The sequence below is a fragment of the Oceanobacillus sp. FSL K6-3682 genome (assembly GCF_037976165.1).
GTDB classification, from domain to species: Bacteria; Bacillota; Bacilli; order Bacillales; family Amphibacillaceae; genus Oceanobacillus; species Oceanobacillus sojae.
Window position 1 is genome coordinate 2,246,725 of the sequence record NZ_CP150263.1, and the last position, 230,686, is coordinate 2,477,410.

Here is a 230,686-nt window from a genome sequence, read left to right on the forward strand (position 1 = left end):
AACGCTTCGGTAGAGACCGTAAAAAAGTTAGTGTTTATCCTGTAGCTAAAGAAGCATAATGCTTGGTTAACAGTATAGTTAAGGAACAAAGCAGGCTGTCGAGATAAACTCTCGGCAGCCTGCTTTCATTTCCCGGATATTGTCGGATGCTTCTGTTTTACTGCTTTTGATTTACTGTGTTTTCTGCTATACTCAATTTTAATGAGGTGAAGGAATGGACGAAAAGGAGACAGTTCGTATAATACAAAAATACAGACATGATTTAATGAACCGATTACAAATTGTTTCCGGTTATTTAACTATGGGGAAAGCGGATAAGGCAAAAATGAATTTAGATAATGTTCTGGAATACTATGAAGAAGAACGGAAACTGATGCGGTTGAATGCTGATAAGCTTATGATATGGATTTTACAATTTGAAGATACATATCCTGCCTTTGCGTTAACGTATTATGTAGATTTACTCGAACCTTCTATGAAAAAGATTGATGAGCAGGAGCTTCTTTCATCCTGTGAAAAGCTATTAGCTTTTTTGTCAGAAGCTGCACAAGATTTACTGGTATACGATCTTGTTCTTCATATTGAAGAGCAAGAAACACAATGGGTAATTAGGATGGTTATAAAAGATATCATCCTTGAGAAAATAAGTATTGAGAACATAGAACAGCAACATGGTGTTTCTGTAACACAGGAAAAAGAAAAAACGAATTTTGAATGGAATTTAGCAAAAGAAGAAAGAGGTGATTAGCAATGTTTGTCGATCAGGTGAGTGTATATGTAAAAGCCGGTGATGGCGGAAATGGACTGGTTGCGTACCGTCGTGAGAAATATGTTCCAAAAGGCGGGCCAGCAGGCGGAGACGGCGGGAACGGAGCAAATATTGTCTTTAAAGTAGATGAAGGTTTAAACACATTAATGGATTTCCGATATAACCGCCATTTTAAAGGGAAACGCGGTGAAAATGGCATGAGCAAAACACAGCATGGCAAAAATGCTGCTGCCTATGTTATCCCTGTGCCGCCGGGAACTACGGTAATAGATGAAGATACAGGCGAAGTCATTGCCGATTTAACAAATCACGAGCAAGAGGCTGTAATTGCAAGAGGCGGACGTGGAGGAAGAGGTAACACAAGATTTGCCAGTCCACGTAATCCAGCTCCAGATATGGCTGAAAATGGTGAGCCTGGTCAGGAGCGTAATATTAAAGTTGAGTTGAAACTGATTGCTGATGTGGGATTAGTAGGTTTTCCGAGTGTGGGTAAATCTACATTGCTGTCTGTAGTGAGTGCTGCCAAGCCAAAAGTTGCTGCTTATCATTTTACAACAATTGCTCCTAATTTGGGAGTTGTTGATACAGGAGATCAGCGAAGCTTTGTGATGGCAGATTTGCCCGGCTTAATTGAAGGCGCTTCTCAAGGAGTCGGACTGGGGCATCAATTCCTGCGACATGTAGAGCGTACAAGAGTGATTGTACATGTTATTGATATGGCAGGAACAGAAGGACGCGATCCTTATGAGGACTATGTGAAAATTAATGAAGAGCTTGCTGCATATGATAAGAAGCTTTTAACAAGACCGCAAATCATCGCTGCTAATAAAATGGACATGCCGGATGCTGAAGAAAATTTGAAAGAATTTAAAGAAAAACTTGGAGAAGAGCTCCCTATATATAGAATTTCAGCCGTAACAAAAGATGGCTTGAGAGATTTATTATTTGCAGTGGCAGATAAGCTGGAAGAGATTCCGAAATATGAACAGGAGATAGAACAGGCTGATGAAACAGTTGTCTATCGTTATCAGAAGGAAGAGGATCCTTTCCATATAACAAGAGATCCAGATGGTGCTTTTGTACTTTATGGCCACCGGATCGAGACATTGTTTAAAATGACCGACTTTCAGCACGATGAAGCTGTTCAGCGTTTCTCCCGCCAGCTAAGAGGAATGGGTGTTGACAAGGCACTGCGTGAACGCGGAGCACAAGACGGTGATACTGTCCGACTGTTAGATTACGAATTTGATTTTATTGAGTAGCTTTGAAATGACAAACTCCAAGTGCTAAAAACGAAAACTCTAATACTTGAGCCCCTTAACAAAGAAGACTTGCTGATGCCGGATTACAGGTGCGGACAGGACGATATAGCTGTACTAAGGAGCAGACGGCAAGTTTCGCTATGGTACAATCCGGGCTCAAGTCTTTACATTTTTAAACAGGCACTTTAAAGTTTTTATATTTAGGAGGAAATAAAGTTGACGAGTATTGGTTATTTAGGACCTAAAGGAACATTTACAAAATTAGCAGTAGACGCAACTTTTAATGGTGAGCATAAAGAATCTTTTAAAACAATTCCGGAATGTATCGATGCAGTAGATAAAGGAGAAATTGACATCGGGGTTGTTCCATTAGAAAATGCAATTGAAGGAACAGTACAGCTGACCGTTGATTATTTAATTCATCAAGTGCGAATACCTGTAGTTGGAGAAATCGTTGTACCAATTCAACAGCATTTGCTTGTACGCAGTGATATTATTCGCAAAGTATCAGAAATAGAAGAGGTGCATTCACATAGCCATGCTATAGCGCAATGTCACCAATATCTGCATCAGAATTTAAAAAATGCCAAAATAGCCTTTACGTCTTCAACCGGAAGAGCAGCAGAAATAGTCAGCGGTTCTGACAGGCCTATTGCAGCTATTGGAAATCGTTCAGCTGCTGAAGAGTATGGCCTGGAAATATTTAAAGAAAATATTCATGATTATCCAAATAATCATACCCGTTTTCTAGTTCTTTCTCATCAGCCGGAGAAGGTCAAAATAAAAAGTGAGGCAAAAGGCGAAAAAACAACGTTTCTAATCACTTTACCGAGTGATAAAGCTGGGGCGCTTCATCAAATTCTTTCTGCATTTGCTTGGCGTAAATTGAACTTATCGAAAATCGAGTCCAGACCTACAAAGACTGGTTTAGGCAATTATTTCTTTATTATTGATGTGGATCAGAAATACGATGATGTTTTGCTGCCTGGTGTTAAGGCTGAGCTTGAGGCACTTGGATGTGAGGTAACTATTTTAGGGTCGTATTCCGTTTACAATATCTTATAAATGAAAGCTTTTTATTGATGTTTAAAGCCTCTGATATATAAATTTAATAATCCAAGAAACAGGAAAAAAGTGCTGAACACATGGTATCAGCACTTTTTTCCTGTTTATATTCCTTTTGAATTATCTTTTCTTTTTTCTCTATATGTTTCCAATGTCTTTTCATATTCCTCTGGAGAAGTTTCCAGATACGTTTGCATCCTTTTCTTATTAGGTGTTATTGTCAGGCCTAAGAATTTTCTTTCTTCGTTAGCAATCTTGAAGAAGGATATAACCAGTAAGATAACAACCAGACTGAATGGCAGAGCAGCTATGATTGCGGCTGACTGCAGTGCATCGAGCCCGGTTTCTCCACCTGCTAAGAGAAGAATAAATGCAATAGCTGATAAAGAAACTCCCCAAACGATCTTTACTCTTCCAGCTGGAGTTAAAGATCCAAATGAAGTTTGCATTCCTAAAACGAAGGTTGCTGAGTCTGCTGAAGTGATAAAGAATATTGCCACGAGCAGAACTGCAACAATGGATAACACTGTACCCATAGGGATTTCATTAAAAATGCCAAACAATTGTGTTTCCGGAGGCATATCAAATATATGTGGTGCACTTTGTCCGACAGAAATACCTGTAACTCCAAATACGCTAAACCATAAAATACCAATAATGGTCGGTACAAGAAGGACAGCTAAAATAAATTCGCGAATTGTCCGTCCTTTGGAAACCCGTGCAATAAAAATTCCTACAAATGGGCTCCAGCTCATCCACCAGCCCCAATAATAAATAGTCCATTGAGACATCCATTCACTTTTTTGCTGATTCAGCGGAGCAACATCTAATGCGTTATACATAAAGTTTTGCAGATAAGCACCAGTACCGCTTGTCATCATATTTAATATTAAAATAGTTGGCCCAACAATTAATATGATAAGAAATAAAATTCCGGCTAATACCATGTTGACATTACTCAGGTATTGAATTCCTTTACTTAATCCGCTCCATGCACTGATTAAGAACAATACAGTTACCACAGCAATAATTATTGCTTGTACAAAAATATTATTAGGTATGCCGAATAAGTAGTTTAAACCGCCGTTAATCTGCATAGCGCCTACACCTAGTGATACTGCAACACCGATAACAGTTGCGAAAACTGCCAGGACATCTACTAGAGTACCTAATGGACCATCAACCCGATCGTGGAATAACGGGCGCAATGCTTTAGATAAAAGCCCGACCTCTCCTTTTCTAAACTGCGAATATGCAAGCGAAAGGGCAACAACACCGTATATAGCCCAAGCATGAAAGCCATAATGTAAAAAGGTTGAACGCATAGCTTCAAGCATAGCTTCATTTGTTTCTGGATCCTCTGTAGGTGGTGCAAGATAATGTGAAACAGGTTCAGATGCACCATAGAACACTAATCCAATACCCATTCCAGCACTAAATAACATTGCAAGCCAGGAGATTGTTTTAAATTCCGGTTTATCCTTTGGTTTTCCTAATTTTAAAGTTCCAATTGGGCTGAAAATAAGAAATACACAAAAGAATACAAGTATAGTTGTAAGAATCATGTAGTACCAGCCAAAATTTTCAGTAATCCAGGATGATATATTACCGGCAACTTGTCCAAATCCATCCGGAAATACTGCTCCAATAATTACTAAAATGCCAATTAAAATAGAGGCATATAGAAAAACATTGGACATTTTTCTTTTCTTTGAGATTTTACTCATAATTTGCTCCTTCCTGTATTTAAACAATCTATAAATACAAAATTTAATATTGTATTTTTTAGACTTTCACATCCTAACAAGTATCCAAAATAAAATCAAATGCTTTGAAGATACCGATGAAACTAAAAACGTACGTTATACCAGCCATAAAAAGGACAGTATGAAATAAATCTTTGTGTCTTTTCGGCAATGACAAGATAGTTGTTATAGAATATGCTATTACCTCTCTATACCTTTATTAAGTAAAAAATAAACTTGTGGTATCAGGCAGTACAATCTTTTTAATCAAAAACAGCATGAATGATTTGAAACAAAATTGCTGTTTTTAGTATGCGCAATTTTAACTTTTACATTTATAAAGTGGATAAGTCAGGTTTTTCTTTTTCCATTTAAAGCACTTAAAACTTAAAAACAGCTTTGTAAACATTCATAAGCCCAGTGTGCAACTTTTTTCTATTATGTGCATATGCTGATATAGAGCATTAGCCCATTTCAATTATGAAAGGGAAAGGAGTTCGTTACTTTTGAAAATACACATTGTACAGCTTGGAGATACGTTATGGAAATTGGCGGAGAAGTATAATGCTTCTTTTGAGGAATTGAAAAAGGTAAACTCACACTTAGCTAATCCGGAAAAGCTTATGCCTGGAATGAAAATAAAAATACCAGGGGCAACAAAACAAGTGCAAAAAGGAACATCAAAAAAGGAACAAATGACACCGGTGTCCAAGAAGGAAAAGACAACCAAAAAAGAGCAAAAGACATTACCTTCTAAAGAAGAGGTAAAATCTGCAAAAAAAGAACAGACAAAACCGGTCCAGAAAGAAGAAAAGAAAAAAACAGAGCATCCATATAAACAAAAGACACCGACACCAATCGCTGTATTAAAAGAAGATGATCAAAAAGAAAAGAAAAAAGAACAATTTGAAGCAGTTATGCCCAAAATGCCCAAGGTTCCTTCTATGCCCATTTTAGAAAAGGAACCAAAATCGATGCAGAAACCGATAAAGAAAGAAGAACCTCCTAAAAAGCAGCAAAAAGAAAAAACTACACCAAGCATGGAGCAGACTGCCGGTAAAGAAGTACCACAACAGCAGGAGGCCTTTGAGTTTGAAGCTTATCAGCATCCACCAGCAATCCCTTGTGAACCAGTGCCTTTTTGTCCACCGATGATGCCGGTATTTTTCATGCCTTGTCCACCGATGCCTCATTTTAATCCGTATGGTATGCACCCGGGTATGCAGCAGGGATTTCCAATGATGCCTCCTATGCATGCAGGTGGAGACTGCGGCTGTGGGGGGAATCAGAATCAATCAGGGCCGATGCAGGCTACTTTCAACCCGGTAATGGGATTCAATGAAATGCAATATGAAGGTGGACATCAGCAGTTTCAAGGGATGATGCCTTATCAGCCGGAACAGACTGTAAATCAGATGAATCGGCAAGGACCTGCACCTGATATATATACATCAGCAAATAACGCAACAGCTTCCAAGCAGACTATGGATAATAGTCCTGTCTCACCTGACAAACCAAGCCAGATGCCGACATCGGCATCATTTATGGATGATATAAGAAGGGATCCAGGGGTTGCAGAGAATCGGCAGTATGCTTATTTTAACCCGACACCATTATCCAATTCACCAGAAAATTCATTCTATCCAAAGCCGCCATTCTTTCCTGAACAGTCTAAAGATAAGCATGATTCCAGTTCATAACAGCATTAAATTAGATGTCTAAAAAGTCCTTCCTTATCCATACTAACAGTATAAGGGAGGATTTTATTATGCTGAAAATACAATATATGATTTATGCGATATCCATTTTATTATTACTGACAGGCTGTACAGGTACATCTACAGAAAGAAATGCAAGCAAAGAACAGCCTGTTCAGCCAATTCACTATGAGGAAAATAAAGGACAGGTACCCTCAGAAAACAATGTTGAAAGGCAAAATGAACCGCCATCATTAGAATCCTTTGATAAAGAAGAGTCAGCAGCATTTCAAGAATTACTTCAGGAGAATGTAGATGTGGAAGATGTACAGGTTGTTACAACAGAGGATCGTGTTGTTGTTGCAATTCAAATGAAAAAAGGGACAGATAATCGTGACTTTGAGGAAGTAAGTGACGATATAGAGCATATTTTGCATACAGATAAAAAGCTGTTTATTTATAACAATGTAGCGAAATGGGAACGGGTAAAAGATTTTAATGCACGTAATGAAGGGAATCAGATGGGGGAAGATATGGAACGTCTGTTTCAAAATCTTTTTGAATAGTTATGGCGAAAAGATGGTTTTCCTTTTCTGATGGGACTTTTTTTGATATAGTAAAAAAAGAGTTTCGAGAGAGGAGTATGTCTAATGGCTGGACATTCCAAGTGGAAAAATATACAAAAGAGAAAAAACGCACAAGATGCAAAAAAAGGTAAAATTTTTATGAGGCATGCAAAAGATATCTATCTTGCTGCGAAAAGCGGTGGAGGAGATATGGATACCAATGCTGCTTTAAGAACAGCTGTTGATAAAGCAAAGGCTGATAATATGCCAAATGATAATATAGAGAGAAATATTAAAAAAGCAACTGGTACGCTGGATGGTGCCACTTACGAGGAAATTACGTATGAAGGGTACGGACCCGGCGGAGTTGCTGTGATTGTAAATGTATTAACTGATAATAAAAATCGTACCGCTGCTGAAATTAGACATGCTTTTAAAAAGAATGGCGGAAACCTTGGTGAAAATGGAAGTGTATCCTTTATGTTTGACCGTAAAGGCTATATTGTCGTTGAAAATACAGATGGCTCTATTGATGAAGATACAATTACTTTAGATGCACTGGAAGCAGGAGCAGAAGATGTCAGCGTAGAGGATGGAGCCTATGAAATCTTCACGAGCCCTGAGGATTACCAAGATGTGGTCTCTTATTTAGAAGAACAGTCCTACAAACTGGCTGATGCAGAAGTCACTTTAATTCCACAAAATTTCAATTCTCTGTCTTCGGAAGATGAAGAGAAAATGATGAAGCTGGTGGATGCGCTGGAAGAAAGCGAAGACGTACAGGATGTTCATCATAATCTGGAATCGAATGAATAAACTTCTATTTATAAATAGAAGTTTATTCATTGATTTGTCCAGAACAAAAGGAGCTTAAAATGATTGCATATATAAATGGAAAGCTTAGTTCAATAAAAGAAAATGCTGTCATTGTGGATGTGCATGGGATTGGGTATGAGATTATTTGTCCCAATCCTTATATATTTGAACCGCAAATGAATCAGCAAGTCCAAATACATACGTATCATCACGTCAGAGAGGATGCGCAAATCTTATTCGGTTTTCGGAATACAGATGAGAAATACTTATTTACCAAGCTTATCTCTGTTTCAGGGATTGGTCCTAAAGGAGCTTTAGCAATTTTAGCCGGTGTAAATATTCATGGATTTATTGCAGCAGTGGAAAATGAAGATGAAAAGTTTTTAACAACCTTTCCAGGGGTAGGGAAGAAAACCGCGCGTCAAATTATTTTAGACTTAAAAGGAAAACTGGTGAACGACTTTGCAATAGGAAGTACAGCTGAGGAATCTGAAAAAGTAAGCAGCACACAAGAGCGGCAAATCGTGTCTGAAGCACTAGACGCTTTAAAGTCATTAGGCTTTACACCGAATGAACTGAAGAAAATTACACCGCAGCTGAAGTCGGACAGTACATTAAAAAATACAGACGAAGTCATCCGCAAAGCATTTAGTCTATTAGCAAAATAGAAGGGAGTGTTATTATTGGATGAACGTATGATAGATGGAAATCTGCATGAAGAAGATGTATCCATCGAGCAAAGCCTGAGACCATTGCAATTAGATGATTATATTGGACAGTCTAAGGTAAAGGAAAATTTAAGTATATTTATTCAGGCTGCAAAAATGCGCGAAGAGCCGCTTGATCATGTATTACTATATGGACCGCCGGGACTCGGAAAAACAACGTTAGCCTCTATTATTGCTAATGAGATGGGTGTTCAATTCAGATCTACTTCTGGTCCTGCCATTGAGAGAGCAGGAGATTTAGCAGCAATTCTTTCTTCCCTGGAGCCGGGAGATGTATTATTTATTGATGAAGTACATCGGCTTCCGAGATCAGTTGAAGAAGTGCTGTATCCAGCAATGGAAGACTTTTTTATCGATATTGTCATAGGCAGTGGTCCGAGTGCGCGTAGTGTCCGGATTGATTTGCCGCCTTTTACATTAGTAGGAGCAACAACACGGTCAGGGCTGTTAAGCGCGCCGCTGCGTGACAGATTTGGTGTTCTTAGCCGGCTGGAATATTATGAAGTAGCCGACCTGCGCCGGATTGTAATGCGCACAGCCGATATATTTCATATGACAATTTCAGAAGATGCGGCAGTAGAAATTGCCCGCAGATCCAGAGGAACACCTCGTATTGCAAACCGATTACTGAAAAGAGTACGTGATATCTCACAGGTGAAGGGCGAAACAGAGATTAGCTTTGAAACAACCAGGCAGGCCTTGAAAATGCTGCAAGTCGATGATGCAGGATTGGATCATATTGACCATAAGCTGTTAAAAGCAATTATTGAAGGGTTTAACGGCGGACCTGTTGGACTAGACACGATTGCAGCGACAATTGGCGAGGAATCGCAAACCATCGAAGAAGTATATGAGCCCTTTCTGCTTCAATTAGGTTTTATCCAGCGGACTCCAAGAGGAAGACGGGTTACGGCTAAAGCTTATGAGCATCTTGGCATTCCAATCGTAAATGGAGAAGAATAATGGGGAAAGTATTTATTATTGCAGGGATTGTTCTGATTGTAATTGGTTTACTTTGGTCATTTATCGGGAGACTGCCAGGTGATTTCACATTTCAAAAAGGAAATATGACCTTTCATTTCCCGTTAATGACTTCTATTCTTGTTAGTGTTGTACTAACTCTGATCCTATTTATTATAAGCAGATTTAGATAAGGTTCGATAGCTACGATAAGACGAAAGTAAGGGGATAGACATGAATATAGAAGATTTTGACTTTGATCTGCCTGAAGAATTAATTGCGCAGACACCTTTGAAGGATCGGACAGCATCCAGACTTTGTGTTTTGGATAAACAGACCGGTCAAATACAGCACCAGCATTTTTCAGATATAATAAATTATCTGCATGCAGGTGATTGTCTCGTTTTAAACGATACCAAGGTATTGCCGGCGCGTTTGTATGGAGTAAAAGAAGATACAGGTGCAAAAATAGAAGTTCTTTTACTGCATCAAGAAGAGAACGACAATTGGGAAGTGTTAGTAAAACCTGCTAAGAAAGTTAAAGAAGGAACAGTCATTGATTTTGGAGACGGATTGTTAAAAGCTGTTTGTACAGATATTAAAAAGTATGGCGGGCGTACAGTGAAATTTTCTTACGACGGGATTTTTTATGAAATATTAGATGAACTGGGTGAAATGCCCCTGCCGCCATATATTAAGGAACAGCTTTCGGAAAAAGACCGTTACCAGACTGTTTACGCAAAAGAAAAAGGGTCCGCTGCTGCTCCGACTGCCGGGTTACACTTTACCAACGAATTATTACAGCAAATAAAGGATAAAGGTGTCGAGGTTATTTTTATCACACTACATGTCGGTTTGGGTACATTTCGTCCGGTTAGTGTAGATTCTGTTGAAGAGCACACGATGCACAGTGAATTCTACCGCATGTCTCAGAAGGCCAGTGAATCATTAAATAATGCTAAAGCAGAGGGAAGAAGAATTATTTCAGTTGGAACCACTTCAACTCGTACACTGGAAACAATTGCTCGTGATAATAATGGAGCCTTTGTGGAAACGAGCGGCTGGACTGACATTTTTATTTATCCACCATATCAATATCAGGCAATTGATGGATTGATTACGAATTTTCATCTGCCTAAATCAACGCTTATTATGCTGGTAAGTGCGCTGGCAGGAAAAGATGAGGTGCTTCATGCATATCGAGAGGCTGTAAGGGAGCGTTACCGCTTTTTCAGCTTTGGGGACGCTATGCTAATTATCTAGCTTTATCGGGTATAAATGCGTTATGATATGTTTAGACTGAAAAAAAGGAAGAGAAATCATGATACCTATAACGTATGAATTAATAAAAACAGATAAACAGACTGGAGCAAGGCTTGGACGTGTGCATACTCCGCACGGATCTTTTGATACACCGACCTTTATGCCTGTCGGAACACTGGCAACTGTAAAAACGATGAGTCCTGAGGAATTAAGCTCTATGCAGGCAAATATAATACTTTCTAACACGTATCATTTATGGCTGCGTCCGGGAGAAGATATTATTGAAGAAGCTGGCGGCTTGCACAAGTTTATGAATTGGGATAAAGCAATTTTGACTGATTCGGGCGGATTTCAGGTCTTCAGCTTAAGTGATATGAGACAAATAGAAGAAAAAGGTGTTCATTTCCGTAATCATTTAAATGGAGAGAAGCTATTTTTATCTCCTGAAAAAGCAATGCATATTCAAAATGCATTAGGATCAGATATTATGATGGCATTTGATGAATGTCCGCCTTATCCAGCTACCTATGATTATATGAAATCTTCAGTGGAGCGGACTTCCAGATGGGCTGAACGTTGTCTGGAGGCTCATAAACGGTCAGATATTCAAGGACTCTTCGGTATTGTTCAAGGTGGAGAATATGAAGAATTAAGAAGGCAGAGTGCGAGTGATTTAGTTTCACTTGATTTTCCCGGGTATGCTATTGGCGGATTATCCGTTGGAGAGCCAAAGGATGTTATGAATCAGGTTCTTGAGTTCACAACACCATTATTACCGGCAAATAAACCGAGATATTTAATGGGGGTGGGATCGCCGGATGCTTTAATTGATGGAGCTATCCGCGGTGTGGATATGTTTGACTGCGTATTGCCGACCCGAATTGCCAGAAATGGAACTTGCATGACATCTCATGGCAGATTAGTGGTTAGAAATGCAAAATATGCACGTGATTTTTCACCGATTGATGAAAATTGTGACTGTCATGTTTGTAAAAATTATACGAGAGCTTACATTCGTCACTTGATAAAATGTAACGAAACATTTGGATTCCGACTTACGACTTATCATAACCTGCATTTTCTGTTAAAATTAATGGAGCAAGTTCGAACTGCTATAAAAGAAGATCGACTTGGTGATTTCAAAGAGTCATTCTTTGAACAATATGGATTGAATCAAGAAAATCCAAAGAACTTTTAGGAAGGAGATGGAACATATGGGAGCTGAAATGATTACACCAATTTTATGGATTGTACTTATGTTTGCTATTTTTTATTTCTTACTTATTCGCCCGCAGCAAAAGCGTCAGAAGCAAGTAAGAGAAATGCAGGATAGTCTTCAAAAAGGCAACTCAATCGTAACAATCGGCGGATTACATGCGAAAATCCATGCCATTGATGAAGGCACAATCGTGCTAATTACTGATGAAGGCACAAAATTAACGTATGACCGTTCTGCAATCAGAGAAATAAAACAAGAAGCATAATGCATGAAGAAAGCTAATGGACAATCATTAGCTTTTTTTCATGCATTCATTATATGCTGTACAAACTAGTTTTCTTCCACAGGATTTGAAAAATTAACTCCGATAATCCCTCCTAATATTGCTGCAATCAGGTAGAATCCATGGTACATTGCTTGAGTTAGCGAGAAACCCTGCTGATAACCGAGAAATTGAACTAAAAAAACAAATCCGGTAAATCCCAATCCAATCAATACACCTAAAAGCCAACCCTTTGCTTTTCCCTTTAAACCAGTAATTACTCCACAGACGAATAGAATAAGCAGTCCAATGATAAAAGTGACTAAAGATAAGGTTGCTTCTTTCATATCCAGAAATTTCAAAAGCAAGCCTAACGTAAAACTTGAAAGAAAAAGTAACCCGAATAATATAATCCAACCGTAGAATAAAGATGTCCATTGAATTTTTTCCATTCATTCATCTCCTCTAAGTTTGTCCTTTCTTCTAAATTTATGCTTGTATTTTTTATTTAGAAGAAATATTTAAAAGAGAGATACCGAGCTGTTAGAGAAAACTATTTGCTGATGTTTAGATAATCATTTATAGGCAAAATAAAACCAAGTAGTTAATTCTATCAAATAAAATCATTTCTTTTTCGAGAAAAACGGCAGTTGTCTTAATTCTTCTTTACGAATAAAACCTAATAGAAGCAGTAATATAAAATAAATTATTACGATAATTAAAAGCAGCAGGATGAATGAGATCAGGTTTGTGTCACCCGTGTAAAATTGGTTTTTAATATAATAGGTCAGAAGAAAAGTTGCTCCACATAATATAATCATGCGGATAATATCCTTCCAGGCAGGAAAATAATTAATTTCTCTTCTTAGTACCCCGATATGAAGAAACGTAACAAGAACAACATTCACGCAGATAGCAACTGCGGCTCCCTTAATCCCTAAATTTGAACTTGTTGCCAATAAGATCATGACGCCAAATTTTAAGATAACCCCTATCAACGAATTCCACATAGCCGGTCGTGCTAAATCGAGAGCTTGTAAAGCTGCCTGCAGTGGAGCCTGAATGTATAAAAACAGGAAAAAAGGTGCCATGATAATTAGTAGGGATGCTGCTGAATCAGAACGATACATAAGGTTAAGTAAATCAGAAGCAAATAAGGTCATGATAATAGTAGCTACAGCTCCTGATGCAAAAGATATCCGGATAGATTGATGTATGCGGTTATGAATCAATTCTGTTTGATTTTTTGCTCCTGCCTCAGAAATGGATGGCACAAGGGCAATAGAGAGAGAGCTTGTAATAAATGTCGGCAAAAATAATAAAGGCATCGTGTAGCCCATTAATTCACCATACTGCTTTGTTGCAGCTGCGGCAGTGACACCTGCGAGTGCAAGAGATTGGACAATAATGATCGGATCGAGGAAATTTGAAATTGAACCAATCATTCTGTTTCCCAAAGTTGGCATGGAAATAGATAATAGTTCTTTTGCTGTTGATTTTCCGGATAGAACAGTTTCTGTAAAATGTTTTCGTATTTTCAGCTTTCTTTTTTGACGAAATTTTCGGATCATGTATAAGAGCGAAGCAAATTCACCAATAATAATACTGAACATAGCACCTGCTGCGGCATATTCAATTCCATAAGGCAAAAGAATATAAATAAATACACCAACAAATGTAATCCGTACAATTTGTTCGAGTACTTGGGCAATACTTTGGGGCTTCATATTCTGTTTTCCTTGAAAATAGCCCCTTAAAACTGCTGATACAGCGGCAATTGGAATAATAGGACTAATGACAATTAAAGGGAGTAATACACGGCTGTCTGTAAATAAGGTGACAGATAAAATTGGCGCAGCCAGAATCAAAAGCACTGTAAACAGGACACTTGCACTTAAAGTAATTGCCAGCGAGACGGCAACAATTTGTTTTATTTTTTTAGAATCATTTTGTGCATCTGCTTCCGCTACACGTTTAGAAATAGCCACTGGAAGGCCGAATTGTGTCAGGGTCATAACTAAAAATAGAGTTGGCAGAGCCATCATATAAAGACCGACACCTTCTTCTCCCATAAAACGTGCTACGACCATCCGGTTAATGAAACCCATAAACCGGGTAAGCATGCCTGCAATAATTAGAATCAATGCTCCTTGGATAAAGGTTTGTTTCGTCATTCGAGTTGCCCCGCCTTCTCAAAAAAATAATTTTGATATACAATGATATATATGCTGGGTAATGGACAAACCATGACAGTTGAATTGGGTCAAGCAATGAATAATGCAGCAAAAGTGCTCAGGTTTTCCTATATAGCACTGTTTAGACTTTTTTATACTTTCTTTACCAATTAAAAAGGCGTACAATAAGATAGGACTTTATGGAGATTTATAAAGAAATGGTGGGATGAAATGGACAGTCAGCATGTAGAGTCATGGAAAGAATTGATTTATCCGGCATTAAAAAGTAAACAGGAAGAATTAAAAATGCTAGGTTATGAACAAGCGACTCCAGAAGGCGTATGGCAATGTCTTTGCGTGAAAATTTGGAAGGGTAAAACCGAAAAAAGACTTCATGAAATTGTTCAAGATATTTTTCATTTGAAATCATCTGTTTATTTAAGCTATTTAACTATTCAATCCTATGAAAATGATGATTTAGCAGCTTCAATTGAAGCACTTATTGGAAATTCACCACAAGCGGATAAATAAGGTCCGTCTAAAAGGTTGATATATGAAGGAGGAAGCGCAAACGATGAAAAAAAGAGGCAGAATCGTTGCCTTTTTTCTTGTCATCGCAATTTTGGCAGGAGTAATTGGAACAACGTTTAGCAACTTGATAAGTAAAGTGAATCTTGGCTTGGACTTGCAGGGAGGTTTTGAAGTCCTGTACGAGGTAGAGCCTGTTGAAGATGGTCAGGAAATTTCAAACAGTTTAATGGAAGGAACAGTCCAGACTTTGAATGATCGGGTTAATCGCCTGGGTATTAGTGAAGCTGTCATTAATATAGAAGGGGAGGACCGAATCAGGGTTCAGCTTGCAGGGATTGAAAATCAAGCCGAGGCCAGAGAGATACTGTCAACATCTGCGCAATTGTCTTTCAGGGATGTTGACGATGAGGAATATCTTGATGGATCAGATATTGTAGAGGGAAGTGCCAAGCAGGATTATAATCCGAACACCAATGCACCAATTGTAACTCTTAAACTAAAAGATGCAGATAAATTTGGTGAGGTAACGCAAGAAATTAGTCAAATGGCCGATAATCGTCTGGTTATCTGGATGGATTATCAGGAAGGTGAGGATTCATTCGCTGCAGAAGCTGAGAAAGAAGAGCCTAAATTTATTTCTGCACCGGCAGTAAGTCAGACGATTAATTCCAGCGATGTCATGATTGAAGGTAACTTTACAGTGGAATCAGCCCAGCAAATGGCAGATATTATTAATTCTGGTTCACTGCCTGTACATATGAATGAGATTTTCTCTACATCTGTAGGTGCACAATTTGGTGAACAGGCATTAAATCAGACAGTGTTTGCAGGGATCATTGGAATTTCATTGATAATTCTTTACCTATGTGCATTCTATCGCTTCAGCGGTATCATTGCTTCCATTAACTTAGCTGTCTATGTATTTTTAGTAGTATTAATTTTTGAATTGCTCAATGGAGTATTAACATTGCCTGGCATAGCCGCTCTTATTTTAGGGGTTGGAATGGCTGTTGATGCAAACGTAATTACCTTTGAACGAATGAAAGAAGAATTAAGGGTTGGAAAATCTGTAAAAGCAGCCTTTCAATCTGCAAATAAAAGCTCTTTTGTGACAATTCTAGATGCGAATCTGACCACCTTAATTGCGGCAGGAGTACTGTTCGTATTTGGTACAAGCTCCGTTAAAGGATTTGCGACTATGCTGATCATCAGTATTTTAATCAGCTTTTTAACATCAGTATTTGGTACAAGAGCTCTCCTGGCATTATGGATTCAAAGCGGCTTTTTGAAAAAAAGAAAAGGCTGGCTTGGTGTCAATAAGAAACAAATTAAAGATATTACAGAAGGAGAAGAATCTGATCCTGCATTTTTTGGCAAGCATGTTAATTTCGTGAAGCATCGCAAGAAGTTTTTTGCTGTTACAACAATACTGGTGATTATTGGCGCTGTCAGCATTGGGATTTTTAAAATTAATCCGGGAGTTGATTTTACAAGTGGTACCCGGATAGAAGTTGTTGCTGATCAAAGCTTAACGGAAGAAGAAGTGGAATCCGAGTTTGAAACGCTTGGTTATGAAATAAGCTCTGTAAATTTATCTGGTGAAAATAATGAAATAGGTGTTGTCCGTTTTGATACAGTACTGGATGAAGGGGAGGAGCATAGTCTAAAGCAACATTTTGAAGAGGTATACGGACATGAACCCGGTGTGAGTGTTGTATCGCCGATTGTTGGTCAGGAGCTTGTTAAAAATGCAGTTTATGCTGTAGCAATAGCATCTTTATTTATTGTTGCATATATAGCTGTCCGATTTGAAATCTTCTTCGGTGTTACTGCTGTAATTGCCCTATTGCATGATGTGTTCTTTATGCTGGTGGCATTCAGTATAACGCAAATTGAATTTGATATTACGATTGTAGCTGCAATCTTAACCATTATCGGTTATTCATTAAATAATACACTTGTTATTTTCGACCGGATCAGAGAAAATATCCGTCACGAAAAACGGGTAAAATCATTTAAGAAACTTGCAGAAATTATCAATAAGAGTATTATTCAGTCATTTACGCGGACAATGAACACGTCTATTACAACGATTATTGCTGTTGTTGCTTTCTTAGTGCTTGGAGCATCCTCAATATGGGCCTTTGCTTTTGCACTGTTAGTCGGATTACTGGCTGGAACATATACTTCTCTGTTCCTGGCTTCACAGCTTTGGCTGGTATGGAGAGGAAGAACAGTGAAGGATAAACCAGTTGACTTTAGAAAAAAAGAAAAAGTTGACGGACCGCAGGTATAGCTGTATTAAGGAGCCTATATTTAGCAACTGTCATATAGTAAGAGAGCTTTCAATGTGGTAATATTTCTGAAAGAGCTTAGCTTCAGACTTTAGTTAACATTACCGATTTAAACCATTGAAAGCTCTCTTTTTTTACTATCATGCTTAAAATAATACTCAATCGGGTAATGAATATATAGAAAAAATATTTTTTATGGAGGAACAATTATGAATGGACAGGTTTATGTCATACTCGCTATTATATTTGTAATTATTATCGCCGTTTTTGCTGTTATTAATGTGGAACCTGTAGCAGTCGATTATTTATTTTGGACGGCGGATTCCCCTTTAATCCTGGTTATCCTCTTTTCTGTATTAATGGGAGGATTAATTACTGCAGCGGTAGGGGCAATTCGACTTTATAGAGCACATCACGAGATTAAAAAACTTCGTACAGAAAATGAGCGCTTGAAAAAAAGAATGGCAGCCCATGGAATTACAGATGTGCAGGGGAAAGAAGAAAATAAAAAAGAATCCCGAAAAGAAATGCGTCAAGAAGCTAAACAAGCAAAAAAATCAAATAAAGAATAATCTTTCTTTACAGTTTAACTGATAATCAGAGGAATCTATTTGATGCCCCTGGCCTACTCTAGTATAATGATTAGGTCAGGGGTGAATTTATGCTATCAAGTAAAGCAAATTGGAAATATATAAATAATCCGCCTGTGGAGGAAAGAGATTCTATAGAAATAGCTATGTCGCCTATTGTTAAGGATCTATTTTTACAAAGAGGAATTACCACAACGGAAGAAGCAAATCAATTTATGCAGCCGGATTTAAATAACTTAATAGACCCATTTTTAATGAATGGAATGGATAAAGCGGTTAAGCGAATTAAAGAAGCAGCTGAAAATAAAGAAAAGATTGTTGTGTATGGAGATTATGATGCAGATGGTGTAAGCTCTACAGTTGTCCTGCTGCATGCTCTGAAAAAAATTGGTGCAGACTGTGAATACTATATTCCCAATCGTTTTACTGAAGGATACGGTCCAAACGAAGCAGCATTCAGGCAGCTTCATCAAGCTGGATTCGGGTTAATTATCACGGTGGATACAGGTATTGCTTCTGTTCATGAAGCAGAGGTGGCAAAGGAGCTTGGTATTGATTTAATCATTACTGATCACCATGAGCCTCAAGCAGAAATTCCGGATTGCTACACTATTATTCATCCGAAATTATCTGAGGATTACTTTTTCAAAGAGCTGGCGGGTGTCGGTGTTTCGTTAAAACTGGCACAGGCTTTAATCGGAGAGCTGCCTCGGGAAGTGCTTCCTTTTGTAGCTATAGGTACGATTGCGGATTTGGTGCCATTGGTTTCTGAAAACCGGATTTTGGCTACATTTGGTTTGAAAGAGCTTAAAAGAACCAATTATGTTGGCTTGAAAGCTTTAAAACAGGTATGTCAGTTAGAGGAAATCATTACAGAGGAGGATATCGGTTTTCGCATTGGTCCACGGCTGAATGCAGTGGGACGTTTAGGAGATGCCGATTTAGCTGTAGATCTTTTACTGGAAGAAGATAATGAAATTGCGTTAGAAATGGCAAACGAACTAAACCATATTAATGAACAGCGAAAGAAAATTGTTCAGGATATTGTACAAGAAGCGATGGAAATGGTTCAAACAGATAAACGGATTATTATTGTAGCAAAAGAAGGCTGGAATGAAGGCGTATTAGGAATTGTTGCTTCAAAGTTAGTCCAGAAATATGATCGTCCTGCAATAGTTTTAGCGATAAAACCAAAGCAGGGTATTGTAAAGGGATCAGCCAGAAGTATTCCTGCATTTGACTTATTTGAAGGCTGTATGACAGTCAGAGATTTATTTACGCATTTTGGCGGACACGCACAGGCTGCAGGTATGACCTTACCTATTGAAAACTTAGATTCTCTGGAAACTGCTTTAAATGATTTACTTTTCCAGAATCTGTCGGAAGAAGATTTTAAGCAGGAATTGCATATTAATGCTATATTAGATATTGCAGATATTAATGTAGCATTAATTGAGGAGATAGCAAAACTTTCTCCGTTTGGGATGGGAAATCCGAAGCCTTTGTTTGAGATAAGAGAAATACCGAAAGAGGTTCGTCAAATTGGAAGCAGAAAAAACCATTTGAAAATGCAATTTGCATCTGCAAATGGTCAAATGGATATGGTTGGTTTTGGATTTGGTGAGCTGAAGGATGCTATTTCTCCGCAAACAGAGATATCGATAGTTGGAGAGCTTTCTGTCAACGAGTGGAATGGGAGAAGGAATGCCCAATTAATGATAGAGGATTTAAGAATTACAGAGTGGCAGCTATTTGATTTTCGAGGGAAAAAAGCTGAGCAATTAATTCCTGATAAGGCTAACGAAGTCTTTGTCTGCGATGAGTCTATACAGCCTGATGAGCATACGGAAACATTTACTTATAAAGAGGCGCTTTCCAGAGATTTGACATCTTATCATACAATCGGTTTTACCGAATTACCTGAAAGCATGGATGTTATGAAGAAAATTATAAAGCAGATGAATCCGAAAAATATTGTTGTAGCGTTACGTCAGACTACGAATCAATACCCATTTCAATTTCCTTCCCGAAAGGAATTTGTGGATTATTACAGCTTAATTAAACAGCATCAGCAATTTCGGGTTACGGAAATGCAGAAAGCTATTGAACAGCATCGGGGCTGGAATGAAGCCAAGATAAAATTTATGTCAGATGTTTTCACAGATTTAGGATTTGCAACGTTGAAGGACGGATGGCTTTGTTACGAAGCTGCAAAGAATAAAAAGGATTTATCAGAATCAGTCATTTACCAAACCTGCTTCAAACAAAAAGAAGCAGAAAGTATACTTATTTATTCTAATTACCAGGATTTAAAAAAATGGTTTGCATCGTATCTAAATCTGGATACGTCTGCGAATCTACAGGAGGAAGCAGTGTATGGATTATAAAGAATATATTGAGATTGTAGAAGATTGGCCAAAAGAAGGGGTTCGTTTTAAGGATATTACGCCATTGATGGCTAATGGGCCGGCTTATAAATCAGCTGTTGACGAGATTGTAGAATATGCAAAAGAAAAAGAAATCGATGTTGTTGTTGGTCCTGAAGCAAGAGGATTTATTGTTGGCTGCCCGGTTTCTTATGCATTAGAGGTCGGTTTTGCTCCTGTTCGTAAAGAAGGAAAACTGCCCCGCGAAGTAATCAAAGTAGATTATGGGCTGGAGTATGGAAAAAATGTATTAACCATTCATAAGGATGCTATTACACCTGGACAGCGTGTTCTGATTACAGACGATCTTTTAGCGACAGGCGGTACGATTGAAGCAACGATTAATTTAGTTGAACAGCTTGGAGGAATTGTTGTAGGATGTGCTTTCTTAGTGGAGTTAAGTTATCTGGATGGAAAGGATAAGCTGGAAGGCTACGATGTACTTACAATTATGACCTATTAAATGGCAGAAAAGAGTCAAACAGAGATAAAAACTGTGTTGACTCTTTTTATATATTATTTTATCAGCTTATATTAGGTTTTAGTTGGACAGAAATATAAAAAAAGTCTTATAATAGTAATTATTATCGAATAATGTTTTTAAATCTGCGAAATTTAAGAGTTTTTAATGAAAGAAATGGCTTCAAGCTTTTAAACACTTGTTGCTATTTTTATTTTTACATCAGGAAGGGTAAATTTTTAACGGGGCTTTTCGATGGAACGAGCATTCCCCGTCCGGTAAAAGCTGTTTCGAACCATTTGAAAATTTAAGTTTCTGATATAAGAGAAGTAACAGATTTGTTTTAATAAATACAAATATGATTTTTTACGAAATAATTTATTCAATATTGAAGGTAAATAAAGGTGATAACATGGCAAAAGATGAAAATGTCAACATTACAGATATTATAGAAAAAGTAAAAGAATACTTATCTGATGAAGATGTTGCTCTAATTGAACACGCCTATGAATTTGCGAAAGAGGCTCATAAAGACCAATTTCGTAAGTCTGGGGAACCTTACATTATTCATCCGGTACAGGTCGCAGGGATACTTGCTGAATTATTAATGGACGCTGAAACGATTTCAGCAGGCTTTCTTCATGATGTTATCGAGGATACAGATGTAACCTTTGAACAAATTGAAGAAGAATTTAATCATGAAATAGCTGCACTCGTAGATGGTGTAACGAAACTTGGTAAAATTCGCTATGAAACAAAAGAGGCCCAGCAGGCAGAAAACCACCGGAAAATGTTTGTGGCTATGGCAAGAGATATTCGTGTCATTATGATTAAACTGGCTGACAGATTGCATAATATGAGAACGTTAAAGCATTTGCCTCCAGAAAAACAACGACGCATTTCGAATGAAACGCTGGAAATTTTTGCTCCGCTTGCTCATCGCTTGGGAATTTCAACGATAAAATGGGAACTTGAGGATACAGCTTTACGCTATCTTAATCCGCAGCAGTATTATCGTATTGTTCAATTGATGAAGCAGAAAAGGGAAGAAAGAGAGTCTTACATTCAGGAAGTTATTGATGATCTTTCTCAAGAATTTGAGGCTGTAAATATAAAAGCAGAGATGTCCGGCCGGCCAAAGCATTTGTATAGCATCTATCAAAAAATGGTCAATCAGAAAAAGCAATTTAATGAGATATATGACCTTCTTGCAGTCCGGATTTTAGTTGATAATATTAAAGACTGTTATGCTGTTTTAGGTATTATTCATACGAATTGGAAACCGATGCCAGGAAGGTTTAAGGATTATATCGCTATGCCGAAACAAAATTTATATCAATCTCTGCATACAACAGTCATCGGTCCGAAGGGTGATCCGTTAGAGGTACAGATTCGTACGAAGGAAATGCATGACATTGCAGAATACGGAATTGCTGCACACTGGGCATATAAAGAAGGAAAGCAGGCAAAAGGAAAAAGCTCCTTTGAAGAAAAATTGTCATGGTTCCGGGAAATTTTGGAATGGCAAAGTGAAACACATGATGCGGAAGAATTTATGGAGTCATTGAAGATTGATTTGTTTTCTGATATGGTCTATGTTTTCACACCAAAAGGTGAGGTCATTGAGCTGCCGGCAGGTTCTATTCCAATTGATTTTGCTTACAAGATTCATACGGAAATTGGCAATAAGACCATTGGAGCAAAAATTAATGGCAAGATGGAGCCATTAGACTATGAATTGCAGAACGGAGACATTGTCGATGTGATGACATCAAAGCATTCCTATGGGCCGTCCCAGGATTGGCTGAAAATGGTGCAGACCTCGCAGGCAAAGAGCAAAATAAAACAATTTTTCAAAAAGCAGCAGCGCGATGAAAATATTGTCAAAGGGAAGGAAGCTGTTGAAAGAGAAATTCGTACTTTCGACATCGATCCTAAAGAAGCATTAACTGCAGATAATTTGCAGCGTGTATTTGATAAGTTTAATTTTACAAGTGAAGATGATATGTATGCTGCTGTGGGTTATCAAGGGATTACGGCAGCTCTTATAGCTACCAGATTAACGGAGAAAATCCGCCAATCAAGAGAAGCCGATCAAGATTTAGAAAAGAAAATAGAAGAAGTAAAAACAGATAAAGCAAGACCGTCCTCCAAGAAAGATTCGGGTATTGAAGTGGCGGGTGTAAATAATTTGCTTGTCCGTATAGCAAAATGCTGTAACCCGGTGCCTGGGGATGAAATTTTAGGTTATATTACCAAAGGCAGAGGAGTATCTGTCCACCGTGCTGATTGTCCGAATGTACAGACAGAGGAAGCAAAGCAGCGCTATATAGATGTGAAATGGAAAAATCAGTATGCAGAGAAAAAGCAGTATCATGTTGATTTGGAAATTACAGGCTATGATCGCCGCGGCCTGCTTAATGAGGTATTGCAGGCTGTTAACGAAACAAAAACGAATATTACGCATGTTAATGGTCGATCTGACCGAAATAAAATGGCTATTATTCAATTGACGATTTTAATTCATAATACCAATCACTTGCGTAAAGTTGTAGATCGAATAAAGCAGATTCGGGAAGTATACACCGTTACCAGAACGGTGCAATAAGGAGCGTTTGTTTTATGAAGGTAGTATTACAGCGGGTGAAGGAAGCTTCTGTAACCGTCCGGGGAGAAAAAATCAGTGAAATAAAAAAAGGATTTCTTTTACTTGTTGGCGTTACACATGAGGACTCTGATGAGGATTTAAATTATCTTGTCAATAAAATTGTTCACCTGCGGATTTTTGAAGATGAAAACAAAAAAATGAATCTTTCTATTAAAGATGTAGACGGAAGCATTTTATCTGTATCTCAATTTACTTTGTACGGAGATACTAAAAAGGGTAGACGTCCAAGCTTTATTAAAGCAGCTAAGCCTGATGAAGCAGAAGCTTTGTATGATGCATTTAATAAAGCGTTACGCACAGAAGGAATAGTGACAGAGACCGGAGAGTTCGGTGCCATGATGGATGTCGGTCTGGTAAATGATGGTCCTGTCACATTAATTATCGATAGTAAAGACAGATAAGGGAAGGTATAAGAATAAGGTTAGGGTTTTATGGAGATGCTATCTTAAATAGATTTTAAAAGAACTCTTAAAGGAGCATTTAAGTTATGCATCGAGAGATAAAGCAGCACAGCGCTAATAATTACTCTGAAATAATGATGGTTGATTTTCATCATTTTCTACAAATGGAAAAGTCTTCAACCTATTTAGAAATAGCAACAGAGCTTGGAATTTCCATACAGGAAGTGAAGCAATTGAAAAAAAGCTTAAGTCGTTCTTGACAATGAACGAAACTAACCTTATTATTATAATCATTCCACTTCTATAAGAGGTGGTAGCTTCTAAGTTTGCCTACGAATGTTTTCCGCGGGACGGGTAAGGCCAGTCCTGGGACATGGGCGGTATTAGGTAGAAGTTTCTTAAAATTAAATGAATGAAACCGTTGAAAGAAAAAGTAATATAGGAACAGGTAGTAAGAGAGTAGCTGTCATTGGCTGAGAGCAGCTATCTATCCGGCTTATATGAAAGACATTCTGGAGGATTTATATCGAAAAAGATTGAGTAGATATAAACGTGTTGCAGGCGTTAACTGATAAAGGTGGGTATCTTTGGATATCAACTAGGGTGGCAACGCGGGAAAAATCCCGTCCCTTATTTTAAAAATAAGGGACGGGATTTTTGTATTGTTAAAGAACTTGCAGCGTCCGCTTTAAAAGTTATCTGTTATTATTTTCTGCTGACCAGAAAATGAATTTCATCAGTTATTTTGTATATTAGTGAAGGAGGAAATAAAATGTCTATGAAAGCTCCGAGAGGAACAATGGATATTTTGCCGGAAAATACGGCAAAATGGCAGTATGTAGAAAAGCAAATTAAAGAAATTTGTGATGCATATTACTATCATGAAATACGCACACCAATCTTCGAACACACAGAAGTATTTCAGCGTGGTGTCGGGGATTCAACAGATATTGTACAGAAGGAAATGTATACTTTTGAGGATCGGGGAGGCAGAAGCCTAACACTTCGTCCAGAAGGAACTGCTGCTGTAGCCCGTGCATTTGTTGAAAATAAATTATACGGGAGCCCAAATTTACCGGAAAAACTATATTACTTTGGCTCAATGTTCCGGTATGAGCGTCCCCAAAAAGGAAGAATGCGCCAATTAAATCAATTCGGTGTGGAAGCAATGGGAAGTGAGGACCCGGCAATTGATGCAGAAGTAATTGATCTTGCCATGCAAATTTACCGCAGGTTAGGATTGAAATCTTTGAAGCTGGTGATCAACTCATTAGGTGATAAGGAAAGCCGAAAAGCACATCGTGATGCACTAGTAGCACATTTTGATCCATACCGTGAGGAGCTTTGCTTGGATTGCCAATCACGATTGGATAAAAATCCGTTACGTGTGCTGGATTGTAAAAAGGATCGAGATCACCCTGCAATGAAAACAGCACCATCCATCTTAGATTATCTGAATGAAAAGTCACAAGCTTATTTTGAACAGGTAAAAGCATATTTAGATGCGATGGAAATTTCTTATACTGTGGATCCTAATCTAGTCCGGGGTTTAGATTACTATAACCATACAGCATTTGAAATTATGAGTGAAGCAGACGGCTTCGGTGCCATTACGACATTAGCCGGCGGCGGCAGGTATGATGGATTGATTACTGAATTCGGCGGTCCGGATACACCGGGAATTGGTTTTGGAATGGGGCTGGAACGCTTATTAATGGCTCTTCAGGTAGAAAATATTGATATACCTGTTGATACTAAACTAGACTGTTTTGTGGCAGGCTTTGGTTCTGAAAAAGTACGAACAGAGACTGTAAAACTTGTGCATCAGTTACGTTCAGCTGGTATTCAGACAGATACAGATTACCAGCACCGCAAAATGAAGGGTCAGCTTAAAGCAGCAGACCGTTTAAAGGCAAAATTTGTTATCTTTTTAGGTGATAATGAACTTGATAAACAAGTGGTGACCATTAAAAATATGGGAACTGGAGATCAAAAAGAGGTCTCAGTTGATCATATTGTTTCTGAAATTAAAGAGTTGTTATTGGAGGAGAGTTAAAAAATGACAGAGCGTGTTTTATCTGGGCACTTAACTGAAAATGAAATTGAAAAGGAAGTCAGACTAAAAGGCTGGGTTCAAAAACGCCGGGATCTTGGCGGACTTATTTTTATTGATTTACGTGATAAATCTGGAATTATGCAAATTGTATTTAACCCGGATTATTCACAGGAAGCACTCGAAACAGCGGAAAGTATCCGTTCTGAATATGTGATTGATGTAGTTGGCAAGCTTGTTTTACGTGATGAAGCAACCATTAATCCTTCCATTCCAACTGGTACATTGGAAGTACTGGCCAGCTCGATTAAAGTTTTGAATAAAGCAAAAAACCCGCCATTTATGATTCAGGATGATGTAAATATTTCAGAGGATATCCGTTTGAAATATCGTTATTTAGATTTACGTCGTCCAGGCTTGCAGGAAACATTTAAATTGCGGCATCAAACCACGCAGAGCATCCGCAATTATTTAAATCGAAATGAATTTTTAGAAATGGAAACACCTATTTTAACGAAGAGCACACCAGAAGGAGCGCGGGATTATCTTGTGCCAAGCCGTGTTCATCCGGGTGAATTTTATGCTTTACCACAATCTCCGCAGTTATTTAAACAATTAATTATGATGAGCGGATTTGAACGTTATTATCAAATTGCCCGTTGTTTCCGGGATGAAGATCTGCGTGCAGACCGTCAGCCGGAATTTACACAGGTTGATATTGAAACATCTTTTCTAACAAGTGATGAAATTATGACAATGACAGAAGAAATGATGAAAGAGGTTGTTAAAGAGGTAAAAGGTATTGATATCACCTTACCTTTACAAAGAATGCCTTATGATGAAGCAATGAACCGCTTTGGTTCTGATAAACCGGATACCCGCTTTGGATTAGAATTAATTCATGTATCAGATATCGTGGCTGCCTCTGGATTCAAGGTATTTAAGCAGGCGGTAGAGAACGGCGGAAAAGTAGCATTATTAAATGTGGAAGCTGCAGCCGGCAGCTATTCCAGAAAAGATATTGATAAGTTAACAGAGTTTGTAAATGTATATGGTGCAAAAGGCTTAGCCTGGTTAAAAGTAGAGGAAGAAGAAGTAAAAGGTCCGATCAGCAAGTTTTTATCTGATGAGGAAAAAGCAGCCATCATGGATAAGGCAAAGGCAAAAAGCGGCGACTTACTGTTATTTGTGGCTGACAAGTCAACTGTTGTCTACGATAGTTTAGGAGCCCTGCGTTTGAAGCTGGGGAAAGATTTAGGGTTGATTGATGAAGAAGTGTTTAATTTCTTATGGGTAACAGATTGGCCATTATTTGAATACGATGAGGAATTAGGCCGTTATTTCGCAGCGCATCATCCATTTACATCACCAATTGAAGCGGATAAGGAAAAACTGTTAACAGATCCGATGAATGTCCGCGCAAATGCATATGATTTAGTTTTAAACGGCTATGAGCTTGGCGGCGGATCTATCCGTATCCACCAGACTGAGCTTCAAAATCAAATGTTTCAAGCATTAGGATTTACAGAAGAAGAAGCAAGGGAGCAATTCGGATTCTTATTGGATGCGCTAGAGTATGGAGCACCGCCTCATGGTGGGGTTGCGCTTGGTTTAGACCGTATTATTATGCTTCTGGCGGGCCGTTCTAACCTTCGTGATACAATTCTTTTCCCTAAAACAGCATCCGCTTCTGACCTAATGACAGAAGCTCCTAGCGAAGTTAGCGGGGACCAGCTGCAGGAATTGTCAATTGCATTAGCAAAAAGAAACGATAATAAAAAATAAGAAAATTACTCGGTTCTTAAAAGAAGGATGTTCTTGTCAAGGAGATGTCCGCTCCAGCGGTTTTGATGGGACGAGTAATCGCAGTCCCAGAAAGCCGCTTTCCACGGGCAACGCTTCAGCCTCCTCGGAAGAAAACCACTTCCTGCGGGGGTCTTCACCTGTTGCTTGTCCCGTAGGAGTCGGCTTCCTTCCGCTCCCATCTATGAAGAAATATGTTTCTTTTGTTTTCTTGCAAAGAGATTAATCTAATTCTAGCGGAAGAAATACACGGAGACTCCTGTGGGAATGCGCAGTGGGAAGACCCCGCAGAAAAAAAGTGCTCTTCTTTTTTTCGAGGAGATGAGCTCGGGGCCCAAGGAAAGCGTAGTGTATTTCTGGAGCGGTTATCTTCAGCATTTTTTATACTTTTTTATTCTTTAATAGAGAATATGCACGATATCTCTGCATATCGTGCATATCATTTGTGAAATAAAAGCAAACAAAAGCTCAATAGTCTTGTGTTTATTTGCTTTTTCATATAAAATAAAAAAACCTTCTGGTTGAGGAATCGGTTGAAAAAATTAAAGGAGATGAATGTTAGGAGCCATGGAAAATAAATTACAGCATCATAATCGAACAGCAAAAGAGTATGTACAGGGAGTCTATGAGGAACTAAAAAAAAGAAATAGTCATGAGACAGAATTTTTGCAAGCAGTGGAAGAAATTGTCGAATCTCTAGAGGTTGTTTTCGAGAAACATCCTAAGTATGCAGAATTAGGCATATTAGAGAGAATTATAGAACCAGAGCGCTTAATTGCTTTCCGTGTTCCTTGGGTGGATGATGAAGGACAGATTCAAGTAAACCGCGGTTATCGTGTTCAATTCAGCAGTGCGATTGGGCCATATAAAGGCGGGCTTCGTTTTCATCCAACGGTAAATGCAAGTATTATTAAATTTTTAGGCTTTGAACAAATCTTTAAAAACTCTTTAACCGGTCAACCTATTGGCGGAGGAAAAGGCGGATCTGATTTTGATCCAAAAGGAAAATCAGATTTAGAAATTATGAGATTTTGTCAAAGTTTTATGTCAGAATTATCTAGACATATTGGACCGGATACAGATGTACCGGCAGGAGATATTGGTGTCGGCGGAAGAGAAATCGGCTACCTTTACGGTCAATATAAGAAAATTAAAGGTACTGTAGAACCAGGTGTTTTAACAGGAAAAGGCTTAGGTTTTGGAGGCAGCTTGGGACGTAAAGAGGCTACTGGTTACGGCACGGTTTATTTTGTGCAGGAAATGCTTAAAGATAACGGGCAGGATTTCTCCGGTAAAACAGTTGTTGTGTCCGGATCCGGGAATGTATCCATATACGCAATGGAGAAAGCAGCTGAGTTTGGTGCAAAAGTAGTTGCCTGCAGCGATTCTAATGGGTATGTTTATGATAAAAATGGTATTGATGTTGAACTTGTGAAGCAGATCAAAGAAGTAGATAGAGAGCGTATTAATGTATACTTAGAAACGCATCCAAATGCAGAATACGTTGACGGCGGGTCAGTTTGGGAAATTCCATGTGAGATTGCTCTGCCATGTGCTACACAAAATGAAATTGACGAAGCGACAGCAAAAACTTTAATTGAAAATGGTGTTATTGCTGTAGGTGAAGGAGCTAACATGCCATCATCCCTGCAAGCAATTAACCAATTTCTGGAGAATAATGTTTTGTTTGCTCCTGCAAAAGCGGCAAATGCCGGTGGTGTAGCTGTGTCCGCTTTGGAAATGGCACAAAATAGCAGCCGTATTGCCTGGAGTTTTGAAGAAGTTGATGAAAAACTGCAAGAAATTATGCGTAATATTTATCAAAATAGTATTCAAGCAGCGAACGAGTATGGTAAACCTGGAAACCTTGTTGCAGGAGCTAATATTGCCGGCTTCCTGAAGGTTGCAGATGCTATGGTCGAACAGGGCATTATTTAATCAGCAGATTGGAATATATTATTTGTACTTTGAATAAATTTATGCTACGATAATAAAAATAAATCATAACAATCCTGATGTGTACGTCAACAATTGGTATTTTGACCGAACACCTATAAGTTAGGGAGTCCGATTCGTCTTTAAAGTGCATGCATGCCTAAAAAAGGAAGCATAATATCTTTAAAGCAGGACACCCACCTGCCAAAAGCGGGATCAAAACTTTATTGTCGGACGGCACTATCGGGATTACGAAAAAATACTGCACAGTTTTGTGCAGTATTTTTTCGTGATTGATATACACTTACTGTTATAAGTATAATGTATGGTCTTTATTCTGAACTAATTTGAGCCTTGTGCCAGCTGCTCCAGGTTCCCGTTCTTATCCATACGGAATGATGGAGAGCTGATAAGATTCGTATCCTCAAAAACTGTCATCTTGCGGGCCCGATCCATAATTTGAATAAATGTTTGGTAATCTTCTTTCATTGCCTGCAGCTGCTGTTCTGTATCCGCTAAATTCTTTTGTAATTCTTCTACCTTTGTATGCAAGGATTTATTCTCGTTCTCTAACGATTGCATAGAGGACTTTGATTGATTGGAAGTATATAATTCTTGCTTTAGCGATTTTAAATACTTAATTACTGTGTCCAGATTAAATGCTGCAGCAGGTTCAGGATTTGTTTGTACTGTCGGCTGATCTATTGTTTCGTGAGAAGGAACAGTCTCCGAAGTATCGATTTGAGCCGGTTTTGGAAGAGCTTGTACGGTTTTATTTAAAGCTCTTTTTCTCTCTTTTCGTTGTCTTTTAGCCAAATCAATTGCGTTTTCATATTTATTACGCACTTCAGCATTCCATCTGAAACCGCAAGCGGCTGAAGTACGATTTAAATGATCTCCTACTTCTTCAAAAGCATTTAACTGTGTGCTTCCCTCACGAATATGTCTCAAGACAGTTTCTGCCAGTAATAGATCATCTTCATGAGACCAAGCGTCTTGCCTTACCTTTACCATGTCATTCACTCCTCATTATTAAGAAAATACTTAGAAAAATCTGCACACACTTTTATTTTAGTGAATAGGCAGTTTTCTTATATTTCACACGTTAAAAAATTATACTTTCCTAACGTGCTAGAAAGATTATAGTAATCTCTATTCTTTCCAGAGGAGTTAAAAAATATACATTTCTTTAAAGAGGATGTTCAAAATTATTAATTTTACTAATTGAGTTCTTACTTTTTTTCCTTATTAATTCGTTCATATACTTGTTTCAATGCATTTTCAAATTTTCCTGTTTCTTTCGGTGTATAGTAATTTCGGTTTTTGATAGTATCTGGCAAGTATTGTTGTTTTACCCATGCACCTGGATAATTATGAGGATATTTATAATCTATTCCTCTTCCAAGTTTATTTGCTCCTGAGTAATGAGCATCCTTTAAGTGAGCAGGAATATCGCCGCTTTTTCCTTTGCGAATATCCTCTAAAGCTGCGTCCAATGCCTTATAGGCGGTATTTGATTTTGGTGAAAGAGCCAATTCTACGACTACATCGGCTAATGGAATACGTGCTTCAGGAAAACCAATCCGTTCAGCGGCCTGTACAGCCGCGACAGCTCGCGGGCCTGCTTGCGGACTTGCCAGACCAATATCTTCATATGCAATAACAATTAATCTTCTTGCAATACTGTCTAAATCACCAGCTTCTATCAGCCGTCCCAAATAATGCAGGGCAGCATTCACATCACTGCCGCGAATAGATTTTTGAAAAGCACTCAGTACATCGTAATGAGCATCCCCGTCTTTGTCATGGGAAAAGCTTTTTTTCTGCATACATTCTTCCGCAATCTCCAGTGTTATCTGAATTTGATCATTAGCATTTGGCGGAGTGGAACTGACTGCAAGTTCTAAGCCGTTTAATGCTGAGCGCAGATCACCATTAGCTGAAATAGCTAAATGTTCCATAGCATCCGGACTGATCTGGATATTTTTATCTCCATATCCATTGGTCGTATCTTGAATAGCACGCTGTAATGCTGTTTTAACATTATCAAGAGTTAAGCCGTGCAGCTCAAAAAGATGACAGCGGCTTCTTATCGCCGGGTTAATGGAGTGATAGGGATTACTTGTTGTACATCCGATTAAAGTCAATAAATTATTTTCCAAATGAGGCAGTAAAAAATCCTGTTTTGCTTTATCCAGACGATGAACTTCATCTAAGATAAGAACAGTTTGTCCTTGCATTTTTGCTTGTTCAACTACAATTTCCATATCTTTTTTCTTATCTGTAACCGCATTTAATGTTTTGGATGGGAGTCCAATGGTTTCTGCAAGCGCAAATGCCATGGATGTTTTGCCTGTACCGGGCGGACCAAATAAGATCATGGAAGAAAGCTGATTGGCTTTAACCATGCGATTAATTATTTTTCCTTGACCTACCAAGTGTTCTTGTCCTATAATATCATCTATGTTTTTTGGACGCATTCGATATGCGAGTGGTTGTTTATACATCAAATAACTTCCTTCATCTTCTTATTATTCTATTAGCTTAAAGTGAATATAGAAGAAATGCAAGAGGTTAGCAGTCATGCTATAATAGGTGTAGCCTTATAATATAAATAATCAAATTTGTATAGATGGAATTAAAGGCTATTCTTTTTTCTGTATGTGTATGACTTAAATAATTACCAGACCGTAAGCAATACGGCGGATTACGGCAGGTGAGCAATCTCAAGCTCTGGAAAAGCAATCCGACAGTTACAAGGGGATTCCAATAATTTTGCTTATTTAGTACATTATATAGATTAAATAATATATAAATGGCAGATGATAGTTTAAAAAATTGAGGTGTATATAATGAAGATTTCAACAAAAGGAAGATATGGACTGACAATAATGATAGACTTGGCAAAAAATGAAGGAAACGGTCCAATTTCACTAAAAGTTATTGCAAAGGATAATGATTTATCAGAGCATTATTTAGAGCAGCTGGCTTCACCATTAAGAAATGCCGGCCTAATCAAAAGTATACGGGGTGCATATGGTGGATACCAGCTTGCGAAAAAACCGGATGAAATTACAGCCGGTGATGTTATCCGTGTGCTGGAGGGGCCTTTGACAATTGTGGAAGGTATGGAAATTGAAAAGCCGGCGCAGGCATCTTTATGGATGCAAATCAGAGATGCAGTGAAAGATGTATTGGAAAAAACAACTCTGGAAGATTTGGCAAATTATGACGAGGGTGATAATGGCCCGCGCGAGGCATATATGTTTTATATTTAATGGGAAGAAAGGATTTTGAATCATGGAAGCAATTTATTTAGACCATGCCGCTACATCTCCTATGGCAAATGGAGTGGTTGAAGCGATGATCCCTGTATATAAAGATATCATCGGCAATGCATCAAGTGTGCATTCCTTTGGGCGGAAGGCAAGACAGCAGCTGGATACATCAAGGCGTGTTCTCGCCGCCTCAGTTGGTGCAAATGAAAAGGAAATAATCTTTACCAGTGGCGGTACAGAAGCGGATAATATGGCTCTTTTAGGCGTTGCAGAAGCTAATCAGGATAAGGGCAATCATATTATCACCTCTATTCAGGAACATCATGCTACCTTGCACACTGCAGAAAAATTAGAAAAACAAGGCTTCCGTGTAACATATTTACCAGTAAATGAGGCAGGGCTGGTTTCTGTACAAGATGTTGAAGCAGCTTTAACAGATGATACAATCCTTGTTTCTATTATGTATGTAAATAATGAGACAGGTGTTATCCAGCCTGTCGATGAAATTGGAGATTTATTGAAGAATCACCAGGCATATTTTCATACAGATGCCGTTCAGGCTTATGGACTGGTCGATATTGATATGCATGAGCAGGGTATTGATTTATTAACGGTATCCGCGCATAAAATAGGCGGTCCAAAAGGAATTGGTTTTTTGTATGTGAAAGAAGGAGTTAAGATGACTCCTGTTCAATTTGGCGGCGAGCAGGAAAGAAAGCGCCGGCCTGGAACAGAGAATATTCCATCCGTAGCCGGTTTTGAATTAGCCTCTAATATTGCAATGGAAACAAAACAGATAAGAAACGAAAGGTATCAAAAATATAAACAAATTTTAATAGAAACATTTACAGAAGCGGGTATTGCTTTCAGTATAAATGGAGACCAGGAGAAGACAGTTTCATCTATTATGAATGTCAGCTTTGCAGGAACAAATGTAGAAGCATTACTTGCAAATTTTGATTTGAGCGGCATCGCAGCCTCGAGCGGCAGTGCGTGTACTGCAGGTAGTGTAGAGCCTTCCCATGTTTTATCTGCAATGTATGGTTCAGATAGTCCAATTACTACAAATTCTATCCGATTCAGCTTTGGATTGGCGAATACTGAAGATAATGTGAGAGAAGCAGCTGCAAGAGTTGCAAGTATTGTAAAAAGATTAACAAGTTAAAGGAGGGGCGACAATGAAAGATAATAAAAATATACGTGTTGTAGTTGGAATGAGCGGCGGAGTCGACTCTTCCGTTGCAGCATTATTATTAAAAGAACAAGGATACGATGTGGTTGGTATCTTTATGAAAAATTGGGACGATACAGATGAATTTGGGGTCTGTACGGCTACGGAAGATTTCGATGATGTTGTCCGGGTATGTAATCAATTAGATATTCCATATTACTCGGTAAACTTTGAAAAACAATACTGGGATAAGGTGTTCACTTATTTTCTGGATGAATATAAAGCCGGAAGAACGCCTAACCCGGATGTTATGTGTAATAAAGAAATTAAATTCAAGGCATTTCTTGACCATGCGCTCTCTTTAGGCGCTGATTATTTAGCTACAGGGCATTATGCTCAAGTGGCAAGAAACGAAGACGGGAAAATTCAAATGTTTCGCGGAGCTGATGATAATAAGGACCAGACTTATTTTTTAAATCAGCTTAGTTCAGATGTATTAGAAAAAGTTATGTTTCCTTTAGGTCATCTGCCTAAACCGGAAGTAAGAAAAATTGCAGCAGATTATGGTCTGGTTACAGCAGCTAAAAAAGATTCCACAGGAATTTGTTTTATTGGAGAAAGAAATTTCAAAAGCTTTCTCAGCGAATATTTACCTGCACAGCCAGGGAAAATGATGACACTTGACGGGATAGAAAAAGGAACACATGATGGATTAATGTACTATACTATCGGCCAGCGTCAAGGGCTTGGAATCGGCGGTTCCGGAGACCCATGGTTTGTCGTAGGGAAAAATTTAAAAGACAATTATTTATATGTTGCACAAGGCTATCATAATGAATATCTATACTCTGATGCACTCGTTGCAACGGATTTAAATTGGGTTCAACCGGATCAGATCGAGGACAATTTTACTTGTACAGCGAAATTTCGTTATCGTCAAAAGGATTCAGAAGTAACAGTAAGTGTAAAAAATAATAAAGCATATGTTGTATTTAAAGACAGCCAGCGGGCAATTACACCAGGACAAGCTGTTGTATTTTATCAAGGGGATATATGCCTTGGCGGCGGAACAATCGATGAAATTATAAAAGACAATAAAGCATTACAATATGTAGGCTAGCAGGGTGGTTTATGAATGGATAAGAATCAGCAGGCAATTACACTGCTAAATGAAAAAAAGTATGAAGAAGCAGCAAAGCTGTTTAATGAGGTAATTGAAGAATCTCCAAATGACCCATTGGGATATATTAATTTCGGCAATCTTTTAATGCAGCTGAATGAAATGGAACGGGCAGAACGTTTTTTGAAGCGTGCTATTGAATTGGATGAAAAAGCTGCAACAGCATACTATGGTTTAGGTAATCTTTATTTTGATCAGGAAGACTTTGGGAAAGCACAACAAAGCTTTCTAAAAGCAATTGAATTGGGACTTGAAGAAGCAGATGCTTACTTCATGCTGGGTATGTGCTTCCGAAACCAGGAACAATGGAAGCTGTCTCTGCCATATTTGCTACGGGCGACAGAACTTGATTCACAGGACGAAAGTTATCTATTTCAATACGGACTCTCTCTTGCACAGGGAGAAATTTTAGATGAAGCCCAAAAAACATTTGAAAAAGTACTTGAATTAAATAGCGAGCACAGCGATGCTTATTATAATCTGGGCGTGATTGCATTATTCCATGAAAAAACAGAACAAGCCTTAAACCATTTTGAAAAAGCACTTGAATTACAGTCTGATCATGTGCTGGCTGCAAACGGAAAGGAAATTGCGTTACAGTATATGGAGCAATTTGATGATAAATAAGGGGTAATCAGCATGGAAAACCAGGTAGAAGCAAAGGAAGCACTGCCTTTTGTAACGGGGAGCGTATTAAATACTATTTTTCGTAACGAAGCAGAGCATTTTTCTATCGTCCTAATTAAAATCACAAAGACAAACCTTGACTATGAAGATAAAGAAATCATTGTAAAAGGTTATTTTGATCAGCTTCAGGAGCAGACAGCCTATCGTTTTTATGGAGCGCTGGAAAAGCATCCCCGCTACGGATCACAATTAAAAGTTCAGTCCTATGAAACTATTTTGCCGACAACAAAGGATGGACTTGTTCAATACCTATCCAGCGATTTATTCTACGGTGTCGGGAAAAAAAGTGCACTAAAGATAGTGGAGGAGCTGGGAGAAAAGGCTGTTTCTAAAATTATGGATAACCCTTCTGTTTTAGATGGGATTTCTGGATTATCAAAGGAAACAGGAAAACGTTTGTCAGATCGTTTAAGAGAAAACCAAGGCTTTGAGCGGGTTGCTGTTCAATTATCAGGCTACGGAATTGGACTGAAGATGGCCCAGGTAATTTATCAGACCTATCGTGATAACGCCATGGAGGTTCTTGGAAAAGATCCGTATCAATTTGTGTTTGATATTGAAGGCTTTGGCTTTAAAATGGCAGACCAGATAGCTTCTCAGCAAGGTATTTCTCATACACATGAAAGCCGTATCGGTGCTGGGGTAATCTATGTCCTGCAGCAAAGTATACAAGCAGGGCATGTTTATCTTCCATTTGAAAAATGTGTGCAGGAAATTATTTACTTACTTCATCTTCCCCATTCGGATAAAAGCTCTGTCTCTGATGTTATGATGCAGCTGAATATGGAGAAAAAAATCATCATGATCGATGAAAGAGTATATCTGCCTTCATTATATTACGCAGAGGACAACTTTACAGCAAGTCTGAAAAAAATACTGACAAAACCGATAGAAGATGAGGTGCCTTTAGCAGAGCTGTTGAAAATAACCGGCGATATTGAAGAAGAAGAGTCATTAAGCTATGGAAAAGAGCAATTTGATGCTATTGTCCAGGCGATTCATTCTAAAATTATGATTTTAACAGGCGGGCCGGGGACTGGAAAAACAACAGTTATAACTGGTATCATCCAGGCTTTTGCGAAGATTCATGAGCTTTCTTTAAATCTATCGGATTATAAAAATAAAGACAGTTTTCCATTTATTTTAACAGCTCCTACAGGCCGGGCAGCCAAACGGATGTCGGAATCTACCGGTTTGCCGGCAGTCACAATTCACCGGCTGCTTGGCTGGAATGGCATGGGTAATTTTGAAAAAGATGAACATGAGCCATTATCAGGAAGGCTGCTTATAGTGGATGAATTTTCCATGGTAGATACATGGCTGGCAAATAATCTGTTTAAAGCCATTCCAGATACAATGCAAATTATCCTGGTTGGAGATGAAGACCAGCTTCCATCAGTTGGACCAGGCCAGGTTTTAACAGATTTAATGAAAAGCGAAGTTTTGCCTGTCATCTCTTTAAGGGATGTATATCGTCAAAAAGAAGGTTCTAAGATTATTCAGCTTGCCCATGAAATTAAACATGCCAGCTGTAATGAAAATTCTTTGGAAAATGCACGGGATTTCAGCTTTATTTCTTGTCGTGATTATCAGATGGTCGATGTATTGACATCCATTATTGATAAAGCAGAGAAAAAAGGTCTTGACCCTGCTTCTATCCAGGTTCTCTCACCAATGTATCGTTCGCAGGCCGGAATTCATGCGATTAATGAAGCATTACAGCAGTTAATTAATCCCCCCGGAGAGAAGAAACGGGAGATTGCTTTTCAAGACGTTGTTTATCGTGTCGGCGATCGTGTGATCCAGTTAATTAACCAGCCGGAAGACGGCATATATAATGGAGATATTGGAGAAATTGTTGCCATTTTTAAAGCAGAAGAAAATGTCGAAAATGAAGAGCAGATAGTGATTGCTTTTGAAGATAAAGAGGTTGTCTTTATCCGGAAAGATTATCATAACTTTACTCATGCATTCTGTATCTCCATTCATAAGTCGCAGGGGAGCGAATTTCCAATTGTCATTCTTCCCGTTGTTTATTCACATCATCGTATGCTGCGAAAAAATCTTTTATATACAGCAATTACCAGAGGAAAAGAGTCTTTGATTATCTGTGGCGAAAAAGAGGCTTTTATTAAAGGTGTGCAAACAGAAGATACGAATCGGAGATATACTTCATTGCAGGAAATGTTAAATATTCAGTTAGCCAATCAAAAAGCAGAGAAAAAGGAATATGAAGCTGTAGAAGATATACCGGAAGAAGAATTATCTCCATATGATTTTATGGATTAAGTGTATAAAAAATTCTGTTTAGGGCAATACTTGGACTGATTTAGCAGAAAAGGAATGAAGAAGTATGCTGGAATGTCCAAATTGCCGGGAAAAACAAATTGGAAAATTAAGTCCTACAAGCTATTACTGCTGGGTGTGCTCCATTGAATTAACTGTGTCTGGAAAGGAATTACACATCCATCAGATAGAAGCGGACGGGACGCTCAGTTCATTAGATGATTTATTTTCAAAAGAAGAGAGAAGTTTATTATAAACTCCCAGCCTCTTGGTTACACTACCATGGACTGGGAGTGATTCTTATGTGGAAAAAAATAAAAGCGAAGCAAGTTGTCTATTACTTAGTAATTGCTATCCTTTCCTTTATTCTTTTATATTTTTTAGCGATTACAAAACCCTATTATGGAGCATTTTTTTCCTTTATTGGTAAGCTGTTGCTTCCTTTTTTAATTGCGGGGATTTTGGCTTTCCTGCTGCATCCATTGATTGAATGGCTGCATAGGTACCGTATTCATCGCGGCATAGCAGTGCTAATTATTTATGTCCTTTTTTTTGGAGGTGCCGGCTATGCTATCTATCGTGCTTATCCATTAATGGTGGAGCAGATGAAGGAAATGAGCCGTAATTTCCCTGAATTTATTGAGCTGTATCAGAACGGGTTAAATAAAATGTACACTTCTACTTCTTTCCTGCCGGAGACAGTACATGACAGGATGGATATATTCATTCAATCCTTAGAGAACACGATGAACAATTTTTCAGGGAAAATCATCGGTGGATTTAATGGAATGATGGACGCTGTCATACTCTTGACCATAATTCCTGTTCTAGTATTTTATTTCTTAAAGGACTATCCTTTTATTAAATCATTTCTATTACGTTTTATTCCTTATAAATATCGGAATGAAACTGGAAATGTATGCAGGGAAATAAGTAAGGGGCTGGGCGGCTATATTCGTGGGCAGTTCATTATCAGTGCAGCAGTTGGTGTTATCTCTACCCTATGCTGGATTTGGTTAGATTTACCATACGCTTTATTGTTGGGAATTATTCTGGCAATCGTGAACATCATTCCCTATTTCGGGCCCATTATCGGGGCCATTCCAGTCGTAACAGTTGCTTATATGGTACAGCCGGAAAAAGCGTTATTCGTTATTATAATTATCTTTGTGATTCAATTGATCGAAAGCAATCTATTATCTCCGTACATTATGGGGAAAACAGTGAAAATTCATCCAATCGGTATCATTTTTGCCTTGTTATTGGGTGGACAGCTTGCCGGTGTAATAGGCATGGTAATTTCTGTTCCTGTTTTTACAATGTTAAAAGTACTGATTCAGCAATATCAAATTTCAAAAGCCGGTTAAGCTGAAACACATGCTTATCCACAGTGTAACTGGCAGTATGACTTCTACATTAAGAATTTGATTGCAAAGAAGAAAAATTGACATACAGCAGAAAAATCAATATAATAACGCTATAATCACACAAACAACAAAAAATAATCACGCAAATCACGTTGAAGATGTTAAGTACATGACATGATATTTCAAGAGAGGGAATCCCCCGGCTGAAAGGACTCCTAATTATATTGTTATGGAAAGCTGCATTGGAGTACGGCTAATCCCCGTCGGTATCATACCGTTATAATGAATAAAGTGATGAACATATAATTTGTTCATAATAAGGGTGGTACCGCGAAATCTCGTCCCTGCAATGATGCAGAGAGGAGATTTTTTGTTTTGTACTGTCTAGCTCCGAGCACCAAACTTTAGAGATTTCACGTCACGCCCTACGATAAAGAAGACTTAGCGATTGTCAAGCCGTCAGGCGTAGACAGAGGTAAAGTCGCACTTATGCCCGGGAGGGCGAAAAGAAGACTTAGCGATTGTCAAGCCGCCAGGCGTAGACATAGGTAAAGTCGCACTTATGCCCGGGAGGGCGAAAAGAAGACTTAGCGATTGTCAAGCCGTCAGGCGTAGACAGAGGTAAAGTCGGGACTGGGACTGCGATTACTCGTCCCATCAAAACCGCCGCACTTATGCCTTGCGGGTGAAAGTCAATATCGGTTTAAAGTGAAGGAAGACCGACTAAAAGCAGGCTGAAGCCTAACGTCGGCATACCCCTAAAGGGGCATGTTTCCTTTATCTCCTAAGTAAAGGAAAACCACCCCCAAAAGACCGGGGGGCGTAATCTCTACGTTTTTTAACGGGCGCGGCTTGCGCTTTTCTAAAAAGGAGGAAAAATATAATGAAATCATTGAGTTCTGCAGAAATTCGGCAAATGTTTATTGACTTTTTTAAAGAGAAGGGGCATCAGGTAGAGCCCAGTGCTTCTTTAGTACCTCATGATGACCCTACGCTGTTATGGATTAATAGCGGGGTGGCGACATTAAAAAAATATTTTGATGGCCGGATCATTCCTGATAATCCAAGAATAGTGAATGCTCAAAAAGCTATACGGACAAATGATATTGAGAATGTTGGTTTTACAGCTCGTCATCATACATTTTTTGAGATGCTGGGTAATTTCTCAATTGGTGATTATTTTAAGGAAGAAGCGATTGAGTGGGCATGGGAGTTTCTGACGGATGAAAAGTGGATTGGCTTTGATTCAGAGAAATTATCTGTTACTGTTCATCCGGAAGATGATGAAGCTTATGATCTTTGGCTTACAAAAATAGGTCTGCCAAAAGAACGCATTATTCGATTAGAAGAGAATTTCTGGGATATTGGAGAAGGACCAAGTGGACCAAACACAGAGATCTTCTATGACAGAGGAGAAAGCTATGGAAATGATCCTGCTGATCCAGAGCTTTATCCAGGCGGTGAAAACAGCAGATATTTAGAGGTCTGGAATCTGGTATTTTCTCAGTTTAACCATAACCCGGATGATACGTATACGCCACTTCCTAAGAAAAATATTGATACAGGGATGGGCCTGGAACGATTAACTTCCATTATTCAAGATGTGCCTACAAACTATGAAACGGATTTATTTATGCCGATTATCCAGGCAACGGAATTGATCGCAGACAGCAAATATGGAGAAAATGAAGCGGCTGATACCGCATTTAAAGTCATTGCTGACCATATCAGAACAGTCAGCTTTGCAATTGGAGATGGTGCGATGCCGTCTAATGAAGGCAGAGGTTATGTTTTGCGCCGACTGATTCGCCGCGCTATCCGTTTTGCGAAGGATATTAATATTCATGAAGCTTTTATGTACCGCCTGGTTCCGGTAGTAGCTGAAATCATGAAGGATTTCTATCCAGAGGTTGTAAAAGAAACAGACTACATTCAAAAAATTATTAAAGTAGAGGAAGAACGTTTCCATGAAACGTTAAATGACGGTTTAGAAATCCTGACGAAGCTCATTGAGACGGAAAAAGAAAAAGGAAGCAGTATATTTCCTGGAGAAGAAGTATTCCGTTTATATGATACCTATGGTTTTCCAAAGGAATTAACAGAAGAATATGTTGAAAAGCTTGGATTTACAGTAAATCAGGAAGGCTTTGAAAATGAAATGAAGCTTCAGCGTGAAAGAGCAAGAAATGCACGTCAAAAAATTGACTCCATGCAGGTTCAGGATACAGTCTTTTCAACTATTGATGTAGAAAGCGAGTTTATTGGATATTCTGAGCTGGAAAGAACAACAATTATTCAAGCAATTATTCAGGAGAAAGAAGTTGTGGAATCAGCAGCAGCTGGACAGGAAGCATTTATTCTGTTGAAAGAAACACCATTCTATGCTGAAAGTGGCGGTCAAGTTGCTGATATTGGTACGATTCAGACAGAGAATTCTCTTGCTGTAGTTATAGATGTACAAAAAACACCAAACGGCCAACATATTCATCGGATAGAAGTAAAGAAAGGCATATTCTCCGTTTCTGAGGAAGTAAAAGCTGTCGTTGAACGGGAGTTCCGTACAAATGTCATTAAAAATCATACAGCTACACATTTACTGCATCAGGCGTTAAAAGATGTACTCGGTTCACATGTTAATCAGGCAGGTTCTTTAAATCAGCCTAACCGTCTCCGGTTTGATTTTTCTCATTTCAGCAGTGTAACCAACGAGGAACTGGAAAAAATCGAAAAAATTGTGAATCAAAAAATATGGGATTCATTGCCGGTTTTCATTGAAACCAAAGGAATTGAAGAAGCTAAAGCAATGGGTGCGATGGCGTTGTTTGGGGAAAAATACGGAGATATTGTCCGTGTTGTTCAAATCGGCGATTACAGTATTGAATTATGCGGCGGATGTCACGTTGGTAATACAGCAGAAATCGGATTACTTAAAATTGTATCAGAAAGCGGTATAGGTGCAGGAACAAGAAGGATTGAAGCTGTAACAAGCAAAGAAGCTTATAACTATTTAAACAACAAGATTGAACTGTTGAAGCAGTCTGGCGCATTATTAAAAGCAAAAGATGAACAAATTCCTCAAAAAGTGTCTTCGTTACAATTGGAATTAAAAGAGACACAAAAGCATGTAGATTCTTTACAAGCTAAATTATCTAATTTAGAGGCATCTTCTATTTTAGATGAAATAAAAGAGGTAAATAATGTAAAAGTATTAGCTAAACAAGTTGATGTGAAAGATATGAATCAATTACGTTCGATGGTAGATGAATTAAAACAAAAAATAGAATCAGGTGTAATTCTGCTTGCAGCTGTGCATAATAATAAAGTACAGCTTGTTGCAGGGGTAACAAAAGACTTGATGAAACAAAACCTTCATGCCGGTAACCTGGTAAAACAGGCTGCAACAATTTGTGGCGGCGGCGGCGGCGGCCGTCCAGATATGGCACAAGCTGGGGGTAAAGACCCATCTAAGGTTACAGAAGCATTACAAAGTGCTTTAAGTTATGTAACAGAAGCGACAAATGCCTAATCATTGGTTGTATGTTTTCTTGTAAATAAGTATAATGATAGAGATAAACATGTTAGAATAGATGAAGAAGGTTAACGAAGGACGAGGTGTCATTATGAGTTCAATTGATAAAACAATGAAATTCAACTTTTCCGAAGAACCATTTGACCAGGACATTAAAAAAATTTTATTGACTGTTCATGAATCATTACAGGAAAAAGGATACAATCCGATAAATCAGATTGTCGGTTATTTATTATCGGGTGACCCTGCTTATATCCCTAGGTATAATGATGCTCGTAATTTGATTCGTAAAGTTGAACGGGATGAAGTTATTGAAGAACTTGTAAAGTTTTATCTAGAACAGAATAAGGAGAATTCATGAAAGTAATAGGTTTAGACGTAGGTTCAAAAACAATAGGTGTTGCAATTAGTGACGCTCTTGGCTGGACAGCACAAGGACTAACCACTATTTATTGGGATGAGAACGAGTTCAGTTCTGCGGATAAAGAACTTCAAACCATTATAGAGGATAGTGAAGTATCCCGGGTTGTTGTTGGTCTGCCTAAAAACATGAACGGTTCGATTGGCGAAAGAGGCGAAGCTTCAGAGCGTTATGCTGCTTATTTGGAAGAAAAATATAATTTACCTGTTGTATTATGGGACGAGCGTTTAACGACAATGGCGGCTGAACGTGTTCTTTTAGAAGCAGACATGAGCCGGAAAAAAAGAAAAAAAGTAATTGATAAGATGGCAGCTACAATGATTTTGCAGGGTTATCTTGATTCAAAAGGAGGCGTTATTTAATGGCGTTAGAGGAAAAAGAACGAATTATTATCCCAGATGAAAACGGTGATGAGCATCTTTTCGAAGTGCTTTTCACATTCGATGTGGATGAAACTGAACAATCTTATATAGCTGTCGTACCTGCTGAACAGGCAGAGGATGAAGAGGTAGAGGTATATGCATTCCGCTATGAGGAACAGGAAAATGAAGATTACACATTATACCCTATTGAATCTGACGATGAATGGAATATGGTAGAGGAAATGTTAAACACATTAGCAGAAGAAGAAGAGTAAAAAAGATAAGAAAGCTGATGTTCACGTTTTGTGACATCAGCTTTCTTTTACGATGTCTTTATTTTTTACAAGTCTGGCTTTAAATAATATTAACCTTTCTATGTCTGCAAAAAAATATATTTTTCTCCAAAATTCCTTATGAAAATAAAAATTTCTGTTTAAAATAAAGAAGTATGAAATAAAATAACAGGAATATTGGATAATTTTATATGGATTTAGTATAATAAAGCGGATGAAAGGGGGGTACATGGTGTCAAAAGATGACAAACATAATGGATTCCAGAAGAATCTTATAAAAAGAGGAGAAGAAGCATCTAAAGTTAGAAAAATTGTAGCAATTATTATTGTGTGTTTTACTCTTATTATAATAATCGGCGGTATCTCAGGATATATATATATTAATTCGGCATTGGAGCCCGTTGACGAAGATAACTCAACCCAGGTAGAAGTGGAAATTCCGATAGGATCTTCCAGCTCAACGATAGCTGGTATTCTTGAAGAAAATGGAATTATAAAAGATGCACGTGTGTTCCGTTTCTATACAAAATTTAATAATGTGAACGAATTCCAAGCTGGAAACTATACTTTTAATACAGCGATGAATATGGATGAAATTATTGAATCATTGCAGCATGGAAGAGTTATTGTTGATGCTGTACATACCGTAACAATTCCTGAAGGATTGACAGTTGATCAAATTGCTGAGATATACAGTAAGCAGCTTGATTTTTCCAAGGAAGATTTCTTAGAGGTTGCTAATGACCCTGATTTTATTGAAGAATTAATGGGAAAATATCCTTCCTTATTAACGGAGGATATTTTAGATGACGAAATTCGTACTCCTTTAGAAGGGTATATGTTTGCTTCGACATACGATTTTTATGAAGAAGAACCAACCATTGAATCGATAATAGACCGTATGGTCGAACAAACAAATTCTATTTTCCAGCAATATGAAGGTGAAATTGCAGAGCGGGATTTAACACCGCACGAAGCGATAACATTTGCATCGGTTGTGGAGAAGGAAACTGCCCATGAAGAGGAGCGGCCGCAAATTGCCGGTGTATTTTATAATCGTTTGGATGAAGGTATACAGCTGCAGACTGATCCAACCGTATTATATGCAAAAGGCGAACATCAAGCTGTTGTTACCTTTGAGGATTTAGAGGTAGAGTCACCATATAACACATATGTAGTTGATGGTTTACCAATAGGCCCAATATCGAATTTTGCGGAAAACTCTTTGAAAGCAGTGGTGTCTCCAGAAGATTCAGATTACCTGTTTTTCTTACATGATGAAGATGGAAATATTCACTTTGCTGAAACGTTTGACGAACATGTTAAGAACCGGGAAAAATATATAAATTAAAGAGTGTGTTCAAATGATGATTAGAAGTGTCAGCTTGAACAACCCTTAAACGGACTTATGGAGAATTTTCCCATGTTCCGTTTTCTTTTTTACAGATTAGGAAAGTATAGAATTTATGGGAATGCTGAGGGTCAGCATACTCTCTGTACGGGAAAATGAATATGCTTTTTTTGACCATGAATAAGCACATATAGAATAAATTTAATGCTTTGCAACTTAAAGGAAATGATGAAATGGATAAAAAAATAGAAAATTACCTGGAAAACTTGCTGCCTGCTTCACCGGATTCTGCAAAAGCGCTTGAAAAATATGCAGAAATAAATCATGTTCCAATCATTCATCGAAACAGCATGCATATGATTAATCTTGTTTTAACCATGCAGCAGCCTGAATCTATTTTAGAGGTAGGTACAGCAATTGGCTACTCTGCATTGCGAATGTTAGAGGGAGCACCAGATGCTAAAATTATTACCGTTGAAAAAGATAAGAAACGTTATTATGAAGCTATTACAAATATTCAAGAGCAGAAGCGTAATAGCCAGGTCGACGTAATCTTAGGTGATGCTGCTGATGTCATGCAGGATTTAGCTGAAAAGAAGAAACAGTTCGATGTTATTTTTATCGATGCTGCGAAAGGGCAATACCAATCTTATTTTGACTTGGCAGATAGAATGCTCATTTCCGGCGGTATATTAATTACAGATAATGTATTATTTCGCGGGATGGTTTATTCAGGTGAAGAAGCTCCTAAAAAATATAAAACTTTAGTACGAAAATTAAAAGCGTACAATGAAATGCTAATGAATCATCCAGATTATCATACGTCTATTATACCGATTGATGATGGTGTTTCCATTAGCTATAAGAGATGAGAAATGTAAGGAGATAATAGCATGGAAAAAGATAAACCCATTGTAATAGGCGTAGCAGGCGGGAGCGGGAGTGGAAAAACTTCAGTAACAAAATCTATCTGCAACCGTTTTAAAGAGACGTCAATACTAGTTATTGAACAGGATGCATACTACAAGGATCAGTCGCATCTCCCATTTGAGGAAAGGTTGAAAACAAATTATGACCATCCATTAGCGTTTGACAATAATTTATTAGTAGAGCATCTGCAACAATTGCTGGAATATAAACCTATAGAAAAGCCGGTTTATGATTATAAAGTCCATAACCGTTCAAAAGAAACGATTCATGTTGAACCGAAAGAAGTAATAATTGTTGAAGGAATATTGATTTTGGAAGATGTCAATCTGGTTGATTTAATGGATATAAAAGTATTTGTTGATACAGATGCTGATTTACGAATTGTCCGTCGCCTGTTAAGAGATATTAAAGAGCGCGGCAGAACGTTAGAATCAGTAATTGATCAATATATTCAAGTGGTTCGTCCGGCTCATATGCAATTTATTGAGCCGTCGAAAAGATATGCAGATTTAATCATTCCAGAAGGCGGAGAAAACCATGTTGCAGTAGATATTATGGCATCTAAGATAGAAAATATCTTAATAAAGAATTCAAATAGGTAATTATTTTTCTTGATATTTTAGGTAATATCTGCCATAGTATTGATTAGTATATTTTCAAGAATTAGCACATAAGCTATATAGCCAATTTTATTAATTAATTTATATACATGGGAATAAGCGGCAGGTTAATTTTTAAAATCAGTTTTGAGTCAAAAATATGCTGCGTTTATCCCTGAAAAGAAATGATACGAGAAGGAGTGTATAGAAAATGGCTGCAGAAAAAAGCTTTTACATGACACAAGAGGGGAAAGATAAGTTAGAGGAAGAACTACATTATTTAAAAACAGACCGTCGGCAAGAGGTCGTTGAAAGAATAAAAGTGGCTCGTGATTTTGGAGACCTGTCTGAGAACTCTGAATATGATGCTGCTAAAGATGAACAGGCATTTGTAGAACAGCGTATTACACAAGTAGAAAAAATGATCCGCAATGCAGTAATTATCGAGAATGATAATGAAAATCCAGATGTTGTTTCATTGGGTAAATCAGTTACTTTTATTGAATTACCTGATGGTGATGAAGAAACTTACACAATTGTTGGAAGTGCAGAAGCTGACCCATTTGAAGGGAAAATCTCCAATGATTCGCCAATGGCTAAAAGTTTGTTAGGGCAGGAAATTGGACAGGAAGTTACAGTAGCTACACCTGCCGGAGATATTGAAGTACGAATAACAAGTGTAGATTAAAAATTGGAAAGCGTTTGCTTAGCAGCTCTTTATTCTGAATCTTAAATGATGTATAGTAAGCGCTCTGATTAGAGAATGGATTTTCAAGAACTTATACTTAAGTAATAACAAAACTTACAGCTGCATTAAGCTGTAAGTTTTGTTATTACTGATAAGATATGTGTAACATCCTCGAATATATACACTTTTGTTCAAGGATTGTCATATTCAGCTGCCTGCTTTTTTTATTCCTAAAACGTTAAAAATCAGAGAATCTGTACGAATAGTATTACATAGGTGAATTTTTAATATATAGTAAAATCCTCATCTTCACTTTGTTCTATCAATACTTTAGTTTATAGAAGAAACAAACAGCATTTTTATGCTAAAATTGAATAGACAAGGATTGTTAAACTCGATATGATAGTATAATACAAATAGTTGTAGTTAGGGGGAGTACTTGGTGAATCAAACAAGATCAAACAAATTTGAAAAAAGAAGAAAAAATACAAATGCAATTACCATTCTATCCATTGCTGCAGGAGTCGTTTTAGTGGTCTTCCTTGCGATATGGGTATTTGGCGGAAACGATACAGCTGATGAAGGTACTGAATCTGATGCATCTGAAAATACGTCCGAGGGAGATAATGGTGAAGAAGGCGGCGGAGAAGATGATAATGGCTTTCTAATAACTGATCCTGATTCAAATGATGAAGATAAAAATGATAATGAGGATGCGAATAGAGACGAAGAAAATGAAGATGAAGATAAAGACGAGGATGCATCCAAAGAAGATAATGACAACGAGGACGAAAATGAAGAAGATAATTCATACGAAGACAGGGAATCTGCTGAACCATCAGATGATAATGTTTCAGAAGCATATACTGGCGACTGGGATCCTGTAGGTACAGAGCAAGAAGGAGAGCATAATACAGACTTTGGCAATGGATCTCAGGATCGTGTTGAAATAAAAAAAGCAACCTCCTTGGTTACTGGTTTAAGTGAAGATGGTATGATAGAACATTGGGTTGGAAATAATGGCCCTGACAAAGTAATTGCCACGGTTTCTGATTCAAGCAGCTCAGAGTTTTATCGTGTGTTCTTAGATTGGGTAGACGGGGAAGGCTGGCAGCCGACAAAGGTAGAAAAGCTGATTGAAAACGATGCAGGACAGTAATGGAGGATGAAGATGACGATAGGAATTATTGGAGCAATGGATGAAGAAATTGAATTGCTGAAACAAAAAATGACAGATATACAAGAAATCGAAATTGCAAATAGTTATTTTTATCAAGGTTATCTGGAAGGAAAAAAAGTTGTTCTTCTGCTGTCCGGTATTGGAAAAGTAAATGCGGCAATGTCCACAACTATCCTGCATGAACGATTTAATCCTGATAAAATTATTAATACAGGATCTGCTGGAGGGTTTGCTGAAAATTTGGATGTAGGTGATGTTGTTATTTCCACAGAGGTATTACATCATGATGTAGATGCAACAGCATTCAGTTATGCTTATGGACAAGTTCCTGGCATGCCGGCATCCTATACGGCCTCACCAGAATTGGTTAAATTAGTAGGCGGAGTTATTCTGGAATCAGATATCCAGGCAGAATTTGGTATTATAGCAACAGGTGATTCATTTATGCAAAGAGAAGATCAAATAGCTGTTGTCCGCGAACGGTTTCCGGAAATGCTGGCTTTAGAAATGGAAGCTGCTGCAATTGCGCAAGTATGCTACCAGTATAAGACACCGTTTGTTATTATTCGGGCACTGTCCGATATTGCTGGAAAAGAATCATCTGTTTCTTTTGATGTATTTTTAGAAAAAGCTGCAAAGAATGCAGCAGATGTTATTATAAAAATGGTTCGTAAATTATAGATTATAAAAGAGTTTTTAAACAGGCTTCTATTTGAAAAACAAATAGAAGCCTGTTTTTATATCTGCTATCTATCATTTTAAGCGATGGTTTTCATTTTTCTTTATTCCCCAACCCCAAAATAATCCTGAATAAAATTATAAAAAACCATTTCAGAAGGGGCGAGATTACGATTTTTTGGAATAATAATCCCGACTGTCCGTTTTAAAGGAGAGTTATCAATCGCTACTTTAGAACTGTAAGCAGTGTTTAAATCATTAAAAGCACTTTCTGGAAGCAAAGTAATCCCCATTCCGGCTGCTACAAGTCCTTTAATAGCATCTAAATCCTCACCCTGAGAATAAATATTTGGTGTGAAGCCTGAACGGATGCAAAAATCAATAACAAGCTGGTGAAGTACATATCCTTCAGGAAACAACACGAAATTTTCATGTTCTAAAGCTTGTGCAGAAATTTTTTCTGCTGCAGATTTAGGATGAGAACTGGGAATAAGGGCATAAAAATTTTCCATAAAAAGAACCTTGCCAATAATATCAGGTTGATTATCGGGTACAGGACCAAGAAAGGCTAAATCAATTTCTCTGTTCCTGACTGCCTCAATTAAAAAATTATAAGAGCCCTGTCTTAATTGAAATCGGATATTTGGATAGCTTTTCTTAAAAGCTGATAGTACGGTTGGCAAGAGGTTGCTTGCCAGACTTGTTGGGAATCCGATTTTTATCGAGCCGCGTTCAGGATCCAGATATTCATCCACCTGCTTTTTCGCATAATCCAACCCCTTTAAAGCAGATTTTATATGTGTTAAGAATATTTTTCCGATAGATGTTAAATGTACATTTCTCCCGACCCTTTCAAAAAGCTGCACTCCTAATTCATTTTCTAAATTTGAAATTTGCCGGCTGATTGCCGACTGGGCAACGTGCAGTTCCAATGCAGCCTCTGATACATGTTCCCGTTCTGCTACCGCAACAAAATATTTCAATTGACGCAGTTCCATATTTCCACCTCATATCAAAATTAGATTAATATTATGTTTATTATATATTGTTTGGATAGATAAAAAAACATAAAATGTATCTTACCCACTTTTAATGTATACGGAATGGAGGAACACAGAATGGTTTTTCATAATTTGCCAAAAGCGCAGGGGCTATATCAACCGGATTTTGAACACGATGCCTGTGGAATTGGCTTATATGCACATATAAAAGGAAAACAGACTCATGACATCGTTACAAAAGGATTGAGTATGCTTTGTAAGCTGGAGCATCGGGGCGGACAGGGCAGCGATCCAATGACTGGAGATGGTTCTGGATTAATGGTGCAGATTCCTGATCAATATTTCAGAAGAGTTTGTCGGGACTTTAAGCTTCCGCCAACTGGAGAATATGCGGTTGGCATGGTCTTTCTTTCTCAAAGCGAGCAGGAACAGCTTGAAGTAATGGAGAAAGTAAATGCTTTAATTGCTCAAGAAGGGCAGCAGTTAATTGGCTGGAGAAGCGTACCCGTTAACTCCTCTTGTATTGGAAAGGGGGCAGTTGAAACACTTCCGGAAATTAAACAAGTATTTATTCAAGCAAATGCAACTGCCGATGAAATGGATTTTGAGAGAAAGTTATATGTTATCCGTAAGCAAGCGGAGCATTGGGCAGAAGAAAGAAATATTCGTTTTTATGTTCCCAGCCTTTCCAGCAGAACAATTGTATATAAAGGCCTGCTGACTCCAGAGCAGGTAAATGGATTTTATTTAGAATTACAGGAAGCAGATTTTATTTCCGCTTTCTCACTCGTACATTCCCGATTCAGTACAAATACATTTCCATCATGGGAAAGGGCGCACCCGAACCGTTATTTAATCCATAATGGCGAAATTAACACATTACGTGGAAATGTGAATTGGATGAGAGCAAGAGAAAAACAATTTGTTTCTGACGCATTTGGTAATGATTTAGAAAAACTGTTGCCAATTATCCGGAGTGACGGCAGTGATTCAGCAACACTGGATAATGCGCTGGAATTTTTAACTTTGGCAGGAAGAGAGCCTGCGCATGCAGCGATGATGCTTATACCTGAGCCTTGGGATAAAAATGAACATATGAGACAGAAAAGACGTGCTTTTTACCAGTATCACAGCCTAATGATGGAGCCCTGGGACGGACCGACATCCATCACTTTTACGAATGGAAAGCAAATTGGGGCTATTTTAGACAGAAATGGTTTGCGGCCGGCAAGGTATTATGTAACAAAAGATGATTATATTATTTATTCCTCCGAAGTTGGTGTGATTGATGTAGAAGAGAGTAATGTTTTATTAAAAGAACGGTTGAGTCCGGGGAAAATGTTATTAGTAGATATCGAGCAGGGAAGAATTATTTCTGATGAAGAAATAAAATCGGCCATTACAAATGAACACCCTTATCAGAACTGGGTGGAGGAGCAAACTATAGCACTGGACCCAGAGGTTGACGAAAGCAGAGAAATGGACCCGCAATTGTTCCATAAACAGAAAGCATTCGGTTATACTCTGGAGGATATTGAAAAGTATTTAATTCCGTTGGTGCAGGATGAAAAAGATCCAATCGGAGCCATGGGAAATGATGCTCCATTAGCTGTTTTATCGGAGCGTCCGCAAAGTTTATTTAATTATTTTAAACAGCTCTTTGCCCAGGTAACGAATCCTCCAATTGATGCTTATCGCGAACAATTAGTGACCTCAATGCTGACGTGGCTCGGAAGTGAAGGAGATATTCTTCATCCGGAAACAGAAAAGAAAAAACGGATACGATTAGATTCACCTATTTTATCAAATGTACAAATGAGAAAGATAGTAAATAATGAAATCAATGGTTTACAGACAGCAATTATTGATACTTTGTTTACGGATAATATGGAAACGGCGTTAAATCAAGTATTTGAACAAGCAAGAACTGCTATTCTGAATGGGAAAAATATTCTTGTGCTGCGTGATACAGAAATGGATCAAGAGCGAAAAGCAATACCCGCATTACTGGCGGTAAGCGGGCTGCATCAATATCTAATCCGTGAAGGTATCCGTACGAAAGCAAGTATCATTATCCAGTCAGGTGAAGCGCGTGAGGTACACCATTTTGCAGCAATGCTTGGCTACGGCGTGGATGCGATTTACCCATATCTGGTTTATCAGACATACCAGCAGGCTTTCGAATCTGGCCAATTGGCTTTAAATCCAAAAGAAGCTCAGGCAAGATATATTGCAGTTGCTACGGAAGGTATTATCAAAGTAATGTCCAAAATTGGGATTTCGACTGTGCAGAGTTATCGTGGTGCACAAATTTTTGAAGCTGTCGGGATCAGTAAACAGGTTATAGAAGAACATTTTACCGGGACGGCTTCACAAATTGATGGAATTGGACTTGATGTGATACAGCTGGAAACAGAAAAACGTCACCATGAAGGATATCAGGAAGCAATTAGTCAGCTGCTTGATTCAGGAAGTGATTTTCAGTGGCGCAAAACTGGTGAACATCATGCATTTAACCCCTCTACAATTTATAAATTACAATGGTCTTGCCGACGAGGCGATTATAAGCTGTTCAAGCAATTTTCTAAAGAATCGAATGAAGAACGTATCGGCTTTTTGCGAAATCTATTTGATTTCAAGAAAACAGAACCTATATCCATTGAAGAAGTAGAATCGGTTGAATCTGTTGTCAAACGCTTTAAAACAGGTGCGATGTCATTTGGTTCTATTAGTAAAGAGGCGCACGAAACATTGGCGATTGCGATGAATCGTCTCGGCGGTAAAAGTAACAGCGGAGAAGGCGGGGAGGACAAATCTCGATTTACTCCTGATGCCAACGGTGATTTGCGTTCCAGTGCAATTAAACAGGTAGCATCCGGCCGTTTTGGAGTGACAAGCAACTATTTAGTAAATGCAAAAGAGCTGCAAATAAAAGTAGCGCAGGGAGCAAAACCTGGTGAAGGCGGTCAGTTGCCGGCCGAAAAGGTTTATCCATGGGTTGCTGATGTACGGAGATCAACACCGGGCGTTGATTTAATTTCTCCTCCGCCGCATCATGATATTTATTCTATTGAAGATTTGGCGCAGTTGATTCATGATTTGAAAAATGCTAACCGAAAAGCCAGAGTAAGTGTTAAGCTGGTAGCAAAATCAGGCGTTGGGACGATTGCTGCAGGGGTAGCTAAAGGAAATGCCGATGTTATTTCTGTTGTCGGTTATGATGGCGGAACAGGAGCATCACCCAAAACAAGTATTAAGCATACTGGTCTTCCATGGGAATTAGGATTAGCAGAAGCACATCAGACATTAATGTTAAATGGTCTTAGAGATCGGGTTATTTTAGAAACGGACGGTAAGCTGTTAACTGGAAAAGACGTTGTAACTGCAGCATTGCTTGGAGCGGAAGAATTCGGATTTGCTACAGCACCACTAGTTGTTGTCGGCTGTGTGATGATGCGTGTCTGTCATAAGGATACCTGCCCAGTTGGTGTCGCAACACAAAATCCGGAGCTTCGTAAAAAATTTACCGGAGATCCAGATCATGTTGTGAATTATATGCAATTTGTCGCTGAAGAAGTTCGTGAAATTATGGCAGAGCTTGGCTTCCGGACAATGGATGAGATGATTGGCCATACCGAATATTTGGAAAGATCCCATCGTGCGGATACACATTGGAAAGCGAAATATCTTGATTTATCAACCTTGGTCTATCAGCCGGAAGGCACGAAAAGAAATACAGCCGGGCAAGATCATCAGTTAGACCAATCCTTAGATTTAAAAGAAATTTTGCCTGTCGTTCAAGACGCATTAGAGACAGGGGAAGCAATGCAAGCAAGCTTTCCGATTAGAAATACAGACCGTGTTACCGGTACAATTGTCGGCAGTGAGCTTACTGCAAAATACGGGGAACAAGGCCTGCCGGAGGATACAATTAATTTACATTTCACAGGATCTGCCGGCCAGAGCTTCGGTGCTTTTATCCCATCAGGTATGACAATGACAGTTACTGGTGACGCCAATGATTATGTTGGTAAAGGGCTTTCCGGTGGTAAAGTGATTGTTCGTGCTCCAAAGGATTCAACGATTAATCCAAGTCATAATGTTATTGCAGGAAATGTGTCATTCTATGGTGCAACAGGTGGAGAGGCATATATCCAAGGCTATGCGGGCGAGCGTTTTGCAGTCAGAAACAGTGGCGCAAAAATAGTTGTAGAAGGTGTTGGTGATCATGGCTGTGAATATATGACAGGCGGTCGGGTTGTTATCCTTGGAAACGTCGGCAAAAACTTCGCTGCTGGAATGTCGGGTGGTATCTCTTATATAAGACCAGACGATATTTCTGCATTTAAGTCCTTGACAAATACGGCACTGATCCAGTTTGAAGAAATAACTGATCTAAAGGAACAGGAGGAAGTGAAGGATTTAATTATTAACCACTTGGATTACACGGACAGTGAAAAAGCAGCATTTATCTTAAAGAACTGGCAGGAAGAAGTAAAGAAATTTATAAAAGTTATTCCAACAGATTATAAATTAATGCTTCAGCAGATTGAATGGTTTAAAGAGCAAGGCTTAAGCTTGGAAGAAGCTCGTTATGAAGCATTTATGGCAAAGAAAAATCAAAAAATGACTGTGAACTTAGATAAAGAATCTATCATCAGGAATGAGAAAGGAGCCAGAGTAAATGGGTAAAGCAACAGGGTTTATGGAAATTAAAAGAAAAACTGCAAGTGAGCGTGAACCGCTGGAACGGATGAAAGACTGGAAAGAATACGCTGGCTCTTTTTCTGACAATTCAGCAAGAGAACAAGGGGCACGCTGCATGGATTGCAGTATTCCCTTTTGTCATATTGGTATGGAAATAGAAGGAGCAACATCTGGTTGTCCTGTCTATAACCTGATCCCGGAATGGAATGATCTTGTATACAAAGGCAGATGGAGAGAAGCATTAGACAGGTTGATGAAAACAAATAATTTCCCTGAATTCACCGGCAGAGTCTGTCCGGCACCATGTGAAGGTTCCTGTACAGTAGCGATTCATGATCCTGCCGTAACAATTAAAAATATTGAGCAGAAAATTATTGATAAAGGCTTTGAAGAAGGCTGGATTGAGCCGAGAATTCCTGATGTACGTACCGGAAAAAAAGTTGCTATTATTGGGTCGGGTCCAGCTGGATTAGCAGCAGCGGATCAACTGAATCAAGCAGGTCATGAAGTGACGATTTATGAACGCGCTGATCGTGCCGGCGGATTATTAACATATGGAATTCCTAATATGAAGCTGGAAAAAAGCGTTGTTGAACGACGTATTCAGCTACTTCGTCAGGAAGGCATTCACTTTGTTTTAAATACAGAGGTAGGCAAGGATATTTCAGCAGGAAAAATCAAAGCAAACTTTGATTCTGTTATTCTCTGTACCGGTGCCCAGAAGCATCGTGATCTGCCTTTAGAAGGCAGAGATGGAAAAGGAGTACGCTTTGCAATGGATTATCTGACCCGCTCAACGGAGAAACTCCTTGATAATAATATTGAATTGGAAGATGAATTAAACGCTGATGGAAAAGATGTTATTGTTATTGGCGGTGGAGATACTGGTGCAGATTGCATTGCAACGGCAATTCGTCAAGGTGCTAAAAGTATTGTACAATTCGGCAAGCACCCACAGCTCCCAATTAAACGGGCTGAAAAAAATCAATGGCCGGCTTATCCGCAGGTATTCAGTTTAGAATATGCGCACAAAGAAGCGAAAGAAAAGTTCGGCAGGGATATCCGTGAATACTCTATTCAGACGCAGAGGTTTGTAACAGATGAAAAAGGAAATCTGAAAGAGCTGCATACCATTCAAATGGAGAAAAGACAGGATGAAAATGGCGTCTTCTTTTTCGAGGAAATACCCGGAACAGAAAAAATCTGGCCGGCACAGCTTGTTTTAATTGCTATTGGATTTGAAGGTGCTGAAGAGCCCGTTTTAGATGCTTTTGGGGTGAAAACAATGAGAAATCGTGTGCTTGCAGCATACGGAAAGTTTTTAACAACAGAAGATAATGTGTTTGCAGCAGGAGATGCGCGCCGCGGTCAGAGCTTAATTGTCTGGGCGATTAATGAGGGGAGAGAGGTAGCTTATCAGGTTGATGAATATCTAATGGGAGCTACTTCCTTACCAACTGTTGCGAATATGTAAGAAAGCAGAATAGCTTTATAAAAACCCGAATTCGTTCTCTGGCGTCTTCGGGTTTTTATATACTCAGAGCTTTACATATAATATTAAATGATTTCTTAAAACATAAGCTATTACGAATCTATAGGCATTTGTCACCCCTTTTCAGTTATCTGCGTATATTGTTAATGAATAAGGGGTGATGAAGAATTGGCACAAGCGGAAGGTTATAAAAATGGCCGTATTAATATCATTTTACACGAGAATACACAGCAGCCCGGCAGAGAGGTCCGTGTAAAAAAGCAAAAACATTCGCCACTTGAAATAATAGATAAAGAATTTGCATCTTTTGTCGGCTTAGATGATTTAAAAACGTCTATTAAAGAAATCTACGCAAATATTCTTATAAATGAAAAGAGGAAGGAGCAAGGTTTAAAAAGTTCAAAACAGGTTCTTCATATGCTGTTTAAAGGGAATCCTGGAACAGGAAAGACAACGGTTGCCCGAAAATTAGCAAAGCTCTATCATAATATAAATATTCTCTCCAAGGGCCATTTTATCGAGGCAGAACGTGCGGATTTAGTAGGGGAATACATTGGGCAGACAGCACAAAAAACAAGAGCCGTCATACAGAAGGCGATGGGCGGTGTTTTATTTATTGATGAAGCATATTCCTTATCACGAGGCGGGGAAAAGGATTTTGGCAAAGAGGCAATTGACCTGCTGGTAAAACATATGGAAGACTCAAGAGAGGATATAGTATTGATTCTTGCAGGTTATCCCCGGGAAATGGATCGTTTCCTTACAATGAATCCTGGTCTTGAATCCAGATTTCCATTTATTTTAGATTTCGATGATTACTCTGTTGATGAATTATTAAATATTGGTAGCGGAATGCTTACGGAAAGACAATATCAACTATCTAAGCCGGCAGAATGGAAGCTTCGCAATCATTTAACAAGAAAACTCCGGGAGGATACAATTAATTTTTCTAACGCAAGATATGTAAGAAACGTAATTGAAAAAGCAATACGTATGCAGGCAGTCCGATTACTGACCTCAGAACAGATTGTATCCAGGGATTTAATTATTTTAACAGAGCAGGATTTGTTGCTAGAATAGAAATAGTGGGTATGATATATATAGGACATTTTTTTCGCATCAGGAAAGCAAAAAAATTATGTACCAAAGCTATAAGAAAGAGGTAGGCTATGACATTAGAAAATGTATTAGTAATTTCGGTTAACCAATCCCAAAAACCAGAACGTCAATTTCAATCTTCTTTAGATGAATTGATCTCTTTGTGTAAAACTGCCGGGGGTCGGGTACAGCATGTGATTACGCAAAATCGGGACCGTATCCATCCAGCCACTTATATCGGTGAGGGGAAGCTTCAAGAGGTTGCCCGGATTGTAGAGACGGAGGAAATTGATTTAGTTGTAGCTAATAATGAGTTATCGGCTGGTCAAGTCCGCAATTTAGCAGATGTACTGGATGTTCGTGTTCTTGACCGGAGTCAATTAATATTGGATATTTTTGCAATGCGTGCACAAACAAAGGAAGGGAAGCTCCAAGTAGAATTGGCTCAATTGGAGTATCTGCTTCCTCGTTTGCATGGACAAGGGGCAAATTTATCAAGACTGGGCGGCGGAATCGGGACAAGAGGTCCGGGAGAAACAAAATTAGAAACAGACCGCCGGCATATTGAAAGAAGAATCTATGATATAAAACGTCGTTTTCAATTAGTAGTGAAGCAGCGCGATCAATATAGAAAGCGGAGGAGAGCAAACGATGTCTTTCAAATTGCCATTGTGGGTTATACAAATGCCGGAAAATCGACTATTTTTAATCGTTTGACAAATAGTCAGTCGTTAGAAGAAGATCAATTATTTGCGACTTTGGATCCGCTTACCCGTCGCATTCAATTGCCCAGCGGATTGAAAAGTTTAATCACGGACACGGTAGGCTTTATTCAAGATCTCCCTACTGCACTTATTGCAGCGTTTAAATCAACTCTGGAGGAAGTGAGGGAAGCAGACTTTCTATTGCATATAGTGGATATTTCTGATCCTGATTTATCACAGCAGCAGGAAACAGTCCGTAAACTTTTAACTGAATTAGATGCCGGCCATATCCCTGTATTGACTGTTTATAATAAAAAGGACCAGCTGAAAGCAGATTTCTTTTTAGCTAATCAATTCCCTAATATTCAAATCAGTGCATTGAAAGAAGAAGATTTACAAACATTATTAGCAAAAATAGAAGAGGTATTAAAGGAAGAATGGGATTTATTTGACATTGTATTAGATTCGAGTGAAGGAGATTTAATATATCAGCTGCAATCTGCTGCGTTAGTAGTTAAAAAAGAGCTGCTGGAAGAAACAAATCAATTTCATGTTCAGGGTTATGTCAGAAAAGATCATCCATTTCACCGTTTTGTAGAGGAGAAGTAAATAAATGCATGCAGAATCACTAGTTATAAAAGCAGAAAAAGATTGTTTGGAAGGTCATCAGTATATTCAAGAAATTGTAGAGAAAAATCAAAGACGTGTCCTGGAGGCCTTCAGGAATCATCGGATCAGCGATACACACCTGCAGGGAACAACAGGCTATGGATACGATGATTTGGGCAGAGAAGGATTAGAAGCAGTATATGCCGAAGTATTTGGCGGAGAAGATGCCGTTGTACGTCCGCAAATAGTTTCCGGGACACATGCTATTACAACCGCTTTATTCGGTGTACTGCGCCCGCAGGACGAGCTGGTTTACATTACAGGACATCCATACGATACATTGGAGGAAGTAATCGGAAAGCCGGGAAAAGAAGAAGGATCCCTCGCCGATTTTCAAATTGGCTATCGCGAGGTTGCTTTAAAAAACACAGGAGAAGTTGATTTTGAAGAGATAAAAAGAAGCTGGACAAAAGAGACAAAAGTAATTGCTATTCAGCGCTCAAAAGGTTATGGTACAAGACCTTCCTTTACAATTGATGAAATAAAAGAAATGATTGCTTTCGTAAAAGAAATAGACTCCTCTGTTATTGTATTTGTGGACAACTGTTACGGGGAGTTTACAGAAACAAAGGAGCCCTTGCATGTCGGCGCCGATTTAATTGCGGGATCTCTTATTAAAAATCCTGGGGGAGGACTGGTACGGGCTGGGGGCTATATTGCGGGGCGCAAAGACCTCATCCATTTATGTGCTAACAGACTGACAGCCCCTGGTCTCGGCAAAGAAACAGGAGCTTCTCTTAGTATGCTTCAGGAAATGTATCAAGGCTTCTTCATGGCTCCGCATACAGTAGGAGAGGCTTTAAAAGGGGCTTTATTTACAGCGCGATTTTTAGAGCTTTCAGGCTTTAAAACATCCCCTTCATATCAGGAAAAAAGAACAGATCTGATACAAACAGTTACATTTAACAGAGACGAGGAAATGATTGCTTTCTGTCAGGCAATTCAAGAGAATTCACCAATAAATTCATATGTAAAACCCTATCCCAGTGAGATGCCGGGTTATGAGGATCAGGTTATTATGGCTGCAGGTACATTTATTCAAGGAGCAAGTATCGAATTATCGGCAGACGGACCAATTCGTCCTCCTTATACAGCCTATGTTCAAGGAGGATTAACCTATACACATGTGAAAATTGCTATTGTCGAAGCTGTGAAAACATTGGAAAATAAAGGTTTAATTTCTTAGCCAACGGGAAAAAGAAAGTAAAGCACGATTTGTATGTTAAAGAACCTAACACTTAATTGACATTAAATCTGACATATTATATACTGAACACATTAACAAAGAAGGGGGTCATCTTTTGAATGATATGGATCGTCGTTCAATGCCCTTATTCTCTATAGGAATAGTAATGAAATTAACCGAACTGACTGCAAGACAAATTCGTTATTATGAAGCAAATGATTTAATCGCTCCAGAGCGGACAAAAGGAAATCAGCGTCTATTTTCATTTAATGATGTAGACAGGCTGCTTCAAATCAAAGATCTCTTAGACAAAGGATTAAATATGGCTGGAATTAAGCTTCTGCTGGATGAAGAGAAAAAAGAAATTCTGGAGGCAGTCCCGGAGAAAAAGAAAAAAACTCCAGCTAATCTGACCGATGAAGAGCTTAGAGGAATTTTAAAGAACGAATTAAATGAAGCAGGCAGATACGGAAAAGCAAGTATGAGACAAGGGGAATTAGCACGTTTTTTTGTGAAACGCTAGTATCAGGTTAAAAAGATTTCTGACTGCACATCCAATGTAGTGAAGACTTTCTTTTCATATTATCAAAGATTTTTAGGAGGAGAACAAATGGCTAAGAAATTGACCAAAGAAGAAATTATAAGTCAGATTAAGAAGGAGAATGTACGTTTTATCCGTCTGCAGTTTACAGATATGCTCGGGACGATTAAAAATGTTGAAATTCCTTTAAGCCAATTAAACAAAGCCTTAGATAATAAAATGGCTTTTGATGGATCCAGTATTGAAGGGTTTGTACGTATTGAGGAGTCAGATATGCTCCTGCACCCTGATTTGGATACATTCATCGTATTTCCTTGGACTTCCGAAAAAGGAAAAGTGGCGCGCTTTATCTGTGACATCTATAATCCGGATGGTACTCCATTCGCAGGCTGCCCGCGTTATAACCTGAAGCGCAACCTGGAAAAAATGGAGGAATTAGGGTTCGATGCGTTTAATATTGGTGCAGAACCGGAGTTCTTCTTATTTAAACTGGATGAGAATAGAGAACCTACATTGGAATTAAATGACCATGGCGGCTATTTTGATTTAGCCCCAACCGACTTAGGCGAAAATTGCCGTCGTGATATTGTTTTAGAGCTTGAAGAAATGGGCTTCGAGATTGAAGCATCCCATCATGAGGTTGCACCTGGACAGCATGAAATTGATTTTAAATATTCTGATGCAATAAAGCATGCGGATGATATTCAAACCTTTAAATTAGTAGTAAAAACAATTGCCAGAAAGCATAATCTGCATGCAACATTTATGCCGAAGCCTTTATTTGGAGTGAATGGCTCTGGAATGCATGTGAACATGTCTCTTTTCAATGGCAAAGAAAATAAATTCTACGATACAAAAGGTGAATTAGAGTTAAGTAAAACGGCTTATCAGTTTATCGCCGGAATTATTGAACACGCAACAAACTTCACTGCAGTAACAAACCCGACAGTGAACTCATATAAACGATTAGTACCGGGCTATGAAGCGCCTTGTTATGTAGCATGGTCAGCTTCAAACCGCAGTCCGCTTGTGCGTATTCCAAGCTCCCGCGGATTAAGTACACGAGTAGAAGTCCGCAGTGTAGATCCGACAGCAAACCCATATATGGCATTGTCTGTTCTATTGGCTTCGGGCTTGGATGGTATTAAGAGAGAATTAGAAGTTCCAGAGTCTGTTGACCGCAATATCTATGTAATGAATAAAAAAGAACGTGAAGAAAATGGTGTAAAAGATTTACCGTCTACGTTGAAGGAAGCAATGAACCTGCTTGAACAGGATGAAGTGCTTGTAGATTCTTTAGGTGAGCATTTATTTGAACACTTTATTGAGGCGAAGGATATAGAGTGGGATATGTTTAGAACTACTGTGCATCCATGGGAGCGCGAGCAGTATTTGACGAACTATTAACTCGTGTTGCTTAGAACGTTGATTTAAGCAAAGTTAATCTGTCTCGTTCTATAAAAATGACTGTAAATTTAATATTTATTATAAGATACTGTGCAAGTACTATTCGTACTTGCACAGTATCTTTTTTTGCACAATATAGAAGTATAAGAAAAAGGATGACTCTAAAGCGTGTTCCGAGACAGAGTTTGCGCACATCGTTCACCTGTCGACAATGCTGGTGAAGGCGTACAAATAAAAGTTATTTCATCTCGCTAACGAAGAACTAACGCTTACTCCTTCGATATAGAATAAAATAGATTCCGGCTAAAATAGGTGTAGCTATAGAGATGTAGATGATAAAACGATTTTTTATTTGATCAAAAAAGTGATAGGTAATATAAATGAATTCTAAACCACCGCCTCGGTATTATATGCGGTTAAATATAGTGTTTTCATTACCGTCGTTAGTAAAGAGTTACTCCAAATTTTTGATGGTTGTTTTCGTATTTTTTAGATTCTATAGGGAGTTCTTCATTTTCTTTTGGGTAACACAGTGCACTTCACTAATATTTGCCGAGGGAGGATATACCCAAATTTCAGCAGTTTTGCTACAATGATGGGCTGGTAAGGACGATTCGTTTACTTCTATTTCATTTTTTGCTAATTATCCAGGAAAAGCTGCTTTTGATAAATGATTCATATAGTCAGCGGTCCAACAATGGTAAAAAGCATGCAAGATATTGCAAATAAAGAGGTGCCTTATAAGCATTTTTCAAGTATTCAACAACCTTCCTGTCAGTAGATAAGTATTATATGTTTGAAGCGATATTTTTTGTTTCATAAATCAGGGGGAATCAGCAAGGTTGTTCAGAGATAGAAAAAACACCGCTTTAAACAGACAATCTGCTCAAAACGGTGCTTAAAAGTTATTAATGACCTTTTGCTGACACAGAAGGAAACTTTAAATTAGATTCATCCTCAGTAAAAAATTCTTTATACAATGATTGAATTGCTCTCTCCAAATCAACAGCATGAACACCGAACATCATAGATACTTCAGAAGATCCTTGGTTAATCATATCGATATTAATACCTGCCTTGGCAAAGGAGGCAGTTGCTTTGGCTGCAACACCAACTGTATTTACTAATCCTTCTCCAACAACCATAATCACAGCTAAATCACGATGAATACTTACGGTATCTACATGTAATTCATTACGGATCCTGTCGATAACCACCTGTTCTTTATCCGGTGTAAACCGGTGGTCTCTAAAAATAACAGACATATCATCAATTCCTGAAGGAGCATGCTCAAAGGAGATTCCTTCGTCCTCAAAAATGTTCAGAAGCTTTCTGCCAAAACCGACTTCACGGTTCATTAAAAATTTACTTACATATAAACTGCAGAAGCCGACATCACTTGCAATTCCGACAACACATTGGTCTGTAGCATCTCTTTCAGCAACGACCATGGTGCCGGGCGCATCTGGATTATTTGTGTTTTTAATACAAACAGGGATTTGCTCTTTAAACGCAGGTATAAGTGCTTCATCATGAAAAACAGAAAAACCTGCATAAGAAAGCTCACGCATTTCCTTATAGGTTAATACGGTAATATCCTTTGGATTTTCCACGAAATTCGGGTTTACCGCAAAAACAGAATCTACATCTGTGAAATTTTCATATAAACTTGCTTTGGTGCCGGCAGCAAGAATAGCTCCTGTAATATCTGACCCGCCACGCGAGAAGGTAACTAAATCATTTTCTTTAGAATAACCAAAGAATCCTGGAACTACTGAAACACCATCACGTTCACGGAGCTGATAAATAATAGAAAAGCTTTCGGGTAACAGCTGAGCCTGCCCCGGCTCATTACTTACAAAAATTCCTGCTTCTTTCGGATTAACATAGCTTGCATTTAAGCCTAACCGTTGTAAATAAGCACTTACTATTTTAGCGGAGCTGTCTTCTCCAATAGATTTTAAAGCATCCAGCTGTCCTAAAGGCGATGTATCGAATTGCAGATATTTTTCAATCGTTTGCTGGATATCTTCTAAAATATCATTACCCAGCTCTAAATCATTTATAATTTCTTGAAATCTTTCCATGATTCTTTGTAAATGCTGCTCATAATCTTGATTATTTTGTTTTGCATAGCAAAGGTCTATTAGCAAATCCGTCACTTTTACATCATCGGAGAAACGTTTTCCTGGCGCAGATACAACAATAACCTTTCGGGAGGGATCTGACTTAATTATGTTCGCTACCTTTTTAATTTGTGTTGCATTTGCTACAGAACTTCCTCCAAATTTTGCTACTTTCATTTGATGATCCCCCATTTCAAAATTTCCTCCATAAACTACTAAAATAATATGAAGATTTAATACGTGGTATTTTTTATTTTTATTAATATAACATATTTTCTGTTAAATTAAAGTGGAAAACGAAAAAAAGAAAGAAAAACGACGAAAATAACGCTTTCATTCCGCTAAATTAATTTTAAACTTACAATTTCAGTTAATCTGGAATAAAAAACAAGATTTAAGAATGGATTATTAAAGACGATCTGAGATTTTTTCAGAGTATGAATTCAAAGTTGCATTACATATAAATGAAACTTGAGTCAGCAGTGCTTTTACCGATGATTTGCCGCAATAAAATAAAAAATCCTGTCTCTATATAGAACAGAATTTTTCAGCTTTGCGTTTTCTTTTCCTGGTTACGTTTCTTCCTGTCTCTATAAATGATAAAGCCGCCGAGAAAAACCAATCCGCCTGCAAATAATATCAGACCGACAATAAATTGAATACTTCCGTAAATAAAAATAGGATAGAACTCATTAAAAAGCGTATCACGCATTAATTTAATGCCAAAAGCTGCAATCAGCCCGGGAATAAACAGGATGATTAGAGCGAGGTTTCTTTGCATAAAACTCGAACTCCTTTATAAATACTTCCAATGACTTCTTCTGTTGAGCACTTTTAAACTGATATGTACTTCCATTATATTTTTAACATCGACATAAGTATATCAAAATAAGTCGAAAAATAGAAATAGAATTCGTTTGCTAAATTATGCATGGTATCGTATGATAAAAGTGTGCAAATAAATTCAAGGTGGATGAAAAGTATGAAGCAAATCCTGATAGTCGGCGCTGGAAAAGGTGGTACAGCATTATTTCGCCTATTTAAAGAAACAAAACGAATGAAAATTTGTGCAATTGTTGACAAGGATCCGAATGCTCCTGCCATGAAGTTAGCTGAAGAGATGAACGTTCATACAAGCACAGAATGGAAAGAGTGGATTCACCATAATATTGATATAGTCGTTAATGTAACAGGCGAGGAAGATTTATTTGAAAAAATGATAGAGCTCTTTCCTAGAAAAACAATCATTATTCCCGGATCTGTAGCAAATATTATTTATGAATTAATTCATGAAAAGACAACATTAACGAATGAAGTAAAGGTACAGGCAAACCGCCTGGAATTAATTTTAAATCATATGAATGACGGTATGATTGTTGTTAATAAAGACGAGCAGGTCCAGCTGCTAAATCGGCGGGCAGAACAGATTCTCGGCAAAAAGGAAAGAGACTACATAGGGAAGCATGTAAAAGAACTGTTGAAAACCAGCCGTTTGTCACATGTTTTAAGAAGTCAGAGAAAAGAATTAAACCAAAAAACAATTTTAGATAACGGCAAGAAAGTAATTGCATCACGTATACCAATTATTAATAAAACTGGTGATTTGGTTGGAGCTTTTGCTGTTTTCAAGGATATTACAGAAGTAGTCCAATTAGCAGAAGAAAATACAGATTTAAATGAAATAAAAACAATGCTGGAGGCAATTATTAAATCTTCTGATGAAGCTATCAGTGTTGTTGATGAAAATGGAAATGGCTTAATTATTAATCCTGCTTATACACGTTTAACCGGGTTAACAGAAAATGAAGTAATTGGTAAACCGGCAACAGTGGATATATCTGAAGGAGACAGTGTTCATCTGAAGGTTTTAAAAACCCGGCGAGCTGTTCGTGGAGTACATATGAAGGTTGGCCCTGCAAGGAAAGAAGTCATTGTAAATGTTGCACCGGTTATTGTTCAAGGGAAAATGAAAGGCAGTGTCGGTGTACTTCATGATGTCAGTGAATTACAATCTGTGACAAAAGAGTTAAAAAGAGCTAGGCAGATTATCCGTAATTTGGAGGCAAGGTATACGTTTGATGATATTATCGGCAATTCACCAGAAATGAAACTTGCTTTAGAACAGGCAAAAGTAGGTGCAAAGACGCCGGCAATTGTTCTTTTAAGAGGAGAAACAGGTACTGGTAAAGAGCTGTTCGCTCATGCTATACATCATGAAAGTGACCGCAAATATAATAAATTCCTCCGCGTTAATTGTTCAACATTGTCTGAATCAATGCTTGAGAAAGAATTGTTTGGTTCAGCAGATGAGAAATTAACGGGCAGGAAAGGCTTGTTTGAGCAGGCGAATAATGGGAGCATCTTTCTTGATGAGATTGGTAATCTCTCCTTAACTATTCAGGAAAAATTACTGCGTGTGCTAAAAGAGAACCAGGTGATTCCTGTTGGAGCAACAAAGCCTATTTCTGTTGATGTCCGTGTTATTGCCGGGACGAATATTAATTTAGAGAAGGCTGTTATGAATAAGAAGTTTCGGGAGGATCTTTATTATCAGATTAATAAACTGCCAATATCCATTCCATCATTAAAGGAGCGGAAAGAGGATATACCTGTACTGGTCGAACATATTATTTATCAGCTTAATGAAGAATATGGGAAAAATGTTCAGGGGATATCTGATGAAGCTCTGGATAAGCTGATGCAATATCATTGGCCGGGTAATATAAGAGAAATGGCTAATGTGATAAGTCATTCCATGATATTTATTGGTAATACAGAGGAACAGATTGAGGTATCTCATTTACCGGAACTTCAAACAAAGCAAAGTACATTTTCAGACGGCAGTGTGGAAACAGAGAAACCGCTAAAATTACAAGAAGCACTGGACCGTTATGAAAAAATGTATTTGCAGGAAGTTTATCAGAAATGTAATAAAAATAAGACTAAAACAGCAAAAGTTCTACAAATATCTGTTCGCAATCTCTATTATAAGCTTGAAAAATATCGGATTGAGTAATATATTCTGCAATATTTTGCAGATTTATATAAATAGAGGATGAAGATAATCATCCGACTTAAAGCATATTTAAAATTTTATAGATAAATATAAGTTAGATAATAATTTATCGTGATTTATTCAGGAGGGGTAAATATGGAAATCTTTAATTACTTGGAGAAATATGATTATGAACAACTGCTTTTTTGTCAGGATAAACAATCAGGACTGAAAGCTATTATTGCAATACATGATACTACGTTAGGGCCGGCACTGGGAGGAACCAGAATGTGGACTTATGCTTCAGAGGAAGAAGCAATTGAGGATGCACTGCGGCTGGCAAAAGGAATGACATATAAAAATGCTGCTGCCGGTTTAGATCTTGGCGGCGGAAAAACAGTCATTATAGGAGATCCTAAAAGGGATAAGAATCCGGAAATGTTCCGTGCATTTGGACGCTATATCCAAAGCTTAAGCGGCAGATATATTACCGCTGAAGATGTAGGCACTAATGAATCGGATATGGATCAAATTGCGCTGGAAACAGAATATGTTACAGGAGTGACTTCTTATAGCGGAGCAGCAGGAAATCCTTCACCGGTTACTGCACTTGGAATTTATCAAGGAATGAAGGCAACAGCTAAAGAAGCTTTTGGAACAGAATCCTTAGAGGGTAAAGTCATTGCTGTTCAAGGAGTCGGAAATGTTGCTTACAGCTTATGTAAATTATTGCATGAAGAAGGTGCCGAGTTAATAGTAACAGATATCAATAAGGATGCAGTTCAGCGCGCGCAGAATGATTTTAACGCAAAAGCAGTAGATCCAGATGATATTTACGATGTGGATTGTGAGATCTATGCACCTTGTGCACTTGGTGCGACCATTAATGATAATACAATTCCGAGACTAAAAGCCAAGGTAGTTGCAGGATCTGCTAATAATCAGCTGAAAAGCCATGAGCATGGTGATATCCTGCATCAAAGAGGAATCTTATATGCACCGGATTATGTAATTAATGCTGGTGGAGTAATAAATGTTGCTGATGAATTAATTGGTTACAATCGTGAGCGTGCATTACATAATGTACAGCGCATATACAAAAATCTGGAGCAGGTATTTGCGATTTCGAACCGCGATCAAATACCAACATATATCGCAGCTGACCGTCTTGCGGAAGAAAGAATTCAGGCAAAGAAGAATTCCCGCAGCCAGTTTATTATAAATGAACGAAATATTTTAGATCATAGACAATAAAATTGTGCCTCTTGTTATGAGGTACTGAAATATGAAAAGGGCAATGATGGAGGTTGTATTGTGAGTCAGAGTGGACGTGTTTTAGTTATCTACCCCGACATGTATATCACCAAAATTGGTGTATTTGAAGGAAATCATCATTTATATCAGCAGACGATTATTCACGATGAAGATGAGTTAAATCGTTTTGACCAGCTTATCGATCAGGTTGCTTACAGAAAACAGGCCATTTTTGAACAGCTGGATTTGGATGGAATGAATACATCGCGTTTAATAAGTGTATGCGGCCGGGGCGGGCTATTACGTCCAATCGGTGGGGGAACTTATCAAGTAAATGATGCGATGCTCTATGATTTAAAAACAAACGCGTATGGGGAGCATGTATCTAATTTGGGAGCAATCCTTGCTTATGATATTGCTGAGAATTTAAATATACATGCGTACATTGTTGACCCGCCAGTAGTGGATGAAATGCAGAAAATAGCTAAATATACTGGTATTCCTGAAATAGAAAGAGCCAGTATATTTCATTCTCTTAATCATCGGCATGCCGGCAGAATTGCAGCTAAACAAATTGGGGCTGCATATAATTCTTTAAAACTTATCTCCATTCATATTGCGAGAGGAATTACCATTGCTTCGCATCAATCAGGCAAAATTATAGATGTAACGAATGGTGTTGATGGAGAGGGTCCCTTTACAATTGATCGTTCCGGAAGTATTCCATTAAAGGGGTTCCTGGCCTATATATCTGAACAATATTCTAATGTGGAGGATTTTGATTGGAATCATCTACAGCAGGATGGAGGATTAAAGGCTTATTTGCACACAGAAGATCCTTCTATAATCCATTCCAGACTGATGCAGGGAGATCGTCACACAAAAAACGTCATCGAAGCGCAGGCATACCAGATTGCCAAAGAAGTTGGAGCAATGAGTACAGTGTTACACGGAGAAGTGGACGGGATTGTTTTTACTGGAAAGATCAGTGAGAATGATTTTGTTATTGATGCGATTATCCCAAGAATAAACTGGATTGCTGATGTAATGGTGTTTCCAGGTAAAAATGATTTAGAGGCAATGAATGAAGGGGTTTTAGAAGTTTTAAATAATCCCGGGGAAGTAAAGATATACGTAGCAGAGGAGGCTAATTAGATGGCTGCAGAGTATGATTTAGTCATTTTAGGCGGCGGAACAGGCGGTTATGTTGCTGCTATCCGTGCGAGTCAGTTAAAAATGAAAGTAGCAATCGTTGAAAAGGCTGAATTAGGGGGAACGTGTTTACATAGAGGCTGCATTCCTTCTAAAGCATTGCTCCGCAGTGCAGAAATTTATCAGCAAACCAGAAATGCTGATAAATTTGGCGTTGAGGTGAATAAGCCAGTCTTAAACTTTATCAAGGTACAGCAAAGAAAAAAAGCAATTGTTGATCAACTGCACAAAGGCGTCCAGGGGCTGATGAAAAAAGGAAAGGTAGATGTCTATCAGGGATTTGGCCGTATCTTAGGACCAAGTATTTTTTCACCAATGCCTGGTACTATCTCTGTTGAATATGAGAATGGCAATGAAAACGATATGTTAATTCCCAAAAACGTTTTGATTGCAACCGGTTCGGAGCCAAATACCTTGCCTGGACTGGATTTTGATGGTGAACTTGTTATCAGCTCCAATGAAGCGCTGGAAATGGAAAAACTTCCAGAATCTATGCTCATTGTAGGCGGTGGAGTTATCGGCATAGAGTGGGCATCCATGCTGAATGATTTCGGGGTAGATGTAACTGTATTGGAATACCAAAAGCAAATTCTGCCGACTGAGGATAAAGATGTGGCAAAAGAGATGGAGAAGCAATTGAAAAAAAGAGGCGTGAAAATTGTAACGGGTGCTAATGTTCAGGCAGATACATTAGAAAAAAATAATAATATATCAATAAAAGCATTGATTAATGATAAGACAGAACAATTTAACGCTGACAAAATGCTTGTATCTGTTGGAAGAAAAGCAAATATCGAAAATATCGGGATTGAAAATACGGATATCCAAATCTCGAATCATGTCATCGATACAAATGATTTTTACCAGACAAAGGAATCACATATCTATGCTATTGGTGATGTAATCGGTGGTATGCAGCTTGCCCATGTGGCTTCTCATGAAGGCATTATTGCTGTCGAGCATATTGCAGATGAAAACCCACAAAAAATAGATTATAATACAGTATCAAGTTGTATTTATGCAAACCCGGAAGCAGCAAGGGTCGGCCTGACAGAAAAACAGGCAAAAGAAGAAGGTTATGAGCTTGTTATCGGAAAATTTCCTTTTAAAGCTGTTGGTAAAGCGCTGGTTTATGGTGAAACAGACGGCTTTGTAAAAATAATTACAGATAAAAAAACACAGGATTTATTGGGAGTTCATATGATTGGTCCGCATGTAACAGATATGATATCTGAAGCGGGATTGGCAAAAGTATTAGACGCAACTGCATGGGAAATCAGCCAGACAATTCATCCGCATCCATCCTTATCAGAGGTTATCGGTGAAGCAGCTCTGGCAGTTGACGGAAAACAGATTCATGGATAAATGAATACCATTTAATGCTGTGAAATGGCTGAAGGAGGGAAATAATATGAAACAAACATCTTGGGAAAATGTAAGCAACGAGATGGCTGTCGAAATGTTTGAAATGATGCTGTTAGCAAGAAAGATAGATGAAAGAATGTGGCTTTTAAACCGTTCAGGAAAAATACCATTTGTGGTTTCCTGTCAAGGGCAGGAAGCAGCACAGGTCGGAGCAGCTTTTGCATTGGACCGTTCTGTTGATTATACAGCTCCGTATTATAGAGATTTAGGAGTCGTTTTAGCCTTTGGAATGACTGTAAAAGATTTAATGTTATTTGCATTTGCAAAAGCAGAGGATCCAAATTCAGCAGGACGTCAAATGCCGGGTCACTTTGGTCAAAAGAAAAATCGTATTCTGACCGGTTCATCTCCAGTAACAACTCAAGTTCCACATGCCGTTGGTGTAGCATTAGCCAGCAAAATGGATAAAAAAGATATTGCAACGTTTGTTACATTGGGAGAGGGTTCCTCCAACCAAGGAGATTTTCATGAAGGGTTAAACTTTGCAGGTGTGCATAAGCTTCCAGTTATTACAATGGTTGAAAATAATAAGTATGCTATTTCTGTGCCTTATGATCGTCAAGTAGCCAGTGAAACTGTTTCTCAAAGAGCATCATCTTATGGAATGCCGGGAGTTACTGTGGACGGAAATGATCCTATTGCTGTTTATCAAGCAGTCAAAGAAGCAAGAGAAAGAGCAGTTAGCGGGGAAGGTCCGACATTGATTGAAGCAGTAACCTATCGCTTCACCGCACACTCCAGTGATGATGATGATCGTGTTTATCGAGAACAGGATGAGGTGAAGAAAGCGAAAAAGAAGGATTCCATTATTACATTTGCTGAAAAATTAAAAGAAAAGAATATTATAGATGATGCAAAAGAAAAAGAAATTCATGAGCGCCTTAACGAGGTTGTGAATGAAGCAACAGATTATGCAGAAAAAGCTCCATATGCTGCTCCAGAGGATACATTGAAGTATGTTTATGAGGAATTGGACGAAGGAGGGGAATAATCAATGCCTGTTATGTCTTATATACAAGCAATTACAGCTGCTCTAAAAGAAGAGATGCAAAAAGATGAGAATGTATTTATTCTTGGTGAGGATGTAGGTAAAAAGGGCGGCGTGTTTAAAGCAACGCATGGACTTTATGATACTTTTGGGGAAGACCGCGTATTAGATACACCGCTGGCAGAGTCTGCTATTGCGGGTGTTGCCATTGGTGCAGCAATGTACGGAAAACGCCCGGTTGCAGAGATGCAATTTGCTGATTTTATCATGCCGGCAGTAAATCAAATTGTTTCCGAAGCTGCAAAAATCCGTTATCGCTCTAATAATGATTGGAATTGTCCTATCACGATTCGGGCTCCATATGGGGGCGGCGTGCATGGCGCTTTGTACCACTCTCAATCTGTAGAAGCGCTGTTTGCAAATCAACCAGGATTAAAAATTGTTATGCCCTCAAGTCCGTATGATGCTAAAGGTTTGCTGAAAGCAGCTATCCGGGATAATGATCCTGTATTATTTTTTGAGCATAAGCGTGCTTATCGTTTGTTGAAGGAAGAGGTACCTGAGGATGATTATGTCCTTCCGATTGGTAAAGCAGATGTAAAAAGAGAAGGCGAGGATATTACTGTAATTACTTATGGATTATGTGTACATTTTGCATTGCAGGCTGCTGAAAGATTAGCGGCAGATGGAATAGAAGCACATATTCTTGACTTACGTACGGTATATCCGCTGGATCAAAAAGCAATTATAGAAGCAGCGAGCAAAACAGGAAAGGTTCTCCTTGTGACGGAAGATAACAAAGAAGGCAGCGTGATGAGTGAAGTTGCAGCAATTATTTCGGAAAACTGCTTATTTGATTTAGATTCTCCGATTAAGCGTCTGGCTGGCCCCGACGTGCCGGCGATGCCTTATGCACCGACTATGGAAAAATATTTTATGCTAAACCCCGATAAAGTAGAAAAAGCAATGCGTGACCTTGCGGAATATTAATTGGAGGTAGAATTATGAGTGTTGAAAAAATTACTATGCCTCAGCTTGGTGAGAGTGTAACAGAGGGGACAGTCAGTTCTTGGCTTATTTCTGTCGGAGACCAAGTAAATAAATACGATCCTATTGCTGAAGTAATGACTGATAAAGTAAATGCAGAAGTTCCCTCCTCCTATACAGGAACAATAACAGAACTTGTAGTGGAAGAAGGAGAAACAGTAGAGGTTGGTACTCTAATCTGCTATATAGAAACAGAAGAGGCTTCTTTAGAAGGCCCGGGAGTAACAAACGAAAAAGAATCGAATACGGAAGATGACATAGCTGAGAAAGAAGCAGGCAGTAAAGACAGCTCAATGAAAAAAAGATATTCTCCTGCTGTATTACGTTTATCTCAGGAACATAATATTGACCTAGATAGTATTGAAGGAACAGGTAAGGGAGGAAGAATTACCAGAAAAGATGTCGAGAAGAGTATTGAAAATAGGGGTGTATCTCAAGAACAGGCAAAGCCTTCCCAAGAGAAAAAAATAGGAACAGCTCCTGCGAAAGAAACACCATCCGCATCAAAAGAAAGCATACGAAGCTCGGCAGGAGATATTGAAATCCCTGTGAAGGGCGTCCGGAAAGTGATTGCCGAAAATATGGTTAGGTCAAAGCATGAAATCCCTCATGCCTGGATGCAGGTAGAGGCAGATGTTACTGACTTAGTAAAATACCGTAATCGTGTAAAGGAATCATTTAAAAATCAGGAGGGCTTTTCTTTGACACCTTTTGCATTTTTTGTAAAGGCTGTTGCTCAAGGCTTAAAGGAATATCCTGAATTAAACAGCATGTGGGCGGGAGATAAGATCATTCAGAAAAAAGATATTCATTTATCCATTGCAGTAGCCAAGGATAAAGAATTGTTTGTTCCTGTTATTAAGCATGCAGATGAAAAAACAATAAAAGCAATTGCCCGTGATATTACAACATTGGCAACAAAAGCTCGTCAAGGTAAACTATCTCCCGAGGATATGCAGGGAGGTACATTTACTGTAAATAATACAGGCTCCTTTGGATCCATCTCCTCGATGGGAGTTATTAATTCTCCGCAGGCGGCAATTTTACAGGTAGAATCAATTGTAAAACGTCCTGTCATTATTGATGATATGTTTGCAGCCCGTGATATGGTGAATTTATCACTTTCCTTGGATCATCGTATTTTAGACGGATTAGTATGCGGAAGATTTTTAGCCCGTGTAAAAGAAATTCTTGAAGGTATGAATGAATCTTCCATAACCCTTTATTAATAACCGTGTATGTTCAAAAAGTTCACCGTGTCATTTTTATTGAGCTTTTTGAGCATCCTCTAACAGAACAAAAGCCAATAGATTGAATTTTTAATGACTAGCTGATAAGCTATAAATATATTTTAAGCAAAAGGGTGGAGTACAATGGATTTCGATTTATTTATGCAGGATGTAGTTAAAGTTGCCAGAACAGATATAACGGAAGCAGGATATGAAGAAGCACGCACCGCAGAAGAGGTGGATGCAGCACTTTCCCGTGAAGGTACAACACTTGTGATGGTTAATTCAACCTGTGGTTGTGCAGGCGGTGTAGCACGTCCAGCGGCAGGGAATGCGATTCATTATGATAAGCGTCCGGATCATTTAGTGACCGTATTCGCTGGTCAGGATCAGGAAGCGACAGAGCAGGCAAGAACTTATTTTGAAGGATATGCACCATCTTCACCAAGTTTCGCATTACTTAAGGATGGAAAAATTCTTGCAATGGTAGAGCGAAATCAGATTGAAGGACATAGTGCAATGGATGTTTCCGCTAAACTTCAAAATCTGTTTGATCAATATTGTGAAGAAGTGTAAGGAATTAAGAGGGGCTGTCATTTGGCAGCCTTCTTTGCTTTGCTTACAGGAAAATACCGCAGGAGGTTCTTAAAGGGTGAAAATTGGATATCGCACCTTAAAAACTGCTATTGGGACTCCGGTCGCTATATCGCTGGCGCAATGGGTCGGTCTTTCAAATTTTATTTCAGCAGGAATTCTAACAATTCTATGTATACAGCCATCAAGAAAATCTTCATTTTTAAGTGCCTGGCAAAGGTTTGTTGCATGTGCTTCAGCCGTTGTTTTTTCGTGTATTATTTTTGAAATAATTGGCTATCATGCAATCTCTATATTTATACTGCTTCTATTATTTATCCCTGCAACTGTTGCGTTGAAGGCGACTCCCGGTATTGCCTCCAGTTCTGTTGTCATGCTGAATCTGTATGGATCTGGGCATGTGACGCTTTCTTTGATAGGAGAGCAGTTTGTTCTTATTACAATTGGGCTCGGAACAGGGCTGCTGTTGAACCTTTATATGCCCAGCTTAGAAAATAAATTAAAGAAGCTGCAAATTCGATTAGAAAGTAATTTCAGTCATATTTTATATGAATATTCCCTGTATATTCGGGATGAAAATGAAATGTGGCAAGGAAATGAAATTGCAGTTACAGAGGACATACTTGTTGAAGCAAAACAATTAGTCATTCGGGATAGAGATAATCATCTGTTGCGAAATGAGCATACTTATTATAATTATTTTAAAATGAGGGAAAGACAATTTGAACTTTTGAAGAAAATGCTTCCTCTAGTAACGCATTTACCGAAAACAGATGCCATTGCGATTAAAATTGCAGGTTTTTTTGAACGTTTGTCCAAAGCTGTCCATCCTGGGAATACAGCTATTACCTTTTTAGAGGAATTGAAGGAACTAAAAAGAGAATTCCACGCAGAGGATTTACCCGAAACGCGGGAAGAGTTTGAAACAAGAGCGCATTTATTTCAATTACTGCATGAAATAGAAGAGTACTTAATTATAAAAAATAAATTTAAGAAAAGCGATGTATCACATTGGAAGAAAAGAAAAATTAAAATTAATTAAAGGTTTTCTTTTCTATCGTTACATATGGAGCTGATTATAAAAAATTCTGTACAGAAATTAATGAAATAAATTTCTGTACAGAATTTTTTAGACAAATGCTGCTAATCCAGCTGTAATGGCTGAAATAACCATAAGAGCGACCATGAAATATACGATAATTTTATTGCGGCGTGCGCGTTTAGATTGTTTTGCTGCCATGAAAAATCCTCCTTCATCATCCGATATCATCTATCGTTATTCTAACGCGAATTTGTTGATGAGACAAGTTAATAATATAACTTTTCCAGAAACATTCTTTATCATTCTACCTATTTTGCATACAAAGACTGCCAATTTAAGGCTTTCTACTGTAAAAAACTTAAAAAATATAGTAGCCTATTGGATAGGAGGTTACAAATATGAGTGTGAATGAACAAAGATTAGTTAATGAATTTTTAGAGCTTATTCAGGTGGACTCTGAAACAGGGTTTGAAAGAGAAATAGCATCGATTTTAACCAAAAAATTTGAGGCTTTAGGTGTCCAGGTGGAAGAAGATAATTCAAAAGAGCAAACCGGCCATGGCGCAGGAAATTTAATTTGTACATTGCCGGCAACCAAAGAGGCAGCTGACGCAATTTATTTTACTTCTCATATGGACACAGTTGTTCCAGGCAAGAGCATACGTCCAATTATTAAAGATGGTGTTATTTCTTCTGAAGGAGATACAATCCTTGGAGCGGATGATAAAGCAGGCTTAGCAGCCATGTTTGAGCTGATTAGAGTGCTTCAGGAAAATAATATCCCTCACGGACAGATTCAATTTATTATTACAGTAGGTGAGGAATCCGGTTTAGTGGGTGCGAAAGCATTAGATTCTTCTAAGCTGGATGCGCGTTACGGGTATGCGTTAGATAGTAATGGCAATGTGGGTGATATTGTCGTTGCCGCACCAACCCAGGCAAAGATTCACGCAACAATTACTGGAAAAACTGCTCATGCCGGATTAGAACCCGAAAAAGGGGTTTCTGCCATTACGATTGCATCCAAAGCAATTTCTAAAATGCCATTAGGCCGAATTGATAAGGATACAACAGCAAACATTGGCCGATTTGAGGGCGGAAAGCAGACGAATATTGTGGTTGACCACGTAGAAATTTTAGCAGAAGCACGTTCGTTAGTGCCCGAGAAGATGGAAAAGCAGGTTGAGAAAATGAAAACAGCTTTTGAAGAGGCTGCTGAAGAGCTTGGTGGATCTGCTGATGTGAATGTTGTTGTCGCATATCCAGGCTATCATTTTGAAGAGGACTCTCAAGTTGTAGAGGTTGCCCGAGAAGCTGCACGTACTATCGGCAGAGATAGTAAGTTAGAACAAAGCGGCGGCGGCAGTGATGCTAACGTGATTGCAGGGTACGGTATTCCAACCGTAAACTTAGCTGTCGGCTATGAAGAAATTCATACTACAAATGAGCGGATTAAAACGGAAGATCTTGTAAAAGTAACAGAATTTATTGTGGAAATTGTTAAAATCGCAGCAAAATAAGATAAAAGCTTCAATTCCTGGAGCGGCTTTCTGCGGAAACAAAGAGGAGAACGCATTCCATGATGGAGTGTGTTCTCTTTTTATTGCAATGTAAGAATAGGAGTGATAACATGGCTCATTCTGCAAATTCAAAAGGACGCGTAATCTTTCATATTGATATGAACTGTTTCTATGCATCTGTAGAAATGGCGCATAACCCGGAATTAAAAGGAAAGCCGATTGCCATAGCTGGAAATCCGGAAGAACGCAAAGGTATTATTGTAACAAGCAGCTATGAAGCGAGAGCAAAAGGAGTTAAAACAACCATGCCGGTTTGGCAGGCAAAAAAACTATGCCCTGATTTACTATTGATGCGTCCTAATTTTGACAGATACCGGGAAGCATCCCGGGCTATTTTTAAGATGCTTTCTGAGATCACACCGTTAGTCCAGCCAGTTTCGATTGATGAAGGATATTTGGATATTACAGATACCAAAGAACTGGGTACTCCTGTGGAAATTGCCGACTATCTTCAACAGAGGATTTTAAGAGAGCTGGATATTCCGTGCAGTCTTGGCATTGCACCGAATAAATTTTTGGCAAAAATGGCCTCAGATATGAGAAAGCCTTTAGGAATAACAATTTTGCGCAAGCGTGAATTGGCTTCGACGCTATGGCCGCTCCAGATTGAAGAGATGCACGGGATCGGTGCAAAAACGGCTGAAAAATTAAAAAAAGTATCTATTCATACGATTGGTGATCTGGCTGCACATGATGTTTATTCTTTAAAGCAGTTATTAGGTGTTAATGGAGAAAGATTAAAGAATCTTGCCAATGGGATAGACTATCGTCCGGTTGATCCAGAAGCAGTGCATGACTTTAAAAGTATCGGCAGCTCACAAACCTTAGCGCATGATTCAACAGATTGGGATGAGCTGCATCAGCTGCTGGAACACCTCGTTGAAAATGTAGCGAAAAGGGTAAAAAGAAAGAGTGCAGCAGGAAAAAGCGTTCAGCTGATGATTCGTTTTCACAACCATCAAACCATTACACGCAGCAAAACATTACAAAAATATATTGATGAAAAAAAGGATATACTTTTTGTGGCGAAAGAATTATTAAAAAAACATTGGAACGAAGAACCTGTCCGACTATTAGGTGTTTCTTTACAAAATTTAGAAGAAAAGCGGCAAGTAGGGGAGCAGCTTGACTTGTTTACCTACCGCGATAATGTAAAGAAAGAAAAGCTGTATGAAACAATGGAAGAACTGACAGATAAATATGGTAAGAATGTATTTCTTTCCTTGAATAGCGAGAAGGATAAAGAGCAGCAGCCCCGAACAAGCTTTCAAAAAGATTTTCTAGATGATTATAAAAAGCCTTGATTTTACTTCTGATTTAATAGATGTAAAATCAAGGCTTTTTATTCTTAGGACAGGAATTTCTTTAAAATATTTGATGAAACCGTGCCGCCTGTATAACGGAACGGAAAATCAAATTTCGTAGTTTGCTTTAAAACACTTTTCTGATGCGAAAAAGTATTAAAGCTGGCTTTTCCATGATAACTTCCCATACCGCTTTTCCCAACACCGCCAAAAGGAAGATATGGGTTTGCTAAATGGAAGAATGTATCATTGATAGCACCGCCGCCAAATGAAACGTATTCCATTACCTGGGATTGCATTCTTGGATTTTCACCAAAATAATATAAAGCTAGTGGTTTTTCCTTTGATTTAATAAGTGAAAGAGCATCTTCAATATTTTCAAATTGCAGTACAGGCAGAATTGGTCCAAATATCTCTTCCTGCATAATTGGATCATCCCAATCAATCTTATCAAGAATGGTAGGCTCAATGATAAGATCTTCCTGATTATATTCTCCGCCGTGTACAATATGATCCTCGTTCAGGAATGAAACTAAACGTTTAAAATGATCTTCATTAATGATTTTTGAATAATTCTCACCCTGAATCAAATTCTTACCGAAAATGGATTTAATCTGTTTTTTCATTGCTTTCAGCAGTTTGAATTTAACGGATTCCTGTACTAATAAATAATCAGGAGCAACACAGGTTTGTCCGGCATTTGTATATTTTCCCCAAACAATCCGTTTTGCAGCAATTTGAATATTTGCATCTTCATCAACAATGGCAGGGCTTTTCCCTCCGAGCTCCAATGTGACAGGTGTCAAATGCTCGCTTGCAGCACGCATAACGATTTTTCCAACAGCACTTCCACCAGTATAGAAAATATGATCAAACCGCTGCTTTAACAGCTCTGTTGTTTCTTCGACAGCCCCCTGAATAACGGAGAAATAGGATGGATCAAAATTCTCTTCTATCATTCTGGCAAGAAGATCAGAGGTATGTGCAGCATGCTCAGAAGGCTTCAATACTACTGAGTTGCCGGCTGCGAGTGCTCCAATAATCGGTACCAGGGATAATTGTAAAGGATAGTTCCATGGCGATATAACCAGTACAACACCAAGCGGCTCCTTCATAATGTAGCTCTTAGAGCCTTTATGAGTTAATGGAGAAGCAACTTTTTCAGGCTGCATCCAGTAACGGAGATTTTTAATTGTAAAATCTAATTCTGTATGAATAATCCCCATCTCGGTAGTGATAATTTCATGATCTGGTTTATTCAAATCTTTTTTTAGTACATCATATATTTCAGTTTCATAGTCTTTAAGTATTTTTTTTATTTTCTCTAATTGATGTTTACGAAATGTATAATCAACCGTATTTCCTTGCTCAACATACTTCCGGTGATCATCAACGATTTGTTGATAATTTTCTTGTAAGGTCATCAAATCTGTCTCTCCCTTTCTTCCTTCAAGAGGATGTTCAAAAAGTCTAATAAAAATGACACTTCGTGAAAGGACTTTTTATGAAGTGTACTTACGTACTTAAGTGCATACGATGTGCTGCCAGGAGCTTGCGCTGCCTCGAACTTGCCGGTCCTTTTTATCAGTCTTTTTCAACACGCACTTCAAACTATAATTGAAACACACTAAAGTCGCTCGCAACAGAGGTATTCGAAAACACTTCTCTTGCTTCTTCAAGAAACGCATCCATCTCAGAAAATTGATATCTTGAAGATACATGTGTCAAAATTAATTGTTTACAACTAGCGTCAACTGCTAATTTTGCAGCTTGTATATTTGTTGAATGAAAATAGTTTCTTGCAAGTATTTCTTTATTTCCAGCAAAGGTTGCTTCATGAATTAACAGATCGCTGTTTTTAACAAATTCTTCATGTGCCGTCTGATAGGTTGTATCACCAAGAATAGAAATAATCCTGCCTTTTTTAGGTTGACCGATAAAATCTTTTTGATGAATAACTCTGCCATCTTCAAGAGTGACAGAAGGTTTTTCTTTTATTTCCCCATAAATCGGACCAGGACGGACACCTTTTTCTTTTAATTTTTCAACAAGCAGCTCACCTGGTTTATCTTTTTCAACAATACGAAAACCAAAGCTTGGTATGCCGTGTGAAAGTTTTTTTGCATATACTTCGATTGCTTCTGTTTCAAATAATAATCCTTCATTTATTTCAATGATTGTAAGAGGATAAGTTAAATGGGTATGACTCAAGTTTAAAGCATATTCAATAAAGTCCTTTATTCCCTCAGGACCATAGACAGTCATCGGTTTATCCGTACCAGCCTGAAAGGATCGGCTGCTTAAGAATCCCGGCAATCCATAAATATGGTCTCCATGCATATGGGTAAGAAAGATTTTATTTATTTTTCCTGGTTTAATTTTTGTATGAAGAAGCTGATGCTGTGTTGCTTCTCCACAATCAAACAGCCAAACTTCGTTTAGTTCCTGCAGCATACTCAGCGCAATTGCTGTTACATTCCTTTCCTTAGAAGGAAGTCCGGCTCCAGTGCCTAAGAAAGTAATTTCCATGTTTCCATCTCACCCTATATATAATATTATAATTAAAGATTTTACCCAAATACGCATCAATCATCAATGTATAAGGCTAAAAATTCATGATTGTCCCTTATTAAATCAAAAAACTGCGATATAATTTTTTCCGTGCAGCAAATGCTTTGTCAGGAACATCTGTAAATACGCTGTCTACTTTGTATGAAAAACAGCGGTTCAAAAGACGGGATGAATTAACTGTATAAACCCGTACAGGAATCTCGCTTTTTAAGGCCTCATTTACAAGACGCTGCCGCAAAAGTGTGTGCTTTATATGAATAGCTGTTGCTCCAATTGATAGAGCATATGCTAATAAATCCCGTCTGATTCGTTTTGTTAACCAGCCGATATTCGAAATTTTTTTAAAGCTGGCCAGGCGCGTTATGCTTTTATTAGAGAATGTAGAGAAGTATGTTCTATCTGTCATCTGATACTGCTCGATAAGCTGATATGTAATTTCCTCCAGGTTCTTATATTCAATTTTGTTATTTTTCAATTCTAAATGAAGCATTAATGGTTTATCTTTTATCCAAGCAAGAAATTCCTCCAATGATAAAATGCTTGTTCCTGTAAATTTGGGATGAAAAGATTTTCCCATATCCAGTTGTTTTAATTGTTCCAGCGTATATTGATTAACCCAGCCTTTTTCTCCAAAAATCCGTTTCAAGCTTTCGTCATGGAAAAGGACAGGGATATTGTCTTTGGTTAATTGTACATCTGTTTCAATTCCATCTGCCTTCATTTCATATGCAAGCTTAAATGCAGGGAAACTGTTTTCAGGGGCATATCGGCTTGCTCCCCGGTGTGCGATAATGGATGTCATGGTCTCACCCCCAACTTCATTGTGTTAGATTTTTGTTTATAAGTCAATGTTTAAACAGGTGTACGGGATAATTGATTCGTTGTACAATAGGTATAGTATGTCCACTTAATAGGATGTTCAAAAAGTCCAATAATAATGACGCGGTGAATTTCTTCATACTTTTTGAACACGTACTTAAATAATTATATGAAGTAAGGGTCGATAATTATGAAAATAGGAATAAATCATTCTGTTAATGAGAAAAAAATTATTATTACCGGTGCATCTAAGGGGATAGGAAGAGAACTTGCCAAGGAAATTGCTGCCCAGGGCGGTATACCAATTCTAATAGCGAGGTCAAGAGAATTACTGGAAGAATTAGCCGATGAAATAGACGGAAATAATGGTCTTTGTAAGATTTATCCGATTGAAAAGTTCTCAAGGGAACTTATTGATGAACAGATTAATGAAATCATGGAAACAGAGAAGCGTATTCACGGATTAATTAACAATGCAGGGTTTGGCGTATTTGAGAAGATAGAAGAACTAGATATGGAAGAGTTAGAGGAAATGTTTCAGGTAAATGTTTTAGCAGGAATTCAATATGCAAAAGCATTTCTGCCGCATTTTCTGCAGTTTAAAGCAAAATCACATATTATAAACATTGTCTCCCAGGCTGCAAAATTACCGACTCCCAAAGCTGCAGGATATGTTGCTTCCAAACATGCAATGCTTGGCTTTACGAATGTACTCAGACAGGAGACCAGAGAAAGCAGTTTGACGGTTACTTCTGTAAATCTGGGTCCTGTAAAGACGAACTTTTTTGAGATGGCGGATAAGGATGGCACATATCAACAGAATGTAGAAAAATATATGCTCAAGCCTGAAAAGGTCGCAGCTAAGATAGTTCGTTCTTTATTTACTAAAAAAAGAGAAATTAATATGCCGTGGTGGATGGAAGCCGGAAGTATTTTGTACCGTCTATTCCCTGGATTAATGGAAAGCGTCTTAAAAGCTCAATTTGATAAAAAATAATGGTATGCTGATTTTTAAAATGAGGGCAGCTTCAGAGAGGAACGATACCTTGCTCTCTGAAGCTGGCCGGTTATTTTGAACACGAAAATTCCCAGATCTCAGGGTAACTAGAATATTATTAATTCTAGCGGTGCTGCTCATATTGAGCAGCTTTTGTCAGCTGTTGCAGAATAGGATATGCAGCGTCCGTGATTTCATTGATAGATTGGTGGACAGCAATATTCTGTTCTAATTGTTGTAATGAGCTTGCTCCAAACACTGTTGATGTAACAGCAGGATGATTGGCAACATAGTACATTGCTAATTGTTGGAGAGAGCTGTCAGGTAAAGCCTGTTCGAGCTCATAGTAAAGAGATTTTAATTCATTATAAGAATAATCGAGATATCCATCTTTTCCTTTTTTATCCAATACTTCATCAGCTTTATTGCTCAGCAGTCCTTTAGCAAGCGGTCCGCGGGCAACGACACTGATTTGATTTTCTTCTGCAATTGGTAAAATTGCTTCCTCAGGCCGCCTATCTAAGAGGCTGAATTGTGTCATTAAAACATCGATAGAAGACCGGATTGCATATTCACGGACGACATTCGGACGTATAGAGGAAATTCCATAGGTGCGGATTAATCCATCTTTCTTTAATTCTTCAAAAGCCTCAATTGTCTCGCCAACAGGATCATCTAAGGTGCCGCCATGAAGCATATACACATCAATATAGTCTGTATTTAATCTTTGTAAACTATTACGGACAGCTTCATGGATATATTTTTTCGATGGGTCCCAGAACCAGTTATCTTTTCCTTCCTGGAAATGATTTCCGACTTTTGTTGTAACAACCACATCAGATCTGCGGTGTTTAATTGCTTCTCCAACGATTTTTTCATTTTCACCAAAATTATAAAGGTCTGCCGTATCGAGGTGATTAATTCCTTTATCTAAAGCATAATCAATCATTTTTTTACCTTGCTCAGCATTTGTTCCCAGGGACATACAGCCAAGCGTTAAATCAGAAATTTCAATATTGCTTGTACCAAGCTGCCGTTTCTTCATGTTATTCCTCCTCTATGAATTACGTATGCATATATTGTAGAGGCAGATGGAAAAGAATACAATTAATATACATATTGAAGAAATACCTATATTTGTCTGTAATAACACAAATAGTTTTTAGAAGGAAATTCATTTAAAAAAAACGTACCTGAAAATAAGCTTCTATACCATACTATTCCAAGATGAACATGTTCTTCATTATCCCGTTTGCATTTTGTTAAATCATCCTTCAATTGAAATGGAGGTTGTGTATAGCTCCTGCAACCAACCACTCCGCTTTCCGTTGTACAAATGTTTCTGATGGGACGAGTAATCGCAGTCCCAGGACGCGCAAGTGCAGGCGTTGTGACAACGCTTTTCGATAGGGTGAGTAATCGCAACCCCAGGAGTCACGGGTTTAGCCTGCGAACCACGTAGGGGTCTGCGTGGTTGGTCTGCGCTCAGTTAGGCTTCTAAAGCGAATGAAAGAAATCATAGCCTGATGGAGTTAGCTGAAGAGCATGCCCCTAGGAAAGCAAAACAGTCCGCCGCAGTGGTGGCTTTACACGTTACCTTCTTTCTAGATAGAGTTTATAATTCACCAAGAGATAGATGGAAGGAACGATCAACTCTAGTCTCTATGATAAGCAAGTTATTTTTTAAGGTGCAAAAGTTGAGTAAAAAATAAAACGTATCAGAAGAAAAATTAGTATGGACTTGCTACAATAGAGCATAGCGAATTAGAATGAATAGGAAGATAGACAAAAATGAAACTTCCTTCCACGGAAGCTTTTTGAATGGATATCTATAATAATTTATAAAAGGTGGAGATGGAGACATGCATCGTTTTGAAGAAAAAACAATTACAACCAAGAAAATATTTGAAGGAAATATTATAGATGTTCAATTGGATGAAGTGAAGCTGCCGAATGGAGAAACAGCTAAGAGAGAGCTTGTATATCATCCTGGAGCAGTAGCAGTAATTCCGATTACAGCAGATAATAAAATAGTGCTTGTAGAACAATATCGCAAACCGTTAGAAAGAGCTTTAATAGAAATTCCGGCAGGGAAGCTGGAAGAGAACGAGAATCCGTTAACTGCAGCTGTCCGTGAACTGGAAGAAGAAACAGGCTATACAACAACAAATCTATCACAGGTTACATCTTTTTATACATCGCCGGGATTTGCTAATGAGCTGGTATACGTCTATATTACTAATGATTTAATTAAAATGGAAAATCCGCCTGCCGGGGATGATGATGAATTTGTAGAAATCATGGAAGTGACTCTTGAAGAAGCAAAAAAACTTGTAGAAGAAGGGCGTATTCAAGATGCAAAAACAAATTACGCTGTGCTTTATTTACATGCTTTAAATAAATAATAAAGGCAACGTTGCAAAAATCATAGTATGACCAATATGTATATGCTCTATCAAAAGATAAAATTAATAGGTATGTTTAAAGTGGGGTTCTCATAGATTGTAGTATAAGAACTATAGTCAGGAGGATCCACATGTATAATCCCTCTCGTAATTTATTTATGGAGCATATAAAACGCCATACAACAATTTATGTATTTACAATCATTCTTTTTCTGACAGGTATCGTATTCGGAGCTATCTTAGTAAATAGTATGGATTTTGTACAAAAACAGAATTTATTCTTCTATTTAGAACGTTTTTTTACGCAGCAGACAAATGACGGTGAAGTTATCAGCCGGCAGGATATCTTTATCAGAAGTCTTCTTTACCATATAAAGTATCTCTCCTTTATGATTTTATTGGCACTGAGTATGATTGGGCTTCCGATTATATGGATTATGGTATTTATGAAAGGATTTGTTGTCGGTTTTTCAGTCGGATTTATGGTAAGCCAGTTAGGGGGCCAAGGGTTGCTTTTGTCAGCTATATCCATCGCTCCTCAAAATCTATTAATTATTCCTATCTATATTATTGCTGGAAGTGTATCGATGATATTTTCTATAGGCTTATGGCAGAAATTATTTTTAAAGCATCATCACCAGGAGATTCTGCCGCCTTTTATCCGATTGCTTATTATATTCGCTATTTTAATGGTATTTACTGCTTTAGCAGCATTAATGGAAGCTTACCTGTCCAATACCTTAATGTTAGAATGGATTGAAAGATATAATGGATGATTATTAAAAGACCTTCTTACTTTATGTTATTCGCTTAAATCTTGCTAAGAGACTCCATTTATAATATAATAACCAATATTAGTTTGTAATAATTATTATTAATAATTGAGAATACTCTTTGACACATGGAAGATAGATGCATATAATGAAGATGTAAAGTGAGGGAGGCGACTATCCATGGAACACCGGATTGAAAAGATAAAAAAACAGCTACATTCGCATAGCTACAAATTAACTCCCCAGAGGGAAGCTACGGTTCGAGTGCTTCTGGAAAGAGAAGACGATCACTTAAGCGCGGAGGATGTTTATCTTCTTGTAAAGGAGAAATCACCGGAAATTGGTCTGGCAACCGTTTATCGTACATTAGAATTATTATCTGAATTAAAAATAGTAGACAAAATTAATTTTGGCGATGGTGTATCAAGATATGATTTGCGTAAAGAAGGCGCAAAACACTTTCATCATCATTTGGTTTGTATTGAATGTGGCTCTGTTGAAGAGATTGAGAATGATTTATTAGGTGAAGTGGAGCAAATTGTTGAAAATGATTGGGGCTTTGAGGTAAAGGATCATCGGTTAACCTTTCATGGGATTTGTCGCCAATGCCAGGCAGCAGCCGTAAAAGAAGATGTTCAAAAAGCAACCCCCTAATCAGAGTAAAACCTTTTTCGAATAGAGAAAGGTTTTTTTATTGGGAAAAATACATACATGAACAAGAATAGGAGCTGGCATATTTGCACTATCTTAAGGGTGCAGCGATTTCGCTGATATGGCAACCAGATTAAAATAAGTGGCAGTATCTGTTTGTTGTACTGTCACATATTTTAATCTGAAAAAGGTGAATAATTTACCTGATATATTTTTTTAGAATCCGATCCACAACAGCCCCATAAGCTTCTCCAAACATATTTAAATGAACAAGCAAGTAGAATAGCTGGTATATCGGCTTCACTTCCTCATAATAATCCTCTAATGAAAGAATTTCCTTATACTTACTATAAAAAACTTCTGAAAAACCACCAAAGAGCTCTGTAAATGCAAGCTCAAATAAATGGTCCCCATACAGCACGGAAGGATCAATTAAATAAGGTTTTCCTGCCTGACTCGTTATCCAATTTCCTCCCCATAAATCGCCGTGCAATAAAGAAACCCGTGGCTGGTTTGGCAGATATTTATCTAAATCACGTATCAATGTTTCCAGTTTTAAGCGTCTTTTTTGGTTCATCCGATTAAACTTTACAGATAAATCTAATTGTAGCTGTAGACGATGATCGCGAAAATACTCGACCCAATCGCTATACCAACCATTTGTCTGAGGCAGTTTTCCAATATAAGTCGGCTTACCTAACCCATACTGAGCGGAGCGGTCAGTTAAATGCATAGAAGCCAGCTGTTCTCCTAATTGCTGCTCTGTCGTTGCTGTTTTTTCACCCTGAATCCATTCCATTATCAGCACCATTTCTTTATTGCTAGAGGATTTGTCATAGTAATAAACTTCCGGGACAGCAATTGCTTGTGTTGAACGTATTCTTTCAAGACCATCAGCTTCCACCTGAAAGAAATCATCGGCAGTATTCCGATTCGCTTTTACAAAGTATTCTTGTTTTTCGGTTTTTATATAATATGCCTGGTTAATATCGCCTCCGGAAATAGGAGTCATTGTTTGAATAGACGTATTGTCGCCAATTTGTTTTAATTTTTCTTCCATCATCTGTATGAACTCCTTTTTGATTTTATTATGTCATAGAGCTAAACAGCCCAAAAGTGTTTGTAGTTTAACTCTGGTTCCAACCATTGTATAATATTAACAGAAGAAGATGTTTCGTTTTTTTATTTCCTTCATCTTTTTCTAGTATTTTTAAAATTGTTATTTGCATATTCTAACTGTATAAGTGTTTGTTTACAATACAACATAATAATAAACATTCAGATACAGGGAGGTCAGAATATGGAAAAACATTTTAAAGAGGCTGTTAAAATATTTATTTGGTTTATGATAGGAGCCTGCTTTTTTACGGTATGTTTACATTATATATATAATGAATTTCAAGAAATGCATCGTTATGATTCACCTGAAGGGCCAGCGGTTAAGGTGATATACGAGGAAGCTGGCTGGTTTCCATTTGATATTTTGAAAGGAGAATAGATATGTTGAAATATGCATTAGAAGATTTCTATCATTTTCTACGGGTAGAAAGAGGGCTGTCTGATAATACTATTACCTCTTATCAAAGAGATCTTACTGCTTATGAAAAACAATTGACAAAAATAGGATATAACGAATGGAATGACATAAGCCGTAATGATATTATGCGTTTTTTATATGAATTAAAAGACAGCGGTAAGTCAACTGCAACAATATCCAGGCATATTTCTTCAATCAGATCCTTTCATCAGTTTTTAATACGGGAGAGCATTGCTGATACGGACCCCAGCCTTCATATTGAGACTCCGAAAAAAGAGCGGAAGCTGCCGGACACCCTTTCTCAGGAGGAAGTAGAGAAATTATTAAGCATTGAAACAACAACACCTCTGTCGTTGCGTAATAAAGCCATGTTAGAATTGTTATATGCTACGGGATTACGTGTATCTGAAATGATAGGTTTAAAATTGGAAGATTTACATTTATCCATGGGTTTTGTTCAATGTATGGGGAAAGGTTCAAAAGAAAGGATTGTTCCTTTGGGAGATACAGCCAAAAAAGTTTTAGAGGAGTATATGCAAACGGCAAGAAAAGAGCTTTTGAAGAAAAACAAGCAAGAGAATGCTCTATTTGTAAATCAGCACGGCCGGCCATTAAGCAGACAAGGGTTCTGGAAGATTTTAAAGGGACTTGCGATGGAAGCAGAGGTACATAAAACCATCACCCCGCATACGTTAAGACATTCTTTTGCAACGCATTTATTGGAAAATGGTGCCGATTTAAGAATCGTGCAGGAAATGCTGGGACATGCAGATATATCCACTACACAAATTTATACACATGTGACGAAAGCAAGGTTAAAAGATATTTATCAAACTTACCATCCCAGAGCATAATCTTCAGTCAATGATTAAGCTGTTAAATATCGAAAAGCTTTTCAAATAAAAGAAATTCCTTTATTCTTGTGTTGTCAGACATCTAACATCTGTAATAGTGATCATACTGAGCACTTGTTTCGGGAATATAGTACATAGGAGGTAGATACAAATGAAACAATTTAAGCGTGTTTTTTTAATTGTCATGGATTCAGTTGGAATCGGGGAAGCTCCCGATGCAGAAAAGTTTAATGATTTAGGGTCAGATACATTAGGGCATATTGCAAAAGAAATGAAAGGGCTTGATATGCCGACTATGGGCAGCTTAGGTCTGAGCAATATCCGCGAAATTGAAGGAGTTGATCCGGCAGATAAGCCGAAAGCGCATTATACAAAAATGCAGGAGGCCTCTAATGGCAAAGATACAATGACCGGTCATTGGGAAATTATGGGTCTTCGTATCGATCAGCCATTCCGGACATTCCCGGATGGTTTCCCAGATGAGCTTATTCAAGAGCTGGAAGAAAAAACAGGCAGAAAAGTAATTGGCAACAAGCCGGCCTCTGGTACAGAAATATTAGTGGAGCTTGGGAAGGAGCATATGGAAACTGGCAGCCTGATTGTCTATACATCGGCAGATTCTGTATTGCAAATTGCAGCACATGAAGATATTGTTCCAATTGATGAATTATATCGGATTTGTGAAATTGCGAGAGAGCTTACATTGGATGAACGTTATATGGTAGGGCGTATTATTGCCCGCCCGTTTGTTGGAGAGCCCGGTGCTTTTGAACGTACTTCCAACCGCCATGATTATGCATTGAAACCTTTTGGACGTACTGTAATGAATGAATTAAAGGACGCTGGAATTGATGTCATTGCGCTTGGTAAAATATCTGATATTTATGATGGAGAAGGCATTACAGAGGCTGTTCGTACAAAGGATAATGACGATGGCATGGTAAAATTAAGTGAATCTATGAAAAAAGATTTCACTGGCCTAAGCTTCCTTAATCTTGTTGATTTTGACGCGAAATACGGGCACCGCAGAGATCCGATTGGCTATGGGCAGGCACTGGAGACTTATGACAAGCAGCTTCCGAAAATACTCGAACAGTTACAGGAGGATGATTTGTTAATTATTACAGCCGATCATGGAAATGATCCGACCCACCATGGAACGGATCACACACGGGAGTATGTACCGCTTATTGTTTACCATACAAACATTAAAGAAGGAAAAGAATTTCCTTTACGTACAACTTTTGCTGATATTGGTGCAACAATTGCAGATAATTTTAATATTCCTTTACCTGAGCATGGCACAAGCTTCCTGAATGAGATAAAGAACTAAAAGAGAATTGTTCATCATAATATAGAAAGGATGGTTAACATGAATACCATAGAAATTATTAATAAGAAAAAATATGGTAAAGAATTATCCTACGAAGAAATCGAGCATATTGTAAATGGATATGTTAATAATTCCATACCAGATTATCAAATCTCAAGCTGGCTTATGGCTGTTTATTTTCAGGGGTTAAATAGTGATGAAACCTCCGCTCTCACAGACTTAATGGTCAAGTCGGGAGAGACAATTGATTTATCCTTTTTAAATACAACAGTTGTAGATAAACATTCTACTGGCGGTGTAGGGGATAAGGTAAGTTTAATTGTTGCTCCCATAATTACTTCTTTAGGAATTCCTTTTGCGAAAATGAGCGGACGCGGGCTGGGACATACGGGTGGTACAGTAGACAAGCTGGAATCGATTAAAGGGTTCCATACAGAGCTCCCGTTACAAAGATTTAAAGACCAGGTGAAAGAGCTTGGAATCGCATTAGTCGGCCAATCAGGAAATTTAGTACCGGCAGATAAGAAGATTTATGCATTAAGAGATGTGACAGGAACAGTAGATTCAATTCCTTTAATAGCCAGCTCTATAATGAGTAAGAAAATTGCTTCCGGTGCAGATGCAATTGTCTTGGATATTAAAGTCGGCAACGGTGCTTTTATGAAAACAGAAGAAGAGGCAAAGAAGCTGGCTGAAACAATGGTCGCTATCGGTAAAAAATTAAATCGGGAAACAGTGGCTGTGTTAACCAATATGGATCAGCCTCTCGGAACAGAGATTGGTAATGGAAATGAAGTGTTGGAAGCAGTAAAATTATTGCGCGATCAGGAGTATAGTCAGGATTTATACGATGTATCCGTAGAAATAGCAGCACAAATGGTTTTCTTAGCAGGAAAAGCAACTACCGAAGAACAAGCCAGAAAGCTTGTAAAAGAAGTGATTCAAAGTGGAGAGGCTTATGAAAAGTTTGTAACCTTTATCGAAGCACAGGATGGTAAGGTAGACAGTATCCATGAAATTGAGGCTAAACAATCTATTGATGTAAATGCTGAACAGGCAGGATATATTGCTTCTATAGAAACCCAGCAATTAGGAGAAGCTGCTATGCTTCTCGGCGCCGGCAGAAAAACAAAGGATGATCAAATTGATCATCAGGTAGGAATCACTTTCCATGTAAAAACAGGTGATAGGCTGCAGGCAGGCGCTAAACTTGCAACAATTCACACGAACATGGAAGATAACGATACTGTCATTAAGAAAATAAAGGATGCTATTACGATATCGGAAAATCCTGTTCAAGTAAAACCAAGTGTTATTGGTATTGTTAATTGAAAATAGTTTCATTAAAAAAAGATTTAGAAGGTATTTGTCTTCTAAATCTTTTTTTAATGAATAAGAAAGTATATAAAAATGTTGAAAACAACCGCTCCAGAAATACACTACGCTTTCCGTGGACCCCGAGCTCATCTCCTCGAAAAAAAGAGGTACATTTTTTCCTGTGGGGTCTTTTTTCGAGGAGGCTGAGCGTTGCCCATGGAAAGAGGCTTCCTTTGACTGCGATTACTCGTCCCACCGAAAACCGTTGGAGCGGACATCTCTTTGGCAAGAACACCATCGTTTTAAAGACCAAGTGATTTTCTTGGTTTATTTTATTAAAATGGATTGGTCGCCCATTGGGCGGATTGCTTAATAAAAATACGCTGATTTAATTTTAGCTGAGCTACCATATATTCCGCAATATCCTCAGGCTGCATAAACTTGTCTTCGTTTTTCTCTTCCAGTTTATCACCAAATGCTAATTCGGTTGCAACTAAGCTTGGATTCATAGTAAATACGCGGATATTTTCTTTGCGAACTTCCTGCATCAGAGCCTCTGACATACCCTGAATGGCAAATTTGGAAGCACTGTAAGCAGTTGATCCTGCAGTTGCTTTTAATCCATTGCTGGAGGAAACATTAATAATATCTCCTTTTTGTTTGCTTACAAGATGTGGAAGAACTTCTTTTAAAACATGGTATGTTCCAAAAACATTCACTTCAAAAATATGCTTCCAGACTTCCTCATCCATATCCTGAAAGTTGCCGTAATCACTTATTGCAGCATTATTTATTAATATATCAGCTTTCCCTAATTTCTGTTCAAACTGCTGAACAGCTGTTTTCACCTGATCAGGCTTAGAAATATCTGCTCTGCAGATAGCAATATTCACACCATATGTTTCCAGCTCTTGCTGTGTTTCTTCAAGATTTTCTTTTCTTCTGGCAATTAAACCGAGATGAACACCTTCTTTTGCAAAATGATGTGCAGCTGCTTTTCCAATTCCGCTGCTTCCTCCTGTAATATATGCAATTTTACCGCTTATTTCCTGCCCCATTTATAAAACTCCCTTCTTTATCTAATCTAGTTCCAGTATAGGGCAGAGTTTATCGAACAACAAAAAAGATGCTCCTATTTATAAATTTCAAATTAAAAATAGTATGAAATAAAGCCAAAATGGAAATCCTAAAAGTATTATTGTGATTTGGAGGGAAGCAGTATGAAGCGACTAATCGTATTGATGATTGGATTACTTATCGGAACGACATTTTTCAACTATTCAACTGTTTTAGCGAATGAAGAAAATAAAGAAAAAACAAGCTTAGCCGAGGATGCATTATCAGGGGTTTTAATTGAACAGAATACCGGTACAGTACTGTTTGACAAAGATGCGCACGAACAATTACCGCCAGCCAGTATGACAAAAATAATGACTCTGCTTTTAATTATGGAAGCTTTGGAAAAAGATAAAATTTCAAAAGAGGATATCGTTGTCGTAAGTGAATATGCCGCTTCAATGGGGGGATCTCAAGTATTCCTGGAGGCTGGGGAAGAAATGTCTGTAGATGATTTAATAAAAGGGATAGCAATTGCTTCCGGAAATGATGCCAGCGTCGCAATGGCAGAGACTATTGCAGGAACAGAAGAGGAATTTGTCAGTAAAATGAATAAAAAAGCAGAAGAACTGGGTCTTAAGGATACCCATTTTGAAAATACCACCGGGCTTCCGGCAGACAATCATTACAGCAGTGCTTATGATATGGCTGTCATGACAAGAGCATTATTACAATATGAAGATATTACGAACTATACGTCTATCTATGAGGATTATTTACGCCAGGGGGAAGAAAATGAGTTCTGGCTTGTGAATACAAATAAACTGATTCGTTCTTATCCAGGTGCAGACGGCATGAAAACAGGATATACAAATGAAGCAAAGTATTGTCTAACTGCTACAGCAAAGCGGGATGATATGCGGGTGATTGCAGTGGTTATGGGTGCTGAAACACCTAAAGAGCGGAATAAAATGGTATCCGGATTACTGGACTATGGCTTCCAAAGCTATCATACAAAGCAGCTTTTTGCCAAAGAAGAAACTGTGATGGAACTAAACCAAATAAAAGCAAAGCCTCAAAGCTTTGACATTGTTACCAAACAGGATGTTCATAGCCTTCATAAAAAAGGAGAAGAAGAACCGGCTGTAACAACAGAAATTTCTATTCAGGATGATTGGAAATTTCCAATTAAAAAAGGAACTGTTGTCGGGGAGCTTATTGTCAAAGAAAATGACAAGCCTTTATATACTACACCATTGATTATTAATGAAGATATTACACAGGCATCTATTCCTGAATTAACAAAACGAACATTGCAAAAAATGGTGAAAGCAGCCGATTAATACGTATTTCCACTTCTTTTGTCGAGTAGCAGGAAATAGTCATTTGTTTAGAGAATTCCTTATACTAAGGATGTTCAAAAATCCGTTAAAATCAATATAGTGAAAAGAATTCGCCGGATTTTTTTGAACAGGTATTTCAAGCAAAGTGTAACTATTTCACAACAAAGAGGAGGAGCATTGCACATGGGATTACAGACTGAATTTGAAGTAAAAGGCGATGTGCTGATTGTACGTATGCAAGGTGAATTGGATCATCATGAAGCAGAAGGGTTAAGAGATACGTGGAAAGATTGGATATATATGCATTCCATTAAACATATCATCTTAAACCTAAAGGGAGTAAGCTTTATGGACAGCTCTGGATTAGGTGTTGTTTTAGGGCGTTACAAAGAGATTGTTCAATTAGGGGGAGAGATGGTTCTGTGCTCTGTAGCTCCTTCCCTGCACCGTCTTTTTGATATGTCAGGCTTTTTCAAAATTATTCGTTTAGAGGAAGATGAAGAACGTGCACTTCAAGGCTTGGGGGTGACATCATGAAAAATGAAATGAATATTTCTTTTTCAAGTGTAAGTGAAAATGAAGCTTTTGCCAGAGTTGCTGTTGCATCCTTTGTCACACAATTGGATCCAACAATGGAGGAATTAACAGAAATTAAAACGGTGGTATCTGAAGCAGTGACCAATGCTATTATTCATGGCTATGGAAGCGAACCGCATCATAAGGTTTATATTGACTGTGTGCTGTATGATGGGGAAATAGAGCTGACCATACGTGATGAAGGACAAGGCATTTTGAATATTGATGAAGCAAGGGAACCTTTATTTACATCAAAGCCAGAAATGGAACGATCCGGCATGGGTTTTACAATTATTGAAAATTTCATGGATACCGTGGAAGTCATTTCTGCTCCTGAAAAAGGGACTTCCGTTTATATGAAGAAGCAATTATCAAAATCAAAAACGGTATACAACTAAAAAATCAATGGTGAATATTCATAAAACGGAGGAAAGAGAGCAGCTTTCCAATGAACAGGTAAAGAAAATGATTCAATTAAGCCAGTCTGGTGACAATGAAGCAAGGGAAGAGCTTATCCGTCGAAATGTCCGGCTTGTGTGGTCAGTTGTTCAACGATTTGTAAATCGCGGATATGATCCAGATGACTTATTTCAAATTGGAAGTATTGGATTGATCAAAGCAGTGGATAAATTTGATCTCTCCTACAATGTGAAATTTTCTACCTATGCCGTTCCCATGATTATTGGCGAGATACAGCGTTTTATCCGAGATGATGGCAGTGTAAAGGTCAGCAGGTCCTTAAAGGAGATGGGGAATAAAATTCGCCGTAAACGGGAAGAAATGGCAAAAGATTTAGGGCGATCTCCATCTATTAATGAACTTGCTCAAGCTTTAGAGCTGGAACCAGAGGAAATTGTGCATGCGCAGGAGGCTGCAAAATCACCTCAGTCCATACATGAAACGGTCTATGAAAGTGATGGTGACTCTATTACTTTATTAGATCAAATAGCTGATCAGGATTCCAAATGGTTTGAAAAATTATCCATTCAAGAGGCTGTCCGTTCGCTTACTGAACGGGAAAGACTTATTATTTACTTACGTTATTACAAAGACCAGACGCAAACAGAAGTAGCGGAAAGACTCGGAATTTCTCAAGTTCAGGTCTCCAGACTGGAGAAAAAGATTTTAGAAGATATGAAAAAAAATATGGATGCCGGATGACAGGTATATGAAGCTTATTTGTGTAAATAACACAGATAAGCTTTTTTGTTGTTAAAGGATTTGGGTTTAAGGCTTATAATTTGCTTTCTTTTAACAAATACTAGTTGTTAAGGAAAACAGATTAAGGGGGGATTTTGATTATGGCAGAGCTTGTCTATATAAGAATGCGGAAGAGAGTGGTTCTGGAACAATGGCAAGAACTTAAGTTAAAAGAAATTGCTTATATATCCACGCATTCGGATAAGAAAGAATTACTGGAAAACACGCCTATTTACCGGCTGTCTAAAAAAGATAAAAGTATTTTAGTGATTGACAGCTTTTTAATCATTGACCACCTCACAAAAAAATATTCAAATTTTGAATTTCAACTGCTTGGGCCAGAACAGACCCTCATACAAATTGAACCGCATAAAAAGCCGACACATCCATTGATTATTACATTTGTTTGGTTACTTCTGTTTGTAGGCTCAGCAATGACCATCATGAATTTTCATTATGATGTTAGTATGCAGCCCGTTCAGCAAAAACTGCATTTTATCCTGACCGGTGTAGAAAATGAGTATCCTTTATGGATTCAAATTCCCTATTCTATAGGTCTTGGATTAGGAACGGTTCTTTTTTTTAACCATTGGTTTAAAAAACGTTTTAACGAAGAACCAAGCCCGTTAGAAGTAGAGATTTTTAATTACCAGCAGGATTTACAGCAGTATATTAATACGATGGAAAATGAGCTAAATGATCCAAGAAATTCTTCTTAGTATCCTGCAAATTTTTATCGGATTCAGTAGCGGCATTGCTGTTGGTGCGGGATTTGTTGCTTTTATTACGGTGTTAGGGATCATCCCGAGGCTTATTCAATTGAGTAAGACAGAAAAGTATATAAAAGCCTATGGAGCTGCAGTGATAATAGGGATGTTAATCGGAGCTTATTTCTCATTTGCCCCTATCTCAACATCACAGTCTGTTGTTGTATTAATACTGTGGGGGTTATTTCATGGTATTTTTAACGGAATGTTAGCTGCAGCATTAACAGAAGTATTAAATGTTTTCCCTATTCTCACGCGGAGAATAGGGATGGGAAGCTATGTGATCTTATTCATGATGGCATTGTTGCTTGGTAAGGTGTTCGGTTCATTATTTCAATGGATCTATTTTGTCCGGTAAAGGCAGAATCAATCATAACTTCCTGATTAAATATAACTGTTTAATTCCAGGCTTTAGAACAATGAAGTTATAAGTGTGAGATTAATTCGAGATAACATTCAGAAGGTGATAATATGCAGACAGACAAAGAAAAAAAGAAGTCTATTTCTCCTCATATTGAAGATACGTATGCATATATGAAAAAGAGGGTAGGTTTAGAAGAATCGTATGATTTGGGATATAGAGAAACAGTGGTCTTGAATCAGCGTATACAGATGTATTATGTGAATGGTTTAACGGATACATCCGTTGTACAAGAGATTTTAAAGGTAATGGTTGAAGTCAATGATAATGAATCGGAAAGTGGCAAGATTGGAGAAATCATTGAGAATAGATTAGTCCATCAGCAAGTAGAGCATGTTACTACCATGGATGAAGCTGTTGACGAAGTGTTAAGTGGACTCATTGCCGTATTTATTGACGGGAAGGATTATGCACAAATTATTGATGTGCGTAATTATCCGGGAAGAACGCCGGAAGAACCAGATACAGAGAAGGTCATTCGCGGATCAAGAGATGGGTACACAGAAAATATTGTAGAAAACACAGCGCTTACCAGAAGACGTCTGCGTGATGAAAAGCTGCGGAATGTCATGCTGAAAGTTGGCGAACGCTCAAAGACAGACGTTTGTCTCACTTATATTGAAGATGTAGCTAACCCAAACTTAGTAAGGTACTTAAAAGATCTAGTTGAAAAAATTGAAGTAGATGGCTTGTCTATGTCCGATAAATCATTGGAAGAATTTTTATTAGTTAAAAAATGGAATATTTACCCTTTGGTTCGGTATACAGAAAGACCGGATGTAGCGACAAGCCATTTATTAGAAGGCCATGTCATTATTTTTGTGGACACTTCTCCAAGTGCTATTATTGTTCCGACAACTTTTTTTCATCATATGCAGCATGCAGAGGAATACCGGCAAGTACCCGCAATCGGTACATGTATTCGATTTATCCGCTTTCTGGCAGTATTAGCAGCTTTATTTCTATTGCCAACTTGGCTATTATTTGCAGTTGAACCATCCTTATTGCCGGAGAAATTAAGCTTTATCGGCCCTAATGATGAAGGAAATGTACCGATAACCGTTCAAATTATCATTGCAGCAATCGGGATTGAGTTTTTAAGAATGGCGGCGATACATACGCCAACGCCATTATCAACAGCGATGGGGTTAATCGCAGCTGTTTTAATTGGAGAAATAGCAATTGAAGTTGGATTGTTTTCACCAGAGGTTATTCTGTATATTTCAACAAGCGCGATCGGGAACTATGTAACACCAAGCTACGAATTAAGTGTGGCCAATAAGGTAATTACAATAATTCTTGTGCTGGCTGTAGGCTTATTCGGATTACCGGGTTATATGATTGGGATCACACTTTATATTTTATTTATTGTTCAGATCAGATCTCTAAGAACACCATATATGTGGCCATTACTGCCTTTTAATTTAAAAGCAATGACGCACATTATACTTCGTATGCCGGTTCCATACACAAAGCATCGTCCCAGTATTGTACATCCACGTAATAATTACCGGCGCCCTTAAAAAAACAGAGGAATGGTTTTCCTTTTATAGATTGGTTACGGTATATTCAGGTGCTGCAGGTTTATCGCAATTTCCTTCATTAAAGGATAAAAGAATCCTTACTGAAGGAAGCTTCAGTTTATTTAGGCTTTCATTATTTACTGTATTGTGATAAAGTATTTTATTATTTGAAATAATGGGGGAAAAAGAATGATACTTGATGCGCACCCCTTTAACGTAAATACAAAGGGACATTTAGAAATTGGTGGTGTTGATACTGTCCAATTAGCGGAAAAATACGGAACACCTTTATACGTCTATGATGTGGAAATAATCCGGAGGCATGCGAGAGCTTTTGTTCAAGCCTTTCGTGATGCGGGAGTTCATGGAAGAGTTGCTTACGCCAGCAAGGCTTTTTCTACAATTGCAATGCTTCAGGTGGCAAAGCAGGAAGGATTATGCTTAGATGTTATTTCTGAAGGTGAATTATATACAGCACTTCAAGCAGACTTTCCAACTGAAAAAATTCATATGCATGGCAATAATAAGAATGAAAAAGAAATTGCTATGGCGGTAGAACATGAAATAGGGTGTATCGTTATTGATAATTTTCATGATATTGAATTGTTAGATATGGAGCTTATGAAGCAGGAGAAAACAATGAACGTGTTAATTCGGGTAACCCCAGGGGTCGAATCGAAAACACATAAGTATATAATGACTGGAAATGAAGATTCAAAATTCGGTTTTGATCTTCAAAATGGGCAGGCAGAGGGTGCTTTAAAAAAGCTTTTGGGACATCCCAGAATTTATTTAAAAGGACTGCATTGCCATATCGGTTCACAAATATTTGAAACCGATGGATTCCGTGTAGCAGCAGATATCCTTTTTGCTAAATTAGCAGTATGGAAAGAAAAATACCAATTTGAATCAGAGGTCCTTAATTTAGGCGGCGGCTTTGGAATTCGTTATACAGTAGATGACACACCGCTTCCATTGGCGGAATATGTAAAAGATATGATTCAAAGCGTCGGGCAAAATTGTAATAAATATAATATGAAATCTCCAGAGATATGGATTGAGCCGGGAAGGTCTATTGTAGGCGATGCAGGAATTACGCTGTATACAATTGGTGCAAATAAGAATATCCCTGGTGTAAGAGAATATTATTCCGTTGATGGCGGGATGACAGATAATATCCGGCCCGCATTGTATCAGTCAAAATATGACGCAGTTATTGCTAACCGTTCGGCAGCAAGTCCTGAGAAGGAAGTTTCTATCGCGGGAAAATGCTGTGAATCGGGTGATATGCTGATTTGGGATTTACCCGTACCACAAATCAAAGATAAAGATATACTGGCAGTTTTTTCAACCGGCGCTTATAATTATTCCATGGCCAGCCACTATAACCGTTTAACAAAACCGGCAGTTGTATTTATTGAAGACGGACAGGATCATCTTGTGGTCCGCAGAGAAACGTGTCAGGATATTGTCAAAAATGACTTGTCTTATGAGGGGATAAAGAGCTTTACTTAACCCAAATAAGTGGTAAAATAAAGTATAATTGTTTTAAAGAAGTTCAAAAAGTCCAATCAAAATGACACTATGGGAAAAAGAACTTCTACATAAGTGCGTCCACGTCCTGTGGACAGCGTAGAAGTCATCACATCCTGTGAAAGCTCGTTAGCTTGCATTTCCGCTGGGGTTGTGAACTTAGCCGATGGGTCATTTTAACCGTGTTTTTTGAACATATATTTTTAGAAGGAGATTTGCCCAAATGAAAAAAGGTTATATTGAAATGGAAAATGGTAATAAAATTGAATTTGAATTATATCCAGAGGAAGCACCTGGTACTGTAGCTAACTTTGAAAAATTAGCAAATGAAAAATTTTATGACGGGTTAACTTTTCACCGTGTAATTCCTGGATTTGTCAGCCAAGGCGGTTGTCCTGTAGGTAATGGAACAGGTTCTGCTGGATATACAATTAAATGTGAAACAGAGGGAAACCCGCACAAGCATGAGGAAGGCTCTCTATCTATGGCACATGCCGGAAAAGATACGGGAAGCTCTCAATTTTTCATTGTGCATGAACCACAGCCTCATTTAAATGGGGTTCACACTGTATTTGGAAAAGTAACATCTGGTATTGAGCTTGCAAAAGCAATGTCAAATGGCGATGTAATGAAAGAAATTCGCGTAGAAGGATAATAAAGATTTGCAAAGGGATGATGGCCTTAAGAGAAAAAATAGCAAGAAAACGTACTAATGTTGTCTTTTTTATAAAAGGGAATGAATTAGTCCGGTAATCTATTTTTCAAGGCTGCATCCCTTTTTAAATATTCTCTGCTATTTTATGCAAAATAAAAATGGTGCTTTTCATTATACTGGAAATGCGTTATACTTTCAGAGTAAATATTGATTGGAATTTAAGAGGATTACCATACAAGAAATTTAATGAGGGGTAATTATGTTAATTCGCTTTAAAAGAAACTTAGAAAAGATTGCTATGGGTTTATTATCATTTATGCCTGAGGAAAAAGACGTGAAAAAACTGCAAGAAACCATTCGGGAGTATGAAGAAAATGATGGATGGCATTTGCATTTATGGAAAGAAGACGATGATGTTTTGGGAGCAGTAGGTGTACAAATTATGAATGACAATCAGTTGGTTATTAAGCATCTTACAGTGAACCCTTCACACAGGGATCAAGGGATAGGATCACGAATGATTGCAGAAATTCATCGTATTTATTCGGATAAATACAATATTGTGCCTGCTGAAAGTGTGAAAGCTTTTTACGAGAAATCATTAGACGCATTGTAAAATGGAGTTTCACCTGATTAAATTTAATGTAGAAAAGCCAACCCTTATAAGGGTTGGCTTTTCATTCGTTGCTACTTTTATTTATTTCATTTTATTTTAGAACCAAGCAGCTCCAACAATTACTAATAAAATAAATAGAACAACGATTAAGGCAAATCCGCCTGCGTAACCACCTGAATATCCACTCATTTTATTTCCTCCTTTTTAGTTCAATCCATAAATGTTTTGTGCTAACATTTATATTACGTTATAACTTATGTAAGCTAAGCAAAGAGTGTATGGGCTTTTGCAAATATTTTAGTTACTTTTTTAGGTTAAGTAACTGAAAGGATGTTTAATAAGCTCGATAAAGCTGACTTTTTAATCAGCTTCTAACACATTGTTTTACTACGCTTGAGAGGAATTACAGCGATGATTCAAGGATATGAAGTTAAATTAGAAACATTTGAAGGCCCTTTGGATTTATTACTTCATTTGATAAATCAATATGAGATCGATATTTATGATATTCCCGTTGCCCAAATTACACAGCAGTATATGGATTATATTCATACCATGCAGTATCTGGAACTAAACGTTGCCAGTGAATATCTGGTGATGGCATCTACATTGCTTGCAATAAAAAGTCAGATGCTTCTTCCAAAACAGGAGTTTGAAGAGGACGATATGGACGAAGCATATATGGATGATCCACGTGAAGAGCTGATGCAGCGTTTAATTGAATACCGGAAATACAAAGAAGCCGCAGAAGCGTTAAAAGAGAAAGAAGCTGCCGAACAGCAGGTTTATACACGCTCACCGGTTGTTTTTGAATTTAAAGATGTACCGATCGAAAATACAAATACCGGGAATGTATCTGTGTTTGATATGATTAATGCACTGAAAAAAATGATGCAGAGAAATCAATGGAAAGAGCCGCAGGATACAGTTATTCAACGAGCGGATATTCCGATAGAAAAACGGATGGAAGAAGTGTTACAGCAAGTTATAAATAGTAAAGATGGGGTATTATTTCATGCCTTGTTTCCTGTTCCGACCAAATCATATATCGTAACAACCTTTGTAGCTATTTTAGAATTAATGAAAAACAGACAAGTCTATGCTATGCAAGAACAGCATTTTGAAGAATTATATGTTTATAAGATGGAGGAATAATCGTGGAACAAGAGCGTTTAAAAGGAGTTGCAGAAGGTCTGCTGTTTGCCGGCGGAGATGAAGGGATAACTGTAAGTGAACTTAGCAGCATCCTTGATATTTCCTTAGATGAAGTTCGCCAAATTATTGATGAACTTCAAACAGATTACAAAAAGCAGAGTCGGGGCCTGATGATTCTGAATGCTAATGGAATGCTCAGCTTAACAACAAAACCTGATCATAATGAGTATTTTAAGAAATGGGTTATTCAGCCGAAGCCGAATAGAATGTCCCAGGCAGCTCTAGAAACATTGGCAATCATTGCTTATCAGCAGCCGATAACGAGGGCTGAAATTGATGAAATACGTGGTGTCCGCAGTGAAAGACCACTGCAAACATTAGTCTCACGGATGTTAATAGAAGAGTGCGGAAGAAAAGAAACCGTAGGCAGGCCAATACTTTTTCGGACAACCAAGGAATTTCTTACTTTCTTTGGTCTATCCACCTTAGAAGAACTGCCTGAATTGGAAAGTACGCTTGATTCTGAAACTGATACATCAGATGTCGATTTATTTTTTGACCGTTTTCAGGATGAATAATATAGATTAGAAAACCTTATTGATGAGTAATGAATACTTATCTATAAGGTTTTTTAATGCATAAATAAATATTGGTCAGGAAGTAGCTGCCAGCTTCCAGCAGTGGTTCTTTCTCTATTTCTTTTAATTTCCATATCTCGCCTGATCTCATTTTAATCATAACAGCTTGTTTCATGCATATAAATGAATTAGAAATATTTATCAAGTTCACTGTCAGGGACAGAATTTGATGAAGTTCTGGACATAAAGCTGTGTTTTATGAGGGGGAACCAACCTGATGCGTTTTTTTATATGGATGGTCATTTGTATTATTAGCTTCATATCTTTTCCAATTCATGGACATGCTGCACCGGATGTTTCGGCACAGCAGGCTGTTTTAATCGAACAATCATCAGGAAGGGTATTATTTGCAAAAGACGCTGATGAGCAGGCCTCTATTGCGAGTATTACGAAGGTAATGACAGCAATTATTGCTATTGAATCTGGAGAAATGAATGAAAAGGCCACTGTTTCCAGAAATGCTATTTATACAGAAGGGTCTTCTATTTATTTAGAGCAGGGGGAAGAAATGTCTTTAACGGATTTAGTATATGGCCTTATGCTTCGTTCAGGAAATGATGCTGCTGTTGCTATTGCTGAACATGTTGGCGGAAGTGAAGAGGGCTTTGTTTATTTAATGAACGAAAAGGCTAAGTGGCTTGGAATGAAGAATACGCATTTTGATAATCCGCATGGACTGGACTCAGAGACGCATTATTCGAGTGCTCATGACATGGCAATTTTAATGCAGTATGCAATGGAAAACCCTGTTTTTCAAGAGATAAGCGGCTCGAAAAGATATTTGTCCGAAAACAGATCTTACTATTGGCAAAATAAAAACAAACTCCTGACTATTTTTTATGAATATTGCACAGGAGGAAAGACAGGTTATACAAAGCAAACAGGGCGCACGCTGCTTACTACAGCTGAGAAGAACGGAATGGAATTAATTGCTGTAACATTGGATGCTCCTGATGATTGGCAAGATCATATGGCCATGTTTGAATGGGGCTTTGAACAGTTTGAAATGAAAGAGGTTGACCAGAATGGAGAAGTTGTAACAGATAAAAAGGATTTATCAAAAAACACTGTTACTTTACCACTTTACAAGCATGAAAATGACTCTTGGGCTAAAGAAGTATACTTAAATGAAGAAGCAACGTCACTGACTGACAATACCGTATTAAATCAGCTGGATGATAATGAAAAAGATTATTTTATGGATGATGTCGCTCATGTGTTTCATTCCATTCTGAGGTGGGATACAAATGATTAATTGGATTTGGATATGTATGGCTGCTATCGGAATTATTTATGCAATGTTTTCCGGGAATATGGAGGCAGTCAATGAAGCTATATTCGATAGTGCTGCGCAGGCAGTTACCTTAGCTATTGGTCTGATAAGTATTTTGGTATTTTGGCTTGGCATGATGCGCATTGCAGAAGAAGCTGGTATTTTACGGGGACTGGCAAGGATTTTTCGTCCTATTATATCGAAAATATTTCCGGAAATACCGAAGGATCATCCAGCGTTAGGTTATATTTTATCTAATTTAACAGCAAATATGTTTGGCCTGGGTAACGCAGCAACACCATTAGGAATTAAAGCAATGGAGGAAATGAAGAAACTTAACAATAATTCTGATACGGCATCACGTTCCATGATTACATTTCTTATTCTGAACACAACTGGATTAACGCTGATTCCTACAACGGTTATCGGAATCAGAATGCAATATGAATCTGCTTCTCCTACTCAAATTGTCGGTGTTACCTTGCTGGTTACATGTATAGGTACAATTGCCGGACTGATTATTGACCGGATCTTTTATTATAAAAGTACTTGGAGGAAATCATGATGGGGTTTATCAGCTTAATTAGTATTTGGATGATACCTTGCTTTATTTTAATAATTATGATTGCAGCAAGTATTCGAAAATTACCTGCATACGATTTATTTGTAGAGGGAGGAAAGGAAGGCATAAAGACAGCTGTTTCTTTGCTTCCTTTTTTGGTGGGGATGATTACTGCTATTTCAATACTGCGAAGTTCGGGTGCTTTAGATGCGTTTGTAGGATTAATTGCCCCAGCACTGGACTTTATTGGATTTCCTGCAGAAGTTTTGCCCCTTGCTCTAATCCGTCCAATATCTGGTACAGCAGCATTAGGTATGACTACGGAATTAATCGCAACCTATGGTCCAGATTCCTTTATCGGTACACTTGCATCTGTTATGCAGGGTAGTACGGATACTACCCTATATGTGCTTACCATTTATTTTGGTGCCATTGGTATTAAGAAAATCCGTTATGCATTACAGGCTGGGTTATTAGCTGATTTAATTGCTATACTTGCAGCTGTATTTCTTGTTACAATGATGTTTGGATAATTAATAGTCAGTAACAAATATTAAAAAACTGCATGGAATGGCACCTTAGCGAATGCATATTTTTTTCTTAGGGTCTGGTATATTAAAATATTGCTGTACCAAATTACTGTTATAATGATATAATCACTTGTCCCATCAAAAATCGTCGCTGGAATTTTATGCTTTCCTAACTTGTAAAATAGGGCTATGATGAAGATATGTGAAAAATATATTTCATCATAGGCTTTCTTGTTATACAAGAGTCAACCGGCTATTTTAGTGTGACAGGTGCTGGCTGTATGATAAGGAAGAAATAACAGCCTCTTCTTCTGTTCAATCGTTACAGGAATACAGAATAAATAGGCGCCAATGAAAGTTCAAAATGAAGTGTTTTTTACGAATGGGCTACTCGTACGTGAAAGTGTTTTCCGTACTGCTTGTATGATGTGGGTAATTTTATTAGAAGGTCATTGTTAAGCGGATTATTATTTGAGGGTTTTTGAACATCATCTTCAAGTAAAAACAATTAAAAAAGATTGGGGATCTATATGTCAAAGCATGAAGAAAGATTACAGAAGGTTATTGCTCAAAGCGGTCTGACATCCAGAAGAAAGGCTGAGCAATTAATTCTTGACGGAAAAGTAAAAGTAAATAATAAAACAGTAACAGAGATGGGGATTAAGGTTACCTCTGACGATAAAGTAGAAGTTGATGGTGTGCCTCTTGAAAAAGAAGAGCCCGTATATTATCTGCTATACAAACCCAGAGGTGTTATCTCCAGCGTTAAAGATGATAAAGGAAGAAAAGTTGTTACAGATTTTCTGCCGGGTGTAAGTGAAAGAGTATTTCCCGTCGGAAGACTGGATTATGATACTTCAGGAATATTACTTTTAACAAATGATGGTGAATTTGCAAATCATCTGATGCATCCAAGTAAAGAAGTTAATAAAGTATATGTAGCAAAAGTCAAAGGTATACCCCATAAAAAAGAATTATTAAAATTACGGAAGGGTGTTATATCTGACAATGAAAAACTGAAAGCAGTCTACGTTAATATGCTGTCAAGCGATAAGGAAAAGAAAACGTCTATTATTGAATTAACATTGCATGAAGGGAAAAATAGACAAGTACGCAGAATGCTTGAGGCAATTGGGTTTCCGGTGATGAAACTGAAGCGGGAACAATACAGCTTTTTAACACTGCAGGGATTAAATGCCGGCGAGTATAGATCACTAACACCGAAAGAAGTCAACCAATTACGGAACACGTCCACAAAATTGTAAGATAATATTCAAATTTACAAGCTGCCCACAATGGTATAATCAGTGAGAAAGGGGAGGAGTGCTGTTGAATAAGGGAGAGAGAAATATTAATAAACAGAAAAAGAAACGCAACCGTCTCATTTTTCGCTCTTCTATTTTAGCTGTTTTAGTTGCTGCAGTAATATTTGTACTATTTTCAAATTCAAAAGATGAAAATACAATATACCGTGCAGGTGATGCTGCTCCAGATTTTAAATTAAGTCAAATTAATGGAGATTTTGATGCTGATGTAATGCAGCTCAGCGATTTAGAAGGAAAAGGGGTTATGCTGAATTTTTGGGCAACCTGGTGCGGGCCTTGTAAACAAGAGATGCCCTATATGCAGGAATTATACCCGAAGTATAAAGAAAAAGGGGTCGAAATCGTTGCTGTCAGTCTGGACAGTACAGAATTAGTAGTTGATAATTTTATCGATGAGTATGGCTTAACGTTTGCTATTCCGCATGATGTCAACGCTGAGGTAAGAGATTTATATCGAATCAGACCAATGCCTACAACGTTCTTTATTAATCCTGATGGAACGATAGACGAAATTGTCCAGGGGGCGCTGACATTAGATAAATTAGAAGGACACTTAGATGCAATCACACCAGATGCATCATGATATTCCATGAGAATGGAGGTAGACAATGAATAAAATAAAATGTGAGTGCGGCCATATTAATCCCGAGGGTACCGTGTTATGTGAAGCATGCGGAAAGCCTGTAGAAGGAAATCAGCATATTGACGGGAATGACGGCAAAAAGCTTTTAAATATGCGCTATGACGGCAGTGCCCGACGCTCACAAACATATCAAAAATCAATTATAGATAAAATTTGGAGTTTTTTCTCCTCTGTAAAAGTAGGCGTCTGGCTTATTGTAGCAGCATTAGTTGCGTCTATATTTGGTACGATTTTTCCGCAGGAGCAATTTATACCGCAGGATGCTGTATCAAGAGATCCGGCAATTTTTTATGAAGACCGTTATGGTATTTGGGGTCTAATGTACTACCAGCTCGGATTTCATCATATGTATAGCTCTTACTGGTTTATTACTTTAATTGCTTTAATTGGTATTTCGTTGGTTATTTGCAGTTTAGACCGTTTTGTCCCGCTTTTTAGAGCTTTAAGAAACCAGAAACCGAAAAAACATAAGAAGTTTTTATCCAGACAGCGCCTGTACAGCGAGTCAATAAATGCGGATGACTCAGATATAGACAAACTGGTTAAAGGATTGAAGAATTCCAGGTATAAAATCACGGAAGAAGATGGCCAGATATTGGCAGAGAAAGGCCGATTTTCCAGGTGGGGACCTTATGTAAACCATATTGGACTTATTATTATATTGATTGCAGCTATCTTACGTACAACACCAATCATGTTTACTGAAGAATATATGTGGGTTCGTGAAGGGGAGCAGAGAGTTATTCCCGGCACAAACAATCAGTATTACATAGAGAATAAAGACTTTATATTGGAAACACATGATCAAGATGATGAGCGCTTTCAGGAGGCTTTTCTGAAAGAGGAAGAAATTGCAAGTAATTTCCAGACAGATATTGTCGTTTACGAAGCAAAGAATGCTGATGTGGTAGGTGCTGAGCCGGAATTGGAACCCATTCTGGAGCATTCTATTCAAATGAATAACCCGGCAAAATTTGATAAATACACACTATATCAGCAGGGATATCAGTTAAATGAATTTGAAAATATGAGCTTTCATATTCACGAAGCAGATGATTCAGAAGAAGAATCGCTTGGAGATTTTACCATTGATTTAACAAATCCGGATTCAGTATATGAATTAGACAGCGGTTTCCGGGTAGAATTAACAAATTATTATCCAGATTATATTATGACAGAAAACGGAAATCCTGCTTCAGAAACAGATTTTCCTAGAAATCCAGCCTTTGTTGTGACAGTTTATCCTCCCGGTTCAGAAGAAGGAGAAGTGAGCTTTCTGGGGGTTGGCCGGAATATCGATGCTACTGGAGAAAATCAATACAAGGTAGCTATTGATGATGTTGAATTCCGGGATGTCAGCGGTATTGCAGTAAGCTCAGACCGGACGCTTCCCTACTTTTTTGTAGGTGCCATGATCTTTATGATTGGTGTTATTCAGGGAATGTACTGGCAGCATCGCCGAGTCTGGATTAATAAACAAAATGACAATACGCTTCTTTTAGCAGCTCATACAAATAAAAACTGGCACGGAATTAAACGTGATATTGAAAAAGCTGTAGAGGATACAAACATTAAGATGGTCAAGGATCAGCAGGAAATAGATGAGTAAACATTAAAACGGAATGGTTAAGATAGGATTGGAGGTAAGCGAATGGATTTATACAGTCTTAGTAGTGGAGCTTTGCTTATTGCTTTTATTTTATATTTAGTTGCAACCTTTTTCTTTGGAGGAGCAATTCGTCAAAATAAAAGTGAACGACATCAGAAAACAAAAGCAGGGACCATCGGTTTAGTTATAACAATTATTGGTTTTGCATCTCAATTAGTTTATTTTATTGCAAGGTGGATGTTGACTGGCCATGCGCCTGTAAGTAATCTTTTTGAGTTTACAACCTTTTTAGGGATGTCAATGATTTTTGCATTTATTATTATTTACATCTACTATAAAACAGCCTTTTTAGGAGTATTTGCTCTTCCTTTGGCAACAATTATTATCGCTTATGCAAGCATGTTTTCCACTGGAGCAGCACCACTGGTACCATCTTTACAAAGTAATTGGCTGCACATCCATGTGACAACAGTTGCATTAGGGCAGGGGATTTTATTTATAAGTTTTGTTGCCGGATTAATGTATTTAATCCGACAAATTGATCAAACCAAGCTGACTTTTCGCAATGCGATGCTTGAAGTTGTTATTTATTGTATCTTTTTATTTATTGGATTTATTGCTATTACATCAATCTTTAACGCGGTTTCTTATCAAGCAACCTTTGAAGTGGAAAGAGATGGACAGGCTGTTATGGCTGAATACCAGCTTCCGCCGATTGCAGCACCTAAAGACAGCACATTACTATCAGAAAATGTAATGAATTCCTGGTTCGAGGCGCCAGCCTGGATGCATGGCGACGAAGCAGGAAGAAAACTAAATACAGTGATTTGGTCATTCTTTGCAGGAACGATTATTTATGGTATTACGTTTTTAATTTCCCGCAAACGAATTGGTAAAAGACTCCATCCGCTTCTCAAGGGTGTAAAACCGGATATGCTGGATGAAATCATGTACCGTTCTGTTGCTATCGGTTTCCCTGTCTTCACCTTAGGCGGGCTGATTTTCGCAGCTATTTGGGCTCAGCTGGCATGGGGAAGATTCTGGGGCTGGGATCCAAAAGAAGTCTGGGCATTAATTACTTGGTTCTTCTATGCAGCATTCCTTCATTTACGGCTCTCCAGAGGCTGGCATGGGGAAAAATCAGGCTGGCTTGCAGTAGTTGGCTTTGCAATTATTATGTTCAACCTGATTGTAGTAAATCTTATACTGGCAAGCTTACATTCATACGCATAACACTGCCTGTATGGTGATTACAAATAGAAAAAGGGGATTGTTATCAACCATTTGGTAGCAATTCCCTTTTTGGATGAAGATTAATTAAGCGACTGTCAAACCTGTTAAGAATACAAGGATTCTCTTAATTCCTTAACTTTTCAAACAGGTTCGTTTATAATGCTAATTAGAGTTGAAATGAGGAGTGAATTGTAAATGAGTGAAGCACAAAAGTTATTAGTGGTAGACGATGAAGAAAGAATTCGACGTTTAATAAAAATGTACTTAGAAAAAGAAGATTTTGAAATAGATGAAGCAGCAGATGGAAAAACTGCGTTAGAGATGGCTTTACAAAATAATTACAATGCAATTATTTTAGATATTATGATGCCGGAAATGGATGGAATTCAGGTTTGCGAAGAGCTGAAAAAAGAAAAGGATACACCCGTCATTATGTTAACGGCAAGAGGGGAAGAATCCAATCGTGTGCAAGGCTTTGAGGTAGGGGCAGACGATTACATTGTTAAACCATTCAGTCCAAGAGAAGCTGTACTGCGGGTGAAGGCTATTCTGCGTAGAGTCTCTAATGTAAATTATCAGCAGTCAGATGCGACCGCAAAAAATTTATTAGTATTTCCACACTTGACCATTGATCATGATGGGCACCGGGTTACTGCAGATAATCAGGAAGTGAGCTTGACACCTAAAGAATATGAGCTGCTTTGCTTTTTAGCAAATTCACCGGATAAAGTATTTAATCGTGAGCAATTATTAAAAGAAGTTTGGCAGTATGAATTTTTTGGTGATCTTCGTACAGTAGATACACATGTAAAGCGTTTACGTGAAAAATTAAATTCTGTTTCCCCGCAGGCTGCGAAAATGATTGTAACAGTTTGGGGTATCGGCTATAAATTTGAGGTTGAACAAGACTGATGTTTTGGAAGAGCGTTGTAGGTAAACTATCATTAACGATATTATTATTAGTGTCCTTTGTATTAAGTGTATTAACGTTCTTTTTAATGCAGTTTTTTGAAACCTATCATATTCAGGAAGCTGAAAATGACATGACACAAATGGCTGCGAAAATTTCTTCATTGGTTGATTCAGACTATAATCTGGATTTTATCGAGGATGCTACAGAGATGCTGAGAGATCCCTCCAGCCGAATTGTCATTTACTATGCAGACGGTGAGCCATGGATTTCTGATTCCGAGGACACAGATTTAAGTTTTATTGATGAATCATGGATGTTAAATGATCCAGAAGCCCAGGAATTGCTTGTTCAAGTCACTGCACAGAGCTCTCAAGGACTGATTGAGGATGAGAATGAAATTATTTCAGTAGGCTCGCCCTTGGAAAACGGGGGAGCTGTGTTTGTTTTTAAATCCTTGGATATGATTAATGAAACCAAAGATCAGACAACCAAACTGATTTTGCTGAGTGCAGGTATTGCAATACTGCTGACAACCTTTTTTGCTGTATTTTTATCATCCCGTGTTACAGCGCCATTAATTAAAATGCGGGAAGCGGCCTATAATCTGACTCGTGGTGAATTCAATACCAAAGTGCCTGTATTAACCCGGGATGAGATTGGTGATTTAGCCATTGAATTTAATCGTATGGGTAATCAGCTCAATTATCATATTCAGGCTTTAAGGCAGGAAAAAGAACAATTATCCAGCATTGTGAGTTCGATGGCTGATGGTGTCTTCACACTTAATAGAGATGGAGAAATTATCGTTATGAACCCCCCGGCAGAGGCATATTTAGATAACTGGAATTATGAGCATAATCAGAAAGAGGATAAAGAAAAGCAGCTTCCAACGGAACTTAAGGATGCTCTCAATAAAGTAATTGCTGAAGAGAGAGCGGTGTTAAAAGAGTCTGTTGTCCAAGGGCGGAACTATGTAATGCTAGTAACGCCATTGTATGATGAATCCCATGTACGGGGCTGTGTTGCCGTTATCCGTGATATGACCGAAGAACGGCGTCTTGATAAACTTCGCAAGGATTTTATCGCAAATGTTTCGCATGAATTGCGTACACCTATTTCTATGCTTCAAGGATATAGTGAAGCAATTGTCGATGATATTGCTGAAACAAAAGAAGATAAGAATGAACTGGCTAAGATTATATATGAAGAATCGCTCAGAATGGGCAGGCTTGTAAATGAATTACTTGACTTAGCAAGAATGGAAGCCGGTCAAATTCAACTACATGTTGAGTCTGTTGCTGTTCAGGCGTTTGTTGAGCGTATTGTGCATAAATTTCAAGGGCTTGCTCAAGAGAGTGAAGTAGAACTTTCGTTAAGCTTAGATATGCATGAGCAGATTGGTGAAATGGATGCAGATCGAATCGAACAAGTGTTAACCAATTTAATTGATAATGCACTCCGTCACTCTGTCAAGGGTGGAAAAGTAGAGGTGCACGCGCTTAGCAACTCAGATTTCCTTCACGTAGAAGTAGAGGATAATGGCAGCGGCATCCCGGAAGAAGATCTGCCATTTGTTTTTGAGCGCTTCTATAAAGCGGATAAATCACGGGTGAAGAAAGAGAAGCAGGGAACAGGCTTAGGATTAGCCATTGCCAGAAATATCATTGAAGCGCATCATGGGAAAATTCAGGTAAGGAGTAAGCTGGATATTGGTACAACATTTAGTTTTGAAATACCTATGAAACATTCCTAAAAATTAATAGATATGATAAGATAGTGGTATATACAAAATAAAAATTGGGGGATGAGAGGTAATCAGTGAAAGCTGTTACTGTACTCGCAGCTCTATTTATACTCCTTTATAATTAGTTGTTAAATAGAGCTTGGCAAAAGCAGTACCTTTCTTTCCACCACTCCAATGCCAAAGTAAAGCAGCTGGATTGAACGGAGTAAGTATATATTGTTCCATCTTCAGCCTGTTAACTAAACAGGCTTTCTTTATGAGGATGTTCAAAAAGTTAGTCGCCTTGAACTTCTTGGTCCTATTTATCGGACTTTTTGAACACATACTTTATGGATAAATTTGAAGTTGATAACGAAAGGGGACATGAAGATGAATAGGTGGTTGAAGTTTTTAGGTATTATGTTAATATCCTTTGTTCTGCTTGCAGCGTGCGGTAATAATGGGGATGAAAATGAAAACTCTAATACTTCAGTCAGTACGAATGAATCAAGTGGTGAAGAGCAGGAGCTGGCCGAAGATGAGGTACGAATAACGATAACAATTGATGACGGGAATCAGTATGTATCAGAAGAAATTGTTCAAGTGGAAGAGGGGGATATCCTTTTAAATGTACTGGAGGATGCCTTCTATGTAGAAGAAGATAACGGTTTTATCACTTCGATTGAACGAGTGTCAGATGATGAAGACGAAGGAAAGTACTGGATGTATTATGTAGACGGAGAGTCTTCTCCGGTTGGGGCAGGAGAATATGAGCTGAATGGCGGCGAAGAAATCATATTTGATCTGCAATCAATAGAGTAAAAATGAATACATACAAGCTGACATTACTTGCACTACTTGCGGCACTGGCTGTAGTAGGCAGATATGCATTTCATTTTCTTCCTAATGTACAGCCTATTACAGCAATTATTATTTTAACAGGAATTTTCCTCGGTCCAGTATCATCTGTTATTTTAAGTGTATTAGTGGTATTTCTCTCGAACATGCTGCTTGGCATGGGAATTTGGACTGTTTGGCAAATTATCTCATGGTGTTTAATTGGTTTAACCGCAGGAATTATAGGCATTATTTGGAAAAAGGTTCCCTTACTTTTTATTATCCTTTTTTCGATGTTCAGCGGTTATTTTTATGGTTTTATTATTTCTTTAACGACGTTTCAGGTTACGGGACATTTCTGGCCATATTATTTAGCTGGGCTTCCTTTTGATACAGCACATGCTATTGGTAATGGTGTGTTTATCCTTTTATTATATCCATTGCTTCATGGTTTGTTTAAAAGATATTCGAAAAATAGATTTCGAATCAAATATTAGCTACTTATAACAAAAGAGAAAGCCGCTCATGAGCAGCTTTCTCTTTTGTTACGTATACTGAGGAGTTATTTTATTGGCCTGTGTCTTTTCCCATTAGAAGTTATTCTGATCATAAAATATATAAACATATAATCATTCGTGATATACTTTTCTATATTAATAATTGAATCTTTATTGCATGATAGCCTTTTTATCATGTATAAAATAGGAGTCCAGCCAATGTCTATGTTTTTAACCTACGATGAAATTCTGCTGAAATGCGAGGAAATTAATACAAAATATCAAATTAAACAAGAACGTTTTGAGGAAATAGTTGATTATATTTTAGATAATGAAGAGATGTCAGCTGACGATAAAATTGCTAAGGCATTCGTTCAGTTATTGCAGGCAGTGACTGAAGAAATCAGTGATATGGAATCTACGGCTGATATTATGCCGACGTGCCAGATGGGCTGCGCTTTTTGTTGTTATTTTCCTATTGTAATAAATAAAATGGAGGCAGAGCTTATCAAAAATGCAATTCATAAAATGCCCGATGATAAAAAGCATTTTATGAAAGAGCATCTTGGCCAGTATTATCAAACTTTTGGAGAAAAGATTAACAGGTTAAGTCATACGGATATGATTTCTGATCCAGATGCGAAATATAAATACAAACAGGAACATCTCCCATGCCCATTTTTAAATCTGGAAGCAAATGCTTGTACTATATATGAGTTTCGCCCGTTGCCGTGCAGAACATATGTGAATTACACAGATCCTGGAGTTTGTGCAGACAATATAATGCCTCAGGAAACAATCAGCTACGAGTTCTTATACCATGAATACATGGGGGCAATGAACGAACTATTACAATATTTATACGAAAATGAAAAAATAGAGAGAATAGATTATCCAGGAGATTTATATCAGGAGGATTTATTAATAAACTGGATGAAAGAGGCTGTTCAATAAGCTTGGAATTTAGAGGATGTTTTCAGTATGGGTGGTGGTGTCAGGATGCTTTTTCAAGGAATCCTTATGGATTGTTTTCAAAAAATAAATCAAGAACGTACATCTTCCAGTGTGTATAATCTTTTAATCGGAAAAAAGGCTATCCAAACTATACAGGATGCCAGGTTCTATCATATCGCTGATTACTATGGCATCTACCCGGGCTTGGCTAAAGACGATTACAGGGTACAACTTAACCATTTAATAGAACTTGATTATTTTAGGGAAGATAATGAGAAAAAAATTCAAATCACAAAAAAAGGAAAGTCCTGGCTAGCATCATGTAAAACAAATCTTGACGGATTTGCAGGTGCGAAATATGCAAATGTGATGGAATCATTCAAGCAGCGATTGCTGCTTTTTATTCAAACCATTACCAACACTTCTAAAAAACGATATCTTTTTATTCCCATTTCAGATAACTATGAAGCTGAACAATTTGTTAAAGGTTTTTATAAGCAGTATAAACAACGTTCAAAAGAGGTATTACAACAACTATATAAAGAATTAGAAAAAGCTTTATCCGGCCTGTCAGACCTTGAGGCATCGATGTTTGTTGATCGTATAACCAGTTTCTATTCTTACGGCAGCAGTTTGCAGCAGCTTTCACAGGATTATCAGCTTTCTATTCAGGATTGTTTTTTAATTCTGCAAAAAGGTTTTTATCGCCTTTTAAGTGTACAGGAGCAAGATAATGATTATCCAATGCTTAAGCTTTTTACAAAAAACTTATATATTTCTGATACACCCTTAAGTCAGACAGCCCAGCTTACACTCCGTTTGCTTCATAAGAAGCACTCTTTTAAAGAGATTATGCAAATCCGCCGGTTAAAAGCAACTACGATACAGGATCATTTGGTGGAGATTGCCATGCATGAGACGGATTTTCCATTTTTTGATTACTTGAATTCCGCGATTTATGAAGAAATTAAAGAAATCGTACATTCAAAGCAGACCTATCGTTTAAAAGAAATTAAAAATAATGTAAACCCGGATATCAGTTATTTTCAAATTCGTTTAGCATTGGTCTTATACAATAAGTAGAGGGTGAGAATAATTCATTTAGAAGAAGCATTGTATCGTCATTTTAGTTATGATTTCTTTCGGCAGGGACAGAAGGAAATTATTTCTGATGTCCTTTGCGGGAAGGATGTGCTTGGCGTATTACCGACAGGATCCGGTAAATCTATTTGTTATCAGCTTCCTGCAAAGCTGTTGGACGGCATTACCATTGTTGTATCTCCGTTAATTTCTTTGATGATTGATCAAGTAAAGGAGCTAAAAGCAGTTGGCTTTAAAGATGTTCTTGCTTTAAACAGTTTTTTGCCTTTCATGGAACAACAGAGAGCTTTAAATAATTTAGATTCGTACCGGCTGATTTATGTTTCACCAGAATGGCTTCAAAAAAGAAAACACCAAAATTATTTAAAGCAGCTGCCGATTAAGCTTTTTGTAGTGGATGAAGCACATTGTATATCCCAATGGGGGCATGAGTTTCGCCCAGACTATCAGCGTCTGCATGAAGTGATTGAAGCATTAAATCATCCTCCGGTATTGGCGCTGAGTGCTACAGCAACACCAGATGTCCAGACAGATATTATTCATAGCTTGAACAAGCCGGATATGAAACGGCATATTTACCCTATGGATCGAAATAATATTGCTTTTTGTGTGGAAGAAGTGGAAAATGATCAAGAAAAATTAGAACGCATTGTAGAAATGACAAAGTCTTATTTCGTTCCTGCGTTAATTTATTTTACAAGCAGACAAACTGCAGAAGAAACAGCTCTGTCACTATCCGTCAAACTTCCAAAACGAAATATTGCCTATTATCATGGCGGAATGGAAGCATCTGAACGATTGCGGGTTCAGCAGCAGTTTATGAATAATCAAATTGATATTATTTGCTGTACTAGCGCCTTTGGAATGGGAATTAATAAACCAGATATCCGATTAGTGATTCACTATCATCTTCCACTCCAGATTGAATCTTATATTCAAGAGGTGGGCAGAGCCGGGAGAGACGGAGAATCAAGTGTCGGTGTAATTCTTTATCATAAAGGAGATTTTCGTCTATCGGCAAACATGGTTAAAAATGAACTGCCGTCAATTGAGGTTATTGATCGGCTCATTGCCACAATTTTTACCTGTCAGAGTACTCAAGTTGATTTACCATCTCCTGAACAACTGCATATACTGCTCGATATTAATGAAGGGGCAGCTCGATTTATCCAAAGACAACTGCAAAAATATGGGCTAATTCAGGATAATGAATGGTTTATAAACGAAAAGAATTGGAAACAGAATAGAGAAAGTGTTGTTCAATACTTAGAGAAACGGCAGTTATACAAGAATAATAAATTAAATGAATTATATCGGTGGGTTCAGACGAGAAACTGTTTGCGGCAAACACTTTATCAGCCTTTTCAGGATGAATTTGGGGAACCAACCGATCAATGCTGCAGCAACTGCGGTTTTGAGTGGAGTAAATGGGCACCTGAACCACTTTTTAAAACCCCAGAAGCTTCTTCTCCTATGAATTGGCGCAAAAAGCTTCAAAAGATCCTGAATATGGAAGAGGCATAGGATGAAACAGTATGAGCTGATAAAACAAATGTCAAAAAAAGAACTAAGAATCCAGTTATTTTTCTCTCAAGGATTATTTTTCCTGTTAGCAATTATATTAAGTTTTTTCCTGTTTGATTCGTTTCTGGATTGGCTGGATCTTTTTAAATGGAATATGAAGGAAATCTTTATTTTTGGATTTTTACCTGTTCTTATCATCGTTTCCATTGAGATTGCTTTAATGTATGTAACACCTGAAAAACACTGGGACGATGGCGGAATAAATAAGCTTATATTTCAAAATCAGCCGATAAGCTTTATATTTGTATTTACACTAACAGTAGCAATTTGTGAAGAGCTTTTATTCAGAGGTGTTATCCAGACCACTTTTGGATACCTGTTTGCAAGTATTCTTTTTGCATTGGCACATATAAGATATTTAAAGAAGCCTGTACTATTTTTAGCAGCACTATTCCTCAGTTTTTATATCGGCTGGGTTTATGAATATACTGCTAATTTAATTGTTCCCATTGTCATGCATTTTTTCATTGACTTTCTACTTGGGTTAGTTATACGGTTAAAGAAATGAGGTGATGGCATTGAGCTCCAAGAAAAATGATCAAGCAGAAGCATTAAGACAAGCTATTCAAGATATAGCAGAACATAATAAAGAAACAGAAGAAGCTGTTCAGGACCAGAATGAACATAAGGAGCAAACATCTGTTGAAATAGATGTATTAAATTTACCACCAAGAAATGAAGTACATAAAGACAGCAGTAAAATACGTTTCAAAGTCAATTTTTCTTTATTACGTTTTATTTTTATTGTTGTATTACTTCTCGCTCTTGCAGGAATTATTGTCTGGTTTATTTGATTTTGAAGTAAGCATAATATAATTAAACGAACACATAAAATGTTATAATTGGTGTACAAGTATATATAGAAGTGTATTTAAAATGATAAAGAAAACATGGTTATTTAGTAATTCATTCATTTTTTCAAATATCTTTTTAAAATAAAATTAATAATTTCTACGCTCTATTGAATACCCATTTTCAAAACGATACAAGCAGGTTATGTTCATCATTTGAAAATGGTGCATATAGTAATATAAATACTTGTTACGAAGTTAAGAGTAAAAGGGGGATGCAGTATGCGAATCGAACGAATTTCAACAGATCAGTTTAAAATTTTTCTTACGTTCGATGATCTTATAGAAAGAGGGTTTACCCGGGAGGACTTATGGCATGATGCATCTAATGTTCGTACTCTGTTCAGTGACATGATGTACGAAGCAAGCAGTGAGCTTGGAATGGAATTTGAAGGAATGTTACTTGTGCAGGTACATCTTATGCAAGCCCAGGGAATGCATATTTTTGTGACGCACCAATATGATGAGGTTGATATAGAGTTAGATGATGAATACATCGAGATGAAAGTGACACTTGACGAAAGTAAAGAGCTTATTTTCTCCTTTGATGATTTTGAAGATGTCATTTCCGTAGCAGGGCATTTATCAAATATGAATATCAAAGAATCCAACGTATATTTTATGGAAAACCGTTATTTTATGTTGTTAGATCCTTATGTGCAAACAGTCAGTCATAAGGAAAATATTATTGGTCTCATGTCTGAATTTGCCCACCCAAGTATTTTAACTTCTCATCGTATAAAAGAGTACGGAAAAGTTATTTTTGAAAAAGATGCAATTTCTGAAATAAATCATTATTTCGCTTCATAAAATGAAACTTCATTTGGAGAGGGGATTCCTCTCTCCAAATTGGGCAGCCGATAAATTGAAAATATAAGTATTCGATACATCAGGATTTTTTTAGAATGAAGGAATCCAATATATATTATTCGTAACCTCTGTCATGTTATGAATGCCGGGTAAATATATACATCTCTGTCATATTAATTCTTAATAAATATGACGTTCATCTCTTTTATTGCATAATCCGTATGAAAGTGTATACTAAACTTGGAGTGAGTAAAACATTGATATAATAGTAGGGGGTAAATATTAATGGTAGCCGATAAAGCAGGAGATACTTCCAAAGAAAATCAAGAAAATACTGATGTGTTAAATTCTACATTGTCTATTGTAGAAACCGCATTAAGCAAACTTGGTTACCCTGAGGAAGTGTTTGATTTACTTAAAGAACCTTTGCGTATGCTTACTGTTCGTATTCCAGTTCGTATGGACGATGGAAAGGTTAAAGTCTTCACAGGTTACAGGGCACAACATAATGATGCTATCGGTCCAACAAAAGGCGGGATCCGCTTTCACCCGGATGTTACCGAAACAGAAGTGAAAGCACTTTCAATTTGGATGAGCTTAAAAGCTGGAATTGTCGATTTGCCTTATGGGGGAGCAAAAGGCGGAATCATCTGTGATCCAAGGGAAATGTCCTTTAGAGAGTTGGAAGCTTTAAGCCGCGGATATGTCCGGGCTGTGAGTCAGATTGTTGGTCCAACAAAAGATATTCCAGCTCCAGACGTATTTACAAATTCGCAAATTATGGCTTGGATGATGGATGAGTATAGTAAAATTGATAAATTAAATAACCCTGGGTTCATAACTGGTAAGCCAATCGTTCTTGGCGGTTCTCACGGCAGAGAATCTGCAACAGCTAAAGGGGTAACGATTGCATTAAATGAAGCAGCGAAAAAGAAAGGAATTGATATCAAAGGAGCCCGGGTAGTTATTCAAGGGTTTGGAAATGCCGGAAGTTTCCTTTCCAAATTTCTTCATGATGCCGGTGCGAAAGTTGTCGCAATTTCTGATGCATACGGAGCATTGCACGACCCGAACGGTTTAGATATTGATTACCTGCTGGATCGCCGTGATAGTTTTGGAACAGTTACGAAGCTTTTTGATAAAACGATTACGAATAAAGAATTATTTGAGCTCGATTGTGATATTATTGTTCCGGCAGCAGTTGAAAATCAAATTACCAGAGATAATGCACATAATATTAAGGCCTCTATTATTGTAGAAGCAGCAAATGGCCCAACAACAATGGAAGCAACAAAAATTCTTACAGAAAGAGATGTTCTGATTGTTCCTGACGTTCTGGCATCGGCCGGTGGAGTAACTGTATCCTACTTTGAATGGGTACAAAATAATCAGGGCTTTTATTGGACAGAGGAAGAAATCGACAAAAGATTACATGAAATTATGATTAAGTCTTTTAATAGTATATACAATATGGCAAAAACAAGAAAAATTGATATGCGGCTGGCAGCTTATATGATAGGCGTGCGGAAAATGGCTGAAGCTTCCCGTTTCAGAGGCTGGGTTTAATTAAAAACGGAATGTGGCAATCTATGAAAAGAATCTATTCAGAAATTTAATGTTCTAAAGGATATAAATAAAAAACTCTTTCACAACAAGAGTTTTTTATTTGTTTATGAAGATAACCTTTTGTATTTGCCATGCTGTCAGCTTCGTTGTACGATAGGTAATGAAAATTTAATGTGAAAAATAAGGATAAAAAGGCGGTTGATTCACTAAACAGCGGCGAATTGATCGTTTTTCTAAGTGATGTATGAAGGAAGGATACGAAATGCTAGACGAAAAAATCATTATTATTGGAGCTGGGCCGTGTGGGATGGCATGTGCATTAGAGCTTCAGAAAAAAGGACAAAACCCTTTATTAATCGAAAAAGGAAATGTAGTGCAGACTATTAGTAATTTCCCGACACACCAAACATTCTTTAGCTCAAGTGAGCGTTTAGAAATTGGCGGTATTCCTTTTATTTCTGAAAATAAGAAACCAGTGCGAAATCAAGCAATGGTCTATTATCGGGAAGTGGCCGAGCGGAGTAAGCTGCGCATAAATGCTTTTGAAAAATTAGTATCTCTTGAAAAAGATGGAGAAAATTTTTTCTTGAAAACAGTTAAAAATAATGGTGATGAAATAAGTTATCATGCTGAAAAAGTAATTATGGCAACAGGATATTATGATCAGCCAAACTGCCTGGATATCCCGGGAGAAGACTTACCAAAGGTAACCCATTATTTTAAGGAAGCCCATGAATACTTTAATCAGAAGGTTGTTGTCATCGGTGGTAAAAACTCTTCTGTTGATGCTACACTTGAGCTGCATAAAGCAGGTGCACATGTGACTGTTATTTACCGTGGAGATGTATATTCAGAGAGCATTAAACCATGGATTTTACCAGAATTTGAATCACTTGTCCGAAATGGGAAAGTAGACATGGTTTTTGGAGCATCCGTGACAGAAATAACAGATACACATCTCACTTATCAAAAAGATGGTCAAGAGATCGCTATTGAAAATGACTTTGTCTTCGCTATGACAGGTTATCGCCCAGATTATCGTTTGTTAAAACAAGCAGGGGTGAAGATTAATCTGGAAAACGGTAAACCGGTACATGATGAGAATACCATGGAAACCAATGTGAAAAATTTATTTATCGCAGGGGTAGTTGCCGCCGGATATGATAATAATAAAGTATTTATTGAGAATGGCCGTTTTCACGGAGAATTGATTGCTGAATCTATCTTCTCTTCCTAATTCTATTTTTTGATATAGAGCTAAATTTATCGCAGTGCAACTGGCTGAGACTGGGACTGCGATTACTCGTCCCACCGAAAATCATTGCAACTACTCATCCCATCATAGGGCTTTGCAAGACTCACGCTACAAGGACGGAAAAAAACTTGAAGATCATAGGTGGAAGATCAAACAGCCAGTAACGGCCCAATTGGTTCAAGGGTCTTTAGGGAGGTCGTTTTCTGGTCATACCTTTAGATGCATGCTCTTGTGGTACCAGCAATCAGTGGGGATGAAAGAACTCCCCCGCTGATTGAAGCTTCATTTTATTACACTCTGATGATTTTACTTGAGCAAATAATGACAGTTCCGGGTCAATGGAAAGCGAATACAGACTTCCGCTGATCCAGGTTTCATTTTTTATGAAAGAAACTGTGCTGGCAGGAAGATTATTTGCCTCCTTTGGCAAATAGAGATAACAATAAATGTACATAACAAATATACAAAGAAGGTAATTACATGAAAAAAGTCTTGATGATTGCAACAGGCGGCACAATTGCAAGCGATACAAATGAAAAAAGCGGCAAATTGGCTTCCGGTGTCTTAACTGGGGAAGAAATAATTGAAAAATGTGATATCCCAGCCGATATAGAAGTAAAGGTTGATTCATTCTTTCAAAAAGCAAGTATGCATTTAAATTTTACTGATTTAATCAAGATAAAAGAAGAAATAGACAATTATTTAAATGAAGAAGCTTTTGACGGTATTGTTATTACACAAGGCACAGACACATTAGAAGAAGCTTCTTATTTCATGCATTTAATTTCAAACTACAGCATTCCAATCGTATTTACCGGATCACAGCGTTCTCCTCAGGAAGTAGGTACAGACTCTTTTATTAATATTAAAAATGCTATACTTGCAGCCTGCAGTGAAGATTTAAAAGACGTCGGTGTGACTGTCGTATTCAATGAGCGTATTTTTCACTCCCGCTATGTCCGAAAGGAACATGCTTCTAATATCCAAGGCTTTAATGCTTTTGGCTATGGCTATCTAGGCATTATTGATAATAACAATGTCCGTGTGTTTCAAAAGCCTACCTACCGGGAGTATTTAGAATTAAAAAGAGAGCTGCCGACAGTTGACATTATTAAAGTATACATGGATGCCGATGGAAAATATATACAAACAGCAATTGATAGCGGCGTAAAAGGACTGGTTCTTGAAGGTGTCGGAAGAGGACAAGTATCCAGAACAATGATGCCTGCAATTAAAGAATGCATCAGGCAAGGTATTGCAGTAGTAATCACAACTTCAGCCGTAGAAGGTGAGGTTTATCCTACATATGATTATGAAGGAAGCACTTTTGATTTAATGGAGAATGGTGTCCTCCTGGGAAAAGATTATGATAGCAAAAAGGCAAGGATAAAGCTTCTTGTCGGTCTGGCAAGCAACATGGAATTGGAATATTTATTTGACATGTAATTTTTAATCGAATAGAGAAGAGGAGTAAGAATTAATGATAGCTGCTCTATCTGCTGGTATCGCCCCTGCTGTAGCTTTTATGACTTTTATTTATTTACGTGACCGCATCACGGAACCGATTTGGCTCATAGCCCGCATGTTTGTGGCAGGAGCTTTAATTGTGTTACCGATTATGTTTATTCAATATGGGATTCATGCTGAGCTGGATAATATTCCGAATATTATTGAAGCATTCCTGTTTAGTGCTTTTATGGAAGAATTTTTTAAGTGGTTTATGTTTATGTTTTTGATTTATCAGCATGAAGAATTCGATAACCACTACGATGGAATAGTATATGCCAGTGCAATAAGCCTGGGATTTGCTTCACTGGAAAATGTATTCTATTTATTATCAAATGGAATTGAATTTGCATGGATGCGTGCACTGTATCCTGTCTCGTCCCATGCGCTATTTGGGATTATTATGGGGTACTATTTAGGCAAGGCAAAAATGAATTCAAAATACAAACGCAGATACTTAACCATCGCATTTTTGCTGCCATTTTTATTACATGGTATATACAATTACATACTTCTCGGATTGAATCAATTTATTATTATCTTATCGATTTTTTTAGCTGGTGTATGGGTTTTTGCAATTTACCGGTTAAAACACGCCAGAACTTATGATATCCGTTTTTTGCCTGACAAGTTTATAAAATAAACAAATAGATAAAAAAGCTGACGAGCCGGTTCGTCAGCTTTTTTATTGTTCGGAAATAATTATTATCTATCAGTAATCTGGTTGATTTTAAATGTTTATGAATAAAAAGAAGAATTGCACAAAAAATAGGCTTAGATAAAACGAAACTTCATTCTTTGAGATTTCTCTCATGGAATGCGAGTTGAGTGAATCAGGAAATCAGCTTACCTGATCTTCTGCCTAAACTAAAAATACAAGTTTTTATAACCTGTAAAATTGCTTGTATGACCAATATGTGAGACTGAGGCTGGGACTGGGACAGCGATTACTCGCCCACCAGAAACATTTGCAGGCAGTCTTCCAACTAAAAGTGCTGATAGGTTGTTAGGGCGGAGATTTATGGACGGTTATCCGTGATTAAAATTTCTCTTTGGCTATACTTTCTTTGAGCTGCTTTCTAAAAAATTATAGGAGGGCAGTTAATTTGATGAAAAAGCTTAAGAGAAGAAAATGGAGGCATAAATATGAACAGAGTTCACAGACCTATGATTTATAGCTTAACACTCTTTGTATTCCTATCTGCATTTATTTTCGCTAAGCCGGAACAGACAAATGCATTTAGTGATCAAATAATTCAACAAGGGGCTGTTGGAGAGGACGTTATTGAATTACAAGCCAGATTAAAGCATATTGGTTTTTATAATGGCAAAATTGATGGTGTATTTGGCTGGGGGACATATTGGGCTTTAAGGAATTTTCAATATGAATTTGGAATGGAAATCGATGGTCTCGCCGGGCAGACAACAAAAGATAAGCTTACGAAGGCAACAAACTATGATAAAGAAAAAGTAAAGCAGGAAATGTATGGCACAGGCTCTGCTCCATCAGGAGGAAATAATGGGGGCGCGGAAAGTACTCCTGTCAACTCCACGAATGTCCCGCAAGGATATTCTAATAATGATATTCAGCTGATGGCCAATGCAGTGTATGGGGAAGCCAGAGGAGAACCTTATGAAGGTCAGGTAGCTGTAGCAGCTGTGATTCTGAATCGGGTAAACAGCCCATTATTCCCGGATACGGTATCTGGCGTTATTTTTGAGCCGAGAGCATTTACAGCAGTTGCAGATGGACAAATATGGCTTGAGCCGAATGAGCAGGCGAGAGAAGCTGTGCTCGATGCTATTAACGGCTGGGACCCTTCAGGAAATGCACTGTATTATTTTAACCCGGATACAGCAACTTCAGGCTGGATTTGGACACGGCCACAGATTAAAACAATTGGAAAGCATATATTCTGCAGTTAGAAAGGTGTGAAAATGAATGTATCGTTGGATTACAATTACATTGTTGACAGTAGCTCTTATTTCTGTATCTATTTGGGGCTACCATTCAAATAAACAAAAAAATGATTTATATGTTCAAGCCGAGAATGAATATCAAAGGTCCTTCCATGAACTGACATACAATATGGATGTGTTAAATGATCAAATAGGAACCTCATTAGCAATGAATTCACCAGACAAATTATCGCCACAGTTCGTTGATATTTGGCGAATCAGTTCAAATGCTCATGCAAATACAGGGCAGCTGCCAATGGGCCTGCTGCCAATTCATAAAACGGAAGAATTTCTATCAGAATTAGGAGATTTCACGTACCAGACTGCTATTCGTAATTTGGATGACGATCCTTTAACAGATGAAGAAACAGAACAATTGGAAAAATTTTATAAACAATCTGGAGAAATAAGAGATGAGCTTAGGGAAGCACAGCATCTTTCCTTAAGCAACGGAACAAAATGGATGGATGTAGAACAGGCTTTATTAAATACAGATGGTGAAAAAGATAATGATATGGTTAATAGCTTCCAAACAGTAGAAGACTCTTTTAACACCTCTACGGAGGAGACTCCTGAAGAAAGTACCACCAGTACTGAAACAGAAGAACATCCTTATAAAAATGTAACTGGTAACGAGCTAACGGAAGAAGAAGCAGTGAAGAAAGCTGAAAAGATTTTTGGCAAGGAGGATGGAGCCGATTGGACGGTTACAAAATCGGGCGATGGTGCATTAACACCTATGTACAGTGTCTCCTATGATGAGAACGGGGAACGGGGCTATGCAGATTTAACAGTGAAGGGCGGTCATCCACTTAATTTATTAATTTCCAGAGAAACAGGCGGGAAACAATTAAGTTTGAATGAAGGATTTGAAATTGCATCTGATTATCTTTCAGAGCTTGGATTTGATGAAATGCAGCTTTTCCAAAGCAGTGAATATGATAAGGTTGGCATTTACTCCTTCGTATATGAAGATGATGGTGTCCGGGTTTTCTCTGATGCTGTAGAGGTAAAAGTAGCTTTAGATAATGGAGATATTACAGGATTGACAGCAAACAATTACTTTAAAAATCATGTTGAACGCGACATCCCAGATCCTGCTATTTCTGAAGAAGAAGCTCGTGATGCAGTAAATCAAAATGTAACTATTCAAGAAAATCATCTCGCGATTATTGATGATAGCCAAGGAGAAGAAATTCTGACTTATGAATTCTTGGGAACACGAGATGATGCAACTTACCGAATATTTATTAACGCAGAAACTGGCGCTGAAGAAAAAATTGAAAAAATGACAGATGCCGAGATTAATTACAATTCTGTTATTTAAAATAAAAATGAAGTCCCAACGTAATAAATAAAAAAAGCTGCCTTCGAAAAAAGATTAGCATCTGATTTTCGAAGGCAATTTGCATTAGTAGCATTTGCAACGTGATAAATAAATTCGGAATATGTTATGATTATATTGTATAGAACTTGCTTGGCAAAAGTCAGGCTTTTTAATGGCAGGAGTGAAAATAATGGATAGTATTTCAATTGCAATCGACGGACCGGCAGCAGCTGGAAAGAGTACCGTTGCAAAGCAGATTGCAAAAAGATTAGGGATTATTTATATTGACACAGGAGCGATGTATAGAGCACTTACTTTTCAAGTGCTTCAAGAGGATATTGATCCTGAAGATGAAAAGGCAGTAATGGAAATTTTAAATAAGATTGATATTCGGCTTGTTCAACAGGAAGATGGTCAGCATGTATTGATTGATGACAGGGATGTAACTGAAGCAATCCGGTATCCAGATGTTACTGCATCTGTTTCCGCAATTGCAAAGCATTCTGCAGTACGGAAAAATATGGTGTCAGCCCAGCAGGACCTTGCAAAGGACCACAGCGTTGTGATGGATGGACGTGATATAGGTTCTCAGGTATTACCTGATGCTGATGTAAAAATATTTCTGATTGCTTCTGTATCTGAACGGGCAAAACGCCGCTTTGAGGAAAATAAACAAAAGGGCATCCCCGCTGACTTACATACGCTGGAAAAAGAAATAGAGAGACGGGACGATCTTGACTCCACTCGCGAAGTATCTCCATTGGTAAAAGCAGAGGATGCCATTGAACTGGATACTACTTCCCTCTCCATTGATGATGTTACTGAAAAAATTCTCGAAATATGCCAGCCGTTTATTAAAAAACTTGGTATTCGCTAAGTCAATATGTAAATAATTAAGCTGCGTTTTCATTGGCTGAGATACTTGTTATTTCCATTTGCTGAAGAGAGTGTGTCAAGAACCAGGAGGTGTATCTCCATGCTGTACAATTTTGCAAAATTTATTTTTACTATTCTTTTTTATCCGATGTACCGGATTAAAGTGACAGGAAAGCATCATATACCAAAAAAAGGACCGGTCATTATTTGTACCAATCATACTTCTAACCTTGATCCTCCTGTGGTAGGAACAACAGCATCAAGAACAATCCATTTTATGGCGAAGGAAGAGCTTTTTAATGGGAAATTCTTAGGCGGGCTATTAAGAAGAGTGCATGCTTTTCCAGTCAAAAGAGGATTGGCTGACCGAAATGCTCTAAGAGGAGGATTGAAGATTTTAGAAGAGGGAGAAACACTGGGTTTATTTCCAGAGGGGACCAGAAGTAAGGATGGCAAGCCGGGAAACCCCTTGCCGGGAGTCGGCTTTTTTGCTCTCAGATCTCAAGCAGAGGTCGTTCCTTGTGTTATAATCAGTGAATATAAATTATTTCGTCGTACGAAGGTTATTTATGGAAAACCGATGGATGTAGAATCATTTCGAAAAAATAAAGCTTCTGCAAAAGAGATGTCAGAGGGAATTATGGAAGAAATCAGAAATTTATACGAAATTCATAAAAATTAATTGACTTTACTTGACAAATAAAACTAATTATTAGAAGTTATAAGTAGAGTAAATGAATAATCTTTTTTCTATTCGATTGTTTGAATAGGTGAACTGTAACTAGGAGGCTAAGGATATGAGTGAAGAAAATAAAGACCTTCATGTATTAGAAGTTGGTGCAACAGTGACGGGGACAGTTGTAAAATTAGAAGAAAAACAAGTTCTTGTTGATATCGGATATAAAACAGAAGGAATTTTGCCGATAAGTGAACTTTCCACACTTCATGTAGAAGCCACAACTGATGTGTTATCAGAGGGGGAAGAGGTCACTTTAAAGGTAAAGAAGATTGATGATGATGAAGTTGTGTTATCGAAAAAAGCTGTAGATGCAGAGCAGTCATGGGAAGAATTGGAAAGAAAATATGAGCAAGGAGAAGCTTTTGAGACAACAGTAAAAGAGGTTGTTAAAGGTGGACTTGTTGTTGATGTAGGAGTAAGAGGTTTTATTCCGGCGTCATTAGTTGAAACATATTATGTGGAAGATTTCAGCGATTATCTGGATCGTACACTAAAAGTAAGAATTACTGATATTGACCGGACACAGAATCGTGTCATTTTATCTCATCGGGCTATTGTAGAAGATGAGGAAAAAGATCGAAAAGAAAAAGTTTTGCAATCATTAAACCCCGGTGATGTAATTGAAGGGGTCGTACAACGGATTACAAATTTCGGTGTATTTGTTGATCTAGGAGGAGTCGATGGACTTGTCCATATCTCACAATTAGCACATGAACATGTTGAAAAGGCTTCAGATGTTGTTTCTGAAGGAGATAAAATTAAAGTAGAAGTTATTTCTGTAGATTTAGATAGTGAGCGTATCTCTTTATCTCATAAAAATACACTGCCTGGACCTTGGGCTGAAGTAAGTGAAAAAATTAAGCCGGGTTCAACGGTAGAAGGTGTTGTAAAGAGATTAGTCAGCTTCGGAGCATTTGTTGAACTGCTCCCAGGAGTTGAAGGTCTTGTTCATATTTCTCAAATTGCTAACCGCCATATCGGCACGCCACAGGAAGTGCTTGAAATTGGACAGACTGTTGCTGTTAAGGTATTGGATGTCAATGAAGAAGAGCAGCGCATCTCTCTAAGCATTAAAGAGCTGGAGCAGGAACAAGAGGAAAAGGAATACAAGCAATATGAAAAATCTGATGATCAGCCAGGCTTCCAGCTTGGTGATGTGATTGGTGATCAACTGGATAAATATAAACAATAATTGAAATGAAAAAGCTGTACATGCCTATGTACAGCTTTTTTCTGTTGATTTTTTTAATAATCCATTGAAACCAAGCCATACTAACACTTAAGAAAAAGAGGTGGTTTGTATGGGAATTGAATCTTACTTACAGGCAATTTTATTTGGAGTTGTTGCAGGGACACTGGCCAGATTAATCACATTACGAAGTGATTATAGACAGTATCCCACTTATTTGCATGGCAGGATTATTCACTTATCATTAGGGTTTATTGCTGCATCACTTGGAGCATTGGCTATTCCTGCTTTACTGGAAATGGAATTTACAGCAGTAACCTTCCTGACAGTAGCGGCAACACAATTTAGAGACGTACGAAATATGGAAAGAAATACGCTGACGGAGCTTGATCAATTTGAATTGGTACCGAGAGGAAGCACGTACATTGAAGGGATTGCCATTTCCTTTGAAGGAAGAAATTACCTTGTCATGTTTGCAGCCTTTTTAACAACACTTGCTTACATTACATGGGGATGGTTTCCTTCTACTGTTGTTGGTGTATTAACAATTGTTGCAGCGCTTAGCTTTATGAGCGGATCTGCATTAAGGGACATTGTCGAAATCGAGGAATCGGATATCTCCTTCGATGAAGCTGGTCTGTATGTCGATAATATTTATATTATGAATATCGGGATAGAAGAGAGACAGGAAGAAATTTTAAAGTATGGAATGGGTTTTATTCTAAAACCAAAAAACATAAATGTTATCACTACGATAAGTAACCTGGGCCAGCAACAGGCTATTTTGCATGATGCTTCTGCTACATTAGGTGTTTATAAAGATTCAGGCACACCTGCATTAACACCTTTGATAAAACGTGATTTAGATGATGGCAGACTGGGAGTTTTTATTTTGCCGCTTGTCCGCGATCCAGAACTGGCAAAAAAAGTAATCGGATCCGTTCCTGTATTAGAAAATGCAATTAAAATGCCTTCCGAAGCTACATTTCTAAAAGGGGGTAAAAAGTAAATGATTGTCGAAAAAGCAATTTTAGCTATTATAACTACAAAAGAAGAGCAAGTCGGAGGAGGAGCTCCTATTTTTATCTGCACGTCGAATGAAGAGCTTCAATTATTTTCAACGAACCTGGAAGCAATTATGGATGGTATCGCCCATCGCTTAAGTGACGAAGTCTATATTATTGTAAAACACTAACTACAAAAATAACTATGAGAAGATTTTTAAAATGATTGTTGAAACTGGCTGTTACTGTGCTCCGACTCCTACTTAGAAATTTCAATTTTTCTCTATTCTTGAAGCGGGAGTCTTACAAAAGCCCTTCGATGGGACGAGTAATCGCAATGATTTTCGGTGGGGCTAGTAATCGCAGTCCTAGTCCCAGTCAGTTACAATGTGATAAATTTCGTTGTGGAACTTCCCTACTTTTGCTAGAATAAAGACTGAGATGCAGTTAGAGAGTATGCTGCATTGTATAACCTGCTGATATATTAGAGGATGTTCAAAAAGTCCAATAAAAATGATACGGCGAATTTCTTCGTTGGTTTGCTTTTCCGGTACTCACGTATGTTAAAGCATAGAGGAAAACTTCTGTTAAGAACATCCACGTCCTGTGGACAACACAGAAGTCACCACATCCTGTGGATGTCCGTTCCTCAAATCGGCACCGCCTTGAACTTTCAACGCACAGGACGTGCTAGTGTCGGCGTTGCAACAACTCTTTTCGATGGGGTGAGTAATCGCAAGCCCAGGACGTTGCGACCTTAGCCGACTGGTCCTATTTATCGAACTTTTTGAACACACACTATTTAGAAGGAATTTTGAAAAAGAGAGGATGTTCCTTACGTGAGGAAATCTGTAGTAGCGATTGTTGGGAGACCAAATGTTGGTAAATCAACTATCTTTAATCGATTAGTTGGAGAAAGAATTTCCATTGTGGAAGATACACCTGGTGTTACCCGCGATCGTATTTATTCTAAAGCCGAATGGTTAAATCAAACATTTAACATAATAGATACTGGCGGTATTGAAATGGTTGATGAGCCATTATTAAATCAAATGAGACAGCAGGCCGAAATTGCTATTGATGAAGCAGATGTCATTATTTTTATGCTTAACGGCAGAGAAGGCATTACAGCAGCTGATGAAGAGGTTGCGAAGCTTTTATTCAAATCAAATAAACCTGTTGTATTAGCCATTAATAAAATGGACAACCCGGATATGCATGAAATGATTTATGAATTTTATGCTCTAGGCTTTGGACAGCCGTTTCCTATTTCCGGTACACATGGTCTTGGGCTCGGGGATATGCTTGATGAGGTTGTAAATCATTTTCCGAGCAATGAAGAGGATGAAAAAGATGATGATACAATTTACTTCAGCTTAATAGGCCGTCCAAACGTAGGAAAGTCATCACTGGTAAATGCGTTATTAAATGAAAACCGTGTCATCGTAAGTGAAATAGAGGGCACAACAAGAGATGCTATTGATACAAAATTACGCAAAGATGATCAGGATTTTGTAATTATTGATACAGCTGGTATGCGTAAGCGCGGTAAAGTTTATGAAAGTACAGAGAAATATAGCGTTTTGAGGGCATTACGGGCAATTGAACGCTCTGATGTGGTCTTAGTATTGATTGATGCAGAAACAGGCATCAGAGAGCAGGATAAGAAGATTGCCGGGTATGCACATGAAGCAGGGCGCGCAATCGTTATCGTTGTGAATAAATGGGATACAGTTGACAGCGATGAAAAAGCTATGAAAGATTTCGAAACAAAAATTCGGGCACATTTTCAATATTTAGATTACGCACCAATTGTATTTTTGTCCGCAAAAACAAAAAAACGGCTTCATACGTTAATCCCGATGGTTCAATTAGCAAGTGAAAGTCATGCGAAGCGTATCCAGACAAATGTCCTTAATGATGTAATTATGGATGCTATCGCGATGAATCCGACACCAACGCTTAAAGGAAGAAGACTGAAAGTGTTATATGCTACACAGGTAGCTGTTAAACCACCTAGTTTTGTAGTTTTTGTAAATGATCCTGAACTAATGCATTTCTCTTATGAAAGATTTTTAGAAAATAAAATTAGAGATGCTTTTGATTTTACAGGAACTCCAATAAAATTATTTGCACGCCGAAGACAATAAGGGGGAGATATGATATGAGTAAAATTGCAGTACTTGGCGCAGGGAGCTGGGGAACAGCACTTGCAATTGTTTTAGCTGATAACGGACATGAAGTGCGATTGTGGGCACATCGGAAAGAGCATGCAGATGAAATGAATCAAACACATCGAAATGAAAAATATCTGGACGTAGAAATTCCTGATACCATTACAGCATTTTATAACATGGAAGAAGCTGTTAAAGATGCTGAGGCAATTATTGTCGTTGTGCCAACAAAGGCAATTCGCGAGGTTTGTAAGCAGCTGAAAAATTATATCTCTTCAAGTACGCAGATTATTCACGCTACAAAAGGAATCGAGCCTGGTACGTTAAAACGTGTATCGGAAATGATGTCTGAAGAGATGCCAGATTTCCCTTATGAGAATATTGTTGTGTTATCCGGGCCGAGTCATGCTGAAGAAGTAGCACTGCGTCACCCGACCACAGTGGCTGTATCAGCTGTCAACCTGGATAGAGCACGCCAGGCCCAGGATTTATTTAACAGTGAAAATTTACGCGTTTATACAAGTGATGATATTCTGGGAATCGAAGTAGGCGGAGCTCTAAAAAACATCATTGCCTTGGGAGCCGGTATCTCAGATGGTCTCGGCTATGGAGATAATGCGAAGGCAGCACTGATTACACGTGGATTAGCAGAAATCGCCCGTCTCGGCACTTCGCTGGGTGCAAATCCTTTAAGTTTCCTTGGGTTATCTGGTGTAGGTGATTTAATTGTTACCTGTACAAGCGTTCATAGCAGAAACTGGAGAGCTGGAAACCTGTTAGGAAAAGGAAACAACTTGGATCAAGTTTTAGAGGAAATGGGAATGGTTGTAGAAGGTGTCCGGACAGTTCAAGCAGCACATCAATTTGCAAAAGAACAAGGTGTCGAAATGCCGATTACGCAAGGGATTTATCAAATAATTTTTGAAGATAAGGATCCAAAAGATGTTGTAGATGAATTAATGAACCGGAATAAACGTCAGGAAATAGATGATATCAGTGGTGTCTTAAAGGAGCGTTACTCGGATAAATAACACATAAATTCACTTCTTGCATATAATGTGACGAATGAACTGCAAGGAGGAAATGATGTGAATAATTTTCAAAAAGGTATGTTTGATAAGATCCAAAAGAACACTAATATCCGTCCTGAGGAAGTCTATAAAGTAGCTGATTCAGTAAAAAATGCAAATTTTTCTGATGAAAAAACCGTTCGCAATCTCGTACAGCAGCTCGCGCAGATGGCTAACAAACCCCTTTCGAAGGAAAAAGAAGATAAAATTGTACAATCCATTATCAAAAATAAAATGCCTGGAGATGTCAATACTCTAAATAATATGTTTAAAAAATAGCATTTTATAGGCAATTGAGGATACAGAGTTACAAGATAATGCATAAGATAAATCGCACCAGCATTCAAGGAATAGAGTTGCTGAGGATTTTATTTAGTCAACCTATGGTGAAGATGCCCCCTTTGCCATAGGTTTTTACATGTACACAAAAAAAGCTCTTTAAAGCATATGTATGGCCGCTCTGGTAACGGTTTTCAATGTTCAACGTTTCGTCAGTTATCAGAAGGCACATAAATCATGAGTTATGTTATAATAACACCTGTTGAAATGTATTTTGAGTGAAATAGGGGTGAAGGTTTTGTCAATATCCATGTTAATGATGTATATATCCTTTGTCGGGATGTTTTTATTAATCTTAGCTATGGGCTTGATTGTATGGAGCAGAACGAAGCTGCGAGGCTGGTTTAGTGGTATTATTACATTTTTAGCTTATTTATGTCTCATAAGCGGAGCTTTGATTATTTTATACGTTACATTTAGTGGACCAACAAGATAGGAAAAGGAGTCTCATTATGAAATATACATATTTATTTGCGATGTCTTTCATTTTTCTACTTTTAAGCGGCTGCATGTATCCTCAAAGTGAACGGTCAGAAAACCAGATTCCAAATGAAGAACAGTTAGCTATTGTGCAGCAGGCAGTTGAGACTTACAGAGAAGAAGAAGGCGGCTTAGTTCCGATTCAAACAAAAGACAGTGATACACATATTTTTGAGAAGTATTTGATCGATTTTAAACAGATGCTGGAAAAAGGTTATCTATCTGAAATACCTGGAAATTCCTTTGAGCAGGGCGGCGTATATCAGTATACAATTGTTGATCCGGAAGAAGATCTGCTTGTCCGGCTTATTGATTTGCAAACGACAGAGCAGATTCGGAGTGTTAATGTCCGATTAGATGTTTTCAGACAAGAGCATACTTATCCAGCTTATGGAGAAAAAATAACAGATCAGCTATATACAGTCGATTATGAAAAGCTCGGCTTAGAGAAAGCGCCGACTGTGAAAAGTCCCTTTTCTCAAGCTGATTTACCGATTATTATGGATTTAAACGGAAATTTATATATTGATTATTCTTATGACCTGAATCAGGCGTTGGAAGAGAATGATCACAATTATAAAGAGGGAGATGACATCCGCTATCTTTTAGTAGAGAACTCTCCGTTTGTACCTGCATATTCACAGCCATATACGGTAAAAGACGGACAAGCTGTATTTATGGAAGAAGAGTAAATAGAAAAGCCATACAGTTTATTATAAGGCTGTGTGGTTTTTTTATTTTCAGGAAATTATAAGATTATTTGCTTGTGGGTAACTATTTGTAAAAAATAGTCACGTCAAGCTGCAATCAATAAAACCGGAGAGCTGGTAAATAAAACGCTCCCTATTTCTTGTTCTCTTAAAATATTTATTTTTTGCAGTTAAAAAAGTTATATCCAAAAATAGAATAAAAAGAAGCCTTCCTCATATACATGAGATATAAAGTTTGTTTTAAAGTGCAACTTTTCTAAATAAAGCCTCTGACTTTTTAGGGGCTTTTAGAAAATGAAACTTTACATTACTTCATCTAAGTCTGATGGACGTGTGATAAAAATATGTGAAACTTAGTCATAAACTAATAGGACAACGTCATAGACTGTTAGTGTCCAACTATTACGGGTGATGTATATCAAAGTACGGAGATCGGGAGGGGATCTTTTGGAAAAAACAGATATTTTTAAGGATATATCGAAACGTACAAATGGCGACATATATCTTGGAATCGTCGGAGCAGTCCGTACAGGAAAGTCCACCTTTATTAAGAAATTCATGGAGTTAGTTGTACTTCCTAATATTGAAAGTGAAAGTGAAAGAGCCAGAGCGCATGATGAATTACCACAGAGTGCTGCCGGCAAAACCATTATGACGACAGAACCGAAGTTTGTTCCTAATCAGGCTGTTCAAGTTAATGTAGAGGATGGATTAGAGGTGAATGTCCGCCTCGTTGACTGTGTAGGCTATGCTGTAGAAGGTGCAAAAGGGTTTGAGGATGAGAATGGCCCGCGTATGATTCATACGCCATGGTATGAGGATCCTATCCCATTTCATGATGCGGCAGAAATCGGAACCCGTAAAGTAATTCAGGAGCATTCCACGATTGGTGTTGTAGTGACCACAGATGGCACGATCGGAGAAATAGGCAGAGAAGATTACATTGAAGCAGAGACAAGGGTTATTGAAGAGTTAAAAGAAGTTGGTAAGCCATTTATTATGGTTATTAATTCAACAGATCCGCATAGCCAAAGAACTTCCTTGCTTCGGGAAGAACTATCGGAGCAGCATGATATTCCTGTTTTAGCGATGAGTGTAGAAACAATGACAGAGCATGATGTTTACAGCGTGCTGCGTGAAGCGTTATTCGAGTTTCCAGTACTCGAAGTAAATGTGAATCTGCCCAGCTGGGTGATGGTTTTAAAAGAAGATCATTGGCTTCGTCAAAATTATCAAGAAGCAATTCAAGATACTGTTAAGGATATAAAACGCTTGCGAGATGTAGATCATATCGTCGGTCATTTCAGGGATTTTGAATATATTGAAGGTGCGAACTTAGCAGGGATGGAAATGGGCGAGGGCATCGCTGAAATTGATTTACATGCACCTGATCAACTATATGATCATGTGTTAAAAGAAATTGTAGGCGAAGAAATTCGGGGCAAGGATCATTTATTAGAGCTGATGCAGGACTTTGCCTATGCCAAAAGAGAATACGATCAGGTTTCAGGAGCATTGCAAATGGTAAAACAAACCGGCTATGGAATTGCAGCACCAACTTTGGAAGACATGCAGCTGGATGAGCCGGAAATCATCCGTCAGGGATCAAGGTTTGGTGTCCGGTTAAAAGCGGTCGCACCATCTATTCATATGATCCGTGTCGAAGTAGAATCTGAATTCTCCCCAATTATTGGGACAGAGAAGCAAAGTGAAGAATTGGTTCGCTATCTGATGCAGGATTTTGAAGAAGACCCGTTATCTATCTGGGAGTCCGATATTTTCGGAAGATCGCTCAGCTCTATTGTCAGAGAGGGAATTCAGGCCAAAATTTCTCTCATGCCGGAAAACGCAAGATATAAATTAAAAGATACATTAGAAAGAATCATCAACGAAGGTTCAGGCGGTTTAATCGCCATTATACTTTAAGCAGCTAAATCTATAGCTGCTTATTTTTTTGTGAAGAAAAACATCTGGTATTAAAAACATGAGGTTACTGCCTGAGAGATATCCACTCCAACGTTTTTTGACAGGGCGGGTAATCGCAGTCCCTGCCCCATCCCAGTCTCAAAAAGGATATTTGGTTAAGCTCGTGACACCATGTCGCAACACCAACCTGACATATGTGTTTCCTTCTCCTCTATGAAAAGTATTTTCTTGGAGGAGAGGGTGCATTTTTTTGTCATTGTGATTTCCCATTCTAAGAAATTATCATGGCGTCTATCTTTAGCCGCTCTTTTATACTTTCTTCGCACTAAAAATTTTTTTTACTGCGAACGGCAAAAAAATCTTGTAAACACCGTATAGATTTATGGAAAGATGACAATGCTTGTTTAGTAAGAGTTTAGCCTATTTCTCTTAAGAAAAAGGAAATTTTATGTAAAATCTCAATAAATTCTAGAAAAATCGATAGTTTTTGTTGAATTTTATCTCAAACTCGTTTATTATAAGCCTTGTCATCACATATTAGGGTGACTTTAATGAAACAGACCATGAATAGACACACTAACTAGTCTATTTGTCTAATGAACATCCTGGGAGGAGGTGAATGTCATGAATAAAACAGATTTAGTAAATGCTGTGGCTGAAAAAAGCGATCTTTCTAAAAAGGACGCAACAAAAGCTGTGGATGCAGTATTTGAAGCAGTCATGGATTCACTAAAAAATGGTGAAAAAGTACAATTAATCGGTTTTGGTAACTTTGAAGTTCGTGAACGTTCTGCACGTAAAGGACGCAATCCACAAACAGGAGAAGAAATCGAAATTCCTGCAAGCAAAGTTCCTGCTTTCAAACCAGGTAAAGCTCTTAAGGATAGTGTAAAATAATATTTTACATATCCGGAGTGTACAAAAGAGAGGAGCACGTTCTTGAACGTGCTCCTCTCCTTTATTTATGAATAAAAATATATTTATTTTAATTTAAATAGAGATTTACATATACAGGAGGGGTAATTGATGAACGATCAAAATTTCAAAGCAGATTATTTTGTTATTAAAGCATTAGAAGATGGAGTACATGTTATCGGACTGACTCGCGGGAGTAACACAAAGTTCCATCACTCTGAAAAACTGGATGAAGGTGAAATTATGATTGCTCAATTTACAGAACATACTTCTGCTATTAAAGTTCGCGGCAAAGCACTTATCCAGACAAGTCATGGAGAAATGGAAAATTAATAAAACGAAACTTTCTTCCCCGAGTGCTTTATAGAGTGACTAATACCTCATCAAAAATTGTTTCATCTTAAGAGAAAATATTGGGGTGAATAAGCGGGGTCCCACCCATGGTTCTCTGTCCCGTTATTTATTCTCTTTGATAGATTGACAGTCATTGTTATAGAGGACGTTCAAAAAGACCTAAATGATGAGCGGCAAGCTGTTTCGTTGATGTGTTTCTCAGATAATACCGTATCTGAAGAAGAATATAAAGGAATTTCTGCTGCGCAGAACTTCTCACATCAAGAAGACTGATCTCCAGACCACGGAAATCCTAGTGTTTTTTCTGGGGCAGCGATGACTCTTCCTGCTGAAAACCATTAACTCTTTTTTGAATACATACTTAAAGATTATTCCATTTATCACCTTGCCAAAATGCTTGAAATATCCACTCTTACAAAGCATACTGTTTCTGGGCCCTAAAGATATAATTGTCTTGAGATAAGGTTTTTTATATTTTTTTGGACAGGCCCGTAGCAGAATGAATTCTTTCGTTTTTATAAAATGTAAAATGTGCTATAATAACTAGAGCAATGGAAAGGCTGAAAGGATCCGGGTGATAGTGTTGACTACATTTTTGACAACAGATAAAGGTTATAGAAAAATACTGGAAAATAAATTGTATGATTCATACATTTATAAGCATATACGTTATCCAGTTATCGATGAAGAAAAGTGGAAATTATTACTATTTCTCGTTGAACAGCATAGCTCGTTAACTCCTGTACAGCGTGAAAAGTATATTATTTCAACAATGCTTGTTCAAATTGCCCTGGATACACATGATTTTGTTCCAATTAAGCAAAAGGCTGATACAGAAAGTGAAATGGTGAAAAAACAGCTTCAGGTTCTTTCGGGAGATTACTACAGCGGATTGTATTATTTACTACTTGCAGAAGCAGGAGAAATCCAGTTTATACAGATATTGGCGAACGCCATTCGGGAAATAAATGAACTGAAGGTTACTCTATACTATGAGGAGCAATTACCGCTTGAAACATGGCTGAATATAAAAATGAAATTGAATGCTTCCTTGCTTGTACATGTTGCAAATCATTTGTATAACCCTGAATTAGAATCGATTATTCAAAATTGGCTTATGTATCGCCGAATAGACACAGAAGAAGCAAATTATGGACAGTCTTTATTACTTACAGAGTGGGAAGCACGTAATAATAAAGCAACTTCCATGCCTTTAATAGACGGGAAATTAATCCGGAACTATGAAAAAGCAGTATACAGTGCTATTTCTGATTTATCCGGTTCAAATTTGTTCATGGAACAATTTATTCATTCCCAGGAAACAAATGAAATGAGAACGTCAAGACTTTAAAAGGAAGTGTAATTAATTATGAGCTATTCATCAAAAGAAGAGCGCGTCCATCATGTATTTGAAAAAATATATGAAAACTACGACTCGATGAATTCTGTGATTTCGTTTAAACAGCATACACTATGGCGTAATGACGTTATGAAACGGATGCATGTTTCACCGGGAGACAGTGCATTGGATGTATGTTGCGGTACAGGAGACTGGTCTATTTCCTTAGCAAAAGCAGTAGGTGCTGATGGGAAAGTAATTGGTCTTGATTTCAGTGAAAACATGTTGTCCATTGCGAAAGAAAAAGGAGAACAGGAACAGTCAAATAAAATTGAATGGATACATGGCAATGCGATGGAACTTCCTTTTGAAGACAACCAATTTGATTATGTAACTATTGGATTCGGCTTACGCAATGTTCCTGATTATATGACGGTGTTAAAAGAAATGTATCGTGTTGTAAAACCGGGCGGGATGGTTGTTTGCCTGGAAACGTCACAGCCTACATTGATTGGCTACAGGCAATTATATTATTTTTATTTTCAATTTATCATGCCATTATTAGGAAAAATTATAGCAAAAAGCTATCAGGAATATTCCTGGTTACAAGAATCTGCGAAAGATTTTCCAGATAAGGATCAGCTGAAGCAAATGTTCTTTGATGCAGGCTTCAAGTTTGTTGATGTTAAGACTTATGCCGGTGGTGGCGCTGCCATGCACATAGGACATAAATCTTAAAAAACAAAATGAATTTACTAGTAAAATAAGGTGACTTACATGAAACTACCAAAGATTTATGGCTTTTTAACGAAAGATATGGACTCTATAGAAAAAACACTACAGAAGAGCATTCAGGCTGAACATCCCGTACTTCGAGACGCTTCTACGGCATTATTGAAAGCAGGAGGGAAACGTATTCGTCCTGTTTTTGTTTTGCTTTCTTGTCATTTAGGCAATTATGATTTTGATAAGATACAAAAAGTAGCTGTGACATTAGAACTTATTCATATGGCAACTCTTGTCCATGATGATGTGATTGATGAAGCAGAGCTCCGCCGCGGAAAACCGACAACCGCTTCTCAATATGGAAACCGAATTGCTATGTATACGGGAGATTTTATTCTTGCAAGGGCTCTGGAAGAGATAACAAAAATAGAAGATCCAAGAATACATACTTTATTATCAAAAACGCTCATAGAAGTATCTGTCGGAGAGATTGAACAAATAGAATTTAAATATCAATGGAACCAGAACTTTCGTGATTATCTTCGCCGTATAAAAAGAAAGACCGCTGTATTGATTGCATGCAGCTGTAAATTAGGTGCACTAGTTGGCGGGCTAAGTAATCAGGATGCTAATAAATTATACCGTTATGGTTATAATGTTGGTATGTCTTATCAAATTATAGACGATATTCTTGATTTCACTTCCACTGCAAAAGAACTTGGCAAACCTGCAGGGAATGATTTATTACAGGGTAATATTACACTTCCGGTTCTATATGCAATGGAGAATAAAGAATTAAGAGAACAATTCAAGACACTGATAAACAGTAATCAGGACATTGAACCGAAAACGATGCAAAAACTGATTACCGATTTAAAAAATACTGATGCAATTAAGAGAAGCTATGCAGTAAGCGACCTTTATTTACAAAAGGCATTAAAATCGTTAGATGGCCTGCAGGAGTCCAGAGCAAAGAAAAGCTTACAGGATATTGCGACATTTATCGGAAAAAGGCGTTCCTAGCAAAAATAGATATTGTTATTTACCAGGTAATTTGTTACTATTTTAGAGGTTACATTTTTCATTTATTATAATTACATAGGAATAGGGTGATTTTAATGGAGACAACTTTTTTAATGGTGAAACCAGATGGAGTGCAGCGTAACTTAATTGGAGATATTGTTGCACGTTTTGAGCAAAAGGGGTTTAAATTAGTCGGGGCTAAATTAATGACAATATCTACCGATTTAGCTGAAACACACTATAGTGAGCATAAGGAACGCCCATTCTTTGGGGAGCTGGTTGATTTCATTACTTCCGGACCAGTATTTGCAATGGTATGGGAAGGTGAAAATGTCGTAGCCTCAGCCCGTACAATGATGGGAAAAACAAATCCATCTGAAGCACTTCCAGGCACCATCCGGGGAGACTATGGTATTAATGTTGGAAAAAACATCATTCACGGTTCTGATTCTTTAGAAAGCGCTTCAAGAGAAATTGGGCTCTTTTTTGATGAGAAGGAATTAAATTCTTACGAAAAGCAAACTGAAGCTTGGATTTATTAAAGTGAAAGCGCTGCCGAAAACCTCCGTTAAAAGCGGAGGTTTTTGCGTAGGAGCAGAGGAGGATAATCAATTGAGAGACGACTATGATTTGATGAAACAAAAAGTGCATCAATCGCTTAAGCTTAATTTAAGCTTATATAAAGAAGCACAGATGAAACGCCGTATTACAACATTAAGAGATAAACATAAATTTACAAGCTATGTAGATTATTTTGCAGCTTGTCGGAAGGATTCTGCATTGCTGGAGGAATTCACAGAAAAATTAACGATTAATGTTTCTGAATTTTACCGTAATCCTAACCGCTGGGATGTTTTACAGAAAAAAATAATTCCTGAATTAACAAAGAATAAAAGAAAGATATCTATATGGAGTGCTGCGTGTTCAACAGGTGAAGAGCCTTATAGTCTTGCTATGATGTTAGAAGAGTACTTCCCGGCTTTAAACTATCAGATTCGTGCTACAGACTTTGATCAGGCAGTCTTAACGGCGGCAAAGCAAGGAATTTATCAGGAGCGCTCTTTGAAAGAATTACCAGCTGCTTTAAAGAAGAAGTATTTCACATCGCAGGGCACTATATTTCAGGTCAGCCCCTCTTTAAGAAAGCATATTCGTTTTGAACGGCATAATTTATTAGAAGATTCTTATCCTAAGGATGTCGATTTAATCGTCTGCAGAAATGTATTAATCTATTTTACGGATGAAGCTAAGAATACTATATTCCAAAATTTTAATAAGGCATTAGCTAAAGATGGCTGCTTGTTTGTCGGCAGTACAGAACAGATATTTAACGCAGAACGCTATGGCTTTTATCTGGAAGACAGCTTTTTTTATCGAAAACAATAAATTTACACTACCCGAAATGCATGATTATATGATATAGTAATTAGAAAACTTTCAACTATTTAAATGAGTAAAGTATATTCGATATTATCAAAAAAATATGACATGTTATTTTTAGTGGAAAAGTTTTGATGTCAGCAGGCTATACTTACTCAATTTTAATAGCTTCATAAGGTAAAGGAGAATGTGTAGTGCGTTACTTAACAGCTGGAGAGTCACATGGAAAACAATTAACGACAATTATTGAGGGTCTGCCATCACAGATGGAATTAAAAGCAGAGGATATTAATGAGAGCCTGCGCAGAAGACAAGGCGGGCATGGCAGAGGGAAGAGAATGCAGATAGAAAAGGATACAGTAGATATTACCAGTGGTGTGCGTCATGGATATACACTTGGATCTCCTGTTTCTCTTGTCATACATAATGATGATTTTAAGCACTGGACCGATATTATGGGTGCAGATCCTTTAGATGAAGGAGCCAAACTGCGCAGAGTGGTCACAAAACCACGCCCGGGACATGCTGATTTAAATGGCGGCCTTAAATACGGTCATCGGGATATGCGGAATGTTTTAGAACGTTCCTCAGCAAGGGAAACCGGTGCAAGAGTAGCTGCAGGTGCAGTGGCTAAATCTCTTTTAGAACAGTTGGGGATTTATGTGACAGGGTATGTAAAAGAAATCGCCGGTATCCGTGCAGAAGAAAAAACAGATTTAACCGCGAAAGAACGTGCTGAAATTTCCGGGAATTCTCCTGTAATGGTATTAGATTCAAATGTGGAGCAGCCAATGATTGAAGCAATTGATGAAGCAAAAAGCATTGGTGATTCTATCGGAGGTGTCTGTGAGGTTTATGTGGAAGGACTGCCGGCAGGAATTGGTTCGTACGTCCATTATGATAGAAAGCTGGACAGCAAGATTGCAGCAAGTGTAATCAGCATCAACGCATTCAAAGGGGTAGAATTTGGAATTGGATTTGAAGCTGCCCGTTTAAACGGCAGTGAGGTACATGATGAAATTGCCTGGAATGAAGAGGATGGATACTACCGCACAACGAATCGCCTGGGCGGCTTTGAAGGCGGAATGACGACTGGAATGCCAATTGTTGTACGTGGTGTTATGAAACCTATTCCTACTTTGATGAAACGTCCGTTACAAAGTGTGGATATAGAAACAAAAGAACCTTTCAAAGCAACCGTAGAAAGATCTGACGCTTGTGCAGTTCCTGCTGCTTCTGTAGTTATGGAGCATGTTGTCGCTTTTGAAGTTGCAAAAGCCATTACAGAACAATTTTCAAGTGACCGTTTCCCACAATTGAAGCAGGCAATTGACCAATACAGAGAAGAAATCAGGTGCTTCTAAATGAAACAGCTGACAATCCAGTCCAGCCAGCGTAACTATCCCATTGTGATGGAAGCTGGATTAAGGTTTCATATAAAAAAGTGGCTAAACAAGAAGTACAGCACTATCTTAATCATAACAGACGATGAGATAGCTGATAAATACCTGCAGGATGTCGCGGGAAGCCTTGGAGATCAGCATATCTATTCTTATATTGTGCCTTCTGGAGAAGAATCTAAAAGTATAGAGCAATATTATAAATTACAAACAAAGGCAATCGAGAGCGGTTTAGATCGTAAATCGCTCATCATTGCTTTAGGCGGTGGTGTAATAGGCGATTTGGGAGGATTTGTTGCAGCAACCTTTATGCGGGGAATCGATTATATTCAAATGCCGACAACTATTTTGGCACATGACAGCAGTGTCGGGGGAAAAGTAGCTATTAATCATGAATCAGGCAAAAACTTAATTGGCTGTTTTTATCCTCCGGCAGCTGTTTTATATGATACGGAAACCCTGAAATCCTTACCTTATCGTGAAGTCCGGAGCGGCTATGCTGAAATTTTAAAAGAAGGGCTTATTTCAGATAATCGTTTGTCAGAAGAATTGCTGGCTCTTTCTTTAAATCAGGTCTCCTCTGACCAATTAGAAAATCACTTAGAGGCCGGTATAAAAGTAAAAGCAAATATTGTGGAAGAGGATGAAAAAGAGTCTGGTGTCCGTAAATATTTAAATCTTGGCCATACGCTGGGACATGCATTAGAGGCTACACTCGGCTATGGAAAGGTAACGCATGGAGAAGCTGTAGCAAACGGTATGTTATTTGCGCTTCATGTAAGTGAAGATGTGAAGGGTGAGGAGCTTCCTTTTAATAAGCTGTACAATTGGATGAATGTGAATAAATATCCTATTGTCGACATAGAAGAAGAGAGTATTGCCAAGCTTATTAAAAGTATGAAGTCGGATAAAAAGTCAGTATCAGGCCACATTCAAATGGTATTATTAAATAAAGTTGGTGAGCCGACTGTCGAAAACTTAGATGATTCCTCTGTGGAGGCTTATATCAGAACATATATAGAGAGGATGAACAAGCTGTGACAAGAGGCGTACGAGGTGCTACAACCGTAGAAAATAATGAAGCTGGTGAAATCATTGAGCATACCAGAACATTAGTGCTGGAGATGGCTGAAAAGAATAATATTAAACCGGAAGATGTTTCCCATGCTTTTATTTCGGTAACAAAAGATGTGGATGCAGCATTTCCGGCAAAAGCATTACGTGAAATTAACGGATGGAAATATGTTCCTGTAATGTGTATGCAGGAAATAGCTGTTCCGGGCAGTCTGCCTAAATGTATTCGAATTATGATGGTTGTTAATACAGATAAGCAGCAGATAGAGGTGGAGCATACTTTTCAGAGAGAGGCTGTTAAGCTTCGTCCAGACCTTTTAGAGGATGTTCAAAAAGACCAACAAAAATGACGCATCGATAAGAGGGTCTGCTACTAAAAACGCCCACGTCGTGTAGGCAACGTAGAAGCCACTGCATCCTGCGGAAGTGCGTTGGCTTGCTTTTCCGTTGGGACTTTAGCCGAAGGGTCCTTTTTATCGGACTTTTTGAATGCTCATTTTTAGAAAGAAAGGATAGTTAAGCAATGAGAAGTAAAGAAGTATTAAAACAGCTCAGCCCATATAAACAAGGGAAGCAGACAAAGGATATTCAAGAGGAATTTGGGCTTGATTATATCGTTAAATTAGCTTCTAATGAGAACCCATATGGTTTTTCAGATAAGGTGAAGGAATTATTTCTGACAAATGAACCTGTATTTAATATTTACCCGGATGGCTATACATCCGAGCTTCGCTATTTAATCAGCGAAAAATTAAATGTGAGCCCGGAATCTCTTATTTTCGGGAGCGGCTCAGAAGAAATTATTCAGATGCTTTGTCGCTCTTATCTTACAGTAGGGGATCAGGTTATCATGGCAACTCCTACATTTCCGCAATATAAGCATTATGCTTTAATTGAAGGTGCGGAGATTATCGAGCATCCGGTTAATGAAGATGGAAGTCACCCGCTGGATAAAATGCTTGGTTCTGTACAGGATAATACAAAAATTATTTGGATTTGTACACCTAATAACCCGACAGGCACTGCCCTTTCTAAAGAAGAGCTGGAAGACTTTTTAAGCAAATGTCCTTCAGACGTTTTAGTTGCTTTAGACGAAGCATATTTTGAATTCTTACAGCCTGAAAAGAATGTAAATGCTCTGGGATTGTTGAAGAAATACCCCAATCTGATTGTTTTACGTACATTTTCAAAAGCATACGGCCTGGCCGGTCTCAGAATTGGCTATGGAATAGCAGATCCTTTAATCGTGGAAACCTTAGATAAAGTCCGTGGACCGTTTAATACAACATCTGCAGCACAACAGGCAGCTGTTATTGCTTTTTCAGACCAGGATTTTATTCAACATACTTATCAGGAAAACAAAAAAGTTTTAAAGCAGTTTCAAGCTTTTTTAACTTCTATCGGCTGGGATTATTATGAATCAGAAGCAAATTTTCTGCTTGTGAAAACACCCAAAAGTGGAATGGATGCTTTTGATTATTTAATTAAGAACGGTTTTATTGTACGTCCTGGAGAATTATTAGGAATTCCAAATACGATTCGTGTCACAATTGGAAAAGCAGAAGATATGAAGGTAATGGAAACAGTGTTAAGAAATTATCAAGAACAATTAAATTAGGTTAGGTGAACGTATGGAAAAGCAACAGGTATTAATAGCAGGACTCGGCCTTATTGGCGGGTCCATTGCTAAAGCAATCAAAAAAGAGTCCGAACATTACATAATCGGTTTTGATATAAGCGAAAGTACACTTCATTTTGCTTTGAATCACGGTATCATTGATGAAGCTTCGCCAAACTTTGATAAAGCGGCATTGAAAGCAGATATTATTATTATTTCGGCGCCGATTTCAGAGACGATACAGCTTATCTCACAGCTTGACAGTCTTCCGTTCACCAAGGAGGTCATTGTCTCAGATACAGCATCTGTAAAAGGTTCTGTACTTATTGCTGCTAATGATTTAACAAATAAATCGATCCGCTTCATTGGTGGACATCCAATGGCGGGCTCCCACAAGAAAGGGATTGAAGCAGCGAAAGCACATTTATTTGAGAATGCCATCTATGTTCTATCTCCGCTTGATAATGCAACAGAGGAAAATGTTGCTACATTGAGAGAAGTTTTATCTGCAACGAAAAGTAATTTTGTTGTGTTGCAATCGGATGAACACGATGAGATGACTGGAGTTATTTCGCACTTTCCGCACCTGATTGCATCATCTCTTGTCCACCAGGCGAGAAAATGGGAGAAAAAACATGCCTTTCTTCCAAAGCTTGCAGCGGGCGGGTTCCGGGATATTACTCGAATTGCTTCCAGTAACCCGGTTATGTGGCAGGATATTTTCTATCACAATCAATCGAAAATGTCCGCCATGCTAGCGGATTGGATTATTGAAATGGAGTACTTGAAAAAGCTGCTTGAAGATAATGAAAGAGAAGAAGTCATTACCTACTTAAACAGTGCCAAGAATTACAGAGATGGGCTAAATGAAGGTGAACGCGGTGCGATACCTGCGTTTTATGATGTTTATGTTGATATACCAGATCAGCCTGGTGCTATCGCTGAGGTTGCATTGATCTTGGCAAATGCGTCATTAAGTATTAAAAATATCGAAATTCTTGAAGTTCGGGAAGGAATTACAGGTGCACTACGCTTAAGCTTCTACACAAAAGAAGCACAGGTTGCAGGTCAGAAGGTATTAAAACAGCGTGGATTTGAAACAATGATTCAATCTTAATGACAAGGAGGGGAAGACAGTGTCACATGTTCAATTTGAATATACTTCACCAAGGCTGGAGGGAGAAGTTATTGTCCCTGGAGATAAGTCGATATCACATCGCTCCATCATCTTTGGCAGTATTTCACACGGAATTACAAAAGTAACGAACTTCCTTGATGGGGAGGATTGTCTCAGAACCATTGATGCTTTTCGGGAAATGGGCGTACAGATTGAAAAAGAAGGAAATTCAGTACTAGTTCATGGCAATGGTCTGGAAGGACTTAAAAAGCCTGCAAAAGCATTAGATTTTGGAAATTCAGGTACAACAACGAGGCTAATGCTTGGTCTTCTATCTGGGCTGCCATTTGAAACAACTATATTTGGGGATTCATCACTTACGAAACGTCCGATGGATCGGGTTACTGCCCCATTAAGAGAAATGGGAGCAGTGATTGAAGGGGAAGAAGGAGGAAAATATCTTCCGATTACGGTTCATGGCAGTGCATTAAAAAGAATTACCTATCGTCTCCCTGTAAAGAGTGCTCAAGTGAAATCTGCTATTTTATTAGCAGGATTGCTTGCAGATGGAGAAACTATTGTACAAGAGGATACAGAAACAAGAAATCATACAGAAGTTATGCTTCAAGCCTTTGGAGCTGATTTAAAACAAAACCATCAAGGTATTACCATTACAAATAAAGGGAAGTTGACAGCATGTGATGTTGAAGTCCCCGGCGATATTTCATCTGCTGCTTTCTTCTTAGTTGCCGGGGCTATTGTACCTGGAAGTACTATTACATTAAAAAACGTTGGTTTAAATGAATCCAGGACTGGCATTTTAGATGTATTGGAGCAAATGGGAGCAGCAATCACTATTTCTAATGAACGCATCACTGGCGGCGAAAAAATTGGTGATTTGACTATTAAACATACTGCTTTAAAAGGTACGACGATAGAAGGGGATGTTATCCCGCGTCTTATTGATGAAATCCCAATACTTGCTTTGCTGGCGACACAGGCAGATGGAAAAACAGTAATAAAGGATGCCGAAGAACTGAAAGTAAAAGAAACAGATCGTATTGAAGCGGTTTGCCGAAACCTGCAGGCACTCGGAGCAAATATAACACCAACCGAAGACGGTATGATTATAGAAGGGCCGACAAAGCTGACAGGCGGCTCCATTTCATCCTATATGGATCACCGGATTGCGATGATGGGAGTCATTTCAGCGCTTATATCAGAAGGAGCGGTAGAAATGGATGAAAAAGATAGCATTAATATATCCTATCCGACCTTTTTCGACAATTTGGAAGAAATCTTGCAGTAAAAACGAGTTTTATTATTATTTTTTTAAATGAAAATAGACTATATCTTTAACTCCACATATATATATTTTGGCTACAGTTCTTGTTATTTGAACTGTAGCTATCTTTTTTGTATGATAAATTGGAAGCATAAGAAACACAAAAGAGAGAGGGGTTCTTTTAGATGAACACCATTCAACAAGCAATAGAATTAGCTGAAAAAAATGAGACAGAAAAAGCATTGGCATTATTAAGCGATTATCAAAAAAATGCTGATGACGATTCCTTGTTTCAAATAGCTGAACTTTACCTGCAATGGGGATTTTTGATCGAGTCAAGAACCATTCTCGAACAATTGATTGAAAAATATCCTGAAGAAACTGCGTTAAAGCTCACACTATCTGATATTTTCATTGAATCAGAAGAAGATGAGCTGGCGATTACGATATTAAATGAAATTCCAGAGGGTGACGAGGGCTATGTTCAAGCATTAATCCAGCTGGCTGATTTATATCAGGCTCAAGGGTTATTTGAAGTTTCTGAGCAAAAGCTGCTGGAAGCAAAGCATATCGATCCTCAAGAGAGCATTATAGATTTTGCGTTAGGGGAATTATTCTTCTCTATCGGTGAATACGTAAAGGCAATCAATTACTATGAACGTGTTTATACGAAAACAAAAGAAGTAGGGCATGTTTCTATTGAAGACCGGTTGGGAGAAGCCTACGCTGCTGCCGGCGAGTACGAGAAAGCACTCGAATTTTACAAAGAGGAAGAAGAACCGGACCCTGATAAACTGTTCAGACACGGGATCACTGCCCATCAAGCGGCTCGTGATGACATTGCTATGAAAGCATGGGAACATGTTTTGGAAATTGACCAGGACTATTATGCTGCTTACACGCAGCTGGCGAACGTGTATAAAGAGCAGGGAATGTTTGAGGAAGCTTATAAGACTGTTCAACAAGGTTTAGAAAGAGACTCCTATCAAAAAGAACTCTTTTTCCTCGCTGCAGATATCGCACATCAATTAGGAAAAAATAATGAAAGTGAAGAGCATGTAAGACAAGCAATTGCGTTGGAACCGGATTATAAAGAAGCAGTATTATTTTTAATTGAATTACTAAAAGAAAAAGAAGCATTTGATGAGATTATTGAATTGATTCACAGCATTAAAAACACTGGCGCAGAGGATGCTCTATATGATTGGGAGCTTGCCAAGGCAAATGTGGAAATAGAATCGTTTGATGATGCATTAAATAGTTACCAGCAAGCATATACTAGTTTACAACACGACAGCGACTTTTTAAAAGAGTATGGCTATTTCTTGACAGAAGAAGGAAGAGTACAAGAAGCCATTCCAATCCTGAAAGCTTATCTTGACCAGCAGCCTATTGATGAGGATGTGCGTGAGCATGTAGAACGCTTAGAACAGGATTTAATGTAACGGAATAACCTGCTTCAGAGAGGGGAGAGTGGAATGCTATCGTCAGTAACTGCAAAAGACAAGAAAAAATTCATCCAGTGGTTTTTAAATCATTATCGCTTGAAAAAAAGAGAAAGTGTATGGATACTTAATTATTTAGTGAACCATATGGATATTTTAGAACATGTGCATTTTGTAAGAGATGTGAAGTATTGTCCAAGGGGAGTAATGATTTCAAGTCGTTGTTCAGATAAAATCCCATTTCGTTTTTACAAAAACCATCTGGTAACTACAGATGCAGAGAAAACCTTTCATGATATCCGGTTGAACAAACAGGAATCATTATTTATCCAGCTGAATTTTCACCAGGCAAATCAAAACGCCTATTATGCTGCTGTACTGGAAGAAAATCCATTTCTGCCAGAAGATTATTACGTGACAAAAGATGATAAGCAGACAACTGTTGATTTACTGGATCGGCTCTTGGTCAATCAAAAACGGGAACAGCTGCGTGAGGAGATTGACCAGGCTTTGGATACAGGAGATCAAGCGAAATTTATAGAGCTGACAAAGGAATTGGAAAAACTTATGAATAAATCATAAGCTTTTATAAATGAAACTATTATTTATTAAACCGGACTTTTCACTAAAAAGCTATGGCTGAATAGGCAGATGTTAATATGCTTCTTAACGACAGCTCCAGAAAGACACTATACTTTACTATGGTTTGAATCTGCTCAGATTAAAGAAGACTTGCTGACTTGCAAGCCGCCGCCAGGTTCAAACAGAAGCAAAGTTGTCCTCATACCTATAGTGGAAAAATTGCTTTTGTATTTTATGGAAGTTTATTGCTGATTGATAAAATTACAACCGTTAAGTTAAAACTATTGTAGATGTAATAGGAGAGTGAGAGAAAGTTCTATATTCGATAAAAAAGCAGTCATTAATTGGCTGCTTTTGTTTTCCAAAAATGTAAGGGATGCTCTTAACCCAGTTAGGAACGCTCTTATTGAATCTGTCGCTCGATTAAATTGCTGATTTCTTTCCGTTCTTGTTTAGTATAGGAAAACTGTTGCTCCAAAGCTTCCAGGTATTCTCCAGCTTTTTTCAGCTCAATAACACTTTCTTTCATATAAGATTTGTAATGGTCATTTACTTTGTTGATTTCGTCAGTAAATTTTTCATCTGTCCCGGGGGTGACGGCTTCTTTATATAAATCAATTATTTCTTCCCCTTCTCTAGTTGGGAAAAATTCATGAGGGTCAGTACTGTCAAACATACAAAAATCCAAAGCTGGAACTAATACCATATCAATACTATTGGGATCGAAACTACAATGATGAATTTCCGTATCATAACCATATTCAATACAAGTACTTGCTACTTTTTTCATAAATGTTGACTTGCCGGTTCCTGCACGCCCTTTTATATAAAAAACACGTGAAAGTTTTTCTGTAATATGGGGGACGACATTGACAGGACCATCCACGGTTGTAGTGCCAAAAAAGCGGTGGTACTCGTGACCATCCCGATTTTTCTTCGGTTGTCCATGTAAGACGCTTTGAATAAACGAATCGACAATTGCATCGGCTTTTTTAAAATCCATTTCTTTAATATAGATCTCTTCCAAGTCATCATGTATGCGCAACCCTGTTTGCAAATGTTTATATGCATTTTCTGTGTGATGGATGAATTTTCCCTCTAGCTCAGCATTTTTAACTGGGGTGTCTTGTGTGTATTGGATTAAATCCAGTTCAGTTACCTCACTCATATCATTTGGCACGATGGAACGGTTTAAAATAGCGATGCTCTTTTCACGAATAACAACACCATCTAAATAGCGTTCACCTAATGCACTTTTTAACACTTCTACTTCACAGGTAGATTCATATTTCGTGATTATATCTTTTAAAATTTTTGTTTTTACCGTTTGGGAAGGGTGATTTAAACTAATGATTTGCTGTAGATGGTTTATATTAGAAGGCAGTAAATTTATAAATCCTTCCGCTGTATTTGCCGTTACATAATAATAATTTCTCAAAGAGACACTTCCTTTTTGATTTAAAATTTTGGTTTGGTGAAGAGCCTTTATTTAATTAATTTATGCCCGCTTCTTATTTTAGTGAATGTATCATGCAACAATAATAGCAAAATTAGAAAAGAAAATACGACAAAATCAAAAACCCCAAGAACGTAACTTCTGTAGTCTACGTATAAATGGTGAGAGGTTAGCTTGGAACCCTCCTCAAATATCTGGTGGCAATTTCTAAGTCTTTAATTGGGTGCTTTGCACTTTTCGTTGAAAGCTATGCGAATTTCAAATCCTTTCTAAATACAATGGATAAGATCAGATTTAGTTCTTTCAGGGAAGATAAAAAATTGTTACAATATAGGAAAGTATTTGAAGTGGATTTTCATTTAAGGGAGGATTATTTATGAAATGGACAAGTGTTGACTTGCAGAAATATAATCAGGCGAAGGAGTACATAGATACAATCATTGTACCGTTAGCACCTTTCCAAATTGGAGCCTTGGAGGCTTCTGCTAAAAATGCAGACCAGTATGATGTATTAACACTTTTTGCAAGGGAATTGGAAAAAGAGCTTATGGGAAGAATAATGCTCACACCCATTTATACATATATAACATCTGCAGAAAAATTACAAGAAGCAGAGAGAATAAATGAATGGACGAATCATTTTAAAGAACAACCCTTTAAACAAGTACTCTATATCAGCTTTGACCCGTCCTGGAGAAAAATTGCTAACGATTTAGAAGGTGAATTTATCTGGCTCCCGACTGCTTCTTTAAAAGACGCAGATCCTGCTGCAGTGAAGGGCATAATAAGGGACCAGACCTTGCAGACAGTAGAGTTAATTAAGTCATTCTGGTAAATCTATGACGAAATTATCATCATTATCAAAACATTTGTCGTTAACCATTGGATATATATTGACCGAACCAATAGTTTACGCTATCATTGTTATTGTCCTAGTAATCTGATTTAATCTTAATAATGTCCGTGACTATTTTGAAAAAAGAGGGGGGAAAAAAATGAGTGATGAAAAACGGCAAGTATCCCGTAGACAGTTTCTGAATTACACACTTACGGGAGTAGGCGGCTTTATGGCTGCCGGTTTGTTAATTTCGCCTGTCCGGATGGCAATCGACCCTGTATTGAAGCATGATGAGGGCGGCGACTTTGCAAATGTCGGTCTGGAAGTTTCCGAAATTACTTCTGACCCGCAGCGTGTCGACTGGTCTGTTGATCAGGTAGATGGCTGGTATGAATCAGAAGTAAGTCGCTCAGCCTGGGTATATCGAAATGATAATGATGAAATTGTAGCCTTTTCCCCAGTTTGTAAACATTTAGGCTGTGTTGTTTCTTGGGAAGGCAGCGATGATTATCCGGATCAATACTATTGTCCTTGTCATGACGGCCGTTATTACAAGGATGGAGTAAATGTTCCTGGAACACCGCCTTTGCAACCGCTTGATGTTTATGAGCAGGAAGAAAGGGATGGCATGCTATTCCTGGGCAATATCAGACCACACGAGGAGGCGTAAAAACAATGTTACAAAAGATTTATGATTGGATCGATGATCGCATTGATATTACGCCGATTTGGCGGGATATTGCCGATCATGAGGTTCCTGAGCACGTTAATCCGGCACACCATTTTTCAGCATTTGTATACTGTTTTGGCGGATTAACATTCTTTGTTGTAGTAATTCAAATTCTTTCTGGTATGTTTTTAACAATGTACTATGTACCGGATATTGAAAACGCTTGGCAGTCTGTATACTATCTGCAAACTGAGGTAGCACATGCACAAATTGTACGCGGCATGCATCACTGGGGCGCAAGTGTCGTTATCGTAATGCTATTATTACATACTTTACGGGTATTTTTCCAAGGGGCATATAAAAAACCGCGTGAGCTTAACTGGATGGTGGGAGTTCTTATCTTCTTTGTTATGCTTGGTCTTGGTTTTACAGGTTATCTGCTTCCATGGGATAACAAAGCATACTTTGCAACTCAGGTGGGATTAGAGATTGCTGAACAGGTACCATTTATCGGAGAAGCGTTAAAAACACTTCTGGCCGGAGATGCTACCATTGTTGGTGCACAAACTCTGACACGATTCTTTGCAATCCATGTCTTCTTCTTACCAGGAGCATTGTTTGCATTATTGGCAATTCACTTTATCTTAATCCGTAGACAAGGTATTTCCGGACCACTATAAAAAGGAGGGCAACTAATGCATAAGGGTAAAGGTATGAAATTCGTTGGCGATTCCCGGATCTCAGCGGAAAAAACATCAAAAATACCAAAAGATTATTCTGAATATCCTGGTAGAACAGAAGCGTTTTGGCCTAACTTTTTATTAAAAGAATGGTTAGCTGGGGCAGTTTTCCTTGTCGGATTTTTATGCCTGGTGTTGGCTCACCCATCTCCGCTTGAAGGAATGGCTGATCCGACAGATGCGGCATATATCCCTCTACCAGACTGGTATTTCTTATTCTTGTATGAATTATTAAAATACCAATTCGCAAGTGGAGATTGGATAATTCTTGGAATTCTCGTTATTCCTGGAATTGCGTTTGGAGCACTGTTAATTGCTCCGTTCCTGGATAACGGTCCTGGACGCCGTCCGCGTCAACGTCCAGTTGCAGTTGGCATGATGCTTTTAGCTTTAGTTTCTTGTATCTGGTTGACATACACTTCTGCAGCACATGTTGATTGGGAAACGCGCGCTGAACAAAATAAACCGATTCCTCCCGGTGAATCTGTTGTTGACCAGGATCATCCTGGATTTGCAGCATATGAAAACAGCTGTTTAAGCTGTCATGGCGGGGAATTAGAAGGTGGAGCCGGTCCTGCATTAGTAGGAACTGAGCACACAAAAGAAGAAATAATGGACATTGCTGTAAATGGTATCGGTGCTATGCCTGCTGATCAGTTCCAAGGAACTGATGAAGAACTGGAACAATTAGCAGACTTTATCATTGAAACCAGTGAAGCAGCAGGAGAGTAAGAATAAAAAGAAGCACCTTTGACCACAATAAGGCAAAGGTGCTTTCTCTATATTTTAGAACGATATGAAGGAAAACCTTGAGGAGATAAAAATGTTATCATACATATTGCAAGATAAAAAATTTCTAATTATACTTTTCATCATTAATTTCCTAGGCACAATTTACGGATATTATTGGTATGGCTGGCAGTTGGAAATAACTCCGCCTATATTTATTCCATTTGTTCCGGACAGCCCGACCGCCAGTCTGTTCTTTACTATTTTTTTGTTATTTTTTATATTTGGTAAAAATATTCCGTACATTGAGGCACTAGGGATTGTCTCTTTATTTAAATATGGCATTTGGGCCGTTGTTATGAACTTATTAACACTAATTGTTACCGGGAGTATCGGTCCGGCAGGTTATATGCTGATTGCCTCTCATTTAGGAATGGCTATTCAAGGATTGCTTTATGCACCATATTATAAAATAAAATTGCGGCATTTAACCGTTGCAGGTATTGTTGTATTACATAATGATATTATCGATTATGTTTTTGAACAGATGCCTATCTATTCCAATTTAACGACATATATGAATGAAATTGGTTATTTTACATTCTGGTTGAGTGTAGTATCAATTCTTCTTGCTTATTATTTAACAATTTATAGAAAAAGCCAAAATTTGAATAATCGCTAATTGACATCCATACTTTATTGGCTGTTCACTGGTTAAAATGCCTTTGTGGAAGTCTTGTGTTTTTCTGAACAAGATTACTATCCAATCATAACCTGTTGCAGCCGCTGTATTATCCTGAAAGTATTACTTCGATTCCTTGTCCCGCCAGAAACATTTTATACGTTGAAAAACCCGGCTGAGTGAAGTTCACTTTATATTTTCTTACTCCATAAAGAAGCTGGACGTCATACCCATTCACCTATGGACATAAACTTAAAATATACACTAAAAGATCAGAGGTGATCTCTATGGGTGAGAAACTGCTTCGAGTGATGACAATCGGAATCCTAGGGATGTTTTGCCATGTAAATGTTATTCATGCGGCCTCTATTTCGCCAACAGATATTTACCAAAATAGCTTAGCACCATCTCCATTTATTTTAGGTGTTATTATTGTAGGCGGTTGCATAATTATTACATTATCTTATGTAAGTTGGAAAAAATATAAAGGAGAGCAAGTAGGTAATAAGTCGGTTCGTAAAAACGACAAATCAGTTGACTAAAATTAAAATACTGACTAAAATTGACCTTAAGATACAGTAATGGGGGAATTGATAAATGGCCGCTTATTTGATTTATTTTATATTATTAATGATTGTACCAATGATTGCATCAGGAAAAGTAAAAAGCACGTATACAAAGTACTCTAAAAAACAAACATCTTCGGGCATGACCGGTGCGGATGTAGCCAGAAAAATTCTGGATGACAATGGTTTACATGATGTACAGATTGGAATGGTAAAAGGGGAATTAACAGACCATTATGATCCTCGTAAGAAACAAGTGAACCTGTCTGAAAATAATTATCGTGGAAGATCGATGGCATCATCTGCAGTTGCAGCTCACGAAGTAGGTCATGCAATTCAGGATCAGGAAGATTATGCATTCTTACGTTTTAGAACTGCTTTGGTTCCAGTAGCAAACTTCGGATCCAATATTTCGATGTTTTTAATTATTGCAGGTATAATTATGAGTTCAACCAATATGCTGCTTTTTGGAATTATTTTCTTCGCTGCTGCGGTACTTTTCCAGCTGGTTACACTGCCAGTTGAATTTGATGCTTCAAACCGGGCAATGACACAGTTGGTTTCTACCGGAATTATTCGTAACAATGAAGAGCGGGAAACTAAAAAAGTATTAAATGCCGCCGCAATGACATACGTTGCTGCAGCATTAGTAGCCGTTGCTGAACTTATCCGCTTTATTCTTATTTTTGCGGCAAATAGAGACTAATTAAAAAAAGATGATCCAATTGGGTCATCTTTTTTCATGGAAAACACTAAAAATTTCGGGGAGAGAATGCTTTTTATGACTGCAGAAATAATTTTCGGTTCAAATAAATTAGGATTAATCAACGATAAACAACTGCAATCTGTGCTAGATAAATTTAAATTAGGCAAACTTATTTCATCAAAAAGTACAGATGAAGGAGCAATGGGGCAAACAATGTTTGTTTCGTCTACAGAAGGAGAGTATGTTTTAAAAGGAAATCCGCTTTATTCTGGTCAATTCATGGAAGAAAAATTCTTTATTGATAATGTTAATAGTCGAACAAACATACCAGTGCCCCGACCATATATAATTGATGATTCTGAAGATATTTTCGGCTGGAATTATGTTATTATGCCATGTCTTAAAGGAGAGCATCTAAATTCAAAACCTCTGCAAATAAAGCTTCAGCTTGAAGATAAATTAAAAATAGCTGAATCCATTGCCGAAGCTTTGACTTCTTTTCATACATGGAAAGTAAATGATTTTGGTGAGCTTGATCCTAAAACTTTGACAATTATTCCTTTTAAAAATACTTACTCTGAATGGCTTTTTAAGAGAATCCTGTTTTGGGTAACAGACGCTAAAAAATACTCCAGAATAACGGAGGAGGATTTGAAATGGGTTCACTCTTTATTGGCAGAATCTGAAGATGACTTCAATCATATATCATCACCTTCTTTTGTTATGGGTGATTTTAAGCCTGGTAACTTTTTGATATATCAGTCTGAACATGGCTGGGAAATAAGCGGTGTATTTGATTTTACAAATTCGTATTTTGCAGACCCGGTGTCAGATTTCATTAAAATGATTACATACTATATAGATAATAATGAAACGGATATTGCAAAACACTTTATAAACACATACTATAAACAGCACGAAGAAGAAAAAAACAGCATAAGAAACCGGATAAAAGTACATATGCTTCATCAAAAAACATTAGATTGGGGAAGTGCAAAAGCAACAAATACGGTTACTTGGGATAATGCACTTCCATTTTCTGAATGGGCTGTGACGTACACAACAGCTGCAGAAAAAATATTAGAATAATCAGCTAGATACAGTTAAAAGAGCTTAAGGGAATCCCTTAAGCTCTTTTAACAGCGTTAATCATTTAATGGTTTTTTATTTTCATCCAGTGTGAAGCCCTCTCCCATCACCTCGTGAACCGTCGTCATAGAGACAAAGGCAGAAGGGTCGGTCTGGTTAATAATATTCTTCATCCGTACAATTTCATTCCGTGCTACCACGCAGTAAAGAACATTTCTTCTTTCCTTGGAGAAGCTTCCCTGACCATTTAAAATAGTTACACCGCGTTCCATTTTCTCCATAATCTGATTCGCAATTTCTTCGCTGTGATCGGAGATAATAAAAGCACCTTTGGCAGAATATGCACCTTCCTGGATAAAATCAATCACCCTTGCACCAATAAATACTGCTACCAGCGTATACATCCCTTGAGCTAAATTTAAAAAGGTAAAAATAGAAGTTATAATAACCAGAAAGTCAAATGCGAACATAGCCCGTCCAATACTCCAGGATGTATATTTATTAATAATGCGCGCTATAATGTCTACACCGCCTGTTGTCCCGCCAAAACGGAATATGACTCCCAATCCAACACCGATAAATACCCCTGCAAATAAAGCAACAAGTGTCATATCATGCTCTAGCCCGATAGGAATTTGGTAAATTTGAAAAATCCATAGAAACAGGGAAACAGATAAAGTCCCTACCATGGTGTAAACAAATGCATTTCTCCCTAGTATTTTCCACCCAATAAAGAATACTGGGATATTAAGCACAATATTTGTGATCGCAGGATCCAAATCCCATAAGAAGAAAAGTAATAGCGTAATTCCTGTAAAGCCTCCTTCTCCAAGGTTATGCTGCATATTAAAATGTACGAGACCAAAAGAAAAAATGGCTGCCCCTAATAAAATAAATACAATATTTTTAACCCGAATGTTCAATTTGCGATTCCTCCTTATGTACAGATGATAGAAATATACTTTGAAAATAAAGCTTGAAAAGTCTATTTAGTACCAAGTATTTACAATCTGATTTCAACCAATATCTATTATAGACAATTTAAAATGAAGTAACAATCCACATACTGTACCAATTAGTTGTCAAAACCCATGCTTTTAGCTAACATTAGAGAAGAGAAAGAGTAATCAGGAAGGTTAGAGAGGTGTTAAAAATGGAGAATACCAACCATACATTAAAAGATGTCCAAAAACGTGTTGATCGATACATATCTCAATTTAAGGAAGGGTACTTTTCTCCGCTTGCATTAATGGCAAGATTATCTGAGGAAACAGGAGAATTGGCCAGAGAAATTAATCACTATCATGGTGAGAAACCAAAGAAAGCTACAGAAAAAGAAAATACAGTTGAAGAAGAAGTCGGAGATATGATTTTTGTATTAGCTTGTTTAGCAAATTCACTTGAATTTGATTTATCAGATTCCTTTGAGAAATCAATGCAAAAATTTGAAACAAGAGATAAAAATCGCTGGACAAGAAAAGAGGGGGAAGATAGTCATGGCAATTAAAATTATCGTAGCAGGACCAAGGGGAAGAATGGGAAAAGAAGCTGTTCATATGATTTATGGAGTAAGCGATTTTGAATTGACGGCTTGCTTAGATCATAAAAATGATGGGAAAAAATTAAGTGATTTAGAAGGCTTCCAGGATAATTTTAATGCACCGGTATACTCAGATATCGAAAAGTGCTTTACAGAGCAGCAGGCAGATGTATTCGTTGATTTAACGACGCCTGAATTTGGTTATAAACATACAAAAGCGGCATTGAATCATGGGATTCGTCCGGTGGTAGGTACAACGGGATATACCAACGAACAATTAGAGGAACTAAAACAATTGGCAAGAGATAAAAAAACCGGATGTATTATTGCACCTAATTTTGCTATTGGTGCTGTTTTAATGATGAAATTTGCAAAAATGGCAGCTGCGTACTTCCCAGATGTAGAAATTATTGAAAAGCATCATGATCAAAAATTAGATGCTCCATCCGGCACAGCAAAGAAAACAGCAGAGCTGATTCAGGAGGTCAGAAAACGGAAAAAGCAGGGTCATCCAGATGAAGAAGAAACAATTCAGGGTGTCCGCGGGGGAGATTTTGACGGCATGCGGATCCATAGTATGCGGCTTCCTGGTCTGGTAGCTCATCAGGAGGTTGTTTTTGGCGGTGCTGGTCAAACATTAACGATACAGCATGATTCTATGAATCGTGCATCTTTTATGGACGGCATTAAAGAATGCGTCTATCAGGTGATGGATTTAGATGAGCTTATCTATGGTTTAGAGAACGTCTTATAGAGAAACATATATAGAGGGAGAGAACATCATGAATGTCGCTTTAATTGCACACGATAAGAAAAAAGAAGATATGGTACAGTTCACAACAGCTTATGCGCATGTACTGAAAAACCATCAATTATTTGCTACAGGAACAACAGGAAGCCGGATTATGGAAGCGACAGGGCTTCCGGTTCACCGCTTTCAGTCTGGGCCGCTTGGCGGTGATCAGCAAATTGGCAGTATGATTGCTGAAAATAAAATGGATATGGTTATTTTCTTCCGCGATCCATTAACCGCTCAGCCGCATGAGCCTGATATCAGCGCCTTAATGCGTTTATGTGATGTTTATCAAATTCCTTTAGCGACAAATATTGCCGGAGGGGAAATCTTTATGCATGGATTGAATCGCGGCGATTTTCACTGGAGAGAAATTGTGAAGGAAGAAGGGGAATTGTGAAAAAAATAGGAATTACATGCTATCCGACAATTGGCGGATCTGGGGTAATAGCTACAGAACTGGGAAAGAAATTAGCGGATAGGGGGCATGAAATACACTTCATTACCTCCAGCATGCCTTTTCGTTTAGAAAAAGTGTATGTCAATGTATATTATCATCAGGTGGAGATAAGTCATTACCCAGTATTTCAATACCCGCCCTATGACTTAGCTTTAGCAGCAAAAATGGCGGAGGTGATAGACCGTGAGAAGCTCGACATTCTCCACGTCCACTATGCCATGCCACATGCAATTTGTGGCATTTTAGCGAGAGATATGGCAAAGCACCCAGTAAAAATTGTTACAACCTTACATGGTACGGATATTACAATCCTGGGCATCGATAACACATTAAAGCCCATTATCCGCCACGGTATTGAGCAATCTGATGCAGTTACTGCAGTTTCAGAAAGTCTCCGGAAGCAAACCATGGAAATGCTGGATATAAAGAAGGAAATGGATGTTATTTATAACTTCATTAATGAAAATGAATATTATCCGAGAAAAGTAACTGAACTGCGCAATCAATATCAGATAAATGACGCTGATAAAATCATGATTCATATTTCTAACTTCCGAAAGGTGAAACGGGTACAGGATGTCATTGATACATTTAAAATAGTTAATGAAAGTATCCCTTCTAAATTGTTATTAATAGGCGATGGCCCTGAATTTTCAGATATGTCATTACATGTTAATGAATTAGGATTAGAGAAAGAAGTTCAATTTCTCGGGAAGCAAAATAATGTCAGTGATATTTTATCAATGGCTGATTTAATGCTGCTTATGTCTGAAAAAGAGAGCTTCGGGTTAGTATTATTAGAAGCGATGGCTTGTGGAGTACCTGGAATCGGTACAAATGTAGGAGGCATCCCGGAAGTATTAACTCATGATGAGACAGGGTATATCGTCGGGTTAGGAGATGTTCAGCAGGCAGCGGATTATGCTGTACAATTGCTATCTAATACAGAAAAACAGGAACAGTTTTCTAAAGCAGCCATAGAGCATGTACGTGATTGCTTTGCGTCTGACAAAATCGTGAATCAATATGAAAATTTATACAACCGGGTTCTTGAAGCGGAAGAGAGGGACTGAAAGATATGCTACCATTCGTATTTCAAAAGGCGGCAGAAGTTATATCTATCATAGAAAAACATCAATACGAAGCATACTTTGTCGGCGGGTGTGTACGTGATTATATTATAGACCGTCCCATTCACGATGTAGATATCGCAACATCTGCTACTCCTGCAGAAATTCAGGAAATCTTTCCAAAAGTAATTCCAGTGGGATTGGAGCATGGTACAGTTATTGTCAGACACCACCAGGAATCCTTTGAAGTGACCACTTATCGGACAGATGGAACATACACCGACCACCGCCGGCCGGATAAGGTTCATTTTGTCCGGAATATCAAGGAGGACCTCAAACGCAGGGATTTTACTATGAATGCAATTGCTATGAATGCAAAGGGAGAAATCGTGGATCCTTTTGAAGGAAGAAAAGATATTTCCCAAAAAAGGATTCAAACTGTCGGGGAAGCTGCAGACCGTTTTGAAGAGGATGCTTTACGGATTATCCGTGCTTTGCGTTTTTCCAGTCAGTTAGGATTTTCCATTGAAGAAGCAACAAAAGAGGCGATGGGAAAATATAAGGCATTAATAAATAAACTGGCAGTGGAGCGATTAACCGTTGAATTAGAAAAGCTGTGTGCAGGGATTTTTTATACAAAAGCAGTTGATTATATCTTTGAATTAGAGCTTTATCATTACCTGCCAATTTTTAAAGATGTACCTTTGCTCCTCAAACAAATAGAGCCTGTTTCTTCTCTTGCACCTGTTTTTGCATTTGTTGAGCTGAAGAGCTCCTCCATCACTGCAGCAGATTGTGTGAAAGCTTACAAATGTTCGAATCAATTAAAACAACAGGCCAATATTCTTGTAGATGCCTATCACCGCTATAAGCAGTGTGGAATAGATGCATGGTTTGTTTATCTCCTGCCTGAAGAGCAATGGGATTTTTTTGTATACTTAGTAAAACAGACAGATAAAGAAATAATAAACATACAAGAGCTCCGTAATATTCAGAAACGGCTCTCTATTTCATCTAAAAAAGAGCTGTGCTTGAATGGACATGATTTAATGCAATGGTTCCCTGAGCGTACTAAAGGAAAATGGATAAAGGAATTGTTAGATGAAATAGAATATCAAATTGTTACCTCTAAGCTGGCGAATGAAAAATCGAAAATAAAGGACTGGATACAATGGAATCAACCCGATCAAGATTGATAAAGCTTTTATCCGAAAATAATGCGGGCTATATCTCCGGTCAAGCACTCTCTGAGAAATTAGGAATTTCCCGGAATGCGATTTGGAAGCATATGAAAGATTTAGAAAGTGATGGTTATACAATTGATGCCATACGGAGCAAAGGGTATCGGATTGTTTCATTTCCGGATAAAGTCAGCAGTAATACAATTCGCTGGGGACTAGAAACGAAATGGCTGGGACATCATATTATCCATAAAGAATCAACACCGTCAACACAATTAATTGGACATGAGAGTGCCCGTGAAAACGCTCCTGATGGTACAATAATAATTGCTGAAGAACAGACAGCCGGCAGAGGGAGAATGAAAAAGAATTGGTTTTCTGATAAAGAAGGTCTGTGGACTACTATTCTGCTCCGTCCGCCCATTCCTCCGAATAAAGCTTCGGAACTGACGCTGTTAACTGCAGTAGCGTTAAGAGACGCATTACATCAGTTAACAAATTTGTCTATTGGCATTAAATGGCCAAATGATTTATTAATTGGAGATAAAAAGCTATGCGGCATTTTAACAGAAATGCAAGGAGAGCAGGACCGGATTAATTATGTTTTAATCGGCTTCGGTTTAAATGTGAATCAGGATGAAGCAAGCTGGGACGCGTCCATTCGGAATATTGCAACCTCATTAAAAATAGAATCAGGGAAAGACTGGGATAAGAAAGAAGTCATTCAAACAATATTAACGTATTTTGAAAATACATATGAGATGTATTTAAAGGACGGATTTAAAGTCATTAAATCCAAATGGGAAGAAAATGCCTTTAAAATAGGTGGAGAAATTAAAATAAAAACATTTCATGATGAATGGACAGGACGTTTTTTAGGAATTTCAGACGAAGGAGCTTTAATCGCAGAAGCAGCTGACGGCAGTCCTGTAACACTTTACTCCGCAGAGATTTCATGGTTTGACAGATAGAAAAAATCAAAAAAAGAATGGAGGTGGTCTTCTGAGATATGTTGTCATTGATTTAGAAACAACTGGGAATTCTCCGGCAAAGTCAGGAAAAATTATTGAAATCGGTATGGTTGTAATTGAAAATGAGGAGATAAAAGAAACGAAAACAACCCTGCTTAATCCAAATCAGCCGATACCGCCATTTATTTCTAACTTAACAGGAATTCATAATGAAGAAGTAAAGGATGCGCCGTTATTTATTGATAAAGCAGAGAAAATCATTCGTATTTTACAAGACAGTTATATTATTGCACATAACGCAAACTTTGATGTCGGGTTTCTTAATATGGAGTTAGCAGCCAATGGTTATCCGGAATTAAAAAATCCGGTTCTGGATACAGTGGAGCTGTCCAGAATATTATTCCCGACTATATCGAGCTATAAATTAAGCCACTTAGCAGAGCATTTTGAGCTGCATCATGATGACCCGCATCGCGCTTTATCTGATGCATATGTAACAGCAAAGTTATTTTTTAAGTTAAAAGAGAAATTAGACCATCTCCCGTATGAAACTTTGTATAAGCTGAAAAATCTGGAAGAAAAATTACAATCAGATTTAGCAGTTATACTTGATAACCGCTTAGAAGAATTAGCGTTCCGGGAGCATCCGGACAATCAAATAAAACATTACCAGGGTCTTGCATTCCGTATGTCCGAAAAAGAGACAAAAGCTCTGTCTGAGATAGATAAATCGTTTGGGGAATACTTAGACAATATTTATCAGGAGCAGGGTGCACTTTCAAAAGCTTTTTCTTCCTATGAGCCAAGGGAAGGTCAGCGGCAAATGTCTGAAACGATTTATGATGCCTTTTCTGCTAAAAAACATGCTTTTATCGAGGCGGGCACAGGAACAGGTAAATCCTTAGCTTATTTGTTGCCGGCTGTTTATCAAGCTATTACCAATAAAGAACGCCTAATTATCAGCACTTATACAACACAATTACAAAGCCAGCTGCTTGAGGAGGAAATTCCTTTGTTAAAAAAGGTGATTGACATCCCTCTCCGGGTAGCTTTAATGAAGGGAAAAAATCATTATCTAAATCTGGAAAAGTTTCTTTATGAGCTTGATTATGGCTCAAAGGATAATTATGATTTTGTTTTAACAAAAGCGATATTACTCGTATGGATTACGGAAACAGAGACAGGGGATATTGATGAAATTCAATTACCGGCAGGAGGCTATATTTTCTTTCAAAAGGTTTCTGCTGATGTAGAAAAGACAATTAATCCGAAATCTCCCTGGTTCCATCATTCCTATTATCAATTAGCCAGACGAAGAGCTCAAAAAGCAGATATCATTATTACAAACCATGCGTTACTGTGTACAGATATGTTTAATGACTATGCTTTTTTACCAGGCTATCAAAAGGTTATTATTGATGAAGCGCATCATTTTGAAGAGACGGCTTCACATCATTATGGACTAAAACTTGATTACATACAGATGCAATTTACATGCAACTATTTAGGAACTGCTGACGAGGATAAACAGTTTAATGCAGTCTTGAAAGCAACTGATATGAGTCAAAAAGAGGAATTGATTGATAAATGGAATGCAGCTATCAAAGAAGCTAAATATGATATTGATGAGCTTTTTCATCTTATTGAACGCTTTGTCAGGGCACAGCAGAAAAACGATAAAGCAACAAGTGATTTAGGAAGAGTACAGTATCGTATCAAGCCAGAAACTTATCAGCAGGATACCTGGCTGCTGGCCGAGGATATTGCAGCACGCCTGCGAATGCATTTTCGGAAGCTCTTGGACGTTCTATCCAGATTAGTGGATGAGTATTCCTTGGATATTGGAGATGAGAAACAATTTCTTGAAGACATTGGACAAATGCAGGACGTATTAGAAAAATATATAGATGATTTAAAAGTGATGTTTCAGGAGCAAAATGAAGTAGAGCTGATTAAATGGATAGAGGCAGATTTAAAAGGGAAGCACCACAGCGTGTTTCTTTACAGCGAGCCGTCTAATATTGCACCAATATTGGCCGATGATTTCTTCTCTAAAAAAGAAAGTGTTATTTTTACAAGTGCAACATTAACAATGGGAAGTTCATTTAAATTTATCAAAGAAAGACTGGGAGTATCTGAACAGGATTTGTTAACAGAGCAGATTGCTTCACCATTTCATTACGATAAACAAGTGCAGCTACTAATACCAACAGACTTCCCGAATATTAGATATGGAAATATAGATGATTTTGTTTATGCAGTTTGTGAAGCGATATTATCGTTAGCAGAGGTAACTTCAGGTAGAATGCTCGTCTTGTTTACTTCTTACGATATGCTGAGGAAGGCAAATGATTTATTAAAGGAAATGATAACAGAACAGCAATACGTCATCATCGCTCAAGGTGTGACCAGCGGCAGCCGCAGCAGGCTGAAAAAGAATTTCCAATCTTATGATCAGGCAATACTTCTGGGAACAAGTTCCTTCTGGGAAGGAGTAGACATACCTGGAGAAGATTTATCAGCACTTGTAATGGTCAGGTTGCCATTTCAGCCGCCGAATCATCCTGTATTTGAAGCGAAGTCGCACCAGTTGAAGGAAGATGGAAGAAATCCGTTTATGGATTTATCTCTACCACAGGCGGTTATTAAATTTAAACAGGGATTTGGACGGCTGATCCGTTCCTCAAACGATAGAGGAATCGTATTTATTTGTGACGGACGAATCAAAACAGCAAAATATGGAAAATACTTTTTAGAGTCTATTCCAGAAGTACCTGTTCACTATGAAGCAACACGTCATTTGATGAGTCACGCAGAAAACTGGTTCCATCAACAGTGAAGGTTAATGAAATGAATTAAAAATTAGAATAGGCGGTAACTCAACTTTCACACTTTAAAAAGTAATTTCCTATCTACAGGAACAGGGGTTGATCATTTTTTTCCATATAAAAGATAGAAGATAAAGTGTAAAGGCGACCGCTACGGCGGACCGTTTTTCTTTCCTAGGGGCACGCTCTTCAGCTAACTTTTGCCAAGAAGAGCACTTGGCAAAAGTGGATCTTCAGATGGTGCTGATCCCTCAGGAGTCAAAACTGTCCGCCTCCGCTAGTAAGATATTCTATACTGAAATAACCGAACAAATAAAAGACAGATCTGACAGAACAAATTTTTCATGTTGCATGGTAAACATGCTCAGTAATCCTTATTTTTGGTGCATGAAGGCTATTCTCGATATGAATTATTTATGTTGTCATGATTTGAACTGCTAAAAACGATGATTTCATCTAACTTCATCAGGCTATTATTTCTTCCATATGCTGTAGAATCCTATTAGAGCGCAGGCCAACCACGTAGACTCCTATGGGAACAGGGCGAGCTGAAGATCCACTTGAAAAGCGGGTTTCTTTTCAAGTTAGCTGAAGCCGTCCCCATGGAAAGCGGAGTGGTTGGCCGGAGCGGAGCTATACACAATAACCAGTTCAAAAAATAAAAAGATGAGTTAACTAAAAGCAAGCATGTTAATAGAGGCCATGTACATCCTGGAACAGCAAGATTAATATGTTTATTCTTAGGTGCGAAAGTGGAGGTAGTAATAAAACTAGCTGTCGCCTTGTTTTTCCGGAGTGGCTGTGATTACCCTGAAACCATAAGTAATCGTGGCCAGTGTCCCGGAGCTTTTCTGATTAGACATTATAATTTTAACGGTATTTGTTTACAGAAACCATACATCTAGGTATAGTAAATGATGAAAGAAAGATAATCTTATAAGAAACGGATGGAATGAAATGAGGGAATCAAATAACAGATGGGTATTATGGACGCTTATCATCATTACTCTCCTCTTGCTTGCAGGAATAGGCTATAGTATTTATTTATATCAAGCAATCAACGATAGCCGTAACGCAGGATTTGATGACACAAAAAATCAAATAGAAAATCAGACCTCTTATCACAATGTTCATTCGATACAAGGCTACTATGGAGAGAATAACTATCATGTATTCTACGCAAGTAATGAGGACAATGAGGAACGGTTAATCTTTCTGCCTTTAGAAGGCGAAGAACGCGAATTAATTGTTATTAAAACGGAGGATATGATGAGTGAAGAAGCTATTTTAGACGCTTGGTCATCCAGCTGTGATTCATGCAAGTTTGCTGATATCAGCCCTGCATACGAAGATGGACAGGCTCTGTGGGAAATTACGTACCATGATAAAGATAACAGGTTTGTCATGGATTATTATTCTATTGATGGACAGAGTTTAGAGGAAAGATACACATACAATAAAATGTTTCCCTAAGCAAAAAAGGGGTTATACCAAAGGGATTAGTTAAAAAGGTTACCCATATTAAAACCATCATTAATTTTAGCAATATTTCTTGAAGCAGCTAAAAGAATAAAACATTTTGTAAAAAGCATTAATAATAAGTGGAGGATTTTAAAATGAAGATAACAATTCAAGAAGCACCAAAACATGTGAATGAGGAGGTAACAATCGGCGGCTGGCTGGCGAACAAACGCTCAAGCGGTAAAATTGCCTTTTTACAGCTTCGTGATGGTACCGGGTTTATGCAAGGTGTTGTGGTGAAAAGCGATGTTTCTGAGGAAGTATTTTCAGAAGCTAAAAACCTGACACAGGAGACATCTCTATATGTTACTGGAAAAATTGTAGAGGATACACGATCTGATTTCGGTTATGAGATGCAGGTAAGTAATCTGGAAGTAATTCATGTAGCAACAGATTACCCGATTACTCCCAAAAATCATGGTACAGAATTTTTGATGGATCACCGTCACCTGTGGCTCCGCTCTAAAAAACAGCATGCTGTTATGAAAATTCGTAACGAAATTATTCGTGCTACGTATGAATTCTTTAATACAAATGGTTTTGTAAAGGTTGATCCGCCAATTTTAACTGGTGCATCTGCTGAAGGCACAACCGAGCTTTTCCATACGAAATATTTCGATGAAGAAGCATATCTATCCCAAAGCGGACAGCTTTATATGGAAGCTGCAGCAATGGCGTTAGGAAAAGTATTCTCATTTGGTCCTACATTCCGTGCTGAAAAATCTAAAACAAGAAGACACCTTATTGAGTTCTGGATGATTGAACCGGAGATGGCGTTTATGGATCATGAGGACAGCTTAAAAGTACAGGAAAACTACGTAAGCTTTATCGTTCAATCTGTATTAGAGAACTGTGCTTTAGAGCTTAAAACATTAGAAAGAGACATATCCAAGCTCGAAAATATCAAGGCTCCATTTCCGCGAATCAGCTATGATAAAGCTGTAGAATTCTTAAAAGAAAAGGGCTTTGATGATATTGAATGGGGAGAAGACTTTGGTGCACCACATGAGACAGCAATTGCTGAAAGCTTCGACAAGCCTGTTTTCATTACAAATTATCCGAAAGACATTAAAGCATTTTATATGAAGCCGGATCCTGAACGTTCCGATGTTGTTCTTTGTGCCGATTTAATTGCTCCGGAAGGTTATGGAGAAATTATTGGTGGATCACAGCGAATTGATGATTTAGAATTAATGGAGCAGCGTTACAAAGAGCATGGGCTTACCGGGCCAGCTTATGAATGGTACCTGGAGCTGCGTAAATACGGCAGTGTTCCTCACAGCGGATTCGGATTGGGATTGGAAAGAACTGTAGCCTGGTTATCAGGGGTGGAACATGTTCGTGAGACTATTCCGTTCCCAAGACTGCTAAATCGCTTATATCCTTAAGGAAGAAGGAATTTATGTAAAGAATTACAGCTCCAAGCTGTTTATTTTTAGTGTTTGGAGCTAAATATAACTATTTTTTGATAAACAGTTATCAATATAGCGTGTTTATATTATTTTATGATTTTCTCTAAATCCCTTGCTTTTTAAGCGGGGGTTTCCTTTCGTAGTTAAGAAAAAATGCTATACTGTTATCTGAGGTGCTAGAAATGACAAAAATTAATTATCAAGATATTATCCAGGATCAAATGCCTGTCTCAAAAAAACTGCTTACCACCTATTACAAATTAGGTCTTCATGAAACAGAACTTATTTTACTTTTACAGCTTTCGCGCTTTGCAGATGAAGGAAATCATTTTCCTACTCCTTTTGAGTTGGCACAGTCAGGAAGCTTTTCCGAAGAACAAGCAGCCAGCATGCTGCGAAAATTAGTGCAAAAAGGGTTCCTGTCTATTGAAAAGAATGATTCTGAAAAAACGCCTATCAGTGAATCATATTCTTTGGAACCTCTGCTTGAAAAACTATATGATGAAGATGTATCTGTGATAACACGTGACGAAGAAAATATAGGAAATATCTTTATCTTATTCGAACAGGAATTCGGCAGACCCTTATCACCATTTGAAATAGAAACTATTAACAGCTGGTTAGACCAGGATAGCTTAGAACCTTCATTGATAAAAGCGGGACTACGGGAATCAGTACTTATGGGCAAATTGAACTTTAAATACATCGACCGTATTTTAAGAGAATGGAAGAAAAAAGGGATTCATACGGTACAGGATGCCAGAAAAGCAAGCCAGCAATTTCATCAGGGCAGAGCAAATGATAATAATAATACAAACACACGCCCTAAAAGAGACACATCCTTTTATTACAATTGGCTAGAAGGAGATTAAAATTATGCTGAACAATACACAAATCAGACATTGTTTAGATGTCATGGCGGAAATGTTTCCAGATGCAGAGGGAGAGCTTGTCCATTCAAATCCATTTGAATTAGTAATTGCTGTTCTGCTGTCTGCACAATGTACAGATAAACTGGTTAATAAAGTAACAGCAGACTTATTTAAAAAGTACAAGACTCCAGAGGATTATCTTGCTGTTCCTTTAGAAGAGGTGGAAAATGATATTCGTTCTATCGGATTGTACAGATCAAAAGCAAAAAATATTCAAAAGCTTTGCCGTACATTAATCGATGAATACAACGGAGAGGTCCCGCAAACAAAAGAAGAATTAGTTAAACTGGCTGGAGTTGGCAGGAAAACAGCAAATGTTGTGGCTTCCGTTGCATTTAATAAACCTGCAATTGCCGTTGATACTCACGTTGAACGTGTATCCAAGCGGTTAGGAATATGCAGATGGAAGGATAGTGTCATAGAAGTAGAAAATACGCTGATGCGAAAAGTACCGAGAGATGAATGGAGTGTAACGCATCATCGGATGATTTTCTTTGGACGCTATCATTGTAAAGCAAGAAATCCTAATTGCCCGGAATGTCCATTATTGGATATCTGCCGGGAAGGTAAAAAGAGGATGAAGAAAATAGGGTAATATGTTTTTTTCGCAAAATTATCTTTACAAAAAAAAACAATCCCGCTCATAAAAGAGTCGGGATTGTTTTTTTGTTACTCATTATTTGATTCGTCTTCACCCTGGTCAGAGGAGTCGTCAGGAGTTTCCTCTTCAGAATTTGAACTATTTTCTTCTTCTTGTTCTGTTTCATTTTGTTCTTGAGATTCACTCTCATTATTCTCGGATTCATTATTGTTATTTTCTTCCGTTGAATCATTATTTTGATCGGTGTCCTCAGTTGAGTCCGAATCCGATTCAGAATCTGATTCATCCCCATTTGTTTCTTCATCAGCAGGAGGCTCTTCCTCTTCAGGTTCTTCTTCCTCTGCTTCAGAGACGGTCACACTTGTAGATGCTGAAGGACCCCGAATTTCATTATCTTCCTCACTGATTGGTGTAACAGTAATATTGTAATCTCCCGGTGTAACGCCGCTTACACTGATACCTTCAGAACCGACATTTTCCGTTTCGCCATTCACGCTTACTTCAAAGCTGGCTGAAGGGCCGTCATAACTCCAGGAAACATTAATCGTTTCATCACCATCAAACTCAGCAGATAAGCCGGAAACGCCTGGTATCTCTTCAGTCTCTTCTTCTTCTTCGTCTTCACCAGGAACCTTGACCGTTGTTGTAGCAGGGTCACTGGTTAATGAGCCTCTTTCAGCAATAACCTGAATGGTATATTCAGCACCTTCTTCAACGTCTGAAATCTCCATAGATGTGTCACTTGTAGAAGAGAGGGACTGCATACTGCCTCCATCAATGCTGGCACTTACATCAAAGCTGACATCTTCATCTGAATCAGTATCATAATCCCAGGATACTTCAATGGAATTATTATCTTCATTATAGCTTGCAGACAGACCGCTTACTGCATCTAATTCTTCATAGCGCTCAGAAACCTTCGTTGGCTCTGTACCTTTAACAAACAGCTCCGTAATTTTATTTTCGCTTGGAGTACTGTCACTTGCCAAAGCAGCCGGATTTGTTCCTTTTTCTACAGTAACATCTACAACAGAATCAGGGCGGGTAAAGTCAGCCGTTTCGATTCCTTCAGATAAATGTCCCATTGTGTTGCGGAACATTTGCTGAGAAAGACTAGTATCCTGCAATGGAACACGCCTTGTTTTATCTTTTCCGGTTTCAGGATCTTCATAAACTTCATAGCCACCAGTCCAGGCTGCTATCGTGTAATTTGTCGTATAGCCGACAAACCAGGAATCCGGGTTTCCTTCCTGTTTATCCATTGTGGTAGTTCCTGTTTTCCCTGCAACATCTAAACCTGGGACAGCTGCGTTGGTACCTGTACCAGAGCTTACAACTGATTTCAGCATGTCAGTTACCATATAAGCAGTATAATCTTCCATGACTTTTTCTGAATCAGGCGTTAAATCAACTACCCGGCCATCTGGAAATTCTACTTTTGTTACTGCATAAGGCTCTGCATATTCGCCATTATTACCGAATGCTCTGTATGCACCAGCCATTTGCAGTGGACTAACCTGTGCACTTGTTCCACCGATTGCATCACGGACATCCAAAGTACCTTCATCAAATTGAATTCCCAGCCGCTCGGCAAATTCCTTCGAGTTTTCCCTGCCGACTTCTTCCATTAATTTGACCGCTGGAACATTCAGGGATTGCTGTAATGCATATCGGGCTGTCACCCAGCCGTTATAGCTTCTGCCGGCATTTCTGATCGGATTGGAGCCTTCGATTTCATAAGGACCATCATCATCGAGCTGGTGGTAGGTGGACATCTGATTATACTCAATAGCCGGACCATAAGACATAAATGGTTTCACCGTAGAACCAGCTTGTGGATTTCCATTTATCGCATAATTAAAACCGACTTCATTATTCAGGTTGCCGCCAATTGCCTTAATTGCTCCTGTCTGTGTATCCAGAACAACCATTGCTGCCTGTGTATTATCTGGATAACTGATTGGTGATTCTTCCTCTGAAAGCATGCTTTCAACATATGGCTGTGCATCCGGATCCAGTGTTGTATATACCTTTAACCCGTCTGAGTCAAGATTAACATCATCTAATTTTTCTTCAATCTCACTGCGAACCTGGTTAACAAAAGCATCATATGGTGTTGGGTCAGGACGGCTTTCATTTAATAGGGAAGCAACGTCAACACTTCTTGCTTCATCAGCCTCCGCTTCGGTAATTTTTCCATGACGTACCATCAGATTTAATACCGTGTTCATCCGTTCTTCCGTTAGTTCCGGATTTTCAAATGGATTATAGGCTGTTGGACGCTGCGGTAACCCAGCTAAGATAGCAGCCTCCGGCAAGGTAAGATCATTTAAATCTTCTTTTCCAAAATATGTTTTCGCTGCTTGAGCAACACCATAAGAATTCGCACCGTAGAAAATACTGTTTAAGTACATTTCCATGATTTCTTCTTTACTGTATTCTCTTTCCAGCTTCATAGCCATCCACATTTCCTGGACTTTAATGCTTATCTTTTTCTCGTTGCTTAAAAATGCACGCTCGACAACCTGCTGCGTGATTGTACTTGCACCTTGGGAGCCAAAACCTCCAGTAAAGTTGCCCTGTATTGCGCCGCCGATACGCTTGAGGTCTATTCCGTTATGATCAAAAAATCGGACGTCCTCTGTAGCTGTAACAGCATCGATAAGTAAATCCGGAAGCTCCTCAAACTTTACTTGTGTCCTTTTTTCATCTGAACTGAAATCGCCAAACTGATCGCCGTTTTCATCATAAAGTGCAGATGAAAAAGGTATGTTCAGCTTGTCTTCTTCAATGTCAGGTGCTGTAGCAATCCAATACGCACCGACAGCAGCACCGCCTAAAAATAAAATCAGAAATAATAAAAGGGCTACCTTTATAATTTTTTTCCAAATAGGCTGTTTCTTTTTCTTCTTTGTTTTTTTACCTTGCTGCTTTCTTCTGGCAGCTCTTGACTGGCTATTTTGATCGGCCATTTTTTATACCTCCATATCTATAGGTAGAGCTTATCAACTACTGATAAAAAATCAACCTTTTTCTGATAGTGAAAAGGGATTTCATATCCCAACTGTTTGATATGTTCATAAGAAATTGATTTCTTACCACCATTAAATTGCTCCTGCCAGCAAACAAATAAATCCTTTGCATCGAATAGATAAGTTTCTTCGTAAGCTCTAAAACGTAAAATAATAAAACTGATTCCTCCATGCTTTATTATTTGCTGCATATGATGAACCTGATGTTCATGAATGTTTGCAAGGGGGAAGGAAGTCTTGTTTTTTGTTTCCTTTGCCTCAAAATCAATATACTTTCCTTTATAGACCCCATTGTAATCAGTGGTTGATGCCTGCTTAAAATATGCTTCTGTGATTACTGCGGCACTCCGCTTTGGGTAATGAACATTTACAATCTGCACAGGTGTCGGTTTTTTATGAATGATTGCCTGACCCTGTATGCGATAATAATCTGTGGTCTCATTTATTTCTTCCTCAAGTGTCATTCCTCTCCTGCTAAAACTAGTTTGCTTTGGTTTTATGGTTAGTGATTTCCGCTGACCATTTGGGTAATTCATGTTTTCTTGCCTCCTAACACGTATATCCTAAATGAAAAACAGCAATATGAAAACATTACTGTTTGAATCAGGATAAATATAAAACCAGTACATCCTATATTATAGTACAAATTCAAGAAGGAAACTAATCAGAGCGTATGAAAATCTTTAAAGTTATGTACAAAATATGGAGAAATAAAACCACCCTCCTTTACTTTAACCATCCATAAAGTTACGGCTGCAAACAGATATTCTTTAGGGTCAATAATAAGAAATGTGGAAATCACATGCTGCCTGGTGTATGAACCTGGTTACACCAAAGAATGAAGTTTGCCTTGAATTTTGTATTTTTGATGATGTTAAGAAACCTAATTATCCCCAGAGCAGCACAGGTCCGGGGAATATAATTAGGTTATCTGATTAAACCATACTTCTAAAAGTTACGTGGAAGGGCGGTTAGGGCCAGCCACTTTTTTATCTCTTGTTTTTTCATTGTTATTTCTTTTGTTTGAAGCATTTGTTTTTTGCTGTGCTTTTGATGGTCTCATGGAAATAACCTCCTTTTCGAATTTTAAACCTCTGAGAAGAATGAAAACCTCAGACGAAATGAAGTTTCACTATATAGCTTGTCTAATTTTGTGTAAATCATTACAGATTTGCACTAGTTTTGTTTTGATTATTCTAGTTTTGTCGAATGGGAAGGAGGTTATCATTTTCTCGTGGAATACATAGCACATCAGGTTTTAAATAGTACGATTTTATTTCAGTTCCAGTCTCATTTCAACGGGCCTGACTGAATGAAGATTAACTCTATCTAAAAAACAGGAGGAGAATAAAAAATGCTTCTTTCAAAATCAATCATTCCTGAGGAAAACGGTGGATACAGCAAAGCGGATATGGAGAAACAAATAGAACAGATTCAGGAACAGCTCGCTCTCATTCATCTCAAATTAAAAGCGAACGTAGACAGTGAGGTATGGGTGCAATTTCAAACAAAAACGAATAGTTTAAAACAGACAGAGCTGGAATTCCAGAGATTAAAGCAGCTTTTATAGTATGTTGTTCATGACTTTTCTATCTATTATATGATAAAATTCACCTGAAGAGGATGTTCAAAGAGCCTATATAAAAACATGCTATATTCTTAGGTGAACATGCAGTTTGAAATTGAAGGATGACGAATAATGAATCTAAGTGAACAAACAGAGAAATTAAATCAATATTTAGAGGCACTGCGGAAAAGATTCGAAAAAGGTGAAGCTCCAAGTGATCGGAAAGACCGCGAATTTTTTAATATGGTAAAAGAAGAGACAACACCTATTTATAATTTATTGGAAAGCTGGGAAACAGATGCTCTGGCTGTAGTAAAGGAAAGAAAAGCATCTGTTCACCCAAATCAGATTCAATCAACACGGGAAAACATGGAATTACTGTTGATGCATAGTTATTATTTGGATGCCAGAAGAAAGAGATATATGGAATTGTATACATCTATCCGATACGTTTTTGATTTATTATTGGATACACTTGAAGAGGGTTAATAAACAAATAGACAGCTTTGTTTGTAGGGGGATTTTCATATGAAAGAAAAATTACTGGAAGAAGCAATTCAAATCAGATCAAGAGCTTATGTACCATATTCACAATTTCCGGTAGGTGCTGCATTATTAACAAGCTCCGGTAAAATTTATACTGGCTGCAATATAGAAAATGCTGCTTACCCATCTACCTGCTGCGCAGAACGTGTAGCAATTTTTAAAGCAATTTCAGACGGGGAAACAGAATTTGAAGAAATGGCTGTTGCAGCAGATACAAAACGTCCTGTACCGCCTTGTGGAACCTGCAGACAGGTAATGAGTGAATTTTTTGCACCTGACATGAGCATTCACTTAACGAACTTAAACAAAGATGTTCAAACACTTACGACGGATCAATTATTACCTTTTTCATTTCAGAAGGAAGATATGGACTAAAAAAAGGGGATTTAAACTCTAATTGTTTAAGAGATTTTTAAATTTTAGAAGGAGACTGATATTCAGTTTCCTTTTTTATGTTATAATAACTTTAATATTTATTAAATAATGGTAAAATGAAAGCATATGATAAAAAAAGATACGTATAGTATATTGCAGAGGTGATTTTGAAATGAGTATTGACCGTATTCAACTAAATGGAAAGAAAATTTTAGAAAAAGATTTTAAAACAGGAATTAGAGGATATTCTCAAGAAGAAGTAGATGAATTTTTAGATATCATTATTCAGGATTATGATAATTTCAAACAGGAAATTGACCGTTTAAATGAAGAAATTGAGAAATTGAAAAATAACCGTCCGACAGAAACACCGAGAGCGCGTTCAACACAGCCGAACTCACAGGTGAATTATGATGTTTTAAAACGCTTATCTAACCTGGAAAAAGCAGTATTTGGAAAAAGATACGCGGATTCTGAAGAATAAGCAAAAGGATAATTGATTTATCTCTAAAATTCTGCTAAAATATTTTAGGTTACTTAAATGCCTATGTAATCGCTATGTCCATTTTGGATGTAGAGGAAAGTCCATGCTCACACAGGCTGTGATGCCTGTAGTGTTCGTGCTTGATGAAGTCATAAGTCAAGGTAGTTTGTATAAACTAACGGCAGACAAGCTGTACTAAGTCACTTATAGTGATATGTCAGCTGGTCTTGAAGGTGCCACAGTGACGTAGCTGGTTTGGAAACATACCAGGTGGAACGAGGTAAACCCCGCGAGTGAGCAACCCAAATAATGGTAGGGGCATCCTTTAGTAGGGAATAGAACTGAACAAGGGACAGCAATAGCTGTAGATAGATGATTACAACCGGCGTACGAGGTTTGACCACCGCTCGCAGTACAATGGAACAGAACATGGCTTATCGGGCATTTAAAGGTCGTACCAACGAACAGATTCTATTTCCAATTAAATGAAATAGAATCTTTTTCTTTTTAAAGGGTGTTCAAAAAGTCCTTTTATGGAAAAGACTATACTAAAATGATAACCGAGAGGATATTAAAAATGAAACAAGTAACTTTAATTGCTACAGCAGCGATGGGACTTGAATCAATTGTTGCAAAAGAAGTAAGAGACCTGGGGTATGAGGCTACTGTTGAAAACGGAAAAGTTATTTTTGATGCACCAATTTCTGCAATTCCCAGATGTAACCTGTGGTTAAGAACAGCTGACCGCGTGAAAATTCTTGTCGGCAAGTTTCAGGCCAAAACATTTGATGAATTGTTTGAGCAGACAAAAGCACTTCCCTGGGAAAGCTATATCGATGAAACAGGACAAATCCCTGTTTCCGGAAAATCAATTAAATCCACTTTATACAGTGTTCCGGATTGTCAGGCAATTGTAAAAAAAGCGATTGTAGAACGAATGAAATTAAAATATGGTCTCATCAACAAGCTGGAAGAATCAGGAGCGCTCTATAAGACAGAGATTGCGCTGTTAAAGGACGAAGCAACATTGACTATCGATACATCAGGCGCAGGCTTACATAAACGCGGCTATCGTGTCGGGCAGGGGGAGGCCCCTCTAAAGGAAACCCTTGCTGCATCATTAGTTCTATTAACAAACTGGAAGCCTGATCAGCCTTTAATTGACCCATTCTGTGGTTCGGGAACTATCTTAATAGAAGCGGCCTTAATTGGCCAAAATATTGCGCCAGGATTTAATCGGGAATTTGCTTCTGAAGAATGGAGTTTAGTAAAACAGAGACATTGGGATGCTGCTTTTGGAGAAGCTGAAGAGCTCGCTAATTATGATCAGCCATTATCTATCACCGGTTCAGACATCAGTCATCAAATGATTGAAACTGCACAAGCAAATGCCCTGGAAGCAGGACTTGGAGATTTAATCCAGTGGAAGCAGATGCAGGTCAGTGATTTGACCATTAAACAAAAAGATGGCTATCTGATCAGTAATCCGCCGTACGGACAACGGTTAAGTGATAAAGAAGAGGTAGAAAAGATGTATCAGGATCTGGGTGGTATTATGCAAAATCATCCATCCTGGAGCACATACATCATTACAGCCTATGAACAATTTGAAAAAGCATTTGGAAAAGCCGCTACCAAGAAACGCAAGCTGTTTAATGGTTTTATTCAGACGAATTATTACCAATACTTTGGTAAAAAAGAAGATTAAAAACCACATTTTAAATTAAATAAAATCATCCGCTTTGATTAATCTTTTTCAAAACGGATGATTTTTTTGAGGATCTTATAAAATTTGAAATTAAATTTACTCTGCTAAATGAAAAGAGAATCTACATTATTCTTTTTTTCCTTGCTCAGACACATATTTTCGTGCTAACCATTTAAAGAATTCTTTTTCAGCCTGTGTCAATTCCCGATTCAGTTTGTATTTAAAATCACTTGCGAGGTTTTCGTATATATTTTTATTCATGATTATATTGAATTACTTTCCTCCTATTTATGCTCAACAATCCGGTCCAATTGCAGAACGTATGCTTTTAGTTATCATCCCTTATAAAATATTATCAAATGGAGGAGATCCCGGCGGTGCATTTTGAATAATATCTATCATTGGTATCGTATAAGCGAATAAAATTAAAGCAATTGTAATACCAATCCACAGCTTCCAATTTTCCATCCATGATGGGGTAGGCTGTGCATCTTCTTCTTCCTCAGCAATAGGGAATTCTTCTTCTCCTTTAGGAGCAAAAGCTAATAATTCCATAAAGATATATATCATCAGGACAATGCCGATAAACAAAAGGGTTCCTCCAACTGCCTGAGCAGTCTGATAGCCGACCCATTCAGCAGCTTGTTCTGTACCACCGTATTCGGAGAAAGAGGATCTTCGTGGTCCGCCTAAGAGTCCTTGAATATGCATCGCTCCGGACATAATCAGCATACCTACAGCCCATATAATAGTCTGATAAATACCCAGCTTGTGAATCTTCGGAGTAAGCTTTCTGCCAGTTAAATGAGGAATGAGCCAATAGGCAATTCCAAAGAAAGTAAGCAGAACAGTTGTTGCAATGGTTAAATGAAAATGTCCAGTTACCCAAATCGTATTATGGACAAGCGTGTTTAATTGGTGAGATGCGTTAATAATACCGCCTGCTCCACCAGGAATAAACGCAACCATACCGGCAAAAGGAGCTACAAAACGGACATCCTTCCAAGGCAATTTTTTAAACCAGTCGAACAACCCTGTTGCGCCTTGTTTTCTGCCGGTAGTCTCAAACATGGCAAACATCGAAAATGCTGTCATTAAACTTGGTACAATAACCATAAAGGTAAGAACTACCTGAATAAACTTCCACGTTGGATCAATACCCGGCTCTGTAAGCTGATGATGGAAACCAACTGGAATAGAGAAGAACAAGAATAAGATAAAGGAAAGTCTTGCTAAAGAATCACTAAATATTTTTCCGCCAATGATTTTAGGGATAATTGCATACCATGCCATGTAGGCAGGTAATAACCAGAAATATACGAGCGGATGGCCAAAATACCAGAATAGCGTACGGCTTAATAAAACATTAATTGTTTCTGTATAACCTAATGACCATGGAATAAACTGTACAAGAACAGTTACAGCAACTCCGAGAGAACAGATAACCCACATAATCATATTAATTGTAACCATAAAAGCGAGAAGCGGTGTTTTCTGGTTTGGATGTGCTTTTTTCCAAACATAAACCTGATGCCAATTAACAAGAGCAGCAATCCATGTTCCAACTACAACAAGTGCAAGACCGATATAAAAGATAGGATGCGCTTTTAGTGGTGCATAGAACGTATATAGAACGTTTGCTTCCCCAAGTAAAATGGCTGTTCCAGTTAAAGCTGTTCCAATCGTCATCGTCCAAAAAGATAACCAGCCAAGTTTCCGTTGCTTATCAGACATACCGACTGTTTTACCTAATAAAGAATATTGAAATCCAATAATGAAAAAGGTTGTCAGTACTAATGCCAGGATAACGCCGTGTAAAGTAAGTATTTGATAATAGCCGATTCCAAGCGGAAGTTCAAAATCTCCTGAACGTACCAATACCTGTAATAACCCCATTAATCCACCGATAAATAATGAAATAAATGCAACATACATAAAGGAAAGATATAATTTCGCTTCTGGTTTTGCGATACTTAAGGGTGTCAAATTAATTTCTTCATTCTGCTGCTGTTTCATTGCCAGACTCATCGTCAACCACCTCCACTGTTGCATGCATCATGTGATGTCCTACACCACAGTATTCATTACATAATAATGTGAATTCCCCAGCTTTATTAAGCTGAACTTCCATACTGCTGATATATCCAGGCTCTACCATCATATTGACATTAGTGCCCGCTACATTAAATCCATGAATAACATCTGTTGAGACTACCTGAAATAAGACAGTAGACCCTTTAGGAATTTCTATATGAGAAACTGCATTGCCTTCCTCATCACTTCCTAAATCATAGTTGAATGCACTGGCAACAACATTGACAATATATTTATCATCATCTACCTGTGTAATCCCCAGGTTTTCTCTTTGAAATGCTTCATTAGCTTCCACATTTTCAGGGTCAATCGTTACTCCATGGCTTTGAGGATGTGTTCCTAAATAAAATGCTCCAAATCCAAGTATTGCTAGAAACAATACAAGGGATGCCCCGCCGAAGATAAGCCAAATCTTCTCGTATTTGTGTAAATGCATGCTCTTTCTCCTCCTTCTTTATCGCGACAAAAATAATAAAAATACTGCAAACCAGCTGATAAGAATAATAGCTCCTATAGTGATTACTGAAAAAAGTGTACCTTTTAAATTAGGATCAGATTTTTTCATGTGATTCACCCCTTCTGTAACTTCTTTCCTATATGACTATCATATCGAAAAGAAGGCCTGTATACAGTGTCATTACTGACTTTTCACATTTTGTTCAAATGTTCACAAGTAGACTGGCTTAATCATTTTACAAACTTTTTGGTTTGAAAAGTTTATGACATTTTTATGAATAAAGTAATAAAATCATTGACAAAATATCATGTTTTAAAATCTGGATTTATGCCTTTATAAAGGAGAGGAAGAGGATAATATGCAAGAGGGACAGTAAAAAAGCAGAACCCCATTTTAGGATTCTGCTTTTAATCTATGATGATATTTTATCTTTTTACAACATTTGCAGCTTGTGGACCACGTTCACCTTCAACGACGTCAAAGGAAACTTCCTGTCCTTCTTCTAAAGTTTTAAAACCTTCTTCTTGAATAGCAGAATAATGTACGAAAATATCATTCCCTTCCTCTAGTTGAATAAACCCGTAACCTTTTTCTGCATTAAACCATTTTACTACTCCGTTTTCCATGTTAAATTTCCTCCTAAATACTTCCACGTAAAACGCGTGTGATTACAAAGCAGAAGAACGAAATATGAAAAAAGGCAGCTTCCGATAGAAGAACGGGATCATAATCATCCACTTCTGTCTATCGAAGCTACCTTTACATTCTAATGATTCCGTACCATCTTCTTTGCTTGTACCCATATTAGCTTAATTTTTTTACACAGTCAAGAAATCCTGACTATTTTTATAAAATAATCAAAAGGTTTTGAATTTATACCTGTTTCTTCTTCATTGAATTTATTTATTTTAAAGTTGAGAAATATACAGGGAACAAATTTCTGTTATAATAATGATTGTTTAAAGGTTGAATTATATGTTCCACTCAAGACGAATAAAGAGAGGTTTATGCAACCGCTACAGAAAAACACTACGCTTTCCGTGGGCTTGAGCTCAGCCTCCTCGAAAAAAAGAAGTTCGCTTTTTTTCTGCGGGGTCTTCCCACTGCGCTTTCCCACAGGAGTCTTCGTGTTTTTCTTTCGCTAGTTATAACGTTAACCTTTCTTGGTTTACTTTTATTATTAAAAAGAGACATGTAATTTAATAATTCAAATTATATCAGCAAAAGAAGTTCCTACATATAGGAGTCAAAATATAGAGGAGGATTATGGATGCAAGGAGAACAAGGTTATATAGAGCTGTGCCGAAAGATATTAGATGAAGGACTTAATCGTGATGACCGGACAAATACGGGGACATATTCGATTTTCGGACATCAGATTCGCTTTGATTTACAAAAAGGATTTCCATTATTAACTACGAAAAAGGTTCCATTCCGCTTAATTGCTACAGAGTTATTATGGTTTATTAAAGGAGACACAAACATCCGCTATTTACTAGAGCATAATAATAATATCTGGAACGAATGGGCATTTGAAAAATGGATTAAAAGCTCGGAGTATACAGGGCCGGATATGACAGATTTCGGTATACGCAGTCAGAAGGATGCAGCTTTTAAAGAGCTGTATGATCAGCAAATGGAGCTGTTTAAAGAGAAGATATTAAATGATGATGCATTTGCCAAAAAATACGGAGATTTAGGATCTGTATATGGAAAGCAGTGGAGAAAATGGGAAACTTCAAAAGGCGAGTCGATTGATCAATTGAAAGAAACTATTGAAGCTATTAAAAATAATCCTAATTCCAGACGTCATATTGTATCTGCATGGAACCCCGAGGATGTTCCATCTATGGCTTTGCCGCCATGCCATACACTATTTCAGTTTTATGTAGCAGACGGAAAATTATCCTGTCAGCTGTATCAGCGCAGTGCTGATGTATTTATAGGTGTGCCCTTTAACATTGCAAGCTACGCACTGTTAACACATTTAATTGCCCACGAATGTGGTTTGGAAGTAGGAGAGTTTGTTCACACCTTTGGAGATGCGCATATCTATTCCAATCATGTAGATCAAGTAAATCTGCAATTAGAAAGAGATATCCGGGAGCTGCCAGTATTAAAAATAAACGCAGAGGGAAAATCTGTTTTTGATATCGAAATTTCCGATTTGAAAATCGAAAATTACAATCCACACCCTACTATTAAAGCACCGATTGCTGTTTAAATGCTGCAACTACAAAGCTTGGAAAGGAGGCCAAAGCATGATTTCATTAATATTTGCCGCAAGCAGAAATAATGTTATCGGTTATCAAAACAAGATGCCCTGGCATTTACCGCAGGATTTGAAGTTTTTTAAAGAAAAGACTACTGGAAATACGATTGTAATGGGAAGAAAAACATTAGAATCTATGAATGGACCGTTGCCAAATCGACGTAATGTCGTACTGACCAGGAATAAAGATCTGGAAATTGAAAATGTAGAAATAATTCATGATTTATCTATAGTGGAGTATTGGAATAATGAACATCCCGAAATCGAATATTTCATCATTGGCGGCGGAGCAATTTATAAACAAGCAGTACCAATTGCTGACCGAATGTATATTACAAAAATTGATGAGGAATTCCCTGGTGACACATTTGCTCCAGCATTTGCTGAAGCAGAGTGGGAGCTTACGAAAAAGGAAAAAGGGATAAAGAACGATAAAAACCCTTATGACTATTATTTTCTGCAATATGACCGTAAAAATTAACTTGTCTAATGTTTTCTAAACATGCTATGATATGGGAAGAAAGAAAATGTTCTATACGTAAAGAAGGTGTCAATAGATGTTAGCAAACATAGGCATTCCGGGACTCGTATTAATCGTGATATTAGCTCTTATTATCTTTGGTCCGAATAAGCTTCCGCAAATAGGGAAAGCTGCAGGGCAGTCATTGAAGGAATTTAAAAATTCTACTCGGTCTTTAACACAGGATGTTAAAGATGAATCAGATGAGGTTAAATCCATTATCAAAGAAGAAAAATGAGTTAAATTCATGTACGGAGTTGATGGAAAATGAATATATTTTCAAATATTGGATTTCCCGGATTAATTTTGATAGTCATTGCCGCCTTGATTGTCTTTGGTCCAAACAAGCTTCCCGAAATCGGAAAAGCACTTGGAGAAACATTAAGAGAATTTAAAAATGCAAGCCAGGACATCATGAATGACAAACCTAAAAAGAAACAGTAATTAATTGCAGAGGTGTAGGGAGTATTCCTTGCATCTCTTTTGTGTCAACAGCTTAAGGGGTGGGTTGAACTATGTCAGAATCAGAAGAACATATAAATGGAGAAAAAGAAATGAACTTTGGGGGGCATTTAACAGAGCTTCGGAATCGTTTAATCGTCACTGCGATTGTATTTGTATTATTTTTTATAGTCGGCTTTCTAAATGTGAAAAGCATCTATACTTTTTTTGTGAATGATATTGATATGCAGCTGACCGTGATCAGCCCGGCTGAAATTGTCTGGATTTATTTTTCAATGGCTGGATTAATTGCATTGGCCACAACGATACCAATTATCGCCTACCAGCTCTGGGCATTCGTCAGCCCGGCTTTAACACCAAAAGAAAAACGTGTATCATTAGCTTATATACCAGGTTCGTTGATTTTGTTTGTGTTGGGACTTGTTTTTGGATACATTGTATTTATTAAGCTAATTTTCCCTTTTCTGTTATCATTAAATGATGGTATGTTTAATGTCATGTTTACGGTGGAGCGTTATTTTGGATTTTTATTAAAGATAACAACGCCATTTGCCTTTTTGTTTGAGCTTCCAATACTTACAATGTTTTTGACGAGCCTGGGTATCCTGACGCCAGCATTTATGGTTAAAAACCGAAAGTATGCGTATTTTGTTTTAATTGTTATTGGAGTACTTATTACACCGCCTGATTTTGTTTTGCAAATTGTTGTGGCAATCCCACTGATTATTATTTATGAAATCAGTATTCAGCTGTGTAAAGTTGTTTATAAAAAGAAACAGGCCCAGCATGAAGCATTTATGAAGGAGTAGGGGAGGGGAACAATGCATCAATCTTTTTATCAATTCTTATTAACACATCGCGGAAAGTTACAGCAGGATGATTACTCTAAGTTAGCTGATTGGGCTTTTTATGATCATCATTTCCCGCAGTACGCAAATAATTATGATGAAATCAGCGATTATCTGGAATGGAATAGTCCTTTCCCGGAAGCACTAAAAGCCTTTGATGAGCTTTGGACAGAATACGAATGGAAATATAGCAGCTGAAACAGGCTGCTTTTTTCATAGTTAAATAATAGGATGTTATCCATTTTATTTATGAATATATTGAGATAAGGAATTAATCAAACGTTTGATTAATTCCTATCTGACAAATATAGAAACTTTTCGACAACCTTTATAAATACCATTGTTTATTTGTTGATTCCTGCGGTTTCCCGGGAAATGATTGTGTGAATACGGGGAAATGTCTACACAGTTGAATGGCGTCCGCATACTCTATAAGAGGATGTTCAAAAAGTGAAATAATATAGATAAATAAGGGGTAGATAGCGATGGTTTTCCCATCTAGAAATCAAATGTCTCGTTCGCCGCGCCCCCCTTTTCGTAACAATCATAATAATTTGAGGGGGATTCCAAGAGAAATAAGAAATTCAAGTGGAGCAGCAGGTGCAAAAGGCGGATCAAGAGGTTTATCAAGTTTATTGTCCGGAGGTGCCAGTCAGGGATTAGCACAATCAGGAGGAATTTCTACACTTTCAAAAACACTTGGAGGGGTACAGCAGGTTCTGGGTGTTGTACAATCAACAGCTCCATTAATTCAGGAGTACGGACCAATGATTAAGAATATCCCTTCTATGTATCGGATGGTAAAAGCTTTTAAAACATTCAATCAGGAGGATAATGAAGCAGCTCCAGAGAATACAACTCCAGTTGAAAGTTCAAAATCAAATATTAAAATAAATCATCAGCAGGCGGAGCCAAAAGATGAAGTATCTGAGGAAATAAAAGCAAGAGGTGTTTCCACGCCAAAGCTGTACGTATAAAATCAAGAAGAGGGCTGTCTCTATGATTAATTATAAAAGCCTTCTGCTTGATTTTTTTTTATAAAAAAGGAAGAATAGGGAGAGAATAAATAACAGAAATAGTGATGGGAGGATATAAGTATGTCACAACAGAAAGAACTTGCCACTTTCGCAGGGGGATGTTTTTGGTGTATGGTAGAACCATTTGATGAACGTCCAGGTGTTATCAGCATCCGTTCCGGCTATACTGGTGGTCATGTTGAAAACCCGACATATAAACAGGTTTGTTCAGATACGACAGGTCATGTTGAAGCTGTTCAAATAGAATTTGATCCGAATATTATGCCATACAAAGAGCTAGTGGAGACCTTTTGGCAGCAAATTGACCCGACAGATGCAGGCGGTCAATTTAACGACCGTGGTGAATCCTATCAGACAGCTATTTTCTATCATGATGAAGAGCAAAAAGAAATAGCAGAGCATTCAAAGGAATTATTGCAGCAAAGTGGAAAATTTAAAAAGGATATTGTAACACCGATACTTCCCGCAAAACCTTTTTATCCAGCAGAAGAAGAGCATCAGGACTATTATAAGAAACGTTCTTTTCATTACAAAATGTATAAAAAAGGCTCTGGTCGAGAAGCATTTATTAAAGAAAATTGGCAAAGCAAACCTTCTGAAAAAGAATTAAAAGAGAAGCTGACACCGCTGCAATACCATGTCACACAAGAAAATGGAACAGAGCGGCCATTTGATAATGAGTATTGGAATAATAAAGAAGAAGGTATTTATGTGGATATCATTTCTGGTAAAGTACTTTTTTCGTCAAAGGATCAATACGATGCCGGCTGTGGATGGCCAAGCTTTACTAAACCGGTTGACCCGAAGCAAGTCACTGATGTTACAGATACATCCCATGGAATGATCCGGACAGAGGTCCGCAGCAAACAATCTGATTCTCATCTTGGTCATGTTTTTGAAGACGGGCCGAAAGAAACAGGAGGATTACGGTATTGTATGAATTCAGCAGCGATGCGTTTTATTCCAAAGGATAAGATGAAAGAAGAAGGATACGGTAACTATTTATATTTATTCAAGTAGTTAATAATATTATTATGTAAACAAGAAGAGGAGAACAAAAGAATGATTCATAAGAATTGGGAAAACAGAGAGACAGAAAAACAAATTAAATGTGTACATGCTGATGCAAAAAAATTTATTGTTGACCGTAAATTGACTCCGGGGAAGGTTTATGATGTAAAAAATGAAACAGAAGAGTTTTATTTTATCATTGATAACAGTGACCGCATTGGCGGCTTCAGAAAAGATTATTTTGAAGAATGTTAATCAGATAAATTGACAGGAGATAAGTGCTGCTTTAAAAGGATGCCTTATCTCCTTCTTACATATTTCTTCTTTTTTGATAAAATTGAGCTGTATAATGGTGTATGAAAACGAAATCAAGTTTTCATTTATTTTAAAATGCGTTATAATTACTTAATACATGAAAAACATTGATAAAGAGGAGGAGAATCTCGTTGGCTTTTATTATTACTTCACCATGTAAAACAGAAAAAGCAGGAGAATGCGTAGAGGTATGCCCTGTTGATTGTATAGAAGAGGGAGAAGATATGTTCTATATCGATCCTGATATTTGCATCGATTGCGGTGCTTGTGAGGCAGTTTGTCCAGTAGAGGCAATATATATGGAAGACGAAGTGCCGGATAAGGAAAATGAATATATTTCATTGAATCGGCTGTTTTTTGAAAACCGTTAATTATACTATACAAAGGCTGCTTACTGAATATAGAAGCAGTCTTTTTCTATGCTCTCATTTTAATTGCTTTCAATTCTTTTGAGTAACTGTAACTGAAAAGGAGATACTAAAGGAAACAAGCAAATGTGAGGTGCAATAAATATGAGTTCAAAATCAATTTGGCAGGTGGATACCGCCTTTAAAGAATTTCCTAAGCTTCAGGAAACGAAGCAAACTGAAGTCTGCATTGTTGGAGCTGGGTTAACAGGAATTACCGCTGCCTATTTACTTTCTAAAAAAGGAATGAAGGTTATTTTATTAGAGGCTGATCAAGTACTTAGCGGTGTTACTGGGCACACCACTGCAAAAGTAACTGCCCAGCATGGGATGATTTATGCAGAGCTAATCGAAACAATTGGTAAGGAAAAAGCAAAACAATATTATCAGGCCATGCAGGAGGCCATGCATTTTATTAAAAATGAAATCACAGAGAACCGGATCGATTGTAATTATGAAGAACAGGACGCTTTTCTATATACAAATGACGATGCTTATTTATCACAATTAGAAAAAGAAGCAGAAGCATATAAAGCTCTGGATATTCCAGGAGAACTCATTACAGAGATGCCTCTGCAAATTCCATCTAAACAAGCATTAAAAATGAAGAGACAGGCTCAATTTCACCCTTTAAAATATTTACAGTTTATGCTGGAGGAAGCTGTAAAAAATGGAACTGAGGTTTATGAGCAGACTGTTGCTATGACGCTGGAATATAATAGACGAAGTACTGTCATTACAAAGGATGAACATCGTGTTACCTGTGATTATCTGATTGCAGCTACTCAATTTCCTTATATTGATCATCAGGGTCTCTATTTTGCCAAAATGTACGCAGAGCAATCTTATATTGTATCAGGCAAATGGACAGGAGACTATCCGGGTGGAATGTATATCAACGTGGAAAATCCAACCCGTTCCATCCGGACTGCCAAGTTAAATAATAAAGACACCTATCTCCTTGTCGGCGGTGAAAATCATCGTTCAGGAGTAAGCTTGGACGAAAAATTATGTTATGAGAATTTAAAGGAATTTGCTAAAGAGCAGTTTGATATTGACGATATTTCTTATCAATGGTCTGCGCAGGATTTTACCACCTTGGATAAAATGCCGTATATTGGGCCAATAACCAAAGGGGACCCTTCGATATTTGTTGCGACAGGTTATAGAAAATGGGGAATGACAAATGGAACAATAGCCGCAAAAATCATCGCAGATACCATCACTGAAAATAACGAAAATCCATATAAAGAATTATTTTCTCCGGCACGCTTCTCCTCCAAACCGATGTTAAAGAACTTATTCAGCTTTAACATGGAGGTTGCGACAGAACTTATAAAAGGAAAATTGGATTTTCCTGCCTCCAGGGATATAGATGAATTAGAAGTGGGAGAGGCGGCAATTACAACTGTTAAAGGCGGACGGGTTGGTGTTTATAAAGATAAGGAAGATAAACTGCATGTTCTTGATACAACGTGCACTCATCTTGGCTGTGAAGTAAACTGGAACAGTGCGGACAGAACATGGGACTGCCCTTGTCACGGGTCCCGTTACCATTATGACGGAGAAGTCATGGCAGGACCGGCGAAGGAACCCTTGAGAAAAGTATCCCTTGATGATTGATAAATAAAAGGAGCACTGGTGCTTTTGGGCTAAAGTGTTCCTTTTATTTATTTTATCGGCAGCAATAATTGACTTAACTTTTTATTACATATAGTGTACTATGTATAAATCAAATAAATTATAAAATTTATCGATTTAGAAAAAGAAGGTGTTTTATATTGGAGACAGAGATAGCAAATATTATCACAACAATTGCTTCCATTACAATTTTTATTAATTTATTATTGGCACTTGGCGTATTGTTTTTTGAAAAACGTGATCCAGGATATACTTGGGCATGGCTATTGGTTTTATTTTTCCTGCCTATTGTCGGATTCTTAATTTATATCTTTTTAGGACGAAGTTTAAAACAGAATAATTTCTATGGGTTAACAAAGGAAGAACAAAAACTGCTTAAAGAAGAAGTTGATACACAATTAAAGATAATAGATGAAGAGAAACGAACTGATATACCATGGTTAACACAATATGAGGAGCTCATCACAATGAATTTGCGTTCCTCCCATGCCAGATTATCCGAGGATAATGAAATGGTCATATTTAGTGATGGCCATAAGAAATTTGATGCACTGTTAGAAGATATTGCCGCTGCAAAACAAGAGATTAATATACAATATTACATTATTCAGCCTGACAATCTTGGAAGAAGACTTAGAGATGCCCTGATAACAAAAGCAAAAGAGGGCGTAAAGGTCCGTGTCTTATATGATGAAGTCGGATCAAAAAAATTGCCATCCAGATTCTTTAATGATTTAAAAGAGGCAGGCGGGCAGGTACGAGTTTTCTTTCCATCTTTTTTAAAGCTGATTAACTTCCGGATTAATAACCGGAATCACAGAAAGCTGGTCATTATTGATGGCGCACTTGCTTATATTGGCGGCTTCAATGTAGGTGATGAATATCTTGGAGAGGATAAAAAATTCGGCTATTGGCGCGATACACATTTTAAAATATACGGAAATGCAGTTAATGATATTCAAGTCAGATTTATTATGGACTGGCATCAGGCTGGAAAAGACAAACAACATGATGATTATAAAGAGTTTTGCTTTCATATGAAAAAACACCATGGAACAAGTCCTGTACAAGTTGTCTCCAGCGGCCCAAACTCAGAAACAGAGCATTTAAAGAATATGTATATTAAAATGATACTCTCCGCCAAGGAAAGCGTCTGTATCCAAACACCATACTTTATACCAGATACGAGCTTTATGGATGCTTGTAAAATGGCACTTTTATCCGGAGTAGATATACGAATTATGATTCCGTGCAAGCCGGATCATCCATTCGTATATTGGGCAACTTGGGCATACGCAGGGGATTTACTGGACTATGGCGCAAAAATATTACTCTATGATAACGGCTTTCTGCATGCCAAAACAATTGTAGTAGATAAAAAAATTGCATGTGTTGGAACTATGAACATTGATTCCCGAAGCTTTCGATTAAATTTTGAAGTAAGTGCAGCAACGTATGATGAAAATGTTTCCGAGGAATTATATCGTATATTTGAAGAGGATTGCAAGCTGTGCTCTGAATTAACACCTGAGCGCTACAGCAAACGCTCTTTATGGATAAAATTTAAAGAGGGTATTTCCCGTTTATTATCACCAATCCTGTAAAAATAGACCTGATACAGTTTATGCTATACTGTATCAGGTCTATTTATTTTAATATTTTACATCAAAAGAGGAATACTCAGGATCTCCGGAAAGCTTATTGACATCCATCTCACTTACTTTTGCAAAGCGGGTGAGCCCTTTTTTTATTTCTTCAAGAAAACGGTTAATATTGTTATCTTCTCCATATGCCTCTAAAGAAACAGCGCCGTCATCTTCATTTTTTACCCATCCGGTAATGTTATGACTCATCGCAGCATGCTGTGTGAAGTAGCGGAAGCCGACACCTTGTACACGTCCCTGGACTCTGACAGATACATATTTCATAGATAATCACCTCTTAATAGATATGATAGCATAATTTATTTATCAAATTACAATAAAGTGATGTAATATTCCGGATGAATATTCCGAAAACTATAAAATGTTAAATAAAGGAAGCTTTATTTAATGAGATTAATAATAAGGAATATTAAAATAGGGGAGATAGATGATTTTTCATCTGTTTTGATAGAAGCAGTAGAATGGTTGAAGTAAACTGGTAAAGAAATGTGGTATATTAAAGACCTGTTATATTTAAATAAGGTTGCTGTCCGAAGGAAATTTGCTAAATCAGGAGTTATTGCTGATATGATAAATTTGGCCAAGCAGCAAGTTAGATTGCAAATGAAGAAATACTTCAGACGGGCACTGTGCAGCTGTTAGAACAAATTTATGTCATTTTTACGAGAATCAGAGGTTTAAACGAATCGGCAAACATTGGCGGATTTATGGTATTGATAACAGGTGAGCTAAATTAAACATAAAAGGAATTAGAGATTCTAATAACGTAAAAACTTTAGTGTTATCTCAATATCCAGAGTATACTTTAATGTGAGACAGTTTATTTTGCAATTTCCCATAATAAATATTATGTAAAGTAGGAAAATTTTAAAAGAAAAGAGGTTGCTCATTACAACCTTTCAATCAACAAAGTATATGCTTTGCTCTATTACATCATTTATAATGATATTTCACTTTTTGCTAATAAATTTTTCAATTCAATTTCGATTAAATTCATCCGTAATTCCTGGATTTCTAGGCATTATTTTATCTCCTTTCATTTGTATTCCTTGTCTTCAATAATACAAACATTTGTTCGCGTTATCAAGTAGAAATCCAGGTGGATTTAAAACTTTAAAGCGAATTATACAGCACTAGGATACTCATTCATCAGTTTTTGGCATATCCATCTTGTCTACAGCATTTTTTAAATCATCATTATTAATATGTGTGTAAATCATCGTCGTTTGTATCGATGAGTGTCCGAGCTGGCGTCTTAATTTCGGTACATCGTTAATCTCACTATGATATCTGGTTGCAAAGGAGTGTCTTAATTTATGAACGGATAATGACGGTTTTCCGAAAGCTTTTGCATATTTTTCGATTAATTTTTCAATAGAACGTGCGGTTAATCGTCTCGGCGTTCCTTTTGGCCCCATTGCAGCAGCGATGAATAAAGCTTTATTTGCTTTCTCGACATGATAGCGTTCCGACCTGATTTGCAAATACTCGTCCAAATCATCCATCGCTTGCTTACTGAAATAAACATATTGTTCTTTGTTTCCTTTGCGAATAACACGTGCAGTATATTTGCTGTGATCAATATCATCTAAATCCAGATTCACAACCTCTGAAAGCCGTAATCCGGAACCTAAAATAAGCGAGACAATTGCTGTGTCACGTTCACGGTTTAGAAGGTGGAAGTTTACGAGTTTTTTATTATCTTTATAAAGCTCGCCATAGTCATAGGCAATAAATTGGCGAAATCGTTCATATTCATCACCCATTAAGATTTTTCCTTCCATTTTGTTTGCAGTTGTTTCCATACTTTCTTTTATATCGTTGAATTCAAGCTTTGCCATGACATTACGCCTTAAATACGGTTGTAAATCACGTGTTTCGGCAATATTCTGCAGGTAATTGAAAAGCGATTTTAAAGCTGATAATTTACGGTTAATCGTAAGTTCTTTATTATGTAACTCGTATTTAAGAAAAGCCAAAAATCGCTCAGCTTCCTGAACAGTTAGTGATTCAAGTAACTCAAGCGGTAAATCTTTCAGTTCGCCAGAATAATAATTTTCAGTAACGAGCCAATTGAAAAAGATTTTATAATCATGCGCATAATTCAGCAACGAAGCTGCCGATAATTTTCTTTCTTTGTAATTAATAAATTCCTCAACATACCAAGGAAGTTCTTTAAGTAAAGTTTGAAGTTTGTTATATAGTTGCTGCTTTGAATGGTTTGTCATTAGATCACCTCATAGATTAATTTTACAAGACTTTAATTAAAATTACAATTTATTACGTCAAATTTATATTTTACGTAATAATATAATTAGATATTATTTCTTTCATATCACTTCTATCTTCTTTTGCTAAATGACTATAAAGTTTAAACCGCCTGCCCCCTTTTATTGTTTTCAAAATGAGATAAACCCGTCTTGAATATTTTTTCAAAACGGGTTTCTTATTTTATAAAATTTATTTATTATAAGCAACTATTATAAATCGATGCTCATAGTTTAAAATATAACCATTCAACGTTAATTCTTTATAGGCATCCAACAGCTGTTCAAAGTTATCCTTTACATTAAATGCCGGAAATTCCCACTCAATAACTTTTGCATAGTAAATTAAGCCTTTCATATTAAAAAACTTTTGGTAAGGAAAATATTCATCAGCAAACACTATCTCAAAACCACTGTCATTTAGTTCATGCTGGATATTTCTCAAATTTAAGTTTCTATATTTTGGTTGAAAGTCTGGAATAAGCATATTTGATAAACGGTTTCCATTTTCTCCGCCAACCTGTTGAGTAATAAATACACCGTTTGGTTTTAATACTCTTTTTACTTCGTTAACATTAAATGATTCATGTTTATTCAATATAATATCAAAACTATTATCATCATAATCAATGATGTCATCGTCAGCGATCGGAGCCAGGTTTATCCCTAAAGGAACTAATTTTCTTTTTAAAAGCTCAATATTAGGCTGCCAGCCTTCTGTTACGGATGTTTTTTCATAAGGATGATTTAGAGACAGAAGAAATTCCCCGCCTCCTGTACCCATATCGAGTAATTCTAAATCTGGAGATAAATATTTGTTTACTGTTCCAGTATAATTCCATGGGAGAGCTTCATTTTCCCAATCGTCCTTTATATAAGAGAAATCCCACCCTTCAAATTTTACTTCTTCATACTTTATCCATTCGTTTTTTAACGTATTTATATTCATCATAACTAACCCTCCACTTTTTAATTTATTATGTGGACGATACAGTTAACTGATAGATGCTTCGGTTAAGCTCGATACAGGCTCCATCAGATTTATTAACTGTATCGAGTAATTAATTCGTTTCATATTGATGAGTCCCTCCTTCTAGTATTCTCCGTTAAAATAATTGTAATTATAAATTTTTCTGATTAATTTAAATATATCAAACTTTTTATTATATTATCAAGATTAATTGTTAACTTCTTGAAAAAAGCGTGTTTATTTGAAACATACCGCTATTTTTCCTCAGTAACTGATAATTCTTTTGTTACTCCATAATGATTTCCTGCTTCCATATCAATAAATTGACCGGTCGTCCCATTGAAGTTTTTTTCTTCAATATAGTAACCAAGCTTTTGGACAACCTTGTCATCATTTGAAAATAACAATCGATAATCAGCACCTGGAATATCTATATTAGCGGTTGATGAGGAATTTGCAGATTCCAGTTCTTCTATTAAATCATTTATCAGAGCTTCATCTGTAACAGTACTAACTAATTCGTCATTATCCCAGTTCTGTATTTCAATGGATGTTATATTTTCATTATTAAAAAGTTCATTTTGCTGGCGGCAAGCAACTAAAGAAATCATGGCTATACAAATAAAAAGAATGATTCTTTTACGCATTATTTCATGCCTCCTATTTTCTTCAAAATATCCCCTCCGAATTATTTATTTGGTTTCAGAACTATTCCCTAGTTAGGTAAAATAAAACAATATCACACCTGCACTTTGCAGCATAACGGATAAGTATTTACAAGATAAAAAGAACCATCCCTTTTTCAAAGATAATGGTTCTTATAACTATTATTTGATTTTTCCTTGATATTCCTGTATTTTTTCCGTTACTTCTTGAAAATCTTCTCTTAATAGAAGTGTTTCTTGTTTTATTAACTTCTTCAATTCTCTTTCTTCCTCGTGTTCAAAATACCATTGTGCTTGATGAAAGCTATTGAATAGAAATTCGGATGCCATTAATAAATCATTAAATTGTTTTTCTATTTCTTCGTCATTTGGAACCAAATTTAATCGTAGATATTGCGTTCTTCCATGGATGCTATCATATAAGGATTCAATAGATTCTTTATCTATTTTATTAGGGTTTCCACTCTGATACAGCTCTATTAGCTCGGAGGACTTTTTAAGCGTATCTTCTATGTGTTCATTGATAAGCTGCCAAAATTGATCTTCTACTGGTTCTCGATCTGCATTGTTCAGGTGTTCTGATTCTGCACTCTCCGTTTTCTAATTTTCATAGCGGGAACAACAAATGCTTTCAGAATAGGGGACTCATTTGAATATATTTTGCACAATCCTTCTTTGCAAGATTTAACCTGAACTTCATTTTCCTGTATCAGATCTAAATCGACATTATTTATAATACCTCTAGCTGCATTTTCCGCTACGATATCATCCAATTTATCTTGATTGTCCTTTAAGTAGTATTTCATCCATTCTTGAGCATCTATTTCTGTTAAGAATAATTCTGTTGTAACTTCCTCCAGGTGGTAATAATATCCTTCTTTCAAAGATGTTTCTTCAGATTCTACCTCTTTATCATCTTGAAAAAATGAACAACCTCCCAATATCAATAAAGAAATTAAAATGATCATTTTTTTCAATAAAAGCAGCTCCTTCGTACATTAGTTCTGTAACAGCTTGAAATATCATACTCCTAACGTCCAAAGACATGCATGCAATAAACCTCTTGCCTTGAAGAGAGTAGGTGATAACCAGCTATAATTTGACTTGTTTTTTTTTTTTTTTTATTTTAGTTATATTTTCATATCTAATCCTAACAGAAAATGGTCCACCTCGTATATATAAATATTTAGGGGAAAGGACATAATTTAAATGAAAAAGCACCCAATGAGGCCTTCATACTGATTGGTCCAATGATGGTGATGGATTAATGGCAATATGCCTTCCCGAACAGCTATGAACTTCCAAAGCGGATCTTTGCATATTGTTCAGCTTAGTAACTATCAGATATTAACGATGAATATACAGATTATAAAATCAATTGTTGACTGGACTGCAAGAAAATTTCATATCGCGGGTCCTTTTGCATTGGCAATTACGAATCGATTATTAGAATTGGGATGGATAAGGCATGGAAAAGTGCATCGCTCTATTAAAGTAACAGAACTTGGGCATTTGGCTTTGATCTATTGTCATGATAATATTTTTAAAATCATCTTGCTACGTTTAATTTTTTCAGTCTCCCATAAAAAATCTCTCCATTGTATAGATACATATACAACAGAGAGTATACTATTATCCCATTATTCTATTTTTATAATGCTCTTCAATCAAATAAGCTGTTTCTTCAATCGATTTATCAGTTACATCAATTGTATACACACCAAATCGTTTAAAAACCTGTTGCGAGTATTCGAGTTCATTATAAATTTTTTCTAAATCAGTATAGCTGGTTGAATGGCTTAAGCCCAAGGAATCTAAACGGTTACTTCTAATTCTTGATAAACTGTCCGGCTGGCAAACTAACCCCACCAATTTCTGCGGCTCTACATTTTCCAAAACTTGCGGTAATGGAACCTCGGGAATCAGCGGTAAATTAGAAACTTTGTATCCTTTATTTGCTAAATACATACTTAAAGGCGTCTTTGAAGTTCGTGATACGCCTAACAAGACGAGATCCGAGTCTACAAACCCCTGCGGATTCTTACCATCATCATATTTCACTGCAAATTCAATAGCTGCTATACGGTTAAAGTATTCCGTATCTAATTTATGAACAGTTCCAGGTTCTTCGATTGGCTCCGAGCCGGTTCTTGCTTGAATCATTTCAAAAAATGGATGCATCAGATCTAAATACAACAGACCGGTGCGCTTGCTGAAATTTCGGGCGGTTTCTGCCAGCTGACGATTAACTAAGGTACTTATTACGATCGCTTTATCCTTTAAAGCATCACCCAAAATTTCCAGTAACTCCTCTTCCCTGTTTACTAAAGGAAAGCGGTAGCTTTTATTAAAATTCAAATCTGGATATTGTGCACTGACGGCTGTTAGCAGTTTTTGTGATGTTTCTCCTAATGAATCAGAAATGGAGTAGACGATGATTTCATTTTTCATAATAAATTGATATCCCCTTTATTTGTTTAATTCTGCATTTCTGGCTTGCTGCGTAATATAATTGAGCAAGCGTGACTTCGTAATTTTACCAATCACTTTTTTGTGATTTTCCTCTTCAACGACTGGAAGTGAATCGACTTCAAAATCTTGTAAAATCGTGGCAGCTTCCAATATATTGATGTTTTTTTCACAGACTTTAATATGTGGTATTCGTGTCATACACACCACAACCGGCGTATTATCAATATCGGAATTTAATGATGCCCTCAATAGATCCTTCCTGGATAAAACACCTAACAGCAGTTTTTCTTCATCCACCACATATAAAGAACCTACATCATAAATAAACAAATTGGTGATCGCATCCCGAATGGATGTGTTTTGATTAACTAACAAAGGCGGAATCATAATTTCATCGATTTTTGTATCAAAGGTCTTAAAAAAGAAAAAGGTTTCTAGATCCGAACCTGCATACGTGTAGCCGATTTTTGGTGTGGCTTGTAAAATACCTGCTAATGTCAAAAAAGATAAATCTGAACGTAAAGTGGCTCTGGAAACATCTAATAACTCAGATATTTTTTCACCACTAACTGGTTGGTAGTCTTTTACTAATTGAATGATTTGTTCCTGTCTTTCACTTAATTTCATTACCTGGACCTCCAAAAAAAGAAAGCATTAAAACCATTTTCTTGCTTATTATGAGTTTATTATACATATATTAACGAATTATTCAAATGAATAATCACATAATTCTATATTGACAAACATATTTACGGCATATATGATGATTATTAAATAAATGTGACACATATTGATTTATAGGAGGTATATTATGAGAAAGCTAATCTATACGTTTAATGAAGGACGAAGTGAGAACAAGGATCTGTTAGGCGGCAAGGGCGCCAATCTCGCTGAAATGACTCACTTAGGATTACCTGTCCCCCAAGGGTTTACGATTACCACGGAATGTTGTATGAACTATTTAGATGATGCAGCTTTTTTCGAAGAACAGTTAAAAGTACAAGTTTTGAAAGCGATTCAAAATTTAGAGTCAGAAACGGGTAAATCTTTTACATCCGAGGAAAATATTTTGTTAGTTTCTGTTAGAAGTGGCGCTGCCTTTTCAATGCCTGGCATGATGGACACCATTTTAAATCTTGGCTTAAACGATCTTAGGGTTCAAGCTTTTGCAAAATTGACCAATGTGAACTTTGCCTTCGACTGCTACCGTCGTCTCTTACAAATGTTCGGTGACGTCGTTTACGGAATCCATAAAGAACAATTCAATGTGCTGCTGCATCAAACAGAAAGCCGTTTAAATAAAAAAGTAACTGATTTTAACGAAGCAGAGCATTTGGATGTCATCGAGCTTTACAAGAATTTATTTCTTAAAAATAAAGTAGCCTTTCCACAAGATCCAATGGAGCAATTATTCGAGGCAACGAAGGCTGTTTTCAAATCCTGGAATAATCAACGGGCGAAAGTATACCGTGATCTGCATCATATTCCCCACCATTTAGGGACGGCAGTTAATGTCCAGTCGATGGTCTTTGGTAACAGCGGTGAAGAAAGCGGAACAGGAGTGGTCTTCACTCGTAATCCATCCGTTGGTGAAAATAAATTATTTGGTGAATTCCTAATTAATGCACAAGGAGAAGATGTTGTTGCTGGAATTCGCACACCCGAGCCAATCGAAACCTTACAAGCAATTCTGCCAGAAGCTTATAATGATTTTATTAAATATTCTCATAAGCTGGAACAGCACTATAAAGACATGCAGGATATCGAATTTACAATCGAAAATGGCAAGCTGTATATTTTGCAGACCAGAAACGGAAAGCGCACTGCTAAAGCTACCTTGAAAATCGCTTTGGATTTAGCAGCTGAAGGTTTGATTTCAAAGAAAGAAGCGATTATGCGCGTCTCCCCTGAGGTAATCGATCAACTGATTCATCCGGTCTTCGATACAAAAAAACTAACAACAGCAAAAGCTTTCGCAGCAGGTTTGCCTGCCAGTCCGGGTGCAGCAACAGGATCAATCGTCTTTACAGCTGAGAAAGCAAAAGAATACACTGCTTTAGGAAAAAAAGTGATTCTGGTCCGTCAGGAAACCTCACCAGAAGATATTGAAGGTATGGTAGTCAGTGAAGCAATTGTTACCAGCCGCGGTGGAATGACATCGCATGCAGCAGTTGTTGCCAGAGGGATGGGAACTTGCTGTGTAACTGGCTGTGAAGCATTGACAGTCAATGAAGCCGCTAAAACCGTATTATGTGGTAATCATACATTAACGGAAGGCGATATGATTTCTGTTGATGGCAGTACTGGAAGCTTATATTTAGGTGAAATTCCTACCATTGTTCCTGAAAACGATCAGAGCCTACAGCAATTACTTGCCTGGGCAGATGAATGTGCTGAATTGAAGGTTCGTGCGAACGCTGAGACATTACAAGACTTACAAACGGCGATTGATTTTGGCGCAACAGGAATTGGTTTGGCTCGGACAGAGCATATGTTTTTTGGTGAAGAACGTGTGCTGGAAATGCGTCGTTTGATTCTGGCTAAAGATGAACAGGAAGTTCAGTTTGCTTTAAATAAATTACTAAGCTTCCAGCAGGAAGATTTCTATCAAATGTTAAAAACCGTTCAAGATAAACCAATGGTGATTCGTTTACTTGACCCGCCAATGCATGAATTTTTACCGCATGATACGAATGAAATCAAATCATTAGCTGAACAGCTGAACAGATACCCATCTGCTGTTAAAAAGCAAATCGAAAAATTACAAGAAACCAATCCGATGCTGGGTCATCGCGGCTGCCGCTTAGGAATTACTGAACCGCGCATTTATCAAATGCAGGTCAAAGCGATCTTCAATAGCGCCATTCAATTAGCAAAGGAAGGCTTGACCGTTTGTCCAGAGATTATGGTCCCTTTGATTTCAGAAAAAGAAGAGTTGGACTACATTAAAAACTTTTTAACAAAGACCATTGAGGCAACGTTTAAAGAGCATCAAATAGATCCCTTCCCTTACGAAATTGGTACTATGATTGAATTACCGCGTGCGTGTATCATTGCTGATCAATTAGCAGAAAATGCCGATTTCTTCAGTTTTGGCACCAATGATTTAACTCAAATGACTTTTGGGTTTTCACGGGATGATATCGGTAAGTTTATCAATATCTATAAAGAAAAACAGATTATGCAGCAAGATCCTTTCCAAGTTCTGGACCAAAGCGGTGTAGGCGAATTGATCAAGCTTGCTGTCAGCAAAGCCAGACAAACGAAAGAAAATATGATGATTGGTATTTGTGGCGAAGTTGGCGGTAATCCTGAATCAATCGCTTTCTTCCAACAAATTGGCATCGATTATGTTTCTTGTTCTCCATATCGTATTCCAGCTGCCCGTTTAGCTGTAGCACAAGCAGTATTAGGATAGAAATAAGCCGCCTGTTCTCAAATTTTGAATAGGTAGCTATAATATTTTCTTCAATTTATATAAAGCCATTACTACCTGATTAGCTGATTTTGATCAAGTAGTAATGGCTTTACCATCAGAACTTAGTGTTATCTGCTCTTGTTATTAAAATGGTGGATTCCCCTATTGTTTTCTAATTGGTCTTCCACTACTCCACTTTGATAACTTTCATTCAATTGATTTTGCACTGCTTGGACACCTTTGTTATCTTCAAATAAATGATTTTTCTTCTTTTTATTTTTTTTACTCACTGCTGACACCTCCTTATTTTTTAGTATGCACAAAACAATGTAACAGCCTTGTGATAATTACTACCAAATAATGGTGGTATCGCTTTGGTTTGAGTATACATTTTTTATATGATATAGAAAGGTAAATATCGTCGTAAAAGAATTTACTGTAATTTATTAACTTCCTTTATTCAATCTTTATCTGAATATCTCCTTCCAGTTCGTCCCCTTCCAAACTGAGATATTCCCAGCCTCATTGTAAATCAATGTTTTCTGTATGCTCTCCCTGGCCTTCAAACAATAATTGCTTCTCTGAATCAGCGGTGTTCCAATATACTTTTGCCTCTCCGCTTTCGATGTTAGCGTTATAGGTGATCTGAATCGTCTTTCCTTCCCTTCCATCAAGCGATGCGCCGCCAAACAGATTTTCTCTGCCTGAAAAATGTTGATATACCGCCTCATACGTTCCTGTATAATCATCTTTTCCAAATGCTCTTTCTCCTTCTAATGATTTGTCTTTTGTTAATGAGGGTTCACCAAAAAAGCTGGTAATTTTATCTCCTGCTTTTCGTATAGTTTCACTAAAAAAATTTTCATTATCATTTGAGCTGGAAGAACTGCAGCCAACAAGTAAAATAAAAGTGGCTGTTAAAGCTATCAAGATTAGTAAATGTTTTTTCATTTGTACTGCTCCTTATTTCTTTGACTTCATTTTAATCTAAAAGAAATCCGCTTATTCAAGTACTGCTGTGTTGAAAGCTCTCTTCCTTCATTTCTTTTTCACTTTTACATATTTCAACGATAGTTCCTTTATCTGAGGAAGAAAAATGAGCTTGCAGTTTCATTTTTTGCAACATGTAATTGGATATCAAAAAGCCGATATCTGCTGCGCTATCATAAGAAGAACCTTTCATATCAAGCTCTTTATCCATCACAATTATTCGTTCTTGTTTTACATCCACCGTAATACCAACGTATGTCCCTTTTACCGCATGACGTAATATATTTTGAAATAGATAATTGAACATACGAGTTATCCATTTAGGGTCTATCTTCCAATAAAATGTTTTTTCATCTGGTAAATCTACATCAATACGAAAGCTTTCTTTTTCAAATTGGGGATACCAATTGGCTGCAAAGTTTCTGACTAAACGAACCATATCTGTAGTTGTCGGATGGTATGGATATTTTCTGGATGTAATCATAGTATACGTGAGTAAATCCTCCATCCAGTCACTAATCTCCAGGATTTGATGGTCGATTTTTTTTAAAGATGCGATACCTTTAACACTCAAGCATTCATTACCCAATTGGAAAACATGCCTGCGCATAATGGTAAGCGGTGTCCGTACATCGTGTGAAAGATTGGCAATAACCTGTCGATTTATAGATTCTTCTGAGTTTTGTTTCCAATTCTTGTGAAAATGATGAGGTTGATGATGTTTTTTTTTCGTTCAATATATTCTCCCCCTCCTTCAGCTCTTCCTGCGTCTATTCATGCTCCAACGGCAAATAAAGTAAATCACCAGTAAAACTATTGTTGGGATATTTTGAGCAATGAGCATATAGGCGTTCATGTTTAAGGCCATATCGGAAAAGAAATCTGACTTTAAAAACATATATATGGTATAACTCAGAGATACGATTGGGAAAAGAAGTCCCATTAATCGATTCTTCCTGGTTGATAGAAAAAACTGTATTCCTAAAATTAAAATCCCGCCAACAAAGACAAGTAATAACTCAAATAGACTTAAATGCATAAATAATGACCTCTTTCATATAACTAATTTATCGCAGTGTAACTGGCTATAAGACTCCCGCTTCAAGAAATGAAGGAAACTTTTTATTTCTAAATGGGAAGTCCAACAGCCAGTAACGGCTCGATTCGTTTAAGGGCCTTTAGGTCATTGCCCTTGTGGTACTAACCTTCAGTGAGGACTGAAAGAAAACCCCACTGAAGGAAGTTTCACTTTATTGGACAATCTTGTAATAAACGCGTGCCGTTATCCGGTAAATAATCATGTAAACAATCAGGAAAACCAGAAAAGCGATAAGTACGCTTATTGGAAATAAATTTACCTGATTTATCATAACCAGAATCATCAATTTTCTCATCAAGAGGAAAATCGCTAAGATATGGATTCCTGTTACTATAACAGGAAGAAAAAAGACGGTTAAAATCTGAGATTTAATGGCTTTTTTAATTTCCATTTGATTAAGCCCGATTTTTTGCAGGATGGAAAAACGCTCTTTATCATCATAGGCCTCAGAAGTCTGTTTATAGTAAATAATCAGTACTGTCATTAACAACAGTAAAACTGCTAAATTCAAGACAATGAACAAAACACCACTCCTGAGGGCTTGTAAGTCACTCGCTGCTTCTGTTCGGCTATCTACGACAACAAGGTCCATATCTTCCTTTTCCATGTTGGATCGGAGCTGCTCTCCAAACGCAATTTCCTGCTGTTCATTTATGTCCTGTTCCAAACGGATTTGCGTAGACACGTTAGTACTTGCAGCATACCCCTCTACTATTTCTTTTTGCTGCTTTTCTATCTGACGAAGGGTTTCGATATCTTCAACGATAATGTAATACGTATCGCTAATTAAACTTGTCGTCTCATTGTCTAAAGAGAATTCTTCCATATCCTCCATGACATTGACGGAAAATTGATAATCCATCAGCGAAAGGGTTTTCTTTGTATACTCATCACCTGTTCCGTGTACATAGACTTCATTTTCATCAAGTGATATATTATCTCCAGTTAACTGGTTATAACTTTCCTGATCGGTCAAATATAAACTGGCCGGACTCTGTTTTGCTAACATTGAATAGGCATCTTTTGTGACTTCAAAACCATCGTCCGCAGCAAGTGTCACTAAATTAAGATACGTATAAGAAGATAATCCAGTAACTGTATTATTGGTTTCGGAAGCTGTTTGGTCAATCAGCTCGTTTAATTTCGCTTTTACTTCTTCCCCTGTGTCATCGGTATCCTCTGATAGCCTTACCTCTGAAATGACATTACCTGCATATTGTGAATCACCATCCTTATTGTCAGATACGATATATAAGGAGACAGCAATAGAAAGTAATAGAATCACACCAACAGATAAAACGGTAATATTGCCTAGACCCACCGCATTTTTTTCATCCGATAAAGCATCCCGGAAACAGGGATAAAATGGCTGGTCTGATAATAATAATTTTTATTATTTTTTAAGATTTTGAGTACAGCAATACTTCCGGTAGTAAATAACAGGTAAGTACCTGCAATAATCAATATGGCAGCTAGAAAGGCAAAAGGCATACCGCTAATGGGAGACTGTAATGTTAACCCAATATAATATCCCCATCCTGTTAATAGAACACCGAGAATCGAAAGGAACCATTTGGTTTTCGGTTCTTTTTCACCGACATTTCCGCTCTTTAAAAGATCAATCGGATTTGCAAAACGAATTTGATAGATGTTCCCTAATAAAATCAGCAAAAAAATGATGATAAAGAAACTGAGTGTCCATACAACTGCTTCTGGAGAAAACTCAAACCCAAGAGCTACATCCGCCCCCATCATTTGGCGTATCAATAATACACATACTTTATTAAGAATGGTGCCTGCAACTAAACCTACGATCATGCTGAAGACGAAAATATAAAAGGTTTCATAAGCAAGCATTTTCATGATATGCTTTTTATCCATACCCAAGATGTTGTATACACCAAATTCCCTTTTCCGATTTTTCATTAAAAAGCTGTTCATATAAAACAGAAAAATAGTAGAAAATAGAATCAATACAAAATATCCCATCGAAAGAATCGTTTTTAAATTCTCCCCGCCAGGAATTTCCGAAAGACCCGGATTGGTGGACAATGCCTGGATGATATATGTCATCATAATCGTACTAATACAGGAAATGATAAATGGGAAATACATTTTGCCATTTTTACGAATACTGTCTGCTGCCATTTTCAAATAAAAACTATTACGCATTTCCATCCTCCCCTGCGGCTAATATTGCAAGTGTATTGGAGATTTTTTGAAACATTTCTTCATTTGACATTTGCCCTTTATACAACTCATGAAAAACATTTCCGTCTTTAATAAATAATACCCTCTTTGCATGACTTGCAGCTTTAATACTATGCGTTACCATCAGAATCGTTTGGCCTTCTGCATTAATATAATCAAAATGCTGTAAAAGATCGTCAGAGGATTTCGAATCCAGCGCGCCAGTGGGCTCATCTGCCAATATTAATTCCGGATCGGCAATCAAAGCTCTGGCAACTGCTGCTCTTTGCTTTTGGCCGCCAGACACTTCATATGGGAATTTGGTTAAGATATGCTCGATACCAAGCTTCTCCGCTATTGGCTTTAATTTTTGTTCCATTTCCTTATGTTTTTTTCCTGATAATACTAATGGAACAAAGATATTGTCCTGTATTGAGAAAGTATCCAATAGATTGAAGTCCTGAAACACAAATCCCAAATTACTGCGTCGGAATGCGGAAATTTCTTTTTCAGGTATTTGGACGATATTCTTACGATTCAGCAATACACTTCCGCGTGTCGGCTTATCTAATGCAGCAAGAATATTTAATAACGTCGTTTTACCAGATCCTGATTCACCCATAATTGCTATATAATCTCCTGAGTCTACGCTGAAAGAGACGTCTGATAGTGCTTCTACTTGATTTCCTCCAAACCTTGTTGTATAGACTTTCATGACATGTTGAACTTGTAATAGTGTCATCATAATCTCCTTTCGCAAATTTCTTGTTGATACTTATACGATAGCAAAAAAAAGAAATGTCATTCCACAGTTCCATCTGACATTTCTTTTTTGTTTCTAACATTTTTGTTAGATTAGCTATTTTGTTGTTATTTGTTTAGGATCAAATACAATAAAAACCTTCGTTCCTTTTTTAGGCTCCGATTCAATTTTTATTCGATGCCCCAATTTCGCCAGAATCTGCTTGGAAAGATGAAGCCCAATTCCGCTGGCACTCTTATGCTGCCGACCTGTAAATCCTGTGAAATTTCTTTCTCCTACGCGAGGAATATCCTCCGGGTGAATGCCGATACCTGTATCCTCTACCACAACAGCGTTTTTTTCCAAGTAAATAGAGATAGAACCATCATTCGTATATTTCAAGGCATTGGATAGAATTTGTTCCAACACAAAACTCAGCCATTTTGAATCAGTGATTATTTGCTGATCTATCCCCTCATAATGAACAGGCAGTTTTTTTCGAATAAAGATGGGAGCATATTTCTTTATTGTTTCACGGACAATCGCATCCAGGTCCACCTTTTGAAAATGATAATCTGTCGAAGCACTTCCTAAACGCACATACTGTAATATCAATTCTACATACTGTTCAATTTTGAATAGCTGTTCCTTCATTTCTTCGGACACTTCATCATTGTCCTCATCTTGAAGTATTAAGTGGAGAGCAGAAATGGGTATCTTTATTTGGTGTACCCACATGGTGAAATAATCTAAGATTTCCTGCTCGTTTTGTGTTTTTATATTTTCCAGATGAGAAAATGCTGCATTCAATTTTTCCAATAGAGCTTGATAGTCACTTTCTATTAAATTGGCCGGCGACGGTAACTGCTCTATCTCAACATGCGTTTGTGCTTGATGAAATGTTAGCTCTTTGTGACTGCTGTAGTAGTTATAAAAATGAAAACCAGCAGCTGCAATTCCAATAAATCCGCATAATGCCAGCCAAAGAATAGAACGCTCTAATGGCACCTGATACAAATAACCAATAATGATGTTTATCAAGCCAAACAAAATCCATAATGCAATCGGTATTTTACAATTGTTCAAATACGTTAAAAAGATTTTCATGTTATCCCTCTATAATATATCCTTCGCCTTTTTTGGTTGTAATCAAATTAACCAATCCCATCTGATCCAATTTCTTTCGTAAGCGGTTCACATTTGTATATAACGCACTATCATCTACAAAGCTGTCTGATTCCCACAAAGTTATCATCAATTCATCACGTTTGATGATTTTCCCTCTATTTTCAAGGAGCTTTTGAAAAATTTTAGCTTCATTCTTCGTTAATTCCGCTGTTTCATTCTCATAAGAAATCGTAAAATTATTCACATTAAAAATTAGCCCTTGATGCTCGATTAGATTGCTGGAGCCACTAAAATCATAAGCCCGACGTAGAATAGCATGAACTTTCGCCATCAATACTTCTAAATCAAAAGGTTTGGTTATATAATCATCCGCCCCCATTTCAACTGCGCGAACAATATTTAAATTGTCTGAAGCAGAAGAAATAAAAATAATAGGGATTTTCGATACCTTTCGTATTTCTCCACACCAATAATACCCATTAAAAAATGGAAGTGAAATATCCATCAGTACCAATTGAGGATCAAATGCAATAATTTCAGAAAGAACATTCTGAAAGTCTTGTACTACCGCTCCTTCATATCCCCACTTTTCCATATGCTCTTTTATTTTTTTAGATATGACTGAATCATCTTCCACGATAAATATTTTCAACTTATCAGTCCCTTCTAATTAATCTTCATGAAATTTTACTTTTATAATGTATCTCTTCATAATCAATTATCTCAAGAATATTTGGACCATAATTTTAGCGGTCAGGAAACCAGATTTATCTTACTATGAAGCATAGCTTTCTGAAAACCTGGACAAAGCCAGGGGTTTTAAACTAGAATAAATCCAACTGAAAATAATGTCCAGTTGGATTGAATAAAATAAATTACTGGTCTGAAGATTAATTATCATTTAAACTTTTCTCCATCGATAATAAAGGGCATTCTTTTTTTCCAATCATGATAATTTGCTCCGAGGACAAAAGAAACCCTTTTTTCTTATAAATACTTATCGCCTTTTTATTATCAGATAAGACTTCCAAACACAAAAAATCTTTTTTCATTTCTTTAGCAGCATCCTCGACATACTGCATAAATTTTGAACCGGCACCCAGACCTTTATATTGGTTTAAAATATATACTCGTTCCATTTTTAAATAGTTTGGTTGAATCGTGTACATTCCGTAGCCGATTATTTCATCATTATTTTGTATAAAAAGAAAATGATAATTTGACTGATTTAATTCTCTCATCAGATTATCTTTGCTGTATGTGATATTTACATATTCATTGACGTTGACTTCACCTAATATGTAATTAAAAGCTTGTCTGTATGTTAATTTACTAATCTCTTGTAATTTATCGACATCATATGTTTGACATGTTATAAATTCCATAGAAACACCCTCTATGATTAAATACCCCTGTTAATTATCATTATTTTAACAAATTTTACGTATCTTCATGTAATAGAATAATCCCAATTATATCTTACTGAATGATTTTAAGCATCTCTTTATTTGGAAAACACGTTGAAAATCGTAAGTGTCCTCTAAAGTAAATTAGATTCATCTTTTTGAAGTTGTGACAGCTCTACACTTACATTCCATAGATTTTTTTGATTCTCTTTGTTATAGGAAAGAGCAGAAGTTTTCATTTCTTTTTTGCCCTCAAAGTACCTTCCAGTGACATACTTTAATTGATTATCCATTACTAATGAAGCTAAAGCCTTACCCGATTTAGCAACGCTATTTATATTTGTAGGAAGAATTACAAATAAGCCAAGAAAATATTTTAATACAAATCTTGAAATAGGGTGATAGGTTCTGGCAAGCCTTGTTTCCGGCCTTAACCCAGGATCAAAAGCATTTACTGTTATATTTTTAGAAGTCATTTTGTTTAATCGATCAACCAGTTCATACATGCAATGTATATTGCATAATTTTGAAGTAGTATATCTTCTCTTCCCTGCCAATCCTTTCTTATCGTTCGTACGGTCTCCCTCAGAATAAGCTAATAATTTTGCATTTTTATAGATAGGCTCAGGCATGCCGGTTTTCTTCTCCGGGTCATGCGTACCGCTGCTGACAAAAACAATTCTTCCGTCTTTATCCATTCTATCAAGTAATAAGTTCACTAGAAGAAAAATGGCTCAAATGATTTACTGCAAAGGTTTCTTCAAATCCTTCCTTGGAATAATGCGTATGATCCACAAATTGCACTCCCGCGTTACAAACTACTGCATATAGTGGTGGCAGGTTTGATAAACTATTAGCAAAATCTCTGACTGATTTCAAAGAAGAAAGGTCTATTTCCGCATAGGAAATATTTTTATTCTTCGTTTCTTTCATTAAAGATTTTACTGCCTCACTTGCTTTTAACTGATTTCTGCAAGCTTATCATCATATCCTGGAAAAATATGAAAATATAGAGAAATACTTAATGGCAAAAGGAGGTGACAAACGAATTTTAGATAGTGTGAAGGAAAAACTTAAGTCATAGTTCACTAGTGACATTAATTATCGGACAGTTAAACCAGATGCGAATGTAAAATGAATAGGCAGGAAATGCAAGCAGCGGCTCCTAAAAACCCGCTGCTTTTTCTTTTTTCAATCAAACACAAACTGGTTCATACAACTTGAAATTCCAATTCATGTTTCTTTGCCGAAGAAAAAAATAACTAAATAGTTGAAGAAGAATTTCCAGAAGTAATCAAACTTTTAAATTTAAAAATGTATAGGTTTCTTTCAAAACTACTTCTAAATTATCTATCAACAAAGCGTGTCCGGCATTCACCGACGCATAACGAAAATCAATTCCAGCTTCTTGTAAGTCCTCTATTATTTCTAACGTCATTATCTCCGATACGATCAAATCATTTTTCCCCCAAATTACTAAAATAGGAGCCGCGAGATTACGTATTTCCCCAGTCCCATCAGCTACACCATTGGATACTGTACTTATATTGAAAACATTCGCTGCATATGCTGCATCGAGTATATTCCTTTGCTGTGTTGCACTTGTTAAATACTTTTGATACTGTTCTTCATTTGGCTGGTTAACGGAATAAAGCACCTGATCCATAGCTGATCTAAAAAAAGCTTGATTATTCATTTTCTGAGCATCTAACATCCTATTTAATCCTGGATCTTTTACTAATTGCTCTCTGGAATGAATTCTTTTACCCTCTGTATTAAAAGCTGGATACCCACGTGTAGACATGGAAGAAAGCAATACGATTTTTTGAACATAGTCTGGATAATCAATTGCAAACTGCATGGCTACACCGCCTCCATTGGACCAGCCGAGTAAAGAAAACGTCTTCAAATCTAATTGATCAACAAGCTGTTTAATATCATCAGAGAAATCCTTGATTGAATTTACCGGCTGATGATAGGTTGATTGTCCATACCCGCGTAAATCAATCGCATAAACTGTAAAGACAGGATCTATTTCTTTAAGCAGCAAATCCCATTGAGCGGAAGATGCCATATTTCCATGAATTAATAATAGAACATGCTCCCCGCCGTCTCTTTTTACATAAAATAGATTTTCACCAGTATCCAATGTGATATTCATAAGTATCCTCCTTTTTCTAATTCCAAATCCTTTAATGACTTCATCTTCACCGTGAAAGTATATATTTATGTTAAATGATTGCCATATGGAATCCCCTTTCATTATACATTGAAATATTATTTATAGATTATCAGCTCAAAAATCAACTCATGAATCTAATCATGGGTTATTGGTATAACCTCTATCTCATAGTCGAACAATTGCCGCAATGTGTGAATGGTCCAACAAATACCGCCAATTGTTATTTACCATTCTATATCGTTGGGTACGTTATCAGCTAATTAGTCACAATATCTATGGAACAAATCAGCAGGATTAATATATCCTCAACTAGTGGATAACAACTTTCTCCTTGCAGCGATGGCAGCGTAATCCAAGAAAGGGTTATTATTCCGTATATTTCCAATAGATTCTCAGCGATTGATTTATATATTTTTCCAAAATCAAGCTCATCTAATCTCTTGCGGTAAAAATGGCCCTAATGTTGGTAGGAAACTTCAAATACATAAAACCTCGCCCTAACTTTAGGTCGAGTTTAAAATTAGGTTGTTTAATTTTTTATAAAAAACGCTTCACCTGAACTATAAACAGTGTTTAAAAAACTAGGTTTTAATCTATTATATAGCCCATTTCTTGAAAAATAAGGTTGGATTTTCAAAACTAAATCAAAAAATGCAATCCATCACAAAGCACCAAGCAAGATGCAGGGAGCAATACTTATAAATAACACAATACGAGATGCTGAATATGAGGTAAGGCTTCATTCGTTTGATTGTTATAGCCACATGGATTGGATTCAACCGTTTCAAATTCAAAACCAGCCCAAATATATAATTGTATGGCCCTGATACTCCAGATTTGTGTTGGGATGTACATCATACAATCACCTTCTATCTCAACCATTCGTTTGACGCCTTCCGCGATAAGCGCCCTTCTTAATCCGAGACGTTGATATTCAGATTTAACAGGGACCCAACGCATAACCGGATAGTGCCGCTTTCCGGTATAACCCCACCAAGAAGTGAAATTTGCTATTTTTTCTCCAACTTCATTCTATATAAAAAAAGTTCTCCATTCTGCTTTATATGGAACAAACTCTTCTTCAAAGTATGCAGCATCTTTTACACGCTCAAAAGTATCTGCAGATTTTTCAATTTCACCCCAAGCAAGTGCATCTCCATCTTGGTAATTCACAAAAGAGAATTCCTTTGGTAACGCACTGTTAAGAATAGGTGAACCTGAATTTCTCTTTAAAATAACTGTAAACAGTTTTAAGCTTTTATTAAACATGCTCTTCCCTCTGTGTATTTGTTTTGAGCACGGAAGAAAATTAGAAAGTAAACTTAATTCATCACACGTGCTCCATTACTATAAAGTCTTTGATTGATTTTAGTTTCCGTCATCATACTTTCTACAAAGATTACTTTTAGGCTAGCATGTAGATAAGTAACAGTAAGTAGAAAGAATATCTATAATTAAACTATCCTGTGTTCCATTAACTGGCTCGTTTGTTGCATACAGATTTTTTTATATTCTCATATTAAATATATACCATATAATTTACTCAATAACCATCCAGCCAGAATATTTTTCTAAAAGGAGTTCAGGCTGTGAAAATGGTGTATCTTTAGCGGTTGGCCGCTGCTTTGCTATTAAATAATTTAATCTTCAACAAATCAAAATACTGAAACTTAACTAACCATCATTCGTTATAGGGTTTTACCCTCCCTGCTTTCCTTCGTCTCCAAAGAACGTCCCCATGCAGATAAAACAACAAACACCACAAAGAATCATAACGGCACCAATCCAAGTTGTATGAATAAGTCCAATCGAGTCTGTAACTACACCACCTAAGTATGAACCTAATGCTATTCCTGCTTGAAAAGCTGCAATATTAATTGCTGAAGCAACATTTACAGCAGACGGAACAAAGCGTTCAGCTAATATCATGACATAAGATTGTAACACTGAAATACTCATAAAAGCCAATAACCCCATATATAATACGGTTATTAACCCAGCCGCTTTAAATGGAATGGTAAAATACATGACGAGTAGAATCACTGATTGCACCAGGAATATATAAATTATTTAAACAAGACTATCAAGGTATAATCTTACGTCTTTTGAAATCATCAAAAATATCCGTAAACATCTTCTGGGTATCAATATATTCATGAAAACCAAACCGCCGTGCTTTAGAACCATCCGCGAACATATCATAATCCCATGAAAAGACAAAATCTCCAAAGCCCCAGGAAGAAACATCTTTGTAAGGCGTCTCTGCAAGTCCATACTTAGCAATCATTTCTTCCCAAAGCGGTTCTTTATCTGCCATGATAACATCCAAGGACATTGGAAGCGGAAGGAATGTTTTCTCTGATTTTAAAAATACAGCCTGGGTTATTTTCCCGGAAGGCTGCCCCTTACGAAAAGCGAATAAAAGCTGGCTTCAAGATGATGGAATTTCGTTTGATAATACCATTGAAGTAAGTTCACTGGATACGATGCTGAGCTGTGTACGGGCAGGAATCGGCAATACACTTCTAAACCGAATCGGTAGTAGATCAAAAGGATAAACAAATACAATTCTATCCAGTACCAGAGCAATTCAGATTCGTCACTTCCCGATTAGTTACTCGGAAAAGTCCATTTTTAAGCAAGGCATTTACAGCTTTTGCTGATTGCTTTGCAGAAGCTGATAAGAATGAAATGTATAAACAAGGAGAGAAGCTGCATGCAAACTGAATTTGACAAAACCTGTGTTCCAAACGGCATCGCTTTAAAAGACACCGGCTTTGGATATACATTATCCGTGATTGGCGGAAAATATAAAATGATTATTCTTTATTGGCTGTCTGAAAATGATGTCATGCGCTTTAATGCATTACAGCGAAATATAGCCTCTATCTCGTATAAAACACTAAGTGTTATGCTAAAAGAAATGGAAGAGGGTGGAATTGTCATGCGGAAAGAATACCCGCAAATTCCTCCAAAAGTGGAATATTCACTGACTGAGCTGGGCAGATCGCTTCTTCCAATATTAAATATGATGTGTGACTGGGGAGAAATGAATCAGAAAGTTACGCCTTGAACGAGAAAGCCTGCATTGCTTAAAATGATAAAAACCTGATGATTTTATTTCTGATCGTCAGGTTTTTATGATGAACTCTTATTCTTAATCGTTATTAACAGGATGATCACCCAGAACGGATAATATATTGGAAAAAGCAAACTGCGTTGTATCTTTGGAGATTTGCTCCAGCTCTTCCATACCTTCACAAACCACTTCGGCCATGTAATTATACTCTCCGCCAATCCTCCACAAATCTATGATATTGTTGTTTTCTTTACAGTAATTCGTTAACTTTTCACAGCTCTTGGTTTGAAATAGAACGAAACCATGTATTCCTTTATTAAGCTCTTTATGATTTACCTCGACCGTATAACGCTTTATTACATTATCTTCTAATCTCTCTATCCTCGTTTTCACAGCAGGAGATGACATGTTTATCTGTTTGCCGATTTCTGTGTATGTAAGTCTTGCATTTCTTTTTAATAAATCTAATATTTGGTGATCGATATGATCTAACATTCTTTTCTCCCCGCTTTCTTTAAAATTTAAAGTTTTTCATAGCATATACTTTAATCATCCCATTGTAAACAATACGGCATCAGATTAAACTTCAATATGAGGTGATCAATATGACACGTTCCATCTTCTCTAATTATAAAATCGGGAACTTAACATTAGATAACAGAATTGTAATGGCGCCAATGACAAGAGGATTTGCTGATGACGAAACAGGTGAAGTCAATTACCTGGTTGCAGACTACTATGGTAAACGGGCAAGATACGGTGCCGGCTTAATTATTACTGAAGGAATTGCTATAAATGAAACGGCCAAAGGAACCTACGGGATACCCGGCATATTCACGCATTGCCAGATGTTAAGCTGGCAAAAGGTTACAAGAGAAGTACATCAATATAAAACAAAAATCTTCGCTCAGCTCTGGCATGTAGGCAGAGTAAGCCATCAGGAAATTTTAAATGGGCACGCACCTGTCGCCCCCTCACCTATCAGCGCTAGCGGAAAGGTACATCGATTGAAGAAACCCTTCCAAACTCCCAGAGCTTTAACTAATACGGAAGTCTATCAAATAATAGACGATTACAGAGATGCAGCAAGAAATGCAATGGAAGCCGGATTTGACGGTGTTGAAATACATGCCGCACATGGTTATCTGATTGATCAGTTTATCAGCGAGAAAACGAATCAGCGTCAGGATGAGTTTGGCGGTTCTTTGCAAAACAGACTGCGGTTTTTAGATTTAATTATTAAAGAAGTAAAGAAGGTTGTTCCTAAAAATAGAATCAGCATTCGAATTTCCGAGAAGAAAGATGATGATACAGATTATGTATGGGAATATCCTGAAGAAATGGTATGTGCCATAACAGGGGTTCTTGCTAAACACCAGCTGAAAATCCTCCATCCGTCTGTAGAAAACTATGAGGATACGCTTCAAAATGATCTAAGATCGCTGCATACATTATTCAGGCAATACTGGGATGAAACACTTATCGCTGTCGGAAATATAGATCCTGAAAGAGGAGTAGACATTATTGAAGCTGATCAGGCAGACTTCGTAGCATTTGGGCAATTATTTATATCCAATCCAGATCTGGTTATTCGTCTGAAAGCAACTCGGGAGATTTTTCCGAATCAGACAAAGGATCAGCTTCCATGTTTAGTTTAGGAGTTTAAAGCTGGCGGTTTGCAAAAACCTATATACAATGCTTGTCTGTTCATTCTTTAAAAACAACAAAGCCATGAACTGCAAATTTGTAGTTCATGGCTTTGTCCAATAGGTAAAGTGTGCTGGTACTATTTAAATTTCAGCGGCCCATATCTCCATTTCAATCTTAATATCAGGCAAGCCAAGCTCTGAAATATATCCGATTGTCATTGCAGGATATGCTGACTGAAACAGTTCATCCCATTCAGAATACAGGAAATCCCAATCAATGGATTCAGTTGCCCAGATATTCACCTTGATAATATTATCGCTGCTTATTTTTTCCGTTTCGAGGACGCTTTTTATATTGTTAAATGTATGCTTCACCTGTTCATTGAAGTCTTCCGGAATATTTCCTTGTTTATCAACACCAATTTGTCCGGAAGTCACGATGAGTTCGGCATTTTTTGGAACTCTCGTAATTTGAGTGTAGTTACCGACAGGACTCGGCATTTTTTCAGGGTTTTTTCTTACTATTTTTTCGTTCATTTTATTACCTCACCATCAAAAATTTATACTGCTTTATTCATTAAAAATAGACACACTTCACCAATTTGACTATTTTTAATGAAAATCAGCAGTAGAGTATCCATATCCGAATGATAAAAATGCAATTATTTTTTTCTTCATGAATTGGACACCCCTTTCTTTCAGATGGTAATGTACGTTTTTTTTAATATAACATAGTAAATGAAAAATATCTTATTTAAAGAAGCTGTAAAAATCTATTTAAATAGAAATCCATATCTTCCTGGACATCAATGAATAAATTGTGGCCTGCATCGTTTAAGACGGCAACTTCTAAATCATTTGAGCCATCCAGTAAACTTAATTGATCGTGATAACCAACGACTTGATCATTCTTCCCTAACAACGTAATTCCTTTGTATTTCGTACTACTTGAGACTAACTCCTCTTCAAATGAAAAAGAATAGTTTTTGAAATAATTTGATTGTAAATTATCCCAAAAATCACTGTTAAATTTAGTTAACCCTGGAATAATTGCTTTTTGATAGTTTTCCCATGCTTTGTTATTTATCAAAACATTCATGGAGAGAAAATCTTCATAGTAGCTTTCATTCGATTCAACAGATACTTTCTCCTGGAAAATATTTTTATGTTTTGCTGTTTTCCGATTATTTATATTCGCAATCAAGACAGGACAAGTAATAAACAAACTATTTACTTTTCCCTTCAGTTTATGGGCTAAACCGAAACACAGATACCCCCCATAGGAATGCCCGAACAATGATACAGCTTCATCTCCAGAATCAGCTACAATAAATTGTTGAATTGTATGTAAAATATCATCCGAGTTTTTTAAGTTTTCATTAACCCCAGATTCCCCCATCCCTGGTAAATCAATATAAACGCGTCTAATATTTTTATCAGCTAGAAATCTGTCATAAGTTTGCATCATGCTGGCAATATCAAGCCCTAATCCATGTAAAAAATAAATGGTTTTACCAGCTCCATACTCTTGATAATGAATTTTTACATTGTTTATAATCCTCTCCATCCATATTCCCCCCTGTATGTTCCGTTGATATTATACCATATGGGTATGAACAGGAGAATTTAACCCTCTACGGAGAAACCTTTCCCTGTGTGATTCCTGATTTCCCTATTCTATTGCATTAACAAATGTTATTTCTTCAACAGGATGTCTGACAGTAGCATGACCATCCTCTGCTCCCTTCCCAACACTTAATAACATAATATCTTCATAGTGTTCAGGAATATCCAAAGCTTCAAAAAGAGCAGTTTTATCATAGCCTGACATGGTAATCGTCTGATACCCTTTTTCATTTAAAAGAAGAACTAAGCTCATCGCCGCCAGACTGCCATCACGTACTAATTCTTTTACATAGCCCTGGTGAGACATACCTTGATAATATACAATGGCTGCATCCGTCAAAAGTGATTTGATTTCTTGATTAAAATAGCCTTTCTCAAATGCTTCATCCTGTATAGCACGGATATTTGCTGTTTCAAAAGCACGGTAATCACCCAATACAAAAATCAGATAACTGGATGTTTCCACCTGTTCTTGATTATTGGCAGCAGCTCTGACTTTAGTGCGCAATGCTTTATCTTCAATAAGTAAATATCGCGTGCTTTGAATGTTATTTCCATTTGGTGATTTGGATGCTAACTCAATCGCATCAAGTATTTCCTTTCTGGCAATTATAACGTTTGGGTTATAATGCCGTACCGATTTCCTGCTTAAAATAATATTTTTTAAAGTCACCTTTTATTCCTCCATACTCCATTTGTTTATACTGCCTCACTTTAACTGAATTTTTTCTTTTAAGCTCCAAATCCACCATCTACAGCTACGCATGTACCAGTAATAAATCGGCCACTTTCCCCAGCTAAATGAGCTACCGTTGCTGCAATATCTTCTCCCTCTCCAAAATGATCTAATGCCAGCAAACTTTTTATTTTTTCTGCATTTGGACCGTCAGATGAACTCATGTCCGTATTTATCGGACCTGGATCAACAACATTGACTGTTATCTTACGAGATCCTATATCTCGTGCAAGACCCTTCGTAAAACCAATCAAAGCTGATTTAGTCATGGAATATAAACTGAAATCTGGCTTAGGAACATGATAAGCAAAGCTGGAGCCAATGGAAATGATTCGTCCACCTTCTTTTAAGTATTTTAGTGCAGTTTGGGTAGTTATAAAAACGCCTCTTACATTCACATCGAGCGTATGATTCAATTCTTCTAATGTAACAGCTTCAGGTGGCCCATCCGGAAAAATTCCTGCATTGTTGACTAGAATATCAAGCTGACCAAAGTAAGCTATTGTTTGTTCAACTGCTTCTGTAATTTCTCCGGGGTTGCCGCTATCTGCCCTAACCGCAACACCCTGTTGACCTAGAGCCTTCATTTCCGACACTACCTTTTGCGCTTTTTCCTCAGCATGAACATAAGTAAATGCAACTTTCGCTTCCTCTTGAGCAATTTTTTTCACAATAGCTGCACCAATACCTCCTGCTCCCACCAGTGACGAATGCAACTTTATTTTTTAAATTCATTCTTTCCCCTCCTTTGTTATTAAGTACCTTTATTAAGTTCCGTATAGAGCAAAATCAATCTTTAAAGTAGATATGTGTTTAATAAATAGTATCTACTTTATGCCAAGCTTCTTTTAACATCACCACCTTATATTTTTGTTATAATCATAGTAACTTGAGTTTGTATAATTGAAAATACTGCACTTTGTTGTTACTAGGTTACTTTCAAGTAAGGGGTGAATTGTTTTGAATAAAGTTCATACAGGATTTGATGTGGTTCAAAATATCATAAGCGGAAAATGGAAAAGCATTATCCTTTATCAGCTCGGTTATGGAAATAAGCGGACTAAAGATTTACTTAAAATTTGTGAAGGCGTTTCTCATAAAGTATTGAATGAACAGTTAAAGCAATTACAAGCAGACGGTCTAATTAAGCGTGCTGTTTATGCAGACGAAGTTCCAATCAGAGTTGAATACAGTCTTACGGAGTATGGACGTTCCTTTTTGTCATTATTAAAAGAAATGTGTGATACCGGTGATGAACATCTTAAAAAACAAGGGATAACAACATATAACAATAAGGTTTGTGAGGACTATAATGAACATACATAAAACCCGTAGCAACTTGCCTCCGGGTTTTATGACTATAGATTATTCAAAAATGTTATATATTTCATTGTGTTACGCTCCAACCCATTTTCCCCAGGCTTTAACTCCTCCTCTTCTGTTCCACCCGGTTTTTTCTCTTCGCCGTAAAACGCATGAATAGAACGATAATTTGCCTTACAATAGAAAAAAGTGGTTTCAAATGGAATAAGTATTTGTTCTAACGTATGGCCATATCTCCCCTCTTTCCTATAATCGCTGGATCGGATACCTGCTGAAACCGCCAGCGCCACTTTCCGGTTTTTTAATTTGTCCCCGCCATTGGAACCGTAGGCCCAGCCGTAATCGAAAACTTCATCCATCCACTTCTTTAAAAGTGATGGACTATTAAACCATTGAATCGGGAATTGCAACACCAAGTTTTCATGCGATTCAATCAGCCCCCTTTCCTTTTCTACATCTATTTTTTCTGCTGGATAAGCTCTATATAATTCATGTACTGTATATTTTTCAGGATATTTTTTTAACTCCTCTACCCAACGTTTATTTACAGTAGATGTCTCGATACTCGGGTGAGCTGCTACAATAAGTGTTTTCATGTGTTTGCATCCTCCTTCAAATTTGTTTCTATTTGATTATAGAATGCAAACAAATCTTATGTAAGTACGCACTTTTAGGTGAGATACTGGTGTAAAGGTAAGTGTCTCTAAAAAATGTACTTAGTATTTTTAGACAAGGATTTATTTAATTGAATGTATTTTAAATTAGTTCATGTAATTTTTTAATTCTTTTAAAATCAGAAGTTACCTTATCAACATAGAAATTATACTCTCTTCTGCCTCCTTCTCAAATTTTTATATTTATAGAAATCAAAAAAATACTGACATTTCTCATTAATAATGTTACTATTAGATATATTACTAATAGTAATGTTATTTTATTCATCTAATTTTATCAAGGAGGTTTTGTAATGCTTTCTTTTTCAATAATAGGCGCCATCATTTTTGGATGTATTGCACTGTTGACGCTGCTCGTAACTTTGGGATACCCGTTAGGAGAATTTACTCTGGGTGGAAAATATAAAATATTACCTTCCAAAATGAGAATAATGAGCGGAATCTCGCTAATTATCCAAGCAGTTGCAATTATAGCTATACTTGATGCAGGCGAGGTAATTACTACGGTTTTTCCTTTTAATGTACAAAAGGGATTATGCATTTTCTTTGGATTTTATCTTTTATTAAATGTAGGGATGAATAGCTTATCTTCCAGTAAAAAGGAAAGATATTTAATGACGCCTTTATCTTTATTGGCATCTATTTGTTTTTTTGTCACAGGATTCTTTTAAATAAAGGAGATATATGATTATGGATAATATCATTTTAGGATTTCTGATGATTCAGGGATCGACGATTTATGAATTAAGGCAATTTATCAAAAAAAATCTCTCCACTGTCAGCAGTGATAGTACTGGAAGTATTCAAGCAGGCATAAATAAATTATTAAAAAAAGAATGGATTACCTACGAAGAACGAGTGGAAGGCGGCATAAATAAAAAAACATACTTTATCACCGAAGCAGGAAAAAATCACTTTAGAGAAAATATATCAACTCCTATGTTATATAAAGAAAAAAACATGGAATTAAGCAAGCTGTTCTTTCAAGGATTTGCAGATAGCTCCGAGCACGAGAAGTTTGTTAGTCGCTACATTGATGAATTAGAAAAGAATTTACATCACCTGGAAGCCATTAAAGCATCGATTGGTCAAAGAAATGATTTCGGTCCAGCGTTTATTAACAAGTTAAAAGAAGCTGGTGGCGCTACAGAATTTTTGACTGAAGACGGTTTGAAATCAATTGCCTTCTTCCAATATGCAACACTGGATTTAGGAATAGCGAAGATTAAATTTGAAATAGAATGGTTTAGAGAATTCCAGGCAACATTAAAATAGAAATGATAGAAATTGAACAAAATAATTAACTTTATTCACTCAGGCTGCTTACAAGCAACTAATTGCTTAGATAACTTTTTTCTGTTTGAATTTACTGCTTTTGCGAACATGTCATTATTTCAGACTAAAATTGTTCCATCTACCAAAGAGACACCTACTCTGGCAGATGCTCTCAACATCTCTGCATTTAACTTAGCTAATGCTGGAGGTTATTTTTTCTATTATTTTATTGATTTATGTAAGGAAGCAGCATGTAGATGGAATTAAAAAATAGGATAAATTAAAAATTCTTCATCACAATTACAATATTAATTCTGGCTAAAAAACAGCGTATTACTATGAAAAGGAGTGCTTCTTTAACTAAAAAGCAAGTACTCCTTTTTATATAATAAATATTCCATCTAAGAAAATTGACTTTCACAATCAAAAATTAGTTTCTTATTCTTTAATCAAAATTCTCTAAAACAACCTTTCCAACTGCTTGTCCTGTTTCCAGCCAAGTGTGGGCCTTCCGCATTAATCGGTGATAATTGTTTATTGACTGTTGCACAAATTACTTTGTTATCCACCAGTTCAGCAATATGATTTAATAGATTGTGCTGACTAATCATGTCCTCCGTCTAGTACATCGATTTCGTAAACATTGTTTGATTCATTCCATTCCCTCCTTCTGTATCTCTCTAGACCGATTCTAACATTATGAAATTGCTTTTCAATCGTGTAATATATGTGACATAGCAACCGTTTTGTATCCAGCAGAAAGAGGATGTTGAAATGGAACGAAAAATCCATGATTGCATGGATGGCTGCCCGGTAGAAAGCACATTGCAGATTATATCTGAAAAATGGAAATGTGTGATTTTATATCATTTAATCAAGCATAAAGTCTGTCGTTTTAGTGAATTGCAACGCTATATGCCAAGCTGTTCACAAAGAATGCTGGATCTTCAGCTGAATGAACTGGAAGCAGACAATATATCTCCAAAAAAGTTTATCCCGTGATTCCACCGAAAACAGAGTATGGCTTGACCTCATTCGGAAAAACATTAGCACCGGTAATTAATGAAATGAATAAATGGGGAGAAATGTATAATCAAATTCATAGATAAATTCACGAAAATAAACAATCAGGGAGTTGTATAAAATGAATGAAAAAATAACTGCAGAAATAAAACGCTCTATAAAAGCAGAAGACATTCTAGCTCAAATTAATAGTAAAACGAAACTGGGAGACTTACGAAAAATAGCAAAGGAGATAGAAAAGATCATGAACTAGCTCTGGAGCTTTGGTCGACCCAAGTGTTTTTACCCAGACTATTAGCAATCTTAATTATGGACAAAAAGCTTCTTTCACAGGATGTGCTTAATAAGCTTGATAAGGATATGCAGATTCACACTTTTGATGAGCGAAATAACTTAATGGACTAGTTAATGGCTAATCAGCTTACCAAGGATGATAAGAGAATTGCATTGATGCAGTCATGGGAAACACCCCCCGTACTCCCTAAAAGCGAGCTTTTTGGTATTATCAAGCGCGCTTGAGATGGCCCGACAAACACCGCCTGATAATACTGCAGAGCTGCTATATGCATTAGAAGCTAATATTACGCAGGAAGAACCGGAAGTTCAATGGGCTATGAATTTCACAGCAGGCTGGATAGGCATTTATGACGCAAGGAATCGCACACGCTGTATGAAAATTGGTGAGAAAACGGGCCTTTACAAGGATGAAATAGTAGCAAAAGGATGTACTAGCCCCAGCTATTTGCCAGAGTTTATTACGATTGAAGTTAACAAACGGAATAATAAATAACTGCCTCTGAAAAATTTATTTGGGTTGGACTGGAAAATAAAGAAAACAACTTTTTATAGCAGCTGGTTAGTGAAATATGCAAGAAAGGTGTAAGGGATTATTCCACTATCACTTATTGATCTGAAGGGTGCTTATTTTTATATAAGTACAACTTCCAGCTGTCGCAGTACGGAAAATTAATTTTGTTTTCCCGCTATCAGAGAGTTCCATAGCTCATACAAATTCATTATTCTCTATGGTTAAATCCAAATCTGACAATACCCTGTAGATTACTTTTACACCGTATATTTTAGTTACTTTTTTATGTTTAGCAACTCAACACCTCTTATCCCTTCATTTGATAATGCTTCATATAACTAACTATTCCCTTTTAGCAAATAAGTTGTTCATGCAGTTCATTAGAAATGATGCTGGTTAAGAAGCCATTCGCTGTTGTCCCCATATTGAATGATATTTAATCATGTAAAAAATCATTACTATTGATAAAATAAATGCGCCTCCATCCGTTATCGCACTTGGCAGGATTCCCCATAAACCGTAAGAATCTAAGACGACGCGCCACATAGATGTTGGAATCATTGCAAATCCTAACCCTTGTGTGAAATTAACTATTAAAATAATCCACCACAATACTATTGATTTACTTCTAATAGCAAAAATGCCCAAAATGTTTCCAAGTATATAAATGCATCCTATGATACGAAACCACTTTACAAATCCACCGGATTCCGCTGTTGGATTTGTAACTCCCGCTATTTCCATCATGGTTTCTATAATAGATGTATTTACAATAACAAAGTTATGTAAAGTGGTTCCAATTGTGAATATTATGGAACATAAAGCGATGGTTATTTGAAGCCTTCGAGTAGCCGCTGTTGAAATTAATTACTGTTTTTTTGTAATCATGATATCTTTCTCCTTCATACATTAAAAGTAATTTTACAATTTCACCGATGAAATATTGAGGGTATTTATTACAACCAAATAATTAAGTCGTTATTTATAATAGCATTCACTGATTATTGTATCCATACAGCTCAAGATCATAATTTTATTGGGCTAAAGTCTTAATATTACAAGGTATGACAAGTTATTAAAATGTTGGCTACGGAAAGTTGAACAGTTTATTAGGTTTGAAGGCTACGGCTACAAAGTATCTCGGCATTTATCAATAGGACACTCGAATTCTTCCTTGAAGCGAGCTTTACCACCAATTGTTCGCCCATGATAGTCACACAATAAATCCCCGCTACAGTATTATGTATAGCAGGGAGCTATTTAAAGTTTTATCCATATTTTGTTTATAAATAGATTAGCGGATTGAAATCCTTGATTCAAAAAAGCATTATATGCTTCCGATAAAATTCTTTTCCTGGTTAATTTTGAATTATAATCCTACTTATTATTAATAATATTTCTTCATATTTTATAACCTAGTCTTCCAGCGGTTTTAGCCAATCCTCCAAGTATATATTTCTGGATAAATCGTGGCGGACCCTCAAGATAACCGTCAATACATTCCCAAGCCACTCCAAGCCAAAGTGGATTACGCGGTATCCCTTTTTTAGTTAATTTACCTTCACTCTCCAGTTTGTGCATCAGAACGAACATTTTCCAATGCAGCCCTGGGGGGCGGATTTCGTGAATTACCTCCAGCTTTCCTTGGCTTACATTCCAAAATTGGTGAACTTGATTGGGATAAACCGTAATTTTTTCGCCAGCTACAAGCATTAATTCTTGACCGTCTACTACAAAACGCATACTTCCTTCCGTAATTTTAAACGTTTCTTTCAGCTTCGGATGAGAATGCGGTCCATTAACTGTTCCTTGCTGTATCATTTGGTGCTTCAATGTAATATATTCTCCATCCTCATCTTGTCCTTCTTCCAAAAAAGTAACCGTTCTTCCATCCTGATGAACTAATTCCTTACCAATTTCAACAACGTCTTTGACTTTAAATTGTTGTTCCATTTTCCTTTCCCTCCTATTTTTGATTGGTTGGTCACAAGAAAAGCAATGGGTGTCTGCTAACGTATTAAATGTCAAAATAAATCTCATTTTACCATAAAAAATGATATTTATTACTATAACATTTTTTGTTGAATCAGGAAACAATTTATAGTATTATTATTTACCAAGGAAACAATATGATTAAAAGGAGAGATACTATTGCATTCTGATAAAGATTTAAGCTTTATTTTTGATCGTGTTATAGAACGTCATACTATCATAAATAAAACGATAGAGATGAATTACCCGTTCATGCAAGAAAATACGTATTCAGAAGTTCGTGTAATAGAATTAATTGAGCTTTCTAAAGAGCCAATGAATGTATCAAAATTAGCCGAAAAGATGAATTTGACACGAGGAGCAATCAGTAAAATCACAAAAAAACTAATACAAAATGATTGTATAGAGAAATATCAAATGAAGTCTAATAAGAAAGAGATTTATTACAGGCTTGCTGCCAATGGATATGAAATTCACAAACAGCATATGAATATGCATGAAAAGAGACTAGAAAGAGATATACACTATTTTGCTGATCTATCACCAGAAGAGAAAGAAATGTTAAAACCTATTTTGGAGAAAATCTACAAAAAAATCACAAAAAAATTAAAGGAATTAGATTTGGAAGATTATATTTAGGAGTGAAAATATGCCAGAATCTGAAGTAATTCAAGGTTTTGCTGAAAATAATGGAGTACAGTTATATTACGAAACAAGAGGTCATGGTGAACCATTAATATGTATCTCTGGTGGCGGAGGTGACGCTGGCTTCTTTACTAAATTAGCAAATTATTTAAAGGATTCATTCACTGTAATCACTTATGATCGGCGTGGTTATTCAAGAAGCACAAGACCGCAAGCAAATAATTTTAACATTCAAGACCACGTTGCTGACGTTAAAGCCATACTACATGCAAACGGCTATGAACGTGCTTATATTCTAGGTAATAGTGCTGGAGCAATTATTGCTTTAGAAACAGCTGTACGTATGCCGGAGATTATTAAAAAAGTAATTATTCATGAACCTCCCGTCGTAAATGTTTTACAAAATAATAAAAAGTATCTTCACTTTATGACAAAAACTTACAATATAGGCTTACGGTATGGCAGCAATCTAGCTAGTAACTGGTTTAATTTCTCGTTATCGCTACCCTTTAGTGTATTTAAACATATACCTAAAGATTTTCAGGAAAGAATGACTCAATATAAAAATAACGAGCAGTTGATTTTCGTAGAGTTATTAGGACTTTCCCGATACGTGCCTGATTACAAAAAAATTATTGACCATAATGTCGATATCTATTTGGCATCAGGAAATAGAACAATGAAAAAAAAGAAATACTACGGTGTTACTTCACCGATCATAGCAAAAAATCTAAAATGTCCTTTTATTATATTCCCAGGTCATCATCTGTCTTTTTTAGACCAAACCGAAATTTGGGGCAACAAATTAAAGCAAATTTTACTCGATTAGGAGGAAGGGTTGTTATTATGAAAAGTATCTACCAAAACCTGTACTTAGGATTATCCTGCTTAGCATTTCTTTGTATCCTGATTCAGGTGTATCTTGCAGGGATTGCTTTATTTCAGGATTATACGTATTGGAATATTCACAAAGCCTTTTCATTATTTAAATATATTTATCTTGTTATGTTTATTATAGGGTTATTAGGAAAAATACCCAAAAGTCTTACTTGGTACGCACTCATTTTATTTACTGTTGCTAATGTACAATATTACACTGCTCATGGATTCCTTGCTTTTTTACATGTTATTCTGCCCTTTATCATTTTCAGCTTGAATTTCATCGTAATTAGAAATACTTTAAAACTTGCAAAGATTAATTCTTAATATACTTTTATTTCAAGGAAAAAATTTATTCATTAAGAAGTATTTATCATATCAAGGAGATGATTTATTTAATGATTATGTCCCGGCTTAGTCGGATGGTGCTTTTAAAAATAAAGAACAGACGTAGAGTATATAATGAAGAGCAGGAAAATTGAAATTGGCCAATAAATATTCAGATAATATAAAAACCGGTTGTAATACGTTTATTTATTAGGCAGCATCATTTGAAAATAATACAATTAGTTCCGTTCACCGTACAGATTGAACAAACTGCTGCGTACTTAATACAGTGGCGAATTCATCATGAACCGTTGCCAGTGACAAATGATGGATTGTCTCCGCTTCTATGAACTTGCCATAATGATCCTTCATTCCAAACGCAGCAGTTGCATCTGAAAGCAGATACGTTTTATATCCTAAATTCCCGCTCATTCTTGTCGTTGTAGACACACAATGCGGTGTGGTTAAGCCAAAAATTGCTGTTGTTTCAATCTGACATGCCTGCAAATATTCATCTAAATCCGTTCCGATAAAAGCGCTGTTTACTCTTTTGGTTATTACTTTTTCTTGCTGCAAAGGAGTAACGATTTGTTTAATAGGAAAGCCCTCTCCGTTTTCATAAAATACAGATTCAGGGTCATCAGAAATATGCTGAATATGAATAATTCCCCATTGATATTCCCGGCATTTATCTAATACTATTTTCATATTTTTTTCAGCATCAGGATTATTCCGTTCTCCCCATTTCTTATCTTCAAATGCCTTTTGAACATCTATCATGATTAAAGCTTTTTTCCCTTTCATATCTTCACCCTCCATACTTAAATTTTAATCTATAATTTTATATATTTTCTGCCGATAAACAGTTTCACCTCTTCTGCTATCTTATTTTATATAAAAATCAAAGGCATTTAAATAAGACCAAAAAGGATTTTTGAGTGTTTGGCTTTTCATAATTAGGAATATAAGGTATTCTGTTTAATAAAAAAAGGTTGATGTATTTTATGGATGCAATTGATAGAAACATTTTGAGAATATTACAGGA

Annotated in this window: 229 protein-coding genes, 2 other RNA genes, 3 pseudogenes and 2 other annotated features (2 of these 236 running past the window's edge); of the genes and pseudogenes, 179 read left to right on the top strand and 55 right to left on the bottom strand. The window is 37.4% G+C overall.

The features are described 5' to 3' along the window. The 4 genes from rpmA to pheA form a co-directional block, all read left to right on the top strand. On the top strand, window positions 1–59 hold the final stretch of the coding sequence (gene rpmA, locus MHH51_RS11185; RefSeq protein WP_147207903.1) for a 50S ribosomal protein L27. Its footprint begins 232 nt before the window's first position; the window shows 59 of its 291 coding nt (coding positions 233–291); its start codon lies off the left edge, out of view; it ends in the stop codon at window positions 57–59. 155 nt (window positions 60–214) lie between these two features. Beyond that, on the top strand, window positions 215–748 hold the full coding sequence (locus MHH51_RS11190; RefSeq protein ID WP_147207902.1) for a Spo0B domain-containing protein: 534 nt from the start codon (window positions 215–217) through the stop codon (window positions 746–748). Window positions 749–750: 2 nt separating this feature from the next. Then, window positions 751–2,031 carry a GTPase ObgE gene (gene obgE / locus MHH51_RS11195; protein WP_339286104.1) on the top strand — a complete coding sequence of 427 codons (1,281 nt, stop codon included), beginning with the start codon at window positions 751–753 and terminating at the stop codon, window positions 2,029–2,031. A gap of 216 nt (window positions 2,032–2,247) precedes the next feature. Continuing rightward, window positions 2,248–3,096, top strand: coding sequence for a prephenate dehydratase (gene pheA / locus MHH51_RS11200; RefSeq protein WP_147207900.1), 849 nt, complete (start codon window positions 2,248–2,250; stop codon window positions 3,094–3,096). Window positions 3,097–3,200: 104 nt separating this feature from the next. Here the strand turns inward: pheA and MHH51_RS11205 are convergent, their stop codons facing one another. Continuing rightward, window positions 3,201–4,823 (bottom strand): BCCT family transporter, encoded by a 1,623-nt coding sequence (locus tag MHH51_RS11205; protein WP_147207899.1) that lies wholly within the window; start codon window positions 4,821–4,823, stop codon window positions 3,201–3,203. A gap of 524 nt (window positions 4,824–5,347) precedes the next feature. Here MHH51_RS11205 and safA point away from each other — a divergent pair. The 9 genes from safA (at window position 5,348) to yajC (ending at window position 12,355) form a co-directional block, all read left to right on the top strand. Next, the gene (gene safA / locus MHH51_RS11210) at window positions 5,348–6,541 is read left to right on the top strand and encodes a SafA/ExsA family spore coat assembly protein (RefSeq protein WP_339286105.1); all 1,194 of its coding nucleotides are present in this window, start codon (window positions 5,348–5,350) and stop codon (window positions 6,539–6,541) included. Window positions 6,542–6,609: 68 nt separating this feature from the next. Continuing rightward, window positions 6,610–7,104: a YhcN/YlaJ family sporulation lipoprotein gene (locus MHH51_RS11215; protein WP_198048570.1), complete on the top strand. Its 495-nt coding sequence runs from the start codon at window positions 6,610–6,612 to the stop codon at window positions 7,102–7,104. 84 nt (window positions 7,105–7,188) lie between these two features. Further along, on the top strand, window positions 7,189–7,920 hold the full coding sequence (locus MHH51_RS11220; protein ID WP_156985393.1) for a YebC/PmpR family DNA-binding transcriptional regulator: 732 nt from the start codon (window positions 7,189–7,191) through the stop codon (window positions 7,918–7,920). Between the two features lie 59 nt (window positions 7,921–7,979). Further along, window positions 7,980–8,588 (top strand): Holliday junction branch migration protein RuvA, encoded by a 609-nt coding sequence (ruvA, locus tag MHH51_RS11225; RefSeq protein ID WP_339286108.1) that lies wholly within the window; start codon window positions 7,980–7,982, stop codon window positions 8,586–8,588. Between the two features lie 15 nt (window positions 8,589–8,603). Continuing rightward, window positions 8,604–9,611 carry a Holliday junction branch migration DNA helicase RuvB gene (ruvB, locus tag MHH51_RS11230; protein ID WP_147207895.1) on the top strand — a complete coding sequence of 336 codons (1,008 nt, stop codon included), beginning with the start codon at window positions 8,604–8,606 and terminating at the stop codon, window positions 9,609–9,611. Beyond that, complete coding sequence (locus MHH51_RS11235) at window positions 9,611–9,802, top strand: DUF2905 domain-containing protein (RefSeq protein ID WP_147207894.1); 192 nt, start codon at window positions 9,611–9,613, stop codon at window positions 9,800–9,802. The genes ruvB and MHH51_RS11235 overlap by 1 nt, the downstream gene beginning before the upstream one ends. Window positions 9,803–9,842: 40 nt before the next feature. Beyond that, window positions 9,843–10,871: a tRNA preQ1(34) S-adenosylmethionine ribosyltransferase-isomerase QueA gene (queA, locus tag MHH51_RS11240; RefSeq protein WP_339286110.1), complete on the top strand. Its 1,029-nt coding sequence runs from the start codon at window positions 9,843–9,845 to the stop codon at window positions 10,869–10,871. Window positions 10,872–10,929: 58 nt separating this feature from the next. Further along, complete coding sequence (gene tgt / locus MHH51_RS11245) at window positions 10,930–12,069, top strand: tRNA guanosine(34) transglycosylase Tgt (RefSeq protein WP_339286112.1); 1,140 nt, start codon at window positions 10,930–10,932, stop codon at window positions 12,067–12,069. Between the two features lie 16 nt (window positions 12,070–12,085). Then, the gene (yajC, locus tag MHH51_RS11250) at window positions 12,086–12,355 is read left to right on the top strand and encodes a preprotein translocase subunit YajC (RefSeq protein WP_246144997.1); all 270 of its coding nucleotides are present in this window, start codon (window positions 12,086–12,088) and stop codon (window positions 12,353–12,355) included. Window positions 12,356–12,420: 65 nt separating this feature from the next. On the opposite strand, the gene MHH51_RS11255 is transcribed toward yajC, so the two are convergent. Then, window positions 12,421–12,804 carry a TIGR04086 family membrane protein gene (locus MHH51_RS11255; RefSeq protein WP_147207891.1) on the bottom strand — a complete coding sequence of 128 codons (384 nt, stop codon included), beginning with the start codon at window positions 12,802–12,804 and terminating at the stop codon, window positions 12,421–12,423. A gap of 171 nt (window positions 12,805–12,975) precedes the next feature. Further along, window positions 12,976–14,526, bottom strand: coding sequence for a stage V sporulation protein B (gene spoVB, locus MHH51_RS11260; RefSeq protein ID WP_147207890.1), 1,551 nt, complete (start codon window positions 14,524–14,526; stop codon window positions 12,976–12,978). A 231-nt stretch (window positions 14,527–14,757) separates the two neighbouring features. Here spoVB and MHH51_RS11265 point away from each other — a divergent pair, with 231 nt between their 5' ends. The 12 genes from MHH51_RS11265 to ssrS all read left to right on the top strand — a co-directional run bounded on the left by MHH51_RS11265 (window position 14,758) and on the right by ssrS (window position 29,941). Further along, complete coding sequence (locus MHH51_RS11265) at window positions 14,758–15,057, top strand: post-transcriptional regulator (RefSeq protein WP_147207889.1); 300 nt, start codon at window positions 14,758–14,760, stop codon at window positions 15,055–15,057. A gap of 43 nt (window positions 15,058–15,100) precedes the next feature. Next, window positions 15,101–17,353 carry a protein translocase subunit SecDF gene (gene secDF / locus MHH51_RS11270; protein WP_147207888.1) on the top strand — a complete coding sequence of 751 codons (2,253 nt, stop codon included), beginning with the start codon at window positions 15,101–15,103 and terminating at the stop codon, window positions 17,351–17,353. A gap of 207 nt (window positions 17,354–17,560) precedes the next feature. Further along, window positions 17,561–17,923: a lipopolysaccharide assembly protein LapA domain-containing protein gene (locus tag MHH51_RS11275; protein ID WP_147207887.1), complete on the top strand. Its 363-nt coding sequence runs from the start codon at window positions 17,561–17,563 to the stop codon at window positions 17,921–17,923. Window positions 17,924–18,012: 89 nt separating this feature from the next. Beyond that, on the top strand, window positions 18,013–20,328 hold the full coding sequence (gene recJ, locus MHH51_RS11280; protein ID WP_339286116.1) for a single-stranded-DNA-specific exonuclease RecJ: 2,316 nt from the start codon (window positions 18,013–18,015) through the stop codon (window positions 20,326–20,328). Beyond that, complete coding sequence (locus tag MHH51_RS11285; RefSeq protein ID WP_156985386.1) at window positions 20,318–20,830, top strand: adenine phosphoribosyltransferase; 513 nt, start codon at window positions 20,318–20,320, stop codon at window positions 20,828–20,830. Before recJ ends, MHH51_RS11285 begins: the two co-directional genes overlap by 11 nt. Before the next feature lie 409 nt (window positions 20,831–21,239). Continuing rightward, the gene (locus tag MHH51_RS11290) at window positions 21,240–23,435 is read left to right on the top strand and encodes a bifunctional (p)ppGpp synthetase/guanosine-3',5'-bis(diphosphate) 3'-pyrophosphohydrolase (protein WP_147207884.1); all 2,196 of its coding nucleotides are present in this window, start codon (window positions 21,240–21,242) and stop codon (window positions 23,433–23,435) included. Window positions 23,436–23,449: 14 nt separating this feature from the next. Next, entirely contained in the window at window positions 23,450–23,896 is a 447-nt protein-coding gene (gene dtd / locus MHH51_RS11295; RefSeq protein ID WP_147207883.1) for a D-aminoacyl-tRNA deacylase, read from the top strand. A gap of 86 nt (window positions 23,897–23,982) precedes the next feature. Next, on the top strand, window positions 23,983–24,156 hold the full coding sequence (locus MHH51_RS11300; protein ID WP_186813508.1) for a hypothetical protein: 174 nt from the start codon (window positions 23,983–23,985) through the stop codon (window positions 24,154–24,156). Between the two features lie 152 nt (window positions 24,157–24,308). Next, window positions 24,309–24,530, top strand: a binding site (T-box leader). Between the two features lie 138 nt (window positions 24,531–24,668). Then, complete coding sequence (gene hisS, locus MHH51_RS11305; protein ID WP_156985383.1) at window positions 24,669–25,952, top strand: histidine--tRNA ligase; 1,284 nt, start codon at window positions 24,669–24,671, stop codon at window positions 25,950–25,952. Window positions 25,953–25,955: 3 nt separating this feature from the next. Next, window positions 25,956–27,734: an aspartate--tRNA ligase gene (gene aspS / locus MHH51_RS11310; RefSeq protein ID WP_156985382.1), complete on the top strand. Its 1,779-nt coding sequence runs from the start codon at window positions 25,956–25,958 to the stop codon at window positions 27,732–27,734. Window positions 27,735–28,319: 585 nt separating this feature from the next. Continuing rightward, window positions 28,320–29,690, top strand: coding sequence for an NADP-specific glutamate dehydrogenase (gdhA, locus tag MHH51_RS11315; protein WP_339286120.1), 1,371 nt, complete (start codon window positions 28,320–28,322; stop codon window positions 29,688–29,690). A 68-nt stretch (window positions 29,691–29,758) separates the two neighbouring features. Continuing rightward, window positions 29,759–29,941: non-coding RNA, 6S RNA (ssrS, locus tag MHH51_RS11320), on the top strand. Between the two features lie 88 nt (window positions 29,942–30,029). Here the strand turns inward: ssrS and MHH51_RS11325 are convergent. Both MHH51_RS11325 and MHH51_RS11330 read right to left on the bottom strand, forming a co-directional pair. Next, window positions 30,030–30,701, bottom strand: a complete 672-nt coding sequence (locus MHH51_RS11325) for an RsfA family transcriptional regulator (protein WP_339286122.1) — start codon at window positions 30,699–30,701, stop codon at window positions 30,030–30,032. 218 nt (window positions 30,702–30,919) lie between these two features. Beyond that, entirely contained in the window at window positions 30,920–32,194 is a 1,275-nt protein-coding gene (locus MHH51_RS11330) for a replication-associated recombination protein A (protein WP_147207878.1), read from the bottom strand. 345 nt (window positions 32,195–32,539) lie between these two features. On the opposite strand from MHH51_RS11330, the gene MHH51_RS11335 reads away from it, so the two are divergent. From MHH51_RS11335 to mtnN, 17 genes are all read left to right on the top strand, one after another. Beyond that, window positions 32,540–32,965 (top strand): Rrf2 family transcriptional regulator, encoded by a 426-nt coding sequence (locus MHH51_RS11335; RefSeq protein WP_339286124.1) that lies wholly within the window; start codon window positions 32,540–32,542, stop codon window positions 32,963–32,965. A 22-nt stretch (window positions 32,966–32,987) separates the two neighbouring features. Continuing rightward, window positions 32,988–34,130: a cysteine desulfurase family protein gene (locus MHH51_RS11340; RefSeq protein WP_339286126.1), complete on the top strand. Its 1,143-nt coding sequence runs from the start codon at window positions 32,988–32,990 to the stop codon at window positions 34,128–34,130. 13 nt (window positions 34,131–34,143) lie between these two features. Continuing rightward, on the top strand, window positions 34,144–35,256 hold the full coding sequence (gene mnmA / locus MHH51_RS11345; RefSeq protein ID WP_339286128.1) for a tRNA 2-thiouridine(34) synthase MnmA: 1,113 nt from the start codon (window positions 34,144–34,146) through the stop codon (window positions 35,254–35,256). Between the two features lie 15 nt (window positions 35,257–35,271). Continuing rightward, window positions 35,272–35,943, top strand: a complete 672-nt coding sequence (locus tag MHH51_RS11350; protein ID WP_147207875.1) for a tetratricopeptide repeat protein — start codon at window positions 35,272–35,274, stop codon at window positions 35,941–35,943. A 12-nt stretch (window positions 35,944–35,955) separates the two neighbouring features. Continuing rightward, window positions 35,956–38,292: an ATP-dependent RecD-like DNA helicase gene (locus MHH51_RS11355; protein WP_339286132.1), complete on the top strand. Its 2,337-nt coding sequence runs from the start codon at window positions 35,956–35,958 to the stop codon at window positions 38,290–38,292. Window positions 38,293–38,356: 64 nt separating this feature from the next. Next, entirely contained in the window at window positions 38,357–38,545 is a 189-nt protein-coding gene (locus MHH51_RS11360) for a hypothetical protein (RefSeq protein WP_077603131.1), read from the top strand. 46 nt (window positions 38,546–38,591) lie between these two features. Then, complete coding sequence (locus MHH51_RS11365) at window positions 38,592–39,656, top strand: AI-2E family transporter (RefSeq protein ID WP_339286134.1); 1,065 nt, start codon at window positions 38,592–38,594, stop codon at window positions 39,654–39,656. A 143-nt stretch (window positions 39,657–39,799) separates the two neighbouring features. Then, window positions 39,800–40,005 (top strand) — a binding site (T-box leader). A 534-nt stretch (window positions 40,006–40,539) separates the two neighbouring features. Next, window positions 40,540–43,182 (top strand): alanine--tRNA ligase, encoded by a 2,643-nt coding sequence (gene alaS, locus MHH51_RS11370; protein WP_339286135.1) that lies wholly within the window; start codon window positions 40,540–40,542, stop codon window positions 43,180–43,182. A gap of 94 nt (window positions 43,183–43,276) precedes the next feature. Further along, entirely contained in the window at window positions 43,277–43,546 is a 270-nt protein-coding gene (locus tag MHH51_RS11375) for an IreB family regulatory phosphoprotein (protein ID WP_077603128.1), read from the top strand. After that, window positions 43,543–43,968, top strand: coding sequence for a Holliday junction resolvase RuvX (gene ruvX / locus MHH51_RS11380; protein ID WP_147207871.1), 426 nt, complete (start codon window positions 43,543–43,545; stop codon window positions 43,966–43,968). The genes MHH51_RS11375 and ruvX overlap by 4 nt, the downstream gene beginning before the upstream one ends. Continuing rightward, window positions 43,968–44,243: a DUF1292 domain-containing protein gene (locus MHH51_RS11385; RefSeq protein ID WP_077603126.1), complete on the top strand. Its 276-nt coding sequence runs from the start codon at window positions 43,968–43,970 to the stop codon at window positions 44,241–44,243. The genes ruvX and MHH51_RS11385 overlap by 1 nt, the downstream gene beginning before the upstream one ends. Before the next feature lie 247 nt (window positions 44,244–44,490). Next, the gene (gene mltG, locus MHH51_RS11390; protein WP_339286137.1) at window positions 44,491–45,612 is read left to right on the top strand and encodes an endolytic transglycosylase MltG; all 1,122 of its coding nucleotides are present in this window, start codon (window positions 44,491–44,493) and stop codon (window positions 45,610–45,612) included. A 233-nt stretch (window positions 45,613–45,845) separates the two neighbouring features. Beyond that, entirely contained in the window at window positions 45,846–46,484 is a 639-nt protein-coding gene (locus MHH51_RS11395) for an O-methyltransferase (RefSeq protein WP_339286138.1), read from the top strand. Window positions 46,485–46,505: 21 nt separating this feature from the next. Further along, window positions 46,506–47,144 (top strand): uridine kinase, encoded by a 639-nt coding sequence (gene udk / locus MHH51_RS11400; protein ID WP_147207869.1) that lies wholly within the window; start codon window positions 46,506–46,508, stop codon window positions 47,142–47,144. Between the two features lie 208 nt (window positions 47,145–47,352). Continuing rightward, window positions 47,353–47,829, top strand: a complete 477-nt coding sequence (gene greA, locus MHH51_RS11405) for a transcription elongation factor GreA (protein ID WP_077603122.1) — start codon at window positions 47,353–47,355, stop codon at window positions 47,827–47,829. Between the two features lie 442 nt (window positions 47,830–48,271). Beyond that, window positions 48,272–48,988 (top strand): YrrS family protein, encoded by a 717-nt coding sequence (locus tag MHH51_RS11410; RefSeq protein WP_339286141.1) that lies wholly within the window; start codon window positions 48,272–48,274, stop codon window positions 48,986–48,988. Between the two features lie 12 nt (window positions 48,989–49,000). Next, on the top strand, window positions 49,001–49,690 hold the full coding sequence (gene mtnN / locus MHH51_RS11415; protein ID WP_339286143.1) for a 5'-methylthioadenosine/S-adenosylhomocysteine nucleosidase: 690 nt from the start codon (window positions 49,001–49,003) through the stop codon (window positions 49,688–49,690). 101 nt (window positions 49,691–49,791) lie between these two features. Here mtnN and MHH51_RS11420 read toward each other — a convergent pair whose 3' ends face one another. Continuing rightward, entirely contained in the window at window positions 49,792–50,685 is an 894-nt protein-coding gene (locus MHH51_RS11420; protein ID WP_339286144.1) for a LysR family transcriptional regulator, read from the bottom strand. A 120-nt stretch (window positions 50,686–50,805) separates the two neighbouring features. Here MHH51_RS11420 and gltB point away from each other — a divergent pair, with 120 nt between their 5' ends. The 7 genes from gltB to glnA all read left to right on the top strand — a co-directional run bounded on the left by gltB (window position 50,806) and on the right by glnA (window position 62,492). After that, window positions 50,806–55,380 (top strand): glutamate synthase large subunit, encoded by a 4,575-nt coding sequence (gene gltB / locus MHH51_RS11425; protein WP_339286146.1) that lies wholly within the window; start codon window positions 50,806–50,808, stop codon window positions 55,378–55,380. Further along, a complete protein-coding gene (locus tag MHH51_RS11430) occupies window positions 55,373–56,869 on the top strand; it encodes a glutamate synthase subunit beta (RefSeq protein WP_147207864.1) in 1,497 nt (498 codons plus the stop codon). Before gltB ends, MHH51_RS11430 begins: the two co-directional genes overlap by 8 nt. A 225-nt stretch (window positions 56,870–57,094) precedes the next feature. Next, window positions 57,095–57,967, top strand: coding sequence for a stage V sporulation protein K (spoVK, locus tag MHH51_RS11435; protein WP_339286302.1), 873 nt, complete (start codon window positions 57,095–57,097; stop codon window positions 57,965–57,967). An 89-nt stretch (window positions 57,968–58,056) separates the two neighbouring features. Continuing rightward, the gene (gene hflX / locus MHH51_RS11440; protein ID WP_339286148.1) at window positions 58,057–59,298 is read left to right on the top strand and encodes a GTPase HflX; all 1,242 of its coding nucleotides are present in this window, start codon (window positions 58,057–58,059) and stop codon (window positions 59,296–59,298) included. Window positions 59,299–59,302: 4 nt separating this feature from the next. Further along, window positions 59,303–60,544: a methionine gamma-lyase family protein gene (locus MHH51_RS11445; RefSeq protein WP_339286149.1), complete on the top strand. Its 1,242-nt coding sequence runs from the start codon at window positions 59,303–59,305 to the stop codon at window positions 60,542–60,544. Window positions 60,545–60,659: 115 nt separating this feature from the next. After that, on the top strand, window positions 60,660–61,067 hold the full coding sequence (locus MHH51_RS11450; protein WP_281289808.1) for a MerR family transcriptional regulator: 408 nt from the start codon (window positions 60,660–60,662) through the stop codon (window positions 61,065–61,067). Window positions 61,068–61,154: 87 nt separating this feature from the next. After that, a complete protein-coding gene (gene glnA / locus MHH51_RS11455) occupies window positions 61,155–62,492 on the top strand; it encodes a type I glutamate--ammonia ligase (RefSeq protein ID WP_147207860.1) in 1,338 nt (445 codons plus the stop codon). 908 nt (window positions 62,493–63,400) lie between these two features. Here the strand turns inward: glnA and MHH51_RS11460 are convergent. Next, on the bottom strand, window positions 63,401–64,795 hold the full coding sequence (locus MHH51_RS11460; protein WP_339286153.1) for an aspartate kinase: 1,395 nt from the start codon (window positions 64,793–64,795) through the stop codon (window positions 63,401–63,403). A 370-nt stretch (window positions 64,796–65,165) separates the two neighbouring features. Next, window positions 65,166–65,399, bottom strand: coding sequence for a DUF2627 domain-containing protein (locus MHH51_RS11465; protein WP_147207858.1), 234 nt, complete (start codon window positions 65,397–65,399; stop codon window positions 65,166–65,168). Between the two features lie 201 nt (window positions 65,400–65,600). Here MHH51_RS11465 and MHH51_RS11470 point away from each other — a divergent pair, with 201 nt between their 5' ends. The 11 genes from MHH51_RS11470 (at window position 65,601) to MHH51_RS11520 (ending at window position 79,288) form a co-directional block, all read left to right on the top strand. After that, window positions 65,601–67,634: a sigma 54-interacting transcriptional regulator gene (locus tag MHH51_RS11470; protein WP_339286155.1), complete on the top strand. Its 2,034-nt coding sequence runs from the start codon at window positions 65,601–65,603 to the stop codon at window positions 67,632–67,634. A 135-nt stretch (window positions 67,635–67,769) separates the two neighbouring features. Continuing rightward, window positions 67,770–68,867: a Glu/Leu/Phe/Val dehydrogenase gene (locus MHH51_RS11475; protein ID WP_339286157.1), complete on the top strand. Its 1,098-nt coding sequence runs from the start codon at window positions 67,770–67,772 to the stop codon at window positions 68,865–68,867. Between the two features lie 60 nt (window positions 68,868–68,927). Beyond that, window positions 68,928–70,022 carry a butyrate kinase gene (buk, locus tag MHH51_RS11480; RefSeq protein WP_156985374.1) on the top strand — a complete coding sequence of 365 codons (1,095 nt, stop codon included), beginning with the start codon at window positions 68,928–68,930 and terminating at the stop codon, window positions 70,020–70,022. Further along, window positions 70,023–71,444, top strand: a complete 1,422-nt coding sequence (lpdA, locus tag MHH51_RS11485) for a dihydrolipoyl dehydrogenase (RefSeq protein WP_339286160.1) — start codon at window positions 70,023–70,025, stop codon at window positions 71,442–71,444. 46 nt (window positions 71,445–71,490) lie between these two features. After that, window positions 71,491–72,495 carry a thiamine pyrophosphate-dependent dehydrogenase E1 component subunit alpha gene (locus tag MHH51_RS11490; protein ID WP_339286162.1) on the top strand — a complete coding sequence of 335 codons (1,005 nt, stop codon included), beginning with the start codon at window positions 71,491–71,493 and terminating at the stop codon, window positions 72,493–72,495. Between the two features lie 3 nt (window positions 72,496–72,498). Further along, a complete protein-coding gene (locus MHH51_RS11495; RefSeq protein WP_147207852.1) occupies window positions 72,499–73,482 on the top strand; it encodes an alpha-ketoacid dehydrogenase subunit beta in 984 nt (327 codons plus the stop codon). A 14-nt stretch (window positions 73,483–73,496) separates the two neighbouring features. Further along, window positions 73,497–74,768, top strand: a complete 1,272-nt coding sequence (locus tag MHH51_RS11500; RefSeq protein WP_339286164.1) for a dihydrolipoamide acetyltransferase family protein — start codon at window positions 73,497–73,499, stop codon at window positions 74,766–74,768. Between the two features lie 144 nt (window positions 74,769–74,912). After that, window positions 74,913–75,344, top strand: coding sequence for a BrxA/BrxB family bacilliredoxin (locus MHH51_RS11505; protein WP_147207850.1), 432 nt, complete (start codon window positions 74,913–74,915; stop codon window positions 75,342–75,344). A gap of 76 nt (window positions 75,345–75,420) precedes the next feature. Further along, window positions 75,421–76,404 carry an aromatic acid exporter family protein gene (locus MHH51_RS11510; protein WP_147207849.1) on the top strand — a complete coding sequence of 328 codons (984 nt, stop codon included), beginning with the start codon at window positions 75,421–75,423 and terminating at the stop codon, window positions 76,402–76,404. A 398-nt stretch (window positions 76,405–76,802) separates the two neighbouring features. Beyond that, window positions 76,803–77,924, top strand: a complete 1,122-nt coding sequence (locus MHH51_RS11515) for a M20/M25/M40 family metallo-hydrolase (protein WP_339286166.1) — start codon at window positions 76,803–76,805, stop codon at window positions 77,922–77,924. 110 nt (window positions 77,925–78,034) lie between these two features. Then, window positions 78,035–79,288, top strand: coding sequence for a DNA polymerase IV (locus MHH51_RS11520; RefSeq protein WP_339286168.1), 1,254 nt, complete (start codon window positions 78,035–78,037; stop codon window positions 79,286–79,288). Window positions 79,289–79,332: 44 nt separating this feature from the next. Here MHH51_RS11520 and MHH51_RS11525 read toward each other — a convergent pair whose 3' ends face one another. From MHH51_RS11525 to MHH51_RS11535, 3 genes are all read right to left on the bottom strand, one after another. Continuing rightward, the gene (locus MHH51_RS11525) at window positions 79,333–80,712 is read right to left on the bottom strand and encodes an aldehyde dehydrogenase (protein ID WP_339286170.1); all 1,380 of its coding nucleotides are present in this window, start codon (window positions 80,710–80,712) and stop codon (window positions 79,333–79,335) included. A gap of 187 nt (window positions 80,713–80,899) precedes the next feature. Beyond that, window positions 80,900–81,817 (bottom strand): ribonuclease Z, encoded by a 918-nt coding sequence (gene rnz, locus MHH51_RS11530; protein ID WP_147207845.1) that lies wholly within the window; start codon window positions 81,815–81,817, stop codon window positions 80,900–80,902. A 100-nt stretch (window positions 81,818–81,917) separates the two neighbouring features. After that, window positions 81,918–82,661: a glycerophosphodiester phosphodiesterase family protein gene (locus tag MHH51_RS11535; RefSeq protein WP_147207844.1), complete on the bottom strand. Its 744-nt coding sequence runs from the start codon at window positions 82,659–82,661 to the stop codon at window positions 81,918–81,920. Between the two features lie 207 nt (window positions 82,662–82,868). Here MHH51_RS11535 and MHH51_RS11540 point away from each other — a divergent pair, with 207 nt between their 5' ends. Then, window positions 82,869–83,675, top strand: a complete 807-nt coding sequence (locus MHH51_RS11540; RefSeq protein ID WP_147207843.1) for an SDR family NAD(P)-dependent oxidoreductase — start codon at window positions 82,869–82,871, stop codon at window positions 83,673–83,675. A 124-nt stretch (window positions 83,676–83,799) separates the two neighbouring features. Here the strand turns inward: MHH51_RS11540 and MHH51_RS11545 are convergent, their stop codons facing one another. Next, window positions 83,800–84,720 (bottom strand): aldo/keto reductase, encoded by a 921-nt coding sequence (locus MHH51_RS11545; RefSeq protein WP_147207842.1) that lies wholly within the window; start codon window positions 84,718–84,720, stop codon window positions 83,800–83,802. 817 nt (window positions 84,721–85,537) lie between these two features. Between MHH51_RS11545 and MHH51_RS11550 the strand changes: the two genes are divergently transcribed. From MHH51_RS11550 to MHH51_RS11560, 3 genes are all read left to right on the top strand, one after another. Further along, window positions 85,538–86,080, top strand: coding sequence for an NUDIX hydrolase (locus MHH51_RS11550; RefSeq protein ID WP_147207841.1), 543 nt, complete (start codon window positions 85,538–85,540; stop codon window positions 86,078–86,080). A gap of 131 nt (window positions 86,081–86,211) precedes the next feature. Further along, window positions 86,212–86,856, top strand: coding sequence for a stage II sporulation protein M (gene spoIIM / locus MHH51_RS11555; RefSeq protein WP_147207840.1), 645 nt, complete (start codon window positions 86,212–86,214; stop codon window positions 86,854–86,856). A 177-nt stretch (window positions 86,857–87,033) separates the two neighbouring features. After that, complete coding sequence (locus MHH51_RS11560; RefSeq protein WP_077603089.1) at window positions 87,034–87,507, top strand: Fur family transcriptional regulator; 474 nt, start codon at window positions 87,034–87,036, stop codon at window positions 87,505–87,507. Between the two features lie 196 nt (window positions 87,508–87,703). Here MHH51_RS11560 and MHH51_RS11565 read toward each other — a convergent pair whose 3' ends face one another. Beyond that, window positions 87,704–88,567, bottom strand: a complete 864-nt coding sequence (locus tag MHH51_RS11565) for a fructosamine kinase family protein (protein ID WP_339286175.1) — start codon at window positions 88,565–88,567, stop codon at window positions 87,704–87,706. A gap of 237 nt (window positions 88,568–88,804) precedes the next feature. Here MHH51_RS11565 and MHH51_RS11570 point away from each other — a divergent pair, with 237 nt between their 5' ends. The 4 genes from MHH51_RS11570 to MHH51_RS11585 all read left to right on the top strand — a co-directional run bounded on the left by MHH51_RS11570 (window position 88,805) and on the right by MHH51_RS11585 (window position 92,560). Beyond that, window positions 88,805–89,002 carry a DUF4227 family protein gene (locus tag MHH51_RS11570; protein ID WP_147207838.1) on the top strand — a complete coding sequence of 66 codons (198 nt, stop codon included), beginning with the start codon at window positions 88,805–88,807 and terminating at the stop codon, window positions 89,000–89,002. 2 nt (window positions 89,003–89,004) lie between these two features. Beyond that, window positions 89,005–89,895, top strand: a complete 891-nt coding sequence (gene xerD / locus MHH51_RS11575) for a site-specific tyrosine recombinase XerD (protein WP_147207837.1) — start codon at window positions 89,005–89,007, stop codon at window positions 89,893–89,895. Window positions 89,896–90,046: 151 nt separating this feature from the next. Beyond that, entirely contained in the window at window positions 90,047–91,228 is a 1,182-nt protein-coding gene (deoB, locus tag MHH51_RS11580) for a phosphopentomutase (RefSeq protein ID WP_339286178.1), read from the top strand. Window positions 91,229–91,267: 39 nt separating this feature from the next. Beyond that, entirely contained in the window at window positions 91,268–92,560 is a 1,293-nt protein-coding gene (locus tag MHH51_RS11585) for a pyrimidine-nucleoside phosphorylase (protein WP_156985369.1), read from the top strand. 320 nt (window positions 92,561–92,880) lie between these two features. Here MHH51_RS11585 and MHH51_RS11590 read toward each other — a convergent pair whose 3' ends face one another. Continuing rightward, on the bottom strand, window positions 92,881–93,603 hold the full coding sequence (locus MHH51_RS11590) for a 3-ketoacyl-ACP reductase (protein WP_339286180.1): 723 nt from the start codon (window positions 93,601–93,603) through the stop codon (window positions 92,881–92,883). 162 nt (window positions 93,604–93,765) lie between these two features. Here MHH51_RS11590 and MHH51_RS11595 point away from each other — a divergent pair, with 162 nt between their 5' ends. The 10 genes from MHH51_RS11595 to MHH51_RS11640 all read left to right on the top strand — a co-directional run bounded on the left by MHH51_RS11595 (window position 93,766) and on the right by MHH51_RS11640 (window position 102,235). Further along, a complete protein-coding gene (locus tag MHH51_RS11595) occupies window positions 93,766–94,944 on the top strand; it encodes a D-alanyl-D-alanine carboxypeptidase family protein (protein WP_147207833.1) in 1,179 nt (392 codons plus the stop codon). A 183-nt stretch (window positions 94,945–95,127) separates the two neighbouring features. Beyond that, on the top strand, window positions 95,128–95,481 hold the full coding sequence (gene spoIIAA, locus MHH51_RS11600; RefSeq protein ID WP_147207832.1) for an anti-sigma F factor antagonist: 354 nt from the start codon (window positions 95,128–95,130) through the stop codon (window positions 95,479–95,481). Further along, a complete protein-coding gene (spoIIAB, locus tag MHH51_RS11605) occupies window positions 95,478–95,918 on the top strand; it encodes an anti-sigma F factor (protein ID WP_147207831.1) in 441 nt (146 codons plus the stop codon). The genes spoIIAA and spoIIAB overlap by 4 nt, the downstream gene beginning before the upstream one ends. Window positions 95,919–95,925: 7 nt before the next feature. Beyond that, complete coding sequence (gene sigF / locus MHH51_RS11610) at window positions 95,926–96,681, top strand: RNA polymerase sporulation sigma factor SigF (RefSeq protein WP_147207830.1); 756 nt, start codon at window positions 95,926–95,928, stop codon at window positions 96,679–96,681. A 140-nt stretch (window positions 96,682–96,821) separates the two neighbouring features. Then, complete coding sequence (locus MHH51_RS11615) at window positions 96,822–97,439, top strand: stage V sporulation protein AA (protein WP_147207829.1); 618 nt, start codon at window positions 96,822–96,824, stop codon at window positions 97,437–97,439. Further along, window positions 97,417–97,845: a stage V sporulation protein AB gene (locus tag MHH51_RS11620; protein ID WP_339286183.1), complete on the top strand. Its 429-nt coding sequence runs from the start codon at window positions 97,417–97,419 to the stop codon at window positions 97,843–97,845. The genes MHH51_RS11615 and MHH51_RS11620 overlap by 23 nt, the downstream gene beginning before the upstream one ends. Window positions 97,846–97,958: 113 nt before the next feature. After that, a complete protein-coding gene (locus MHH51_RS11625) occupies window positions 97,959–99,431 on the top strand; it encodes a spore germination protein (RefSeq protein ID WP_339286184.1) in 1,473 nt (490 codons plus the stop codon). Between the two features lie 189 nt (window positions 99,432–99,620). Then, window positions 99,621–100,946: a diaminopimelate decarboxylase gene (lysA, locus tag MHH51_RS11630; RefSeq protein ID WP_147207826.1), complete on the top strand. Its 1,326-nt coding sequence runs from the start codon at window positions 99,621–99,623 to the stop codon at window positions 100,944–100,946. A gap of 241 nt (window positions 100,947–101,187) precedes the next feature. Continuing rightward, a complete protein-coding gene (locus tag MHH51_RS11635) occupies window positions 101,188–101,619 on the top strand; it encodes a peptidylprolyl isomerase (protein ID WP_077603075.1) in 432 nt (143 codons plus the stop codon). Window positions 101,620–101,878: 259 nt separating this feature from the next. Continuing rightward, window positions 101,879–102,235 carry a GNAT family N-acetyltransferase gene (locus MHH51_RS11640; RefSeq protein ID WP_147207825.1) on the top strand — a complete coding sequence of 119 codons (357 nt, stop codon included), beginning with the start codon at window positions 101,879–101,881 and terminating at the stop codon, window positions 102,233–102,235. A gap of 96 nt (window positions 102,236–102,331) precedes the next feature. On the opposite strand, the gene MHH51_RS11645 is transcribed toward MHH51_RS11640, so the two are convergent. Then, window positions 102,332–102,424 carry a YjcZ family sporulation protein gene (locus tag MHH51_RS11645; protein WP_077603073.1) on the bottom strand — a complete coding sequence of 31 codons (93 nt, stop codon included), beginning with the start codon at window positions 102,422–102,424 and terminating at the stop codon, window positions 102,332–102,334. Between the two features lie 222 nt (window positions 102,425–102,646). Between MHH51_RS11645 and MHH51_RS11650 the strand changes: the two genes are divergently transcribed. The 51 genes from MHH51_RS11650 to MHH51_RS11900 all read left to right on the top strand — a co-directional run bounded on the left by MHH51_RS11650 (window position 102,647) and on the right by MHH51_RS11900 (window position 152,851). Beyond that, window positions 102,647–103,390 carry a segregation/condensation protein A gene (locus MHH51_RS11650; protein WP_147208063.1) on the top strand — a complete coding sequence of 248 codons (744 nt, stop codon included), beginning with the start codon at window positions 102,647–102,649 and terminating at the stop codon, window positions 103,388–103,390. Between the two features lie 2 nt (window positions 103,391–103,392). Then, entirely contained in the window at window positions 103,393–103,968 is a 576-nt protein-coding gene (scpB, locus tag MHH51_RS11655) for an SMC-Scp complex subunit ScpB (protein WP_147207824.1), read from the top strand. A 277-nt stretch (window positions 103,969–104,245) separates the two neighbouring features. Further along, the gene (locus MHH51_RS11660; RefSeq protein ID WP_147207823.1) at window positions 104,246–105,283 is read left to right on the top strand and encodes a D-alanyl-D-alanine carboxypeptidase family protein; all 1,038 of its coding nucleotides are present in this window, start codon (window positions 104,246–104,248) and stop codon (window positions 105,281–105,283) included. Continuing rightward, complete coding sequence (locus MHH51_RS11665) at window positions 105,276–105,866, top strand: nucleoside recognition domain-containing protein (protein WP_147207822.1); 591 nt, start codon at window positions 105,276–105,278, stop codon at window positions 105,864–105,866. Before MHH51_RS11660 ends, MHH51_RS11665 begins: the two co-directional genes overlap by 8 nt. Further along, window positions 105,866–106,396, top strand: a complete 531-nt coding sequence (locus MHH51_RS11670) for a spore maturation protein (protein ID WP_147208062.1) — start codon at window positions 105,866–105,868, stop codon at window positions 106,394–106,396. The genes MHH51_RS11665 and MHH51_RS11670 overlap by 1 nt, the downstream gene beginning before the upstream one ends. A 527-nt stretch (window positions 106,397–106,923) precedes the next feature. Continuing rightward, window positions 106,924–107,658, top strand: coding sequence for a pseudouridine synthase (locus MHH51_RS11675; RefSeq protein ID WP_147207821.1), 735 nt, complete (start codon window positions 106,924–106,926; stop codon window positions 107,656–107,658). A 64-nt stretch (window positions 107,659–107,722) separates the two neighbouring features. Further along, window positions 107,723–108,301, top strand: a complete 579-nt coding sequence (resA, locus tag MHH51_RS11680; RefSeq protein ID WP_147207820.1) for a thiol-disulfide oxidoreductase ResA — start codon at window positions 107,723–107,725, stop codon at window positions 108,299–108,301. 25 nt (window positions 108,302–108,326) lie between these two features. After that, window positions 108,327–109,970 carry a cytochrome c biogenesis protein ResB gene (locus MHH51_RS11685; RefSeq protein ID WP_147207819.1) on the top strand — a complete coding sequence of 548 codons (1,644 nt, stop codon included), beginning with the start codon at window positions 108,327–108,329 and terminating at the stop codon, window positions 109,968–109,970. A gap of 42 nt (window positions 109,971–110,012) precedes the next feature. After that, a complete protein-coding gene (gene ccsB, locus MHH51_RS11690) occupies window positions 110,013–111,203 on the top strand; it encodes a c-type cytochrome biogenesis protein CcsB (protein WP_147207818.1) in 1,191 nt (396 codons plus the stop codon). A gap of 195 nt (window positions 111,204–111,398) precedes the next feature. Continuing rightward, window positions 111,399–112,115: a response regulator transcription factor gene (locus MHH51_RS11695; protein WP_147207817.1), complete on the top strand. Its 717-nt coding sequence runs from the start codon at window positions 111,399–111,401 to the stop codon at window positions 112,113–112,115. Continuing rightward, window positions 112,115–113,869: an ATP-binding protein gene (locus MHH51_RS11700; RefSeq protein WP_147207816.1), complete on the top strand. Its 1,755-nt coding sequence runs from the start codon at window positions 112,115–112,117 to the stop codon at window positions 113,867–113,869. Before MHH51_RS11695 ends, MHH51_RS11700 begins: the two co-directional genes overlap by 1 nt. Before the next feature lie 360 nt (window positions 113,870–114,229). Continuing rightward, window positions 114,230–114,661, top strand: a complete 432-nt coding sequence (locus tag MHH51_RS11705; RefSeq protein ID WP_147207815.1) for a DUF4430 domain-containing protein — start codon at window positions 114,230–114,232, stop codon at window positions 114,659–114,661. A gap of 2 nt (window positions 114,662–114,663) precedes the next feature. Further along, a complete protein-coding gene (locus MHH51_RS11710) occupies window positions 114,664–115,173 on the top strand; it encodes an ECF transporter S component (RefSeq protein ID WP_156985368.1) in 510 nt (169 codons plus the stop codon). A 219-nt stretch (window positions 115,174–115,392) separates the two neighbouring features. After that, window positions 115,393–116,127, top strand: coding sequence for a YkgJ family cysteine cluster protein (locus MHH51_RS11715; RefSeq protein WP_147207813.1), 735 nt, complete (start codon window positions 115,393–115,395; stop codon window positions 116,125–116,127). A 27-nt stretch (window positions 116,128–116,154) separates the two neighbouring features. Continuing rightward, on the top strand, window positions 116,155–117,210 hold the full coding sequence (locus MHH51_RS11720) for a helix-turn-helix domain-containing protein (protein ID WP_339286192.1): 1,056 nt from the start codon (window positions 116,155–116,157) through the stop codon (window positions 117,208–117,210). A gap of 3 nt (window positions 117,211–117,213) precedes the next feature. Beyond that, a complete protein-coding gene (locus MHH51_RS11725; RefSeq protein WP_339286194.1) occupies window positions 117,214–118,752 on the top strand; it encodes a RecQ family ATP-dependent DNA helicase in 1,539 nt (512 codons plus the stop codon). Between the two features lies 1 nt (window position 118,753). After that, entirely contained in the window at window positions 118,754–119,320 is a 567-nt protein-coding gene (locus tag MHH51_RS11730) for a CPBP family intramembrane glutamic endopeptidase (protein WP_339286195.1), read from the top strand. 10 nt (window positions 119,321–119,330) lie between these two features. After that, window positions 119,331–119,606 carry a hypothetical protein gene (locus MHH51_RS11735; protein WP_156985362.1) on the top strand — a complete coding sequence of 92 codons (276 nt, stop codon included), beginning with the start codon at window positions 119,331–119,333 and terminating at the stop codon, window positions 119,604–119,606. A gap of 279 nt (window positions 119,607–119,885) precedes the next feature. Continuing rightward, window positions 119,886–120,473, top strand: a complete 588-nt coding sequence (locus tag MHH51_RS11740; protein WP_147207808.1) for a genetic competence negative regulator — start codon at window positions 119,886–119,888, stop codon at window positions 120,471–120,473. Between the two features lie 285 nt (window positions 120,474–120,758). Next, window positions 120,759–122,039 (top strand): Glu/Leu/Phe/Val dehydrogenase, encoded by a 1,281-nt coding sequence (locus MHH51_RS11745; protein WP_147207807.1) that lies wholly within the window; start codon window positions 120,759–120,761, stop codon window positions 122,037–122,039. 262 nt (window positions 122,040–122,301) lie between these two features. Beyond that, a complete protein-coding gene (locus tag MHH51_RS11750) occupies window positions 122,302–123,276 on the top strand; it encodes a YpdA family putative bacillithiol disulfide reductase (protein WP_156985361.1) in 975 nt (324 codons plus the stop codon). A 498-nt stretch (window positions 123,277–123,774) separates the two neighbouring features. Further along, window positions 123,775–124,740, top strand: a complete 966-nt coding sequence (locus MHH51_RS11755) for an asparaginase (protein ID WP_147207805.1) — start codon at window positions 123,775–123,777, stop codon at window positions 124,738–124,740. Window positions 124,741–124,774: 34 nt separating this feature from the next. After that, entirely contained in the window at window positions 124,775–125,443 is a 669-nt protein-coding gene (gene prsW, locus MHH51_RS11760; protein ID WP_147207804.1) for a glutamic-type intramembrane protease PrsW, read from the top strand. Window positions 125,444–125,946: 503 nt separating this feature from the next. Beyond that, the gene (gene sleB, locus MHH51_RS11765) at window positions 125,947–126,726 is read left to right on the top strand and encodes a spore cortex-lytic enzyme (protein ID WP_147207803.1); all 780 of its coding nucleotides are present in this window, start codon (window positions 125,947–125,949) and stop codon (window positions 126,724–126,726) included. A 16-nt stretch (window positions 126,727–126,742) separates the two neighbouring features. Beyond that, entirely contained in the window at window positions 126,743–128,086 is a 1,344-nt protein-coding gene (gene ypeB / locus MHH51_RS11770) for a germination protein YpeB (protein WP_147207802.1), read from the top strand. 187 nt (window positions 128,087–128,273) lie between these two features. Continuing rightward, window positions 128,274–128,963 carry a (d)CMP kinase gene (cmk, locus tag MHH51_RS11775; RefSeq protein WP_147208060.1) on the top strand — a complete coding sequence of 230 codons (690 nt, stop codon included), beginning with the start codon at window positions 128,274–128,276 and terminating at the stop codon, window positions 128,961–128,963. Between the two features lie 99 nt (window positions 128,964–129,062). Next, on the top strand, window positions 129,063–129,644 hold the full coding sequence (locus MHH51_RS11780; protein WP_147207801.1) for a lysophospholipid acyltransferase family protein: 582 nt from the start codon (window positions 129,063–129,065) through the stop codon (window positions 129,642–129,644). Window positions 129,645–129,759: 115 nt separating this feature from the next. Beyond that, entirely contained in the window at window positions 129,760–130,893 is a 1,134-nt protein-coding gene (gene rpsA, locus MHH51_RS11785) for a 30S ribosomal protein S1 (protein WP_147207800.1), read from the top strand. Window positions 130,894–131,002: 109 nt separating this feature from the next. Continuing rightward, window positions 131,003–131,899 carry a YIEGIA family protein gene (locus tag MHH51_RS11790; protein WP_147207799.1) on the top strand — a complete coding sequence of 299 codons (897 nt, stop codon included), beginning with the start codon at window positions 131,003–131,005 and terminating at the stop codon, window positions 131,897–131,899. Then, on the top strand, window positions 131,900–132,085 hold the full coding sequence (locus MHH51_RS11795) for a hypothetical protein (protein ID WP_147207798.1): 186 nt from the start codon (window positions 131,900–131,902) through the stop codon (window positions 132,083–132,085). It abuts the gene before it with no gap. A 648-nt stretch (window positions 132,086–132,733) separates the two neighbouring features. Continuing rightward, window positions 132,734–134,044 carry a ribosome biogenesis GTPase Der gene (der, locus tag MHH51_RS11800; protein WP_147207797.1) on the top strand — a complete coding sequence of 437 codons (1,311 nt, stop codon included), beginning with the start codon at window positions 132,734–132,736 and terminating at the stop codon, window positions 134,042–134,044. A gap of 14 nt (window positions 134,045–134,058) precedes the next feature. Next, window positions 134,059–135,099 carry an NAD(P)H-dependent glycerol-3-phosphate dehydrogenase gene (locus MHH51_RS11805; RefSeq protein ID WP_339286200.1) on the top strand — a complete coding sequence of 347 codons (1,041 nt, stop codon included), beginning with the start codon at window positions 134,059–134,061 and terminating at the stop codon, window positions 135,097–135,099. Between the two features lie 57 nt (window positions 135,100–135,156). Beyond that, window positions 135,157–135,417: a stage VI sporulation protein F gene (locus MHH51_RS11810; protein ID WP_147207795.1), complete on the top strand. Its 261-nt coding sequence runs from the start codon at window positions 135,157–135,159 to the stop codon at window positions 135,415–135,417. A 298-nt stretch (window positions 135,418–135,715) separates the two neighbouring features. Further along, complete coding sequence (locus MHH51_RS11815; protein WP_147207794.1) at window positions 135,716–135,913, top strand: DUF2768 domain-containing protein; 198 nt, start codon at window positions 135,716–135,718, stop codon at window positions 135,911–135,913. Window positions 135,914–135,929: 16 nt separating this feature from the next. Continuing rightward, window positions 135,930–136,649, top strand: a complete 720-nt coding sequence (locus MHH51_RS11820; protein ID WP_339286202.1) for a hypothetical protein — start codon at window positions 135,930–135,932, stop codon at window positions 136,647–136,649. A gap of 465 nt (window positions 136,650–137,114) precedes the next feature. Further along, window positions 137,115–138,593, top strand: coding sequence for a stage IV sporulation protein A (spoIVA, locus tag MHH51_RS11825; protein WP_147207792.1), 1,479 nt, complete (start codon window positions 137,115–137,117; stop codon window positions 138,591–138,593). A gap of 624 nt (window positions 138,594–139,217) precedes the next feature. Beyond that, window positions 139,218–139,490: an HU family DNA-binding protein gene (locus MHH51_RS11830; protein WP_147207791.1), complete on the top strand. Its 273-nt coding sequence runs from the start codon at window positions 139,218–139,220 to the stop codon at window positions 139,488–139,490. 129 nt (window positions 139,491–139,619) lie between these two features. Continuing rightward, window positions 139,620–139,841: a trp RNA-binding attenuation protein MtrB gene (gene mtrB, locus MHH51_RS11835; RefSeq protein ID WP_147207790.1), complete on the top strand. Its 222-nt coding sequence runs from the start codon at window positions 139,620–139,622 to the stop codon at window positions 139,839–139,841. A gap of 601 nt (window positions 139,842–140,442) precedes the next feature. Further along, window positions 140,443–141,213, top strand: coding sequence for a heptaprenyl diphosphate synthase component 1 (locus MHH51_RS11840; protein ID WP_339286206.1), 771 nt, complete (start codon window positions 140,443–140,445; stop codon window positions 141,211–141,213). Between the two features lie 18 nt (window positions 141,214–141,231). Continuing rightward, entirely contained in the window at window positions 141,232–141,939 is a 708-nt protein-coding gene (menG, locus tag MHH51_RS11845) for a demethylmenaquinone methyltransferase (protein WP_147207788.1), read from the top strand. A 39-nt stretch (window positions 141,940–141,978) separates the two neighbouring features. Continuing rightward, complete coding sequence (hepT, locus tag MHH51_RS11850; RefSeq protein WP_156985357.1) at window positions 141,979–142,950, top strand: heptaprenyl diphosphate synthase component II; 972 nt, start codon at window positions 141,979–141,981, stop codon at window positions 142,948–142,950. A 95-nt stretch (window positions 142,951–143,045) separates the two neighbouring features. Further along, entirely contained in the window at window positions 143,046–143,492 is a 447-nt protein-coding gene (gene ndk, locus MHH51_RS11855) for a nucleoside-diphosphate kinase (protein WP_147207786.1), read from the top strand. Window positions 143,493–143,562: 70 nt separating this feature from the next. Further along, window positions 143,563–144,336, top strand: coding sequence for a protein-glutamate O-methyltransferase CheR (locus MHH51_RS11860; protein ID WP_281289804.1), 774 nt, complete (start codon window positions 143,563–143,565; stop codon window positions 144,334–144,336). Window positions 144,337–144,524: 188 nt separating this feature from the next. Further along, on the top strand, window positions 144,525–145,694 hold the full coding sequence (gene aroC, locus MHH51_RS11865) for a chorismate synthase (RefSeq protein ID WP_147207785.1): 1,170 nt from the start codon (window positions 144,525–144,527) through the stop codon (window positions 145,692–145,694). Then, a complete protein-coding gene (gene aroB, locus MHH51_RS11870) occupies window positions 145,695–146,771 on the top strand; it encodes a 3-dehydroquinate synthase (RefSeq protein WP_339286208.1) in 1,077 nt (358 codons plus the stop codon). Continuing rightward, a complete protein-coding gene (gene aroH, locus MHH51_RS11875) occupies window positions 146,768–147,154 on the top strand; it encodes a chorismate mutase (RefSeq protein ID WP_339286209.1) in 387 nt (128 codons plus the stop codon). Before aroB ends, aroH begins: the two co-directional genes overlap by 4 nt. A gap of 173 nt (window positions 147,155–147,327) precedes the next feature. Next, window positions 147,328–148,422, top strand: a complete 1,095-nt coding sequence (gene hisC, locus MHH51_RS11880; RefSeq protein WP_147207782.1) for a histidinol-phosphate transaminase — start codon at window positions 147,328–147,330, stop codon at window positions 148,420–148,422. Window positions 148,423–148,435: 13 nt separating this feature from the next. Further along, window positions 148,436–149,539 (top strand): prephenate dehydrogenase, encoded by a 1,104-nt coding sequence (locus tag MHH51_RS11885; RefSeq protein WP_147207781.1) that lies wholly within the window; start codon window positions 148,436–148,438, stop codon window positions 149,537–149,539. Window positions 149,540–149,558: 19 nt separating this feature from the next. After that, window positions 149,559–150,848 (top strand): 3-phosphoshikimate 1-carboxyvinyltransferase, encoded by a 1,290-nt coding sequence (aroA, locus tag MHH51_RS11890; RefSeq protein ID WP_339286210.1) that lies wholly within the window; start codon window positions 149,559–149,561, stop codon window positions 150,846–150,848. A 161-nt stretch (window positions 150,849–151,009) separates the two neighbouring features. Further along, entirely contained in the window at window positions 151,010–152,269 is a 1,260-nt protein-coding gene (locus MHH51_RS11895) for a tetratricopeptide repeat protein (RefSeq protein ID WP_156985351.1), read from the top strand. A gap of 33 nt (window positions 152,270–152,302) precedes the next feature. Then, window positions 152,303–152,851: a ReoY family proteolytic degradation factor gene (locus MHH51_RS11900; protein ID WP_147207778.1), complete on the top strand. Its 549-nt coding sequence runs from the start codon at window positions 152,303–152,305 to the stop codon at window positions 152,849–152,851. A gap of 403 nt (window positions 152,852–153,254) precedes the next feature. Here MHH51_RS11900 and MHH51_RS11905 read toward each other — a convergent pair whose 3' ends face one another. Then, entirely contained in the window at window positions 153,255–154,289 is a 1,035-nt protein-coding gene (locus MHH51_RS11905; protein WP_339286211.1) for a hypothetical protein, read from the bottom strand. 394 nt (window positions 154,290–154,683) lie between these two features. On the opposite strand from MHH51_RS11905, the gene MHH51_RS11910 reads away from it, so the two are divergent. The 8 genes from MHH51_RS11910 to MHH51_RS11945 all read left to right on the top strand — a co-directional run bounded on the left by MHH51_RS11910 (window position 154,684) and on the right by MHH51_RS11945 (window position 160,327). Beyond that, entirely contained in the window at window positions 154,684–155,142 is a 459-nt protein-coding gene (locus MHH51_RS11910) for a DUF2487 family protein (protein ID WP_339286212.1), read from the top strand. 160 nt (window positions 155,143–155,302) lie between these two features. Next, window positions 155,303–155,815 (top strand): ubiquinol-cytochrome c reductase iron-sulfur subunit, encoded by a 513-nt coding sequence (locus MHH51_RS11915; RefSeq protein ID WP_147207775.1) that lies wholly within the window; start codon window positions 155,303–155,305, stop codon window positions 155,813–155,815. Between the two features lie 5 nt (window positions 155,816–155,820). Then, the gene (locus tag MHH51_RS11920; RefSeq protein WP_147207774.1) at window positions 155,821–156,495 is read left to right on the top strand and encodes a cytochrome b6; all 675 of its coding nucleotides are present in this window, start codon (window positions 155,821–155,823) and stop codon (window positions 156,493–156,495) included. Between the two features lie 15 nt (window positions 156,496–156,510). Beyond that, on the top strand, window positions 156,511–157,287 hold the full coding sequence (locus MHH51_RS11925) for a menaquinol-cytochrome c reductase cytochrome b/c subunit (protein ID WP_147207773.1): 777 nt from the start codon (window positions 156,511–156,513) through the stop codon (window positions 157,285–157,287). Between the two features lie 91 nt (window positions 157,288–157,378). Next, window positions 157,379–157,966, top strand: a complete 588-nt coding sequence (locus MHH51_RS11930; RefSeq protein WP_147207772.1) for a DUF1405 domain-containing protein — start codon at window positions 157,379–157,381, stop codon at window positions 157,964–157,966. Between the two features lie 287 nt (window positions 157,967–158,253). Next, entirely contained in the window at window positions 158,254–158,508 is a 255-nt protein-coding gene (locus MHH51_RS11935) for a sporulation protein YpjB (RefSeq protein WP_147207771.1), read from the top strand. A gap of 55 nt (window positions 158,509–158,563) precedes the next feature. Continuing rightward, entirely contained in the window at window positions 158,564–159,238 is a 675-nt protein-coding gene (locus tag MHH51_RS11940; protein ID WP_147207770.1) for a zinc metallopeptidase, read from the top strand. 75 nt (window positions 159,239–159,313) lie between these two features. Continuing rightward, window positions 159,314–160,327 carry an aminoglycoside phosphotransferase family protein gene (locus MHH51_RS11945; RefSeq protein WP_147207769.1) on the top strand — a complete coding sequence of 338 codons (1,014 nt, stop codon included), beginning with the start codon at window positions 159,314–159,316 and terminating at the stop codon, window positions 160,325–160,327. 56 nt (window positions 160,328–160,383) lie between these two features. On the opposite strand, the gene MHH51_RS11950 is transcribed toward MHH51_RS11945, so the two are convergent. Continuing rightward, window positions 160,384–161,250, bottom strand: coding sequence for a YitT family protein (locus tag MHH51_RS11950; protein ID WP_147207768.1), 867 nt, complete (start codon window positions 161,248–161,250; stop codon window positions 160,384–160,386). 230 nt (window positions 161,251–161,480) lie between these two features. Between MHH51_RS11950 and MHH51_RS11955 the strand changes: the two genes are divergently transcribed. From MHH51_RS11955 to nth, 11 genes are all read left to right on the top strand, one after another. Continuing rightward, window positions 161,481–161,834 carry a nucleotide pyrophosphohydrolase gene (locus MHH51_RS11955; protein WP_147207767.1) on the top strand — a complete coding sequence of 118 codons (354 nt, stop codon included), beginning with the start codon at window positions 161,481–161,483 and terminating at the stop codon, window positions 161,832–161,834. Next, on the top strand, window positions 161,824–162,621 hold the full coding sequence (gene dapB / locus MHH51_RS11960) for a 4-hydroxy-tetrahydrodipicolinate reductase (protein WP_147207766.1): 798 nt from the start codon (window positions 161,824–161,826) through the stop codon (window positions 162,619–162,621). Before MHH51_RS11955 ends, dapB begins: the two co-directional genes overlap by 11 nt. 28 nt (window positions 162,622–162,649) lie before the next feature. After that, entirely contained in the window at window positions 162,650–163,060 is a 411-nt protein-coding gene (mgsA, locus tag MHH51_RS11965; protein WP_147207765.1) for a methylglyoxal synthase, read from the top strand. Beyond that, complete coding sequence (gene bshA / locus MHH51_RS11970; protein WP_147207764.1) at window positions 163,057–164,193, top strand: N-acetyl-alpha-D-glucosaminyl L-malate synthase BshA; 1,137 nt, start codon at window positions 163,057–163,059, stop codon at window positions 164,191–164,193. Before mgsA ends, bshA begins: the two co-directional genes overlap by 4 nt. A gap of 5 nt (window positions 164,194–164,198) precedes the next feature. Then, the gene (locus MHH51_RS11975) at window positions 164,199–165,386 is read left to right on the top strand and encodes a CCA tRNA nucleotidyltransferase (protein WP_156985347.1); all 1,188 of its coding nucleotides are present in this window, start codon (window positions 164,199–164,201) and stop codon (window positions 165,384–165,386) included. Next, complete coding sequence (locus tag MHH51_RS11980) at window positions 165,362–166,342, top strand: biotin--[acetyl-CoA-carboxylase] ligase (protein ID WP_147207762.1); 981 nt, start codon at window positions 165,362–165,364, stop codon at window positions 166,340–166,342. The genes MHH51_RS11975 and MHH51_RS11980 overlap by 25 nt, the downstream gene beginning before the upstream one ends. Beyond that, a complete protein-coding gene (dinG, locus tag MHH51_RS11985; RefSeq protein ID WP_339286213.1) occupies window positions 166,332–169,181 on the top strand; it encodes an ATP-dependent DNA helicase DinG in 2,850 nt (949 codons plus the stop codon). Before MHH51_RS11980 ends, dinG begins: the two co-directional genes overlap by 11 nt. Window positions 169,182–170,127: 946 nt before the next feature. Continuing rightward, a complete protein-coding gene (locus MHH51_RS11990) occupies window positions 170,128–170,643 on the top strand; it encodes a hypothetical protein (RefSeq protein WP_147207760.1) in 516 nt (171 codons plus the stop codon). A gap of 143 nt (window positions 170,644–170,786) precedes the next feature. Next, complete coding sequence (asnS, locus tag MHH51_RS11995; protein WP_147207759.1) at window positions 170,787–172,079, top strand: asparagine--tRNA ligase; 1,293 nt, start codon at window positions 170,787–170,789, stop codon at window positions 172,077–172,079. A 206-nt stretch (window positions 172,080–172,285) separates the two neighbouring features. Next, window positions 172,286–172,975, top strand: coding sequence for a DnaD domain-containing protein (locus MHH51_RS12000; protein ID WP_339286214.1), 690 nt, complete (start codon window positions 172,286–172,288; stop codon window positions 172,973–172,975). Between the two features lie 4 nt (window positions 172,976–172,979). Further along, window positions 172,980–173,630: an endonuclease III gene (gene nth, locus MHH51_RS12005; protein ID WP_339286215.1), complete on the top strand. Its 651-nt coding sequence runs from the start codon at window positions 172,980–172,982 to the stop codon at window positions 173,628–173,630. A 74-nt stretch (window positions 173,631–173,704) separates the two neighbouring features. Here nth and MHH51_RS12010 read toward each other — a convergent pair whose 3' ends face one another. After that, the gene (locus tag MHH51_RS12010) at window positions 173,705–176,608 is read right to left on the bottom strand and encodes a PBP1A family penicillin-binding protein (protein WP_339286217.1); all 2,904 of its coding nucleotides are present in this window, start codon (window positions 176,606–176,608) and stop codon (window positions 173,705–173,707) included. A gap of 17 nt (window positions 176,609–176,625) precedes the next feature. After that, window positions 176,626–177,204, bottom strand: a complete 579-nt coding sequence (gene recU, locus MHH51_RS12015; protein ID WP_147207755.1) for a Holliday junction resolvase RecU — start codon at window positions 177,202–177,204, stop codon at window positions 176,626–176,628. Between the two features lie 818 nt (window positions 177,205–178,022). On the opposite strand from recU, the gene MHH51_RS12020 reads away from it, so the two are divergent. From MHH51_RS12020 to MHH51_RS12045, 6 genes are all read left to right on the top strand, one after another. Continuing rightward, entirely contained in the window at window positions 178,023–178,238 is a 216-nt protein-coding gene (locus tag MHH51_RS12020; protein WP_077603002.1) for a hypothetical protein, read from the top strand. Between the two features lie 129 nt (window positions 178,239–178,367). Then, entirely contained in the window at window positions 178,368–178,724 is a 357-nt protein-coding gene (locus MHH51_RS12025) for a YppE family protein (protein WP_147207754.1), read from the top strand. Window positions 178,725–178,763: 39 nt separating this feature from the next. Further along, complete coding sequence (locus MHH51_RS12030) at window positions 178,764–179,156, top strand: cytidine deaminase (protein ID WP_147207753.1); 393 nt, start codon at window positions 178,764–178,766, stop codon at window positions 179,154–179,156. A 172-nt stretch (window positions 179,157–179,328) separates the two neighbouring features. After that, window positions 179,329–179,640 (top strand): cell division regulator GpsB, encoded by a 312-nt coding sequence (gene gpsB / locus MHH51_RS12035; RefSeq protein WP_077602999.1) that lies wholly within the window; start codon window positions 179,329–179,331, stop codon window positions 179,638–179,640. 57 nt (window positions 179,641–179,697) lie between these two features. Beyond that, an RNA gene (gene rnpB / locus MHH51_RS12040) (RNase P RNA component class B) lies at window positions 179,698–180,082 on the top strand. 135 nt (window positions 180,083–180,217) lie between these two features. Beyond that, complete coding sequence (locus MHH51_RS12045; RefSeq protein ID WP_147207752.1) at window positions 180,218–181,348, top strand: class I SAM-dependent RNA methyltransferase; 1,131 nt, start codon at window positions 180,218–180,220, stop codon at window positions 181,346–181,348. 342 nt (window positions 181,349–181,690) lie between these two features. Here MHH51_RS12045 and MHH51_RS12050 read toward each other — a convergent pair whose 3' ends face one another. From MHH51_RS12050 to MHH51_RS12065, 4 genes are all read right to left on the bottom strand, one after another. Further along, window positions 181,691–183,376 carry a b(o/a)3-type cytochrome-c oxidase subunit 1 gene (locus tag MHH51_RS12050; protein WP_147207751.1) on the bottom strand — a complete coding sequence of 562 codons (1,686 nt, stop codon included), beginning with the start codon at window positions 183,374–183,376 and terminating at the stop codon, window positions 181,691–181,693. Further along, a complete protein-coding gene (locus tag MHH51_RS12055) occupies window positions 183,345–183,878 on the bottom strand; it encodes a cytochrome c oxidase subunit II (RefSeq protein ID WP_147207750.1) in 534 nt (177 codons plus the stop codon). The genes MHH51_RS12050 and MHH51_RS12055 overlap by 32 nt, the downstream gene beginning before the upstream one ends. A gap of 18 nt (window positions 183,879–183,896) precedes the next feature. Further along, on the bottom strand, window positions 183,897–184,007 hold the full coding sequence (locus MHH51_RS12060; protein WP_147207749.1) for a cytochrome c oxidase subunit 2A: 111 nt from the start codon (window positions 184,005–184,007) through the stop codon (window positions 183,897–183,899). Window positions 184,008–184,324: 317 nt separating this feature from the next. Further along, window positions 184,325–184,525 (bottom strand): cold-shock protein, encoded by a 201-nt coding sequence (locus MHH51_RS12065; protein ID WP_077602992.1) that lies wholly within the window; start codon window positions 184,523–184,525, stop codon window positions 184,325–184,327. Between the two features lie 644 nt (window positions 184,526–185,169). Between MHH51_RS12065 and MHH51_RS12070 the strand changes: the two genes are divergently transcribed. The 12 genes from MHH51_RS12070 (at window position 185,170) to cls (ending at window position 194,016) form a co-directional block, all read left to right on the top strand. Then, window positions 185,170–186,123 carry a thymidylate synthase gene (locus tag MHH51_RS12070; RefSeq protein WP_339282172.1) on the top strand — a complete coding sequence of 318 codons (954 nt, stop codon included), beginning with the start codon at window positions 185,170–185,172 and terminating at the stop codon, window positions 186,121–186,123. A gap of 37 nt (window positions 186,124–186,160) precedes the next feature. After that, window positions 186,161–186,652, top strand: a complete 492-nt coding sequence (locus MHH51_RS12075; protein ID WP_147207747.1) for a dihydrofolate reductase — start codon at window positions 186,161–186,163, stop codon at window positions 186,650–186,652. 76 nt (window positions 186,653–186,728) lie between these two features. Next, the gene (locus MHH51_RS12080; protein ID WP_147207746.1) at window positions 186,729–186,929 is read left to right on the top strand and encodes a twin-arginine translocase TatA/TatE family subunit; all 201 of its coding nucleotides are present in this window, start codon (window positions 186,729–186,731) and stop codon (window positions 186,927–186,929) included. A gap of 35 nt (window positions 186,930–186,964) precedes the next feature. Further along, entirely contained in the window at window positions 186,965–187,135 is a 171-nt protein-coding gene (locus MHH51_RS12085; protein WP_147208056.1) for a twin-arginine translocase TatA/TatE family subunit, read from the top strand. 71 nt (window positions 187,136–187,206) lie between these two features. After that, entirely contained in the window at window positions 187,207–187,962 is a 756-nt protein-coding gene (gene tatC, locus MHH51_RS12090; protein ID WP_339282173.1) for a twin-arginine translocase subunit TatC, read from the top strand. 12 nt (window positions 187,963–187,974) lie between these two features. Beyond that, entirely contained in the window at window positions 187,975–188,199 is a 225-nt protein-coding gene (locus tag MHH51_RS12095) for a YozE family protein (RefSeq protein ID WP_339282174.1), read from the top strand. Between the two features lie 287 nt (window positions 188,200–188,486). After that, window positions 188,487–188,978, top strand: a complete 492-nt coding sequence (locus MHH51_RS12100; protein ID WP_246144993.1) for a YqfQ family protein — start codon at window positions 188,487–188,489, stop codon at window positions 188,976–188,978. A gap of 120 nt (window positions 188,979–189,098) precedes the next feature. Further along, entirely contained in the window at window positions 189,099–190,058 is a 960-nt protein-coding gene (msrB, locus tag MHH51_RS12105) for a peptide-methionine (R)-S-oxide reductase MsrB (protein WP_339282175.1), read from the top strand. Between the two features lie 42 nt (window positions 190,059–190,100). Then, window positions 190,101–190,304: a DUF6501 family protein gene (locus MHH51_RS12110; protein WP_147207742.1), complete on the top strand. Its 204-nt coding sequence runs from the start codon at window positions 190,101–190,103 to the stop codon at window positions 190,302–190,304. A 191-nt stretch (window positions 190,305–190,495) separates the two neighbouring features. Further along, window positions 190,496–190,735, top strand: a complete 240-nt coding sequence (locus tag MHH51_RS12115) for a ferredoxin family protein (RefSeq protein ID WP_147207741.1) — start codon at window positions 190,496–190,498, stop codon at window positions 190,733–190,735. Between the two features lie 141 nt (window positions 190,736–190,876). Further along, window positions 190,877–192,394, top strand: a complete 1,518-nt coding sequence (locus MHH51_RS12120) for an FAD-dependent oxidoreductase (protein WP_339282176.1) — start codon at window positions 190,877–190,879, stop codon at window positions 192,392–192,394. 158 nt (window positions 192,395–192,552) lie between these two features. After that, window positions 192,553–194,016, top strand: coding sequence for a cardiolipin synthase (gene cls / locus MHH51_RS12125; protein WP_246144991.1), 1,464 nt, complete (start codon window positions 192,553–192,555; stop codon window positions 194,014–194,016). 48 nt (window positions 194,017–194,064) lie between these two features. Here the strand turns inward: cls and MHH51_RS12130 are convergent, their stop codons facing one another. From MHH51_RS12130 to MHH51_RS12160, 7 genes are all read right to left on the bottom strand, one after another. Continuing rightward, window positions 194,065–194,340 (bottom strand): acylphosphatase, encoded by a 276-nt coding sequence (locus MHH51_RS12130; protein WP_339282177.1) that lies wholly within the window; start codon window positions 194,338–194,340, stop codon window positions 194,065–194,067. Window positions 194,341–195,218: 878 nt separating this feature from the next. Next, on the bottom strand, window positions 195,219–196,304 hold the full coding sequence (xerS, locus tag MHH51_RS12135) for a tyrosine recombinase XerS (protein ID WP_156985343.1): 1,086 nt from the start codon (window positions 196,302–196,304) through the stop codon (window positions 195,219–195,221). Between the two features lie 232 nt (window positions 196,305–196,536). After that, complete coding sequence (locus tag MHH51_RS12140; RefSeq protein ID WP_222595709.1) at window positions 196,537–197,295, bottom strand: methyltransferase domain-containing protein; 759 nt, start codon at window positions 197,293–197,295, stop codon at window positions 196,537–196,539. Between the two features lie 272 nt (window positions 197,296–197,567). Continuing rightward, on the bottom strand, window positions 197,568–197,960 hold the full coding sequence (locus tag MHH51_RS12145; RefSeq protein ID WP_339282178.1) for a hypothetical protein: 393 nt from the start codon (window positions 197,958–197,960) through the stop codon (window positions 197,568–197,570). A 587-nt stretch (window positions 197,961–198,547) separates the two neighbouring features. Further along, window positions 198,548–198,955: a hypothetical protein gene (locus tag MHH51_RS12150; protein WP_339282179.1), complete on the bottom strand. Its 408-nt coding sequence runs from the start codon at window positions 198,953–198,955 to the stop codon at window positions 198,548–198,550. A 655-nt stretch (window positions 198,956–199,610) separates the two neighbouring features. Next, window positions 199,611–200,429 (bottom strand): pyruvate, water dikinase regulatory protein, encoded by an 819-nt coding sequence (locus MHH51_RS12155; protein ID WP_147207733.1) that lies wholly within the window; start codon window positions 200,427–200,429, stop codon window positions 199,611–199,613. An 18-nt stretch (window positions 200,430–200,447) separates the two neighbouring features. Then, on the bottom strand, window positions 200,448–201,077 hold the full coding sequence (locus MHH51_RS12160) for a CBS domain-containing protein (RefSeq protein WP_147207732.1): 630 nt from the start codon (window positions 201,075–201,077) through the stop codon (window positions 200,448–200,450). Between the two features lie 184 nt (window positions 201,078–201,261). Here MHH51_RS12160 and ppdK point away from each other — a divergent pair, with 184 nt between their 5' ends. Beyond that, complete coding sequence (gene ppdK, locus MHH51_RS12165; RefSeq protein WP_339282180.1) at window positions 201,262–203,868, top strand: pyruvate, phosphate dikinase; 2,607 nt, start codon at window positions 201,262–201,264, stop codon at window positions 203,866–203,868. A gap of 128 nt (window positions 203,869–203,996) precedes the next feature. On the opposite strand, the gene MHH51_RS12170 is transcribed toward ppdK, so the two are convergent. The 16 genes and pseudogenes from MHH51_RS12170 to MHH51_RS12245 form a co-directional block, all read right to left on the bottom strand. Then, entirely contained in the window at window positions 203,997–204,158 is a 162-nt protein-coding gene (locus tag MHH51_RS12170; protein WP_339282181.1) for a hypothetical protein, read from the bottom strand. A gap of 232 nt (window positions 204,159–204,390) precedes the next feature. After that, entirely contained in the window at window positions 204,391–204,819 is a 429-nt protein-coding gene (locus tag MHH51_RS12175; RefSeq protein WP_339282182.1) for a hypothetical protein, read from the bottom strand. Between the two features lie 55 nt (window positions 204,820–204,874). After that, window positions 204,875–205,468: an ATP-binding protein gene (locus tag MHH51_RS12180; protein ID WP_339282183.1), complete on the bottom strand. Its 594-nt coding sequence runs from the start codon at window positions 205,466–205,468 to the stop codon at window positions 204,875–204,877. Continuing rightward, window positions 205,440–205,595 carry a hypothetical protein gene (locus MHH51_RS12185; RefSeq protein ID WP_339282184.1) on the bottom strand — a complete coding sequence of 52 codons (156 nt, stop codon included), beginning with the start codon at window positions 205,593–205,595 and terminating at the stop codon, window positions 205,440–205,442. The genes MHH51_RS12180 and MHH51_RS12185 overlap by 29 nt, the downstream gene beginning before the upstream one ends. A gap of 513 nt (window positions 205,596–206,108) precedes the next feature. After that, window positions 206,109–207,278: an FtsX-like permease family protein gene (locus MHH51_RS12190; RefSeq protein WP_339282185.1), complete on the bottom strand. Its 1,170-nt coding sequence runs from the start codon at window positions 207,276–207,278 to the stop codon at window positions 206,109–206,111. Next, window positions 207,269–208,129 (bottom strand): ABC transporter permease, encoded by an 861-nt coding sequence (locus MHH51_RS12195; RefSeq protein ID WP_339282186.1) that lies wholly within the window; start codon window positions 208,127–208,129, stop codon window positions 207,269–207,271. Before MHH51_RS12195 ends, MHH51_RS12190 begins: the two co-directional genes overlap by 10 nt. Beyond that, the gene (locus tag MHH51_RS12200; protein WP_147208049.1) at window positions 208,122–208,889 is read right to left on the bottom strand and encodes an ABC transporter ATP-binding protein; all 768 of its coding nucleotides are present in this window, start codon (window positions 208,887–208,889) and stop codon (window positions 208,122–208,124) included. The genes MHH51_RS12195 and MHH51_RS12200 overlap by 8 nt, the downstream gene beginning before the upstream one ends. A gap of 117 nt (window positions 208,890–209,006) precedes the next feature. Further along, window positions 209,007–209,996 (bottom strand): sensor histidine kinase, encoded by a 990-nt coding sequence (locus MHH51_RS12205; protein ID WP_147207727.1) that lies wholly within the window; start codon window positions 209,994–209,996, stop codon window positions 209,007–209,009. Window position 209,997: 1 nt separating this feature from the next. Then, entirely contained in the window at window positions 209,998–210,669 is a 672-nt protein-coding gene (locus MHH51_RS12210; protein WP_147207726.1) for a response regulator transcription factor, read from the bottom strand. A 238-nt stretch (window positions 210,670–210,907) separates the two neighbouring features. After that, window positions 210,908–211,402 carry a GNAT family N-acetyltransferase gene (locus MHH51_RS12215; protein WP_147207725.1) on the bottom strand — a complete coding sequence of 165 codons (495 nt, stop codon included), beginning with the start codon at window positions 211,400–211,402 and terminating at the stop codon, window positions 210,908–210,910. A 155-nt stretch (window positions 211,403–211,557) separates the two neighbouring features. After that, window positions 211,558–212,142 (bottom strand): hypothetical protein, encoded by a 585-nt coding sequence (locus MHH51_RS12220; protein WP_339282187.1) that lies wholly within the window; start codon window positions 212,140–212,142, stop codon window positions 211,558–211,560. After that, window positions 212,126–212,356 (bottom strand): hypothetical protein, encoded by a 231-nt coding sequence (locus MHH51_RS12225; protein WP_339282188.1) that lies wholly within the window; start codon window positions 212,354–212,356, stop codon window positions 212,126–212,128. The genes MHH51_RS12220 and MHH51_RS12225 overlap by 17 nt, the downstream gene beginning before the upstream one ends. A 361-nt stretch (window positions 212,357–212,717) precedes the next feature. Continuing rightward, window positions 212,718–213,584, bottom strand: a complete 867-nt coding sequence (locus MHH51_RS12230; RefSeq protein ID WP_339282189.1) for an alpha/beta hydrolase — start codon at window positions 213,582–213,584, stop codon at window positions 212,718–212,720. Window positions 213,585–214,637: 1,053 nt separating this feature from the next. After that, window positions 214,638–214,874: a hypothetical protein gene (locus tag MHH51_RS12235; RefSeq protein WP_339282190.1), complete on the bottom strand. Its 237-nt coding sequence runs from the start codon at window positions 214,872–214,874 to the stop codon at window positions 214,638–214,640. Window positions 214,875–215,293: 419 nt separating this feature from the next. Then, window positions 215,294–215,675, bottom strand: a pseudogene (locus MHH51_RS12240) (MFS sugar transporter); the annotation flags it as partial. 13 nt (window positions 215,676–215,688) lie between these two features. Next, complete coding sequence (locus MHH51_RS12245) at window positions 215,689–215,922, bottom strand: hypothetical protein (RefSeq protein ID WP_339282191.1); 234 nt, start codon at window positions 215,920–215,922, stop codon at window positions 215,689–215,691. Here MHH51_RS12245 and MHH51_RS12250 point away from each other — a divergent pair. Then, on the top strand, window positions 215,921–216,163 hold the full coding sequence (locus tag MHH51_RS12250) for a LysR substrate-binding domain-containing protein (protein WP_339282192.1): 243 nt from the start codon (window positions 215,921–215,923) through the stop codon (window positions 216,161–216,163). The genes MHH51_RS12245 and MHH51_RS12250 overlap by 2 nt on opposite strands. A gap of 158 nt (window positions 216,164–216,321) precedes the next feature. Then, window positions 216,322–216,678 carry a helix-turn-helix domain-containing protein gene (locus MHH51_RS12255; protein WP_339282193.1) on the top strand — a complete coding sequence of 119 codons (357 nt, stop codon included), beginning with the start codon at window positions 216,322–216,324 and terminating at the stop codon, window positions 216,676–216,678. 84 nt (window positions 216,679–216,762) lie between these two features. Here MHH51_RS12255 and MHH51_RS12260 read toward each other — a convergent pair whose 3' ends face one another. Next, window positions 216,763–217,179, bottom strand: a complete 417-nt coding sequence (locus tag MHH51_RS12260; protein ID WP_147207710.1) for an Lrp/AsnC family transcriptional regulator — start codon at window positions 217,177–217,179, stop codon at window positions 216,763–216,765. Window positions 217,180–217,289: 110 nt separating this feature from the next. Here MHH51_RS12260 and MHH51_RS12265 point away from each other — a divergent pair, with 110 nt between their 5' ends. Continuing rightward, the gene (locus MHH51_RS12265) at window positions 217,290–218,342 is read left to right on the top strand and encodes an alkene reductase (protein ID WP_147207709.1); all 1,053 of its coding nucleotides are present in this window, start codon (window positions 217,290–217,292) and stop codon (window positions 218,340–218,342) included. 132 nt (window positions 218,343–218,474) lie between these two features. On the opposite strand, the gene MHH51_RS12270 is transcribed toward MHH51_RS12265, so the two are convergent. From MHH51_RS12270 to MHH51_RS12285, 4 genes are all read right to left on the bottom strand, one after another. Continuing rightward, entirely contained in the window at window positions 218,475–218,870 is a 396-nt protein-coding gene (locus tag MHH51_RS12270; protein WP_156985328.1) for a RidA family protein, read from the bottom strand. A gap of 217 nt (window positions 218,871–219,087) precedes the next feature. Continuing rightward, on the bottom strand, window positions 219,088–219,900 hold the full coding sequence (locus MHH51_RS12275; RefSeq protein ID WP_147207707.1) for an alpha/beta hydrolase: 813 nt from the start codon (window positions 219,898–219,900) through the stop codon (window positions 219,088–219,090). Window positions 219,901–220,005: 105 nt separating this feature from the next. Beyond that, complete coding sequence (locus MHH51_RS12280) at window positions 220,006–220,632, bottom strand: nitroreductase family protein (RefSeq protein ID WP_147207706.1); 627 nt, start codon at window positions 220,630–220,632, stop codon at window positions 220,006–220,008. Between the two features lie 59 nt (window positions 220,633–220,691). Continuing rightward, on the bottom strand, window positions 220,692–221,396 hold the full coding sequence (locus MHH51_RS12285) for an SDR family oxidoreductase (RefSeq protein ID WP_339282194.1): 705 nt from the start codon (window positions 221,394–221,396) through the stop codon (window positions 220,692–220,694). 259 nt (window positions 221,397–221,655) lie between these two features. On the opposite strand from MHH51_RS12285, the gene MHH51_RS12290 reads away from it, so the two are divergent. Beyond that, a complete protein-coding gene (locus MHH51_RS12290; RefSeq protein ID WP_339282195.1) occupies window positions 221,656–222,021 on the top strand; it encodes a winged helix-turn-helix transcriptional regulator in 366 nt (121 codons plus the stop codon). 32 nt (window positions 222,022–222,053) lie between these two features. On the opposite strand, the gene MHH51_RS12295 is transcribed toward MHH51_RS12290, so the two are convergent. Next, window positions 222,054–222,614 carry an NAD(P)H-dependent oxidoreductase gene (locus MHH51_RS12295; protein ID WP_339282196.1) on the bottom strand — a complete coding sequence of 187 codons (561 nt, stop codon included), beginning with the start codon at window positions 222,612–222,614 and terminating at the stop codon, window positions 222,054–222,056. Window positions 222,615–222,985: 371 nt separating this feature from the next. Here MHH51_RS12295 and MHH51_RS12300 point away from each other — a divergent pair, with 371 nt between their 5' ends. From MHH51_RS12300 to MHH51_RS12315, 4 genes and pseudogenes are all read left to right on the top strand, one after another. Then, window positions 222,986–223,363 carry a hypothetical protein gene (locus MHH51_RS12300; RefSeq protein ID WP_156985325.1) on the top strand — a complete coding sequence of 126 codons (378 nt, stop codon included), beginning with the start codon at window positions 222,986–222,988 and terminating at the stop codon, window positions 223,361–223,363. A gap of 19 nt (window positions 223,364–223,382) precedes the next feature. After that, window positions 223,383–223,967, top strand: a complete 585-nt coding sequence (locus tag MHH51_RS12305) for a PadR family transcriptional regulator (RefSeq protein WP_339282197.1) — start codon at window positions 223,383–223,385, stop codon at window positions 223,965–223,967. Between the two features lie 798 nt (window positions 223,968–224,765). Then, window positions 224,766–225,076 (top strand): annotated as a pseudogene (locus MHH51_RS12310) (helix-turn-helix domain-containing protein). Window positions 225,077–225,111: 35 nt separating this feature from the next. Further along, window positions 225,112–225,780 (top strand): annotated as a pseudogene (locus tag MHH51_RS12315) (DNA alkylation repair protein). A gap of 414 nt (window positions 225,781–226,194) precedes the next feature. On the opposite strand, the gene MHH51_RS12320 reads toward MHH51_RS12315, so the two are convergent. Then, on the bottom strand, window positions 226,195–226,410 hold the full coding sequence (locus MHH51_RS12320; protein WP_339282198.1) for a hypothetical protein: 216 nt from the start codon (window positions 226,408–226,410) through the stop codon (window positions 226,195–226,197). A 789-nt stretch (window positions 226,411–227,199) separates the two neighbouring features. After that, window positions 227,200–227,751 carry a cupin domain-containing protein gene (locus MHH51_RS12325; RefSeq protein WP_339282199.1) on the bottom strand — a complete coding sequence of 184 codons (552 nt, stop codon included), beginning with the start codon at window positions 227,749–227,751 and terminating at the stop codon, window positions 227,200–227,202. A gap of 198 nt (window positions 227,752–227,949) precedes the next feature. Here MHH51_RS12325 and MHH51_RS12330 point away from each other — a divergent pair, with 198 nt between their 5' ends. Genes MHH51_RS12330 through MHH51_RS12340 form a run of 3 tightly spaced genes read left to right on the top strand, consistent with a single transcriptional unit; the run spans window position 227,950 to window position 229,641 of the window. Then, window positions 227,950–228,429 carry a MarR family transcriptional regulator gene (locus MHH51_RS12330; RefSeq protein ID WP_339282200.1) on the top strand — a complete coding sequence of 160 codons (480 nt, stop codon included), beginning with the start codon at window positions 227,950–227,952 and terminating at the stop codon, window positions 228,427–228,429. Window positions 228,430–228,439: 10 nt separating this feature from the next. Next, window positions 228,440–229,264 carry an alpha/beta hydrolase gene (locus MHH51_RS12335; RefSeq protein WP_339282201.1) on the top strand — a complete coding sequence of 275 codons (825 nt, stop codon included), beginning with the start codon at window positions 228,440–228,442 and terminating at the stop codon, window positions 229,262–229,264. 17 nt (window positions 229,265–229,281) lie between these two features. Continuing rightward, on the top strand, window positions 229,282–229,641 hold the full coding sequence (locus tag MHH51_RS12340) for a DUF6220 domain-containing protein (protein ID WP_339282202.1): 360 nt from the start codon (window positions 229,282–229,284) through the stop codon (window positions 229,639–229,641). Window positions 229,642–229,890: 249 nt separating this feature from the next. On the opposite strand, the gene MHH51_RS12345 is transcribed toward MHH51_RS12340, so the two are convergent. Further along, entirely contained in the window at window positions 229,891–230,445 is a 555-nt protein-coding gene (locus MHH51_RS12345) for a cysteine hydrolase family protein (protein ID WP_339282203.1), read from the bottom strand. A 200-nt stretch (window positions 230,446–230,645) separates the two neighbouring features. Between MHH51_RS12345 and MHH51_RS12350 the strand changes: the two genes are divergently transcribed. Further along, on the top strand, window positions 230,646–230,686 hold the start of the coding sequence (locus MHH51_RS12350) for an Lrp/AsnC family transcriptional regulator (RefSeq protein ID WP_339282204.1). It continues 397 nt past the right edge of the window; 41 of the gene's 438 nt are visible here — the first part of the coding sequence; the start codon lies at window positions 230,646–230,648; its stop codon lies beyond the right edge, outside the window.

What these genes read in the sequence shown, in the direction of transcription:
- MHH51_RS11190 (WP_147207902.1), top strand. Translation starts at nt 215, where the DNA reads ATGGACGAAAAGGAGACAGTTCGTATAATACAAAAATACAGACATGAT.
- obgE (WP_339286104.1), top strand. Translation starts at nt 751, where the DNA reads ATGTTTGTCGATCAGGTGAGTGTATATGTAAAAGCCGGTGATGGCGGA.
- MHH51_RS11205 (WP_147207899.1), bottom strand. Translation starts at nt 4,823, where the DNA reads ATGAGTAAAATCTCAAAGAAAAGAAAAATGTCCAATGTTTTTCTATAT.
- MHH51_RS11215 (WP_198048570.1), top strand. Translation starts at nt 6,610, where the DNA reads ATGCTGAAAATACAATATATGATTTATGCGATATCCATTTTATTATTA.
- MHH51_RS11220 (WP_156985393.1), top strand. Translation starts at nt 7,189, where the DNA reads ATGGCTGGACATTCCAAGTGGAAAAATATACAAAAGAGAAAAAACGCA.
- ruvA (WP_339286108.1), top strand. Translation starts at nt 7,980, where the DNA reads ATGATTGCATATATAAATGGAAAGCTTAGTTCAATAAAAGAAAATGCT.
- MHH51_RS11235 (WP_147207894.1), top strand. Translation starts at nt 9,611, where the DNA reads ATGGGGAAAGTATTTATTATTGCAGGGATTGTTCTGATTGTAATTGGT.
- queA (WP_339286110.1), top strand. Translation starts at nt 9,843, where the DNA reads ATGAATATAGAAGATTTTGACTTTGATCTGCCTGAAGAATTAATTGCG.
- tgt (WP_339286112.1), top strand. Translation starts at nt 10,930, where the DNA reads ATGATACCTATAACGTATGAATTAATAAAAACAGATAAACAGACTGGA.
- yajC (WP_246144997.1), top strand. Translation starts at nt 12,086, where the DNA reads ATGGGAGCTGAAATGATTACACCAATTTTATGGATTGTACTTATGTTT.
- MHH51_RS11255 (WP_147207891.1), bottom strand. Translation starts at nt 12,804, where the DNA reads ATGGAAAAAATTCAATGGACATCTTTATTCTACGGTTGGATTATATTA.
- spoVB (WP_147207890.1), bottom strand. Translation starts at nt 14,526, where the DNA reads ATGACGAAACAAACCTTTATCCAAGGAGCATTGATTCTAATTATTGCA.
- MHH51_RS11265 (WP_147207889.1), top strand. Translation starts at nt 14,758, where the DNA reads ATGGACAGTCAGCATGTAGAGTCATGGAAAGAATTGATTTATCCGGCA.
- secDF (WP_147207888.1), top strand. Translation starts at nt 15,101, where the DNA reads ATGAAAAAAAGAGGCAGAATCGTTGCCTTTTTTCTTGTCATCGCAATT.
- MHH51_RS11275 (WP_147207887.1), top strand. Translation starts at nt 17,561, where the DNA reads ATGAATGGACAGGTTTATGTCATACTCGCTATTATATTTGTAATTATT.
- recJ (WP_339286116.1), top strand. Translation starts at nt 18,013, where the DNA reads ATGCTATCAAGTAAAGCAAATTGGAAATATATAAATAATCCGCCTGTG.
- MHH51_RS11285 (WP_156985386.1), top strand. Translation starts at nt 20,318, where the DNA reads ATGGATTATAAAGAATATATTGAGATTGTAGAAGATTGGCCAAAAGAA.
- MHH51_RS11290 (WP_147207884.1), top strand. Translation starts at nt 21,240, where the DNA reads ATGGCAAAAGATGAAAATGTCAACATTACAGATATTATAGAAAAAGTA.
- dtd (WP_147207883.1), top strand. Translation starts at nt 23,450, where the DNA reads ATGAAGGTAGTATTACAGCGGGTGAAGGAAGCTTCTGTAACCGTCCGG.
- MHH51_RS11300 (WP_186813508.1), top strand. Translation starts at nt 23,983, where the DNA reads ATGCATCGAGAGATAAAGCAGCACAGCGCTAATAATTACTCTGAAATA.
- hisS (WP_156985383.1), top strand. Translation starts at nt 24,669, where the DNA reads ATGTCTATGAAAGCTCCGAGAGGAACAATGGATATTTTGCCGGAAAAT.
- aspS (WP_156985382.1), top strand. Translation starts at nt 25,956, where the DNA reads ATGACAGAGCGTGTTTTATCTGGGCACTTAACTGAAAATGAAATTGAA.
- gdhA (WP_339286120.1), top strand. Translation starts at nt 28,320, where the DNA reads ATGGAAAATAAATTACAGCATCATAATCGAACAGCAAAAGAGTATGTA.
- MHH51_RS11325 (WP_339286122.1), bottom strand. Translation starts at nt 30,701, where the DNA reads ATGGTAAAGGTAAGGCAAGACGCTTGGTCTCATGAAGATGATCTATTA.
- MHH51_RS11330 (WP_147207878.1), bottom strand. Translation starts at nt 32,194, where the DNA reads ATGTATAAACAACCACTCGCATATCGAATGCGTCCAAAAAACATAGAT.
- MHH51_RS11335 (WP_339286124.1), top strand. Translation starts at nt 32,540, where the DNA reads ATGAAGATTTCAACAAAAGGAAGATATGGACTGACAATAATGATAGAC.
- MHH51_RS11340 (WP_339286126.1), top strand. Translation starts at nt 32,988, where the DNA reads ATGGAAGCAATTTATTTAGACCATGCCGCTACATCTCCTATGGCAAAT.
- mnmA (WP_339286128.1), top strand. Translation starts at nt 34,144, where the DNA reads ATGAAAGATAATAAAAATATACGTGTTGTAGTTGGAATGAGCGGCGGA.
- MHH51_RS11350 (WP_147207875.1), top strand. Translation starts at nt 35,272, where the DNA reads ATGGATAAGAATCAGCAGGCAATTACACTGCTAAATGAAAAAAAGTAT.
- MHH51_RS11355 (WP_339286132.1), top strand. Translation starts at nt 35,956, where the DNA reads ATGGAAAACCAGGTAGAAGCAAAGGAAGCACTGCCTTTTGTAACGGGG.
- MHH51_RS11360 (WP_077603131.1), top strand. Translation starts at nt 38,357, where the DNA reads ATGCTGGAATGTCCAAATTGCCGGGAAAAACAAATTGGAAAATTAAGT.
- MHH51_RS11365 (WP_339286134.1), top strand. Translation starts at nt 38,592, where the DNA reads ATGTGGAAAAAAATAAAAGCGAAGCAAGTTGTCTATTACTTAGTAATT.
- alaS (WP_339286135.1), top strand. Translation starts at nt 40,540, where the DNA reads ATGAAATCATTGAGTTCTGCAGAAATTCGGCAAATGTTTATTGACTTT.
- MHH51_RS11375 (WP_077603128.1), top strand. Translation starts at nt 43,277, where the DNA reads ATGAGTTCAATTGATAAAACAATGAAATTCAACTTTTCCGAAGAACCA.
- ruvX (WP_147207871.1), top strand. Translation starts at nt 43,543, where the DNA reads ATGAAAGTAATAGGTTTAGACGTAGGTTCAAAAACAATAGGTGTTGCA.
- MHH51_RS11385 (WP_077603126.1), top strand. Translation starts at nt 43,968, where the DNA reads ATGGCGTTAGAGGAAAAAGAACGAATTATTATCCCAGATGAAAACGGT.
- mltG (WP_339286137.1), top strand. Translation starts at nt 44,491, where the DNA reads ATGGTGTCAAAAGATGACAAACATAATGGATTCCAGAAGAATCTTATA.
- MHH51_RS11395 (WP_339286138.1), top strand. Translation starts at nt 45,846, where the DNA reads ATGGATAAAAAAATAGAAAATTACCTGGAAAACTTGCTGCCTGCTTCA.
- udk (WP_147207869.1), top strand. Translation starts at nt 46,506, where the DNA reads ATGGAAAAAGATAAACCCATTGTAATAGGCGTAGCAGGCGGGAGCGGG.
- greA (WP_077603122.1), top strand. Translation starts at nt 47,353, where the DNA reads ATGGCTGCAGAAAAAAGCTTTTACATGACACAAGAGGGGAAAGATAAG.
- mtnN (WP_339286143.1), top strand. Translation starts at nt 49,001, where the DNA reads ATGACGATAGGAATTATTGGAGCAATGGATGAAGAAATTGAATTGCTG.
- MHH51_RS11420 (WP_339286144.1), bottom strand. Translation starts at nt 50,685, where the DNA reads ATGGAACTGCGTCAATTGAAATATTTTGTTGCGGTAGCAGAACGGGAA.
- gltB (WP_339286146.1), top strand. Translation starts at nt 50,806, where the DNA reads ATGGTTTTTCATAATTTGCCAAAAGCGCAGGGGCTATATCAACCGGAT.
- MHH51_RS11430 (WP_147207864.1), top strand. Translation starts at nt 55,373, where the DNA reads ATGGGTAAAGCAACAGGGTTTATGGAAATTAAAAGAAAAACTGCAAGT.
- hflX (WP_339286148.1), top strand. Translation starts at nt 58,057, where the DNA reads ATGACATTAGAAAATGTATTAGTAATTTCGGTTAACCAATCCCAAAAA.
- MHH51_RS11445 (WP_339286149.1), top strand. Translation starts at nt 59,303, where the DNA reads ATGCATGCAGAATCACTAGTTATAAAAGCAGAAAAAGATTGTTTGGAA.
- glnA (WP_147207860.1), top strand. Translation starts at nt 61,155, where the DNA reads ATGGCTAAGAAATTGACCAAAGAAGAAATTATAAGTCAGATTAAGAAG.
- MHH51_RS11460 (WP_339286153.1), bottom strand. Translation starts at nt 64,795, where the DNA reads ATGAAAGTAGCAAAATTTGGAGGAAGTTCTGTAGCAAATGCAACACAA.
- MHH51_RS11465 (WP_147207858.1), bottom strand. Translation starts at nt 65,399, where the DNA reads ATGCAAAGAAACCTCGCTCTAATCATCCTGTTTATTCCCGGGCTGATT.
- MHH51_RS11470 (WP_339286155.1), top strand. Translation starts at nt 65,601, where the DNA reads ATGAAGCAAATCCTGATAGTCGGCGCTGGAAAAGGTGGTACAGCATTA.
- MHH51_RS11475 (WP_339286157.1), top strand. Translation starts at nt 67,770, where the DNA reads ATGGAAATCTTTAATTACTTGGAGAAATATGATTATGAACAACTGCTT.
- lpdA (WP_339286160.1), top strand. Translation starts at nt 70,023, where the DNA reads ATGGCTGCAGAGTATGATTTAGTCATTTTAGGCGGCGGAACAGGCGGT.
- MHH51_RS11490 (WP_339286162.1), top strand. Translation starts at nt 71,491, where the DNA reads ATGAAACAAACATCTTGGGAAAATGTAAGCAACGAGATGGCTGTCGAA.
- MHH51_RS11495 (WP_147207852.1), top strand. Translation starts at nt 72,499, where the DNA reads ATGCCTGTTATGTCTTATATACAAGCAATTACAGCTGCTCTAAAAGAA.
- MHH51_RS11500 (WP_339286164.1), top strand. Translation starts at nt 73,497, where the DNA reads ATGAGTGTTGAAAAAATTACTATGCCTCAGCTTGGTGAGAGTGTAACA.
- MHH51_RS11505 (WP_147207850.1), top strand. Translation starts at nt 74,913, where the DNA reads ATGGATTTCGATTTATTTATGCAGGATGTAGTTAAAGTTGCCAGAACA.
- MHH51_RS11515 (WP_339286166.1), top strand. Translation starts at nt 76,803, where the DNA reads ATGAGTGTGAATGAACAAAGATTAGTTAATGAATTTTTAGAGCTTATT.
- MHH51_RS11520 (WP_339286168.1), top strand. Translation starts at nt 78,035, where the DNA reads ATGGCTCATTCTGCAAATTCAAAAGGACGCGTAATCTTTCATATTGAT.
- MHH51_RS11525 (WP_339286170.1), bottom strand. Translation starts at nt 80,712, where the DNA reads ATGACCTTACAAGAAAATTATCAACAAATCGTTGATGATCACCGGAAG.
- rnz (WP_147207845.1), bottom strand. Translation starts at nt 81,817, where the DNA reads ATGGAAATTACTTTCTTAGGCACTGGAGCCGGACTTCCTTCTAAGGAA.
- MHH51_RS11535 (WP_147207844.1), bottom strand. Translation starts at nt 82,661, where the DNA reads ATGACATCCATTATCGCACACCGGGGAGCAAGCCGATATGCCCCTGAA.
- MHH51_RS11540 (WP_147207843.1), top strand. Translation starts at nt 82,869, where the DNA reads ATGAAAATAGGAATAAATCATTCTGTTAATGAGAAAAAAATTATTATT.
- MHH51_RS11545 (WP_147207842.1), bottom strand. Translation starts at nt 84,720, where the DNA reads ATGAAGAAACGGCAGCTTGGTACAAGCAATATTGAAATTTCTGATTTA.
- MHH51_RS11550 (WP_147207841.1), top strand. Translation starts at nt 85,538, where the DNA reads ATGCATCGTTTTGAAGAAAAAACAATTACAACCAAGAAAATATTTGAA.
- spoIIM (WP_147207840.1), top strand. Translation starts at nt 86,212, where the DNA reads ATGTATAATCCCTCTCGTAATTTATTTATGGAGCATATAAAACGCCAT.
- MHH51_RS11560 (WP_077603089.1), top strand. Translation starts at nt 87,034, where the DNA reads ATGGAACACCGGATTGAAAAGATAAAAAAACAGCTACATTCGCATAGC.
- MHH51_RS11565 (WP_339286175.1), bottom strand. Translation starts at nt 88,567, where the DNA reads ATGATGGAAGAAAAATTAAAACAAATTGGCGACAATACGTCTATTCAA.
- MHH51_RS11570 (WP_147207838.1), top strand. Translation starts at nt 88,805, where the DNA reads ATGGAAAAACATTTTAAAGAGGCTGTTAAAATATTTATTTGGTTTATG.
- xerD (WP_147207837.1), top strand. Translation starts at nt 89,005, where the DNA reads ATGTTGAAATATGCATTAGAAGATTTCTATCATTTTCTACGGGTAGAA.
- deoB (WP_339286178.1), top strand. Translation starts at nt 90,047, where the DNA reads ATGAAACAATTTAAGCGTGTTTTTTTAATTGTCATGGATTCAGTTGGA.
- MHH51_RS11585 (WP_156985369.1), top strand. Translation starts at nt 91,268, where the DNA reads ATGAATACCATAGAAATTATTAATAAGAAAAAATATGGTAAAGAATTA.
- MHH51_RS11590 (WP_339286180.1), bottom strand. Translation starts at nt 93,603, where the DNA reads ATGGGGCAGGAAATAAGCGGTAAAATTGCATATATTACAGGAGGAAGC.
- MHH51_RS11595 (WP_147207833.1), top strand. Translation starts at nt 93,766, where the DNA reads ATGAAGCGACTAATCGTATTGATGATTGGATTACTTATCGGAACGACA.
- spoIIAA (WP_147207832.1), top strand. Translation starts at nt 95,128, where the DNA reads ATGGGATTACAGACTGAATTTGAAGTAAAAGGCGATGTGCTGATTGTA.
- spoIIAB (WP_147207831.1), top strand. Translation starts at nt 95,478, where the DNA reads ATGAAAAATGAAATGAATATTTCTTTTTCAAGTGTAAGTGAAAATGAA.
- sigF (WP_147207830.1), top strand. Translation starts at nt 95,926, where the DNA reads ATGGTGAATATTCATAAAACGGAGGAAAGAGAGCAGCTTTCCAATGAA.
- MHH51_RS11615 (WP_147207829.1), top strand. Translation starts at nt 96,822, where the DNA reads ATGGCAGAGCTTGTCTATATAAGAATGCGGAAGAGAGTGGTTCTGGAA.
- MHH51_RS11620 (WP_339286183.1), top strand. Translation starts at nt 97,417, where the DNA reads ATGATCCAAGAAATTCTTCTTAGTATCCTGCAAATTTTTATCGGATTC.
- MHH51_RS11625 (WP_339286184.1), top strand. Translation starts at nt 97,959, where the DNA reads ATGCAGACAGACAAAGAAAAAAAGAAGTCTATTTCTCCTCATATTGAA.
- lysA (WP_147207826.1), top strand. Translation starts at nt 99,621, where the DNA reads ATGATACTTGATGCGCACCCCTTTAACGTAAATACAAAGGGACATTTA.
- MHH51_RS11635 (WP_077603075.1), top strand. Translation starts at nt 101,188, where the DNA reads ATGAAAAAAGGTTATATTGAAATGGAAAATGGTAATAAAATTGAATTT.
- MHH51_RS11640 (WP_147207825.1), top strand. Translation starts at nt 101,879, where the DNA reads ATGTTAATTCGCTTTAAAAGAAACTTAGAAAAGATTGCTATGGGTTTA.
- MHH51_RS11645 (WP_077603073.1), bottom strand. Translation starts at nt 102,424, where the DNA reads ATGAGTGGATATTCAGGTGGTTACGCAGGCGGATTTGCCTTAATCGTT.
- MHH51_RS11650 (WP_147208063.1), top strand. Translation starts at nt 102,647, where the DNA reads ATGATTCAAGGATATGAAGTTAAATTAGAAACATTTGAAGGCCCTTTG.
- MHH51_RS11660 (WP_147207823.1), top strand. Translation starts at nt 104,246, where the DNA reads ATGCGTTTTTTTATATGGATGGTCATTTGTATTATTAGCTTCATATCT.
- MHH51_RS11665 (WP_147207822.1), top strand. Translation starts at nt 105,276, where the DNA reads ATGATTAATTGGATTTGGATATGTATGGCTGCTATCGGAATTATTTAT.
- MHH51_RS11670 (WP_147208062.1), top strand. Translation starts at nt 105,866, where the DNA reads ATGGGGTTTATCAGCTTAATTAGTATTTGGATGATACCTTGCTTTATT.
- MHH51_RS11675 (WP_147207821.1), top strand. Translation starts at nt 106,924, where the DNA reads ATGTCAAAGCATGAAGAAAGATTACAGAAGGTTATTGCTCAAAGCGGT.
- MHH51_RS11685 (WP_147207819.1), top strand. Translation starts at nt 108,327, where the DNA reads ATGAATAAAATAAAATGTGAGTGCGGCCATATTAATCCCGAGGGTACC.
- ccsB (WP_147207818.1), top strand. Translation starts at nt 110,013, where the DNA reads ATGGATTTATACAGTCTTAGTAGTGGAGCTTTGCTTATTGCTTTTATT.
- MHH51_RS11695 (WP_147207817.1), top strand. Translation starts at nt 111,399, where the DNA reads ATGAGTGAAGCACAAAAGTTATTAGTGGTAGACGATGAAGAAAGAATT.
- MHH51_RS11700 (WP_147207816.1), top strand. Translation starts at nt 112,115, where the DNA reads ATGTTTTGGAAGAGCGTTGTAGGTAAACTATCATTAACGATATTATTA.
- MHH51_RS11705 (WP_147207815.1), top strand. Translation starts at nt 114,230, where the DNA reads ATGAATAGGTGGTTGAAGTTTTTAGGTATTATGTTAATATCCTTTGTT.
- MHH51_RS11710 (WP_156985368.1), top strand. Translation starts at nt 114,664, where the DNA reads ATGAATACATACAAGCTGACATTACTTGCACTACTTGCGGCACTGGCT.
- MHH51_RS11715 (WP_147207813.1), top strand. Translation starts at nt 115,393, where the DNA reads ATGTCTATGTTTTTAACCTACGATGAAATTCTGCTGAAATGCGAGGAA.
- MHH51_RS11720 (WP_339286192.1), top strand. Translation starts at nt 116,155, where the DNA reads ATGGGTGGTGGTGTCAGGATGCTTTTTCAAGGAATCCTTATGGATTGT.
- MHH51_RS11730 (WP_339286195.1), top strand. Translation starts at nt 118,754, where the DNA reads ATGAAACAGTATGAGCTGATAAAACAAATGTCAAAAAAAGAACTAAGA.
- MHH51_RS11740 (WP_147207808.1), top strand. Translation starts at nt 119,886, where the DNA reads ATGCGAATCGAACGAATTTCAACAGATCAGTTTAAAATTTTTCTTACG.
- MHH51_RS11745 (WP_147207807.1), top strand. Translation starts at nt 120,759, where the DNA reads ATGGTAGCCGATAAAGCAGGAGATACTTCCAAAGAAAATCAAGAAAAT.
- MHH51_RS11750 (WP_156985361.1), top strand. Translation starts at nt 122,302, where the DNA reads ATGCTAGACGAAAAAATCATTATTATTGGAGCTGGGCCGTGTGGGATG.
- MHH51_RS11755 (WP_147207805.1), top strand. Translation starts at nt 123,775, where the DNA reads ATGAAAAAAGTCTTGATGATTGCAACAGGCGGCACAATTGCAAGCGAT.
- prsW (WP_147207804.1), top strand. Translation starts at nt 124,775, where the DNA reads ATGATAGCTGCTCTATCTGCTGGTATCGCCCCTGCTGTAGCTTTTATG.
- sleB (WP_147207803.1), top strand. Translation starts at nt 125,947, where the DNA reads ATGAACAGAGTTCACAGACCTATGATTTATAGCTTAACACTCTTTGTA.
- ypeB (WP_147207802.1), top strand. Translation starts at nt 126,743, where the DNA reads ATGTATCGTTGGATTACAATTACATTGTTGACAGTAGCTCTTATTTCT.
- MHH51_RS11780 (WP_147207801.1), top strand. Translation starts at nt 129,063, where the DNA reads ATGCTGTACAATTTTGCAAAATTTATTTTTACTATTCTTTTTTATCCG.
- rpsA (WP_147207800.1), top strand. Translation starts at nt 129,760, where the DNA reads ATGAGTGAAGAAAATAAAGACCTTCATGTATTAGAAGTTGGTGCAACA.
- MHH51_RS11790 (WP_147207799.1), top strand. Translation starts at nt 131,003, where the DNA reads ATGGGAATTGAATCTTACTTACAGGCAATTTTATTTGGAGTTGTTGCA.
- MHH51_RS11795 (WP_147207798.1), top strand. Translation starts at nt 131,900, where the DNA reads ATGATTGTCGAAAAAGCAATTTTAGCTATTATAACTACAAAAGAAGAG.
- MHH51_RS11805 (WP_339286200.1), top strand. Translation starts at nt 134,059, where the DNA reads ATGAGTAAAATTGCAGTACTTGGCGCAGGGAGCTGGGGAACAGCACTT.
- MHH51_RS11820 (WP_339286202.1), top strand. Translation starts at nt 135,930, where the DNA reads ATGAAATATACATATTTATTTGCGATGTCTTTCATTTTTCTACTTTTA.
- MHH51_RS11830 (WP_147207791.1), top strand. Translation starts at nt 139,218, where the DNA reads ATGAATAAAACAGATTTAGTAAATGCTGTGGCTGAAAAAAGCGATCTT.
- mtrB (WP_147207790.1), top strand. Translation starts at nt 139,620, where the DNA reads ATGAACGATCAAAATTTCAAAGCAGATTATTTTGTTATTAAAGCATTA.
- menG (WP_147207788.1), top strand. Translation starts at nt 141,232, where the DNA reads ATGAGCTATTCATCAAAAGAAGAGCGCGTCCATCATGTATTTGAAAAA.
- hepT (WP_156985357.1), top strand. Translation starts at nt 141,979, where the DNA reads ATGAAACTACCAAAGATTTATGGCTTTTTAACGAAAGATATGGACTCT.
- ndk (WP_147207786.1), top strand. Translation starts at nt 143,046, where the DNA reads ATGGAGACAACTTTTTTAATGGTGAAACCAGATGGAGTGCAGCGTAAC.
- aroB (WP_339286208.1), top strand. Translation starts at nt 145,695, where the DNA reads ATGAAACAGCTGACAATCCAGTCCAGCCAGCGTAACTATCCCATTGTG.
- hisC (WP_147207782.1), top strand. Translation starts at nt 147,328, where the DNA reads ATGAGAAGTAAAGAAGTATTAAAACAGCTCAGCCCATATAAACAAGGG.
- MHH51_RS11885 (WP_147207781.1), top strand. Translation starts at nt 148,436, where the DNA reads ATGGAAAAGCAACAGGTATTAATAGCAGGACTCGGCCTTATTGGCGGG.
- MHH51_RS11895 (WP_156985351.1), top strand. Translation starts at nt 151,010, where the DNA reads ATGAACACCATTCAACAAGCAATAGAATTAGCTGAAAAAAATGAGACA.
- MHH51_RS11900 (WP_147207778.1), top strand. Translation starts at nt 152,303, where the DNA reads ATGCTATCGTCAGTAACTGCAAAAGACAAGAAAAAATTCATCCAGTGG.
- MHH51_RS11910 (WP_339286212.1), top strand. Translation starts at nt 154,684, where the DNA reads ATGAAATGGACAAGTGTTGACTTGCAGAAATATAATCAGGCGAAGGAG.
- MHH51_RS11915 (WP_147207775.1), top strand. Translation starts at nt 155,303, where the DNA reads ATGAGTGATGAAAAACGGCAAGTATCCCGTAGACAGTTTCTGAATTAC.
- MHH51_RS11920 (WP_147207774.1), top strand. Translation starts at nt 155,821, where the DNA reads ATGTTACAAAAGATTTATGATTGGATCGATGATCGCATTGATATTACG.
- MHH51_RS11925 (WP_147207773.1), top strand. Translation starts at nt 156,511, where the DNA reads ATGCATAAGGGTAAAGGTATGAAATTCGTTGGCGATTCCCGGATCTCA.
- MHH51_RS11930 (WP_147207772.1), top strand. Translation starts at nt 157,379, where the DNA reads ATGTTATCATACATATTGCAAGATAAAAAATTTCTAATTATACTTTTC.
- MHH51_RS11935 (WP_147207771.1), top strand. Translation starts at nt 158,254, where the DNA reads ATGGGTGAGAAACTGCTTCGAGTGATGACAATCGGAATCCTAGGGATG.
- MHH51_RS11940 (WP_147207770.1), top strand. Translation starts at nt 158,564, where the DNA reads ATGGCCGCTTATTTGATTTATTTTATATTATTAATGATTGTACCAATG.
- MHH51_RS11945 (WP_147207769.1), top strand. Translation starts at nt 159,314, where the DNA reads ATGACTGCAGAAATAATTTTCGGTTCAAATAAATTAGGATTAATCAAC.
- MHH51_RS11955 (WP_147207767.1), top strand. Translation starts at nt 161,481, where the DNA reads ATGGAGAATACCAACCATACATTAAAAGATGTCCAAAAACGTGTTGAT.
- dapB (WP_147207766.1), top strand. Translation starts at nt 161,824, where the DNA reads ATGGCAATTAAAATTATCGTAGCAGGACCAAGGGGAAGAATGGGAAAA.
- mgsA (WP_147207765.1), top strand. Translation starts at nt 162,650, where the DNA reads ATGAATGTCGCTTTAATTGCACACGATAAGAAAAAAGAAGATATGGTA.
- MHH51_RS11975 (WP_156985347.1), top strand. Translation starts at nt 164,199, where the DNA reads ATGCTACCATTCGTATTTCAAAAGGCGGCAGAAGTTATATCTATCATA.
- MHH51_RS11980 (WP_147207762.1), top strand. Translation starts at nt 165,362, where the DNA reads ATGGAATCAACCCGATCAAGATTGATAAAGCTTTTATCCGAAAATAAT.
- MHH51_RS11990 (WP_147207760.1), top strand. Translation starts at nt 170,128, where the DNA reads ATGAGGGAATCAAATAACAGATGGGTATTATGGACGCTTATCATCATT.
- asnS (WP_147207759.1), top strand. Translation starts at nt 170,787, where the DNA reads ATGAAGATAACAATTCAAGAAGCACCAAAACATGTGAATGAGGAGGTA.
- MHH51_RS12000 (WP_339286214.1), top strand. Translation starts at nt 172,286, where the DNA reads ATGACAAAAATTAATTATCAAGATATTATCCAGGATCAAATGCCTGTC.
- nth (WP_339286215.1), top strand. Translation starts at nt 172,980, where the DNA reads ATGCTGAACAATACACAAATCAGACATTGTTTAGATGTCATGGCGGAA.
- MHH51_RS12010 (WP_339286217.1), bottom strand. Translation starts at nt 176,608, where the DNA reads ATGGCCGATCAAAATAGCCAGTCAAGAGCTGCCAGAAGAAAGCAGCAA.
- recU (WP_147207755.1), bottom strand. Translation starts at nt 177,204, where the DNA reads ATGAATTACCCAAATGGTCAGCGGAAATCACTAACCATAAAACCAAAG.
- MHH51_RS12020 (WP_077603002.1), top strand. Translation starts at nt 178,023, where the DNA reads ATGCTTCTTTCAAAATCAATCATTCCTGAGGAAAACGGTGGATACAGC.
- MHH51_RS12025 (WP_147207754.1), top strand. Translation starts at nt 178,368, where the DNA reads ATGAATCTAAGTGAACAAACAGAGAAATTAAATCAATATTTAGAGGCA.
- MHH51_RS12030 (WP_147207753.1), top strand. Translation starts at nt 178,764, where the DNA reads ATGAAAGAAAAATTACTGGAAGAAGCAATTCAAATCAGATCAAGAGCT.
- gpsB (WP_077602999.1), top strand. Translation starts at nt 179,329, where the DNA reads ATGAGTATTGACCGTATTCAACTAAATGGAAAGAAAATTTTAGAAAAA.
- MHH51_RS12045 (WP_147207752.1), top strand. Translation starts at nt 180,218, where the DNA reads ATGAAACAAGTAACTTTAATTGCTACAGCAGCGATGGGACTTGAATCA.
- MHH51_RS12050 (WP_147207751.1), bottom strand. Translation starts at nt 183,376, where the DNA reads ATGAGTCTGGCAATGAAACAGCAGCAGAATGAAGAAATTAATTTGACA.
- MHH51_RS12055 (WP_147207750.1), bottom strand. Translation starts at nt 183,878, where the DNA reads ATGCATTTACACAAATACGAGAAGATTTGGCTTATCTTCGGCGGGGCA.
- MHH51_RS12060 (WP_147207749.1), bottom strand. Translation starts at nt 184,007, where the DNA reads ATGAAAAAATCTGATCCTAATTTAAAAGGTACACTTTTTTCAGTAATC.
- MHH51_RS12065 (WP_077602992.1), bottom strand. Translation starts at nt 184,525, where the DNA reads ATGGAAAACGGAGTAGTAAAATGGTTTAATGCAGAAAAAGGTTACGGG.
- MHH51_RS12070 (WP_339282172.1), top strand. Translation starts at nt 185,170, where the DNA reads ATGCAAGGAGAACAAGGTTATATAGAGCTGTGCCGAAAGATATTAGAT.
- MHH51_RS12075 (WP_147207747.1), top strand. Translation starts at nt 186,161, where the DNA reads ATGATTTCATTAATATTTGCCGCAAGCAGAAATAATGTTATCGGTTAT.
- MHH51_RS12080 (WP_147207746.1), top strand. Translation starts at nt 186,729, where the DNA reads ATGTTAGCAAACATAGGCATTCCGGGACTCGTATTAATCGTGATATTA.
- tatC (WP_339282173.1), top strand. Translation starts at nt 187,207, where the DNA reads ATGTCAGAATCAGAAGAACATATAAATGGAGAAAAAGAAATGAACTTT.
- MHH51_RS12095 (WP_339282174.1), top strand. Translation starts at nt 187,975, where the DNA reads ATGCATCAATCTTTTTATCAATTCTTATTAACACATCGCGGAAAGTTA.
- MHH51_RS12100 (WP_246144993.1), top strand. Translation starts at nt 188,487, where the DNA reads ATGGTTTTCCCATCTAGAAATCAAATGTCTCGTTCGCCGCGCCCCCCT.
- msrB (WP_339282175.1), top strand. Translation starts at nt 189,099, where the DNA reads ATGTCACAACAGAAAGAACTTGCCACTTTCGCAGGGGGATGTTTTTGG.
- MHH51_RS12110 (WP_147207742.1), top strand. Translation starts at nt 190,101, where the DNA reads ATGATTCATAAGAATTGGGAAAACAGAGAGACAGAAAAACAAATTAAA.
- MHH51_RS12120 (WP_339282176.1), top strand. Translation starts at nt 190,877, where the DNA reads ATGAGTTCAAAATCAATTTGGCAGGTGGATACCGCCTTTAAAGAATTT.
- MHH51_RS12130 (WP_339282177.1), bottom strand. Translation starts at nt 194,340, where the DNA reads ATGAAATATGTATCTGTCAGAGTCCAGGGACGTGTACAAGGTGTCGGC.
- xerS (WP_156985343.1), bottom strand. Translation starts at nt 196,304, where the DNA reads ATGACAAACCATTCAAAGCAGCAACTATATAACAAACTTCAAACTTTA.
- MHH51_RS12140 (WP_222595709.1), bottom strand. Translation starts at nt 197,295, where the DNA reads ATGATGAATATAAATACGTTAAAAAACGAATGGATAAAGTATGAAGAA.
- MHH51_RS12145 (WP_339282178.1), bottom strand. Translation starts at nt 197,960, where the DNA reads ATGCGTAAAAGAATCATTCTTTTTATTTGTATAGCCATGATTTCTTTA.
- MHH51_RS12155 (WP_147207733.1), bottom strand. Translation starts at nt 200,429, where the DNA reads ATGAAAAATGAAATCATCGTCTACTCCATTTCTGATTCATTAGGAGAA.
- MHH51_RS12160 (WP_147207732.1), bottom strand. Translation starts at nt 201,077, where the DNA reads ATGAAATTAAGTGAAAGACAGGAACAAATCATTCAATTAGTAAAAGAC.
- ppdK (WP_339282180.1), top strand. Translation starts at nt 201,262, where the DNA reads ATGAGAAAGCTAATCTATACGTTTAATGAAGGACGAAGTGAGAACAAG.
- MHH51_RS12175 (WP_339282182.1), bottom strand. Translation starts at nt 204,819, where the DNA reads ATGAAAAAACATTTACTAATCTTGATAGCTTTAACAGCCACTTTTATT.
- MHH51_RS12180 (WP_339282183.1), bottom strand. Translation starts at nt 205,468, where the DNA reads ATGCGCAGGCATGTTTTCCAATTGGGTAATGAATGCTTGAGTGTTAAA.
- MHH51_RS12195 (WP_339282186.1), bottom strand. Translation starts at nt 208,129, where the DNA reads ATGCGTAATAGTTTTTATTTGAAAATGGCAGCAGACAGTATTCGTAAA.
- MHH51_RS12200 (WP_147208049.1), bottom strand. Translation starts at nt 208,889, where the DNA reads ATGACACTATTACAAGTTCAACATGTCATGAAAGTCTATACAACAAGG.
- MHH51_RS12205 (WP_147207727.1), bottom strand. Translation starts at nt 209,996, where the DNA reads ATGAAAATCTTTTTAACGTATTTGAACAATTGTAAAATACCGATTGCA.
- MHH51_RS12215 (WP_147207725.1), bottom strand. Translation starts at nt 211,402, where the DNA reads ATGGAATTTATAACATGTCAAACATATGATGTCGATAAATTACAAGAG.
- MHH51_RS12225 (WP_339282188.1), bottom strand. Translation starts at nt 212,356, where the DNA reads ATGAAAGAAACGAAGAATAAAAATATTTCCTATGCGGAAATAGACCTT.
- MHH51_RS12230 (WP_339282189.1), bottom strand. Translation starts at nt 213,584, where the DNA reads ATGAATATCACATTGGATACTGGTGAAAATCTATTTTATGTAAAAAGA.
- MHH51_RS12235 (WP_339282190.1), bottom strand. Translation starts at nt 214,874, where the DNA reads ATGTTTAATAAAAGCTTAAAACTGTTTACAGTTATTTTAAAGAGAAAT.
- MHH51_RS12250 (WP_339282192.1), top strand. Translation starts at nt 215,921, where the DNA reads ATGATAACATCCAAGGACATTGGAAGCGGAAGGAATGTTTTCTCTGAT.
- MHH51_RS12245 (WP_339282191.1), bottom strand. Translation starts at nt 215,922, where the DNA reads ATGGCAGATAAAGAACCGCTTTGGGAAGAAATGATTGCTAAGTATGGA.
- MHH51_RS12255 (WP_339282193.1), top strand. Translation starts at nt 216,322, where the DNA reads ATGCAAACTGAATTTGACAAAACCTGTGTTCCAAACGGCATCGCTTTA.
- MHH51_RS12260 (WP_147207710.1), bottom strand. Translation starts at nt 217,179, where the DNA reads ATGTTAGATCATATCGATCACCAAATATTAGATTTATTAAAAAGAAAT.
- MHH51_RS12265 (WP_147207709.1), top strand. Translation starts at nt 217,290, where the DNA reads ATGACACGTTCCATCTTCTCTAATTATAAAATCGGGAACTTAACATTA.
- MHH51_RS12270 (WP_156985328.1), bottom strand. Translation starts at nt 218,870, where the DNA reads ATGAACGAAAAAATAGTAAGAAAAAACCCTGAAAAAATGCCGAGTCCT.
- MHH51_RS12275 (WP_147207707.1), bottom strand. Translation starts at nt 219,900, where the DNA reads ATGGAGAGGATTATAAACAATGTAAAAATTCATTATCAAGAGTATGGA.
- MHH51_RS12295 (WP_339282196.1), bottom strand. Translation starts at nt 222,614, where the DNA reads ATGAAAACACTTATTGTAGCAGCTCACCCGAGTATCGAGACATCTACT.
- MHH51_RS12300 (WP_156985325.1), top strand. Translation starts at nt 222,986, where the DNA reads ATGCTTTCTTTTTCAATAATAGGCGCCATCATTTTTGGATGTATTGCA.
- MHH51_RS12305 (WP_339282197.1), top strand. Translation starts at nt 223,383, where the DNA reads ATGGATAATATCATTTTAGGATTTCTGATGATTCAGGGATCGACGATT.
- MHH51_RS12325 (WP_339282199.1), bottom strand. Translation starts at nt 227,751, where the DNA reads ATGGAACAACAATTTAAAGTCAAAGACGTTGTTGAAATTGGTAAGGAA.
- MHH51_RS12335 (WP_339282201.1), top strand. Translation starts at nt 228,440, where the DNA reads ATGCCAGAATCTGAAGTAATTCAAGGTTTTGCTGAAAATAATGGAGTA.
- MHH51_RS12340 (WP_339282202.1), top strand. Translation starts at nt 229,282, where the DNA reads ATGAAAAGTATCTACCAAAACCTGTACTTAGGATTATCCTGCTTAGCA.
- MHH51_RS12345 (WP_339282203.1), bottom strand. Translation starts at nt 230,445, where the DNA reads ATGAAAGGGAAAAAAGCTTTAATCATGATAGATGTTCAAAAGGCATTT.